At 44.5% G+C, this 230,686-nt stretch carries 182 protein-coding genes, 3 tRNA genes, 3 rRNA genes, 4 pseudogenes and 2 other annotated features (2 of these 194 only partly in view); of the genes and pseudogenes, 60 read left to right on the top strand and 132 right to left on the bottom strand.

Annotation, left to right across the window (positions count from 1 at the left end):
* From AC3CH3_RS03355 to AC3CH3_RS03340, 4 genes are all read left to right on the top strand, one after another.
* On the top strand, positions 1-911 hold the 3' portion of the coding sequence (locus tag AC3CH3_RS03355; RefSeq protein WP_019824020.1) for an ATP-binding protein. Its footprint begins 421 nt before the window's first position; 911 of the gene's 1,332 nt are visible here — the last part of the coding sequence; its start codon lies beyond the left edge, outside the window; it ends in the stop codon at positions 909-911.
* A gap of 259 nt (positions 912-1,170) precedes the next feature.
* Complete coding sequence (locus tag AC3CH3_RS03350; RefSeq protein ID WP_017104942.1) at positions 1,171-1,473, top strand: helix-turn-helix transcriptional regulator; 303 nt, start codon at positions 1,171-1,173, stop codon at positions 1,471-1,473.
* The gene (locus AC3CH3_RS03345) at positions 1,457-2,773 is read left to right on the top strand and encodes a HipA domain-containing protein (RefSeq protein ID WP_019824022.1); all 1,317 of its coding nucleotides are present in this window, start codon (positions 1,457-1,459) and stop codon (positions 2,771-2,773) included. Before AC3CH3_RS03350 ends, AC3CH3_RS03345 begins: the two co-directional genes overlap by 17 nt.
* A gap of 58 nt (positions 2,774-2,831) precedes the next feature.
* Entirely contained in the window at positions 2,832-3,326 is a 495-nt protein-coding gene (locus tag AC3CH3_RS03340; RefSeq protein WP_488537733.1) for a helix-turn-helix transcriptional regulator, read from the top strand.
* A 582-nt stretch (positions 3,327-3,908) separates the two neighbouring features.
* Here the strand turns inward: AC3CH3_RS03340 and AC3CH3_RS03335 are convergent.
* The 4 genes from AC3CH3_RS03335 to AC3CH3_RS03320 all read right to left on the bottom strand — a co-directional run bounded on the left by AC3CH3_RS03335 (position 3,909) and on the right by AC3CH3_RS03320 (position 9,442).
* On the bottom strand, positions 3,909-5,789 hold the full coding sequence (locus tag AC3CH3_RS03335) for an ATP-dependent zinc protease family protein (protein WP_488537732.1): 1,881 nt from the start codon (positions 5,787-5,789) through the stop codon (positions 3,909-3,911).
* Between the two features lie 305 nt (positions 5,790-6,094).
* Complete coding sequence (locus AC3CH3_RS03330) at positions 6,095-6,904, bottom strand: M15 family metallopeptidase (protein WP_019820309.1); 810 nt, start codon at positions 6,902-6,904, stop codon at positions 6,095-6,097.
* A gap of 82 nt (positions 6,905-6,986) precedes the next feature.
* Positions 6,987-7,715 carry a DUF429 domain-containing protein gene (locus tag AC3CH3_RS03325; RefSeq protein ID WP_488537731.1) on the bottom strand — a complete coding sequence of 243 codons (729 nt, stop codon included), beginning with the start codon at positions 7,713-7,715 and terminating at the stop codon, positions 6,987-6,989.
* A 14-nt stretch (positions 7,716-7,729) separates the two neighbouring features.
* On the bottom strand, positions 7,730-9,442 hold the full coding sequence (locus tag AC3CH3_RS03320; RefSeq protein WP_488537730.1) for a class I SAM-dependent methyltransferase: 1,713 nt from the start codon (positions 9,440-9,442) through the stop codon (positions 7,730-7,732).
* 270 nt (positions 9,443-9,712) lie between these two features.
* On the opposite strand from AC3CH3_RS03320, the gene AC3CH3_RS03315 reads away from it, so the two are divergent.
* Positions 9,713-10,651 carry a hypothetical protein gene (locus AC3CH3_RS03315; RefSeq protein ID WP_488537729.1) on the top strand — a complete coding sequence of 313 codons (939 nt, stop codon included), beginning with the start codon at positions 9,713-9,715 and terminating at the stop codon, positions 10,649-10,651.
* Positions 10,652-10,848: 197 nt separating this feature from the next.
* Positions 10,849-11,607, top strand: a complete 759-nt coding sequence (locus tag AC3CH3_RS03310; RefSeq protein WP_488537728.1) for a 1-acylglycerol-3-phosphate O-acyltransferase — start codon at positions 10,849-10,851, stop codon at positions 11,605-11,607.
* A gap of 81 nt (positions 11,608-11,688) precedes the next feature.
* Here AC3CH3_RS03310 and AC3CH3_RS03305 read toward each other — a convergent pair whose 3' ends face one another.
* Positions 11,689-12,486, bottom strand: a complete 798-nt coding sequence (locus tag AC3CH3_RS03305; protein ID WP_019820318.1) for a hypothetical protein — start codon at positions 12,484-12,486, stop codon at positions 11,689-11,691.
* A 379-nt stretch (positions 12,487-12,865) separates the two neighbouring features.
* Between AC3CH3_RS03305 and AC3CH3_RS03300 the strand changes: the two genes are divergently transcribed.
* Positions 12,866-14,413 carry an alanine/glycine:cation symporter family protein gene (locus AC3CH3_RS03300; protein WP_488537727.1) on the top strand — a complete coding sequence of 516 codons (1,548 nt, stop codon included), beginning with the start codon at positions 12,866-12,868 and terminating at the stop codon, positions 14,411-14,413.
* A gap of 161 nt (positions 14,414-14,574) precedes the next feature.
* On the opposite strand, the gene AC3CH3_RS03295 is transcribed toward AC3CH3_RS03300, so the two are convergent.
* The 5 genes from AC3CH3_RS03295 to guaB all read right to left on the bottom strand — a co-directional run bounded on the left by AC3CH3_RS03295 (position 14,575) and on the right by guaB (position 22,810).
* A complete protein-coding gene (locus AC3CH3_RS03295; RefSeq protein WP_010440610.1) occupies positions 14,575-15,168 on the bottom strand; it encodes an acetate uptake transporter in 594 nt (197 codons plus the stop codon).
* Positions 15,169-15,605: 437 nt separating this feature from the next.
* Positions 15,606-17,156, bottom strand: coding sequence for a Na+/H+ antiporter NhaC family protein (locus AC3CH3_RS03290; protein WP_488537726.1), 1,551 nt, complete (start codon positions 17,154-17,156; stop codon positions 15,606-15,608).
* Between the two features lie 274 nt (positions 17,157-17,430).
* The gene (locus AC3CH3_RS03285) at positions 17,431-19,140 is read right to left on the bottom strand and encodes a chitinase (protein ID WP_488537725.1); all 1,710 of its coding nucleotides are present in this window, start codon (positions 19,138-19,140) and stop codon (positions 17,431-17,433) included.
* 287 nt (positions 19,141-19,427) lie between these two features.
* Positions 19,428-20,981: a glutamine-hydrolyzing GMP synthase gene (guaA, locus tag AC3CH3_RS03280; RefSeq protein ID WP_019820323.1), complete on the bottom strand. Its 1,554-nt coding sequence runs from the start codon at positions 20,979-20,981 to the stop codon at positions 19,428-19,430.
* A 365-nt stretch (positions 20,982-21,346) separates the two neighbouring features.
* On the bottom strand, positions 21,347-22,810 hold the full coding sequence (gene guaB, locus AC3CH3_RS03275) for an IMP dehydrogenase (RefSeq protein ID WP_017062496.1): 1,464 nt from the start codon (positions 22,808-22,810) through the stop codon (positions 21,347-21,349).
* Between the two features lie 269 nt (positions 22,811-23,079).
* Here guaB and xseA point away from each other — a divergent pair, with 269 nt between their 5' ends.
* Positions 23,080-24,426, top strand: a complete 1,347-nt coding sequence (gene xseA, locus AC3CH3_RS03270; RefSeq protein WP_029405286.1) for an exodeoxyribonuclease VII large subunit — start codon at positions 23,080-23,082, stop codon at positions 24,424-24,426.
* Between the two features lie 93 nt (positions 24,427-24,519).
* Here the strand turns inward: xseA and ureG are convergent, their stop codons facing one another.
* From ureG to trmJ, 34 genes are all read right to left on the bottom strand, one after another.
* Entirely contained in the window at positions 24,520-25,158 is a 639-nt protein-coding gene (gene ureG / locus AC3CH3_RS03265; protein WP_017062498.1) for an urease accessory protein UreG, read from the bottom strand.
* 46 nt (positions 25,159-25,204) lie between these two features.
* A complete protein-coding gene (locus AC3CH3_RS03260) occupies positions 25,205-25,885 on the bottom strand; it encodes an urease accessory protein UreF (protein ID WP_016767146.1) in 681 nt (226 codons plus the stop codon).
* Positions 25,886-25,926: 41 nt separating this feature from the next.
* Positions 25,927-26,523 carry a HupE/UreJ family protein gene (locus AC3CH3_RS03255; RefSeq protein ID WP_010440587.1) on the bottom strand — a complete coding sequence of 199 codons (597 nt, stop codon included), beginning with the start codon at positions 26,521-26,523 and terminating at the stop codon, positions 25,927-25,929.
* Positions 26,524-26,596: 73 nt separating this feature from the next.
* Positions 26,597-27,049, bottom strand: a complete 453-nt coding sequence (gene ureE / locus AC3CH3_RS03250) for an urease accessory protein UreE (protein WP_016784824.1) — start codon at positions 27,047-27,049, stop codon at positions 26,597-26,599.
* A gap of 115 nt (positions 27,050-27,164) precedes the next feature.
* Positions 27,165-28,868, bottom strand: a complete 1,704-nt coding sequence (ureC, locus tag AC3CH3_RS03245; protein ID WP_488537724.1) for an urease subunit alpha — start codon at positions 28,866-28,868, stop codon at positions 27,165-27,167.
* A gap of 41 nt (positions 28,869-28,909) precedes the next feature.
* A complete protein-coding gene (locus AC3CH3_RS03240; protein ID WP_010440579.1) occupies positions 28,910-29,245 on the bottom strand; it encodes an urease subunit beta in 336 nt (111 codons plus the stop codon).
* 11 nt (positions 29,246-29,256) lie between these two features.
* Positions 29,257-29,559, bottom strand: a complete 303-nt coding sequence (ureA, locus tag AC3CH3_RS03235; protein WP_004735119.1) for an urease subunit gamma — start codon at positions 29,557-29,559, stop codon at positions 29,257-29,259.
* A gap of 133 nt (positions 29,560-29,692) precedes the next feature.
* A complete protein-coding gene (locus AC3CH3_RS03230; RefSeq protein ID WP_488537723.1) occupies positions 29,693-30,640 on the bottom strand; it encodes an urease accessory protein UreD in 948 nt (315 codons plus the stop codon).
* Positions 30,637-31,332, bottom strand: a complete 696-nt coding sequence (urtE, locus tag AC3CH3_RS03225) for an urea ABC transporter ATP-binding subunit UrtE (RefSeq protein ID WP_016794108.1) — start codon at positions 31,330-31,332, stop codon at positions 30,637-30,639. Before urtE ends, AC3CH3_RS03230 begins: the two co-directional genes overlap by 4 nt.
* A gap of 1 nt (position 31,333) precedes the next feature.
* Positions 31,334-32,176: an urea ABC transporter ATP-binding protein UrtD gene (urtD, locus tag AC3CH3_RS03220; protein ID WP_016767142.1), complete on the bottom strand. Its 843-nt coding sequence runs from the start codon at positions 32,174-32,176 to the stop codon at positions 31,334-31,336.
* A complete protein-coding gene (urtC, locus tag AC3CH3_RS03215) occupies positions 32,173-33,354 on the bottom strand; it encodes an urea ABC transporter permease subunit UrtC (RefSeq protein ID WP_016767140.1) in 1,182 nt (393 codons plus the stop codon). The genes urtD and urtC overlap by 4 nt, the downstream gene beginning before the upstream one ends.
* Positions 33,355-33,364: 10 nt before the next feature.
* A complete protein-coding gene (gene urtB / locus AC3CH3_RS03210) occupies positions 33,365-34,993 on the bottom strand; it encodes an urea ABC transporter permease subunit UrtB (protein ID WP_016767139.1) in 1,629 nt (542 codons plus the stop codon).
* A 215-nt stretch (positions 34,994-35,208) separates the two neighbouring features.
* Positions 35,209-36,495: an urea ABC transporter substrate-binding protein gene (gene urtA, locus AC3CH3_RS03205; protein ID WP_488537722.1), complete on the bottom strand. Its 1,287-nt coding sequence runs from the start codon at positions 36,493-36,495 to the stop codon at positions 35,209-35,211.
* A gap of 294 nt (positions 36,496-36,789) precedes the next feature.
* Positions 36,790-37,017: a zinc ribbon domain-containing protein gene (locus tag AC3CH3_RS03200; RefSeq protein WP_488537721.1), complete on the bottom strand. Its 228-nt coding sequence runs from the start codon at positions 37,015-37,017 to the stop codon at positions 36,790-36,792.
* A 36-nt stretch (positions 37,018-37,053) separates the two neighbouring features.
* A complete protein-coding gene (locus AC3CH3_RS03195) occupies positions 37,054-38,055 on the bottom strand; it encodes a sensor domain-containing diguanylate cyclase (RefSeq protein WP_488537720.1) in 1,002 nt (333 codons plus the stop codon).
* 289 nt (positions 38,056-38,344) lie between these two features.
* A complete protein-coding gene (locus AC3CH3_RS03190) occupies positions 38,345-39,247 on the bottom strand; it encodes an alanyl-tRNA editing protein (RefSeq protein WP_488537719.1) in 903 nt (300 codons plus the stop codon).
* 133 nt (positions 39,248-39,380) lie between these two features.
* Positions 39,381-40,862 (bottom strand): ribosome biogenesis GTPase Der, encoded by a 1,482-nt coding sequence (gene der / locus AC3CH3_RS03185; RefSeq protein ID WP_488537718.1) that lies wholly within the window; start codon positions 40,860-40,862, stop codon positions 39,381-39,383.
* Between the two features lie 158 nt (positions 40,863-41,020).
* Positions 41,021-42,181 (bottom strand): outer membrane protein assembly factor BamB, encoded by a 1,161-nt coding sequence (bamB, locus tag AC3CH3_RS03180; RefSeq protein WP_086774923.1) that lies wholly within the window; start codon positions 42,179-42,181, stop codon positions 41,021-41,023.
* 10 nt (positions 42,182-42,191) lie between these two features.
* On the bottom strand, positions 42,192-42,806 hold the full coding sequence (locus AC3CH3_RS03175) for a YfgM family protein (RefSeq protein WP_488537717.1): 615 nt from the start codon (positions 42,804-42,806) through the stop codon (positions 42,192-42,194).
* Positions 42,807-42,886: 80 nt separating this feature from the next.
* On the bottom strand, positions 42,887-44,155 hold the full coding sequence (gene hisS / locus AC3CH3_RS03170; RefSeq protein WP_017062514.1) for a histidine--tRNA ligase: 1,269 nt from the start codon (positions 44,153-44,155) through the stop codon (positions 42,887-42,889).
* 70 nt (positions 44,156-44,225) lie between these two features.
* Entirely contained in the window at positions 44,226-45,347 is a 1,122-nt protein-coding gene (ispG, locus tag AC3CH3_RS03165) for a flavodoxin-dependent (E)-4-hydroxy-3-methylbut-2-enyl-diphosphate synthase (protein WP_009848294.1), read from the bottom strand.
* 7 nt (positions 45,348-45,354) lie between these two features.
* A complete protein-coding gene (gene rodZ / locus AC3CH3_RS03160; RefSeq protein ID WP_488537716.1) occupies positions 45,355-46,311 on the bottom strand; it encodes a cytoskeleton protein RodZ in 957 nt (318 codons plus the stop codon).
* Between the two features lie 440 nt (positions 46,312-46,751).
* The gene (gene rlmN, locus AC3CH3_RS03155) at positions 46,752-47,894 is read right to left on the bottom strand and encodes a dual-specificity RNA methyltransferase RlmN (protein ID WP_019822113.1); all 1,143 of its coding nucleotides are present in this window, start codon (positions 47,892-47,894) and stop codon (positions 46,752-46,754) included.
* Between the two features lie 291 nt (positions 47,895-48,185).
* Positions 48,186-48,620: a nucleoside-diphosphate kinase gene (gene ndk / locus AC3CH3_RS03150; protein WP_488537715.1), complete on the bottom strand. Its 435-nt coding sequence runs from the start codon at positions 48,618-48,620 to the stop codon at positions 48,186-48,188.
* A 106-nt stretch (positions 48,621-48,726) separates the two neighbouring features.
* A complete protein-coding gene (gene pepB / locus AC3CH3_RS03145; RefSeq protein ID WP_488537714.1) occupies positions 48,727-50,022 on the bottom strand; it encodes an aminopeptidase PepB in 1,296 nt (431 codons plus the stop codon).
* Between the two features lie 206 nt (positions 50,023-50,228).
* Positions 50,229-50,429: a Fe-S cluster assembly protein IscX gene (gene iscX, locus AC3CH3_RS03140; protein WP_004740335.1), complete on the bottom strand. Its 201-nt coding sequence runs from the start codon at positions 50,427-50,429 to the stop codon at positions 50,229-50,231.
* A gap of 117 nt (positions 50,430-50,546) precedes the next feature.
* Complete coding sequence (gene fdx / locus AC3CH3_RS03135) at positions 50,547-50,885, bottom strand: ISC system 2Fe-2S type ferredoxin (RefSeq protein WP_017629863.1); 339 nt, start codon at positions 50,883-50,885, stop codon at positions 50,547-50,549.
* Positions 50,886-50,905: 20 nt separating this feature from the next.
* Entirely contained in the window at positions 50,906-52,756 is a 1,851-nt protein-coding gene (hscA, locus tag AC3CH3_RS03130; RefSeq protein WP_488537713.1) for a Fe-S protein assembly chaperone HscA, read from the bottom strand.
* 22 nt (positions 52,757-52,778) lie between these two features.
* Entirely contained in the window at positions 52,779-53,294 is a 516-nt protein-coding gene (gene hscB / locus AC3CH3_RS03125; protein WP_488537712.1) for a co-chaperone HscB, read from the bottom strand.
* 84 nt (positions 53,295-53,378) lie between these two features.
* A complete protein-coding gene (gene iscA / locus AC3CH3_RS03120) occupies positions 53,379-53,702 on the bottom strand; it encodes an iron-sulfur cluster assembly protein IscA (protein WP_010440519.1) in 324 nt (107 codons plus the stop codon).
* A gap of 97 nt (positions 53,703-53,799) precedes the next feature.
* Positions 53,800-54,177 carry a Fe-S cluster assembly scaffold IscU gene (gene iscU / locus AC3CH3_RS03115; RefSeq protein ID WP_004740340.1) on the bottom strand — a complete coding sequence of 126 codons (378 nt, stop codon included), beginning with the start codon at positions 54,175-54,177 and terminating at the stop codon, positions 53,800-53,802.
* Positions 54,178-54,210: 33 nt separating this feature from the next.
* Positions 54,211-55,425 (bottom strand): IscS subfamily cysteine desulfurase, encoded by a 1,215-nt coding sequence (locus AC3CH3_RS03110; RefSeq protein ID WP_017629866.1) that lies wholly within the window; start codon positions 55,423-55,425, stop codon positions 54,211-54,213.
* 27 nt (positions 55,426-55,452) lie between these two features.
* Positions 55,453-55,974 (bottom strand): Fe-S cluster assembly transcriptional regulator IscR, encoded by a 522-nt coding sequence (iscR, locus tag AC3CH3_RS03105; RefSeq protein WP_010440512.1) that lies wholly within the window; start codon positions 55,972-55,974, stop codon positions 55,453-55,455.
* Positions 55,975-56,090: 116 nt separating this feature from the next.
* Entirely contained in the window at positions 56,091-56,819 is a 729-nt protein-coding gene (gene trmJ / locus AC3CH3_RS03100; RefSeq protein ID WP_019822102.1) for a tRNA (cytosine(32)/uridine(32)-2'-O)-methyltransferase TrmJ, read from the bottom strand.
* Positions 56,820-57,000: 181 nt separating this feature from the next.
* Between trmJ and suhB the strand changes: the two genes are divergently transcribed.
* The gene (suhB, locus tag AC3CH3_RS03095) at positions 57,001-57,804 is read left to right on the top strand and encodes an inositol-1-monophosphatase (protein ID WP_017062836.1); all 804 of its coding nucleotides are present in this window, start codon (positions 57,001-57,003) and stop codon (positions 57,802-57,804) included.
* 237 nt (positions 57,805-58,041) lie between these two features.
* Here the strand turns inward: suhB and secF are convergent, their stop codons facing one another.
* From secF to queA, 5 genes are all read right to left on the bottom strand, one after another.
* Entirely contained in the window at positions 58,042-58,989 is a 948-nt protein-coding gene (gene secF, locus AC3CH3_RS03090; RefSeq protein WP_239937947.1) for a protein translocase subunit SecF, read from the bottom strand.
* Positions 58,990-59,003: 14 nt separating this feature from the next.
* Positions 59,004-60,860 (bottom strand): protein translocase subunit SecD, encoded by a 1,857-nt coding sequence (gene secD, locus AC3CH3_RS03085; RefSeq protein WP_488537711.1) that lies wholly within the window; start codon positions 60,858-60,860, stop codon positions 59,004-59,006.
* Positions 60,861-60,880: 20 nt separating this feature from the next.
* Complete coding sequence (yajC, locus tag AC3CH3_RS03080) at positions 60,881-61,210, bottom strand: preprotein translocase subunit YajC (protein ID WP_010440492.1); 330 nt, start codon at positions 61,208-61,210, stop codon at positions 60,881-60,883.
* A gap of 112 nt (positions 61,211-61,322) precedes the next feature.
* Positions 61,323-62,459: a tRNA guanosine(34) transglycosylase Tgt gene (tgt, locus tag AC3CH3_RS03075; protein WP_017056177.1), complete on the bottom strand. Its 1,137-nt coding sequence runs from the start codon at positions 62,457-62,459 to the stop codon at positions 61,323-61,325.
* 190 nt (positions 62,460-62,649) lie between these two features.
* Positions 62,650-63,702 (bottom strand): tRNA preQ1(34) S-adenosylmethionine ribosyltransferase-isomerase QueA, encoded by a 1,053-nt coding sequence (queA, locus tag AC3CH3_RS03070; RefSeq protein ID WP_488537710.1) that lies wholly within the window; start codon positions 63,700-63,702, stop codon positions 62,650-62,652.
* 334 nt (positions 63,703-64,036) lie between these two features.
* Between queA and AC3CH3_RS03065 the strand changes: the two genes are divergently transcribed.
* A complete protein-coding gene (locus AC3CH3_RS03065; protein ID WP_048615199.1) occupies positions 64,037-64,483 on the top strand; it encodes a CBS domain-containing protein in 447 nt (148 codons plus the stop codon).
* A 69-nt stretch (positions 64,484-64,552) separates the two neighbouring features.
* Here the strand turns inward: AC3CH3_RS03065 and AC3CH3_RS03060 are convergent, their stop codons facing one another.
* Complete coding sequence (locus tag AC3CH3_RS03060) at positions 64,553-65,458, bottom strand: hydrogen peroxide-inducible genes activator (RefSeq protein WP_488537709.1); 906 nt, start codon at positions 65,456-65,458, stop codon at positions 64,553-64,555.
* A gap of 210 nt (positions 65,459-65,668) precedes the next feature.
* Between AC3CH3_RS03060 and AC3CH3_RS03055 the strand changes: the two genes are divergently transcribed.
* The 5 genes from AC3CH3_RS03055 to AC3CH3_RS03035 all read left to right on the top strand — a co-directional run bounded on the left by AC3CH3_RS03055 (position 65,669) and on the right by AC3CH3_RS03035 (position 69,699).
* Positions 65,669-66,277, top strand: a complete 609-nt coding sequence (locus tag AC3CH3_RS03055; RefSeq protein ID WP_048658845.1) for a peroxiredoxin C — start codon at positions 65,669-65,671, stop codon at positions 66,275-66,277.
* Positions 66,278-66,590: 313 nt separating this feature from the next.
* Complete coding sequence (locus AC3CH3_RS03050; protein WP_019823059.1) at positions 66,591-67,334, top strand: copper homeostasis protein CutC; 744 nt, start codon at positions 66,591-66,593, stop codon at positions 67,332-67,334.
* Between the two features lie 98 nt (positions 67,335-67,432).
* Positions 67,433-68,362, top strand: coding sequence for a LysR family transcriptional regulator (locus AC3CH3_RS03045; RefSeq protein ID WP_488537708.1), 930 nt, complete (start codon positions 67,433-67,435; stop codon positions 68,360-68,362).
* Positions 68,363-68,490: 128 nt separating this feature from the next.
* A complete protein-coding gene (locus AC3CH3_RS03040; RefSeq protein WP_488537707.1) occupies positions 68,491-68,898 on the top strand; it encodes a porin family protein in 408 nt (135 codons plus the stop codon).
* 309 nt (positions 68,899-69,207) lie between these two features.
* Entirely contained in the window at positions 69,208-69,699 is a 492-nt protein-coding gene (locus AC3CH3_RS03035; protein WP_488537706.1) for a hypothetical protein, read from the top strand.
* A gap of 9 nt (positions 69,700-69,708) precedes the next feature.
* Here AC3CH3_RS03035 and phoU read toward each other — a convergent pair whose 3' ends face one another.
* From phoU to AC3CH3_RS03015, 4 genes are all read right to left on the bottom strand, one after another.
* The gene (gene phoU, locus AC3CH3_RS03030; protein ID WP_009848270.1) at positions 69,709-70,407 is read right to left on the bottom strand and encodes a phosphate signaling complex protein PhoU; all 699 of its coding nucleotides are present in this window, start codon (positions 70,405-70,407) and stop codon (positions 69,709-69,711) included.
* Between the two features lie 74 nt (positions 70,408-70,481).
* On the bottom strand, positions 70,482-71,300 hold the full coding sequence (pstB, locus tag AC3CH3_RS03025; RefSeq protein WP_009848269.1) for a phosphate ABC transporter ATP-binding protein PstB: 819 nt from the start codon (positions 71,298-71,300) through the stop codon (positions 70,482-70,484).
* Positions 71,301-73,010, bottom strand: a complete 1,710-nt coding sequence (pstA, locus tag AC3CH3_RS03020) for a phosphate ABC transporter permease PstA (protein WP_488537705.1) — start codon at positions 73,008-73,010, stop codon at positions 71,301-71,303. It lies immediately after the preceding gene.
* Positions 73,011-73,120: 110 nt separating this feature from the next.
* A complete protein-coding gene (locus AC3CH3_RS03015; protein ID WP_488537704.1) occupies positions 73,121-75,337 on the bottom strand; it encodes an ABC transporter permease subunit in 2,217 nt (738 codons plus the stop codon).
* Between the two features lie 200 nt (positions 75,338-75,537).
* Here AC3CH3_RS03015 and ppk1 point away from each other — a divergent pair, with 200 nt between their 5' ends.
* Both ppk1 and ppx read left to right on the top strand, forming a co-directional pair.
* Positions 75,538-77,634, top strand: a complete 2,097-nt coding sequence (gene ppk1 / locus AC3CH3_RS03010) for a polyphosphate kinase 1 (protein ID WP_488537703.1) — start codon at positions 75,538-75,540, stop codon at positions 77,632-77,634.
* On the top strand, positions 77,625-79,136 hold the full coding sequence (gene ppx / locus AC3CH3_RS03005) for an exopolyphosphatase (RefSeq protein WP_488537702.1): 1,512 nt from the start codon (positions 77,625-77,627) through the stop codon (positions 79,134-79,136). The genes ppk1 and ppx overlap by 10 nt, the downstream gene beginning before the upstream one ends.
* A 78-nt stretch (positions 79,137-79,214) precedes the next feature.
* On the opposite strand, the gene AC3CH3_RS03000 is transcribed toward ppx, so the two are convergent.
* Genes AC3CH3_RS03000 through phoB form a run of 3 tightly spaced genes read right to left on the bottom strand, consistent with a single transcriptional unit; the run spans position 79,215 to position 82,210 of the window.
* On the bottom strand, positions 79,215-80,171 hold the full coding sequence (locus tag AC3CH3_RS03000) for a PstS family phosphate ABC transporter substrate-binding protein (RefSeq protein ID WP_029405506.1): 957 nt from the start codon (positions 80,169-80,171) through the stop codon (positions 79,215-79,217).
* A 17-nt stretch (positions 80,172-80,188) separates the two neighbouring features.
* Complete coding sequence (gene phoR / locus AC3CH3_RS02995; protein ID WP_019823041.1) at positions 80,189-81,487, bottom strand: phosphate regulon sensor histidine kinase PhoR; 1,299 nt, start codon at positions 81,485-81,487, stop codon at positions 80,189-80,191.
* 33 nt (positions 81,488-81,520) lie between these two features.
* Positions 81,521-82,210, bottom strand: coding sequence for a phosphate regulon transcriptional regulator PhoB (gene phoB / locus AC3CH3_RS02990; RefSeq protein ID WP_004735064.1), 690 nt, complete (start codon positions 82,208-82,210; stop codon positions 81,521-81,523).
* 194 nt (positions 82,211-82,404) lie between these two features.
* Here phoB and rdgC point away from each other — a divergent pair, with 194 nt between their 5' ends.
* The 3 genes from rdgC to AC3CH3_RS02975 all read left to right on the top strand — a co-directional run bounded on the left by rdgC (position 82,405) and on the right by AC3CH3_RS02975 (position 85,218).
* Positions 82,405-83,319, top strand: a complete 915-nt coding sequence (gene rdgC / locus AC3CH3_RS02985) for a recombination-associated protein RdgC (protein ID WP_017062534.1) — start codon at positions 82,405-82,407, stop codon at positions 83,317-83,319.
* A gap of 206 nt (positions 83,320-83,525) precedes the next feature.
* A complete protein-coding gene (gene trhP / locus AC3CH3_RS02980) occupies positions 83,526-84,929 on the top strand; it encodes a prephenate-dependent tRNA uridine(34) hydroxylase TrhP (protein WP_488537701.1) in 1,404 nt (467 codons plus the stop codon).
* 34 nt (positions 84,930-84,963) lie between these two features.
* On the top strand, positions 84,964-85,218 hold the full coding sequence (locus tag AC3CH3_RS02975; protein WP_004735061.1) for a YfhL family 4Fe-4S dicluster ferredoxin: 255 nt from the start codon (positions 84,964-84,966) through the stop codon (positions 85,216-85,218).
* 41 nt (positions 85,219-85,259) lie between these two features.
* Here the strand turns inward: AC3CH3_RS02975 and AC3CH3_RS02970 are convergent, their stop codons facing one another.
* From AC3CH3_RS02970 to rluD, 11 genes are all read right to left on the bottom strand, one after another.
* The gene (locus AC3CH3_RS02970) at positions 85,260-85,562 is read right to left on the bottom strand and encodes a hypothetical protein (protein ID WP_488537700.1); all 303 of its coding nucleotides are present in this window, start codon (positions 85,560-85,562) and stop codon (positions 85,260-85,262) included.
* A gap of 279 nt (positions 85,563-85,841) precedes the next feature.
* Positions 85,842-86,681 carry a penicillin-insensitive murein endopeptidase gene (mepA, locus tag AC3CH3_RS02965; protein ID WP_248641180.1) on the bottom strand — a complete coding sequence of 280 codons (840 nt, stop codon included), beginning with the start codon at positions 86,679-86,681 and terminating at the stop codon, positions 85,842-85,844.
* 256 nt (positions 86,682-86,937) lie between these two features.
* A tRNA-Trp gene (locus AC3CH3_RS02960) sits at positions 86,938-87,014 on the bottom strand.
* A gap of 34 nt (positions 87,015-87,048) precedes the next feature.
* Positions 87,049-87,125: transfer RNA gene (locus tag AC3CH3_RS02955), tRNA-Asp, on the bottom strand.
* Between the two features lie 67 nt (positions 87,126-87,192).
* A 5S ribosomal RNA gene (gene rrf, locus AC3CH3_RS02950) occupies positions 87,193-87,308 on the bottom strand.
* A 130-nt stretch (positions 87,309-87,438) separates the two neighbouring features.
* Positions 87,439-90,331: ribosomal RNA gene (locus AC3CH3_RS02945) — 23S ribosomal RNA — on the bottom strand.
* Positions 90,332-90,648: 317 nt separating this feature from the next.
* Positions 90,649-90,724, bottom strand: a tRNA-Ala gene (locus tag AC3CH3_RS02940).
* A gap of 76 nt (positions 90,725-90,800) precedes the next feature.
* Positions 90,801-92,355: ribosomal RNA gene (locus AC3CH3_RS02935) — 16S ribosomal RNA — on the bottom strand.
* The 16S, 23S and 5S rRNA genes sit together here with 3 tRNA genes alongside, the layout of an rRNA operon.
* A gap of 616 nt (positions 92,356-92,971) precedes the next feature.
* On the bottom strand, positions 92,972-95,545 hold the full coding sequence (clpB, locus tag AC3CH3_RS02930; RefSeq protein WP_488537699.1) for an ATP-dependent chaperone ClpB: 2,574 nt from the start codon (positions 95,543-95,545) through the stop codon (positions 92,972-92,974).
* Between the two features lie 142 nt (positions 95,546-95,687).
* Positions 95,688-96,428, bottom strand: a complete 741-nt coding sequence (gene pgeF, locus AC3CH3_RS02925; protein WP_488537698.1) for a peptidoglycan editing factor PgeF — start codon at positions 96,426-96,428, stop codon at positions 95,688-95,690.
* Between the two features lies 1 nt (position 96,429).
* Positions 96,430-97,404 (bottom strand): 23S rRNA pseudouridine(1911/1915/1917) synthase RluD, encoded by a 975-nt coding sequence (gene rluD / locus AC3CH3_RS02920; protein WP_019820953.1) that lies wholly within the window; start codon positions 97,402-97,404, stop codon positions 96,430-96,432.
* Positions 97,405-97,541: 137 nt separating this feature from the next.
* Here rluD and AC3CH3_RS02915 point away from each other — a divergent pair, with 137 nt between their 5' ends.
* From AC3CH3_RS02915 to yjjX, 6 genes are all read left to right on the top strand, one after another.
* Complete coding sequence (locus AC3CH3_RS02915; protein WP_017059363.1) at positions 97,542-98,270, top strand: outer membrane protein assembly factor BamD; 729 nt, start codon at positions 97,542-97,544, stop codon at positions 98,268-98,270.
* A gap of 138 nt (positions 98,271-98,408) precedes the next feature.
* Complete coding sequence (locus AC3CH3_RS02910) at positions 98,409-99,833, top strand: MltF family protein (RefSeq protein WP_488537697.1); 1,425 nt, start codon at positions 98,409-98,411, stop codon at positions 99,831-99,833.
* A 425-nt stretch (positions 99,834-100,258) separates the two neighbouring features.
* Entirely contained in the window at positions 100,259-100,594 is a 336-nt protein-coding gene (gene hpf / locus AC3CH3_RS02905) for a ribosome hibernation-promoting factor, HPF/YfiA family (RefSeq protein ID WP_004735034.1), read from the top strand.
* 110 nt (positions 100,595-100,704) lie between these two features.
* Positions 100,705-100,826 (top strand) — a sequence feature (Phe leader region).
* A 12-nt stretch (positions 100,827-100,838) separates the two neighbouring features.
* Positions 100,839-102,014 carry a prephenate dehydratase gene (pheA, locus tag AC3CH3_RS02900; RefSeq protein ID WP_488537696.1) on the top strand — a complete coding sequence of 392 codons (1,176 nt, stop codon included), beginning with the start codon at positions 100,839-100,841 and terminating at the stop codon, positions 102,012-102,014.
* A gap of 333 nt (positions 102,015-102,347) precedes the next feature.
* Complete coding sequence (locus tag AC3CH3_RS02895) at positions 102,348-104,726, top strand: putative bifunctional diguanylate cyclase/phosphodiesterase (RefSeq protein ID WP_123302216.1); 2,379 nt, start codon at positions 102,348-102,350, stop codon at positions 104,724-104,726.
* The gene (gene yjjX / locus AC3CH3_RS02890) at positions 104,689-105,210 is read left to right on the top strand and encodes an inosine/xanthosine triphosphatase (RefSeq protein ID WP_019820948.1); all 522 of its coding nucleotides are present in this window, start codon (positions 104,689-104,691) and stop codon (positions 105,208-105,210) included. The genes AC3CH3_RS02895 and yjjX overlap by 38 nt, the downstream gene beginning before the upstream one ends.
* A gap of 118 nt (positions 105,211-105,328) precedes the next feature.
* On the opposite strand, the gene trpR is transcribed toward yjjX, so the two are convergent.
* Positions 105,329-105,625 carry a trp operon repressor gene (trpR, locus tag AC3CH3_RS02885; protein ID WP_019820946.1) on the bottom strand — a complete coding sequence of 99 codons (297 nt, stop codon included), beginning with the start codon at positions 105,623-105,625 and terminating at the stop codon, positions 105,329-105,331.
* A 172-nt stretch (positions 105,626-105,797) separates the two neighbouring features.
* On the bottom strand, positions 105,798-107,747 hold the full coding sequence (locus AC3CH3_RS02880; protein WP_488537695.1) for a transglycosylase SLT domain-containing protein: 1,950 nt from the start codon (positions 107,745-107,747) through the stop codon (positions 105,798-105,800).
* 263 nt (positions 107,748-108,010) lie between these two features.
* Between AC3CH3_RS02880 and ettA the strand changes: the two genes are divergently transcribed.
* The 3 genes from ettA to AC3CH3_RS02865 all read left to right on the top strand — a co-directional run bounded on the left by ettA (position 108,011) and on the right by AC3CH3_RS02865 (position 111,197).
* Positions 108,011-109,678, top strand: coding sequence for an energy-dependent translational throttle protein EttA (ettA, locus tag AC3CH3_RS02875; protein ID WP_017056147.1), 1,668 nt, complete (start codon positions 108,011-108,013; stop codon positions 109,676-109,678).
* Between the two features lie 90 nt (positions 109,679-109,768).
* On the top strand, positions 109,769-110,137 hold the full coding sequence (locus AC3CH3_RS02870) for a PilZ domain-containing protein (protein WP_488537694.1): 369 nt from the start codon (positions 109,769-109,771) through the stop codon (positions 110,135-110,137).
* Positions 110,138-110,186: 49 nt separating this feature from the next.
* Positions 110,187-111,197: a M23 family metallopeptidase gene (locus AC3CH3_RS02865; RefSeq protein WP_488537693.1), complete on the top strand. Its 1,011-nt coding sequence runs from the start codon at positions 110,187-110,189 to the stop codon at positions 111,195-111,197.
* Between the two features lie 143 nt (positions 111,198-111,340).
* Here AC3CH3_RS02865 and tyrA read toward each other — a convergent pair whose 3' ends face one another.
* From tyrA to nagZ, 3 genes are all read right to left on the bottom strand, one after another.
* Positions 111,341-112,468 (bottom strand): bifunctional chorismate mutase/prephenate dehydrogenase, encoded by a 1,128-nt coding sequence (gene tyrA / locus AC3CH3_RS02860; protein ID WP_050622330.1) that lies wholly within the window; start codon positions 112,466-112,468, stop codon positions 111,341-111,343.
* A gap of 118 nt (positions 112,469-112,586) precedes the next feature.
* Positions 112,587-113,660: a 3-deoxy-7-phosphoheptulonate synthase gene (locus AC3CH3_RS02855; RefSeq protein ID WP_017059354.1), complete on the bottom strand. Its 1,074-nt coding sequence runs from the start codon at positions 113,658-113,660 to the stop codon at positions 112,587-112,589.
* Positions 113,661-113,906: 246 nt separating this feature from the next.
* Positions 113,907-114,896 (bottom strand): beta-N-acetylhexosaminidase, encoded by a 990-nt coding sequence (gene nagZ, locus AC3CH3_RS02850; protein WP_488537692.1) that lies wholly within the window; start codon positions 114,894-114,896, stop codon positions 113,907-113,909.
* Between the two features lie 121 nt (positions 114,897-115,017).
* On the opposite strand from nagZ, the gene AC3CH3_RS02845 reads away from it, so the two are divergent.
* Both AC3CH3_RS02845 and murQ read left to right on the top strand, forming a co-directional pair.
* Positions 115,018-116,133, top strand: coding sequence for an anhydro-N-acetylmuramic acid kinase (locus AC3CH3_RS02845; RefSeq protein ID WP_488537691.1), 1,116 nt, complete (start codon positions 115,018-115,020; stop codon positions 116,131-116,133).
* A 45-nt stretch (positions 116,134-116,178) separates the two neighbouring features.
* The gene (murQ, locus tag AC3CH3_RS02840) at positions 116,179-117,099 is read left to right on the top strand and encodes an N-acetylmuramic acid 6-phosphate etherase (protein WP_048658073.1); all 921 of its coding nucleotides are present in this window, start codon (positions 116,179-116,181) and stop codon (positions 117,097-117,099) included.
* A 115-nt stretch (positions 117,100-117,214) separates the two neighbouring features.
* Here murQ and AC3CH3_RS02835 read toward each other — a convergent pair whose 3' ends face one another.
* A complete protein-coding gene (locus tag AC3CH3_RS02835) occupies positions 117,215-117,565 on the bottom strand; it encodes a DUF2799 domain-containing protein (RefSeq protein WP_488537690.1) in 351 nt (116 codons plus the stop codon).
* A gap of 332 nt (positions 117,566-117,897) precedes the next feature.
* Between AC3CH3_RS02835 and AC3CH3_RS02830 the strand changes: the two genes are divergently transcribed.
* From AC3CH3_RS02830 to btsR, 3 genes are all read left to right on the top strand, one after another.
* Positions 117,898-119,385, top strand: a complete 1,488-nt coding sequence (locus tag AC3CH3_RS02830; protein WP_488537689.1) for a carbon starvation CstA family protein — start codon at positions 117,898-117,900, stop codon at positions 119,383-119,385.
* 241 nt (positions 119,386-119,626) lie between these two features.
* Positions 119,627-121,297, top strand: coding sequence for a LytS/YhcK type 5TM receptor domain-containing protein (locus tag AC3CH3_RS02825; RefSeq protein ID WP_488537688.1), 1,671 nt, complete (start codon positions 119,627-119,629; stop codon positions 121,295-121,297).
* A 105-nt stretch (positions 121,298-121,402) separates the two neighbouring features.
* Positions 121,403-122,134, top strand: coding sequence for a two-component system response regulator BtsR (gene btsR, locus AC3CH3_RS02820; protein WP_017106772.1), 732 nt, complete (start codon positions 121,403-121,405; stop codon positions 122,132-122,134).
* Positions 122,135-122,274: 140 nt separating this feature from the next.
* Here the strand turns inward: btsR and ispH are convergent, their stop codons facing one another.
* The 6 genes from ispH to murJ all read right to left on the bottom strand — a co-directional run bounded on the left by ispH (position 122,275) and on the right by murJ (position 130,115).
* Complete coding sequence (gene ispH, locus AC3CH3_RS02815; protein WP_488538148.1) at positions 122,275-123,231, bottom strand: 4-hydroxy-3-methylbut-2-enyl diphosphate reductase; 957 nt, start codon at positions 123,229-123,231, stop codon at positions 122,275-122,277.
* A gap of 136 nt (positions 123,232-123,367) precedes the next feature.
* Positions 123,368-123,799, bottom strand: a complete 432-nt coding sequence (fkpB, locus tag AC3CH3_RS02810) for an FKBP-type peptidyl-prolyl cis-trans isomerase (protein WP_017062866.1) — start codon at positions 123,797-123,799, stop codon at positions 123,368-123,370.
* 149 nt (positions 123,800-123,948) lie between these two features.
* Positions 123,949-124,449 (bottom strand): signal peptidase II, encoded by a 501-nt coding sequence (lspA, locus tag AC3CH3_RS02805; RefSeq protein ID WP_004739521.1) that lies wholly within the window; start codon positions 124,447-124,449, stop codon positions 123,949-123,951.
* 157 nt (positions 124,450-124,606) lie between these two features.
* Entirely contained in the window at positions 124,607-127,483 is a 2,877-nt protein-coding gene (gene ileS / locus AC3CH3_RS02800; RefSeq protein ID WP_488537687.1) for an isoleucine--tRNA ligase, read from the bottom strand.
* A gap of 63 nt (positions 127,484-127,546) precedes the next feature.
* Entirely contained in the window at positions 127,547-128,482 is a 936-nt protein-coding gene (ribF, locus tag AC3CH3_RS02795; RefSeq protein ID WP_017088634.1) for a bifunctional riboflavin kinase/FAD synthetase, read from the bottom strand.
* Positions 128,483-128,552: 70 nt separating this feature from the next.
* A complete protein-coding gene (murJ, locus tag AC3CH3_RS02790; protein ID WP_032545655.1) occupies positions 128,553-130,115 on the bottom strand; it encodes a murein biosynthesis integral membrane protein MurJ in 1,563 nt (520 codons plus the stop codon).
* Between the two features lie 251 nt (positions 130,116-130,366).
* On the opposite strand from murJ, the gene rpsT reads away from it, so the two are divergent.
* Entirely contained in the window at positions 130,367-130,627 is a 261-nt protein-coding gene (rpsT, locus tag AC3CH3_RS02785) for a 30S ribosomal protein S20 (protein ID WP_004739529.1), read from the top strand.
* Between the two features lie 292 nt (positions 130,628-130,919).
* Here the strand turns inward: rpsT and AC3CH3_RS02780 are convergent, their stop codons facing one another.
* On the bottom strand, positions 130,920-131,213 hold the full coding sequence (locus tag AC3CH3_RS02780) for an ArsR/SmtB family transcription factor (protein WP_004735028.1): 294 nt from the start codon (positions 131,211-131,213) through the stop codon (positions 130,920-130,922).
* 100 nt (positions 131,214-131,313) lie between these two features.
* A complete protein-coding gene (nhaR, locus tag AC3CH3_RS02775; protein ID WP_017062869.1) occupies positions 131,314-132,204 on the bottom strand; it encodes a transcriptional activator NhaR in 891 nt (296 codons plus the stop codon).
* A 390-nt stretch (positions 132,205-132,594) separates the two neighbouring features.
* Between nhaR and AC3CH3_RS02770 the strand changes: the two genes are divergently transcribed.
* On the top strand, positions 132,595-133,740 hold the full coding sequence (locus AC3CH3_RS02770; protein ID WP_017059340.1) for a Na/Pi symporter: 1,146 nt from the start codon (positions 132,595-132,597) through the stop codon (positions 133,738-133,740).
* Positions 133,741-134,259: 519 nt separating this feature from the next.
* On the opposite strand, the gene AC3CH3_RS02765 is transcribed toward AC3CH3_RS02770, so the two are convergent.
* The 6 genes from AC3CH3_RS02765 to rppH form a co-directional block, all read right to left on the bottom strand.
* Positions 134,260-135,285 carry an IS110 family RNA-guided transposase gene (locus tag AC3CH3_RS02765; RefSeq protein ID WP_488537686.1) on the bottom strand — a complete coding sequence of 342 codons (1,026 nt, stop codon included), beginning with the start codon at positions 135,283-135,285 and terminating at the stop codon, positions 134,260-134,262.
* A 343-nt stretch (positions 135,286-135,628) separates the two neighbouring features.
* Positions 135,629-136,480, bottom strand: coding sequence for a thymidylate synthase (locus AC3CH3_RS02760; RefSeq protein WP_019820557.1), 852 nt, complete (start codon positions 136,478-136,480; stop codon positions 135,629-135,631).
* 9 nt (positions 136,481-136,489) lie between these two features.
* Positions 136,490-137,311 carry a prolipoprotein diacylglyceryl transferase gene (gene lgt, locus AC3CH3_RS02755; protein WP_017059338.1) on the bottom strand — a complete coding sequence of 274 codons (822 nt, stop codon included), beginning with the start codon at positions 137,309-137,311 and terminating at the stop codon, positions 136,490-136,492.
* 57 nt (positions 137,312-137,368) lie between these two features.
* Positions 137,369-138,160 carry a sulfite exporter TauE/SafE family protein gene (locus AC3CH3_RS02750; protein WP_048606789.1) on the bottom strand — a complete coding sequence of 264 codons (792 nt, stop codon included), beginning with the start codon at positions 138,158-138,160 and terminating at the stop codon, positions 137,369-137,371.
* A gap of 8 nt (positions 138,161-138,168) precedes the next feature.
* A complete protein-coding gene (ptsP, locus tag AC3CH3_RS02745; protein ID WP_488537685.1) occupies positions 138,169-140,418 on the bottom strand; it encodes a phosphoenolpyruvate--protein phosphotransferase in 2,250 nt (749 codons plus the stop codon).
* A 2-nt stretch (positions 140,419-140,420) separates the two neighbouring features.
* Positions 140,421-140,939, bottom strand: coding sequence for an RNA pyrophosphohydrolase (gene rppH / locus AC3CH3_RS02740; RefSeq protein ID WP_017059335.1), 519 nt, complete (start codon positions 140,937-140,939; stop codon positions 140,421-140,423).
* A 616-nt stretch (positions 140,940-141,555) separates the two neighbouring features.
* Between rppH and mutH the strand changes: the two genes are divergently transcribed.
* A complete protein-coding gene (gene mutH / locus AC3CH3_RS02735) occupies positions 141,556-142,221 on the top strand; it encodes a DNA mismatch repair endonuclease MutH (protein ID WP_048606845.1) in 666 nt (221 codons plus the stop codon).
* Positions 142,222-142,309: 88 nt separating this feature from the next.
* On the opposite strand, the gene AC3CH3_RS02730 is transcribed toward mutH, so the two are convergent.
* The 8 genes from AC3CH3_RS02730 to xerD all read right to left on the bottom strand — a co-directional run bounded on the left by AC3CH3_RS02730 (position 142,310) and on the right by xerD (position 151,763).
* Positions 142,310-142,621, bottom strand: a complete 312-nt coding sequence (locus AC3CH3_RS02730) for a DUF6482 family protein (protein ID WP_004735016.1) — start codon at positions 142,619-142,621, stop codon at positions 142,310-142,312.
* Positions 142,622-142,835: 214 nt separating this feature from the next.
* A complete protein-coding gene (locus tag AC3CH3_RS02725) occupies positions 142,836-143,087 on the bottom strand; it encodes a hypothetical protein (RefSeq protein WP_017059332.1) in 252 nt (83 codons plus the stop codon).
* Between the two features lie 567 nt (positions 143,088-143,654).
* Entirely contained in the window at positions 143,655-144,989 is a 1,335-nt protein-coding gene (gene vpsR / locus AC3CH3_RS02720; protein ID WP_488537684.1) for a cyclic-di-GMP-binding transcriptional regulator VpsR, read from the bottom strand.
* Between the two features lie 271 nt (positions 144,990-145,260).
* Complete coding sequence (gene lysS, locus AC3CH3_RS02715; RefSeq protein ID WP_017059330.1) at positions 145,261-146,793, bottom strand: lysine--tRNA ligase; 1,533 nt, start codon at positions 146,791-146,793, stop codon at positions 145,261-145,263.
* A 98-nt stretch (positions 146,794-146,891) separates the two neighbouring features.
* Positions 146,892-147,990, bottom strand: a protein-coding gene (gene prfB, locus AC3CH3_RS02710; RefSeq protein WP_102300662.1) for a peptide chain release factor 2 whose coding sequence is annotated in 2 segments (ribosomal slippage) — positions 146,892-147,914 and positions 147,916-147,990 — 1,098 coding nt in all. Because the reading frame shifts where the segments join, the coding sequence is not laid out codon by codon here.
* A gap of 235 nt (positions 147,991-148,225) precedes the next feature.
* Entirely contained in the window at positions 148,226-149,962 is a 1,737-nt protein-coding gene (gene recJ / locus AC3CH3_RS02705; protein WP_017059329.1) for a single-stranded-DNA-specific exonuclease RecJ, read from the bottom strand.
* Positions 149,963-150,042: 80 nt separating this feature from the next.
* On the bottom strand, positions 150,043-150,822 hold the full coding sequence (locus AC3CH3_RS02700) for a thioredoxin fold domain-containing protein (protein ID WP_488537683.1): 780 nt from the start codon (positions 150,820-150,822) through the stop codon (positions 150,043-150,045).
* Positions 150,823-150,848: 26 nt separating this feature from the next.
* Positions 150,849-151,763 (bottom strand): site-specific tyrosine recombinase XerD, encoded by a 915-nt coding sequence (xerD, locus tag AC3CH3_RS02695; protein ID WP_123302199.1) that lies wholly within the window; start codon positions 151,761-151,763, stop codon positions 150,849-150,851.
* A gap of 150 nt (positions 151,764-151,913) precedes the next feature.
* On the opposite strand from xerD, the gene fldB reads away from it, so the two are divergent.
* The gene (gene fldB, locus AC3CH3_RS02690; protein WP_488537682.1) at positions 151,914-152,435 is read left to right on the top strand and encodes a flavodoxin FldB; all 522 of its coding nucleotides are present in this window, start codon (positions 151,914-151,916) and stop codon (positions 152,433-152,435) included.
* A gap of 138 nt (positions 152,436-152,573) precedes the next feature.
* Here the strand turns inward: fldB and brnQ are convergent, their stop codons facing one another.
* A complete protein-coding gene (gene brnQ / locus AC3CH3_RS02685; RefSeq protein ID WP_488537681.1) occupies positions 152,574-153,887 on the bottom strand; it encodes a branched-chain amino acid transport system II carrier protein in 1,314 nt (437 codons plus the stop codon).
* Between the two features lie 313 nt (positions 153,888-154,200).
* On the opposite strand from brnQ, the gene AC3CH3_RS02680 reads away from it, so the two are divergent.
* On the top strand, positions 154,201-154,929 hold the full coding sequence (locus AC3CH3_RS02680) for a tRNA1(Val) (adenine(37)-N6)-methyltransferase (protein WP_488537680.1): 729 nt from the start codon (positions 154,201-154,203) through the stop codon (positions 154,927-154,929).
* 107 nt (positions 154,930-155,036) lie between these two features.
* Entirely contained in the window at positions 155,037-156,302 is a 1,266-nt protein-coding gene (srmB, locus tag AC3CH3_RS02675) for an ATP-dependent RNA helicase SrmB (RefSeq protein ID WP_060983060.1), read from the top strand.
* Between the two features lie 115 nt (positions 156,303-156,417).
* Here srmB and yaaA read toward each other — a convergent pair whose 3' ends face one another.
* Entirely contained in the window at positions 156,418-157,194 is a 777-nt protein-coding gene (yaaA, locus tag AC3CH3_RS02670) for a peroxide stress protein YaaA (RefSeq protein ID WP_019820578.1), read from the bottom strand.
* Between the two features lie 208 nt (positions 157,195-157,402).
* Positions 157,403-158,830, bottom strand: a complete 1,428-nt coding sequence (locus AC3CH3_RS02665; RefSeq protein WP_032545312.1) for an alanine/glycine:cation symporter family protein — start codon at positions 158,828-158,830, stop codon at positions 157,403-157,405.
* Positions 158,831-159,539: 709 nt separating this feature from the next.
* Between AC3CH3_RS02665 and AC3CH3_RS02660 the strand changes: the two genes are divergently transcribed.
* On the top strand, positions 159,540-159,728 hold the full coding sequence (locus AC3CH3_RS02660; RefSeq protein WP_017059319.1) for a DUF3545 family protein: 189 nt from the start codon (positions 159,540-159,542) through the stop codon (positions 159,726-159,728).
* 152 nt (positions 159,729-159,880) lie between these two features.
* Here the strand turns inward: AC3CH3_RS02660 and AC3CH3_RS02655 are convergent, their stop codons facing one another.
* The 3 genes from AC3CH3_RS02655 to nfo all read right to left on the bottom strand — a co-directional run bounded on the left by AC3CH3_RS02655 (position 159,881) and on the right by nfo (position 162,505).
* Entirely contained in the window at positions 159,881-160,432 is a 552-nt protein-coding gene (locus AC3CH3_RS02655; protein WP_017070073.1) for a hemerythrin domain-containing protein, read from the bottom strand.
* Between the two features lie 86 nt (positions 160,433-160,518).
* Positions 160,519-161,199 carry a uracil-DNA glycosylase gene (gene ung, locus AC3CH3_RS02650; RefSeq protein ID WP_488537679.1) on the bottom strand — a complete coding sequence of 227 codons (681 nt, stop codon included), beginning with the start codon at positions 161,197-161,199 and terminating at the stop codon, positions 160,519-160,521.
* A 397-nt stretch (positions 161,200-161,596) separates the two neighbouring features.
* Positions 161,597-162,505 carry a deoxyribonuclease IV gene (nfo, locus tag AC3CH3_RS02645; RefSeq protein ID WP_019820585.1) on the bottom strand — a complete coding sequence of 303 codons (909 nt, stop codon included), beginning with the start codon at positions 162,503-162,505 and terminating at the stop codon, positions 161,597-161,599.
* Positions 162,506-162,831: 326 nt separating this feature from the next.
* On the opposite strand from nfo, the pseudogene AC3CH3_RS02640 reads away from it, so the two are divergent.
* The 3 genes and pseudogenes from AC3CH3_RS02640 to grcA all read left to right on the top strand — a co-directional run.
* Positions 162,832-163,044, top strand: a pseudogene (locus tag AC3CH3_RS02640) (autonomous glycyl radical cofactor GrcA); the annotation flags it as partial.
* A 190-nt stretch (positions 163,045-163,234) separates the two neighbouring features.
* Positions 163,235-163,447, top strand: a pseudogene (locus tag AC3CH3_RS02635) (autonomous glycyl radical cofactor GrcA); the annotation flags it as partial.
* 189 nt (positions 163,448-163,636) lie between these two features.
* The gene (gene grcA / locus AC3CH3_RS02630; protein ID WP_488537678.1) at positions 163,637-164,014 is read left to right on the top strand and encodes an autonomous glycyl radical cofactor GrcA; all 378 of its coding nucleotides are present in this window, start codon (positions 163,637-163,639) and stop codon (positions 164,012-164,014) included.
* Between the two features lie 91 nt (positions 164,015-164,105).
* Here grcA and AC3CH3_RS02625 read toward each other — a convergent pair whose 3' ends face one another.
* Together AC3CH3_RS02625 and AC3CH3_RS02620 are read right to left on the bottom strand one after the other, a co-directional pair.
* Positions 164,106-166,274 (bottom strand): NERD domain-containing protein, encoded by a 2,169-nt coding sequence (locus tag AC3CH3_RS02625; RefSeq protein WP_488537677.1) that lies wholly within the window; start codon positions 166,272-166,274, stop codon positions 164,106-164,108.
* 132 nt (positions 166,275-166,406) lie between these two features.
* Complete coding sequence (locus AC3CH3_RS02620; protein WP_488537676.1) at positions 166,407-167,654, bottom strand: hypothetical protein; 1,248 nt, start codon at positions 167,652-167,654, stop codon at positions 166,407-166,409.
* Between the two features lie 271 nt (positions 167,655-167,925).
* On the opposite strand from AC3CH3_RS02620, the gene AC3CH3_RS02615 reads away from it, so the two are divergent.
* Positions 167,926-169,140 carry a DUF3644 domain-containing protein gene (locus AC3CH3_RS02615; protein ID WP_488537675.1) on the top strand — a complete coding sequence of 405 codons (1,215 nt, stop codon included), beginning with the start codon at positions 167,926-167,928 and terminating at the stop codon, positions 169,138-169,140.
* A 119-nt stretch (positions 169,141-169,259) separates the two neighbouring features.
* Here the strand turns inward: AC3CH3_RS02615 and AC3CH3_RS02610 are convergent, their stop codons facing one another.
* The 4 genes from AC3CH3_RS02610 to AC3CH3_RS02595 are packed head-to-tail and all read right to left on the bottom strand — an operon-like array spanning position 169,260 to position 175,699.
* Positions 169,260-169,736 (bottom strand): hypothetical protein, encoded by a 477-nt coding sequence (locus AC3CH3_RS02610; RefSeq protein ID WP_488537674.1) that lies wholly within the window; start codon positions 169,734-169,736, stop codon positions 169,260-169,262.
* 9 nt (positions 169,737-169,745) lie between these two features.
* Positions 169,746-171,920: a site-specific integrase gene (locus AC3CH3_RS02605; protein WP_488537673.1), complete on the bottom strand. Its 2,175-nt coding sequence runs from the start codon at positions 171,918-171,920 to the stop codon at positions 169,746-169,748.
* A gap of 19 nt (positions 171,921-171,939) precedes the next feature.
* Complete coding sequence (locus AC3CH3_RS02600; protein ID WP_488537672.1) at positions 171,940-174,354, bottom strand: hypothetical protein; 2,415 nt, start codon at positions 174,352-174,354, stop codon at positions 171,940-171,942.
* Positions 174,347-175,699 carry a tyrosine-type recombinase/integrase gene (locus AC3CH3_RS02595; RefSeq protein ID WP_488537671.1) on the bottom strand — a complete coding sequence of 451 codons (1,353 nt, stop codon included), beginning with the start codon at positions 175,697-175,699 and terminating at the stop codon, positions 174,347-174,349. Before AC3CH3_RS02595 ends, AC3CH3_RS02600 begins: the two co-directional genes overlap by 8 nt.
* Positions 175,700-175,833: 134 nt before the next feature.
* Here AC3CH3_RS02595 and AC3CH3_RS02590 point away from each other — a divergent pair.
* A pseudogene (locus AC3CH3_RS02590) lies at positions 175,834-176,004 on the top strand (autonomous glycyl radical cofactor GrcA); the annotation flags it as partial.
* Between the two features lie 76 nt (positions 176,005-176,080).
* On the opposite strand, the gene thrC reads toward AC3CH3_RS02590, so the two are convergent.
* Genes thrC through thrA form a run of 3 tightly spaced genes read right to left on the bottom strand, consistent with a single transcriptional unit; the run spans position 176,081 to position 180,794 of the window.
* Positions 176,081-177,364: a threonine synthase gene (gene thrC / locus AC3CH3_RS02585; RefSeq protein ID WP_017059314.1), complete on the bottom strand. Its 1,284-nt coding sequence runs from the start codon at positions 177,362-177,364 to the stop codon at positions 176,081-176,083.
* Complete coding sequence (gene thrB / locus AC3CH3_RS02580; protein ID WP_032545562.1) at positions 177,361-178,317, bottom strand: homoserine kinase; 957 nt, start codon at positions 178,315-178,317, stop codon at positions 177,361-177,363. The genes thrC and thrB overlap by 4 nt, the downstream gene beginning before the upstream one ends.
* 17 nt (positions 178,318-178,334) lie before the next feature.
* A complete protein-coding gene (gene thrA / locus AC3CH3_RS02575) occupies positions 178,335-180,794 on the bottom strand; it encodes a bifunctional aspartate kinase/homoserine dehydrogenase I (protein ID WP_019825216.1) in 2,460 nt (819 codons plus the stop codon).
* Positions 180,795-180,823: 29 nt separating this feature from the next.
* Positions 180,824-180,942, bottom strand: a sequence feature (Thr leader region).
* A 317-nt stretch (positions 180,943-181,259) separates the two neighbouring features.
* On the opposite strand from thrA, the gene AC3CH3_RS02570 reads away from it, so the two are divergent.
* Positions 181,260-181,718 carry a ribonuclease regulator gene (locus AC3CH3_RS02570; RefSeq protein WP_488537670.1) on the top strand — a complete coding sequence of 153 codons (459 nt, stop codon included), beginning with the start codon at positions 181,260-181,262 and terminating at the stop codon, positions 181,716-181,718.
* A 112-nt stretch (positions 181,719-181,830) separates the two neighbouring features.
* On the opposite strand, the gene AC3CH3_RS02565 is transcribed toward AC3CH3_RS02570, so the two are convergent.
* Positions 181,831-182,316, bottom strand: a complete 486-nt coding sequence (locus tag AC3CH3_RS02565; protein ID WP_019825218.1) for a putative 4-hydroxy-4-methyl-2-oxoglutarate aldolase — start codon at positions 182,314-182,316, stop codon at positions 181,831-181,833.
* Between the two features lie 47 nt (positions 182,317-182,363).
* Between AC3CH3_RS02565 and AC3CH3_RS02560 the strand changes: the two are divergent.
* A pseudogene (locus AC3CH3_RS02560) lies at positions 182,364-182,465 on the top strand (ribonuclease activity regulator protein RraA); the annotation flags it as partial.
* A 430-nt stretch (positions 182,466-182,895) separates the two neighbouring features.
* The gene (arcA, locus tag AC3CH3_RS02555) at positions 182,896-183,612 is read left to right on the top strand and encodes a two-component system response regulator ArcA (RefSeq protein WP_004741534.1); all 717 of its coding nucleotides are present in this window, start codon (positions 182,896-182,898) and stop codon (positions 183,610-183,612) included.
* A gap of 136 nt (positions 183,613-183,748) precedes the next feature.
* On the opposite strand, the gene AC3CH3_RS02550 is transcribed toward arcA, so the two are convergent.
* From AC3CH3_RS02550 to mnmL, 4 genes are all read right to left on the bottom strand, one after another.
* A complete protein-coding gene (locus AC3CH3_RS02550) occupies positions 183,749-184,192 on the bottom strand; it encodes a hypothetical protein (protein ID WP_017070077.1) in 444 nt (147 codons plus the stop codon).
* A 7-nt stretch (positions 184,193-184,199) separates the two neighbouring features.
* A complete protein-coding gene (gene arcB / locus AC3CH3_RS02545; RefSeq protein WP_048606756.1) occupies positions 184,200-186,569 on the bottom strand; it encodes an aerobic respiration two-component sensor histidine kinase ArcB in 2,370 nt (789 codons plus the stop codon).
* Between the two features lie 174 nt (positions 186,570-186,743).
* Positions 186,744-188,495: a sensor domain-containing diguanylate cyclase gene (locus AC3CH3_RS02540; RefSeq protein ID WP_488537669.1), complete on the bottom strand. Its 1,752-nt coding sequence runs from the start codon at positions 188,493-188,495 to the stop codon at positions 186,744-186,746.
* A 91-nt stretch (positions 188,496-188,586) separates the two neighbouring features.
* Positions 188,587-189,540, bottom strand: a complete 954-nt coding sequence (gene mnmL, locus AC3CH3_RS02535) for a tRNA modification radical SAM protein MnmL/YtqA (RefSeq protein ID WP_488537668.1) — start codon at positions 189,538-189,540, stop codon at positions 188,587-188,589.
* Positions 189,541-190,070: 530 nt separating this feature from the next.
* On the opposite strand from mnmL, the gene gltB (AC3CH3_RS02530) reads away from it, so the two are divergent.
* The 11 genes from gltB (AC3CH3_RS02530) (at position 190,071) to AC3CH3_RS02480 (ending at position 208,170) form a co-directional block, all read left to right on the top strand.
* Positions 190,071-194,618: a glutamate synthase large subunit gene (gene gltB, locus AC3CH3_RS02530; RefSeq protein WP_488537667.1), complete on the top strand. Its 4,548-nt coding sequence runs from the start codon at positions 190,071-190,073 to the stop codon at positions 194,616-194,618.
* Positions 194,618-196,087 (top strand): glutamate synthase subunit beta, encoded by a 1,470-nt coding sequence (locus AC3CH3_RS02525; RefSeq protein ID WP_048614978.1) that lies wholly within the window; start codon positions 194,618-194,620, stop codon positions 196,085-196,087. Before gltB (AC3CH3_RS02530) ends, AC3CH3_RS02525 begins: the two co-directional genes overlap by 1 nt.
* A 428-nt stretch (positions 196,088-196,515) precedes the next feature.
* Complete coding sequence (gene gltB, locus AC3CH3_RS02520; RefSeq protein WP_488537666.1) at positions 196,516-200,979, top strand: glutamate synthase large subunit; 4,464 nt, start codon at positions 196,516-196,518, stop codon at positions 200,977-200,979.
* Between the two features lie 16 nt (positions 200,980-200,995).
* Entirely contained in the window at positions 200,996-202,408 is a 1,413-nt protein-coding gene (locus AC3CH3_RS02515; RefSeq protein WP_488537665.1) for an FAD-dependent oxidoreductase, read from the top strand.
* 178 nt (positions 202,409-202,586) lie between these two features.
* Entirely contained in the window at positions 202,587-203,015 is a 429-nt protein-coding gene (locus AC3CH3_RS02510; protein WP_019825232.1) for a DUF1499 domain-containing protein, read from the top strand.
* Between the two features lie 127 nt (positions 203,016-203,142).
* A complete protein-coding gene (gene mtnN, locus AC3CH3_RS02505; RefSeq protein ID WP_012603226.1) occupies positions 203,143-203,838 on the top strand; it encodes a 5'-methylthioadenosine/S-adenosylhomocysteine nucleosidase in 696 nt (231 codons plus the stop codon).
* 10 nt (positions 203,839-203,848) lie between these two features.
* Positions 203,849-204,802, top strand: coding sequence for a cobalamin biosynthesis family protein (locus tag AC3CH3_RS02500; protein ID WP_019825236.1), 954 nt, complete (start codon positions 203,849-203,851; stop codon positions 204,800-204,802).
* 1 nt (position 204,803) lies between these two features.
* A complete protein-coding gene (gene btuF / locus AC3CH3_RS02495) occupies positions 204,804-205,673 on the top strand; it encodes a vitamin B12 ABC transporter substrate-binding protein BtuF (protein WP_488537664.1) in 870 nt (289 codons plus the stop codon).
* A 74-nt stretch (positions 205,674-205,747) separates the two neighbouring features.
* Positions 205,748-206,365 (top strand): TRIC cation channel family protein, encoded by a 618-nt coding sequence (locus AC3CH3_RS02490; RefSeq protein WP_016789753.1) that lies wholly within the window; start codon positions 205,748-205,750, stop codon positions 206,363-206,365.
* Between the two features lie 242 nt (positions 206,366-206,607).
* On the top strand, positions 206,608-207,189 hold the full coding sequence (locus AC3CH3_RS02485) for a flavodoxin family protein (protein ID WP_102478680.1): 582 nt from the start codon (positions 206,608-206,610) through the stop codon (positions 207,187-207,189).
* Between the two features lie 135 nt (positions 207,190-207,324).
* Positions 207,325-208,170, top strand: a complete 846-nt coding sequence (locus tag AC3CH3_RS02480; protein WP_019825244.1) for a LysR family transcriptional regulator — start codon at positions 207,325-207,327, stop codon at positions 208,168-208,170.
* On the opposite strand, the gene AC3CH3_RS02475 is transcribed toward AC3CH3_RS02480, so the two are convergent.
* The 16 genes from AC3CH3_RS02475 to mraY form a co-directional block, all read right to left on the bottom strand.
* Positions 208,121-208,900 (bottom strand): TSUP family transporter, encoded by a 780-nt coding sequence (locus AC3CH3_RS02475; RefSeq protein ID WP_019825246.1) that lies wholly within the window; start codon positions 208,898-208,900, stop codon positions 208,121-208,123. The genes AC3CH3_RS02480 and AC3CH3_RS02475 overlap by 50 nt on opposite strands.
* 157 nt (positions 208,901-209,057) lie before the next feature.
* Positions 209,058-210,395 carry an IS4 family transposase gene (locus tag AC3CH3_RS02470; RefSeq protein ID WP_488537130.1) on the bottom strand — a complete coding sequence of 446 codons (1,338 nt, stop codon included), beginning with the start codon at positions 210,393-210,395 and terminating at the stop codon, positions 209,058-209,060.
* Between the two features lie 154 nt (positions 210,396-210,549).
* Positions 210,550-213,780: a carbamoyl-phosphate synthase large subunit gene (gene carB, locus AC3CH3_RS02465; RefSeq protein WP_488537663.1), complete on the bottom strand. Its 3,231-nt coding sequence runs from the start codon at positions 213,778-213,780 to the stop codon at positions 210,550-210,552.
* A 16-nt stretch (positions 213,781-213,796) separates the two neighbouring features.
* On the bottom strand, positions 213,797-214,951 hold the full coding sequence (gene carA, locus AC3CH3_RS02460; RefSeq protein WP_488537662.1) for a glutamine-hydrolyzing carbamoyl-phosphate synthase small subunit: 1,155 nt from the start codon (positions 214,949-214,951) through the stop codon (positions 213,797-213,799).
* Between the two features lie 503 nt (positions 214,952-215,454).
* Positions 215,455-216,279 carry a 4-hydroxy-tetrahydrodipicolinate reductase gene (gene dapB / locus AC3CH3_RS02455; RefSeq protein ID WP_020628676.1) on the bottom strand — a complete coding sequence of 275 codons (825 nt, stop codon included), beginning with the start codon at positions 216,277-216,279 and terminating at the stop codon, positions 215,455-215,457.
* A 92-nt stretch (positions 216,280-216,371) separates the two neighbouring features.
* Positions 216,372-216,770, bottom strand: coding sequence for an 8-oxo-dGTP diphosphatase MutT (gene mutT, locus AC3CH3_RS02450; protein ID WP_488537661.1), 399 nt, complete (start codon positions 216,768-216,770; stop codon positions 216,372-216,374).
* A gap of 333 nt (positions 216,771-217,103) precedes the next feature.
* A complete protein-coding gene (gene secA, locus AC3CH3_RS02445; protein WP_488537660.1) occupies positions 217,104-219,830 on the bottom strand; it encodes a preprotein translocase subunit SecA in 2,727 nt (908 codons plus the stop codon).
* Between the two features lie 390 nt (positions 219,831-220,220).
* Complete coding sequence (lpxC, locus tag AC3CH3_RS02440) at positions 220,221-221,138, bottom strand: UDP-3-O-acyl-N-acetylglucosamine deacetylase (protein ID WP_010434751.1); 918 nt, start codon at positions 221,136-221,138, stop codon at positions 220,221-220,223.
* Positions 221,139-221,234: 96 nt separating this feature from the next.
* A complete protein-coding gene (gene ftsZ / locus AC3CH3_RS02435) occupies positions 221,235-222,464 on the bottom strand; it encodes a cell division protein FtsZ (protein WP_017059291.1) in 1,230 nt (409 codons plus the stop codon).
* 31 nt (positions 222,465-222,495) lie between these two features.
* Positions 222,496-223,764 (bottom strand): cell division protein FtsA, encoded by a 1,269-nt coding sequence (gene ftsA / locus AC3CH3_RS02430; protein ID WP_010434747.1) that lies wholly within the window; start codon positions 223,762-223,764, stop codon positions 222,496-222,498.
* The gene (locus AC3CH3_RS02425) at positions 223,757-224,449 is read right to left on the bottom strand and encodes a cell division protein FtsQ/DivIB (protein WP_488538147.1); all 693 of its coding nucleotides are present in this window, start codon (positions 224,447-224,449) and stop codon (positions 223,757-223,759) included. The genes ftsA and AC3CH3_RS02425 overlap by 8 nt, the downstream gene beginning before the upstream one ends.
* Positions 224,450-224,727: 278 nt before the next feature.
* Positions 224,728-226,188 carry a UDP-N-acetylmuramate--L-alanine ligase gene (gene murC, locus AC3CH3_RS02420; protein WP_017059288.1) on the bottom strand — a complete coding sequence of 487 codons (1,461 nt, stop codon included), beginning with the start codon at positions 226,186-226,188 and terminating at the stop codon, positions 224,728-224,730.
* A 13-nt stretch (positions 226,189-226,201) separates the two neighbouring features.
* Complete coding sequence (gene murG, locus AC3CH3_RS02415; protein WP_488537659.1) at positions 226,202-227,263, bottom strand: undecaprenyldiphospho-muramoylpentapeptide beta-N-acetylglucosaminyltransferase; 1,062 nt, start codon at positions 227,261-227,263, stop codon at positions 226,202-226,204.
* 12 nt (positions 227,264-227,275) lie between these two features.
* Complete coding sequence (ftsW, locus tag AC3CH3_RS02410; RefSeq protein ID WP_019824579.1) at positions 227,276-228,472, bottom strand: cell division protein FtsW; 1,197 nt, start codon at positions 228,470-228,472, stop codon at positions 227,276-227,278.
* Positions 228,473-228,494: 22 nt separating this feature from the next.
* On the bottom strand, positions 228,495-229,811 hold the full coding sequence (gene murD / locus AC3CH3_RS02405) for a UDP-N-acetylmuramoyl-L-alanine--D-glutamate ligase (protein WP_488537658.1): 1,317 nt from the start codon (positions 229,809-229,811) through the stop codon (positions 228,495-228,497).
* Positions 229,812-229,866: 55 nt separating this feature from the next.
* On the bottom strand, positions 229,867-230,686 hold the 3' portion of the coding sequence (gene mraY / locus AC3CH3_RS02400; RefSeq protein WP_019824581.1) for a phospho-N-acetylmuramoyl-pentapeptide-transferase. Its footprint extends 263 nt past the window's final position; only the last 820 of its 1,083 coding nucleotides appear in the window; its start codon lies off the right edge, out of view; it ends in the stop codon at positions 229,867-229,869.

Here is a 230,686-nt window from a genome sequence, read left to right as displayed (position 1 = left end):
CATTAACATTTAAAGAGTTTCTTTGGGCAAGTGAAGAAAAGCCACTCATTAAAGCATTTGAGCAGCAAGTGAACTCTGAAGTTGCACATACAAAACTATTCGGCATGCTTACTGATTATTACTTTGTGGGCGGAATGCCTGAAGCTGTTGATGCCTGGTTTACTCATTCAGACAGAAGTATCATTGAACGAACGGAGCTTGTTTCAGACGTTCAAAGCAACTTAATTCAAGGTTACTTACGAGACTTTGGCAAGTACTCGGATAAAGTCGATGCCACACTTATAGAGTCCGTATTCAGAAACATTCCTTCACAGTTATCGTCAGTATTTTATGATTCAGTAAAACGTTTCAAGTTTAAAGGCGTCCATCAGCGTAAATCTCGATATGCTGAATACGAAAGTGCCATTACATGGCTACATAAATGCAGACTAACCTTGAAGAATTACCCTATCGATGGGCAACCTAGATCGCCCTTATCAGCCTATCAAAAAGAAAATGCTATAAAGCTGTTTCTATTTGATGTAGGACTACTTAATCACATGCTCGCAACAAGTTACCGTGAAATAAAGCAACAGGGGTACGAATACAAAGGCTACGTTGCTGAAAACTTTGTTCAACAAGAACTTGCAGCACTAGGCTACGAACCGACTTTTTCATGGGGGGATGCTAGAGCTGAGATTGAGTTTGTCATTGCCGATGAGGTTGGTCGTATAATTCCTATAGAAGTAAAGAGTGGCAAAAGGACTCGTGCTAGGTCACTGCAATCCTATATATCGAAGTGTAAGCCACACAAGACAATCAAGCTAACAGGAACACAAGGCTCCAATGCACTAGAGCAAGACAATGTTGTAATGCCTTTGTATTACACACAATACTTGAACGACCACCTTAAGGTTCCGATAGAGAGTTAGCCATACTTTAGGTATCTCAAAGCCCCATGGCTTTGAGTTCTCTATTATTCTTTCGTTATATAAAGTAAACCACACTAGACTTTAAATAAGATCGCCAAGTTTATAAGCATAAAAGTTCGCTACTGTAGACTTTTATGCAGTGGCTCAATACACTTACCATAAAAGTTAACTTTAATAGACTTTTACTTAAAATCTACGTATAAATAATTTAAAAGTCTATCAAGGCATACTTTATTGCATCATGCTATATGGAGGTTCCATGGTTAAGAAAGTAAAAGCAACTGAGTCACCAGATCTAAGCCAGGTGTTCACACCATCACTACTTGGTGAGGCGATCAAAGCAAAAAGAACTCAAAGTAAAATCACCCAGCAAGATGCAGCATTGCTTTCTGGTGTTTCAAAACAAACCTACATAAAAATTGAACAAGGCAGCTCCGATATTAAACTAACCTCTTTAATGAAAGTTGTGTCTGCTCTAGGGATAAAGATATCGATACAACCATGGCAAGACTTAGATGCTTCAGTCCCATCACAGGAGAAAGGTAATGACGTCTGGGTCTAATCATCAATACATCCTCGATATAGTTTATAGCCAGCAAGTCATAGGCAAGCTATCACTGAGTAAAGAAAGTGATGCTCTATCTGTAATCTACAAGCAAGATTGGATTGATAATGGGTTTCCCATATCGCCACACCTTCCATTTAACTCTGATATACCATCAGTCAATATCAGGAGGTTCTTACAGAATTTGCTCCCTGAAAATAAAGGGTTAGATTATTTGATCGACTTTCTTGGCGTATCACGTTCAAACGTATTTTCACAAGTTGGTGGTATTGGAACAGATACATCAGGTGCAATGATGTTCTTATCCGAAGGTGTTTCTCCAGTTCAAACTGAAACCTCTTTCAACCCAATCAATGATAGTGAATTAATTAAGAAACTATCTGACCCTGAACTTTGGTATTTAGAAGTATGGGAAGGAAAACCAAGACTATCAGTAGCGGGGGTTCAATCTAAGCTAAACGTTTTATCTATCGATGGAAACTTAGGGTTTGGAGAGGGTGAACTATGCTCAACTCATATTGTGAAGTTCGAAAAAAATGACCAACAACACCTTGTCATAAATGAATTTGTGACGATGAAATTAGCGAAGCTAGTTGGACTAGATGTTGCTGACGTTGAGTTGCGGTACTTTGACCAATTTCCAGCCTTAATTGTAGAGAGGTTTGATCGAAAGCTATTTAGTTCAACAAGTGTGAAACGAAGGCATATGATCGATGCCTGTCAAGCTTGTAACCTAGGTGTCGATAGAAAGTATGAACGAAACTTAGGCAAACAAAGAGATGTCAGTCATATTCGTGATGGTATCAGCTTCGCCCGACTTTTTTCGGTAACAGAGCAATGTGAAAACCCATTAGCGGCAAAACTAGCGATCCTAAAGTGGGCAATGTTCAATCTCTGTATTTATAACGCAGATGCACATGGCAAAAACTTCAGTTTCTTTGTCCAAAAATCGGGCTTAACACCAACGCCACTTTACGATCTAGTCAATGTAAGAATGTACCCTGAATTTGAGCAGGATCTTGCGATGGCAATTGGGGATGAATTTGACTCAGATTCTATTAATGCCTACCAACTTGTAGAGTTTGCTGACGATTGTGGTATTTCACCAAAATTGCTTCAACAGAGCCTAGTAAAGATCGCAAATGACGTTATAAACAACATTGATGATGCTATATCTCTCGTCACTCCTACTTCTGATTCACAATTACCTTATTTAAACCGATACCGTGAAATCGTTGTGGCTAGATGTGAACACTTTCTTGAAGAATCTGATGTTATCCCTGAAATAGAGTTATAAGTACACAACTACTTGTTTGTTAAACCTTGAGACCGCGAACTTGAAAGTGGGGACTGATATGAGTACGAACACAGATAATTTAAGTAAACAATACCTAAATAATTCATCAGAATCAGTCTATGACGCCATATCTCGACTTCGTTTAAACAAGGAACGCTTAAGTAAATCCATTTCAATACAAAAAGCTCATGTACAAACATCGGTTGAACAGATTGAAAAAGTGGCAAAGCGTACGCCTAAAAATGCACAACCAATATCAGTATCCGAAAGAAAACATAAGATAAATAGAGTTATTAGATCGTTGCTTATGAATGAACTAACACAAGGATTAGCTCTCAAGGAACTTAGGATAAACGTGTTAGGTGTCAAACAAGATACCTTTGCCAAAATGGTTGGGGTTTCCAGAAAAACTATATCTGAGATTGAGAATGATCGAGGTACTTTCAAAACTGATATTCTCGATAAAGTATTCAAGCCATTTGGACTAAAAGTAGGGCTAGTACCAATATCGACTAACCTACTAAATTCCGCACTTAACTGTCATGACGAGTAAGCGTTAAAGTAGAAGTAAAACTCAACGTTTTGATATCACTATTCAAGAAAGAAAGTTATGAGTAACTTCTGTTACATTAACAACTAGAAATAGATAATGTGAGTAGTTTTGGTTACATTAGATTAGTTTTTGATAATGCCATGTGCTGCTTTTATCAATCACGTCTAAAAGCTCCTCTGACATGAATCACTTAGAATATTTTGAAATATAAAGCCTTTAAAATCGAACCAGAATACATAAAGGACGGCTGTTCAGTTCCTTTTTAAGCAGGATTTTTATGTAACATGCTAATTAACATAAAATTAGAGTTAATACTCCAAGAGCTTTGCTGGTATGGGATGAGACATATGCCCAACTCCCGCCAGCCCACCAAACGTTTGGAAAGGGCCAACTCGAAAGGGTTGGCCCTTTTTGTTTGTCTAAATGTCACCCATTAACAGATAAACACATAAATAACAAACACTTACCCCCCCTTGCCATCAACGTCCAAAAACAGACACTCAATAAAAAACCACACATCCCAATACTGAAATGTGTGGCTGTCTAAAACTGTTCTAGAACGAACTTAAATAAGTTTAGGTGTTACTCCATATCGCCCAGCAAGTAATCTTCATCACTGCTCACTACTGCGCCGTGTTTCAGGAAGTTCTTACCTAGGATCATGCTGTATTCAAAGCGAGAGCGATCTTGAAGGTTTACCCTCACCTCTTTCTCTAAGTCACCTAACTTCACCTTCATTTCGACGACAGGACGAATGTTCACCTTCTCGCCTTTCTTGGCTTTGATGCGCATGACATCAATCACTGGCTTAGTGAAGTCTTGCTTATCGCCTTGGTTGTTTTGATAGGTAAAGCTCACCATGTCTTGGCCGTCTTTCTTAAATCGTTTGATGTTGACTGCGTTCATTGAGCTTACATCTGCGCCAGTATCCAACTTGGCCGGGAACTTCATGCCGTTGACTTCAACAACTTCAATGTGCCCTACTTTAAACAAAGGCTCCGATTTCAAAAGATAATCAGATCGAGTATTCACATATACTCCATCTTTCGCCATCTTCTTACCTAGAATGAAGTACGCTTCTTTTTCATTGCTGTTAAGCACGTCGATAGCAAACTCTTGTTGGCGAACTTTACCAGCTCCCAAAAACTTACCACTTACAACCGGACGAGTATCATCACCGACCTTAAGCTTCTTAATAATTGGCTTTGTTATCTTCTGCTTCTCACCTTTTACATCTGTAAGATAAAATTCAACAGAAGCCTCTTTGCCTTTACCTGTCATTTCAAAACTATCGACCTTCAGCAAAGGCGTGTTGACAGTAAATGAAGCAACAGCCTTCATAGGGAAACCATCTAATGTGATATCTTCTTCCGGTGAGATAATTAATGGCTCAGTCTTTTTCGCGACCTCGCTGAAGTTCTCAGAGCCTTCAGAAAGAATATTCTCAGCGTTGGTATCGATCATGAAAAGTTCGCTAGCGGTGCTTGTACCAAACCTCAACTGCGACTCGCTACTCGAGCGGTCACGTAGGTACACCAGAACATCTTTGGTTGTGTTTTCATCGAGTTGGACTGGTACATATACCAAAGGTCTTTTCTTACCACTCACGCTTAACATACGAACCAATGGCAGTGTCATCTCTTTCTGTTTGCCATCGTTGTCGAACATATCAAACGTCACTTCACTGTTCTTCTTATCTACATCGATGTCTTTTGCATGAAGAATGCTGTATCGATTCTTTAATGAGAAGGTCGCGTTCATCGCCATTCCGGAGATAGACACCACCTCTTTGCGGCCAACAACTGTCGCGTTTTCCTGCTCTTGCAAGTAGTCATAGCCCGCAAATACTAAAGCGTTGTCAGCAAGAAAGGTTTTGCCTATCAGCACTGGCGCAGAGAAGTGACTTCTGTCCGTCAGGTTAACGTCTGTTTTTAATTCTTGATCCGCAATGGTCAGCGACATTTTTACGGTAGGACGAAGCAAAGGCGTGCTGCTGGTGCGACTGCGTATCATGCTGACACGCTCTAAAGGCGCTTCGATTAATACCATGTCTCCCGTGCGTGGGTTTTGAACCTTAAAAGACACCATAGCCTCATATTTTGCAAAGGTACTGCCATCCCAATCATCGTAATCAACATCGGAATTATTCAACAGATCTTCGGTTAACGCCGCCATCAACTCCTTATCTTTAAGGTTTTGGTAGTCGGCATTAGAGCTCTTCACATGAATGTCTTCAGCATGCATAGACGTGGTTTCTGCACCGGTATCAATCTTACCAATGAAAGGAACGTCTTTTAGCCCTTGAACGCTAGATAGGTACACATTCTCAGTGCGGCCTAATACCGCCTTACCATCGAGTTCGTAAGTAGGGTTTTGTGTGGTGTGGGAAGTATCAGTAGCCAAAGTATATTGTGAAAAAAGCAAAGTGCTTAAAAGAGTTAGAGCCAAAGGTATCTTTTTCATTAGTTGGTCCGTTGTGATCAGTGCACTAATAATACTGGTGTTTCAGCGAAGAGTTCCCCCACCAGCAATGGTTCTCACATAACGTTAACGCTATGAGTTTTTCAATGACAAACCGATGACTTTACGTTGTATTCGCTTATCGATTATTGAATAACAGATACCCAATAGTCTTTTCAATGCTCGGTGTTCTATTGGAGAAATGAATACAAAAAAGGTCAACGACAAGCGCTGACCTTAGCTATTCAAAACACACCTGAAGCGAGTTTAACTTTCTAAAATACAAACGGTTCTAGATAAACATAGCACTAAAAAGTCCCAACTGTTTTCTTTGCACAGATAGCACGAGCTTTTTCTGCGCCCTCACCTTTATTTTTGAGATAACACTGTCGATAAGATTGGACATAACGCTCAAATAATACTTTCGCTTCCGGTTGTGATTTAGAAAGCAGTTGATTAACGAACTTTCTTGAGCCGACCTCAAAATGCTGAGTATCGATTGGGCTATTCCAATCCCCTCCCCAGATCATGAATCCGTGATGGGCGAAAAGCTCAACCACATCTTCTGCCATGCCACTACGTTCAATTTCATCACGCGCGCGAAAACGAGTACGGTTCACATAACTTGTCGCAGATTGTGAAGGCTTGACCGTGATTTTTCCGTTGCTATCGAACTCTAAGAAAGGGTTTTGAACTGGGTTGATGTCTATTGCCACACCATACGCATGTTTCGACCAACCACCTCCGCCTGTAATAGGACGAGCGTTAAACGCACTGCTGTTGTTCGCATCCATTGAGGCGTTATCGTCACCTCTGAATTCACGCATTAGACGAGCGGAGTGAAGAGGAAAATTGCGCTGTTTGAGTTCTGAAAAGATTTGTTCAACAGCAGGTGCAACCACATCAAACACGATCATATTGCCCTGTTGCGTTTCCCCTTTGAAATTAATGAAATCGAAATCCACTTTAGATAGTCGCTCACAACCAACAGGCGCACCACTACTCAAGACATTGTTCTTTTTCATCATGTCGCATTGCCATTGAGATATAGGGGCAACTTGGGCATAACTCACGGCACTGAGTACAATGGCCAGCCAGACGACAAAAAAACGTTTCATATTAAAGACTCAAAAAATAGTAAGAGTGAAAAGTAGCAGAGTTGGAAAATAGCATATTAAGCCAAGTTGAGCGCACGCTTTGTTAGCGCGTTTTGTTCCAATAGACAATCTCTCGAACTCGTCCGTTCTGGTCCCTGTCGGCTTCTCCACCAACAGAAGAAAGTTCAGGTAAGGTCGATAATTGCGGAGCGTAATAGGCAATCAGCATAAGTACGAACGCATCGTAAATATCGTCTATCGCGACGTCTTTACGCTTGGTGGTTGAAATGGCCAACGACAAGCCGTCACACCATTGAGGGGCAAGGTGCTGAATAATAGAAAGCCGTTCCTCTTTGCCTTCTTGTGTTCGTTTGGAAAACGTCAGCGGTTCGCCTTTCAAAGCTGCAAACACAACCTCAGGATGTGATTCCCTGATGGAAAGATTGGGATGAGATTCAATGAATTCATCAAGCTCACGGATCTTGGGCACAATTCCCCAAGTCTGTTTAGAAAACTTCTTATCAACCTGCTCAACATTGGCACTGCACGCTTCAATGTAATCGGTTTGGTAAACCGCCTCTCGGCACGGAACAGGAAACACTGAAGAACCACGCTTGCTAGTTAGAAAACGTCTTGCTGCTTTATCGCACAAGCGATCTGGTGTCAGTGAATCACTAAAACCAATAGGCATATCGATTAACGTTGTTGATCCCGTAAGATCACCAACCAACTCATCGAGCGTATTTACCACCTTAAACGTAGGTATCTCATTGCCAGAGACAATCCAAGCAATCCATCCCGCTTTACAGCCATCAATTCCGATGTATTTCATTATGTTCTCGATGATTAGTTCCACTCACTGATCAGAAGTCGACTTTTTACTCCACGTACTTGCAAACCCATTGCATCAAACACCTCTTCGAAGTCTCGACACTGCGCAGGGATATTAGGTAACGAAAGCGCGGCTTCTGAAAAGAACTGCTGTTCAAAATGAGCCGAGTCACTCCATGCCAATTGCCACCATTCGAGAATACGAGACTTAGACGCTCGAAGTTTTTCAGCCGTAGGAACTTTGTCACTTTTGCTTAGATTCTCTTTGCTTGTGGTGGGAAAAAGGTTCCACTTATCGTTATTCGGCCAGTAAGCAAAAGGCAAACAGTGATCAACGTGATACTCGTGTTTCAATGACTTCCCACTCCACACGCTGACAATGTCTGCGTGATCAGATCTAAGTTGCTCGACACGTTTACGCACATCGCGAGTATCATGGTTTTGATCGATCCATACCAAGCAGTCGTGATACGTCTGCAACGAGATACTTCGCTGTCGGTTCAACTCGAAACGCTGCATCTCCATGACCCATTGATTCACCACCAGTGGTTCAATCCAAGAGTGGTAGATTCTAAAGCACTCCCACAGGCTTTCATCGAGAGTGAAATAGCCAAAGCTTTCTAAAAACTCACTATCAATGACCAGTGATTCTCGGCTCTTCCGTCGTTTCTGAGGTGGGTATATATCGAATAGTCGGTTGTCTTTCGAGCCTTGATAAATAAAAGTCACAGGTCCTGATTTAATGGTACTAATCGTTTGTGAAAATAGCTTTTGTAGAGCCTTGGCTTCATCGCCGAGAAACATAGCGCCAATCGCTAGGTCATCAGCACTTAGGTGTTTGAGTTTATTCCACCCATCCTCTTTTACAAACCCAAGTCCCTTCGTTGTGTTGCTATTTTGCTGAATCCCAGCGCCTTCTATGTCGATATCAATCAGTCGCTTAAACTGCCTAACCCAATACAGAGCAACCAAGCCCACTGGTAGAGAAATTTTCCCATCAGTTCGATCAATCACAGCGCCTGAATGCGCATCCGCAATTCTCAGTAGAGTTCTCAACAAAGCCAACTTGTATGTGGCCGACTTATTGTCATTCACAATAATGTGGCGCACCTTGTTCAAATCACCGGAGCCATCGTCTGGCAATGTCATCACCACGGTTTGCCACCACACTTCACTGCGGTTCAATGTATCTTGGCTATCATCAACATGACGAACCAACAAGGCGCTGTTTTTTGATAAACGCTCGAGCTCTTCAACCGAGACTTCATAGCCTTGTCGACTGTCTTGAAACTCCCCATGACGCAGAGTGATCACCAGCTTGCCATTTGGAGCTAGCAAGTTAGACAACTTTCTAAATGCTCGTTCTCGATGAGACGGGGCTAAGTGCATCCAAACCGCACTGACCAATATCAGGTCAAAACGCATTCCGAGGTTGTCAGTGCGGCTAAGCGAAGGCAGTGAATCATCAATCCAGGTAACACTTGGGCCTGTATATTTCGAGCCTTGTTCGCGTAATGAAGCACTTGGTTCTATCGCAATAACATCAGCTCCGGCTTTGTGCATCCATAGAGCATCACGACCGCATCCAGCACCAACATCTAGTACTTTATCGCCCACTAAAGGCCAATAAGCTTGCCAGCTTTTATGCACCGTCTCGAACGTCACTGAGTTGTACTGCTGGCAAAGTATGTGAGCATTTTTATCGTAAAAAGGAATCGATGAGGACATATGCGTTATTAGGGTAAGGAGCCTATCTCAATAGTAATGGGGAGCTTAGGCGATTGCTAGCAGCTCATGCAAGTTCAGCCACACCGAGCGGTATTTATCGTTAGTGACTGTTTTATATCAATATCCACCTAATGAGTTCATCAGGCGAGTCACATCACGAATCAGTTTCGTCAGCAAAATAAAAACAAACAAGGTGCAAGCTGACGTGCGAACAGAGATAATTGTTTGAAGATCATTAACCAACCTCAAGCACCTAGCCGATAAAAACTAATGAACACATACTCACACATAGATACCCCGTTCAACCTGCGCCACACCTGTTGGTTTTGTGGTGAACCTTCCAGTAACCTTGTTGAATTCCCTAAGACAGCTCAGGCTGTTGCCAAGATTGGCCATTCACCGATAGCACTGCCGGCTTGTAATGAGTGTGCGAGAATTAACTATTCAAAGAATCTGACCTCAATTTGGTCTGTGCGCGATCAGATAAAACACACTCTGATAGACAAGTACGCTAAGCACCTTGGTATCGGTGAGAACTGGACGGAACAAGAGCTTATTGATTCTGATTTCTCAGGCTCGACGCTCGGTGGGTTTGGACGCAGCGCTTGGAAGATGTATCAAATCGCCAAGCAACGCGTCGATTATAAAGGCTGGCCTTTGTCGGTTGATGACATCCCACTTGAGGTATACGACGAAACCAGTGGCTTTGAGTTTGACGGTACTCGTTATGCCTCAATCAATTCATGTATCGACTATTTCACTAAGGCTGCAGGCGTAGACAAAGTGCTGCTATCGCAACTTGTCGACATTGTTTCCTCAGACCGATTTAGCTACGCACTGCGAATCGCCAAGCTAAACAAGAATGTCTCTAATACCAAACGCTCAGAGATCGTCGAAGAGGTGTTACAGCAAGAGTCTGAACAAGAAGAGATACTGCTTGAACAAGCAAATTCACTGTTCAACCCAAATGTCGAAGAGGTCAGCATTTCAGGTTCGACGGCTCCGGTGTTCGCTATTCAATGGGCAATGATGAATAACGTTAAAGATTTAGCTCACCTTTGCGCGCTCGAGGATGATTATTTTGACTATTTCGAGCATCTTGGTGGCCCTGCGGCTTTCATGTCTTATAACGGCCTACAACTCTATTTAGAGTCGCGTCAAGATCCTGAATGGATAGAAAAGTCGGATCCAAATAAACAGTATTGGTGAACATGCCTACCTACTGGTGAACACGTGTAAGCTCGATGATCGTGTCAAACACCCATTGTTAGTCCTTGTTTTATATAAAGATCTAAAAAAAGAACCCTATAACAGTTAATTGTTGCAATTCGGTTAAATAGAGTGAAAACTTCAAGCATCTAAAACTATTTAATCACTGCAATCTTGCGGTGAGTAAGGAGTGAATTGTGCTTGCTGTTCTTCGTATTATTTTGGCTACGGTGTTTATTATTTTCACCACTCTATGTGCTTTTGTTTACTGCTTGTTTAGCCCTAAGAACCCCAAGCACGTATACGTTTTCTGTCGTTGGTTCAACCAACTCCAAAAGATCATCGGTGTAAAACTGGTGCAGCGCGGCCTAGACAATGCGCCAACGTCAGAAAAAAGCGTCTACATCTCTAACCACCAAAGCATATTAGACTTTGTGACCGATCCAGGAATGCTAAGACCGCGCACTGTTTCATTGGGCAAACGCGATTTGTTGTACGTGCCTTTCTTTGGCCTGCTGTATTGGATCACCGGTAACATCATGATTAACCGCGAAGACAAATCCAAAGCACGCGATACCATCAAGCAAGTGGCAGAAGCGATTCATCAAAGAGATCTGTCTGTTTGGGTTTACCCGGAAGGAACCCGTAGTAAAGGGCGCGGACTACTCCCATTCAAAACGGGCGCTTTCCGAATGGCGATTGAAGCTGGCGTGCCTATCACCCCGATGTGTACCAGCACCACACACAATAAGATCGACTTTAGTCGTGCCAATAATGGCATTGTGATCACCGAGATGCTGGAACCTATCGATGTATCTGAATACAAGCTTAGTGATGCAAGGGAGCTGGCCAATCGCTGTCACGCACTCATGGCAGAGAAAATAGCAGAGCTTGATGCCGAAGTGGCTCGTTTAGAGGTGCAGCAAAAACCAGAGTTGGATTCACAAGATACATAGTACCGATGATTAGATATCACTCCCCCTAAGTAAAAAAGGAGTAAATAATTTGTGAGCTTACTCCTTATGCCACGAAACTAGCTAAAATATCGTTTCTAACGACACTCCAGCTCCCATAGCAATCCCCTTAATTAAGCTATTGGAGTCATTAATATTAATTTCTTTGTGCTCACCAGTGATATCAATCGATATATCACATGTCTGGTAATTACGTATTAATTCTTCCTCAGTAAAATTGTTAAACAAACTAAGCGGCACGTAATATGCTCCTCCGGTTACTACATTTTTACTTAAATCATCATTTTCCCAATGGTGGAAAGTTTCGTAAACACCTTCAGAATTAAGACAAGAAAGCGAGGGGATCACGAATCGGTATACAACCTCAGAATCTTCAGTCCAAGCGTAATGGTAACCACTGCCATCATAAGTACTAGTCAATGGAATTGCAGAGGGTTGTCCATCAAAACTAGTTGCAGCAACTACCTCACCATCACGCTTCCAAATAACTTCATAAGTAGCGGCGTAAGTTGGCATATCGTAAGAGTATAGCGAGCCGTAGATATTGGTTAAGGCAACTAGCGTTCCGTCGACCAAAACTTCGATTTCATCAAGCCCAGTAAGAGACATAAGACGAGTTGCATCCTTCTCATAGCTTAATGTCACAACAATACTTGCATCTGTAACAGTATTATTAGAAAACGTTGCTTGCGCTCGAAGTTGGCTCACATCATAGTCTTCACTTAATGTTCCACCTGGGTCGGGCAGTCCACTAAAACTTCCCCCTTCAGAACCCGTACTGCCATCACTACCACCTCCGCTGCCCCCCCCACAGCCAGTTAACAGTAAACACCCCATTATTAAACAATAAAATATCTTCATAAATGCTCCATAAGTATATAAAAAACATTAACATTCTGAAGGCGAATAGAATTTACTCAATACAAGTAAAAGCGAATTTCGACCCATTTCACGAACGGGGATTAGGAAATATTCCGTAACAATTCCATGTAAAAACAGTCCATTAACTCTACGCAATATTTATTCACTCTGAAAAATGCCAACAAATCAACATAGTTGCATATGAGGTTAAATGGTACGATTATCGAATTAGCACTAAGCGTTAACAAACGCCCTCTATAACTTGCTTTATGTCACAGTAATCCTAATGGGCAGTTAAATAATTTAACACTTGGGTTACAAGTGAAGTATTGTGTTGTTCGAAAAACAATCATAAGCAAAACTAACAGGGAAAATACTCATGCAGTCATTCGTTGATTTTTTGAATGGAATAATCTGGAGTCCAGTACTTATCTACCTATGTTTAGGTGCCGGTTTGTTCTACTCCATCATGACTCGATTTGTTCAAATCCGTCACTTCTTTGAAATGTGGCGCTTGCTACTATCGGGTAAAAGCTCATCAAAAGGCATCTCGTCTTTCCAAGCTCTAGCCGTTTCACTATCTGGCCGTGTAGGTACAGGTAACATTGCTGGTGTTGCTGCCGCTATCGGTTTCGGTGGTCCAGGCGCAGTATTCTGGATGTGGGTTGTAGCCTTCTTTGGCGCTGCAACTGCTTACGCAGAATCGACGCTAGCGCAAATCTACAAAGAAGAAGACGAAGGCCAGTTCCGTGGTGGTCCGGCTTACTACATTGAAAAAGCAATGGGTCAGAAGTGGTACGCATGGATCTTCGCTATCGCGACGATTTTTGCATGTGGTATTTTACTTCCAGGTGTTCAGTCAAACAGTATTGGTAATGCTGTAGAAGCTGCATTTGGCTCAGGTGACATGATTGAAACAGCTGTCGGTACATTCAGTTTCGCTAAAATTTTCACCGGTACTGTTGTTGCAATCATCCTGGCTTTCATCATCTTTGGTGGTGTTAAACGTATTGCGAACTTCACACAGATCGTTGTTCCTTTCATGGCATTGGCTTACATCATCATTGCGTTCGTTATCATTCTGCTAAACATCAGCCAAGTGCCAGCTGTTTTTGCAATGATTGTTGGTGATGCATTCACACCTATGGCAGGCTTCGGTGCTGCAATTGGTTGGGGTGTTAAACGTGGTGTTTATTCAAACGAAGCAGGTCAAGGTACGGGTCCTCACGCGGCAGCGGCTGCAAGTGTTGATCACCCAGCTCAGCAAGGTTTGGTACAAGCGTTCTCTATCTACATCGATACGCTTCTAGTATGTTCTGCTACAGCGTTCATGATCATCATCACTGGTGCTTACAACGTTCACGGCGGCGCTGAAGGTGTATTCCTTGTTCAGAACCTAGCAGCAAACATCGGTGCGAATGGTCCTGTATTTACACAGCTTGCTATTGAAAGTGCACTACCAGGCATTGGTAAGCCATTCATCGCATTTGCTCTGTTCTTCTTCGCATTTACAACGATTCTTGCTTACTACTACATCGCAGAAACGAATATTGCTTACCTACGTCGTACCATCAAGATCCCTGGCATGATGTTCGTACTTAAGCTTGTTCTTATCACTGCAGTTTTCTATGGCACAGTTAAAACAGCTAACCTTGCATGGGCAATGGGTGATGTTGGTGTTGGTTTGATGGCATGGTTAAACATCGTTGGTATTCTGATTATCTTCTTCATGTCTAAGCCTGCGCTTAAAGCTCTAGCTGACTACGAAGAACAGCAGAAACAAGGTGTGACTGAGTACACTTTCAACCCTGTAAAACTAGGCATTAAAGGTGCTACTTACTGGGAAGAGAAGTACAAGCGTAAAACAGGCAAGTCTCCTGAAGCAGAATCTGCAGACACTAAACCTGTAGAGCAACCTTCAGCTTAAGCTTGTGCCTTAACAAATGGATTGCTTTAACAAATAGCTCACTTTAACTCGCGCTATCAATAACGCATAAAAAAGGGGTTAGCCATTTCGGCTAACCCCTTTTGTTTTATTCATAACCAATAAATGGCTTATAACAAACTAACTGTTCCCGAGTTAGAGTATTAAGCAGCGATTTCTTGTGTTGCCATTTGAGGCGCTTTCTTCTCACCGATAGGCAATACTGTGCGGCCGTATTCGTTGTTGATTACTTGTGCCATTGCAAAGTAGATAGCTGAAGCGCCACAGAAGATACCTTCAAAACCAGCGATAGTGCCGATCAGTTCGCTGCCAGTAAAATCACGAGCTGCAAGTAGGAAGAACAAGATAGTTAGTGAACCGAATACTACTTGCTTCGCCACTGGATAGCATAGAGAGCCGATGAACATGAAGCCTGTGAAGATGCCCCATAGTAGTAGGTACCAACCCATGAATGCTGCAGGGCTTGCAGGTAGGCCCATGTAAGGCATTACAATTAAACCAACCAAAGACAACCAGAATAGGCCGTAAGAAGTAAACGCAGTTGTACCGAACGTGTCACCACGTTTGAAACACATTGTGCCCACGATAACTTGGCTCAAACCACCGTAAAAAATACCCATAGCAAGAATCATTGAATCAATTGGAAAGAAACCTGCGTTGTGGATATTAAGAAGAATAGTGGTCATACCGAAACCCATTAAGCCTAGTGGCGCTGGGTTAGCTAGTTTGGTCGACATTGCGAATTTACCTTATTAAAGTGGTTGATTAAAAAAAAACGATAAAAGTTATCAGAAAATTTTAATCTATAAACCGTACAACTAGGTAATCCAGTTATCGAAAACTAAGATTGTGTAAATGATCTTATGGAAAATTAGTTTCATAACAATACCAATCAATTCACAGAAACTATAAGTAAGCAGGTTCCCTATCACGCTATAAAAAAGATGCGAGATGCGAAAAGAGTCTTTAGATTCGAGTAAGCGGGATACGAAGAGCGTGTTGAGATTGAAGTTAGTGATATGCATATGAAAAAGATGCGGGTAACGGGATGCGAACAGCGGGCTCAGATTGAGTAAGCGAGAAACTAAATAGCAAACACGAACAATAATAAGTCGGTTTTTTCGCTACTCGTTTACTCGCATCCCGTATCTAGTCTCTCATTTGTAATCTTAAATTACGCTTGTTGTGTTTTAGATTCAGACACTTGAGATTGAACGTCTGAAGAAGCGTTTTTACTCGCGTCGCGCTTGGCTAACAACGTCACGATAATCAACTGAGCAACAAGAGCGCCCAACACAACCAATGCACTTCCAGTAAAGCCTGCGACTACAAAACTAACCAAAGCGATAGAGCCGTTCATTAATGCGTAAGGGAGCTGCGTCTTAAAGTGTTCAAACTGATCACACCCTGCCCCGGTTGAAGAAAGAATCGTGGTTTCAGAGATCGGTGAGCAGTGATCACCAAACAAGCCACCCGATAACACGGCACCAATTGCGACGAGAAGTGGAGCATCTATCGCAATCGCGGTTGGAATAACTAAAGGCATCATTATCGCGAAGGTTCCCCACGATGAGCCCGTTGCGAATGAAATAATGGCAGACAACAGGAACGCGACCGCAGGTACTAACCAGTATGGAAAACCACTCTGTGCTTGCTCAGCAATATAAGCGGCTGCACCCAACTCTTTACCGACAGTGCTTAACGCCCAAGCCAATACTAAGATGATCGCTACGGGCATCATGTTTCCCATGCCTTTTAAATACACTGAAACACCATCAGACAACTTTCTTACACCGTAGTAAGCCATTAACGAAATTAAGGTAATCGCCGCAAAGAAATAAGCCGATGATAATGCCGCTCTAAATGATGAACCCGCGACCTTTTGGAACGGGAAGCCTTGTGGAACCAACATGGCACACAACACCACTAGCATCACTAACAACGGCGCCCAAACAAAAGAGGCCTTTGCATTTTTATGCGAGAAAGGATTGAGAGATTCGCTATTCACGCCAGAGTTGATTCCTGCTTGGCAATCACGTTCAGCTTTTGCCATTGGTCCGAAGTCTAAGCCTTTAACTGAAACCAAAGGAACAATGAAAATCGCTAAGAATGCGTAGAACTGGAAAGGAATCGCACCGATGAAGGCATCCCAATCTGACATGTTGACATTCAAAGCCGTGAACTCTTTTTGAATCAGGCTCATGATGTAAACGCCCCATCCAATGAAAGGAATCAGGATCGCAACTGGCGATGAGGTTGAGTCGATGATGAATGCTAGCTTCTGTCTAGAAAGTTTCAGTTTATCGAAAAGGGGACGAAAAACAGGGCCAACAATTAACGGAGTACCTAAGTCTGAGAAAAATATAACGATTCCACCCAACCATGCTGACAATTGAGCTTGGCATTTGTTGCTTACCCACTGAGTCACTCGTTTGGCAAACGCGACGCCGCCACCGGACTTTTCCATCAATGCGACAAAGCCACCAATGAATACCAACAGCATGATCACACCAGCGTTATAGCTGTCGGTAAGTTGAGGGACTAAGTAACCTTTCACCATGGTACCAAACGTATCAAGCGGGTTAAGTTCACTAAACATGCCAGTCAGCATCGCAACACCACTCAGCACGCCAGCAAAAAGGCCAATCACCACATTCCTTGTCGCCAACGACAACACCAAAGTAATCACAATGGGGATGAGTGACGTGATATCTGTCTGTTCCATAGGTACACCTTAACCCTAAAATAAAAGGAATAAATATAAATTAAATTTGAATATAAATTCACAATCACCATTTGTACAGAACTTTATCCTCTAACTGGATAATTAGTCTTTAAATGCGCTTCAACATAGCCAAATAGACTAATAGCCCTCCTTAGATAGCCAAGTTCTAAACGAAAAAAAGCCGAAAGTAGAAACTTTCGGCTTTTAATTATTTATATCATTATGGTCGTACTACTGAACTCGTCGGTTAGACCGCTTTTCAGTATTCAAACGATCAATTACAGCTAATTTCATCCCAGAACCAATTCGACTGAACAGGGCTTTCCCATACACCCGGGCCGTTTTTAGCCACGAAACATTTGCCGTTATGCGTCACTTTATCCCCGTTACTCACTTGGCTAACGCCCGCTTGCCATGTGATAAACACCGATGGGTCAATGACGACAGGCGGCTCGGTAACAGGTGGTTCCACTGGTGTTGGGTCTACCGGATCAGGATCGACAGGTGCAGGGTCAACTGGCGATGGATCTGTCACAGGTGGAGTTGGCTCTCCAGCAACCAATTTCCAAGGGCCGCCATTGGCAGGGTCATCCCCTTGTGTCCACCATTTCGCTTCGTAGGTTGCACCATTGTGAGTAACTTGGTCTCCAGCGTTGTAAACCTTGGTCGCACTCCAACCGTTACCACCGGGATCAGTACCAGGGTCTACCGGATCAAGCTTATCGACCACTTTCACTTCAGGCCAGCTCGCATGAGAACCATAAAAGTTAGTCACACACTTCTCGTAATCTCCAGCCACCAGCGCTGAATAAGCCGTTTGGAAACCAACAAGCTCACACTCAAATGAGTAGCCTTCTGGGCGGTCTGCGTAGTATTTCCAATTGCCATCCCAGTTGGTGTACAACACATCGGTTGCGCCGTTGAGGTTCAAACTTCCGTAAGGCGTTTGCTGCCAACAAGTATTGGCTTCATCCGCTTCTACAGGAATTTCGTAGTGCGCCGCTAACCCTTCCCAATAACGAATACGGTTAACTGGTTGGCCCTTGTCTTTATTCTGTTCACCACACTCAATACCACCGTTGATCACATTGATTGTGGTACCAAAGCCATAACCAATACCCGCATCCAGTTCACGTTGAGAGGGAGTCCATGTACGGTCAATGACATGCAGCATGGCTGGTTTAGGTGCTTGAGGGGTAAGGAAAAACCAAATAGCAGAAGCTAAATTCAACCAAGAGTTCGCTACTAAGCCCGGATTGTTGAGAAGCACCGTCGCATCGCCATCGAACATCACTTCCGAGAACGCGCCGTAATTAAAATGGTAAGAAAGCTGTTTAGCACCACGTCCGAAGTAACCCTGCCCCGCGGCACATGGCCAACGTGCATTCTGCCAATCGTTCTGACCACAACCTGTGGTATAACCTTCTTGGCCTTCAGACCAACCCATTTCACGAACATGCACCAGCGCTTGCTGCCACTCTTCTAGAGCTAATGGGTTATCAGAGGTGTTGTCTATCGCGATGTGACCGCCCGTCTCTTGTGAGAAATGAGCAAAGGCCGTAATGATGGACTTTTTACAAATGGCGTCGGAGTCACGGCCATCGGTGTACTCTCCACAGAAGGCTGGGAATTTGCCAATCGCACGTAAGAAGCGAGTGTAGGTATATTCTGGCGCTGCCATCTGAGTGAGGAAATCCCATTCAGATTGGGGGAATACACGCTCGACTCGTTTCACGTTTTCAGGATTCGAGGCTAAGCCCGGTTCTATCGCTTCAACAATACTATTGGGACGAGTCTGTAATGCTTGTGACCAGATCGCATACATAGGATCGGATGTTTTCGCTTGTTCAGCAGCTTGTAGGGCCGACTTTTCAACAAGGTAACCATTCGGGTTTTGCGGATCAGGTTGGATGTTCAAAGACGCATGACTTTGCGCTGCCAATGTGCAGCCGAGCACTGTCGCCAAATATTTGATTTTTAACATGATGGATTCTCTTATCTGTCCTTAATAAGTCCATCAAAGAGTATGTGGCACATGGGGAATAGCCTAGCTGTAGCTGTGTGAATTTATAAAAAGTGCGAGTGATCTTTTTGATATTTGGCTCAACACAACAAAGCGTCTCATGGTTTCTTGAGCTGATATCTAACTTCCAACGAATTTGGTTGCTCGTTGTAGATGTAAATCCTTAATCTCATAAATAAAAAGAAAAAAGCCCCGAACAAAGTTCGAGGCTTAAGATCTTAATCAATGCTGGTCAAATCTCTAAGAGATTATTCCCACTCGATAGTTGCTGGTGGCTTACCAGAAATATCGTAAACAACACGTGAAATGCCGTTAACTTCGTTGATAATACGGTTAGATACCTTACCTAGGAAGTCGTATGGTAGGTGCGCCCAGTGAGCAGTCATAAAGTCGATAGTTTCTACAGCACGTAGAGATACAACCCAATCGTACTTACGGCCATCGCCCATTACGCCAACTGAACGTACTGGTAGGAATACCGTGAATGCTTGAGATACTTTGTGGTAAAGGTCAGCAGCGTGAAGCTCTTCAATGAAGATAGCATCTGCGCGACGCAGTAGATCACAGTACTCTTTCTTCACTTCGCCAAGTACACGAACACCTAGACCTGGACCCGGGAATGGGTGGCGGTAAAGCATGTTGTATGGAAGACCAAGCTCTAGACCGATCTTACGTACTTCATCTTTGAATAGCTCACGTAGAGGCTCAACAAGGCCCATTTCCATATCATCAGGAAGGCCACCAACGTTGTGGTGAGATTTGATTACGTGTGCTTTACCCGTCTTAGATGCAGCAGACTCGATTACGTCTGGGTAGATAGTACCCTGAGCAAGCCATTTAGCATTCTTCAGCTTCTTAGACTCTTCATCGAAGATATCTACGAATACGTGACCGATGATCTTACGCTTAGCTTCTGGTTCAGCTTCACCTTCAAGAGCATCAAGGAAACGTTGCTCAGCATCTACTTTGATGATGTTTAGGCCAAACTTGTTGCCGAACATCTCCATAACCTGCTCTGCTTCGTTTAAACGAAGAAGGCCGTTATCTACAAATACACATGTTAGTTTGTCGCCGATAGCGCGGTGAGCAAGCATCGCAACTACAGATGAATCAACACCACCAGAAAGACCAAGGATAACTTCGTCGTCACCTACTTGCTCTTTAATACGTGCAACTGCATCTTCAATGATTGAAGCTGAAGTCCACAGACCTTCACAACCACATGCGTTAAGAACGAAGTTCTCAAGCATTTTTAGGCCGTTCTTAGTGTGTGTTACTTCTGGGTGGAATTGTACGCCGTAGTACTTCTTCTCTTCGTTTGCCATAGCAGCGTATGGGCAAGTGTCTGTTTCAGCGATCTTTGTGAAATCAGCTGGGATCTCAACCACTTTGTCACCGTGGCTCATCCAAACATCTTGAGTAGACTCAAGGTCTGCGAAAAGTGCAGATTCGCCAGTCACTTGTACAGCTGCGTAGCCGAACTCACGCTCAGTAGACGTTGCTACTTTACCGCCAAGTTGCTCAGCCATAGTTTGCATTCCGTAGCAGATACCGAATACAGGAACACCTGAATCAAATACGTACTGAGGTGCACGTGGAGAGTTCTCCTCCGTTACACTTTCAGGGCCACCAGATAGGATGATACCGTCTGGATTGAATTCACGAATATCCGCTTCTTCTACGTCCCAGCTCCAAAGTTCACAGTAAACACCGATCTCACGAATACGACGAGCTACTAGCTGTGTGTATTGAGAACCGAAGTCCAGAATTAGAATACGTTGGTCATGAATATTTTTAGTCATTGTAAGCAGTCTTATTGGCTATGTGATAAAACGGAGGCGAGTTTACTCACCTCTGATTAACTCTTCAAGAAATAAAGCAAACGTTTTCTTTGGTTATCTGTAAGTCGATGTTTTGCAAAAATCATACGTTCAACAAAACAGGCTGTAGATATAATACCAATCACAGTAAGTAAGTGTTCAGGAATAGTGCAGGAAAAAAGCTTGAGAACAAGGCAGGATTTTCTGATAAGTAGTTATTCTACAATCAAAAATCCTAACGAAGTTATCGAGGTTTTTAACAAGCTAGGATGACCAGTTATTTACTACGATTGGTATTGTAATGTGCCGACTAAATCAGCACATTATTCAAACGTTTGGACGTATTATTAACCTAAACGGTAGTTAGGTGCTTCTTTCGTGATTTGAACATCGTGTACGTGAGATTCTTTCATGCCCGCACCAGAGATACGAACAAACTCAGCTTTAGTACGCATGTCTTCAACAGTTGCAGAACCCGTTAGGCCCATGCTTGAGCGTAGACCGCCCATCTGTTGGTGAACGATCTCTTTTAGACGACCTTTGTATGCGATACGACCTTCAATACCTTCTGGAACAAGCTTGTCTGCAGCGTTGTCAGATTGGAAGTAACGGTCAGAAGAACCTTGAGACATAGCGCCAAGAGAACCCATACCACGGTAAGACTTGTAAGAACGACCGTTGTAAAGAATAACTTCACCCGGTGCTTCTTCAGTACCAGCGAACATTGAACCAACCATCACACAAGATGCGCCAGCAACGATAGCTTTACAGATATCGCCAGAGAAGCGGATACCGCCATCTGCGATTACTGGAATACCGTATTCGTTAGCTACTTCAGCTGCGTCTGCGATTGCTGTTACTTGAGGAACACCAACACCAGTAACGATACGAGTCGTACAGATTGAACCCGGGCCGATACCTACTTTAACCGCACTAACACCTGCTTCGATAAGAGCACGAGCGCCAGCGCCAGTTGCTACGTTACCACCGATGATTTGTAGATCAGGGTATGCAGCGCGAGTTTCGCGGATACGGTTAAGTACGCCTTCAGAGTGACCGTGTGAAGAGTCGATAAGTAGAACGTCTACGCCAGCTTCAACTAGAGCAGCAACACGCTCTTCGTTACCAGCACCAGCACCAACAGCTGCACCTACACGTAGGCTGCCGCGCTCATCTTTACAAGCGTTTGGTTTACGTTCTGCTTTGTGGAAATCTTTTGCAGTGATCATTCCAGTAAGTTGGAAGTCATCATTTACAACAAGAACTTTTTCAACACGCGCTTCGTGCATTTTCTCTTGAACTTCTTCACGAGTTGCACCTTCTTTAACAGAAGCAAGGCGAGCTTTAGGTGTCATTACTACATCAACTTTCTTAGAAAGGTCAGTAACAAAGCGAACGTCACGGCCAGTAATAATACCAACAAGTTCGTTTGTTTCAGTAACAACAGGGAAACCGGCAAAGCCGTGTTTTTGGGTAAGAGCTACAACATCAGCGATTGTCGCGTCAGGGCTTACAGTAACAGGGTGAGAAACCACACCTGCTTCGTAAATTTTAACCTGGCGAACCATTTCAGCTTGCTGTTCAATAGACATGTTCTTGTGAATGAAGCCTATTCCGCCTTCTTGTGCCAGTGCAATCGCTAGGCGAGCTTCTGTCACAGTATCCATAGATGCAGATATCATTGGGATGTTTAGGGAAATATTCTTCGTCAGCTGAGTGCGAAGATCAGCTGTATTAGGGAGAACGGTGGAGTGTGCTGGCACTAGCAGTACGTCGTCGAATGTCAGCGCTTCTTTGGCAATTCTTAGCATTTGCAATATCTCACAATAATAGGAGTAAAAAGAAACAATCCAATCTCATCGTTTCGCCTAATGAGGGCAGCCAATTAAGGAAAATCAAACTGCATTTGGATTAGATATTGCGGACGGATTATACGGCCAACGAAATCGCTTGGCTACACATTTTTGTATTTTTAATTTGCATTTACCCCCTTGCTATGTATTATATTGCCGCTATCTTCCATACTCACGCCCTGTGAGATTCCAAGAAAGACCTTCCTTCAAGGAAAGATAGTGCTTCTATGACTAATCCAAACATCTTTACTGTTTCTCGCCTCAACTCAGAGGTTCGTCTCCTATTAGAAAACGAAATGGGAATAGTCTGGCTCGTTGGTGAAATCTCAAACTTCTCTGCACCTGTATCTGGTCACTGGTACCTCACGCTTAAAGACTCTCGCGCTCAAGTTAAGTGCGCCATGTTTCGTGGCAATAACCGCCGAGTCACCTTTAAGCCCCAGAACGGCAATCAAGTTCTAGTTAAAGCTCGCCTGTCTCTTTATGAGCCACGCGGTGACTATCAACTGATCATCGAAAGCATGCAGCCAGAAGGTGACGGTAAGCTTCAGCAAGAGTTTGAAAAGCTGAAGATGAACCTTGCCGCAGAAGGGCTGTTTGCTCAATCGAGTAAACAACCTCTTCCTGAACACCCTAAACGTGTTGGCGTTATCACATCGAAAACCGGTGCAGCGCTGTTTGATATTCTTGATGTCCTGAAAAGACGCGATCCTTCATTGCCAGTGGTGGTTTACCCAACCATGGTTCAAGGCGAAGAGGCAGCTATTCAGATTGCTCAAGCGATTGGACGTGCCAATGAACGCAATGAGTGTGATGTGTTGATTGTGGGTCGTGGCGGCGGTTCTTTAGAAGACCTATGGTGCTTCAATAACGAGATCGTAGCTCGCACAATCGCATCAAGCCAAATCCCGATTATCAGCGCAGTTGGCCACGAAGTTGATGTCACTATCGCCGATTTCGTCGCAGATATGCGAGCTCCAACGCCATCAGCAGCCGCTGAATTGGTTAGCCGTGATAACAGCCATAAAGAACAAGCTTTTGCGTCTAAACGTGCTCGCTTAGTCAGTGCGATTCGTCATGTGTTAATCAAACAAGCGCAATCGACTCAAACATTGAAGTACCGCTTAGAGAAGCAACATCCTAGCTACCAACTGCAAAAGCAGAGTCAGCAGCTTGATGACCTAGATATGCGTTTGCGTCGTGGTATGACTCAATACCTAAAGCAGCATGCACAGCGTGTTGAACGTAAACAGCACCAGCTTCAATTGAACTCGCCAGTGAAACGCCTTGGCGAACAGAAACTGCATCTGCAACGTTCAGAGCAGAAGCTATTGGATGCGATGGATAAGACCTTACTAACCACTCGCCACCAGCTCGCTATGGCTGCAGAGAAGTTAGAAACAGTGAGCCCACTGGCAACGCTAAAGCGCGGCTATAGCATTACTCATTCAGCATCGAGCAAGACTGTATCATCAATTAACGATGTCGAAGTCGGTGAAGTGATCACCACTCAAGTTGAAGACGGTGTGATTGAGTCGCAAGTGACCACAAGAGTTACTAAGAGCGAGCTTTAAGTTCGACTCTAACGTTTCAAACCAGAAAGCCCTATCGATAATCGACAGGGCTTTTTAGTACCTAAAGGCTTGAAAAACTAACTGATTCCAACCCTACTCAGTAGTAGAAGGCTCCTTCATGGTGAGCATCCCTTCGGTCACAATAAAGTTGATGATGAAGTCTAGCCCTTGGCTCTCTTTGAGGTTGGTGAATACGTATGGCTTGGTTGGACGCATGCGTTGTGTGTCTTGTTCCATCACCTCCAGTGACGCGCCAACATACGGTGCTAAATCGATCTTATTGATAACCAACAGATCAGAGCGTGTTATTCCCGGGCCACCTTTACGTGGGATCTTCTCCCCTTCAGCAACATCAATCACGTAGATAGTAAGGTCGGCTAACTCAGGACTGAACGTGGCACTGAGGTTGTCACCACCGCTTTCGACGAATACCACATCGAGGTTCTTGTGTAGCTTAGCAAGCTCCTCTACGGCAGCTAAGTTCATCGACGCATCTTCACGGATAGCCGTGTGCGGACAACCACCGGTTTCTACGCCAATGATGCGGTCAGGTTCGAGAGCTTCAGCACGTGTGAGTATCTTGGCATCTTCTTGGGTGTAGATGTCGTTGGTTACTACGGCAATGTTTAGCTTGTCGCGAATCGCCTTACATAGCACCTCTAACAAGGCTGTTTTACCAGAGCCTACAGGGCCGCCAATACCAATTCGAAGGGGTTGCTTATAACTTTCCATTGTCTACTTCCTTATATTCTTTTTACTACATCGCTTGTGCTGACCGCTACGAACGAAATAGTCTCGTATATTGTGTTTCGTGCAGTGAACTTGCTAATGCCATTGATGGCGAAAAGCTGCCTATCATCCAATCTTCTATCGTGCGTGCTTTCTCAATGATCTCGGGAAACGTGTTGGTGATATTAATCAGTGCCAACTGACCATCGGTTTGACCTAAAGGCACTAACTTGACCCCTGCGGTAACGATGTTTTCAAGCCAACTCCATAAATAACCTTGCTTGAGACTTTCTAAATCAATGCCCCAATGTTGAGCAGCCATACACATGCCCAACAGTTGGTTAGGATGACTATCAACAGAGTCCACCAACGAAATATCGATGTCTAAACGCTTCAACAGAGTATTCAAGGCTTGTCCACGCTGTTTCTCTTCCGCTCGCAATTCACTGGTTTCACGACTTGAGTACAAATAGTTACACCAGTGCTCAATCTCATCGAGCTCACCTTTTTCTAGCGCGTGATAAAGGCGCTCTAAGATGGGCAATTCCAAAGTCGCGACACTGGAACTGACGATGGTATTGAGCCACTGTTCCATGCTGTTGCGATCGGTCACCCACCCCGCTTCTACAGCAAGCTCTAGCCCTTGCGAATAAGTGAAACCACCAATCGGCAACGATGGACTGATCAATTGAAAGAGACGATAAATAGCGATATTTTCTGTTTTGGTCATACTCTTGCTCTCTGCCTTCTAGAATCAAAAAGTTCGAGAGCTTACGCGCCTAAAATCAATAGTGCGCTTGCTGAAGCCACGCCAACCGACAGCCATTTAGAGTAAACCGCACGGCCAACCAAAGTGCCGATAACCATTAATGCCAAAGCACTGATGCCCATGCCTGCTGCAAACTGAGTCAGATTACTTGCCGCCTCAACACCGTGTGCGTAACCATGGAAAAACAACATACCAATCGAAGCCGCTAATACACTGTTTACACGCTTAGTTGATGGTGAGAATACATGCCATAAACATAAACTAACTACAAACAGAGAAGCGATGATCGCTGGTTCAACAATCACAGAGAAACCCAAGGCTTGGCCTGCGATAAGACCAAGCATTAACGATACTAATCCACCCCCAATCAAAGCTGCTTTGATCTTGGTTGAAAATGACAGTGCGCCAATTAATAGACCAAAAGCGATCAGCATGATCAGGTGATCCATGCCTGTCACAGGGTGAGTTAAGCCAGACATAAATGAGTGAGACTCATGAACCGAGTGAGATCCATGACCTGGATGAGCCAATGCCAATGTCGATGTTGTTAGAGAAGCTATTGTGAAAGTACATAAGCCTGCAGCTGTTTTAAAGTTCATCGCGAGTTCCTTGCGTTTATAGTTATTAATATCGTGGTTGTATCTATAAATGGGTGAGTCTCAAATGACTCGATTAATGATGGTGGTGATGACCACCCGAGCGACCGCCATAAGCGCCGCCTTCAGGTTCAAACGGTTGTGTCTCGGTGGTCACTTTAGCGCCTAAGCCTTCAACCATTTCATCCAAAACATGGTCGTGTTGATAACGAACCCAGCCAGCTTCCACTTGCAACGGAACATGTCGATTGCCAAGGTGGTAAGCCACTCGCGTTAGTAGGAGCAGATCTTCACAGTAAACAGTCGAAACGGTTTCAGGTGCCGCTTTCACTTCCACGACCAAGCCACATTCACTTGAGAGTTGTTCACCGCCACGCAAGATATGACCTCGTGGTAGAAACAGCCCTGCATTGCGCCCGTCATCGAGTGTGACTTTAAGACGACTCTTAATACGACTATCGATCGGTAGACTTAGAAAGCCATCAGGAGTCGTGTTTAACTCCGCTTGAATATGAGTTAGTTCAATCATGCTATTACCTCAATCTCCTTGTGAGATTTATAACGTTCAAAATAAGAGCCCTCAGCCAAGAGCTAAAACACGAGCTTCAGCTAAAGGTCTAAGATAAGAGCCTTCAGCCGAGCTATTAAAATAGAAAATATCTTTGAGCCATTGGCAGTTCTTCAGCAGGTTCACACGTAAGCAGCTCGCCATCAGCGCGCACTTGATAAGTCTGAGAGTCGACCTCAATCTTCGGCATCCAATCGTTAAGCTTCATGTCAGCTTTACTGATGTTTCGGCAGTTGCTCACTACGCCAATCAAACTCTGCAGCCCCAACTGCTTATCGATGTTCTGCGCCTTGGCTTCCTTGGAAACAAACAACATCGATGTGTTCTGACACGCCTTGCCATAGCTACCAAACATAGAGCGATAGTGAACTGGCTGAGGGGTTGGGATAGAAGCATTGGGATCACCCATTGGTGCCATGGCGATCATGCCGCCTTTCAAAATCACGCTTGGTTTCACACCAAAGAAAGCTGGTTTCCATAAAACAAGATCCGCCAGTTTGCCTTCTTCAATCGAACCGATTTCATGCGCCATACCGTGAGTGATGGCTGGATTAATGGTGTACTTTGCAACGTAGCGACGAAGACGGAAGTTATCGCTGTAGTCTGAATCTTCTTTTAGGCTGCCACGCTGCACTTTCATCTTGTGTGCGGTTTGCCACGTGCGGGTTACTACCTCTCCCACTCTACCCATTGCTTGAGAATCCGAGGCGATCATCGAGAACGCACCTAAATCATGAAGAATGTCTTCTGCGGCAATGGTTTCACGGCGAATACGCGATTCAGCAAACGCGACATCTTCAGCAATCGATGGTGAAAGGTGATGACACACCATCAACATGTCTAAATGCTCATCGACCGTATTGACGGTGTAAGGTCGTGTCGGATTGGTAGAAGAAGGCAGAACGTTCGGCTCACCTGCAGCACGAATAATATCAGGAGCGTGACCACCGCCCGCACCTTCGGTGTGATAGGTATGAATCACGCGATCACCGATGGCGCCAAGGGTCGATTCAACAAAACCCGATTCGTTCAGAGTATCGGTGTGAATCGCAACTTGTACGTCCATTTCGTCAGCAACACTCAAGCAGGTATCGATTGAAGCGGGGGTTGTTCCCCAGTCTTCGTGCAACTTCAAACCTACAGCACCCGCTGCTACTTGTTCACGCAGTGCCTCAGGTTGGCTCGCATTGCCCTTACCTAACAAACCAAAGTTCATTGGGAATTGGTCGAGTGATTCCAACATACGGTGCATGTTCCACGGACCCGGTGTACACGTGGTAGCGTTAGTCCCTGTGTTTGGCCCAGTGCCACCGCCTATCATGGTAGTCACACCCGACGCCAACGCTTCTTCAATCTGTTGCGGGCATATAAAGTGGATATGTGAGTCAATGCCACCCGCAGTGAGAATCGAACCTTCACCTGCCAAAATTTCCGTGCCCGGGCCAATTACTATATCAACGCCTGGTTGAACGTCTGGGTTACCCGCTTTACCCAACGCTTGAACTCGGCCGTCTTTGATGGCGACATCGGCTTTTACAATGCCCCAGTAGTCCAACACAATCGCGTTGGTGATCACCAAATCTGGCGTTTCGGCACTTGGACGTTGGCTTTGCCCTTGTCCATCACGGATGACTTTGCCACCGCCGAATTTCACTTCGTCGCCGTAAACGGTGTAATCTTTTTCAACTTCTAACCATAAATCGGTGTCAGCAAGACGCACTCGGTCTCCAACTGTTGGCCCGAACATTTCGGCGTAAGCCTGTCTGGATATCGTCGCCATGATCAATCCTTTGTTGTTTTAATTATTTCCGTGAGGAGCTCTTAAAGCTTGCCCATCACCTTTCCTTGGAAGCCGTAAATTTCTAACTTACCGGCATAACGTACTAACTCGACGCTACGCGACTGACCCGGCTCGAATCGAGTTGCAGTGCCCGCAGGGATATTGAGTCGAAAGCCTTTAGTGGTTTCTCTATCAAAGATCAGCGAAGGATTTGCTTCATAGAAGTGGTAATGAGAGCCAATTTGAATAGGACGATCGCCAATGTTTTGAACTTTAACTGACGTTGTCTCGCGACCTTCATTTAAGGTGATGTCACCGGGAGCGGTTTCTACTTTGCCGGGAACGAAACCTGAGTATTTTTTTGTGGAACCAGCCATCTTACTTCTCCCTACACGATAGGTTCATGAACGGTCACCAACTTGGTGCCATCAGGAAAAGTGGCTTCGACTTGTACATCAGGGATCATGGAAGGGATCCCCTCCATAACGTCATCGACAGTAAGAAGTGTGCGTCCAAAATCCATCAACTCTGAAACGGTTTTACCCTCGCGGGCACCTTCGAGAATGGCACTGCTGATCAGTGCAATAGATTCTGGATAGTTGAGTTTTAAGCCTTTTTGTTTGCGCTGCTGTGCCAGCATTCCTGCACAGAAGATAAGTAGCTTATCTTTTTCTCTTGGTGTTAATTCCATTTAGCCGCCCGCTGTTAGTGTTGTTTTCTTAGTGCTCAAAAACGCATGAGCAGTAAGTGGGATTCAAACACAGCAAGCTTTAAAAAATGTACCGAGGGCCGGAAGTCGCCCTCGGTACAAAAAGGGCTAATCGCTAAGTCGCCCAAATCCTTGGTAAATCAGGAGTCGTACCACACAAATGAGAGCGAGTTGCTTGCCATATCTGACCAAAGGCTTGGAGGATGTCTTCACTCCAATTACCCAAGGCTCGCACCACAATCAATCCCTCTATTTGCGTCGCACCCATTATTAATGTGGGCTCATTCGGCACTTTCGATGTGACTGATTGCTGTGAAGCTTGCTGTGTAATAGATAAGAGCAAGCTCTGTACCAACTCTAAATCTTGCTTCTCATTTGACGTAAGATAAAAGGTCCCCATCATTGAGAAATCAAGTAACCCAATATTTATCATTAACTTATCGCCACCATGAAAATTAAAACCTTCAGTGAGAAGCCTTTGATTATCAAGATAGATTTCTGTTTTCCCTACAAGGTGACCATGCTCAAATCCCTCATTCTGTGCAGGTCGCCCAAAACAGTGCATCTCCCAACCCCAAAACTGTGCGCCCTTTTCAAGGCGAATTTCAGTGTCTAAACGTACGTGTGCATTAGGGAAAAAAATGTTCTCTTGCAGCATCCATTCCAAGCGCGCATCTTTCTTCACTCGCAAGGTCTGCTTCTGCTTGGCGTACTTATTATTAGAACGATAAAACTTAGTGGCACCGGGGGTGGTAATTAGCGCATGAGCGCCGCTTTCTATGGTCGCTTCAATGTTGAGAGTGTCACCACCTACTACTCCGCCGGGGGGATGGAGTAAGTAGGTGTGACACGTTTCCCCATCAGGATACAAGGGGCGTTGCACCGCAAGCGGACCAGACTGCTGACGATTCTTTAAAACGGTTTTATCACCACGGTCGACAAAGGTGAGGTTTAAGCTCGCCTGCCACCCGTCTCGAATATCTTGTTCAATGGTTTCATTCAGAGACAAAGCCTCGGTTAGAGAAGCGTCCCTTTCTTCGCTCAAAGAAAATAAAGCACTCATACGGTCAGGTACTCCTTGATCAAGGATTCATTGAGCCCTTTCATTTCTCCTTCCGCGACCTGACGTCCACGGTCAAGAATGCAGAAGCGATCACCAACCTTTCTCGCAAATGGTAGCTTTTGCTCTACAAGCAGAACCGTGAGTCCCATCTTCTCGTTAAGCATACGAATGATGTCGCCAATCTCTTGCACGATATTGGGCTGAATACCTTCTGTCGGTTCATCCAAGATCAATAGCTTAGGTTTAACCACCAACGCACGACCAATCGCGAGCTGTTGTTGCTGACCACCAGATAAGTCGCCACCACGTCGATGCAGCATCTCTTTTAATACAGGGAAGATATCGAAGATAAACTCTGGGATCTTACGGTCACCCTTGTCGCGAATCGGTAAACCGACTTCTAGATTTTCTTGCACAGTAAGCATCGGAAAGATCTGACGTCCCTGCGGCACATAACCGATTCCTTGGCGAGCACGATCTTCGGCATCGGTTTTCAAAAGCGATTCACCCGATAACGAAATGTCACCACTTTTGACTTTAACTAGCCCCATGATGCATTGCAGAAGAGTCGTTTTACCAACGCCATTGCGTCCCATCAATACCGTGCATTTGCCTTCTGGGATCTGCATGTCTAAATCCCACAATGTGTGGCTCTCACCGTAATATTGATTAACTGATTTAACCTCTAGCATCCTATTCTCCGAGATAAACTTGTTTAACTTCAGGGTGAGCTTGCACTTGATCCATGGTGCCTTCGGCCAACACGTGACCTTGATGAAGTACGGTGACATGGCTAGCGATTGAACGAACGAAATCCATATCGTGTTCAACCACGACTACAGAGTGTTTGCCTGCCAGTGAGTTAAGTAACTCCGATGTACGATCCATCTCTTGGTGAGTCATACCTGCAACGGGCTCATCCACCAGTAACAGCTTGGGGTTCTGCATCAATAACATGCCGATCTCTAACCACTGCTTTTGTCCGTGAGAGAGATTGCCAGCCAAGTTGGCGGCTTCGTCTTTTAGGTGAATAAGTTCAAGTACCGAGGTGAGCTTGTCCTTCTGCTCACCAGACATCACCGCAGTGAAAGTAGACCAAACAGAGCGGTCGCCCGCCATGGCTAATTCAAGGTTTTGCCAAACGGTTAGACATTCAATCACGGTTGGTTTTTGAAACTTACGCCCAACTCCAGCATTGGCAATTTCTGCTTCATTCATCTTCAATAAGTTAATGTTCGAGCCTAACCACACATCACCAGTATCTGGCTTTGTTTTACCCGTAATGATATCCATCATAGTGGTTTTACCCGCGCCATTAGGACCGATGATGCAGCGCAGTTCGCCTTCTTTGATATAAAGATTGAGGTCGTTGATCGCTTGGAAACCATCGAAGTTTTTGTTAACGCCTTCCACGTACAACAACACGTTATGACGGGTATCGATGGCAGGATGAACATCAGGCTTGAGGTAATCAAAGACTTCGTCTCGGCGAGTGAAGGCTTGAACCGATTCCTTAACGTTACTAAATGTGGTCATACGATCACCTCCTTGTTTTCTGACTGATCATCCTTATCTGATTTTCCTTGTCCCTTGCCTCGTGAACCCGACGCCTTACGCAGTTGTTGCCATTTCTCGCTAACAAAGCCAATCACACCTTGTGGGAAGTACATGGTTGAAAGTACAAATAGACCACCTAGGGCGAATAACCACACCTCTGGGAATTCAACCGTAAACCAACTCTTGGCGTAGTTGATGATCAGGGCACCAACGATGGCACCAAACAGAGTGGCACGACCGCCCAAGGCAACCCAAACCACTATCTCAATCGAGTTAAGCGGAGCAAACTCTCCCGGGTTGATGATACCGACTTGAGGCACATATAAAGCACCAGCAATACCCGCGATAACCGCAGACAGAACGAAGACCCACAGCTTGATACCATCGACGTCGTAACCCATGAATCGAGTGCGAGATTCAGTATCACGAATCGCTAAAGCCACACGGCCTAATCGACTGGTCACCACCATACGACAAGCGATGTAGCTGAGGATTAGCGCAATACCAGTCGCAACAAACAGACCTATCTTGACTGCATCACTTTGCAAGCTCAGACCGATGATGTCTTTAAAGTCCGTCAATCCATTGTTACCACCAAAGCCCATTTCGTTGCGGAAAAACGCCAGCATCAATGCGTAAGTTAACGCTTGAGTCATGATAGAAAGATACACCCCTGACACTCGAGAGCGGAAAGCTAAATAACCGAACAAATAAGCCAATGCGCCCGGTACCAACACCACCATTAGGCAGGCGAACCAGAACTGATCAAAGCCCTGCCAGAACCATGGCAACGCCGACCAATCAAGAAACACCATGAAGTCAGGTAGGATTGGGTCACCATATACCCCACGGTCACCAATCTGGCGCATTAAGTACATGCCCATCGCATAGCCACCAAGCGCAAAGAAAGCGCCATGGCCTAGACTCAAGATTCCGAGGTAGCCCCACACAAGATCGAGCGCCAACGCCAACATTGCGTAACTCAGGTATTTGCCCATTAATGAGATTGTAAAAGTCTCAACATGAAGCGGGTGTCCACTTGGCAACATGGTGTTAGCCAGCGGAATAAGAATGACGGCCGCAAGAATGGCAAGGATGGTCAGTTGACCACCTTTGTCACCACGCATCGCCGAAAGTACAAATGATTTAGACTGCATGATGTTGTCCTTAACCTTCAGCCGCACGGCCACGTTGCGGGAATAGTCCGCGTGGACGTTTTTGAATAAACAGAATGATGAAAACCAGTACTAGGATCTTGGCGAGAACCGCACCAGCCCATGGTTCTAAAATCTTATTAAATAAGCCAAGGCTGAGCCCTGCGACTAGTGTGCCCCATAAGTTGCCAACCCCGCCAAACACCACCACCATGAAAGAATCAATGATGTACGCCTGCCCCATATTTGGGCCAACGTTAGTCAGTTGAGAAAGCGCTACACCCGCAACACCTGCGACGCCAGAGCCTAAACCGAAGGTCATCGCATCAACACGTTCCGATCGAATCCCCATCGCACGAGCCATACCACGGTTTTGAGAAACGGCACGAACCTGAAGGCCTAACGGTGTCTTTTTCAGAACCATCAATAACCCCATAAACACCAAGCCACAGAACAAGATGATGTAAAGACGGTTATAAGTCAGCGATAGCATAGGATTCAATTGAAGCGCACCAGACATCCATTCAGGTGTACTCACTGATCGGTTCAGCGGAGAGAAAATAGAGCGAACGGCTTGCTGCAAGATTAAGCTGATACCAAAGGTGGCGAGCAAGGTTTCTAATGGACGCCCATAAAGGTGACGAATCACGCTTCGCTCAATCGCAATACCCACTAAGCCCGAAACGATGAATGCTGCAGGAATAGAAAGTATTAGCGCTAAACCAATATGATTCGGCATCAGAAGTTGCAATACATAGGTGGTGTAAGCGCCAATCATGATCAGCTCACCATGAGCCATGTTGATAACGCCCATCACACCAAAGGTGATCGCTAAGCCAATGCCCGCTAGTACCAATACCGAACCTAAACTCAAGCCAAAGAATACGGTTTCAACACCTGAGTACAGAGCTTGGCTTTGTTGATAATCGTCCATCGCACGCTCTGTTGCAGCCAAAATGCTTGGTTCTTGCTCACCGTTAAGTAGTTGGTTCAGTGTTTTTAGAACGACCGAATGCTTAAAGTCGCCCACTCGTTCAATCGATGTTACTCGAGCTTCAGTTGTTGCACTGTTATCAAGCGAGGTAAAAATAGCTAATGACAAATCCATTAGTTCAGCGACTTTACCATCGGTCTCATTTTCTCTAAGTTCGGATAAACGATCGATGATAGTGGCATCCTTAGTTCCCAGTAGATCGAGAACCGCTTGATAACGCACATCTGGGTTACTGCTATTTAATCCAATAGAGGCAATTTCACCCCTTAAGATCCCGCGAAGTTTGTTGTTTACGCGCACCTTTTTAAACAGCTTAGCATTATCGATATTGAGAGTTGATTCATCCCATACAGACTGAGCTGAAGTGGCTGTTTTGGTGTTTTGAATGAGATAGAGCTGTTTATAATATTCGTTTTTTTTATCATTGAAGTAATAGAGATTGCCGTTTAACCATCCATATAAAATAGCCTTCGACACGTCTTCCGTTTGTGTCTCAATGATCCAATCGATGGCTAGCTCTTTATCCGATGTTTTTTTACCAACTAGCGCCTTGGTAAAGCTAGCTTCATCCGTTATTCCAGCAAAAGCCAACTGAGCACTGATAGCCATGAGCAACAGCGCCTTAAATACGTTTAATACGTTCTTCATCCCTGCTTCCTTAACCAACAAGTTAGATATTGTTATTTTTTACTTGGTGGATGTTTGGATAGTTGTTGTGACTTGAAACTAATTTGAGCCTTCTCTTTCGTTGCGCCTCCATGCAGAAGCACTCTTCCCTAAAGAGAAGGCTCAATATTCATAGCTAGTAGTTACCGGTAATAGCTAACACCCAGTAACTAGTTATCAGCTAAGTGCGAATAACTCTAGTTACCACCAGAACACTTTTTAGTTTCAACGTTGAACGCACCACATGAGAATGGCTTAGACCAACTAGAGAATAGTTTTGCTGATTCAGGTAAGTAGTTAGACCAAGCATCACCTGCAACAAGGCCTGTGGTTTCCCAAACGATGTCAAACTGGCCATCATCTTGAATCTCACCAATCAATACAGGTTTAGTTATGTGGTGGTTTGGTAGCATGGTTGAGTAGCCACCAGATAGGTTTGGAACAGACACACCAATCAATGCATCTTGCACCGCTTCAGCATCGGTTGTGCCCGCATTAGTCACAGCTTGAGCCCACATATTGAAACCAATATAGTGTGCTTCCATCGGGTCATTCGTTACACGTTTGTCACTCTTAATGAATGACTGCCATGTTTCAACGAACTCTTCATTGACTTCGGTATCGACGCTCATGAAATAGTTCCATGCCGCTAAGTGACCCACTAGAGGTTCAGTATCCATGCCCGATAGCTCTTCTTCGCCAACCGAGAATGCAATCACTGGAATGTCTTCAGATGAAACACCTTGAGCACCAAGCTCTTTATAGAAAGGTACGTTTGCATCGCCATTCACAGTAGATACAACGGCGGTTTTCTTACCAGCTTCACCAAACTTCTTGATATCTGAAACAATAGATTGCCAATCAGAATGACCAAACGGTGTGTAGTTGATCATGATGTCTTCTTCTGCGACACCTTTACTTTTTAGGTAGGCCTCTAAGATCTTATTGGTGGTACGTGGATAAACGTAATCGGTACCTGCAAGCACCCAACGTTCCACTTCAAGTTCATCCATTAAGTAATCAACGGCAGGAATCGCTTGTTGGTTTGGCGCAGCACCGGTGTAGAAAACGTTTTTAGAAGACTCTTCGCCTTCATACTGAACTGGGTAGAAAAGGATGCTGTTGAGTTCTTCAAAGACAGGCAGCATCGATTTACGTGATACCGATGTCCAACCACCGAACACCACATCCACTTTCTCTTTTTCGATAAGCTCACGCGCTTTTTCTGCAAATAGCGGCCAGTTTGACGCAGGGTCAACTACGACAGGCTCTAGCTGCTTGCCGAGCAAACCGCCCTTTTTGTTTTGCTCTTCGATGAGCATTAGCACGGTATCTTTTAGCGTTGTTTCACTGATCGCCATAGTGCCAGAGAGTGAGTGTAGAACACCGACCTTGATGGTCTCATCAGCGGCAAACACTGCTGCAGAAGAAAATGAAAGTGTTGTACACAGTGCAGCTAGCGATAAATTGAACACCTTGTTCATGATATTACTCCATAATTGTATTTTTGTTATTCAATTACAGAGTTACAAGAAGAGTGCCAAACTTAAAAAGTAACCATTAAATTTATAAGCCATTGTATTAATGGAATTTAAAATCAAATCACACCAATAGAGTGCATAGCAATCACGTCACTATGTTTCATACTGGTGCAGTGGCGATAAGAATGAACCAAGATGACACATTCCTATTCTTCAGATACAAAAAAGACCCAACACTTTAGTATTGAGTCTCTGGTATAACATCACCGATAGTCGTTCAAACCAAATAGCTTAAGGCTATTCCGCTGGTTGGAATTCGAATTTCACTCTCGACTTAGATTTCAACTCGTTGCAATCGCCATTACAAAAATAGCTCGCTGCACCACAGGCTTGAAGCTTCTCAAGTTGACTGCTGCACTCAGGGCAAAACCCAACTTTAGTAAAGTTAGCCTGACAACTTTCACAGTGATACTTGCCATCCCAAGCTAGCTCAGACTGGCACTTAGGGCAGATATTTTCACTCATTAGCATTTCCTAATTCACTACTATTTTTACAATCTACTACCGCTGAGACTTCGCTTGCTTGATTTGGTACATGTTCTTATCAGCTTGTACGATCAAGGTTTCTAATGACTCAGGATCTTTCTCATAAGAGAGCCCAACACTGACTGCGAACTGAGTATCGTTGATATAGAGCGCTTGTTCCAAGGTTCTTTCTAAGCTGTGATAAAAGCTAACAACACTTTCTTCAGAGTCAAAACAAGAGAACACCACAAATTCATCCCCGCCATAGCGACCAATTTTGGCACATGTCGAGGTGGCTTCATCCAAAACCTTTGCAACAGCGAGCAATACGCCATCACCAAAACTGTGACCGTAGGTGTCATTAATTGATTTGAATTTATCGACATCGACAAACAGACACGCCATAACCTTGTCACCAAAACATCGCTTTGCCAGTACGTTTTCAGCTTCACTCAACAGTGCGCGGCGATTCAAACAATGAGTAAGGGAATCATGATGAGCAAAAAAGTTAAGTTGATTCTCTAACTCATACTTCTCCAATGCGACCGAATACAGTGAAGCCAATAACTCTAGTATTTCGAGTTCGAATTCATGGGGTTCAGAGATGTACTGGCTGTAAATCGCGAAGGTACCTAGCACATGTCCATGTGAGGAGATGATTGGTACTGACCAACACGCATGAAGATTAGCTTGATTGGTCAGAGGTAGGAAAGGAACCCAATTGGGGTGTCTATTGATGTCTGAAACCATAACGGCTTTCTTGAGTGCCGCCGCCTCTCCACAAGAACCAATTCCCACACCAATCCCCACCCCTTCTATTTGCTGATTATAAAAATCAGGTAGGTTCGGAGCATATTCAAGGTGCAAAGTCTTTGACTCTGAGTTGAGCAGTAAAATTGAAGCCATGCGCTGCCCGAAAAGCTGCTCGGTAAGCTGAATGATCTTATGATTTAAATCTTTACGATCCATCCCAAGAGCAAGCTTTCGAAGCAAACTGTTGACTGCTCGGTGGCCTTCTAATAAAAATTTTTGTTCCATTCACTAAAGCTTTCAATTGTGTAATTAGGTACGGCTTGTTCTTATGCAAGCTTACTATTGGTTAATAATAACACACTAAATAACCACAACACACAATCGAAGATCATAGGTTGATCTTTCGCTTTATCTATTTTGATCAGCGATCTACCCCAAAAAGAATATTTATATCACCACACACCGAAAGCATAAGTTACATGTGCTGCATTTCAATTTTAAATAGTCATTTGTATTGAAAGTGACATATAAAAACAAAACAAACAGCATAAGCCATTTCGATCTGTAGTCTAAATCATCGAATTACATGCGTCAGCATTTCAATATTCTGGCCATCTAACTGGGTTAACTTAACCGATAATGCTTTAAGCTCTGACGTATTCTCAATGTGAGTACCACCACACGGAATAGACACGAGAGTGTCTGCATTGAGCTGCCATTCCCAGTAACGAGAGTCTGTTAATGCCTCGCCTTCCAGTCTCATTGCTACTGAAGTAGACTCTGCTAGCCAGCCTGCAATCATTTGATTGATGTCGGCTTCAATACCATCAAGGTTTGCTAGCATGTCTGCGACGTTCAAGCCGCGTTTCTTCAAGGTTTTTCCCAAACGATACTTGTCGGTACATAGTTCTGGGGTCACAAAGCTGGTGACTTGCGCGTAGCTATTGAAGTCGTAACTGCCAAGCGGATCTTTTCTGTCCGCATCTTTGCGCCAGTAACTCTCAGCCAGTACTTTATTAAACGCTAAGAAAGCGATATGACCAGCACTATGCCCACGGCTCAAGCTTGCTTGGTATTCTTTATCAACCGACAACTCAACTTCATCGCCAATATTAATCATAGAAGCTGATGTCGGTAGTTGGTGAACAACCACAAACGCCCACCCTTCCGTATCACGCTTAACAGGGATATCTGCTGCGATATGAAGCTTGCCAGTAGATTGTTCTATTGCACCAACAAGACAGTCTTCAACGGGATATTGCACGTCACCAACATTCACAAAGCCTTGGTCTGCAGGGTGATCTGGCCAAATATGACTAATAGGATGAAAAGGCGTCACATCAGTGATCAAGTAGGTTTTACTGTTATCGCTTTCAACATATAGCGCTTTGCCATTGAGCTGCCAAGCCTGATGACAGAATTGAGTGATGGTTGGTGTGATTGCTTGTGCAGATGTAATCAAATCGCTAGTGGTCATATTGTTCTTCTTTTGAAATCGAGTCTAATTCGCTAATCCATAACGATGTGAGAATGTGAGGCTATGGCTTAACGTAAATTTTGCTTAAAAAAATACCCGAGACAGGCTCGGGTATCAAATCGATTAGAAAGGGTTATTTACGGCCTTTCATCATGCTCATCATACGCTTACGTTTGCGTTCCTGAGAAATCGTTAGCTTGTTTGTTTTCGCTTCAAACGGGTTTTCGCTGTTCTGGAATTGAATACGAATCGGTGTACCCATAATCTCTAATGAACGACGGTAGTAGTTCATTAGGAATCGTTTGTACGAATCTGGCAAGTTACGAACTTGGTTACCGTGGATAACGATAATAGGTGGGTTATAGCCACCAGCATGCGCGTATTTAAGTTTCACACGACGGCCACGAACCATAGGCGGTTGGTGATCATCCGTTGCCATTTTCATGATACGAGTCAGAACAGAAGTACCAACACGTGTTGTCGCTGACTTGTAAGCTTCTTGAACAGACTCAAACAAGTGACCAACGCCTGTACCGTGAAGTGCAGAGATAAAGTGAATACGTGCGAAATCAACGAAACCTAAACGACGGTCTAGCTCTTTCTTAACGCGTTCTTTAACGTCGTTATCTAGGCCATCCCACTTGTTTACCGCAATCACGATTGAACGACCTGCGTTCAACGCAAAGCCTAACAAACTTAGATCTTGATCAGAGATGTTTTCACGAGCATCGATAAGCAGCAATACAACGTTCGCATCTTCAATCGCTTTCAGTGTTTTAACTACTGAGAACTTCTCGACTGTTTCGTTGATGTTCTTACGACGACGAACACCCGCAGTATCGATTAGAACGTATTCACGCTCGTCACGCTGCATTGGGATGTAGATAGAGTCACGAGTCGTACCAGGCATATCGTAAACAACCACACGCTCTTCACCAAGAATACGGTTAGTTAGTGTTGATTTACCTACGTTAGGACGACCAATGATCGCTAGCTTGATTGGTTGATCTTGAAGACGCTTGAATTCTTCTTCAGCTTCTTCTTCTGTGAATTCAACCTGCTCTTCTTCTTCGTCTTCAAACTCAGTTAAATCGCTTACTTCGCCATTTTCCGCTTTTAGTGCTTCTGCGAACGGGTTAAGAGCAAGATCAATCAGCGCTGTTACACCACGACCGTGCGCAGCTGCGATTTGATACATGTCTTCTACGCCTAGTTGCCAGAAGTCAGCACTTGCAGCATCAGGGTCGATACCGTCAACCTTGTTTACTACTAGCATTGAAGGCTTTTCTAGTTGACGAAGGTGCTTAGCAATCGCAACGTCAGATGGTGTTAGACCAGCACGGCCATCAACCATAAATAGAACAACATCAGCTTCATCAATCGCCGCTAGCGACTGTTCAGCCATTTTAGTTTCAACACCTTCTTCAGTACCGTCGATACCGCCAGTGTCAATAACAATAAAGTCATGCTCGCTAAAATGAGCATGGCCGTATTTACGGTCACGCGTTAAGCCAGGGAAATCCGCAACCAATGCATCACGAGTTCGAGTCAATCGGTTAAATAACGTAGATTTACCTACGTTCGGACGCCCTACTAGAGCAACAACAGGTACCATAACAACCTCTACAATTTCTTCTCTAAATGTAGTTATAGGTAAGCACTTGTTCGCAAGTTTAAACTCTTACCTATAACCACACGGTTTATTAATTTTTAACAACAAAACGGCTCCTGGCTGTTACCAACCAGGAGCCGACTGTGAATTATATCACGCTTTTATTGGCTAATCGTCAGTTTCTTTACATCGCCATTGCGAGTCGTCACTAAGTAGCCTTCAGGTAATTCAATTGGTGCAACCGCAAAGCCGCTATCATCGACGAGCTGTTGAGCAACAAACTCACCCGATGAACGATCTAACCAGTGCAGATAACCTTCGGTGTCACCCACGACTACATAACCATTAATAATAGCAGGTGCTGTCAGTAAGCGGTTTTCTAACAATGGAGTGCTCCAAAGTTCAGTACCACTACGCGCATCAACCGCAACCACATGGTCTTTGTCGGTAACAACGAACAAGCGACTACCGTCACTTGCTAAATCAATCGCAGACGAGTAGTTACGCTTCCAAACTGGCTTACCAGAACGAAGGTCGATAGCGATAAGCTGACCATTGATACCTACGGTATATAGAGTCCCGCCAAGAACAATTGGTGATGCATCAACATCCACCAAGCGATCAATTTCCGTAGCACCTTTTGGCGTACCTACTGGCTGTTGCCAAATAAGCTGACCACGGTCCACGATAGCTGCTGCTAAACGACCGTTTGCTGTACCCCAGAATACACCACCAGAAACCGCAACAGGCGAGCTATCGCCTCGCAGTGTTAGGCTTGGTACTTCCGTACTGATGGTCCATTTTTGTTCACCGCTTGCTTGATCTAACGCGATCAACATACCGCGACTGGTATGAACAATGACCATGTTGCTATCAGTTGCTGGGGATGCAAGCACCTCGCCATTCACTGATACACGCCACAGCTCTTCACCGGTCGATTCTTCCAGTGCGATCACTTCGCCATTTTCAGAACCAACAAATACTTTACCGTAAGCCGCCGTTAGGCCGCCTGATAAACGAGCCAGTACGTCTTTCTCAAGATCGACTTTCCACAGCTCTTTGCCTGTATCAGGATCAAGCGCTTTAACCATACCTTCACGGCTTGCAACAAACACTTTGTCGTAAGCCAATTCTGGCGTTAGTTTTGAAAAGTAGTGACCAACACCATCACCAACCGACGTCGACCATTCCTGACTAGGAGTGAACTCGCTGTTTACCGTTGGTACTGGAGCCATGATTACGGTGTCTTCTTCACCCGCACAGCCAGCTAGTAGGCCAAGAGCAATCGCACACAACGCCGCTTTTGGAAACATCTTCTTCATTCAAAGCGCCTTATTTAGCTAGGTCGTCAAGTTTGATTTGAAGCGTTTGGCTAGCATCAACAGCTTGCTGTGCTTCTGTGTAAGCACTGTATGCTGCGTCAGTGTCGCCTTTACGAAGTGAAATATCACCGCGTAGTTCAGCAACACGGCCTTTCCAAGATTCGTCGGTCATTGCCGCAAGGTCAGTCAATGCTGCGTCAAATTCACCTTGCTCAGCTCTAATACGTGCAACACGGTAAGTAAGTAGTGGCGCAAGTGCCGCGTCCTTAGTTGCCGATTTTGCCCACTCTAGCTGTTCAAGTGCCGCCGCTAGATCGCCTGCTTGTACTTGTACTTTTGCTAGTTGCATAGCAGCAAGTACTGAGTACTCAGCGTCTTTGTTCGCGTCGATGAAAGCTTGAATATCAGATTGAGCATCAACGCCCTTAACATCAAGAGCTGAAATTACAGAAGTGTAGCTTTCTGAAGCTGCTTCACGCGCTTCAACTACTGAATCTTGGTAATAGCGCCAGCCAAATAGACCACCTAAACCAATAACCGCACCAAAGATTACGGCTTTACCGTTCTCTTTCCACCAATCTTTAATGGCTTCAACCTGTTGCTCTTCGCTATCGTAAAGTTCCACTTCCTGTCCTCTTTAAATTCTTTAAACGCCAGCATAGTGCTGACGTTAGTATTCATTATGAGCGTTTGCTCAAGGGCTAATTAGATTAGCGCAGCAACTTTCTCTGCAACTTCCGTTTGAGACACGGTTTCTTGCTCGCCGCCAACCAAATCTTTTAGCACTACTGTATTATCAGCAACTTCGTTCTCACCAAGTACAAGCGCTACAACAGCACCTACTTTGTCAGCACGTTTGAATTGCTTCTTGAAGTTACCACCACCGAAGTGGTTCATTACACGCACGCCTTCAACGGTATCGCGTAATTGATTCGCTAACTGCATGCCCGCGATCATAGTACCTTCGCCAGCAGCAACTACGTAAACATCAACGCTACGGCGAACTTCTGTAAGCTCTAGCGTTTCCATCATCAGAACCAGACGCTCTAGACCCATTGCGAAGCCAACCGCATTAGTTGCTTTGCCGCCTAGTTGCTCAACAAGACCATCGTAACGGCCACCGCCACATACTGTACCTTGTGCACCAAGGCTGTCAGTGATCCACTCAAATACAGTGCGGTTGTAGTAATCTAGGCCGCGTACTAGACGCTCATTAACTTGGTATTCGATACCAACAGCGTCAAGAAGTTCACACAAACCAGCAAAATGTTGCTTCGACTCTTCACCTAAATATTCAGATAGTCGAGGTGCGTCACCTAAGATAGCTTGAACGTCTGGGTTCTTAGTATCTAGTACACGAAGCGGGTTGGTGTGCATGCGACGTTTGCAGTCTTCATCTAGCACATCGATATGTTGCTCAAGGAAAGCCACTAACGCAGTGCGGTAGCTTACGCGATCTTCTTGAGAACCGATTGAGTTCAGCTCTAGGCGAACGTGCTTATCGATACCTAGCTCACGCCATAGACGTGCTGTCATCATGATAAGTTCTGCGTCTACATCTGGACCGTCTAGGCCAAACACTTCCACACCACATTGGTGGAATTGACGGTAACGACCTTTTTGAGGACGCTCGTGACGGAACATTGGACCCATGTACCATAGGCGCTGTTCATCACGGTTGATAAGGCTGTTTTGAATACATGAACGTACACAACCTGCTGTGCCTTCTGGACGCAGCGTTAGGCTATCGCCATTACGGTCATCAAAGGTGTACATTTCTTTAGAAACAACATCAGTCTCTTCACCAACCGCACGGCTAAATAGGTTCGTTTCTTCAACGATTGGCATACGTACTTCGTTGTAACCGTATGCGCTCACCACGTTTTTAACTGCGCTTTCTACTTTCTGCCACAGTGGTGATTGAGTTGGAAGGCAGTCGTTCATGCCTCGAATTGCTTGGATATTTTTAGCCACAGTATTTATTCCGTAATTTCTCACGACCAGGTGTTAGTGCGAATAGACAATCACACCCCATCGCGTTGTATTAATCTTCTAAGTTTTCTACATCAATGCGATTTGCTTTATCAAGCACTGACGCTTTTGCTCGGATCTTTGCTTCAAGCTTGTCGACAAGGTCATCGTTGTCAAAACGCTCTTTCTGACGCTTACCGTCTTCGTAGAAGGCACTCTTACGTGCACTACCCGCTAAACCTAAGTGAGACACTTCAGCTTCACCAGGGCCGTTAACCACACAACCGATGATTGATACATCCATTGGTGTAATAACGTCTTCTAGGCGCTCTTCAAGGGCATTAACGGTGTTAATAACATCGAACTCTTGACGTGAACAGCTCGGGCACGCAATGAAGTTGATGCCACGCGAGCGAATGCGCAAAGATTTAAGAATATCAAAGCCAACTTTGATCTCTTCAACAGGATCAGCGGCTAGCGAGATACGTAGCGTATCGCCGATACCTTCAGAAAGAAGCATACCTAAACCTACCGCTGACTTCACAGAGCCTGCACGCGCACCACCCGCTTCGGTAATGCCAAGGTGAAGAGGTTGATCAATCTGCTTAGCCAGCAAACGGTAAGAACCGACAGCAAGGAAGACATCAGACGCCTTAACGCTGACTTTGAATTGATCAAAGTTCAGACGGTCTAGGATATCGACGTGGCGCATTGCTGATTCAACAAGCGCTTCAGCTGTAGGTTCTGTGTATTTCTCTTGGATCTCTTTCTCAAGAGAACCGCCGTTAACACCAATACGAATCGGAATATTCATATCACGTGCACAATCAACAACTGAGCGGATACGGCTTTCGTTACCGATGTTACCTGGGTTGATACGCAGACAGTCAACGCCGTATTCCGCCACTTTAAGTGCGATACGGTAGTCGAAGTGAATATCAGCAACCAAAGGAACAGAAACCTGCTGCTTGATTAGCTTGAAGGCTTCAGCTGCATCCATAGTCGGTACAGATACGCGAACGATATCAGCGCCAACTTTTTCCAGAGCTCTAATTTGAGCAACGGTCGCGGCTACATCTGTTGTTCTTGTGTTGGTCATGGATTGCACAGCAATTGGTGCACCATCACCGATCGGCACATCACCCACATAAATACGGGTTGATTTGCGACGAATAATAGGAGATTCGTGTTGCATATTAACTCTAAGGTAAGGTTATTCTAGCTACTTTGCCTGAAGTATACCCAGAAAGGTCGACAGGTTCACTTGCAAATGTCATTGATACGCCTTCTGGCGCACCTAGAATCACTTTATATGGCGCAGTTCCTGATAGATTTAACGACTGACCTGCTTTTTTGATGCCAGTCGACAAGGTTTTACCCGTTGCATCTTTTACTTGGATCCAGCAATCAGCAGAGAACTGCATGACTAGCTCGTTAGCCACAGCTTCAGGAGCCGTGCTTGCTTCAACCGCTTCTGCATTAGCAGTAACTTCAGCAGTTGATTCTGTCTCTGTTGCTTGCTGTGCAGGAGTTTCGTCAGCTGGAGTAACAGCACCTGAAGTATCTTCCGCATCGCTTATTGCAGCAAGGCCTTCAGTACCTTCAACAACAGAAGCAGCCGCTTCGTTTTGTTCAGCTTCAATCACTTCTAAAGAGGTGAATTCAGGGGCAAGTGATTCTTCTACAGCTAGCTCTTCTGAGCTTTCAGTATTCGCTAAAGATTGAGATAGGGTGTCTTGTTGTTGGTTCTGCCACCACCAAAGTGAGGAAATACCCGCAATGACCGCAAAAATACTCCAAGTCAGGATCATAATACGGCTGTTGTGCTTCTCGGTTTTGGTCTTACGAGAAAAGCTCAACATTTCTTGCTCTTGATGCTGAGCATCACCGGCATGATGCAGCGCACTCAATACGACTTTTTCGTCAAGATTGACGTATTTCGCGTATGAACGAATATAGCCACGCATAAACGTCGCCACTTGATCTGACTCGAATTGGTTTTCTTCAATTTGTTGGATCAGCGTAACGCGAAGTTTCAAGCGATCAGAAATCTGCTTTTGCGTTAAACCAAGAGATTCTCGTTTGTTCTTAAGCAGCGTTCCCGCTTCCAAAGCTGGAGCTACGGTTTCTTGCGTTTGTGTATCTTGTTCTGTGTTCATAGAGAGTGAACTTCTAAAGTATTATCGCAGGTTGAGGAGAGCGTTTTCTTATTGTCGTTTAAGCTCAATCTAACAACCCACGTTATGTGGAATTTTTCCTGCTATCTAAATCATCAACCCTTAAAGGCGAACATCATTCATTTGTTATGGATGACCTTCTCAGGAAGCTAGTTTATCAAGTAGCCAACCTAAATAGACATATTGATGATCAGTAGCAAGCGAGCACTTAAATTAATTTAAGATTAGTTAATCATAAGCTAATGCCATTACAAGGCAAAAACACTTTAAACAAAATTTACCGTCAGCTCATGGTTTTGTCCAAAATTTGACGAAAAATGTAAGAAAGCGTGGGCAAGAAGTCCAAAAAATCAAAAACTGTACCCCAGAAAAGCAACAAGCCAGAAGTAGGACTTCTGGCTTGTTTAGGTTCTAATCGCGTTTTATACCGCTTTTACTTCAATCACACCACCGGCAATCAAGTTCGCTTCAGAGGCTGCTTTGATCATTTTGGTACGTTTGGTTCTATCAATCACATCACCGACTAACTGACCACACGCGGCATCAATATCATCACCACGAGTCTTACGAACGGTTACTGTGTAGTTGTATTCCATCAGCGTTTTTTGGAAGCGATCAATACGAGAGTTGCTTGGCTTCTTATAAGGCGAACCCGGGTAAGGGTTGAATGGAATCAAGTTGATCTTACAAGGCGTCTCTTTCATTAGCTCTGCAAGTTCACGTGCGTGGTCCATATCATCATTCACATGATCCAATAGCACGTACTCAACCGTTACTTTACCGCGGTTAGCGTTTGAAGATGCAATGTAACGACGAACAGATGCTAGGAAGTCTTGAATATCCCAACGGTCGTTGATCGGCATGATTTGGCTACGTAGTGCATCGTTTGGCGCGTGTAGAGAAATAGCCAATGCTACATCGATGTTGTCTGTCATTTGGTCAAGGCCAGAAACAACACCAGAAGTTGATACAGTTACACGACGCTTAGACAGTGCGAAACCTAGATCATCAAGCATGATTTCTAATGATGGCATTAGGTTCTTCATGTTCAATAGAGGTTCGCCCATACCCATCATTACGACGTTAGTAATTGGACGACGACCTGTTTCTTTTTCTAGGCCGATTTCGCGAGATGCACGCCAGATTTGGCCAACAATCTCTGAAACTTTTAGGTTACGGTTAAAGCCTTGTTGAGCTGTAGAGCAGAACTTACATTCAAGTGCACAACCAACCTGTGAAGATACACATAGTGTCGCACGGTCACCATCTGGGATGTATACCGTTTCAACGTCTTGGTCGCCAACGCTCATCGCCCATTTAATTGTGCCATCTGAAGAGTGCTGAGCTTCAGAAACAACAGGTGCAACAATCTCACAACGACGTTGAAGTTTTTCACGCAGTTTTTTGTTGATGTTGTTCATCTGTTCGAAGTCATCGACACCGAAGTGATAAATCCACTTCATCACTTGCTCTGCTCGAAACGCTTTCTCATTCAGTTCTTCTGTGAAAAATTTACGAAGACCTTTACGATCAAAATCGAGTAGATTGACTTTAGCTGTGGTCATGATGCCTCTCAATGACGGAACAATAATTAAGGGCGCGAATTGTACAGGCTTTACGCAACTTCAACAAGCATTGTAAAACCCTGTGTTTATTAAGACATTCAAACTTAAGCGATTAAAATTTGAACAGTTGTATTTATCGGCCTGATATTAGCCAATTTAAATAAAAGATTCCCGATTGCACTCCTTCGTCGCTTTCGGGAATGACGACTAAATTGATTATCGAGAGCGTAAAATCCACTTACAAAAAAGGCCTCACCGAAGTGAAGCCTTTAGAATCATTTGCTGTGCCGATTATTGAGCTGGGCGTGGGCAAATTTCAGATTCTGGGAAGAAGAATTCGATTTCGCGAGCTGCAGACTCAGGGCTGTCGCTGCCGTGTACAGAGTTGTAACGCATGCTGATTGCGTAGTCAGCACGGATAGTGCCGCAAGCCGCTTCTTCTGGGTTAGTTTTACCCATTAATTCACGGTAACGAGCGATCGCGTTTTCGCCTTCAAGCACTTGAACCATGATAGGACCAGAAGTCATAAACTCTTTAAGAGCCGAGAAGAACTCTTTACCTTCGTGTTCAGCGTAGAAGCCACTCGCTTGCTCTTCAGTTAGACGAACCATCTTAGCAGCAATAATTTCTAGGCCTGCTTTTTCGATACGGTGGTAAATTTCACCAACAAGGTTACGCTTAACTGCATCCGGCTTAACAATTGAGAACGTTCTTTCTAGAGCCATAGGGATTCCTTCACTTCATTTTTTTGTTATTAAATACTGAAATTACTGAGATCTTTCAATCTTAGCTTTATGAATGAGCGGCACAAAATACCGCTCACTCTTATTATTATTTTGCTTGGTCAACAAGAAGACGAGCCAGTGTACGAACACCCATACCCGTTGCGCCTGCCGCCCACTTATCACTTGCTGATTTACGGTAGGTACCCGCGCAATCCATGTGAATCCAACCTTTTTTGTAGTCGTCTACAAAGTAAGAAAGGAACGCAGCGGCTGTACTTGCACCCGGCGTGTAATCACCTGTGCTGATGTTTGAAAGATCAGCAAAGTTTGAAGGCAACATACCACGGTGGAAATCAGCAAGAGGCAGTGGCCATAGGCCTTCTTTCTCTTGGTTTGCCGCTGTTAACGCTTGGTGAGACAACTCATCATCGAAACTTAATAGTGCGTGGTAATCATTACCTAGTGCATTTTTCGCCGCGCCCGTTAGCGTTGCACAGTCGATGATCAGCTCTGGGCTTTGTGCACTTGCGTACATTAGGCCATCAGCCAGCACCAAGCGACCTTCCGCATCGGTGTTCATGATCTCAACTGTCTTACCGTTTTTGTAGGTAATGATGTCGCCAAGCTTCAATGCGCGACCAGAGATCATGTTCTCTGCACAACATAAGATAAGCTTGATGCGCTTGTTCAGACCACGTTCAATCGCAAGACCTAAACCACCCGTAATCGTTGCTGCACCACCCATGTCAGCTTTCATTGCTGTCATAAACTGGCCCGGCTTGATGCTGTAGCCGCCTGAATCGAAAGTAATACCTTTACCGACTAGACAAGCAAACACGGGTGCGTTTTCGTCACCTGTTGGGTTGAAGTCCAGTTGTAGCATTGCTGATGTACGCTCAGAGCCACGGCCTACTGCGTAGATGCCTTCCCAACCTTCAGTTAGGAGATCTTTGTCTTTAACGATTTTCGCTTTTACTGTGCCCGCTGGCGCCACTGATTTGATGTATTCAGCAGCCATTGTCGCAAGTTGACGAGGAGCCACTTCTTCAGCGGTTTTATTGATAATGTCACGCGTCCAATCAGTAGCACGGATGCGAGCTTCTAGCTCAGCTTGGTCGGCTTCTGAAAGTGCATCCCATTCCAATGCATTCTTTTTCTTTGGTCCACGGTAGCCTTGGTAAAAAGCCCAAACGCTTTCTAGATCCCAGCCTTCACCACGAAGTGAAACGAATGCGATACCTTGTCCGTCAAGCGTACGACCAGCACGTTGAACCGCACCTAGATCGTGACCTTCACCAATGTGAACTGTCGCTCCCGCTTCTGAGAACGATAAAATAGCTCTTGCTCCCCACTGAGGCTGGGCAACTTCTTGACTTAAAAATACTGACATCTGTGTAGACATGATTTCTCCTTGTCACGAACCACTTTGAGTGTGTGATTCTGATTATTTTTTATTAGCGCACTGATGTTAGCATTATGTAGGAGGAAAATGTCATTTTGATAAAAAAACGGACCATAAGGTCCGCTTTTTTTGGTAAGAATTGTTAACTTGGCTGCGTTTTATATTGGAGTGATTCCAACCCGCGGCCAAATCATTAGACGAGAGGATTAATCCATCTCATCCATCCAGCACAAAATAATAGCCTCTAAGATTTTTTCATTCGAGTGGTTAGGCTCGTCATCAAACTCTTCAAGGTCTAGCACCCATTGATGCAGATCGGTAAAACGTACCGTTTTAGGATCAGTATCAGGGTACAAATCACATAGCTCAATTGCGATGTCTCGCGAATCAATCCACTTCAAGCTCATAACACTTCCTTATATTTATTAGCGACGCTTGGTCACCTTTATGATCTATATTCTAGGCCAGTTTTGTTAAACCGTTATCTCAGTCATGGCGAAACCACCATGACTGTAGAGAAGTTCTTAGTGATCTTCAGACGCTAGGTTCAATGTGTACTTTGGAATCTCTACTACAAGATCTTCGTTAGCCACTTTTGCTTGGCAACCAAGGCGAGATTCCATCTCTAAGCCCCATGCCTTATCTAGCATGTCGTCTTCTAGGTCATCACTCTCTTCTAAAGAGTCGAAGCCTTCACGAATCACAACGTGACATGTTGTACATGCACACGATTTTTCACATGCGTGTTCAATACCAATACCGGCCTTCAATGCAACATCAAGAACCGTCTCACCAGTTTTTGCTTCTAAAACAGCGCCTTCTGGACATAGATCTTCGTGAGGTAAAACAATAATCTTTGGCATGTTTATCTATTCTCTAACTATTAAATATTATCGACTGACTGACCTGACAGTGCAGCACGAATTGATTTATCCATACGACGAGAAGCAAAGTCTTGGCTCGCTTTGTCGGTATTCTTAATTTCTACTTCAATGGCATCAGCGCTGTCGCCATTGCGCACTTCGATGAGTGTTTCAATCGCTTGTAGCAGCTGTTGCTTTTCTTGTTCGTTAAGCAGCTCGTCGCCGTCAGCTTGCATCGCAGCAATAAGGCCTTCAATAACGCGATCCGCTTCTACACGTTGTTCAGCAAGAGCACGTGCTTGCATGTCTTCTTTTGCAAACGTCATCGAATCTTTCAGCATGCTAGCCACTTCGTTGTCGCTCAGACCGTAAGAAGGCTTAACTTGGATTTCAGCTTGAACGCCAGTGCTCTTCTCCATTGCGGTAACCGATAGCAGGCCATCAGCATCCACTTGGTAAGTAACACGAATATGAGCAGCACCTGCAGTCATCGGCGGGATGCCTTTCAGAGCAAATCTAGCCAGTGAACGACAGTCGTCAACCATCTCACGTTCGCCTTGCACGGTGTGTACTGTCATTGCAGTTTGACCGTCTTTGAAGGTGGTAAATTCTTGTGCGCGAGCAACAGGGATCGTGGTGTTACGAGGAATGATCTTTTCGACCAAGCCGCCCATGGTTTCGATACCAAGAGACAGAGGGATAACGTCCAGTAGTAGCATTTCAGAGTCAGGCTTATTACCCACTAGGATATCCGCTTGAATCGATGCACCAATCGCAACCACTTCATCAGGGTTAATGCTGGTTAGTGGCAGACGACCAAAGAAGTCGCCGACCATTTCACGTACAAGTAATGTGCGAGTTGAACCGCCGACCATCACAACTTCTAGAACTTCATCTGCATCAACTTCCGCATCTTTTAGTGCACGACGGCATGAAAGCAGTGTTTTCTTAACGAGCGGTTTGATGATCTCTTCAAACTCTTCACGAGTTAATGAACCAGACCAACCTAGTGCGTTAACATCAACGCTTTCCGCTTCAGATAAGCCAATCTTCGCTTCTGTTGCGGCATCTAGAAGAATACGATTCTGTTCTGCTGTTAGCTCTGATAAGCCCATTTGTTCTTGGAAATAATCCGCAACTAAATGGTCAAAGTCGTCGCCGCCTAATGCAGAGTCACCACCTGTTGCTAAAACTTCGAAGACACCTTTAGATAGGCGTAGGATAGAGATATCAAACGTACCGCCACCTAAGTCATAAACAGCAATTACCCCTTCTTTACCTGAATCCAGGCCGTAAGCAATCGCAGCGGCAGTCGGTTCATTAAGAAGACGTAACACGTGAAGACCAGCAAGTTGCGCCGCGTCTTTCGTACCAGCACGCTGTGCATCATCAAAGTAAGCAGGAACGGTAATAACAGCACCAGATAGCTCACCACCGAGTGTTGACTCAGCACGTTGACCTAGCGCTCGCAGAATGTCTGCAGATACTTGAATTGGGTTCTTGTTACCTTGCTCTGTGCGAATCACAGGCAAACCATTATCACTTTCTTCAAATTGATATGGCAGAGATGGGTATCGCTGTTGAATATCTGACAGTGAACGACCGATTAGTCGCTTAACTGAGATAATGGTATTTTTAGGATCAGTCTGTGCATTTGCACGAGCTTCATCACCAGTCGTGTACGACTCTGACTGATAGTGAACAACGGAAGGAAGAATACTGCGACCTTGTTGATCAACCAGTGTGCTCGCCTCACCACTGCGCACTGCCGCAACCAATGAGTTTGTTGTACCTAAATCAATACCCACAGCAAGCTTGTGCTGGTGAGGAGCGGCGCTTTGCCCTGGTTCTGCAATCTGAAGTAGTGCCATGGATGTGTCCTTGTTATACGAACTAGCCGATCATACGATCTTCAACTAACTCGATTTCATTCTTTAATTTTGCAATAAACTTAAGCTTTCTTACTCGGTCTGCAGCTTCTAACCAAGCCTCACTGTCTAGTTCTTGTTGGATAGCGCTTAATTGTTGTTTATACATTTTGCTAACCTTTCCTTCAAATGCAAACAAAGCATCTTCAGGTTCAGAACTGTCGGCGATGTCTTCAAGCTCTTCACGCAATTCCATTTGCTCCATCAGGAACATAGGATCTTGCAGGGTCTGCTGCTCACCACGAATATCCTCACCATGTTGCACTAACAGGTATTCAGCTCGGCTGATTGGATTCTTCAATACCTGATACGCATCATTGATTTGCGCTGCTTTTTGCACGGCTAATAGGCGGTCACGCTCAGAAGCAGTGGCAAATTTATCAGGGTGGAATTGGCGTTGCAGATCTCTAAACTGAGAAGAAAGAAGGCTACCATCCAGTTGAAACTGAAGTGGTAGCCCAAATAATTCGAAATGATTCATGTAACGGTGGTCCTAAGTTTAGGCTCTTCAATCAGAGCCTAATTTTATTCTTCGCTCACTATAAACGCTTAACGATTGAGGCGTTTATACGTTGAAGCTCTCACCACAACCACATTCGCCTTTCGCGTTAGGGTTGTTGAATTCAAAACCTTCGTTTAGGCCTTCTTTTACGTAATCAAGCTCAGTACCGTCTAGGTAAACTAGGCTCTTTGGATCAATGATGACCTTAACACCTGAATGCTCAAACACTTCGTCTTCTTCGTTAAGCTCATCAACGAATTCCAGTACATACGCCATGCCCGAACAGCCAGTAGTTTTTACCGCTAAGCGCAACCCGATACCTTTACCTCGGTTATCTAGGAAAGCTTGAACTCGGCTTGCTGCCGTATCTGTCATGGTGATGGCCATACTACAACCTTGTGTTTTATATAAATTAAGAACTCAGGGGGAGCACAAAGGATGCTCCCAAATATTGCTTATTTTTTGTGATTACTTAATGAAGCAATTAACGCTTCTTTTTGTAATCCGCAACTGCTGCTTTGATTGCATCTTCAGCAAGAATTGAACAGTGAACTTTCACTGGTGGCAACTCTAGTTCTTCTGCGATTTCAGAGTTTTTGATAGCCGCTGCTTCATCAATACTTTTACCTTTAACCCACTCTGTTACTAGTGAGCTAGAAGCGATTGCGCTACCGCAACCGTAAGTTTTGAATTTTGCATCTTCGATAATGCCTTCTGGCGTTACCTTGATTTGCAGTTTCATTACGTCACCACAAGCTGGTGCGCCAACCATGCCGCTACCTACACTTGGGTCTTCTTTATCAAACGAACCTACGTTACGTGGGTTTTCGTAGTGATCAATTACTTTTTCGCTATATGCCATGATAGTTACCTCGAATCCTCTATTTCCGTGAGATTAGTGATGAGCCCACTCAACAGTGTTCAAATCAATCCCTTCTTTATACATATCCCATAGAGGAGACATGTCGCGTAATTTGTTTACCGCTACACGAATTTGTGCAATCGCGTAGTCGATTTCTTCTTCCGTTGTGAAACGGCCGAATGAGAAACGTACTGAGCTGTGTGCCAGTTCATCGTTCAGACCAAGAGCACGTAGAACGTATGAAGGCTCAAGACTCGCTGATGTACATGCAGAGCCTGATGATACTGCTAGGTCTTTTAGAGACATAAGCAGAGACTCACCTTCAACGAAAGCAAAGCTCACGTTTAGGTTGTGTGGTACACGTTGGTCTAGGTCACCGTTTACCGTTACCGCTTCTAGATCTTGAACACCTTTCAATAGGCGCTCACGAAGTGCTAGTGCGTGATCGTAATCTTTCTGCATGTCTTGCTTAGCAACAGCACAAGCTTCGCCCATACCCACGATTTGGTGAGTAGCAAGCGTACCTGAACGGAAACCACGCTCATGACCGCCGCCGTGCATTTGCGCTTCAAGACGAATACGTGGCTTACGACGAACGTAAAGTGCACCGATACCTTTAGGACCATACATTTTGTGGGCTGAAAGTGAGATTAGGTCAACTTTCATCTCTTGTACGTCTAGTGGGATTTTACCCGCAGACTGCGCCGCATCAACGTGGAAGATGATCTTGCGTGAACGACATAGTTCGCCGATTGCAGAGATATCTTGGATTACACCAATCTCGTTGTTAACGTGCATGATAGAAACTAGAACAGTGTCTTCACGCATTGCAGCTTGTAGCTTGTCTAGATCGATGATGCCGTTTGCTTCTGGCTCAAGGTAAGTTACCTCAAAACCTTCACGCTCTAGTTGGCGACATGGATCAAGAACTGCTTTGTGTTCTGTTTTGCACGTAATTACGTGCTTACCTTTCTTCTCGTAAAAGTGCGCTGCACCTTTAATCGCAAGGTTATCTGACTCTGTAGCACCAGAAGTGAAAACAATTTCACGTGGGTCTGCATTTAGTAGGTCAGCAATTTGCTCACGAGCATTATCTACTGCTTCTTCTGCCTGCCAGCCGTAACGGTGTGAACGAGATGCAGGGTTACCGAAGTTACCGTCCATCGTCATGCACTGAACCATTTTCTCAGCAACTCGTGGATCGACTGGGCATGTAGCTGAATAGTCAAAGTAAATAGGCAGTTTCATTTTCTACTCCAATGTAAAAACTGACCGCTAAGAGCGGGCATTAACACCGTGAGGTGCTGCACTAATCGTTGTAGTGCTCGTATTTTTATGTGCAAAACCATTATTAACCGCAAGATCGATATCTTGACGATCAGAAATCTCTAAAACTTCGTTATCTTTCATTAGCTCACCGAGCGTAATGTCGTTTAAGAAGCTGCTGATTCGGGAGCTTAAATCACGCCATAGGGTGTGAGTTAAACAACGACTGCCACCTTGGCAATCTGCTCGACCGTGACACTTAGTTGCATCCACTGATTCGTCTACTGCAGCAATTACAGTTCCGACAGCGATGTCGCTCGCTTCAGCACCTAAACGGTAACCACCGCCAGGACCACGAACACTAGCAACTAAGCCAGCTTTACGTAACTTAGAAAATAGCTGTTCTAAGTAAGATAACGAGATGCCTTGTCGCTCTGAAATATCAGCCAGAGGAACTGGGCTTTTTTGCGAATGCAGTGCTACATCTAGCATAGCTGTTACCGCATATCTTCCTTTAGATGTAAGTTTCATATCACACCGTATCCACATTGTTTATGTGGTTGGAATCTTCCCATACCTGACTAAATTGGTCAAGTATTTAGTTGACTATTTTAGTCAGGTATTCACCCTTATTGTTTGCATGGGCTTTATTTGTCGCTTTTGCTCTTCTCAATTGAAGTCAAAATGCCGCGAAGCGTGTTGATCTCTTGCAACTCTGGACGAGCTCGACTGAACAGACGACGTAGTTTATTCATCACCTGACCCGGCTTATCCTTAGAGATAAATTGGGTATCAATGATCACTTTTTCAAGGTGCTCATAGAACATTTCTAGTTCTTCGTGACGAGGGTACTCATCTTGTTGCTGTGGCTGATATTGGCTAGCGACCATATCAAGGTGAGCTACACGCACTTCGTAGCTCAGAGTCTGCACTGCCATTGCTAGGTTTAGCGAGCTGTATTCAGGGTTAGCTGGGATACATACATGGAAGTGGCACTTCTGAAGCTCATCGTTAGTCAAGCCAGTACGTTCACGGCCGAACACTAATGCGACTGGGTGCTTTTGGCCTTCAATCGCAAACTTTTGTCCACACTCACGAGGCTCAAGCATTGGCCATTCAAGCGTACGTGAACGTGCACTCGAACCAACCACCAAACCACAGTCTTTTACGGCTTCGTCTAATGTAGAAACGATGGTCGCGTTTTCTGCGATGTCACCTGCACCCGCAGCCAGTGCTAAGGTCTGCTCGTCAACTTCACATTGAGGGTCTACAAGAACTAATTGACTCAAACCCATCACTTTCATTGCGCGAGCTGCTGATCCGATATTTCCCGAATGAGACGTACCAACCAGAACGACTTTTACATTGTCTAACATGCTATATGACACCACTTTAAAAATAATCGCGAGATATTAACACATAGCAAAGTAAAATGGTCAGACCCTTCGCGTAATGTGAAACCAAGAGTTCAAAAAATAACCACTTCCATTTTGGTAAAACTTTGGTATACTCGCCGCCGCTTTAAATTGTTCTTTAACATCTTGTGGGAAAAACCATATGCATCCAATGCTAAACATTGCGATACGCGCTGCGCGTAAAGCTGGCAACCATATTGCTAAATCTCTAGAAACAACTGATAAGATCGAATCGTCTCTAAAAGGTAACAACGATTACGTTACTAACATTGCTCAAGAAGCTGAGTACATGATCATTGAGACAATCAAAGCATCTTACCCAGAGCACAGCATTATTTCTGAAGAGAAAGGCCTGACTGAAGGTAAAGACTCTGATGTACAATGGATCGTTGACCCACTAGATGGCACCAACAACTTTGTAAAAGGTTTCCCTCACTTCTCTGTATCTATCGCTGTTCGCATGAACGGTCGTACAGAAGTTGCTTGTGTTTATGACCCAATGCTAAACGAGCTATTCACAGCTCAACGTGGCGCTGGCGCTCAACTTAACAACGCTCGTATGCGTGTTACTCAACTAAAAGACCTTCAAGGTACTGTTCTAGCGACTGGTTTCCCATTCAAGCAAAAACAACACTCTGAATCTTTCATGAAGATCATCTCTGGTCTATTCATCGACTGTGCTGATTTCCGTCGTACAGGTTCTCCTGCTCTTGACCTATGTTACCTAGCAGCTGGCCGTGTTGATGGTTACCTAGAGCTTGGCCTTAAGCCATGGGATCTAGCAGCTGGCGATCTAATCGCTCGTGAAGCTGGTGCTATCATGACTGACTTTGCTGGCGGTACTGATTACATGACTTCTGGTAATGTTGTTGCTTCAAGCGCACGTGGTGTTAAGTCTATTCTTAAGCACGTTCGTGAGAACGCTAACGAAGGTATGCTGAAGTAATTCAGACCTTACGTTAACGCTCCCTGTTTCAAGGGCGCATAGAAATTCCAAAGCCTCGCTATATAGCGAGGCTTTTTTGTATCTGCGATTTGAGAGATACGAGATATGACTCTTAACAGTATGCGCAACTCAATTCGCCAATAAATTGTGTTGAGCTTATCGACAAGATACAGACGTAAAAAAACCGCTAGTTGCCTAGCGGCTTTTTTGGTTTAGCGAAACGTATTAAGCCAAGGCCTAAGGCATCTCGTCAAACTCTTCACCTTCTTTGTCCACTTGTGGTGGCATTAGGTGTTCACGCGTAATACCCAACTTCATAGCTAGTGCAGATGCAACGTAGATAGAAGAGTAAGTACCAACCGTAATACCCAATAGAAGTGCAGTCGCGAAGCCGTGAATCATAGCGCCGCCCTGAACAAACAGTGCGATAACTACGAATAACGTGGTACCAGAAGTGATCAATGTACGGCTCAATGTTTGTGTGATTGAGCTATTCAGTACTTCAGGTGCTTCACCCTTGCGCATCTTACGGAAGTTCTCACGAATACGGTCAAATACAACGATGGTATCGTTGAGGGAGTAACCGACAACCGTTAGCAAGGCTGCTACGATGGTAAGGTCTACCTCAATTTGCATTAGAGAGAACACACCCAGTGTGATGATAACGTCGTGCGCCAGTGCTAATACAGCACCTGCAGCCAAACGCCATTCAAATCGCACTGATACGTAGATCAGGATACAGATAAGAGAAACTAGGATAGCAAGGCCACCAGCTTCTGTTAATTCGTCACCCACGTTAGGGCCAACGAACTCGATACGACGCATTTCAACTTGTTCACCCGTGCCTTTCTCGATAGCTGAAAGGATTTGGTTACCAAGAGTTTCGCCAGCAACACCGTCACGAGGACGTAGACGAACCATTACATCACGAGCTGAACCAAAGTTCTGTACCGTTGCATCACCAAAGCCTTCGGCTTCTAGTGCACTACGGATATCAGGAAGGTGTGCCGGTTGTTCAAAACCAACTTCAATCAGAGTACCGCCTGTAAAATCTAGACCCCAGTTCAACGATTTCGTTGTTAAGGTAAAGATAGCAGTACCAATCATCAAGATAGAAAAAACAAAGGCAACCTTTGACCAACGCATAAAGTCGATCATTTTGTCTGCTTTTAGAATCTGAAACATATTAATTCCTAGCCTTAGATCGACAGTTTTTTAACGCGTTTGCCGCCATACATCAGGTTCACGATACAACGTGTTCCGACAATAGCTGTAAACATTGAAGTCAAGATACCGATAGACAGCGTCACCGCGAAGCCTTTAATCGCACCAGTACCGACCGCAAATAGAATGATTGCTGTTAGTAGTGTGGTGATGTTGGCATCGGCGATTGTGCTGAATGCGTTCGCGTAACCTTGGTGAATCGCTTGTTGTGGACTGCGTCCATCTCGAAGTTCTTCACGTATACGCTCAAAGATCAGAACGTTCGCATCAACCGCCATACCGACTGTTAATACAATACCGGCTATACCTGGCAGGGTCATGGTAGCCCCTGGAATCATCGACATAACACCGATAATCAACACCAAGTTCGCCATTAGCGCAACGTTCGCAATCAAACCAAAGCTACGGTAGTAAAGCAGCGTAAATAGCATTACTGCAGCCATACCCCAAACCATCGCCATGATACCCATATCGATGTTTTGCTGACCCATTGATGGACCAATCGTACGTTCTTCTACAATCGAGATAGGTGCAATTAGAGCACCAGCACGAAGTAGAAGTGCCAAGTTATGAGCTTCAGCCGTTGAATCGATACCAGTAATACGGAAGTTACGACCTAGCGCAGATTGAATCGTTGCTTGGTTAATTACTTCTTCATGCTTACTTAAGATCACTCGGCCTTCAGGTGTTTTACGACCGCTGTCTTTGTACTCAGCAAATACCGTCGCCATTAGCTTACCGATATTTTGACGAGAGAACGCAGACATCTTGCTACCACCTTCGCTATCTAGCGAGATGTTAACTTGAGGACGACCATATTCATCAACACTTGAGCTTGCATCAGTAATACTTGAACCGCCTAGGATAACGCGCTTCTTAAGTACCACAGGGCGACCATCACGATCTTGCTTGATTTCGCTACCCGCAGGGGCACGACCAGAAGCCGCAGCGGCTAAATCAGCACTGCTATCAACTTCACGGAACTCAAGTGTCGCCGTCGCGCCAAGAATCTCTTTAGCACGAGCCGTGTCTTGAACACCAGGCAATTCCACAACAATACGGCTAGCGCCTTGACGTTGAACCAAAGGCTCAGCAACACCAAGTTCGTTCACACGATTACGTAGAATAGTAATGTTTTGCTCAACCGCATAGTTGCGGATTTCTTGAAGACGAGCTTCAGTGAAGTTAGCAATCAAAGAAAAACGACCATTCGAGTCAGAGTCTACGAATGTCATGTCTTGGTGCTTAGATTGCAGTAGCGATTTCGCTTCAGCAAGCTGCTCTTCGTTACGTAGAATCACTTCAACCGCATCTTTGCCTGACGGGCGAATTGCACGGTAACGGATCTTCTCTTCACGAAGTTCACTACGGAACGCTTCTTCTTGTTGGCCAACGAGCTTTTCCATTGCAGCGTCCATATCCACTTCCATTAAGAAGTGAACACCACCACGCAGGTCAAGACCAAGCTTCATTGGTGCAGCACCAATAGATTCAAGCCAATCAGGAGTTGAAGCCGCTAAGTTTAATGCAACGATAACGTCTTCATCTAATGCTTCAGTGATAACATCACGGGCACTAATTTGAGAGTCTGTATCGTTAAAGCGAACAAGAATGGAACCGTTTTCTAGAGCAACGGATTTAGTAGAAAGGTTTTCTGCTTCAAGAGCATTGGTGACAGCATCCAGCGTAGACATATCTACAGAGGCGCCGCGCGCCCCTGTAACTTGAACTGCCGGATCTTCACCGTATATATTTGGAAGTGCGTACAACGCAGCGATAGCGATGGCAAACACCACCATCAAATACTTCCATAACGGGTAACGGTTTAGCACAGCGAGGATCCTCTAGCTGTTTATAGAGATTTCAGAGTACCTTTTGGTAGCACTGCTGTAACGAAGTCTTTCTTGATAACTACTTCGTTGTTTGCGTTCAGTTCGATAGCAACGTAGTCGCTGTCTTCAGCAATCTTAGTGATCTTGCCGATTAGGCCGCCGCTTGTAAGAACTTCATCGCCTTTGCCCATAGAAGACATAAGGTTCTTGTGCTCTTTAACACGCTTAGCTTGTGGACGGTAGATCATGAAGTAGAAGATCACAGCGAACATACCTAGCATGATAAGCATTTCGAAACCGCCGCCTGCTGGTGCACCTTCTGCTGCTGCGTGAGCTTGAGAAATAAACATTTAAAACATCCTCTATTTATATTTTCGTAATTGTTTGTCTAATTGGGTTGCATCCCTTTATTTTCAAGCCCCATCCCTCCGAAGAGAGACAGGGCTCGCAAAAAAAGAAATACTAAGATTCTTTACCTAGTGGTGGCACTTCACGTCCCATTCTTGCGTAGAACTCTGCAACGAACTCTTCAAAGCGGTCTTCATCGATAGACTGACGAATGTCTGACATTACTCGTTGGTAGAAACGCAGGTTATGAATCGTGTTCAGTCGAGCACCTAGGATTTCGTTACAACGATCCAAATGGTGTAAGTACGACTTGCTGTAGTTCTTACAAGTGTAACAGTCACACTCTGAATCTAGTGGTGTTGTATCGGTTTTATGCTTCGCATTACGGATCTTGATCACACCTTCAGTCACAAACAGGTGGCCGTTACGTGCATTTCGCGTTGGCATTACACAGTCAAACATGTCGATACCGCGACGAACACCTTCAACTAAGTCTTCAGGTTTGCCTACGCCCATTAGGTAACGTGGCTTATCTTCTGGCAGTTGAGGACATGTGTGCTCAAGAATACGGTGCATGTCTTCTTTTGGTTCGCCTACTGCTAGGCCGCCTACTGCGTAACCGTCAAAACCAATTTCAGTTAGGCCTTTAACGGATACATCACGAAGGTCTTCGTACACGCCACCTTGAACGATACCGAACAGTGAGTTCGGGTTTTCAAGTTTGTCGAAGTGGTTACGTGAACGTTCAGCCCAACGAAGAGACATCTCCATTGAGTCTTTTGCTTCTTTGTGTGTCGCTGGGTAAGGCGTACACTCGTCAAAGATCATTACGATGTCTGAACCTAAGTCTTTTTGGATTTCCATAGACTTCTCTGCGTCCATGAAGATCTTGTCACCGTTTACAGGGTTACGGAAGTGAACGCCCTCTTCAGTGATCTTACGCATTGCACCTAGGCTGAATACTTGAAAGCCGCCTGAATCAGTCAGGATAGGACCGTGCCAGTTCATGAAATCGTGCAAGTCACCGTGCATCTTCATGATTTCTTGACCAGGACGTAGCCATAGGTGGAATGTGTTACCTAATAGGATTTCAGCACCTGTGTCTTTTACTTCTTCAGGTGTCATACCTTTAACAGTACCGTAAGTACCTACAGGCATGAATGCTGGGGTTTCAACGGTACCGCGTTCAAACTGAAGTTGACCACGACGTGCGCCGCTATTAGTTTTTTTAAGTTCGTATTTTAATTTCACGAAGCCTCCAATATGCCAGAGAAACAATCTGACTGTTAATTCAGAACCTTAGACCAAACAAAAGTTCAGTCTAGTGGGTTCCATGAGGAGCGGTCGCGTATTCCTTGCGAGAGATTAGACAGACACCCTGCCCGACTCCTAGCTTACTGCTAGCACCCGTAAATTTTTGTATCGCTTAAACCAGCTTAAATTAGCTCGTTTTCTTATTTATGAACATAGCATCGCCGTAGCTGAAGAAACGATATTCGCTCTTCACTGCGTGATCGTATGCGCCCATCACATTGTCGTAGCCAGCAAATGCACTCACCAACATAATCAGTGTTGATTCTGGCAAGTGGAAGTTGGTAATCAAGCAATCCACCAACTGGTATTCATAGCCAGGGAAGATGAAGATTTCTGTATCACCAAAGAAAGGAACGAGCTCAGTGCCTTTCTTCAATGCATCTTGAGCTGCACTTTCTAGTGAGCGTACTGATGTTGTACCAACAGCAATAATACGGCCGCCACGGGCTTTTGCTGCAGCTACGGCGTCAACCACTTCTTGCGGCACTTCAACGTACTCAGCATGCATGTGGTGATCGTTAATATTATCAACTTTTACTGGCTGGAACGTACCAGCACCAACATGAAGCGTCACGTAAGCAAACTCAATACCTTTTTCTTTCATGTCAGTCATTAGCTTATCATCAAAGTGAAGGCCTGCTGTTGGCGCTGCAACCGCACCTGGCTTTTCATTATAGACAGTCTGGTAGCGCTCTTTATCTGCATCTTCATCAGGACGATCGATGTAAGGAGGCAGTGGCATGTGACCCACACTGTTAAGAATCTCTAAAACGCTTTGATCGGATGTGAAATGGATTTCGAATAACGCATCGTGACGCGCCACCATTTCAGCTTCATATTCATCGTTCTCACCAAGGAACAACTTGGTACCCGGCTTCGGTGATTTAGAACAACGAACATGCGCAAGAATGCTTTTCTCATCAAGCATACGTTCAACCAGCACTTCAAGCTTACCGCCTGATGCCTTGCGACCAAATACACGAGCTGGAATCACTCGAGTGTTATTGAAAACAACAAGATCGCCTGGCTCAACCAAGTCTAAAACGTCTTTAAACGAACCATCAGCTAGGTTACCGCTGTTGCCATCTAATTTAAGCAGGCGGCTTGCTGTACGCTCCTCTTGAGGGTAGCGAGCAATGAGTTCATCTGGTAGGTCAAAGTGAAAATCTGAAACTTGCATGTGTCTAGTCTTGTCTTAGTTGATGAGATTTGTGCCGTTGACGAATCATAAATCGTAGTTGCTGGATAATCGTTACGGTAAGTCAATCGTTACCAGAAACACATCGCAAACACGACTAAAAATTTCGCAGTGGGCTAGTATAGGCACACGAGCCGCAATAGCAAGGTTTACAGCACTGGATTATTGTAAAGAGGCGTAAAATAATGCGACTGATTCACCTCCTCAAGCTAAAGAATTAGTTGCATAAAACTCACCCAAGAATGCGTCAGATCTCAGTTATTTTTTGGATAAAAAACTATAGTAATAGCAACAAATAAAAAAGAAGGAGGTTCGTATGATCAAGGTTGAAGATATGATGACTCGCAACCCTCATACCCTATTGCGCTCACACTCACTGGCCGATGCTAAGCACATGATGGAAGCGCTTGATATCCGCCATATTCCGGTCGTTGATTCCGATAGGCATCTACTAGGTGTCGTCACACAACGAGACGTTCTCGCCGCTCAAGAATCCAGCCTACAAAACATCCCACAAGCTCAATCTTTTACTCTTGCGACTCCCCTCAACGACATCATGCACAAAAGTGTTATGTCGGTAGAGCCACGTGCAGGATTAAAAGAATCGGCTATCTATATGCAGAAACATAAAGTGGGCTGTTTACCTGTCGTAGAAAACCACGAACTAGTAGGCATTATTACAGACAGCGATTTTGTCACGATAGCGATCAATTTGTTGGAGCTGCAAGAAGAAGTCGAGCCAGAAGAAGCGGAAGTAGAGTAACGCTCGGAAGTGATATAAAGAAGAGCGGCCAATTCAGCCGCTCAGAGGGATTGTTGTCGAAGCGAGTTATTATAAAAGCTCAGACACCACATCCGCTAATTGATGGAATGTCTCTAGACGAGATGAGCTTGGTCGCCAGACAAGGCCAATATCTCGGTATGCTTGTTGACCAGGAGGATCGATCACAACGAGATTTTGGTTTTCCAGTAAACCATGGTCGATCGCCATCTGAGGAATAAAGGTGGTTCCTAAGCCATTGGCGACCATTTGCACCAATGTGTGGAGGCTTGTGGCGGTGAACGGATTTATCTTCTCTTTGTCGGTTAACTTACAAGCCGACACTGCATGCTCTGTTAAGCAGTGTTCGTTCTCCAACAAGAATACAGATTCGTCTGGCAGATCATCGTATTTAATCGGAACACGGATACCATCAGCTTGATTACGACTGATCACCATCCGGAAAGGGTCTTGCCCAACAACTTTGCTCTCCATATTGTCGATATCGACAGGCAAAGCCAGAATCAGTACATCTAGGTCTCCATGTCGCAGCGCAGCCAATAGGTTGGTTGTTGTATCTTCACGTAACAATAAATTAAGCTGAGGAAAGCGTTGGTTGGCCTCTTGTACCAAATCGCACAAAAGAAAAGGAGCAATGGTAGGGATACACCCAACTCGCAATTGCCCTTGCATCGCATCGCCGTTACATAGATTTCCAAGCTCTACGAGATCTTGTCCTTTCGCTAGTAGCTCTCGACCGTGCTTTACCACCAGCTCACCGGCTTGCGTGAAAACCAGCGGGCTCTTTTTATCTTTCTTCTCATAAAGCGGGCAACCGATGAGTTCTTCCAGATTTTGAATGCCTTTACTTAGCGTAGATTGACTGACGAAGCAGCGATCTGCGGCATCACTGAAATGACGAGTTTCGTGAAGAGTAACAAGATAGTGAAGTTGCTTAAGACTTGGCCATTTATTCATGAAATTACTTTGTAATATGAGTAGGATAAGTTACGTAAAGGTCATAAGACCTAAGGACAGGACAAAGAATAAGCTTATCGCTTTTTTCGATTAACTTAATCTATTTAATTCGCTTTTTTCTATAGTACCGATTGTACTATAGTTTGTCCCGTAGAAACGGAGCCCAAACAAAGATGTGTTGGGCCAACTAATTTTTTAGGAGATTCCAAAATGGTACTAGTAGGTCGTCAAGCCCCTGACTTTACTGCAGCAGCTGTTCTAGGTAACGGTGAGATCGTTGATAACTTCAACTTCGCAGAATTCACTAAAGGTAAGAAAGCTGTAGTTTTCTTCTACCCACTAGACTTCACTTTCGTTTGTCCTTCAGAGCTAATCGCTTTCGACAACCGTCTAGAAGATTTCCAAGCTAAAGGCGTTGAAGTAATCGGTGTTTCAATCGATTCTCAATTCTCTCACAACGCATGGCGTAACACTGCTATCGCTGATGGCGGTATCGGTCAAGTTAAATACCCTCTAGTTGCTGACGTTAAGCACGAGATCTGCAAAGCATACGATGTTGAGCACCCAGAAGCAGGCGTTGCTTTCCGTGGTTCTTTCCTAATCGACGCTGACGGTCTTGTACGTCACCAAGTAGTTAACGATCTTCCACTAGGTCGTAACATCGACGAAATGCTACGCATGGTAGACGCACTAAACTTCCACGAGAAGAACGGTGAAGTTTGTCCTGCACAATGGGAAGAAGGTAAATCAGGTATGGACGCATCTCCACAAGGTGTTGCAGCATTCCTATCTGAGCACGCTGACGACCTAAGCAAGTAATTACCTCTTAAGCCCGAACTCAACGCGGGTTAATGGTTGGAAGACTCTCTATAAAGAGACATAAAGCATAAGCTAATAGCGCAAAGCGCACCGCCAATCAGTTAAGAAGTAAAGTCCTATTAAAAGCCCGAAGTTAACGCTTCGGGCTTTTTGTTTTCCCCTCCTCGCCGCCACCCTAGTCTGCCTCTTGTAATAGATAATTGAGGTAGTTCTAAACCTAAACTTTACCTCTATTTTCCCTTATCCCCATCTATTCAGAATCACACCTAGATTGCTATTATTTCGTCAGTATCTTTTTGAACGGATAAACACGATGAACACCGAAATTGAAGTCTGTATCGATAACTTAGAATCTCTACACAACGCGCTGTCTGGCGGCGCAAATCGAATTGAGCTTTGCTCCTCACTAGCACTTGGCGGATTAACTCCTAGCTTCGGTATGATGAAGCAAGCGGCAAAAATTTCGTCCGTTCCTGTCTACGCTATGATACGACCAAGACAGGGCGACTTCATTTTCGATAATGACGATATGCTCTGTATGCTTGAAGATATTGAAGCTTGTGCAAATGCAGGATTGGATGGGGTCGTACTTGGTGTGTTAGCGCCGAACGGAAGCATTGATATGCCAAAAATGCAGCAACTGGCTGAAAAAGCGCACTCGTTAAAGCTTGGGGTTACCTTCCACAGAGCCATCGATCAAAGCTCTGATTTCCAAGCAGCATTAGAGCAGATCATTACACTTGGATGCGAAAGAGTCCTGACATCAGGGCTTGCTGTTAAAGCTGAGCAAGGCATCGATGTATTGGCAGCAATGGTCAAACAAGCCGATGGACGAATTGATATCATGGCGGGGGCTGGTGTTAACGCTGCAAATGCCAAAATGATTCAAAGCGCAACCCAAGTACCTGCTCTTCACCTTTCAGGTAAATCAACAAGATCGAGCCTAATGGAAAACAACTCAAGTGCTCAAATGGGCAGTGATAATATTGATGATTATCAGATCCCAGTGACAGATGCGAGTAAGATATCTGATGTGAGAGCCGCCCTTATCGCCTAGGGGTAGCCACTAACACAAATCCAGAGAACCACGCTGACTAATCTAACTGACTGACGTATATTAGATTTAATAACGCAGTAAACCTTTCATGGACAGATATGGCTAAAGACTTATTCAGTTCTCTTGATTTAAACCTGTTACGAACATTTCTTATTGTTTATCAAGAAAAAAACACCAGAAAGGCTGCGGAACGTTTATTCGTTTCTCAGCCAGCGGTTAGCCAAGCCCTACAAAAGCTAAGACACCACTTCAACGATGACCTTTTCGTAAAGGTTCATGGAGGCTTGCAACCAACCGCTTTCTCAGAACAGCTCACCAACAAGATCAAACCATTCATGGACGGTCTATCTGTTGCTATTAATACCTCAAACACTTTCGACCCGAAAAATATCGACTACACACTTAAAATAGCTCTATCACCTATCATGCTATCTTGTTTATCTGGTTCTCTATTTAAAATGATAAGAGAGCAAGCACCGAATGCGAATCTAGAATTAGTCTCTTGGACCAATGCTTCTGTTTCTGACATTCAGAAAGGTGAGGTGTTGATGGGGGTCAGTTACCTTGGTAGCAAAACGAATAAAGAAGTTTATACGAAGAAGTTAATTGAACTAACAGGGCGTATTTTTGTAAGAAAAGACCACCCTTTAAAGCAAGAAATCGTTACACCTTATGATGTGGCGGGGTACGATATCGCTTCATTAGTCACACCAGGTTGGAACGACAACTATAGTTTGGCATCGAATATCCTAACTGAGCTTTCTATTGAGCATAAGGTTGGTTTCCGTAGTGAGCTAATTATGGCGGTCATTGATGTCATTCAACATACAGATATGTACATGCCACATTCGAATCTTTTCCTCGTTGATAATTACCCAAGCCTACGCGGAATCGATGTTGTGATAGATGGCGAGCCTCCCAAAACTCCTGTTTACTGCCACTTACATACTAAAAACAGAAACTCCCCTACTACCAATTGGCTATTTGAGTTAATACAAAAAGCACTATCCACTCAGATTAATAAGTAATGCTTATTATAGAGATGCCAATACCTACTTAGCCTAAAAATAAAACACTGTTTAATATTAGCCCTATCAAAACGGATACTGAACTACGAAGGATCGTGCAGTTAAGTTAACCCTAGATAGAGACTAATATGAAAATTGCACTTACTACCCTAATTTCAGCTTCACTACTTTCTGTTCCTGTTCTTGCAAACAACTTTGACAGCCAACACCGTGTGGGTATCGGTTACAACCAAACTCAAGTAAACGATTGGCTAACAGATGACACAGTTGATTGGGGTAACGGTATCAAACTTGAATATGGTTATGAATTTAACCGTATCGTAGGTATCAACGTTTCTTACGCAACGAATAGTGACGACGAAAACGTTGAAGGCATAAAAGCTGAGATCGATGGTTACAAGTTCCAAGTTGATGCTGACATCGGTTATAAATTTAAATTGGATGGCTTCTCTTTAAAACCTTATGGTGTTCTGGGCCTAGCACGTCAAAGCGAAGATAATTCAATTAGCATCGTTGATCACAAGTGGACTGAATAATACAACGATACCAGCTTTGTTATTGATTTAGGTGGTCGAGCTGAATTCGGACAAAACCTATACACTGACATGCGCTTTGAATTCGCGAGTTACGATGACGTAGATTACGACACATTCTCATGGACTGTCGGTTACCGTTTCTAATTAATAGAAAAAGCTAGCGTCTACGCTGGCTTTTTATGATCAATCATTTCCTTGGTTTAACACCTTATCCAGGCTTTGACCGCCTTCGAGCGAAAGTTCTAAAGCCAATCTATTCAAATCAAAATTCATTGCAGCCAAGGACGGCTAATTTCTCTAGGTATTTTTATGAAGATAAAGTCTCCCCTGCTTTTAATTACCGTCCTTTCTACTTCCGTTTCAGCAAGTGGTCTTCACTTATCTCCTGAACTAAAGATTGGTTCTTATCATGGTTTTGGAATGCAAGCAGGTATTACTGATGTGGCAAATCTAGGCGCAGTTTACCTGAGCTATTCTCACCTATGGTATGACAGCGATCGATATGATGAAACGGTTGATGCGTATCGCGTTGGTATCCAGAACATGTTTGGAAGAAACCAAAACCACGGCTTTCAGGCGGAGATTGGTGTAGCGAGTTATGACGGTACAAAAACGCGCTCAGGCGAAGTTGAAGAGAAGACTGCACATGGTTTAAGCCTAGGCGGTGCCTACGTGTACCAAGCGACACCAATGCTTGGGCTACGTGCTGGTGTTGATATGAATATTTTTGATCACAATAAGACCTTCGAGCCTTACGACACAACAATCAACCTTAACCTTGGTGCAATTATTCGATTCTAAAGTTAATACCTACTTCAGTGCGTCATCTAAGCTTTGATCACCAAGGTGGCGTACATCTTTACCCTTCACAAAATAAATAATGTATTCACAGATATTTTGACAACGATCTCCCACTCGCTCAATCGCACGGGCTGACCACATCACTTGTAGAATATTGGGGATGTTCTTAGGATCCTCCATCATGTACGTCATCAACTGACGAATCACAGCTTCATATTCCGCATCCAGCTTATCGTCAAGTTTATGTACTTCTGCCGCCGCATCGACATCCATACGAGCAAAAGCATCTAATACTTGATGCAACATAGTAATTGCCTGACGACACAATGGCTCTAACGAGACGTGAAACTTTTGCTCTTTCGTAGAAGGGATCTCAATAGCACCTTGCGCAATTTTAGAAGCAACATCGCCAATACGTTCCAGATCGGTAATCGTTTTGATGATCGCCATAATCAAGCGCAGATCCTTCGCTGTCGGCTGACGCTTTGCAATGATTCGAGTACACGCCTCATCAATCGACACTTCCATCGCATTCACTTTATGGTCATCACGAATCACTTTTTTAGCCAGTTCAACATCGTCTTTATGAAGCGCCTGCATTGCAAACGAGAGTTGCTGCTCCACTAACCCGCCCATGGTCAATACATGAGTACGGATCGATTCTAACTCGACATTGAATTGCCCTGAAATGTGGCGACCGAAATGCATACTTGCTCCTTGAAAGAAATGAAGAAAGCCATTTTTGTAGAGTGACTTAGCTCTATATGACACCTTTGGAGAGGTTAACCATATCTACCAGTAATGTAGTCTTCTGTCTGGTTTTTCAATGGAGACGTAAAAATTGAGTCCGTATCTGAGTACTCGATCAATTTTCCCATATGAATAAAGGCAGTATGGTCACTCACGCGAGCTGCCTGCTGCATGTTATGAGTAACAATCACCACTGTGTATTGGGTTTTGAGATCGTTGATCAACTCTTCAATCGTCAAAGTAGAAATAGGATCCAGTGCCGATGTCGGCTCATCTAACAACAGCACTTCAGGTTCAATCGCAACCGCACGAGCGATAACCAAACGCTGCTGTTGACCACCCGATAAACCAAAGGCGTTCTCATGCAAACGGTCCTTCACTTCATCCCATAATGCAGCAGCGCGCAGAGAGCGTTCAACCGCATCATCAAGGTCTCGGCTGTTGCTAACACCTTGCAGCCTCAAGCCGTAAACCACATTCTCATAGATAGATTTAGGAAAAGGATTAGGACGCTGGAATACCATACCAACACGGCGTCGTAAGGTCGCGACATCTACCTTAGGGTGATAGACATTCTTGCCATGAAGCTTCACTTTGCCGGAAACCTTACAGCCTTCAACAAGATCGTTCATGCGATTAATACAGCGCAGCAGAGTCGACTTACCACAGCCAGAAGGGCCGATAAACGCCGTTACCTGCCCCTTCGGGATCTGCATCGAGATATCATCAAGTGCTTGGCTCTCTTTATAGTAAAGATTTAGCCCTTCAATCGAGATAGCAATTTGCTCATCCTTCAGATTGTGAACATCAAGTGGTGCTTGGTAACCCAAGGTTTCATTAATCGAGAACATCTAATCTTGTCCTAAGGTTCGGTATTTTTCACGCAAGTTATTACGGATATTGATGGCTGTTAAGTTCAACCCAACAATCACCGTAACCAATAAAAATGAAGTCGCATACACTAAAGGTCGTGCCGCTTCGATATTAGATGTTTGAAAACCAACATCGTAGATATGAAAGCCTAAGTGCATGAACTTTCTCTCTAAGTGTAGATATGGGAACTGACCATCTACAGGTAAGCTTGATGCTAGCTTCACAACACCTACCAGCATTAATGGAGCCACTTCCCCCGCAGCTCTCGCGATGGCCAATATCAACCCCGTGATAATCGCAGGGCTTGCCATCGGTAAAACAATACGCCAAAGGGTCTCAAACTGAGTAGCACCAAGCGCCAATGAACCATGCCTCACCGAGCTAGGGATACGCGTTAAGCCCTCTTCCGTTGTTACAATAACAACGGGCAATGTTAATACCGCCAAGGTCAATGCAGACCATAAAAGACCTGGAGTACCAAATGTCGGTGCTGGCAATCGCTCTGCATAAAACAAAGAATCGATAGAACCACCGATGGTATAGACGAAGAAGCCTAAGCCGAATACGCCATACACAATCGACGGTACACCCGCTAAGTTAATTACAGCAATACGGATCAAACGAGTCAGTGCGTTGTTTTTTGCATATTCATGAAGATAAATAGCAGCAACGACACCAAGTGGCATCACTACGATCGACATGAGAATAACCAGCAACACAGTGCCGAAGATCGCAGGAAACACCCCACCTTCAGAGTTTGAGTCTCGTGGGTTTTCAGATAAAAACTTCCAAACTTGCTTGCCCCAATGCCCAACCTTTTCAAGATAAGACATATTATTCGGGTACCAATAATCCAAGATATGACTGAGCGAAATTTCAACCTGCTCTCCTGTCATATCTTCCACCAACAAGCTTTCGACATTGAGCTGTGTTCTAAGATGCTCAAGCTTTACTTCTGCTTCCGCTAACTGGCGATTTAGTTCCAGTTTAGTTTGAGTATAAGTTTTAAGGTATTCATCGCTCACTGACTCATTGAGTTCAAGCTTACGTTTTTCTAAGCGCAGATTTTCCAATTGCCAACTGATATTGCGGATTTCTTGGTTCACAACACGCGACGTTTCTTTACGTAACGTATCAGCGAACGCCAAGCCTTGTTCGAGTTTTTGGTCTATGTTCGAATCAAAGGTGCCAGAAGCGGTTTTAAAACCAACCGGTTTACCAAAGAAATAACCACCTCGACTTCGTTCAATCACAATCCAATCAAGCGGAGTTGTTGGTTCTCGTAAGTTAACATCCAGAATAGAAACAAAGTCCGCAGGGTACAGTTCTCTGTTGGCGACTTTGATACTTAAGCGCTGAATTAGTCCCGTCGACAAATTTTGAGGCGACAAGAGGTCGTGTACTTGTGGAACTTGCTCTATCGGGATGTATTTACGTTCATATAACTGACCAATCAATACATCTTGCTTTGATACCGTTTCGTCAAGATCGACCACTAACGACAAATCTTTGGAGTCGACTTGCCATTGATACAAATGTGCGGGCCAAAAATAGGTTAAACCCTTCCAGCCAATCAACAGCATTAGGCCAAGAACAGAGAGCATACTGATGCTCACTGCACCGCCCGTAAGCCAAATCCACGGAGAGCCTGATTTAATCCAAGACAATAATGACTTCAGTTTATTCATCACGAACGACCTTGCTCTGACGTGCTGAACCCAAGAAAGAGCCAACTTCGTGAGATACGCTAATCAAACAGCTAACAGCCATTGATAGAGATTGAGGTGAACCTTTAAAACTACAGCGCACGATATTTATCTCTCAGTCTTTGTCTAACCCACTCAGCAACTGAGTTCACCGCGAATGTAAAGATAAACAGCAAGAGTGCAGCCAAGAACAGCAAGCGGAAATGAGAACCGCCCACCTCAGATTCTGGTAATTCAACAGCAATCGTTGCCGATAACGTTCTCATCCCTTCCAAAATATTCCAGTCAAGAATTGGGGTGTTACCTGTAGCCATCAAAACGATCATGGTTTCGCCGACCGCTCGCCCTAGCCCCATCATGACCGCTGAAAAGATACCTGGGCTAGCCGTTAATAACACCACATAGATAAGTGTCTGCCACGCCGTCGCTCCCAAAGCCAGTGAGCCATCGGATAAATGTTTTGGCACAGAGAAAATAGCGTCTTCTGCAATCGTGAAAATGGTAGGGATGACAGCGAAGCCCATAGCGAAACCAACCACCAGCGCATTACGTTGATCAAAGTCGATGCCATAGCTAGCTAAGAAGGTACGAATATCACCGTCAAACAACAAGGCTTCAATGCTGTGTCCACCAGCAAATACAGCGACCACGGTAATCATCAATACCGGAATCAATATCAAGGCGTGCCAACCATTAGCGAAGCGGCTCGTCACCATCTTCGGCAAACAGTACCAAACAAGTCCAGTCAACAATGTGCTCAGTGGTAACAACACCATTAATGAGAAGACTGCCGTTAGATGCGTTTCGACAATTGGAGCAAACCAAAGCCCAGCCAAGAACCCTATGATAACGGTCGGAAGCGCTTCCATCAGTTCTATCGACGGCTTCACGACTCTTCGCATTCTTGGAGACATAAAGTATGCGGTGTAAATGGCTCCGAGCACAGCAACTGGCACGGCAAACATCATCGCAAACAGAGCGGCCTTGATGGTACCAAACGTGATAGGGACTAAACTGAATTTTTCTTCAAAGTCATCGTTCGCCGACGTTGATTGCCAAACGTATTGCGGCTCTGGGTAGCTTTCGTACCAGACTTTTTGCCAAAGCGATGAGAATGATATTTGCGGATATTCGTTATCGACCTTAGCCACACTGATGGTGCCATCAATCAACGTAGCCAGATGCAGTTCGTTGGCAGACATAGCCGCTAATTGTGGTGACTTATCAAATGCGCGCTCGAACAGCGACAGCTTTTCACTGGTCGTATAGTGGCTTTGTAATGTGCCGTTCTTATAGAAACTATAAAAACCTTTTCTATAAGTATCGGGCAGAATAAATTGCACTTGTTCAGCAAGTTGGAAGTCTCGAATATGGGTCAGGCTACGCTTTTCATCTTTGAGTACATCAAACCACTGAGAAACCTGTCCGTCCTCATGCGTAACCAACAGTGAATAAGCTCCAGACAGTAAATCGATACTTTTCACCGAGTGCTTTGCATCATTCAAGCTAAGATCAATCACTTCACGAACATCAAAACCGCTATCTGATAGCTTTAATATCACTAAATCCGATTGTGCTCGGAGATATAAGGTTTGACCATCAGGTGTGACTAACAACTGTTGCTGTAAACCCAACTTATCCGACAACCATTGTCTCTTTTGAAAAACATACTGACCAGTAAGATCACTCTGGTACCACTTAACCAAAACTCGTTGATCGCTTAACTGAGCGGCAACCGTGATACCACGTCCATTCTTAGAGAACGCGAATTTTTCGATTGTTGCTCCGTTTGATGATTCATCATTTAAAAATGGTTCAGGGAGATCGATTTGCTCAATTTTAGGTTCGGCTTCGCTGCCCTTTTTCAGCACAGGCGCACTATACTCAGGGTAGAAAAAAGTAAGATTGCTTGCGCTGTCGGCAAAGGCAAACCAATTTTCAGATGGGGTATTTCGAGAAAAGGCAACAGGATTAGCTAAAACATTTCGCTCAAAGTAAGAGTGTGTATTTTGAGACTCTAAATCCCAAAACTGCACCAAGCCAGATTTTTCGATAGTAAATGCATGCTGACCGTATTCATCAACAGATAAGGCGATAGGCTTTTCTACAGCAACGGCCTTTACGGCTTGGTCTGTCTCTAAACCAGTATCAGAAAACACCGGTAAAATGACCATCGCCAAGTAGACAAAGATCAATACTAGAGCGGCTAGAACACTGACGGCACCACATGTCACTGAAAAACGGACGAGACGATCTTTTAACCATCTTTTTTTGTCACGCTCTTTCAATGAAAATTGGGCTGAAGCCATCTGTTTATCTACCTTTTTTTAGCTACTGACATAATATGTACGTTAGATGACAATTATATTACAAGTTACGTTAAACAACTGAAACTAATAACAAGTTTGTTAGCCATATTTCTTAAAGTAAGATCATAGATTTTGTGCATTTTGCCATTCTAATTTAAAGTAATCAGCTCTATAGCCAGTACTCAAGGATTCTCATCTCGATGAAAAAAGACTATGTCACAAAAGAACTTAGCTGGTTATCCTTCAATGAAAGAGTTCTCCAAGAAGCGGCAGACAAGTCAGTTCCTTTAATCGAAAGAGTTCGTTTTTTAGGTATTTACTCGAAAAACCTCGATGAGTTTTACAAAGTCCGATTTGCTGATGTGAAGCGAAAGATCTTACTCCAAGATCCACAACTAACCTCCAACTCGCCAAAAACCCTGCTCACTCAAATGCAGAGTAAAGCGAGCAAGCTCGATGCTCAATTCCATGAACTGTATAACGACTTGCTACTGGAATTGGCACGCAATCGTATTTTTCTGGTCAACGAACAGCAAATAAGTGAAGAACAAAGTGGCTGGATAAAAAAGTACTTTAAGAAAAAAGTGCTGCCACACTTAACTCCTCTTCTCTTGAACGAAGATAGCCAGTTACTCAATATTCTCAAAGATGAACAAAGTTACTTAGCCATCGACATCGAGCGTGAGACATCATCTCAATATGTCTTACTCGAAATCCCATCAGAGACACTCCCTCGATTTGTTAAGTTACCGGAAGCTTCGGGTTCGCAGCGTACAACTCTGATCTTGTTAGATAATATAGTTCGATTTTGTTTGGATGACTTGCTTAAAGGATTCTTTGAGTATGATTCATTGCGTTGTTTTGCGATAAAAATGACACGTGATGCTGATTATGATCTTCAAGAAGACGATGAAAATAACCTATTAGAATCGATGTCTTTAGGTTTAGAACAGCGCTTAACGGCACTGCCGATACGTCTGATCTATGAATCAGAAATGCCAGCTGAAATGCTCAACTTCTTACAAGTCAGACTTAAACTGTCTGACTATGACAGTGTCATCGCTGGTGGTCGCTATCATAACTTCAAACATTTCTCTGAGTTCCCAAGCCTCAACCGACGTGATTTAGTTAATCGCCCGTTACCCGCGATTAAGTGCGCGCATTTTAGCCACCACCCAAACTATTTTGAAGCGATCAAAGCTCGTGACATCTTGTTGCATTACCCTTATCACACCTTTAATCACATTACTGAACTTGTGAGGCAGGCTTCCTTTGACCCAAAGGTAACCTCCATAAAAATAAACGTTTACCGTGTTGCAGAAGGCTCCAAACTCCTTAGCTCAATCATCGATGCGGCACACAATGGAAAAAAGGTCACAGTAGTTGTCGAGCTGCAAGCCCGCTTTGACGAGCAAGCCAATATTCAGTGGACCAAGAAACTTCAAGAAGCGGGTGTAAAAGTCATCCATGGTATCCCGAGCTTAAAAATTCACTCCAAGCTGCTGCTCATTAAACGAAAAGAAGGCAAGCATACGGCGCATTACGCCCATATTGGCACCGGTAACTTTCATGAAGTAACAGCGCGCGTGTATACCGATTTTTCTCTGTTCACTGCGAATGAAGATTTGACCCAAGAGGTGAGACAAGTCTTTAAGTATATTGAAAACCCTTATCAAAAATCACAGTTCAAACAACTGATTGTGTCACCGAAGAATACAAGAAAACGTCTGTATCAGTTGATAGATAATGAAATACAAAACGCGATGGAGAGCAAGCCTGCAAGCATCACTCTAAAACTCAACAATTTGGTCGACCGAGAGATCATTGAGAAGCTCTATCAGGCCAGCCAAATCAATGTAAAAGTGAGAATGGTCATTCGTGGCATGTGCTCTCTTGTCCCTGGCATACCCAACATCAGTGACCATATTGAGATTGTCAGTGTGGTCGATCGTTTTCTCGAACACCCAAGAGTGATGATCTTTGGTAACGCTGGAAAGCCGAAAGTCTATATATCCTCAGCTGACTGGATGACGCGAAACTTCGATCATCGGATCGAAGTCGCCACTCCAATTTTAGATCCAACTATCAAGCAAACCATTATCGATATCACCGAATTTCATTTCGATGACAGCAACAAAGCTCGAGTGCTAGACCAAGCGATGAACAACCCTTACATAGAAGCACCAGCAAACCAACTCGATTACCCGACGTCACAACTCTCCACTTACCACTATATTAAACGTATGGAGAAACTTGCTCGCAAGAAGTACAAACAAGAGAAGAAATCATGCCGCTAATTGATAACGAACATTCTCGATGTATTGCCGCTATCGACTTGGGTTCGAACAGCTTCCACATGGTGGTTGCCCGGGTATTCGATCAACACCTGCAATTAGTCAGCAGACATAAACAGAAAGTGAGATTAGGCGATGGGTTGGATGAACGTAACTTCCTATCCGAAAGCGCTATCGAGCGAGGCCTAGAATGCCTCAAGGTGTTCGCAGAGCGACTAGCGGATTTTGAACTTGATGATGTCAGAGTTGTTGCGACTCATACCCTAAGAAAAGCCAAAAATGCTATAGACTTCTTAGAGCAAGCCAAGCCACTGTTCCCTTTTCCAATAGAGATCATCTCAGGTCAAGAAGAAGCTCGAATAATCTATAACGGTGTAGAACACACTCAAACCGCTTCTGAATCTAAGTTGGTTATTGATATCGGTGGTGGCAGTACCGAACTCGTCGCTGGACAAGGCTTTACTCCCCTAATTATGCGCAGTTTACCGATGGGATGCGTCAGCTTTACTCAACGTTTCTTTACTGAAGGAGAGCTAACCTCACGACACTTTTCAGATGCTTATACCGCGGCTACTCGTCTATTGATGCCATTGATTGAAGAATATAAAAAGCCCCCTTGGGAAATAGCCTTTGGCTCATCTGGGAGCGCTAAATCCATAAAAGAGGTACTCATTGGCTTAGGGTTCACCGACGGTCTCATTACGCCCCAGCGCCTGTCCTATTTAAAGAATCACTTATGTGAGTATTCATCTTCCGAAACCTTAAATCTTTCAGGTTTAAGTGATGAGAGAAAGCCAGTGTTTGCTGCTGGTGTCACCATTCTTTCAGCAGCCATGGATACGCTAGACATCAAGGAGTTACATTTTTCTGATGGTGCCCTAAGAGAAGGCGTTCTTTATGACATGGAGGATAGATTTAAAGATATTGATGTTCGCACAAGAACTGCCGAAACGCTGGTCTCTCGATACCATGTTGACGTAGCTCATGGCCAGAAAGTCAAAGTACTCGCACTTGCATTATTGAAACAAGTGCAGCCTCAAGTGACTACTACAGTCACTAATGAGCTGTATGATCTGGTTGGTTGGACAGCATTGCTTCATGAGGTTGGACAAAGCATTGCATTTCAAGGCTATCACCGCCATTCGGCTTATCTGCTTAAGCACACGACAATGCCAGGCTTCAATACGGAGCAGCAACGTCTGATCTCGACATTAGTTCGCTATCAAAGAAAAGCGCTCAAGTTACAAGACTTACCGGAGCTCTCTCTATTTACTCCACAACAAATCACACTGCTGATTCGTATATTGAGACTCGCTATCTTACTTAATCGTCAGCGAAATCAAGCACCTGAACCAAACGTAACTCTAACGATTGAACAACAGAATAACTGGGAATTAAAAGGATCTAACAGCGACTGGTTGACCCAAAACCAACTGCTTGAGTATGAACTCAGAGAAGAGCAACAACGTTGGAACAACGCTGGATGGTCGTTGAAACTAAAATAACGAACAATCAAAATAATAACAGCCTGCGAGATCGCAAGCTGTTCATAGGTTTCTTTTCTACGTTCGCAGTGACCTCAATCAGAGCCCGACTTTCGCCAACTCTTGCTCTGCGAACTCAGACGGTATCGCTAAGTAGCCATCCTTCTCTACCAGTTCTTGCCCTTGCTTTGAGAATACAAAAGTGAGGAACTCTCTCTCAACAGGAGAAAGCGGTTTATCTGGGTGTTTGTTCACGTACACATAAAGAAAGCGTGATAGAGGGTAATCACCGCTCAAGATATTCGCTCGAGTCGGCTCTACATAATCAGAACCATGCTCTGAAATAGGAATAAGCTTTACACCTGCTACACGATAGCCAATACCTGAGTAACCGATCCCACTGATTGATGAAGCGACCGATTGCACAACGGATGCGGAACCAGGCTGCTCATTCACGCGATTTTTAAAATCACCACCGCACAGCGCATTCTGTTTGAAGTAACCATAGGTACCCGATACTGAATTGCGGCCGAACAGTTGGAATCGATGTTTTGCCCATGGTTGTTCGATTCCGAGATCTTGCCAGCTATTGAGAGGCTTAGTCGCTCCGCAGCGTAGAGTCTCGGAAAAGATGCCATCAATTTGACGAAAGTTGAGCCCCTCAATAGGGTTATCACGATGCACAAAAAGCCCAATCGCATCGATAGCAACTCGCAGTGCTGTTGGCTTATATCCATGCTCCCTTTCAAATGCTTCAATTTCTCGCAGGCGCATCGGACGACTCATTGGCCCTAGATGTGCAGTCCCTTCGGTTAAGGCTGGAGGAGCAGTAGAAGAACCCGATGCTTGGACTTGAGCGTTAACATTTGGGTAGTAGGACTTGAACTCTTCCACCCATAACGTCGTCATACCCGCTAAGGTATCCGAACCTACCGATAATAAGCTCCCAGAAATCCCCGGAACCTTAGAATAATCAGGAAGAGAATCGACACTCTGTTCTGCATGAGCAGGGTTAACCAAAGCAAACGCTAATAATGAGCTGACTGGCAAACGCATCCTGCGTGTCAAACAACTCATGACACTGTCAGTCGATTTGGCAATGTGAAATGGAATCGACTACCGACACCCACCTCACTTTGAATTTCTAAATGTGAGTCATGGTGACTAAGCGCATGTTTCACAATCGCCAATCCAAGACCACTACCACCTGTATCACGTGAGCGTGCTTTATCTACACGATAGAAACGCTCTGTGAGTCGATGTAAGTGTTGTGGTTCGATACCGTCTCCGGTGTCTGACACATCTAAACATGCACCTTGACTGGTCTGGTACCAACGCACTTTAACCGTCGCGCCCGGTGGTGTGTATTTCACTGCGTTGTAAACCAAGTTCGATATCGCACTTCTCAACTGATCTTCATCAGCGAGAACGCGTAGGCTCTTATCGATATCAAACTCAAGCTTATGCTCTCGATCACCACTTAGGCTTGCCGCTTCTTTTTCAAGAACTTCAAGCATAGCCGGAACGTTGACCACTTCATCGAGCTCATGCATCGGCGCCGCTTCGATTTTTGAAAGTGTTAATAGCTGATTGACCAGACTGTTCATGCGATTCAATTGCTCGGTCATCACACCATGAGCCTTAGGCCACATAGGGCCAACGACCATGTCTGGATCTTCCGTCATTTCAAGGTAGCCCTGAAGTACGGTCATAGGAGTACGTAGCTCGTGAGAAACGTTAGCAAAGAAGTTACGACGCATGCCTTCTAGCTGTTTTAACTGAGTAACATCACGTACCACCATTAGGTGTTCACCCTCGGTATACGGCACGATACGCAGCTCAAGCATGCGCTCCACGTTAAGTGGCGAAGGCATCTCTAACGGTTCTGAAAAATCTTGTTTATTAAGATACTTGATGAAGTCCGGCGTACGGATCAAGTTAGAAATCGGTTGCCCTGAATCGTCTGGCCAGCGAAACCCAAGTAAATACTGAGCAAGCTTGTTACACCAAACGATATTACCTTCACCGCGAAATACCACAACGGCATCGGGAAGGGACTCTGCACCGTTTCTGAAACGGCGGATCAGGTTGGTCAGCTCTTTACGTTTGCGACGCTGTCTCTGCTGCATACGATAAATACCATTGAACAGAGACTCCCAGTTTCCTGAGCCTGAAGGGGGTGTTAACCGCTTTTCATCCCACAACCATGCGGACAAACGCATTTGATTATGTAGATGCCAGCCGAGCTGCAATACCGTGGCAGCCAGCAGTAACCAAGGTAGGTAGCCGAATATCCAACCGACTAAAACCCAAGGTGCGTAAAAAAAAGCCAGCTCCCAAGCCAGCTTTTTCCAGGTTAACTTTTCAACCATTCAGGACTCCGTAAACTGGGTAGCGAAGCCACACTAAGCCTTTGTAGAAAAACGGTAGCCTGCGCCGCGAACCGTTTGGATTAGCTTGTCGTGACCTGCAGATTCAAGTGCTTTACGCAGGCGTCGAATATGTACGTCAACGGTACGGTCTTCAACGTAAACGTTGGTACCCCAAACGTTATTCAACAGTTGCTCTCGGCTGTACACACGCTCTTGGTGTGTCATAAAGAAGTGCAACATTTTGAACTCTGTTGGTCCCATATCAACCGGACCTTCGCTTGCAGTAACGCGGTGAGAAACAGGGTCTAACTTAAGGCCTTGCACATCAATCACGTCTTCCAGTGCGGTAGGCGTTACACGGCGAATAACCGCTTTCAGGCGAGCGACAAGCTCTTTTGGAGAAAATGGCTTGGTGATGTAGTCATCAGCGCCTACTTCTAAACCACGAACCTTATCTTCTTCTTCTCCACGAGCCGTTAGCATCACCACTGGGATGTTGCGAGTTAACTCTTCACGCTTCATGTGCTTGATAAAGTTTATCCCGCTACCACCAGGTAGCATCCAATCTAGTAATACTAGATCTGGGAAAGGTTCACATAGCTTGTTTACCGCTGTATCGTAATCTTCAGCCTCTACTGCTTGGTAGCCTTTTTGTTCAAGCACGAAACACAACATCTCACGAATAGGTGCTTCATCTTCAACGACCAGAATCCTTCTCGACATAATTGAATAGCCTTTGTATTTAATCAACGCATTGCATTATCTGAGTTAATTATGACACTTTTGTGACCTTTGAAAACAAATTTTCATATAACTGTCTCAAACATTTCACTTTATAACTTTTGATACAGAGCTAGGGACAAATCGAATTAGATCTCATATCATGAAGCACTTCTAAAAAGGTATGAGAAAAATTTATGTGGTTTAAAAATTGCCTAGTCTATCGCTTCAACCGTGATATTGATTTCAACGCAGATCAGCTAGAGAAACAACTTGAAGAATTCCGTTTTACTCCTTGTGGTAGCCAAGACAAACAGAAGTTTGGTTGGGTACACGCAATGGGTAGACATGGCGATATGATGACGCACGTATCAGAAAACCGCATTCTTATCTGTGCAAAGAAAGAAGAGAAAATGCTACCCGCTTCTGTGATCAAAGAATCATTGAACGCAAAAGTAGAAACGCTTGAGGCAGAGTCTGGTACACCTCTGAAAAAGAAAGAGAAAGACAGCCTAAAAGAAGACATCATCATTGACCTACTTCCTCGTGCATTTAGCCGCAGCAACTTCACTTACGCGCTGATCATGCCAAAAGAAGGTTTCATTGTGGTTGATGCGAGTAGCTACAAAAAAGCAGAAGATGTATTAGCATTGCTACGTAAGACAATGGGTAGCCTGCCCGTAGTGCCAGCTATTCCAGAGCAAGCGATCGAAACGACTCTTACAGAATGGGTGAAATCAGGTGATACGCCTCAAGGCATCACTATGCTTGATGAAGCAGAACTAAAATCTATTCAAGAAGACGGCGGTATTGTTCGAGTTAAGAAACAAGAACTAGAAGCTGATGAGATTAAAAACCACATCGAAGCCAATAAGATGGTGACGAAACTTCTTATCAACTGGCAAGACCGTATTGAATTCATTCTTGCAGAAGATGGCAGCATCAAGCGCCTAAAATTCAGTGATGAGCTCAAAGACGAAAACGACGATATTCCTCGTGAAGATCAAGCTGCGCGTTTTGATGCAGACTTCTCTCTACTTTGTGGTGAGTTCAGTGTTTTCCTTCCAAACCTATTTGAATCATTAGGCGGGTTAACTCAACCTAACGCTTAATCAGTCAAACTATAAGCTCAGGTGCTAACGGTATCTGGGCTTATTTCTCACTAAGTTCTCACTTATATCGGCCTCTCTACCCTCTTCTTAATGTCATTGCTATCTTTAGGGCTATCAACCAAACTCATTTTAGCGTAAAATTTGCGCCCCTTTGATATCACTTGGTGGTATCAACCTGACTTGAGATCAGATTAGAGAACGAAGCAATGACTACACAAAAACCATTTGTACCTGAACTATTATCACCGGCAGGAAGCCTCAAAAACATGCGTTACGCATTCGCCTACGGCGCAGATGCAGTATACGCAGGCCAGCCACGTTACAGCCTTCGCGTTCGTAACAACGAGTTCAATCACGAAAACCTACAAATTGGTATCGATGAAGCTCATGCTCAAGGCAAAAAGTTATATGTTGTATGTAACATTCAGCCGCACAACTCTAAATTAAAAACATTCATTCGCGACCTTAAACCAGTTGTAGATATGGGCCCTGACGCGCTTATCATGTCAGATCCTGGTCTTATCATGATGGTTCGTGAAGCCTTCCCTGAAATGCCAATCCACCTTTCGGTTCAAGCAAACGCAGTAAACTGGGCGACAGTTAAGTTCTGGTCAACCCAAGGCGTTGAGCGTGTAATCCTATCTCGTGAGCTATCGCTTGAAGAGATCGAAGAGATTCGCGAACACTGCCCAGAAACAGAGCTAGAGATCTTTGTTCACGGTGCACTTTGCATGGCTTACTCAGGCCGTTGTCTGCTTTCTGGTTACATGAACAAGCGCGATCCAAACCAAGGTACTTGCACCAACGCTTGCCGCTGGGAATACAAAACTGAAGCGGCGAAAGAAGACGAAAACGGTCAGATCGTTGAAGCTAATCCAACTGGTGTCGCTATTCAAGAAGTTGAAGTTCAAGATGAACGTCCAGACAACACACTAGGTCTTGGTAAACCAACAGACGAAGTGGTTCTGCTTTCTGAATCACACAAGCCAGAAGAGAAAATGGCAGCGTTTGAAGATGAGCATGGTACTTACATCATGAACTCAAAAGACCTTCGCGCAATCCAACACGTTGAGCGCCTAACGAAGATTGGTGTTCACTCTCTGAAGATTGAAGGTCGTACTAAGTCTTTCTACTACTGTGCACGTACTGCTCAGGTTTACCGTAAAGCTATTGACGATGCAGTGGCAGGCAAACCATTCGATGAAAGCCTAATGGGTACACTAGAGAGCCTAGCTCACCGTGGTTACACTGAAGGCTTCTTACGTCGCCATACACACGATACATACCAAAACTACGAGTACGGTTACTCTATCTCTGATACTCAACAGTTTGTTGGTGAGTTCACCGGTAAGCGCCGTGGCGACCTAGCGGAAGTAGAAGTGAAGAACAAGTTCCTAGTTGGCGATAGCTTAGAAATGATGACACCAAAAGGTAACGTTGTTTTCAAACTGGAAGTTATGGAAAACCGTAAATCTGAAGCAGTAGACGATGCGAAAGGTAACGGTCACTTTGTATTTATTCCTGTACCAGCAGATCTAGATCTAGAGTACGGCTTGCTGATGCGTAACTTGAGCGAAGGCCAAGATACACGTAACGCATCAGGCAAATAATTTTTACTTAAGCGACTTACTTGAGAAGAAAATAATGGCTCTGTTAATTACTGACAAGTGCATAAACTGCGATATGTGTGATCCTGAATGCCCAAATGGTGCAATCACTATGGGTGACAGTATCTTCGAGATCGATCCAGATTTATGTACAGAGTGTAAAGGTCACTATGAAAAGCCGACATGTCAGTCAGTGTGCCCGATTACAAAATGCATAATCACTGACCCAAACCATATTGAAACTGATGACGAGCTACTCGAGAAGTTTGTTATCATTCAAGGCTTGACCTAAAAGAAGAAAGGTTCAACTTAACCATAAGTTGAACCTTTTTTTCATCCTGATTTTCCGATTGGATAAACATTGCAGAAGAGCTCTTTTTCAAATTGATATTCGAGTCGTTCTCGCCAGTTTATTGATTGAGCTATCGGAACAAGATAAAAGTTTTCCCTGCTGGTATCGGTCACAAATGCCATTCCATACTGCATCAATTCATAGTGAACATCATTTACGAAACTAGGGTCTAAACGTTGTCTGCCTGTTAGCTGATTGATGTCATCTCTTGAAATTGAAATACCCGAGCTTTCAGCGTTGAACCTGTGTCTTAACCATTCTGAAAATTCCTTCGCACAAATCATAGTCGTAGTCTTATCCTTGAATTATCTATCGACGGGTATCAGACTCTGATTTCGCATACTGCACATAAGCCGCATCTTTCCCCCCAAAACACTCAATCCCTGACCAAACCTTGTCAAATTCGCCATCGCCTTTGCTGATACCGTTATTGCTTTTATTGATATCAAACGATGTTCTTAATCTCGTGTTTATAAACTCTAGATAAAAGTGTGATCTTTCTCCAGTTTTAGAGTCGAAAAAACCAGTGGCAGTACCACTGTAAAAAGCCTCGATTAACAGGATTACTTATTCGATATCAAGGCTAAACACTGACTTGGCATCACTTTAACTTTTTTCTTTTTCTTAGTTTTCGCTACTTTTTTAGGAGGTGGAACTGGAACAGTCTTTGGAGCCCAACTTGCAAGTTCATCTCCACAACCGTCACCTTTAGGAGGGTTCGCTTGAGCTATGCAGTTTGAACTGCCTTCAGGACACTTTAAGCGAACGTGGAAGTGGGAGTGGTGTCCCCACCAAGGTCTTATTTTGCCTAACCAAGCTCTATCATTAGCGTCAGAGTTTTCTTGTTCACAAAGGGTTTGCTTGATCACTGGATGAACAAAAATACGCACTACTTTTTCATCTTTCGCTGCATAACGAATAACTTGAAAATGATCATCGGTCCAATTCGATTCACGCAATTTGTAGTTGGTAAGATCCACTACGCTCACAGGTTTAGGCACAGCTAACTCGTTCTCTGACAGCCTCTTACTGGTTAACCTGAGCCATATATCAATATCTAACCCTGTTTGATGACTTGAATGACCGGAAGAAAAGCGCCCTCCTCTGGGAAGAGAAATATCACCGACCAATAAATTAGTATTGAGTTTCTCGCTGGTCGTGACTCCTAACCTCTCAATAAACTTTATAGCTTCTGTATGGCCATAGTAGCGCTCTCTTTGAGGGCGAATGATCTGATACCCCAAACCATTAATAGGCAAAGCCTGCGCGCCGTCTAGACAGCCATTGGCATAGCTTCCAATTGATGAGGGTGAATTTTTAGTAGGGTGACTCTCTTTTTCCCACGAAGTTGCTGATAGAGAAAATGAACAAAAGAATACAACCAGTGCAAAAAAGAACCTCATAATAATCCCAAATTACTGACGCTTACTCATTATATTAGTCGCCATTTAGGATTAGGTGCATATCGTACTTAAGTTTTTGGTGGTAGCTCGTGAATTAGACGGGTTAAAGCAAGAAAACAGGAAACGGGAAAACAGAGGAATTTCGCTCTTGATGAATAATGAAGCGTAATGGGCTGTTTATATCAGGCTACTTTCTGTAATTTATTAAACTCCAGAAAGCAAAAAGGCTCTAGCATTTCTGCTAGAGCCTTAGATATGGCAGGGGTGGAGAGATTCGAACTCCCAACACGCGGATTTGGAATCCGCTGCTCTGCCAATTGGAGCTACACCCCTATTTCAGTTTTAAAGAGCTGAAACTCTGAATAAATGGCGGAGTGGACGGGACTCGAACCCGCGACCCCCGGCGTGACAGGCCGGTATTCTAACCAACTGAACTACCACTCCGCAGTGGTCAACTCACTAAGTGAGCGTCCATATCTCCAGGTCGGTCAACCTAAAGATTTAATTTAAAGCCTGGCGATGTCCTACTCTCACATGGGGAAACCCCACACTACCATCGGCGCTATTGTGTTTCACTTCTGAGTTCGGCATGGAATCAGGTGGGTCCACAATGCTATGGTCGCCAAGCAAATTTTGCTTTTACTTTCAGTTTTTTAAAAACTGAAGGCAAAATAATCTGGAAAACTGATTTAAAAGTCTATCTCTTCAAACTCATTCAAGGTCTGTCTTTGAGTCCACAAAACCCCTTGGGTGTTGTATGGTTAAGCCTCACGGGCAATTAGTACAGGTTAGCTCAATGCCTCGCAGCACTTACACACCCTGCCTATCAACGTCGTAGTCTACGACAACCCTTTAGGACACTTATAGTGCCAGGGAAAACTCATCTCAAGGCTCGCTTCCCGCTTAGATGCTTTCAGCGGTTATCGATTCCGAACTTAGCTACCGGGCAATGCCATTGGCATGACAACCCGAACACCAGAGGTTCGTCCACTCCGGTCCTCTCGTACTAGGAGCAGCCCCTTTCAATTTTCCAACGCCCACGGCAGATAGGGACCGAACTGTCTCACGACGTTCTAAACCCAGCTCGCGTACCACTTTAAATGGCGAACAGCCATACCCTTGGGACCGACTTCAGCCCCAGGATGTGATGAGCCGACATCGAGGTGCCAAACACCGCCGTCGATATGAACTCTTGGGCGGTATCAGCCTGTTATCCCCGGAGTACCTTTTATCCGTTGAGCGATGGCCCTTCCATTCAGAACCACCGGATCACTATGACCTGCTTTCGCACCTGCTCGAATTGTCATTCTCGCAGTCAAGCGGGCTTATGCCATTGCACTAACCACACGATGTCCAACCGTGTTTAGCCCACCTTCGTGCTCCTCCGTTACTCTTTGGGAGGAGACCGCCCCAGTCAAACTACCCACCAGGCACTGTCCGTAATCCCGATTCAGGGACCAACGTTAGAACATCAAAACTACAAGGGTGGTATTTCAAGGACGACTCCACCACATCTAGCGACGCGGTTTCAAAGTCTCCCACCTATCCTACACATGTAGGTTCAATGTTCAGTGCCAAGCTGTAGTAAAGGTTCACGGGGTCTTTCCGTCTAGCCGCGGGTACACTGCATCTTCACAGCGATTTCAATTTCACTGAGTCTCGGGTGGAGACAGCGTGGCCATCATTACGCCATTCGTGCAGGTCGGAACTTACCCGACAAGGAATTTCGCTACCTTAGGACCGTTATAGTTACGGCCGCCGTTTACCGGGGCTTCGATCAAGAGCTTCGACCGAAGTCTAACCCCATCAATTAACCTTCCGGCACCGGGCAGGCGTCACACCGTATACGTCATCTTACGATTTTGCACAGTGCTGTGTTTTTAATAAACAGTTGCAGCCACCTGGTATCTGCGACTCTCGTCTGCTCCATCCGCAAGGGACTTCACTGATAAGAGCGTACCTTCTCCCGAAGTTACGGTACCATTTTGCCTAGTTCCTTCACCCGAGTTCTCTCAAGCGCCTTGGTATTCTCTACCCGACCACCTGTGTCGGTTTGGGGTACGATTCCTTACAATCTGAAGCTTAGAGGCTTTTCCTGGAAGCATGGCATCAATGACTTCACTACCGTAGTAGCTCGACATCGTATCTCAGCGTTAGTAGCGGTCCGGATTTACCTAAACCACCCGCCTACGTACTTGAACCTGGACAACCGTCGCCAGGCCCACCTAGCCTTCTCCGTCCCCCCATCGCAATTGTAAGAAGTACGGGAATATTAACCCGTTTCCCATCGACTACGCCTTTCGGCCTCGCCTTAGGAGTCGACTTACCCTGCCCCGATTAACGTTGGACAGGAACCCTTGGTCTTCCGGCGAGGGAGTTTTTCACTCCCTTTATCGTTACTCATGTCAGCATTCGCACTTCTGATACCTCCAGCAGCCCTTACAGACCACCTTCAACGGCTTACAGAACGCTCCCCTACCCCACATACCCTAAGGTACGTAGCCGCAGCTTCGGTGTATAGCTTAGCCCCGTTACATCTTCCGCGCAGGCCGACTCGACCAGTGAGCTATTACGCTTTCTTTAAATGATGGCTGCTTCTAAGCCAACATCCTGGCTGTCTGAGCCTTCCCACATCGTTTCCCACTTAGCTATACTTTGGGACCTTAGCTGGCGGTCTGGGTTGTTTCCCTCTCCACGACGGACGTTAGCACCCGCCGTGTGTCTCCCGGATAGTACTTACTGGTATTCGGAGTTTGCAAAGGGTTGGTAAGTCGGGATGACCCCCTAGCCTTAACAGTGCTCTACCCCCAGTAGTATTCGTCCGAGGCGCTACCTAAATAGCTTTCGGGGAGAACCAGCTATCTCCAGGTTTGATTGGCCTTTCACCCCTAGCCACAAGTCATCCGCTAATTTTTCAACATTAGTCGGTTCGGTCCTCCAGTTGATGTTACTCAACCTTCAACCTGCCCATGGCTAGATCACCTGGTTTCGGGTCTAATCCTAGCAACTGTACGCCCAGTTAAGACTCGGTTTCCCTACGGCTCCCCTAAACGGTTAACCTTGCTACTAAAATTAAGTCGCTGACCCATTATACAAAAGGTACGCAGTCACACCACGAAGGTGCTCCTACTGCTTGTACGTACACGGTTTCAGGTTCTATTTCACTCCCCTCACAGGGGTTCTTTTCGCCTTTCCCTCACGGTACTGGTTCACTATCGGTCAGTCAGTAGTATTTAGCCTTGGAGGATGGTCCCCCCATATTCAGACAGGATATCACGTGTCCCGCCCTACTCGTTTTCACTGATTATGAGATGTCGATTACGGGGCTATCACCCTTTATTGCGGCACTTTCCAGAGCCTTCATCTGTCTCATTAAAAGCTTAAGGGCTAATCCAATTTCGCTCGCCGCTACTTTCGGAATCTCGGTTGATTTCTCTTCCTCGGGGTACTTAGATGTTTCAGTTCCCCCGGTTTGCCTCCTGTTGCTATGTATTCACAACAGGATACTTACTTATGTAAGTGGGTTTCCCCATTCAGGAATCCCAGACTTAAAGGTTATTACTACCTAATCTGGGCTTATCGCAAGTTATTACGCCTTTCATCGCCTCTGACTGCCAAGGCATCCACCGTGTACGCTTAGTCACTTAACCATACAACCCGAAAGGGTCTTAGCGTATGGCAACTAACCAAGGTTTTTGGTTGTCATCAAGAAGGGTTAATTCTTGATAACTGTTTGCCGGACTCAATTGTGATTCAAACGAATTTGAATCGAATACAAGACACTTGAATGTGTTTGTTGTGTTTATACCGTTCTTATTAACTAAGAGCAGATAAACATTGAGAACTTTTAAATTTGATTGAATTACTCGTAAGTAATCAATCAGTCAGCTTTCCAAATTGTTAAAGAGCTAGATATCTCAAAAGAAATAACCATTTTTAAAGATTCTTAAGGAAGAACACTTAAAGATGGTGGAGCTATGCGGGATCGAACCGCAGACCTCCTCGCTGCCAGCGAGGCGCTCTCCCAGCTGAGCTATAGCCCCATCTGGAAAAGTATTTCCTACTCTTAACTTATTAAACCATCAATCTGTGTGGGTACTCATCGTGACTATCTTCGTATAAGGAGGTGATCCAGCCCCAGGTTCCCCTAGGGCTACCTTGTTACGACTTCACCCCAGTCATGAACCACAAAGTGGTGAGCGTCCTCCCCGAAAGGTTAAACTACCCACTTCTTTTGCAGCCCACTCCCATGGTGTGACGGGCGGTGTGTACAAGGCCCGGGAACGTATTCACCGTGACATTCTGATTCACGATTACTAGCGATTCCGACTTCATGGAGTCGAGTTGCAGACTCCAATCCGGACTACGACGCACTTTTTGGGATTCGCTCACTATCGCTAGCTTGCTGCCCTCTGTATGCGCCATTGTAGCACGTGTGTAGCCCTACTCGTAAGGGCCATGATGACTTGACGTCGTCCCCACCTTCCTCCGGTTTATCACCGGCAGTCTCCCTGGAGTTCCCGACATTACTCGCTGGCAAACAAGGATAAGGGTTGCGCTCGTTGCGGGACTTAACCCAACATTTCACAACACGAGCTGACGACAGCCATGCAGCACCTGTCTCAGAGCTCCCGAAGGCACACCTGCGTCTCCGCTGGCTTCTCTGGATGTCAAGAGTAGGTAAGGTTCTTCGCGTTGCATCGAATTAAACCACATGCTCCACCGCTTGTGCGGGCCCCCGTCAATTCATTTGAGTTTTAATCTTGCGACCGTACTCCCCAGGCGGTCTACTTAACGCGTTAGCTCCGAAAGCCACGGCTCAAGGCCACAACCTCCAAGTAGACATCGTTTACGGCGTGGACTACCAGGGTATCTAATCCTGTTTGCTCCCCACGCTTTCGCATCTGAGTGTCAGTATCTGTCCAGGGGGCCGCCTTCGCCACTGGTATTCCTTCAGATCTCTACGCATTTCACCGCTACACCTGAAATTCTACCCCCCTCTACAGTACTCTAGTTCACCAGTTTCAAATGCAGTTCCGAGGTTGAGCCCCGGGCTTTCACATCTGACTTAATGAACCACCTGCATGCGCTTTACGCCCAGTAATTCCGATTAACGCTCGCACCCTCCGTATTACCGCGGCTGCTGGCACGGAGTTAGCCGGTGCTTCTTCTGTTGCTAACGTCAAGAGATAGCGCTATTAACGCTATCCCCTTCCTCACAACTGAAAGTACTTTACAACCCGAAGGCCTTCTTCATACACGCGGCATGGCTGCATCAGGCTTTCGCCCATTGTGCAATATTCCCCACTGCTGCCTCCCGTAGGAGTCTGGACCGTGTCTCAGTTCCAGTGTGGCTGATCATCCTCTCAGACCAGCTAGGGATCGTTGCCTTGGTGAGCCATTACCTCACCAACTAGCTAATCCCACCTAGGCATATCTTGACGCGAGAGGCCCGAAGGTCCCCCTCTTTGGCCCGTAGGCATTATGCGGTATTAGCCATCGTTTCCAATGGTTATCCCCCACATCAAGGCAATTTCCTAGGCATTACTCACCCGTCCGCCGCTCGACGCCCATTAACGCACCCGAAGGATTGTTAGTGTCGTTTCCGCTCGACTTGCATGTGTTAGGCCTGCCGCCAGCGTTCAATCTGAGCCATGATCAAACTCTTCAATTTAAGATTTTGTGACTCAACGAATACTGACTTCAAAACTAATATTTACCGCTCTTTCGAAAAAGAACAGAAACATGTAATTCTAAAGCTATTACCCCTCTCTTCTTAAATAAATAGGAACAGAATGGTAATGAATTGACTGTGCCGAATAACTACAAGTAGTTAAACGTATTGGTCACTCAGTTCATTGAAATCAATTTTGATTCCGAAGAATCTGTTTTATCTAACGATAAAACGCTTGATATTCATCAACGAGTGCCCACACAGATTGATAGGTTTAAATTGTTAAAGAGCTTTTCCTTTTTGAGCGTTCCTTTTAGTAAGGAGCCTCTCGAAGTGGACGGTCATTCTAGCGAATTGGGTTCCAGTGTCAAACACTTTTTCCAGCTAATTTTTCAAAGCATCTTAAATGCTTATCACCGCCTCGTTATTCAGTTCAAACCGCTTGGTTATCCTTGGCAACAGAGGCGCATTATAGAGAGAATAATCCTTTGCACAAGGCCAAAAACGAAAAAAAGCCGCCACCGGCGACCGTTCGAACACTATTCACACAAAGCGTTCAAAATAGGTACGATTACACCTTGATTTTGGCCAATCGTACCTACAATTCTTACTTCAACTACTGGTGAGCAATAATGCGGTCGTTGTTTACTAATAGTTGTACTTTTTTATCTGGATTAATTTTTCCTGCCAATATTGCTTTCGCTAAAGGGTTCTCGACACTTTGTTGAATCGCTCTTTTCAAAGGTCGTGCACCATATACTGGGTCAAAACCGACTTGAGAAATTAACTTGAGTGCTTTATCCGAGACTTCAAGCTCATAACCATTGTCTTCCATTCGCTTCTTGAGGTGCTCAAGCTGAATAGCGGCTATCGATTGGATGTGCTCTTGGCCTAATGGGTGGAACACAACGCTTTCATCAACTCGATTCAAAAACTCAGGACGGAAATGTTTACCTACCACTTCCATCACCTCATTCTTTATTCCTTGGTAATCGAGCGTATTGAAATTCTCTTGAATTCTCGAAGAGCCAAGGTTCGAAGTCATGATCACTACCGTGTTTCTAAAGTCGACAGTCCGACCTTGTCCATCAGTTAAGCGTCCATCATCAAGAACCTGTAATAAGATATTGAAAACATCAGGATGCGCTTTCTCTACTTCATCTAGCAAAATCACTGAGTAAGGCTTGCGACGCACGGCTTCTGTTAAGTAGCCACCTTCTTCATATCCAACGTAACCCGGAGGAGCACCAACCAAACGAGCAACAGAGTGTTTCTCCATAAACTCAGACATATCGATGCGCACCATTGCATCCTCACTATCAAACATGAAGTTTGCGAGTGTTTTACATAACTCGGTTTTACCAACACCAGTTGGGCCAAGGAATAAGAAGGAGCCAATCGGCTTGTTCGGATCAGATAAACCAGCACGGCTACGACGAATCGCGTTCGATACCACTTCTACTGCTTCCGCTTGACCAATAACACGCTTGTGCAGAACACCTTCCATTTTAAGAAGCTTCTCTTTCTCAGCCTCTAGCATTTTAGAAACAGGGATACCTGTTTGCTTCGATAGTACGTCTGCAATTTCTGCATCCGTGACCTTATTACGTAGTAAGGTCATCTCTTGCATCTCAGCTTGAGTCGCAAGATCTAACTGCTTCTCTAATTCTGGGATTCGACCATATTGCAATTCAGACATTCGGTTAAGATCACCAGCACGTCTTGCAAAATCCATATCCATGCGAGCTTGTTCTAACTCGGACTTGATGTGTTGTGTGCCAGAAAGTGCGGCTTTCTCTGCATTCCACACTTCTTCGAGCTCTGCGAAATCTCGTTCTTTATCAGAAAGCTCTTCTTGTAGTGTTCGGAGGCGTTTTTCACTGGCTTCGTCATTCTCATTAGTAAGAGCTTGCTGCTCGATCTTTAACTGAATGATCTTACGCTCGAGCTTATCTAGTGACTCAGGTTTTGAGTCGATCTGCATACGAATACTCGAAGCCGCTTCATCAATCAGATCAATCGCCTTATCTGGCAACTGACGGTCAGAAACGTATCGATGAGATAAGGTTGCCGCTGCGACAATCGCTGGGTCGGTAATTTCTACATGATGGTGAAGTTCATAGCGCTCTTTCAAACCGCGGAGAATTGCGACTGTGTCTTCCACGGTTGGCTCATCGACTATCACTTTTTGGAATCGACGCTCTAACGCGGGATCTTTCTCTATATACTGGCGATATTCATCGAGTGTCGTTGCACCTACACAGTGAAGTTCACCACGAGCCAATGCTGGTTTCAGCATATTACCCGCATCCATAGAGCCTTCACCCTTGCCCGCACCTACCATGGTGTGAATTTCATCGATGAAGAGAATGATGTTGCCCTCTTCTTTTGATAATTCGTTAAGAACTGATTTCAAACGTTCTTCAAATTCACCACGATATTTAGCACCGGCAATCAAAGAGCCCATATCTAACGAAAGTACACGTCGGCCTCTCAAACCTTCCGGCACTTCATTGTTGATAATACGCTGCGCTAAACCTTCGACTATCGCTGTTTTACCGACACCAGGTTCACCGATAATGACAGGGTTATTCTTAGTACGGCGTTGAAGTACTTGGATAGTGCGACGAATTTCGTCATCTCGGCCAATTACCGGATCAAGCTTGCCTTGCTCTGCTCTTTCCGTCAGATCAATGGTGAACTTCTCTAGCGCTTGACGTCTGTCTTCCGCATTCGGATCATCGACCTTTTGGCCGCCACGAACTTGTTCAATTGCTTGAGATAATTTTTGCTCGGTAAGACCTAGCTCTTTAAGTAGGTTTCCTAAAGGGCCTTTGTCTTCAATGGCAGCAAGTAGGAATACTTCTGAAGATATGTAACTGTCTTGACGCTTTTGCGCGACCTTATCACATAGATTAAACAGCGTTCCCATCGCATTCGATAGCTGAACGTCACCACCAATGCCACTGACTTTAGGCACTCGGTCTAATATTTCGCTCAATTTAGAACGTAATTGAACCACATCAATATTCAGCATGGTGAGCAATGGACGAATTGCACTACCATCTTGATTCAGCAAAGACACCATTAGGTGTACAGGTTCTATATATTGGTGATCACGACCTAATGCGAGTGACTGAGCATCAGATATCGCAATTTGGAATTTACTAGTGAATCGATCGAGACGCATGCCAACCTTCCTACTCTTAGATATGTTTATCTTATGCTTAGAAGATGGATACGGTAACGCGGATTTTCAAGGGATAAGAATGAAGAATAGGGTTTATATGAAAATATAAATGGGCTGGATGACTAGTTGCACTAGCTAAAGATTACTCTAACCAAATAAAAGTAGCTTGGCGTCCCGTAATGCCATCACGACGATAAGAATAGAACGCATCCGCATCAGCGAAGGTGCATAGATTGGAGTCTATCACAGAAGTTACATCAACTTTGTTCAGTCGTTGCGTTGCAAGCTGAGACATATTCGCTAGCCATTTACCCTGTTCAGGCTTGGCTTTAAATGCAAGCTTAGCTTGAGGGTCAAAGCTAACAAACGCTTCCAACAGATCATCGCCGACTTCAAAGGCTTGTTTGCCTATTGCAGGCCCAAGCCAAGCAATGATCTTATTCTCTGAATCTAGTTTCGAAAACTTTGCGACGGCATTTTCAAGAATTCCACCAGCAAGACCACGCCAACCAGCATGAACGGCAGCAACTTGAGTGCCTTTCGTATCAGTAAGGATTACAGGTAAACAATCAGCTGTCATCGCAGAACAAACAACACCTTTAGCAGTGGTAAATGCACCGTCAGCATCAAGAATATCCGCCGTAGGTTGTAAAACCGTAACAACATCTGTTGAATGGGTTTGATTTAGCCATACCGGAGTTGCCGGCATGTTCGCTTGCTGCTTAAGCCAAGTTCTATTGTTTTCAACAAGCGAAGCATCATCCCCAACATGCGTACCTAGGTTTAATCCTTGATACGCACCAGTAGAAAAGCCACCTACACGTGTCGACGCAAATGCCTTCACGTTATTGGGTGCATTCCAGTTAGGGATGATCAACGACATATTAAATGTCTTCTTCTTTATTTTCGCGAGCATCAACACGTAACGCTTCAGCCATCACAACCATGTCATTTGGCACAGGAGCGTGGAACTCAACTTCTTCACCTGTAATTGGGTGAACAAATTTAAGCATGACTGCGTGCAGTGCTTGGCGGTCAAAAGAACGAATCATTGTTGTTAGTTCTTCAGATGCACCTTTTGGAATACGAGCACGGCCACCGTATGCAACATCACCTAGCAGCGGGTGCTGAAGGTATGACATGTGAACACGGATTTGGTGAGTACGACCCGTTTCTAGGCGTAGACGAATACGAGTATGCTCGCGGAAGTGCTCAGCAACACGGTAGTGAGTTACCGCTGGCTTTCCTAATTCATTTACGTCCATTAAGGTACGCTTAGTTGCATGACGGCTAATGCCTTTCTCTACAACACCACCAGCGGTCATTTTACCAATTGCAATTGCTTCATATTCACGAGTAATACGACGCTTAGCAAGAGCACGCACAAGACGAGTTTGAGCTGGAACCGTTTTAGCCACAACCATAAGGCCTGTTGTGTCTTTATCAAGACGGTGCACAATACCTGCACGAGGCACTTCTGCAATCTGTGGGTAATGGAAAAGCAATGCGTTTAGTATGGTTCCATCCGGTGTGCCTGCGCCTGGGTGTACAACCAGATCGCGAGGCTTATTGATAACCAATAAGTCATCATCTTCGTAGACAATGTCTAGAGGAATATCTTGTGCTTCCCAGCGTTCTTCATCTGCAAGTTCAGCTTGCAAGATGATCTCTTCACCGCCCAAAACCTTAACGCGCGGCTTAGTAATAACTTCGCCATCCACTTGGATTTTGCCGTCAAGAAGCCACTCTTTAATGCGAGAGCGAGAAAAATCGGTAAATAGTTCAGCGACAGCTTGGTCTAAACGTTGACCTAACTGGCTGCTTTTTACTGTGTCTGTTAATGTGATCTGCTGAGCCATATCGAACTTTTTTAAAAACCGTGAGACTAATACCCATTAGTATGGATAAAATAGAATAATTGCATCATTGTATCTGTTACTGGTTAGAAAGTAACGGAAGCTTACGAAATATTTAATTCAAGGAATCGACGCCTGACATGAAACACCTTACTTTATCGGGTCTATTAGCCGTATCACTCTTGGTTGGTTGTTCAAGTAGTGAAGAGATAGTGCCAGATGTACCACCATCGGTTCTCTACTCTGACGCTCAAGAATCACTGCAGAGCGGTAGCTGGCTTTCAGCAATAGAAAAGCTAGAAGCCCTAGACTCACGTTACCCATTCGGCGCCTATTCTGAGCAAGTACAGCTCGATCTGATTTACGCTTACTACAAAAATGATGACTTGGCACTTGGCCTCGCTACCATTTCACGATTCCTACGTTTGAACCCAACTCATGAGAAACAAGACTGGGTTCTTTACATGCGTGGCTTAACGCACATGGCGCAAGACCGAAACTTCATGCACGATATTTTCAATATCGACCGTAGTGACCGAGACCCTGAGCCAGTGAAACTCGCTTTTGCAGATTTCAAGCGACTACTCGAACGTTTCCCTAGCAGCCCTTATGCTGAAGATGCACAAAAACGCATGTTCGCACTTAAGAACCGCCTAGCAGAATATGACTTAGCAACTGCGGACTTCTACCTACGTCGCGAAGCGTGGATTGCTGCTATTAACAGAACGCAAGAGCTGCAAAAAACTTACCCAGACACCATTGCTGCGCGTAAGTCTTTAGATATCCAGCTAAAAGCTTATCAACAACTCGGCCTAGATGACGCTGTTTTAAGAACAGAAAAGTTGATTGAATTAAACCCACTACCTTAATCAACTTCCGACATCTCAACCTAAAAAGCGCGCTAATTTACTAGCGCGCTTTTTTTATCCGCATATCGCAAACTTGATGAATCGCATATTACACGGTATCTTCAGAAGATAACTTTTAACAAAACATCAACATGGAGTGTGGATGTGAGTAGGTTGTTATTATTTATCTGGATATCGCTATTTAGCCAATTATCCTACGCATTAGAACTGTCCCCATTAAGCAATAAGCCTTACATGGGTGACTTGGATGTGCTCAAAACCAAAGGAACGGTTAGAGTTCTAGTTTCTGCCGATCTTGGTTTCTATTACATCGAGGATGGTAAGCCAAAAGGCATCGTGGCAGAAATGCTCTACCACTTTGAGAAAAGCCTTCGTAAAAAACATCCCTATCTCAATGTTCAAATCATCCCCGTGCAACGAGATGATCTACTTCCGTCTTTAGAATCTGGCTATGGTGATGTCGCTGTCGCTAACCTAACGATCACCGACAAACGACTACGAACCATCGATTTTTCAGATCCGATGATTAAAGATGGTAAAGAACTCATTATCACAGGGAAAAAGGCCGAACCTATCACCGAAATCAAGCAATTGAGCGGCAAAGAGGTGTGGATCCGAGCAAGCTCGAGTTACTTCGAGAGTGTACAAAGAGTCAATAAAGAGCTTAACGAACTGGGTTTACCCCCACTGCATGTCCACTTCATTGAAGAATCACTGCAAGACTACGAGCTGATCGAGCTGGTTAACCAAGGTTATATACAGGGCACAATTCTGGACAGCCATAAAGCAAAGCTGTGGACTGACGTAATGAAAAACATACAAGTACATCATGATTTACCGTTACGTGAAAATGGCCAAATAGCATGGGCATTGAGAAAAAACAGCCCTCAGTTAAAAAAAGAGATCAACAAATACGTCAAGACTGCACGAACAGGTACCCTACTTGGAAATGTTATCTATCAGAAATACATCGACAACACTCGCTGGTTAGGTAGAGCACTCAACCCAAATAAAATAGACCGAGTGGCTAAGCTGTCAGATGTTTTTGAAAAGTATTCGAGCCAATACGAATTCGACCCTTTGATGATGTCTGCACAAGGATTCCAAGAGTCTGGGTTGGATCAAAGCAGAGTTTCTCATCGTGGGGCTGTTGGTGTGATGCAGGTATTACCAAGTACCGCCAAAGATAAAAACGTCAACATAAAGAACATCCATAAGGTGGATAACAATATCCATGCGGGTGTGAAATACATGCGTTTTATCAAAGACCGATATTTTGACGACCCGGCAATATCACCCGACAATCAAATCTACTTTACCTTGGCTTCTTACAACGCTGGTCCTGCTAAGATCAGAAAGATGAGGCGCATTGCCAAGCAGAAAGGTTACAACCCAAATATCTGGTTTAAAAACGTAGAAATCATCACTCGCAAATACGTGAGTAAAGAACCCGTAACCTATGTTGCCAACATCAATCGTTACTTCGTAATCTATAAACAATTACAAGCTATCAATGCTATCCGAGAGGACGGCACAGCGAGATTACTGAACACTAACGACTAGGATCGCCTCAATCCCAGAGCTGGAGAGCCAAAGGTATTAGGTATAAGCTAAAAAACACAAAAGCCGCATAATAATACTTATGCGGCTTTTGTTTATCTAATTATGAAGAAGCTTATATAGCGTTCTATATTACAAGACCTATATCACAAAACACTATTGAGTAAATTTCAATCAAGCACTTTCCATAGGCTGTAGGACGCCCCTAAAAACTGATTTAATTTTTAGCGAAGCCTTGCCTCCAAGTTATCGTTTTTCCTAAGGATAACAAGCATTTTTCGCCAAAAACATATCAAGACTTGCGTAAGATCACATTTGATTTTAATGCTTATCCCACCCAACCAAAACAAGATCTAGATCACATTCTTTATTCCTAAAAGTCGTAATCTGAAGTTAACCCATGAGGGATACAACAGAGGAAAACTTCTATGAAAATGAACATCACTGGTAAAAACATCGACATTACCTCTGCAATCCGTGATCACATAGAAAGCAAATTTAAAAAGCTGGATAAATGGCAAGTAGACATCATTGGCTGCCAAGCGAGCTTTAGCGAAGAACCAAACAAGAAGAAGAAGTTTGAAGCGGTTCTAACCGTACCAAAAGGCCAACTTGTTGCTTCATCAATCCATGATGACCTCTACGTAGCGATCAACGAAGTTGAGCAAAAACTAGAGCGTCAACTCAACAAGCTACGCCATAAACCTGAAGCGCGCCGCGCTGAAAAGCCTGAAATCGAAGAGCTAGAAGCTGAAGTAGAATAAGGAAAGAGAACAGATTAAAAAATAGCGCCTCAGGGCGCTATTTTTTTGCTTGACGCTCGTAGCTCGCTTGCTTATTGTGTTTAAACATTCATAAAACAATCACTTTTTATGCACACTCAATCTTTGTTTATTTTTGACTTCTTTTTTCTTCCGTAAATCGGAGGCTAAGTCGTTTTAGAAAAACAAGTCAAAAACGAACAAGAAGCCTCCCACACTAGGGAGGCTTTTTTATAAGGACACATTTATGACTGACAGCTCAATTTCACTGGATGATATCCGCCTTCGTCTTAATGATTTAGACGACGAACTCCTGAAGTTACTTTCGGAGCGTCGCAAGCTAAGTATCGAAGTTGCTAAAAGCAAGGTAGAGACATCAAAACCAGTTCGTGATGCAGTACGAGAGCAACAACTATTAGTTAAGCTGATCAACAATGGCAAAGATAAATACGAACTTGATGCGCAGTACATTACCAAGCTGTTTCACACCATCATCGAAGACTCCGTTTTACTGCAGCAGTCATACTTACAAAATCTAGCGAACCCGCAAAGTCGTAAACCATTGGCTCGCGTTGCATTCTTGGGTTCTAAGGGATCGTACTCTCACCTTGCGAGTCGCGAATACTTCAGCCGTAAGAATATGGAGTTGATTGAGTTAAACTGTAATCACTTCAAAGAAGTAGCCTCTACGGTAGAATCTGGCCATGCCGACTACGGTGTACTACCTATTGAAAACACCAGTTCAGGTTCGATTAACGAAGTGTATGACCTACTTCAACACACAACGCTTTACATTGTTGGTGAGCTTTCTCAACCAATCGAACACTGCCTAGTGGCGAAAAGTGATATCCGTTTAGAAGACATCAAAACGCTTTACTCGCACCCACAACCACATCAGCAGTGCAGCGAGTTCTTGAGCCGTCTTAAAGATGTAACCCTTGAGTCTTGTGCCAGCACAGCTGACGCCATGAAGAAGGTGAAAGATCTGGACGGTGATGATGTTGCTGCAATTGGTAATGCGTCTAGCGGCAAGCTTTATGGACTTCAGCCAATTCAGGGCAACATTGCAAACCAAACAGAGAACCACACACGTTTCATCGTGGTAGCTCGTAAGCCTGTTGAAGTGTCAACTCAAATACCTGCAAAAACGACGCTCATCATGTCGACTTCTCAAGAAGCAGGTTCTTTGGTCGAGACACTACTGATTCTGCAACGCTTGGGTATCAACATGACCAAGCTAGAGTCTCGTCCTATTATGGGTAACCCTTGGGAAGAGATGTTCTATGTCGATTTAGAAGCACATCTGGATTCAGATAATATGCAGCAAGCAATCACTGAATTAACAGCCATAACTCGTCACCTGAAAGTGTTAGGTTGCTACCCAAGTGAGAATATCAAAGCGACTCAAGTTAAGTTGTTATAGCTGAGAGGGAGTATCAGCTTTTAGCTAACATAAGTATTTGGCCTACAGTAGGCCAAATACTTAAATCACCATTTAGTCGAATACTATTCGGTCTAAGAACACTTACCCTAGCATGCCTAAAGCACAATTCACTTGTTTCGCACATTCGGCACGCTTCTCCCCTCCACTGCTTAAGTATTTCTAACAAAAAACCCATTAGTGGCTTTTTTATCAATAAAGACAAAACCTTACACCCTTCACAGGAAATCATCGAACTACGTGTAATTAATAGCGAGTAAGCATTAAGTAACATAAACTTACGCGCTTAAATTATAAATAGTGTTGTCATTAACTATGAAGCTAAGTACTAAAATCTTACTACTGATAACCCCTGTGATACTGATCAGTACCGCGGCTTCTAGCTATATTATTTATTCGACGCAAAAAAGCAGCTTCATCAAACGCGAAGACAACGCACTTCAGCTCAACATGGAAAAACTAGCCGGATACTTTCGTCAATCTCGTTCGTTTCTCAATAGCTACTCTTACACCTTGACCCAAAGCGATATGGTGAAAGGTTATTTTCTCACTGACCAAAATCTATCTCGCGATCTTGAACTGGTTAGTAACCTTCGAGAAGCTATAGATTTCCTGCAAGATGACGATGAGAGCTATACGGGTTTAGCACTTCTTAATGCTGACCGAAAACTGCGTTACTACGCAGATAATAGCAACGACTCACGCACTCAAATTGACAGTAAGATATTGGAGTATGTTGACCAGCACTATCAAGACACCCTAGCAACATCGAGTACCAACTATATTCAAAACTCCCAAGGCGAAGGGATGTTGGTTCACTATGAAAAGGTAGATAGAAAAGCGATTTTTCCAACCGAAAGTAATCAACCAAGCGATGTATTCTTTGTTGTTGTATCTGTTTCTCTCGACAAGTTTAATGCGCTTAGAAAACAGATAGAGTTCGACTACCAAACCAGCTTGTTTTTCACATCCATAGCGATTTCTTTGGAAAATGATGTCACCCATTCAGTCAAGCTGGCTCCAGAACTATACGCCACGGTCGATCCGGCGCAATTCCTGTTGGAAAACAAGCTCGATTCCATATGGAACAAGCTGAGTTTGTCGTTTGCACTGTCTGCGTTTGTGACTGTCGCTTTACTACTCATACTTCTGTCTCGCACTGTGATTACTCCGATAACACGGCTTGATCGACAACTACAGCAAGTAGAAAAAAAACAACGGAAGAACATTGAACGCTTAGGCACTCGAGATGAGCTTGGCCGACTATCACAGCGTTTTTATGACATGTACCAAGAGCTAGATAACACCTACCAACAAACCAAGCTCTTGGCCGAGAATGATCAGTTAACCCAAATCGCCAACAGGCATCAGTTTCAAACCTTCGTTCAGCAATCGTTGCCAAAACCGAGTTCAAATACCGAAACTTGGGTTCTCTACTTTGATTTGGATAACTTCAAGTTTGTGAACGATAAATATGGGCATCAAATCGGCGACTCGATTCTGGTCTCTTTTGCTCAGCGTATTTCAGATATTTGTCGCCACTATCAAACGGAGTTCGATGCTCACTGCATGCCAGCCCGACTTTCTGGTGACGAATTCGTTGTCTACATTAACGCTCCTAGTCACCGAGGAAATGTCGCGCATCGATTTTCGAGTGATTTACTGACTCCCTTACAAAAAGGGTTTATCACCGAATCAGGAAGCTTTCCGATCACGGTCAGTATTGGTATTGCGACCTACCCTAATGATGGCGATTCAATCGAGAAGCTACTGTCGAACGCGGATACCGCAATGTATCAAGCCAAGCGTGCAGGCAAAAACCAATTTGCTGACTATTCACGGGATTTAGACAAAGCGATTCAACGCCAAGCAAACATTGAACGTGCGCTTAGAGACAAGAATTTTGATGAAGAGTTTAGACTCGTTTATATGCCCTATATGGATTCAACCGGCGCGCATATTATTGGGGTTGAGGTACTATTACGCTGGGACTCGAAACTGTTGGGAGTAGTTCCGCCCGATGAATTCATTCCAATTGCCGAGCAAACTGGGTTATTCGAGCAAGTTGATCGTTGGGTAATTCAGAATGCGTTTGCTTCTTTTTACCGACTTCAGGCTCAATTTGACCACTCAATTCAGCTGTCGATTAACTTATCTTCTGCTGGGATTGAAACCACACACCTTGCCGATTTCATTAAAAAACACGCAAAAATCAATCATATTCCACCAAGTTTGATTGATTTTGAAATTACCGAGACCTTTTATTCGAATTCGGAAGGCTTTCCGTTGCTCAACGAATTGGCGGGGATGGGCTATCGATTAGCAATTGATGACTTTGGTTCCGGTTATACCTCTATCACTCAACTGGTGCAGTATCCAACTCAAAAAATTAAATTAGATAAAGCGTTTTTGGATACCTTGATTGAGACCGATAACCAGAACATCGTAAAACCTGTGATTGGACTATGTCATGCTCAGGGGAAAAAGGTCACCGCCGAAGGGATTGAAACTCAAGGCATGCACCAGTGGTTACAGGATGCGCAGTGCGATATGCTGCAAGGCTATTACTTTGGTAAACCTATGCCATTAGAAGAGTTGAGTGACTGGTACCAACAACATCAACTCAATCTACTCGACAACAAAAAGAATCCGACACATGAAATCTGTAATCATCGCATCGCTGAACCCAGCTAAAATTAACGCCGTTAAAAGTGCGTTCTTATCTGCTTTTCCTGATACTGAATTTGATTTCAAAGGCATCAGCGTCCCTAGTGGCGTTGCCGATCAACCGATGAGTAATGATGAAACCTATCAAGGGGCAGTGAACCGCGTGCACAACGCAACGCAAGCGCAGCCCTATGCTGACTTTTATGTTGGTCTAGAAGCAGGAATAGAAAAAAACGTCACCTTTGCTTGGATGGTTATCGAAGCGAATGGTCAACGTGGAGAGTCTCGTTCAGCGAGCCTTATGTTGCCACCAGCCGTGCTTGATAAGTTAGAGCATGCAAACGAGCTCGGAGATGTAATGGATGAAGTGTTTGGTACCGATAATATCAAACAGAAAGGTGGAGCAATTGGCCTACTGACACATAATCAACTGTCTCGCAGTTCAGTGTATCATCAGGCTTTAATTTTAGCGCTGATCCCATTTGTGAATCCTGAGCACTTTCCTACCTAATCCTTCGTTAAACTTCGAAAGACTCTGAAAACAATCTTCAGAAACAAAAAACGCTAACATTCAGTTAGCGTTTTTTATCGAATTCGTATTCGCACTATTCAATGATTGCTTAAGTCAGTTATGACTTGAGCAATAGATCGGCGATCACCGCTTTCTCTTGTTCAGACTTGGCCTTTAACTCATTCGAGCCTCTGGTTATCGTTGCCACACCTACTCCGAGCATTTGACTCACTTGTCGTTGAGACATATCGCCTTTCATAAGCTCACAAAAAATATTAATTCGAGCAACCAAAGCATCTCGCTCGTCAGGTGTCATCATCATGGTCAACAACAGTTCGTGCTGATCTTTTTCGACAGCCGTCTTTACCAAGTCCATCAGTTGTTGCCAATTATCATATTCAGGTTGTGGTGCCATATCTCTACACTTACTTTTAAATTCTGACTTTAAAGAATCGCTTAACGATTGAAAGCGTTGAACACTTTATACCGAAACACTTGATGTGATCCAATGTAAAAAGGCAGTAAGTGGAAATGGTTCGCACTCACTGCCTTTCATATTACTCAGCTTAGGGCAAAACGCCGAAGCTTTAGTATTTCATTTTTGCCTCATGGGGAGCTAAAAACGTTCCCTGCTCACCCAAGATATCTCGATAGTAAGTCTCAAACATCAAGATATTCTGAACGTAGCCACGAGTCTCTTTGAATGGGATCATTTCGATAAAAGCATACGCGTCTAGCTTTTCATCACTGCGTGAACGCCACTGCTTCACACGACTAGGCCCCGCATTATAAGCAGCAAATGCAAAGATACGGTTATCATCATATTGAGCGAGCAAGCCATCTAAATAGTGGCTACCAATTTCAATATTTTTACCAACTTCATAAAGGTCATCGCTGCCTTGATACTTAATCTTGTGTTTTTTAGCAGTATATTGAGCCGTCTTTGGCATGATTTGCATGATGCCTCGCGCACCAACAGGAGAGCGGGCCTCTGAGTCCATCGCACTCTCTTGTCTTGCCAAAGACATCAAGGTGATGGGATCGAGGTCATGCTTTTCTCCGTAGAAGTTAAACCACCACTTATGAGCAACAGGGAAGCGTAAAGCTATGTTGTCCCACATCTTCGCCGAGATGCTCGCTGTCACCGTAAAGTGATTCCAACGTTGCGTCGCAGCATGAGCGGCAAGCATCGCTTTTTGCTCTTTGTTTGCATTAGTCAGTAACCAGCGCCACTCACTTTTCGCTGCCGCAATTTTATCTCGGTCAATCAACTCACCAATACGCACCAAAGAGGTGTCGAATGGCTTCACTGTTTCAGCATTGTATTTAAGGGTCGATGTGGGGTATTGAACAGGCTTACCTAACTGCTTAGCCGCAGCTACACTGTAGAAATTACGCTGCCCCAAAATGTCTGACAGTCGCTTATTGCCTTTGTCTGTATCACCCGTCGCGATTTCAGCTCTGCCTTGCCAATATTGCCAACGCAGTGAGGACTGATGCTTCTCATCCAAGCGCGCTATCCACTCTTGTAAACCCGCCCAGTCGGCATGTTGAATAGCCAAGCGAGCACGTCGTCCAAGCAGTACTTGCTTTGATGAACTCGCCAACATTGTGTCTCGCCACTCCATCAACTCTTCAGAATCGGTATTAATCAAACGGAAGGTCAGGTAATCGGCAAGCTCTTGAGATTTCTCTTTCGAAAACTTCTGAGCGTTGATGACATCATCAAACACTTCTTGGGCACTGCTGGCCGATTTTCTTGCTAGTTTCTCAAAAGCAAACTCGGTTTGAGCTTGGTAGAATTCATTCGCAGGGTGCTTCTTAGCAAACGCAAGTACGTTTTCAGGCTTGTTGTATAGCGCCTTCATCTGCTTAGCTTGAGCAATTGACTCATCATGATCCAATTGCTTGATCAGATAGCTCATTAGCTTGCCGTTGCGGCCTTCAAACGCTAGCAGCATTCTGTCTAAGATAAGTTCATCGCTTCTTAAACCCGCTTGATCCCAGCTCTTAAACAGAGGGTCACAGGCATCATCAACACCACTGCCACTCAACCACAGTTGCTTCGCTCCCTTAAAAGCAAGCTCTTGATTGCCTTGCTCATAGTTCGCTCGGTAATAAATACATTGGTACTTTTCACCCACAGGCTCTTTGGTCTGAAATTCAAGGATGGTCTTCCACTGTTTTTGAGAAGCCAATGAATCCAAATAAGGCGCGCGCATTCGGTTAGAGAAAGGCAGAGCCTTATTCTCTTCGATGAATGCATCGACCTCAGCAGGAGTACGCTCGCCTAGACCAATCAAAAAGGCTCGATAATCGGTGTAAGGTGTTAAAGGGTATGTTTGAATTTTGTTACGCAGCGCCGAGTAGGCTTTTAGATCACGGCTGTCTAAAACCTCTTGCGCTCTATCATAAACATCACGCTGCATTTCAAGCTCGGAGGCGTTGCTAGCCATAGCCATCGGAGCCAGTGAAAATGAAGACAAAATTGCTGATGCAGCCACAGCAATTTTCGTATTACCAATGCGGAAAAACATTCGCTCTTTCCTTAGTGCGTGTATGAATACGTGAAGTCTATTTACGCCCGACATCACATCAAATGTAAAGAGTTTGAGTGTAAATATTATTAATATTTAACACTTCGCCTCAGAAGCTCATTAAATATAGTTTTAATGACCAATGTGACAATAATAGGTAAGGATTAGTTCAAGAATGGCTTTTCTGACCTAGGAGTAACATCTTTAGGGATATTGGTATAAAATAGCAGACAATTTTGAACAATAATTAGGATCGATCGGCAATGGCTGAATACGTATATACCATGTCTCGGGTGAGCAAAACTGTTCCACCTAAGCGTCAAATTCTTAAAGACATTTCTCTTAGCTTTTTTCCTGGCGCTAAAATCGGTGTTTTGGGTCTAAATGGTTCAGGTAAATCTACCCTACTACGTATCATGGCTGGTATTGATACTGATATTGATGGTGAAGCTCGTGCACAGCAAGGCCTTAAAGTAGGTTACCTACCGCAAGAACCTGTACTAGACGAATCAAAAACGGTTCGTGAGATCGTAGAAGAAGCGGTTTCTGACGTTGCTGACGCACTTAAGCGTATCGATGCAGTTTACGCTGCTTACGCAGAACCAGATGCAGACTTCGATGCTCTTGCTAAAGAGCAAGGCGAACTAGAAGCACTGATTCAAGCAAAAGACGGTCACAACCTAGAAACAGCTCTAGAGCGTGCTGCTGACGCACTTCGTCTTCCTGAATGGGATGCGAAGATTGAATTCCTATCAGGTGGTGAGCGTCGTCGTGTTGCAATCTGTCGTCTACTTCTTGAAAAGCCAGACATGCTGCTTCTTGATGAACCAACCAACCACTTGGATGCAGAATCAGTAGCATGGCTTGAGCACTTCCTCGTTGATTACAGTGGTACTGTTGTGGCAATTACCCACGACCGTTACTTCCTAGACAACGCAGCTGGCTGGATTCTAGAACTTGATCGTGGTGAAGGTATCCCATGGGAAGGTAACTACACATCTTGGCTAGAGCAGAAAGATGAGCGTCTTAAGCAAGAGAAAGCAGGCGAAAGCGCACGTCAAAAGACAATCGAAAAAGAACTTGAGTGGGTTCGTCAAAACCCTAAAGGCCGTCAAGCTAAGTCTAAAGCTCGTATGGCTCGTTTTGAAGAACTGACTACTGGCCAATACCAGAAGCGTAACGAAACTAACGAACTGTTCATCCCGCCAGGTGAGCGTCTAGGTGACAAAGTTCTTGAAGTGAACAACCTAACTAAATCGTTTGGTGATCGCGTTCTTATCGACGACCTATCGTTCAGCATGCCTAAGGGTGCTATCGTCGGTATCGTTGGTGCCAACGGTGCAGGTAAATCAACACTATTCAAGATGCTAAGCGGGGCAGAACAGCCAGATTCAGGTACAGTTGAACTAGGCGAAACCGTTAAACTTGCTTCTGTTGATCAATTCCGTGACAGCATGGACGACACTAAGACAGTATTCCAAGAGATCTCTGAAGGCGCTGATATCATTAAGATCAACAACTTCGAAATCCCTGCGCGTGCTTACTGTTCTCGTTTCAACTTTAAAGGCAACGACCAACAAAAGATCATCGGTGAGCTTTCTGGTGGTGAACGTAACCGTGTTCACTTAGCGAAACTGCTAAAAGCGGGCGGTAACGTACTGCTACTCGATGAGCCTACCAACGACCTTGACGTTGAAACGCTACGTGCTCTTGAAGAAGCACTGCTTGAATTCCCTGGCTGTGCAATGGTTATCTCGCATGACCGTTGGTTCCTTGACCGTATTGCGACCCATATCTTAGACTACCGTGATGAAGGTCAAGTTAACTTCTACGAAGGTAACTATACCGAGTACACTGAGTGGCTGAAGCAGACTCTAGGCGCACAAGCGGCAGAACCGCACCGTATCAAGTACAAGCGTATCGCTAAGTAAATAAGCTTGAATTTTGAACAAAGGCCGCGATAATAGCGGCCTTTGATATATCTGGCTTACGTGTAATGCATCGATATAGAGAGATTACTTATGGTTGAAAGACGTCAATTTTCACGAGTTATTTATCAAGTCCCGACTGAGATCTCACAAGGACACGTAAATGTCTCAGGCTCAGTGCAAGACTTATCACTCCATGGTTTACTCATTCAATGCAATGAATCAAAACAACTTAGCCATGATGTCCCTATTCAAGTGAGCTTTAAGCTCGAAAACAGTGATATCAATATTCAATTAGAAGCAACGATAGTCTCTACCATCAATACCTCAATGCGTTTACGCATAGAGCATTTAGATATTGATAGTATCAGCCACCTTAAGCGTCTTGTAGAGCTTAATGTTGGCGACGATGAACTGCTTTATAGAGAGATTGAACACCTTACCGACTTAGGTAGTGAGTGACATCTCCATTACCCTTTTTCTATTAGAAGCATTTAGTTAATACAGAACCATGTCTAAAAAACTATCCATTACTATTCCCTCTAGTCAGGGGGAACAGACGTTTTACTTCGGCCGTAAGGCTGTGCTCATTTGCACTACTGCCATTTTTTCAGTACCGCTATTAATTGGCGGAGCGGCGTACATGCACTTAGAGAGTAAACAAGAACTCGCGCTACAAGCGGGTGATGCCCAACAGTTGATTGAAACGCTGATTGTTGAAAAAGAACAAACTGAGTTTCTTTATGCTGAGCAAGTAGAAACCAACCATTCGCTATCGCAAACACTGACCGAGAAAGAAGGCACGATTCAGCTACTTGGTAAGCGTGTATTCGATGTGGAATCAGTACTGGGTCTTGCTGATGAAGAACTGCTTACCGATGATATTTCTTTAGAAGATCGCATTGATGCGGCTGCAGTCGATTCAGCAGTAAGAGCCACAATGTTCCGCTTGATTCCAAACGACAGTCCGATGGCTTATCAACGTATATCTTCTTCTTATGGTAGCCGCACTAACCCTATTTCAGGGAAACGCCATGTACATACTGGTATCGATTTAACGTGTAAGCGTGGTGAAGATATTATGGCGCCCGCAGATGGAGTCATTGAAACGGTACGCCCAAGTAAAAAAGGCTTCGGCAACTTTATTACTATGCGTCACTCGTTTGGTTTCATGAGTTCTTATGCGCACCTACAGAAGTTCAAGGTACGTAGCGGTCAGTTTGTGAGTAAAGGCGATGTCATCGCGAGCTGCGGTAATTCAGGTAACTCAACCGGCCCACACTTGCATTATGAAGTACGCTTCCTTGGTCGTTCACTGAACCCTCAATACTTAATGGATTGGACACCGGAAAACTTCAACTACGTGTTCGAGAAAGAGAAAAAGGTTAAGTGGGGCCCACTGGTTCAACTGATTGATAATGTGGTTCGCTTACAGATCAACCTGACTAACGTGCCTTACATTAGCTCAACCATCGACACGGTATCGAGTGAAGATAGCAAAAAACCTATCACGACTAACTAGTTGTTAATGAATAAGAACTGTTGGTTTGGCCTATGATGATCTAATTGCTTTTAGCCTACTGTAGGCCAAATGCTTTCATAGCGTTCAGCACAAACAAAAAGAGCGACCAGATGGTCGCTCTTTTTTATGATTTCAAATCAGTATTAACCACGATGAATCGAGTCATGTGCTTGTTTTAGAAGACTTTGGCTCTCTTGTAAAAATTGTTGTGAGTAATCACCAAACCAATCACTCACTTGGTTGAAGCTCTCAACAAACTTAGCCTTATCTTTGCCATCTAGGATTTCTAACGCTTCTCCGAAACAACTATGGAAGCGTCGAATCATCTCTATATTCTCATCCGAAGACAGAATGATATCACCGTACAAGTTCGGGTCTTGAGCAAACAGACGACCAACCATCGCAATCTCAAGTCGATAGATTGGTGAACTTAACTTCAGAAGCTGATCAATATTCGGGTTCTCTTTACTCAGGTGTAAACCGTAAGCAAAAGAGGTGAAGTGACGAAGTGCTTGAATCAATGTCATGCCGTGATCGTGTTCAGCTGCATCCATCTGGCAAAGACTCGCGCCCCAAATACCAAACTGATTCAGTAACCATTGGTAGCTTTCAGCACCACGACCATCACTGTAAACAATCACCTGCTTAGCAAGGCTTGGAACATCAGGACCAAACATTGGGTGCAATCCAACCACTGGGCCTTGGTGCATGTTCATCATTGCTTGCAGAGGTTTAGATTTAATTGACGTCAAATCACATAGAATACAATCACTTGGTAGGTTACCTAGCTTCGCAATCACACCTTCAGTTAAGTGGATTGGAACCGTAACAACCACAAGCCCAGCATTATCTAAGATTTCGTCGGCCTTATCCCAATCTTGGCTGCCGAGGATTTTCACTTCGTAGCCAGACAGTTTGAACATACGGCCAAACAAGCCACCAAGTTGACCATTACCACCAACGATAACCACTGAACGTAACTCTGGGTTAAGACACTTAAAGCCAGAATCTTTTTCGCTGGCATAAGACTCACGCATAGTACGACGCAAAATATCTTCGATGAGCTGTGGTGGAACCCCTATCTTTTCGGCTTCTTGACGACGAGATGCCAACATTGCCGCTTCGCGCTCCGGCACATAAATAGGTAAACCATGTTCACTTTTTACTTCACCGACTTTCTCTACTAGAGCTAATCGTTGAGCAAGTAAATCCAACATTTGTTTATCGACAGCATCGATTTGGTCGCGTAATTCGTTCAGTTCAACGGCCATTTTATTCCTTACTAATCTATAAGCCCGTGCCAATCTATCAGCCCACAATCACGTAGATTCGCTAGCAACAGATCTTAAAATGCCCCATTAGATGAGGCACTTAAATTTAAAACTCTGACTAACCTTTCAAGCGGTTCTCTAAGAACGGGACTAATTCCGTATGTGCATGTTTCAATAGTGCCTCAGTTGAATCCCAATTGATACACGCGTCGGTAATAGAAACGCCGTATTTCATCTCATTGAGAGGTATATCCGAAGATTGGTTTCCTTCGTTTATATGGCTTTCAATCATCAGGCCGATAATCGACTTGTTGCCTTCACGAATTTGGTGAATCACATCTTCTGCAACTAAAGGTTGGCGACGGAAATCTTTACGAGAGTTCGCGTGGCTACAGTCGACCATTAGCGCGGCCTCTAAGCCAGATTTACCCAGCTCTTGCTCACATTCGTGTACCGATACTGAATCGTAGTTCGTCTGCTTACCGCCACGTAAAATCACGTGACCATTTGGGTTACCTTGCGTTGTTAGTAGTGCAACTTGACCTTCGCGGCTGATACCCATGAAACGGTGGCTAGAAGAAGCCGCCTGCATTGCATTAATTGCAGTGCCTAGGTTGCCATCGGTACCGTTTTTAAAACCGATTGGCATTGAAAGACCACTTGCCATCTCACGGTGAGTTTGAGATTCAGTCGTACGAGCGCCAATCGCCGCCCAGCTGAAGGTATCTGCTAGGTATTGCGGGCTAATTGGGTCTAATGCTTCAGTCGCCAATGGAATTTCCATCTCAGCGAGTTCAACAAGTAGCTCACGACCAACATGCAGACCATGCTCAATATCAAAAGTGCCGTCTAGATGCGGGTCATTGATCAAACCTTTCCAACCGACAGTGGTACGAGGTTTCTCAAAGTAAACACGCATAACAATATACAGTTGATCGCTAAGTTGCTCAGATAAGGCTTTTAGGCGTTTCGCGTACTCTTTCGCAGCTTCAATGTCATGGATAGAACATGGGCCACATACAACAAGCATGCGATGATCTTTCTTATGAATGATGTTTGCGATAGTTTGACGAGACTCTTGAATAAAACGACGAGCATTATCACTCAAAGGCAGTTTTGCTTTTAACTCCTCAGGAGTAATCAGTACCTGTTCGTCGATGATATTGACATTGCTTAATTCACTTTTCTGCATAACTCAACCTGTATATTTATTTTTACACCCAACATTTCCATTTGGGCTAACAATCTTTAAAAACACAATAACAGCTAAAAAAACGATTGCAAGTGTAAACAATAAAAAACATTCACTGTAAATTTTAATTTACACACCAACTTTAACTCACTCTAAGGAATAAATAGGTTTAAATCACGGATCGCACATACAAAAAAGGCGATATTTATCATATCGCCTTATCTAAAATTATTATGTGTTTATTTATCACTCACTGCCTAGCATTCGCTTAATCGTCTCCGAGGTCTCTTTCCACCTAGCATCCGAGTGAAGTGTCGATAAATCAAAGCTGTGTTTTTTAAGCAATGAGTTGGCTAAAGGCACCTCTTGAATCGCTAAGTGATCAAGAGCCTCAATTTGTGCATCTCGTTTATTACACATCAACACCATGTCACAACCTGCATTCAAGGCCGCTTTCGCTCTGTCGGCTGGTCCGCCCATTATGGCAGCGCCTTCCATCGTTAAATCGTCAGAGAACACTAAACCTTTAAAACCAAGCTGCTGCTTCAATACTTTCTGTAGCCAATACTGTGAACCACTTGCTGGCTGATCATCGTAGTGAGAGAAAACCACGTGAGCTGGCATCATGGCATCCAATATTCCAGCTTCAATTTGCGCCTTGAAGATTGCCATGTCAGTTTCGAAGATGTCGTCTCTAGGGTCATATGGCGTCTCTAAGTGTGAGTCAGCAATCACGCCGCCATGTCCAGGGAAGTGCTTGCCTGTTGTCGCCATACCAACCGACGTCATGCCTTTAATGAACGCGCTGCTATGACGAACGATGATATCAATATCTTCACCAAACGCTCGGCTACCAATCGCTTTACAGTCGTGGCCTTTATCTAATACAGGTGCAAAGCTCAGATCGATATCATGGGCAATCAATTCTGCCGCCATCAGCCAACCCGCTTGTTCTGCTAAATGCTCACCGTTATTCTTAGTCGCGAATTCTTGAGCAGCTGGGATAATTGAAAAGCCATCGCGGAAGCGTTGAACTCGGCCTCCTTCTTGGTCAACACCGATTAAAATAGGACGTTTTGCAACTTTGCGAATTTCTTTGTTTAACGCCGATAACTGTTTGCTATCGTGGTAGTTTCGAGCAAATAAGATGAGACCACCAACGGTTGGGTGCTCTAAAATTTCTCTGTCTTCAGCTGTCAGCTCGTAGCCTGCAACATCAACCCACAACGGTCCCATATTTATCCCTTATTAAACCTAATTTCATAAACTTCCCGAGATTATTCTCTTTAAATTTGCTTTACAATGTTTTTAAACCAATCTGTGGAAGAGTTTAGGAATGCAGTGCGAGAGCTTAAGAGTGGATCATAAAGAACTGTATATTGGCGTAATGTCAGGGACGAGTATGGACGGTATTGATACTGCCTTAGTTTCGATCGAAGATACGCAAATCACATTGCTTGCTCATGATGAGTTCCCAATGCCTGATGATCTCAAAGCGCGTTTGCTTGAGGTGTGTATTGGTCAGAAAACGGATTTAATTACTATTGGTGAGCTAGACCACCAGCTTGGCCATCTATTTGCTGATGCGGTTCTGCAACTTCTCGACAAGTCAGACACACCTGCATCTTCTGTGACTGCGATTGGTAATCATGGCCAAACGGTGTTTCATCAGCCAACAGGCGAATCTCCATTTACCATGCAGCTGGGTGATGCCAACATCATTGCCGCTAAAACACAGATTCAAACCGTCGCTGATTTTAGACGTAAAGACATGGCATTAGGCGGACAAGGTGCACCGTTAGTACCAGCTTTCCACCACACTATTTTTCACCCGCAAGACAGCTCAGTTGTAGTGTTGAATATTGGTGGTATCTCGAATATTTCAGTACTGCGCCCGAATCAGCCAACGCTTGGTTATGATACTGGCCCGGGCAATATGTTGATGGACGCTTGGGTTGATAAACATACGGGTAAGAAGTTTGACCGTGATGCGCAATTCGCACTTAAAGGCCAACTTAATCAAGCTTTACTCGAACAGCTGTTGAATGAGTCTTATCTATCTCAAATACCACCGAAAAGTACTGGTAGAGAGCTATTTAATCTACCGTGGCTAGAGCAACAGCTTACAGAATTTAAATACCTTGCAGCAGAAGATGTGCAACGCACGCTTTGTGAATACACGGCATTGACGATAGCCAATGAAGTGGAGATTTATCGCTTGGGTGACCAACCCGCCTTGTATGTGTGTGGTGGTGGTACAAGAAACCCATTTTTGATGAAGAGACTGTCTGAACTGCTTTCGAGTTGGGAAGTTGACTCAACCACCAGTAAAGGCGTTGATGCAGATTACATGGAAGCAATGGCCTTTGCGTGGCTTGCTCAACGTCATGTTCATCAACTACCAAGCAATTTACCAGAAGTGACTGGCGCAAGCAGAGCGGCCTCTCTAGGCGTTCTCTATCGTGCTGACTGAACAACTTTAGAACCATCATTTTAGAATCACCATTTAAGGATCATTATGAGTAACGACGCTCTCATATCAGCGCTCTCGCACCTCGTTTCGGAGGGGAGAAACCCTGATACTATGGATATTGATCTGCTCACCTCTCTCGAAGTGGTTGAAAAGATTAACCAACAAGACAAACAAGTCCCACTGGCGATTGAAGCGGAACTGCCGCAGATCGCGAAAGCGGTTGATAAAATTGCTCATGCCTTTCAAAACGGTGGTCGACTGATTTATATGGGCGCAGGCACCAGTGGTCGATTAGGTGTGTTGGACGCATCAGAATGCCCACCGACTTTCGGTGTTTCAGACAAAATGGTTATCGGCCTAATTGCAGGTGGACCAGAGGCGATTTTAAAAGCCAAAGAAGGCGCAGAAGACTCGCTGACTCTCGGTATTGAAGATCTGAAAGCGATTCAATTTTCAGAAAATGATGTCGTGGTGGGTATAGCTGCCAGTGGTCGCACACCTTACGTGATTGGTGCACTCAACTATGCCAATCAGCTTGGCGCGGTGACCGTTGCATTGTCTTGTAACCCTGATTCTCCAATTGCTGAAATCGCTCAAATCGCAATTAGCCCTGTGGTTGGCCCAGAAGCATTGACTGGTTCAACACGACTCAAATCAGGTACAGCACAAAAGCTGGTGCTTAATATGCTAACGACTGCCAGCATGATTCGTATCGGTAAGAGCTACCAAAATCTGATGGTCGACGTAAAAGCGACCAATGAAAAGTTGGTTGCCCGCGCTGCTCGTATCGTTATCCAAGCAACTGAATGCGACAAAGCGCTGGCAGTCTCGACACTTAAAACGACTGATTACGATGTGAAGTTGTCTATTTTGATGATTCTAACCGGGCTAGATTTAGAATTGGCCAAGGCTCAGCTTGATAAGCAAAATGGTTTCTTGAGAAAAGCAGTCGAGAATAATCAGTAATCTTAATTTGGCTTGTAGCTTCTCATTTAGACAGCTACTTCAACGACATACAAAAAGACCAGCACACACGCGGTACTGGTCTTTTTAGTTTTAATTTTTTATCGCTAGCTTGGGCTTAATAGTCGTTTGAGAACTCATCCCAGCCACGTTGCCATTCCATGCGGAAACGTTGAGCGTCTTCCGTACCAGAGCACACGCCTTCATACACCTGACCAGATAAACCAATCTGATAAGCATGGTTCGGATTACAATATTCAGTCACACCTAGATGGTAACCTTCTGTGTAACTCGCTTGATCGACTTCGCCAAGCTCAGTCATCTCTGAATACGAACGCTGAGTGTGACCTTTGATGCCATCACGATAGCCAATCTCTTGCCAATTGCCCTCAGCGGCTAAATCTTGAACATTGGCGCTGCATCCTGCAAGGCTAAATGCCACGGCGAATAGTGCGATTATTTTTTTCATTTCAGTCCTTTATATTTACCTAGCCACTTCCTGACGAAGCGTTGCCTTTGTGGTGATTCTCCGCTGAACACTAGCTGATGTCCACTTATGTCTGTTATCTGCCACTGATATCTATTGGTTACCGCTTAAAGCTGATAAATCACCACTTGCCAGAAGCAAGAGCCTTCTCAACACGAATAACCAACCGCTCTACAAACGTAGCAAACCACTCAATCAGTTATAACACCACTTAATTGACTATTCGACCACTCACTCTCATAGCGGAAGTTTCTTTTCATACTCTTCTTTAATATACACCCTGACTTAATTAATACATTCAGGGATAACAAATTATGATGTGGTTTCTTACCTGTGTTGCAGCACTCATTGGTGGCTACTTTATTTACGGTGCCTTTATCGAGAAGATTTTCGGTATCAATGAAAAGCGTCAAACACCCGCTCACACTAAGCAAGATGGCGTGGACTACGTTCCAATGTCGACACCAAAGGTTTACCTAGTTCAACTGCTTAACATTGCAGGTGTAGGTCCAATCTTCGGACCTATCATGGGTGCCCTTTACGGCCCAGCAGCGATGCTTTGGATCGTGCTAGGTTGTATCTTCGCAGGTGCAGTACACGACTACTTCTCAGGTATGTTATCTATCCGTAATGGTGGTGCTTCGGTTCCAACCATCACTGGACGTTACCTAGGCAATGGCGCAAAACACTTTATGAACATCTTTGCCATTGTTCTACTGCTTCTTGTTGGTGTGGTATTTGTTTCTGCTCCTGCAGGCATGATCACTAACCTAGTGAACGACCAAACTGATTTCGCGATGTCTGCAACAACCATGGTTGTTATCATCTTTGCTTACTACATCATCGCAACGATTGTCCCTGTCGATAAAATCATTGGTCGTTTCTACCCACTGTTCGGTGCACTACTTATCTTCATGTCTGTTGGCCTAATCACTGCGATTGGTCTATCTGACGAGCACCAAATCATGGGAGGCTTCGAGATGAAAGACATGTTCACCAACATGAACCCGAATGACCTACCACTTTGGCCTGCTCTATTCATCACTATCGCTTGTGGTGCAATCTCTGGCTTCCACGCAACTCAGTCACCACTGATGGCGCGTTGTATGGAAAACGAGAAGAACGGTCGCTTCGTATTCTATGGTGCAATGATTGGTGAAGGCATCATCGCTCTAATCTGGTGTGCACTTGCTCTTTCATTCTTCGGTTCAGTTGAGTCTCTATCAGACGCAATTGCAAACGGTGGCCCAGGTAACGTGGTATACAGCGCTTCATTTGGCCTACTAGGTGTATTTGGCGGTATCCTTGCTTTCCTTGGCGTGGTTATCCTACCTATCACTTCTGGTGACACAGCGTTCCGTTCGAGCCGTCTTATCCTTGCTGAATACTTCAACATGGAACAGAAAACACTGCGTAACCGCCTACTGATGGCTTTACCGCTATTCGTTCTTGGTGGCATCCTGACTCAAGTAGATTTTGGTATCATCTGGCGCTACTTCGGCTTTGCTAACCAATCAACAGCAGTAATGATGCTGTGGACGGCTTCAGCTTACCTACTTCGCCACAACAAACTGCACTGGGTAACAACGGTTCCAGCTATCTTCATGACGTCTGTGTGTATCACATTCATCCTGAACAACAGCCAACTGGGCTTCGGTCTACCAATGCAAATCTCGACTATCGTTGGTGTGATTAGTGCGCTAGGCGTTGCAGCTTACGTGATTAAGATTTCTAAAGGCAAAGGCGAAACTGACCTTGCAGATGAAGAAAAAGAAGCGAAAGGCGTAACCAAAGCCGCTTAGATCTTGAATAAACAACAGTCTTCATAGAAAGACAAGAACGCCAAACACAACTTCGCTTGCTCCCGAAATCACCCAGTGATTCGTGGAAATTAAGACTAAAGCCCGTCCACCGTGATGGGCTTTACTACATCTCGGACTTAAAAAGCAATCACCGCGCGATATAAGCGACGAAAACACAAGCAAAGCTACCGTTACCAAGCAATGAGCTTTACACTTAACAAGCGTCTCAATAGGTGAAAATATGGAACTCATTCTCTCTCTGCTGCAACAAACCTGTGTCTACTTAGTGATCGCTTACATGCTAAGTAAAACCCCGTTGATTCTCCCTTTATTGAGTATCTCTTCACGCTTAAGTCATAAAGTCAGCTGTTATGTTCTGTTTTCCCTATTCTGTATTATGGGCACCTATTTCGGCCTGCAGATTAATGACGCGATAGCCAACACTCGTGCAATGGGTGCTGTAATGGGGGGTCTGTTTGGCGGCCCTGTCGTTGGCTTTGCGGTGGGCTTTACTGGCGGGATTCATCGTTACTCATTAGGTGGTTTCACAGATTTGGCTTGTGCTATTTCCACCACAGCAGAAGGCTTGATTGGTGGCCTATTGCACGTTTACTTAGTCAGAAAGAACAAAGCCAGCCAACTGTTTAATCCCTTAGTCGTGTTCTCTGTGACCCTATTTGCAGAGATCATTCAAATGCTGATTCTACTTGCGGTGGCCAAACCGTTTGAACAGTCTTATGCGCTAGTTTCTGACATTGCAGCCCCGATGATCATTGCCAATTCAGTCGGCGCTGCGCTGTTCATGAGTATCATCCAAGACCGTAAAACCATCTTCGAAAAGTACTCAGCTACCTTCTCACGCCGCGCATTAACTATTGCCGAACGTTCGGTGGGTATTTTGCATGGTGGGTTCAATTCTGATAACGCACAAAAAATCGTACGTATCGTTTATGAAGAGACCAACGTAGGCGCAGTGGCAATCACTGACCGAGAAAAAATTCTCGCGTTCGTCGGCATTGGCGATGAGCACCATATCCCAAACACCCTGATTTCATCGCAAAGCACACTCACAGCAATGGAACAGAACGACATCATTTACCTCGATGGTAAAGAGAACCCATACCAATGCTCCCTGTCGCAGGATTGTAAACTGGGATCTGCGTTGATTATTCCACTCCGCGCGGGTAACGAAGTGGTCGGAACCATCAAACTGTATGAGCCAAAGCTCAAACTATTCTCGACCATCAACATGTCGATGGGTGAAGGTATCGCTCAGCTATTATCGAGCCAGATCCTATTTAGCAACTATCAGCAGCAGCAAACACTACTGACACAAGCGGAAATCAAATTGCTGCACGCTCAAGTGAATCCACACTTCTTGTTCAATGCGCTTAACACCATCAGCGCAGTAACACGTCGTGACCCAGATAAAGCTCGAGAGTTGATTCAGCACCTATCTCACTTCTTTAGAAGCAACCTAAAGCAGAACATCAACACCGTGAAACTCAAAGACGAACTGGCACACGTCAACGCTTACCTGACCATAGAGAAAGCACGCTTTACCGATCGACTAGAAGTGGAATGGGATATCGACCCGCAACTTTATGAGTCACAATTGCCGAGCTTTACCCTGCAACCGCTGGTAGAAAACGCCATCAAACATGGGATATCTAATATGTTGGAAGGCGGTAAAGTGAAGATCTCTAGCGAGGCTTTCGAGGGTGGGTTCAAGTTAACCGTTGAAGACAATGCAGGTAATTATCAGAAGCCATCTCAAGATCATGTAGGTTTAGGGATGGAAATTGTTGATAAACGACTCACTAATTTCTTTGGACAAGATTCAGCACTAAAAATAGAATCTCAACCACAGCAATTTACTCGAATGAGCTTTATCATACCTATACTCAAATAATGGTATTTTCGGGGACGGATCGCTCCGAGTTGAAACATTTAGAAACAGACATTTAAAAGATAAGCGTGAACCAAGCAGGGATAGAACCAAGATGAAGATTGTAGGATGTTAAAAGCATTAGTTGTCGATGATGAACTTTTTGCTCGCGAAGAGCTGATTGAGCTGCTGACCGAAACCGGAGAAGTGGAAATCATAGGCCAAGCGAGTAACGCGATCGAAGGACTGAAACAGATCAACCTACTCAAGCCTGATGTCGTGTATTTGGATATCCAAATGCCGCAGGTTACCGGGATTGAGCTGTTAAGCATGCTTGACCCAGATACCATGCCTTACGTGGTATTCGTCACCGCCTACGACCAATATGCGATTCAAGCCTTTGAAGATAACGCTTTTGATTACCTGCTTAAGCCAGTCGAGCCTTGTCGATTAAACAAGAGCGTTTGTCGCCTGAATAAGGTCATCAAACAAAACCAGAAAGCACCAGAACAGAACATCTCAGCGATTGCTCCCTGTCACTTAGAGCAGATCCCGTGTATCGGTCATAACCGCATTGTGATCATGGCAAGCCAAACGGTCGAGTGCGCCTATTCCGATATCAGTGGTGTGCATGTTCGTAGCTCATCGCAAACCGCGACCTCACAGTTAACGCTAAAGATCTTGGAAGAAAAAACCGATTTGATCCGCTGTCATCGCCAATATTTGATCAACATAAAATCGATCCAAGAGATCAAACTGCTAGAAAATGGATTAGCAGAGATCATTACCCTGACTGGCTTTGAAGTGCCTGTCAGTCGTCGTTATTTAAAGACTTTAAAAGAGCAACTCGGTCTCCAATAACGCGTTAGAAGTTAGACGCCTTGTTCCAAAGCACGATCAAAAAAGCCAACGTATCAACGTTGGCTTCCTGCTGTTTACAAATCAATAGTGTTTGCAAATCGATAGTGTTACGCATCGATCTTGTCACCAATCAATAGAGATTAGTCGACTTGCTTAATCTGTAGCTCTTTTGGTACTTCAAAGAACATGTTCTCTTCACGACCTTGAATCTCTTCAACGTCAGTCGCACCCAGCTCACGAATACGCTCTAGAATTTGGTTTACCAACTCTTCAGGAGCAGAAGCACCTGCCGTTACACCGATTTTCTTTTTACCTTCAACCCACTCGGTTTGAATGTCTTCAGGGCAATCGGTTAGATAACCTGGCGTGCCTAGCTTCTCAGCCAGCTCTTTTAGACGAGTTGAGTTAGATGAGTTCTTAGAACCAACCACAATCACTACATCAACGTCATTCGCCATCTCACGCACTGCGTCTTGACGGTTTTGAGTTGCGTAGCAGATGTCGTCTTTGCGTGGGCCTTGGATCTCAGGGAACACTCGACGTAGCTCTTCAATCACATCAGCAGTTTCATCTACTGATAGCGTCGTTTGGCTAACGTAGTGCAGGTTACTCGGGTCGTTCACCACGAGGTTCTGTACATCCTCTGCTCTTTCAACCAAGTACATACCACCCGTTTGGCTCGCGTACTGACCCATAGTGCCTTCCACTTCAGGATGGCCGGCGTGACCAATCAGTACCACTTCCATATGTTTGCGGCTCGCACGAGCAACCTCCATATGAACTTTAGTCACCAAAGGACACGTTGCATCAAATACAGTCAGTTCGCGCTCTTTTGCTTCTTTACGAACGGCTTGAGATACACCGTGAGCAGAGAAAATTACGATGTTGTCGTCTGGCACTTCACTTAGCTCTTCGACAAAAATAGCACCACGCTGCTTTAGCCCCTCAACAACAAAGCGGTTGTGTACCACTTCATGGCGAACATAGATCGGTGGCTGATACATTTCGAGTGCACGCTCTACGATGCTGATCGCACGATCGACACCGGCACAAAAGCCACGAGGGTTAGCTAACATTATTTTCATTTCATTGCTCATCATTTACCGCGGTACTAAGGTTGTTTCTATAGAGTTCGCCGTCAGCGAGGTTCGCATTCTACAGTGAAGCGTCTAGACAGTGAAGCTCTGGGTGAGATCACAGCTGTAAGGCTATCTTATTCTAGCGTGAAGACAGCTATTCTACCGTTAAGATATTGACGTCAAAGGTAACATCTTGACCAGCGAGTGGGTGATTAAAATCAACCGTCACTGAATCACCTGCGATCTCAGTAATAATACCTGGAATTTCCATACCGTCAGGACCAGAGAATGCCATGATAGTGCCCACTTCAACTTCAGAATCGCCAACAAACTTAGCACGATCCATATAGTGAATATGATCAGGGTTTGGCATACCAAACGCGTCTTCCGCTTTCAGTTCGATAGACTTTTCAGTACCGGCTTCAAGTCCAAGTAAGCACGCTTCAAAGTTCTCACTTAGGCTGCCATCGCCCATGACGAACTTTGCTGGTTTGCCCATGTTTTCCGTACTATCGGCAACTGAACCATCCTTCATTTTAATCGTAAAATGTAGAGTTACTGCTGAATCATTTTTAATTGCTGCCACGTTACTTTCCTTAGATTTCTTTATTATTTGAGGATGCGCTGTGCTTTGCTTCCTTGTTGACTGAAGCATAAAAAAAAGCGCCGTCGGAATCAACCGACAGCGCTTAGGGCTATTCTATTCTGTGAGTCATAGACTGACTTTGAGGCAAGCTATTTGCTTTCGTCTTTCTTACGGAAACCATCTAAGATGATCATCGCAGCACCGATACAGATTCCCATATCCGCTAAGTTAAATGCAGGCCAGTGGTAAGTGCCCCAGTAGAAGTCTAAGTAATCGACAACAAAGCCGTGTACGACTCGGTCAAACACATTACCTACCGCGCCACCAATGATGATCGCATAAGCAATGTTATTCCACTTCTCTGTTGCTGGTAGTTTGCTCATCCAGTACGTCAGCATACCTGTTACCGCAAATGCGATACCCGTAAATAACCAACGCTGCCAACCACTTTGATCACTCAAGAAGCTAAACGCTGCACCGTAGTTATGCACGTACAGAAAGTTAAAGAATGGCAGCACCTCAATACGGTTTGCCCAACCATAACCCATGTTGTCCATGACAAAGAGTTTAATGCCGATATCAGCCAAGAAGACCAATAGAGCCAGCCATAACCAACGTACACCAGATTGTTTTAACGAAACTTCACTCATTTCTATTCCTAGTATTTACGAAGTTGGTATTCATTGTTAGTCACTTTAAGTGACCTTGATTACCAACTTGGTTAAACACATTTCCTATAACTAAAAATAACCCCAGTTGATACTGGGGCTATGATTTTTACAAAAAGTTCAGTCTTTCTCTGAGTCGTTATGCGAACTTGCGCACTTCGCCTTCACCGTCGATGTTCGACACACAACGACCACAAACTTTCTCGTGACCTTCGATAGTGCCTACATCTGGAGTGTGGTGCCAGCAACGGTCACACTTCTCAGCTTCAGTAGCCGCAACTTCAACGAATAGACCAGCAACGTCTGTCGCTTGCGCTGCATCAGACTTCTCGCTCAGTGGCTTAACAACAGCTGCAGAAGTGATAAGTACGAAACGTAGCTCATCTTCTAGCTTATTGATTTTAGCCGCTAGTGCATCGTCAGCGTATAGAGTAACTTCAGCTTGCAGTGCACCACCGATCGTTTTCTCTTTACGAGCATCTTCAAGAAGCTTGTTCACTGCACCACGAACAGACTGGATCTCAGTCCAGAATTCGTTGCTTAGCTCTTCGCCTTCGGCAAGACCAAATAGACCTTCGAACCACTCACCTGTGAATACGAACGTGTCGCGCTGCTCTCCAGTTGGTAAAGAGCTTGGCATCTCGTTCCAGATTTCATCTGCAGTGAACGACATGATAGGTGCCATCCAACGAACTAGAGCTTCTACGATGTAGTAAAGCGCCGTTTGACAGCTACGTTGAGCATGGCTGCCCTGTTTTGCTGTGTACTGACGGTCTTTAATTACGTCTAGGTAGAAAGAACCCATTTCGATAGAACAGAACTGCATTAGACGTTGAGTCACACCGTGAGTGTTGTACTCGCCGTATGCTTTAACAATCTCTTCTTGTGCAGCTTGAGCACGGCCAACAGCCCAGCGATCAAGTGCAACCATCTCTTCAGCAGGAACTAAGTCAGTTTCAGGGTTGAAACCGTTCAAGTTCGCTAGGAAGAAACGCGCTGTGTTACGAATACGACGGTAAGCATCCGCTGAACGCTTCAGGATTTCATCAGAAACCGCAACTTCACCCGTGTAGTCTGTAGAAGCAACCCATAGACGCAGGATATCTGCACCTAGCTTGTTAGTTACGTCTTTAGGAGCAACAACGTTACCGATAGATTTAGACATCTTACGGCCGTTACCATCAACCACGAAACCGTGTGTTAGTACTTGCTTGTACGGTGCTTCGTCTTTCATCGCGATAGATGAAATTAGAGAAGACTGGAACCAGCCACGGTGTTGGTCTGAACCTTCAAGGTAAAGATCAGCACTGTGAGTACGCTCTTCGTTCGGGAAGTTGTACTCTTCACGAGAATCAACAACAGAGAAGTGCGTAACACCTGAGTCGAACCATACGTCTAGCGTATCCATTACTTTTTCGTACTTATCAGCGTCTTCTGCGCCCATAAGTTCAGCAGCGTCTACATCCCACCAAGCTTGAATGCCTTTCTCTTCAACTAGCTTCGCTACTTTTGCAATAAGTGCAGGGCTTTCTGGGTGAAGTTCTGCTGTTTCTTTATGAACGAACAGAGCAATTGGCACACCCCAAGTACGTTGACGAGAAATACACCACTCAGGGCGACCTTCAACCATGCCTTCGATACGGCTTTGACCCCATTCAGGCAACCACTCAACACTCTTGATTGACTCTAGTGCTTTAGCACGTAGGCCAGCTTGATCCATAGAGATGAACCATTGTGGTGTTGCGCGGAAGATGATTGGAGTTTTGTGTCTCCAACAGTGTGGGTAGCTGTGCTCGTAAGCGTGGTGATGTAGAAGTGCACCTTTCTCTTTTAGAACTTCTAAAACAGAGTCGTTCGCTTTGAATACGTGCTGACCGGCAAATAGCTCAGTATCTGGCAGGTAAACGCCGTTTGAACCAACTGGGTTAGCTATTTCTAGGTTGTACTTTTTACCAACCACGAAATCCTCTTGACCGTGGCCAGGCGCAGTGTGAACCACACCAGTACCTGAATCCGTTGTAACGTGGTCACCAAGAACAGCAGGAACAGTAAAGTCGTAGAACGGGTGGTTGAACTGAGAAAGCTCAAGATCTGCACCTGTAGCAAAACCAAGGTTGTGGAAGTGCTCGATACCTGCACGATCCATTACGTCTTTTGCTAGTTCAGAAGCAACAACGATACGTTGAGCAGGCTGGTCGCCATTCGCTTCAACTTGGATAAGCACGTATTCAAGATCATCACGTAGACATACTGCGCGGTTAGCTGGCAGAGTCCATGGTGTTGTCGTCCAGATAACGATAGAAATTTCGCCTTGACCAGCGTGACCTTCAGCTAGAGTGAATTTCTCTAGAAGCGCCGCTTCGTCAGCTGCTGTAAATTTCACATCGATAGATGGAGAAACTTTATCTTTGTATTCAACTTCAGCTTCAGCCAGAGCAGAACCACAGTCAGTACACCAGTGAACTGGCTTGAAACCTTTAAGAAGGTGACCTTTATCTGCGATTTTGCCAAGAGAACGAATGATGTTCGCTTCAGTGCCGAAATCCATAGTGCGGTAAGGTTTGTCCCACTCGCCCATGATGCCAAGACGTTTGAAGCTCTCTTTCTGACCTTCAACTTGACCCGCAGCGTACTTACGACACTCTTCGCGGAATTCAGCAGCCGAAATCTTCTGACCAGGCTTACCTTTCTTCTTCTCAACCATTAGCTCGATTGGAAGACCGTGACAGTCCCAACCAGGGATGTACGGTGCATCAAAACCAGAAAGGGTCTTAGATTTGATAATAATGTCTTTAAGAATCTTATTCAGCGCGTGGCCAATGTGAATGTCGCCGTTCGCGTATGGAGGGCCATCATGCAGTACGAAAGATTTTTTACCTTTCTTTGCCTTACGGATTTCGCCGTAAAGATCTTCTTTGTACCAACGCTTCAGCATTTCTGGCTCACGATTTGCCAGATTGCCGCGCATTGGGAACCCTGTTTCTGGTAAGTTCAGGGTATCTTTATAATCACTCATCGATTCTTAATTCCGTTATATTGGGCGAAGTTAGACATTATGTTAATCGGTGGAATCATCCGATTAATTCTTTAGCTGAAGCAGCCACACCCTTGCGGCTTCAGCATCCAATTCTATTTGATTCTTTAGTGCGTCGAACGATTCAAATTTTATCTCGTCGCGCAGTTTGTGCAAAAGTCGTACTTCTAACTGTTTACCATATAAATTGGCTTTAAAGTCAAAAAAATGCACTTCTAATTGCTGCCTTACCCCATTAACTGTTGGTCGTTGTCCAATATTAGCAACGCCACCGACAGGAACACCGTCGATATCCAAAGCTTCAACAACATACACTCCCGATACAGGAGAAACACAACGCTTTAATGGAATATTAGCGGTAGGGAAACCGATAGTTCTCCCTAGTTTTCGACCATGGGACACTCGACCACTAATACTGTAATCACGTCCTAACATGGTAGCACTTGCAGCCAAGTCATCGACTGCTAATGCATTTCGTATCTCAGTACTGCTTACTCGTAATTGGTTTAAGCAATAGCTTTGGGTGCTTACCACCTCAAAACCGTACTTCTCGCCCGCCTCTTTGAGCATAGCGAAATTGCCAGTGCGACCTTTACCAAAGCAAAAATCGTCACCAACCACCAAGAACTTCACACCAAGCTTATCAACCAAAAGATCCTTAATGAATGCTTCCGCGGATAAACTTGCAAAATACTGATTAAAATTAACGCACAATAAGCGACTGATATCTAGCTTGCTCAGTTGCACGTATTTATCTCGTAAGCGAGTTAAACGTGCTGGCGCTTTATCTCGGGCAAACAGCTCCATAGGCTGCGGCTCAAACGTCATAACAACAGAAGGTAGTCCTAATGCTGCAGCTTGTTTAGAAACCTGACTCAGAACCTCTTGATGTCCTAAATGAACACCATCGAAGTTACCTATGGTTAATACACAGCCATGATGCTGCGCTTTAATATTGTGTATACCTCGGATCAGTTCCATTATGATCAGCTAAAACCTGTTATTTGCATCATTTATTGTGTGAAACCGACGGATTATATACTAATCAGTATTAATCTGTCGCTGCTTTTAAATGTTTTACTCGGATACCTAAAATCAGTACCGAAACAATATAAACAAAGCCACCAAGTCCAATCAAGCCTGTTAATGTCAGCGCTCTCTGGCTGAAGCTCCATTCAAGCCAATGTTGCATATTATCCAGCTGCCATAAAATAGCCGCTACCATCACCACACCTGAGATAATCAATTTGGCACTAAACAACAAGGTTGTCTTAGTTAATTGATAGACACCCGCAAGGTGTAATCCACGATATAACAATGCCATATTCACAAAGGCAGACAGTGCCGTCGCAATCGCCAAACCCACATAACCATAGAAATAAGCAAAGATCGCGTTAAACACCATATTGGTCACCATAGCGATAATCCCGTACTTAACCGGTGTTTTGGTATCTTGGCGAGAGTAATAGCCGGGAGCTAAAACTTTAATCAGCATGAAATTAAGCAAGCCTGATGCGTAAGCTACCAATGACATCGATGCTTGCTGTACATCGTGTGGAGAGAACTCACCACGCATAAATAGCACCATCAACATGGGTTTAGCTAAAACGATAAGACCTAACATCGCAGGAATACCAAGCAGCAACACCATGCGCACGCCCCAATCCATGGTATGCGCGAACCCTTCCCCTTGAGCATCTACGTGTTTACGAGACAAAGCAGGAAGAATCACAGTCGCAATCGCGATACCGAATAAACCGAGAGGAAATTCAAGCAGTCGGTCTGAGTAGTACAACCAACTGATAGAGCCTGTTGCGAGGAAGCTGGCAATAAAGGTATCAAACAATAAGTTGATTTGGCTGACCGATACACCGAACAGAGCAGGGATCATTAATGTGCGGATCTTAACCACACCCGGGTCTCTCCATCCCCACTTCGGCTTAACCAACACACCCGCTTTGATCAAGAAAGGCATTTGGAAAAGGAATTGGACTAAGCCACCAAGAAACACACCAATAGCCAAACCAATTTCTGGTTGTTCTAAATTAGGTGAGATAAACCATGCAGCGCCTATGATCATCACGTTCAAGAACACAGGAGTAAAAGAAGAGACCGCAAATTTACCTAATGTATTAAGAATGGCACCAGATAAAGCGACGAAGGTGATAAACCATAAATAAGGAAAGGTAATCTTGAGCATAAAGCTCGCTAGCTCAAATTTGGGTGCTGATGGGCCATCATTTAGCCAGTCGATAAACCAACCCGCACCAAACATCGCGGTGATCACGCCAGAGCCCAATACCCCGATGACGGTGACAATAGAAACTAAAACCCCGAGCGTCCCCGACACCTTAGCAATTAAATCTCGTGTCTTATCTTTATCACCTGCGGCGTGATATTCCGTTAATACAGGAACAAACGCTTGAGAAAACGCACCTTCTGCAAAAAGTCGACGTAAGAAATTCGGAATTTTATTAGCGAAGAAAAATACGTCGGCACTCGCTCCTGCCCCCATCAAATTTGCTACTACTACATCACGTACTAGCCCCAATACACGGGAAACAAAAGTCATTGCGCTGACAATCAGGCCTGACTTTAATAGTCGTTTACTCACAGAAACCTCTGACACTGGTTGATTACTTTCAAGCGAGGATAAATACTATCCTGTCCTAAAAAGCATATTTATTAGCATTGGTCTAAAAATGCTGTTAGAATCCCCGCCATCTTAACCGCGATGACCTTTCCATACCAAAGTTTGTTTGGCTACGATTGGTTTTTGCACAAATCATTTGACAATTAAGCGCTAATGAGGGATAGTCCTCGCCCTTAAATTGTCACCGAACTAAGTTTTTGGGAGTTAGACCCTTGGCAAACAGTAAATCTGCTAAGAAGCGCGCTATCCAAGCTGAGAAACGTCGCCAGCACAATGCTAGCCGTCGTTCTATGATGCGCACTTACATGAAAAAGACTATCGCAGCTATCGCAGCTGGTGATAAAGAAGCTGCAACTGCTGCTCTTGTAGAAGTTACACCACTTCTTGACCGTATGGCGACTAAAGGCCTTATTCATAAGAATAAAGCTGCACGTCATAAGTCTCGTTTCGCTGCTGCAATCAAAGCTCTTTAATAGAAATTTGATTACAACGCAAAACGAAAAAAACCGGCCTAGGCCGGTTTTTTTATATCTAAATTTTGAGTAACGCTTTTATTTTACGTGCTAACAGCCGTTTTGCTTACCGATAGACTGTTAAGCCGATAGATAAAACAAACAATCAGGAAAATAAATAGAGAAGCAAATTAGTACGTAGATAGGTAGATAGGTAGATAGGTAGATAAACATTAACGTTCAATGTGAAATACTAACACTTCCTTGTGTCATTCTATCGCTGATAAGAAATCCCCCTCCCACCAGCAATAAGCTACTTGCAGTAAATACCATGCAGTAGGTTAATCATCGCTTTTACTTCTTCACTACTCAATGTGTAATACACAGTTTGAGCTTCTTTGCGAGTTTCGACCAAACCATCTCTTCTCAACCAAGCAAGATGTTGAGATAAAGCAGACTGACTCAGTTCCAACTTGCCACACAGCTCCCCAACCGACAGTTCAGTACCATGTAATAGGCACAAAATCTGTAAGCGACGCTCGTTAGCCATGGCTTTAAGTAGAATCACAGCTTGTGCTGAGTTCTTCTCCATCTCTTTTAAGTTCATAGTTTGGATCCCTACAACCTTTACGCCAACTACGGGCTATCAGTATTTCCGGCATATGGTGAAGCTATGATAATCGATATCAATTCATTAACAAACTAACTCATTCGAACAATTTGCTAAAATCTGCGTCACATACGTTTTTTACTGCTGGATGTTGGATCATCCTCTCAGCAAATATGACGTAGTACTCCTCTTTTAACTCTTCAATACCACCTAATAGTTGCAGTGATGTGTCGTCTTCCACTTCAGACATATAAAGCGTCGGTGCTAAAAATATTGCGTCATGATGATAACGAGCAAAAGCCTTCATCAATGCGGCATCATCAAACTCACCTAAAATATCAGGCTTAAGTCCTTGTCTATCAAACCATTGCAGCACTTTACGCCCCATTGAGGTTCGGCTGCCAGGGATCAAAAGCTTTCTTTGCTCCAATACAGCAGGGAAATTAACACCTTCAACCTGACCTGAACTGAAAAAGCTCATTCCACTCTCACCCAGCTTTTTACTGAACAGGCCCGGGCTTTGACTAGAGTCCACCGGACAGTCAGACAAAATCATATCGAGCTTATGTTGAGAGAGTTGCTCAAGTAGCATTTCATGGGTCGATTCAAAACAGCGTAAATGAATGCTGTTATCTGGAGGAATGGTCGACATCAGTATCTTACTGACGAGTCTTTTAGAGAGCGCATCCGCGACGCCAACATCAAACAGAATATTGGAGTGCTGGCTGTAATTCACGATATCCAGCATCTCGTAACTCAGGCCAAACATACGATCGGCATATTTGAAGACCAGCTGCCCAAGTTCTGTAGGCTCAACACTGCGGCCATTACGCTTGGTCAACTTGCCATCCATGCGCTCTTCTAAGGCTTTTATCTGCCCCGTTACCGTTTGTGGTGTTAGGAATAGGGCTTCTGCAGCTTTAGTAACAGAGCCTTGCTTGCAAACCATCCAGAAGTAATACAGATGGTTGTAGTTGAGATGCGACATAGATGTGCCGTAATAAAAGAGTAGATACCCTTTTATATCAAATATGACACCGCCACTCAACAAACTCGGAAAAACCTAACCAAACATGACTTTATCGCTTATTTTTTCGAAGTGTCTAATTTCATAATGTAATATTTCAGCGATTATTTTCAATTTTTTTCTAACTTTTAAGATCTATATCACCTATAGATATTTCCATTAAAAAGCAATTAAAAACAACAACTTAAAACAACCACATTAGCAATGGGAATATTTAAAGAGTAAATCATCACAAAAAAGTCGCACCTAAACCAAAATGTAATATTACTGAAATATTTCCCCTCTAACATCACGCTCAGATTAAACAAACAGACCAAACACAGACTTAAACGGTCCAATGGAGAAAACATTATGAACCAAGCTACTACTGCAGCAGCGCCTATCTCGAGCACTACTCGTTGGCTACGCTGGGCTAACTTGGCATTCATGCTTTACCTACTATTACTTTCAGTTTCAATGGTTGGTACAGGCTTCAAATGGGCAACAGGCGAGCAAGCAAAAGTTCTTTTCGAATTTGCTTCACACCCAGTTGCAGGCTTAATGATTGGTTTAGTAGCAACAGCGCTTATTCAATCATCAAGTACAGTTACTTCAATTATCGTTGGCCTTGTGGCAGGTGGTTTACCTGTTGAGCTAGCAATTCCTATGATCATGGGTGCTAACATTGGTACTACGGTAACCAATACGCTAGTTAGCCTTGGTCACGTTCGTTGTAAAGAAGAGTTCAAACGTGCATTCGCAAGTGCGACAATCCACGACTTCTTTAACCTATTAGCCGTTGCTATCTTCCTACCACTAGAGATGGCGTTTGGTATTCTAGAGAAAATTTCTCACTGGTTAGTATCACCGATGCTAGCAACAGGTGATATGAGCATGGGTGGTCTTAACTTCATCAAGCCAATCACTAAGCCTGTTGTAAGTGCGATTAAAGAACCACTATCAACGTTTGGCGACACTGTTGGCGGCATCATGCTTATCGCTCTAGGTATCGCAACTATCTTCGTAGCTATTACTGTAATGGGTAAGCTGATGAAGAGCCTAATGGTTGGTCGTGCTCGTGAAATTCTAAAGAACGCAATCGGTCGTGGTCCAATCCACGGTATCGCTTCTGGCTCTATCGTGACTATCCTTGTTCAGTCTTCTTCTACGACAACAAGCTTGATGGTTCCACTAGTAGGTTCAGGTGTTCTTAAAGTACGTGACGTTTACCCATTCACTCTGGGTGCAAACATCGGTACATGTATTACGGCTCTACTTGCAGCTACAGCAGTGTCTGGTGAGTTCGCAGTATTCGCACTACAAATTGCTCTAGTACACTTGGTGTTCAACATCATGTCAACGGTATTCATCTTCGGTATCCCGTTCCTACGTGAACTTCCAGTTAAAGCGGCAGACATGATTTCAGACATGGCTGTGAAGAACAAAGCTGTAGTGGCTGGTTACCTTGTTGCGGTATTCCTTGTACTGCCTGGTAGCGTGTTAGCTCTTACCGCTTAATAGCAAAATAAACATCGCTTATAGTAAAGCCCGCAACCTCCTAGGTTGCGGGCTTTTTCTTTTTTTGTACTGCAGATACGGGATGCGAGTAACGAGAGCAAAAGCAGATACGAGATTCGGGTAAACGAGTAACGAAAATCGACTCCCTCTCATTAGCTGCGTTTCTATATATCGTATCTTACTGACTCAAATCTAAAAACGCTCTTCGCCCCTCGAATCCCGTTTACTCGCATCTAAAAATCCGTCATTCCCTACAGCGAGGAACGTATATGGACTCCCCTAGTATTGCAAGGAAACGAGTAAAGGTACGCAAGTGCACGTATATTCGGTTTCTTTATGGGGAGCTACCCCGAACCTCTATGGCTTAATCCACTCAGCAAAAGTTCTTATCGAGCGTGTGGTGTATTATCACCTTCGTTCCTCTCAGAGTTTCTTTTGCTTGCTATGCTTACTCTTTATCATAATTTACTTGCTTACATGGGGGGATTGATGTCTCCCTTAACCTTATAAAATCAACTGTTAAGCGATTAACGTCTCATTATAAGATTGATTGCTTTTCAGCATGGCACAAGCCATTCTGATCGTTTTGTTCGCAAGGGCGACAACTACTTGGTTAAACGACTTTCTTTCTAACAAGTTTCGTATCCAACAACTTAAGCGATCTTCTTTATCTCGGATATTTGCTACCACCGCTCTTGCTCCATGAACGACAAGAGAGCGCAAGGTTTTATCACCTGATTTACTTATTCCGTGGTTTTTATTCTTACCACCACTGCCAGTATGAGCCGGAACTAAACCTAAGCTCGCACTAGCTCCTCGCCCATTTCTATAGGCCGAAGCGTCACCTAGACGGGAAAAAATGGCACTTGCAATCACCCAACGTACACCTCGCAGAGTGATCAATAACTGGCAAGCTGGTATTTGCTTTGCAAAGTCTATAAGTTGCGATTCAACTCTCTCGATAGGCTCATCAATACTTAGTAATTGAGCATGTAATTCCCGGAGAATGAATCGAGTTGTCGGTGTTAATTCATTCTCTGTATCTTCGATAACTAGAGGGAGCATTTCTCGCAGTTTATTGGCTCCTTGTGGGAAGGTAATGCCACATTCCGCTGCATAGCCACGGATCCGTAGACTTACTGCTGTGCGTTGTTTTATATAGCTTTGTCTTAGACTCAGCAGCATCGCGATATCTTGCTGCTCAGGTGTTTTTACTGGTACAGCATGAATATCGGAGCGTAAAGAAGCTTCGTAAATCGCGATAGCATCATTAGCATCGTTCTTATTACCACTGCGATACGGCTTCACTTTTTGGGGAGGTATCATTTTGACGGTATGACCACGGCTTTGAAACGTTCGTCCCCAATAATGAGATGCTGCACAGGCCTCTATGCAAATGGTCGCGCCAGGGTGTTGGCTGATGACCGTTAGCATTTTCTTTTTAGACATAGCTTGGTTCAACTTACGCTTGCCATGGTGGTTAAATACCGCGACTTGAAAGACGGATTTGGCTAAATCAATTGAGATTGTGTTAGATTTATTCATGGTATGGGCTCCTGTTTTGGTTCGCACCTGTAACTTTAGCTGACGCTGTCAGTTGAGGTGGGGAGTCCATACCATTGAGCGTGATAGGGGATCTGCCTAACATACAACGCCCAGAGACTCCCAACTCCTTCCTTCGTCAGTCTAGGGAATGATGAATCGAAAAAAGATTCGAGATGCGTGTAAGCGAGTATCGAAGAGAAAGAGCCAATGCGCGTTGAGAGTATACGAGTAACATAAAGCATATGATTTCTCTGCTCTTCGAATCTCGATTACTCGTCACTGTAACTTAGATACAAAAAAGGCTGCACAGAGGCAGCCTTTCAATCAAACAAAGCGAGTGAGATTAAACCGAGAACGGGTACTTAATCGCTTCGTGGCATTCGTAACCTTCAACCCGGAAGTCATCCATCGTTACCCACGTTTCCAAATCTTCTAGAGACTTAATCTCAGGATTGATATGGAATGTTGGGCCAGCTAACGGCTCACGCTTTAACTGGATATCACGCATAGGTGCAAGTTGATCTTCGTAGATATGAGCATTCACAAGCTTATGGTAAGCCACGCCAGCTTTCTTGCCCGTGATTTGCGCCATGATCGCTAGGAAGACGTACACTTGAACCATGTTGAAGTTCAGGCCTAGTGGTACATCGCAAGAGCGCTGAGTGCTGTTTAGGTACAGAGTATCACCAAGTAGAGAGAAGTGATGGCTGTACATACACGGACGCAAACAACCCATGTGGAACTCACCTGGGTTATAGAAGTTTAAGATCTCGCCACGGTCATCAATACCGTTCGTAAGATCATCAACAATCTTCTTAAGTTGGTCGATATGACCGCCATCAGGTTTTGCCCATGCACGTCCTTGAACGCCATAAACACGGCCCATGTCATCTTCACCCTTGCGGTAAGGATTATTCAGCCATGCTTCGTTCAGGTTCGAATTCGCATCCCAAGTTTTAGTCCCTAGCTTACGAAAATCTTCAGCATTGTCGTAACCACGGATATAGCCAAGCAATTCAGCAACTGCGGCTTTCCAAAAGCTTTTACGCGTTGTTACCAGTGGGAATTGGTTATTACCAACATCATATTCAAGGTCAGCATTGATCACGGTTAGGCAGCGCTTGCCCGTGCGTTCATTTTCAATCCAAGTACCGTCATCAACGATACGCTGACAGAGATCTAAATACTGTTTCACACCAATTCCTTACTTCGTTTGTTGTGGTAATTCGTCTTTGTAGTGACCACGCTTGTATGCCCACACCATCATCAGCACACCGATGATAACCATTGGCAGTGACAAAATTTGTCCCATAGAGATAAACCCACCGAACAAACCTAGGTGAGCATCAGGTTCACGTACGTATTCAACTAAGAAGCGGAATGTACCATATCCAGCTAGGAATAACCCTGATACAGAACCAAGAGGACGCGGCTTTTTGATAAACCAGTTCAAGATGAAGAACAGCACAATACCTTCAAGCGCCATCTCGTAAAGTTGAGATGGGTGACGAGGAAGTGGACCACCGTTAGGGAACACAATCGCCCATGGCACATCAGTCACACGGCCCCAAAGCTCGCTGTTCATGAAGTTACCTAAGCGTCCCATGCCTAAACCAAATGGCACCAATGGTGCAATCATGTCTGCCACACCAAAGAAGGTTCGACCGTTCTTTTTGGCATACCAAAACATGGCAGTAATAACACCAAGCAAGCCACCGTGGAAAGACATACCGCCAGTCCATACCTTAAATAGGTACAGTGGGTCTGCTAGGAAAAGGTCAAAGTTGTAGAAAAGTACGTAGCCAATACGACCACCCAGCACCACACCTAAAAAGCCAGCAAACAGTAAGTCTGATACTTGCTCTCGAGTCCAACCGCTACCCGGTTGATCAGCTCGGCGATTTGCTAACCAAAGAGCAAACATAAAGCCGACAAGGTACATTAGGCCGTACCAACGAACTGAGATTGGTCCTAGTTCAATAAGAACAGGATCGATATTTGGGAATTCGATAAAACCCTGAGACATACTTGGCTCTCTATCTAAATTGATTAACGGTTAGTTCAATGACTAACAGAAAAGACACTACAGCAGCATTGTGGCTGCTATAAACATTAAAAACACCGCAAAGAATTTCTTCAGCACTGGGGTTGGCAATTGAGTGGCCAGTTTCGCACCCACTCGAGTGGTCAAAACTGAGGTACAAGATATCGCGATCAAAGCCGGCAGATAAACATAACCCAAGCTATACGCAGGAAGATCATCGACAGAAGATCCATGCCAAATGAAACCTAGCATTCCCGAAATCGCGATAACACAACCGCATACCGAAGATGAGCCGACGGCTTTACGCATTTCCACACCGTGATGATTAAGGAAAGGTACCGATAAAGACCCACCGCCAATGCCCGCTAAACTTGATACTAAACCAATACCGCCACCGCACAACACGGTTTTAGCTGAACCTGGCATCGACTTTTGGCTCTTAGAGCGAATCGACAGCAGCATTTGCAACGCCAATACCAAAACAATCACACCAAAGACTTTTGGTAAGTATTGAGCTGGGATTACATCGGCCACGAAAGAACCGAGGAAGCCACCTATCACGACACCTGGCATCAACCATTTAACGACAAATATCTCTACGTTACCCAACTTTAGATGGTTAATCGCAGATGATCCTGACGTAACTATGATGGTTGATAACGAGGTAGCCAATGCCATTTGCATCGCAAACTCTTGAGGGATACCCGCTTTAGGAAGCAAAAACAGTAAGGCAGGAACCACCAGCAAACCACCACCAATGCCTAGCAAGCCAGCTAAAACACCAACAATAGCACCAAGGCCTGCTAACAAGCCTATCAGTTCATATGACACGTTCAATCCTATTTTTTACCTGCTCGAATGAAGCCTGTAAATTCACGCTCTTCGAAATAGTTCAGCATCATACTATAGATGTCACTACCATACGGTTTTGAAAGTGCCTTATTTGCCAAATCCTGTAATTCAGCCAAGTTCGATTGACGAATCAAATATTTGGTTCTTGCGACATTCGAGGTATTCATACTTAACGTCTCATACCCCAATCCAATCAATAGCAGCGCGCCCATCGGGTCACCGGCTAACTCGCCACAAATACACACAGGTAATTGATATTGCTTACAAGTATCATGAATTTGTTTTAATGCCATGATCACTGCAGGGTGCATGGATTCATAGACATCGGATACTCGTGAATTGTTCCGATCAACCGCTAATAAATATTGGGTTAAATCGTTGGTACCCACTGAAACGAAGTCGACCTTATCCGCAATCAGCGGCAGTATGTACAGCATGGATGGCACTTCAATCATGATACCAACGCGAGGCATACGCACTCGGTTATCAAGCTCATGCACTTCGTCATACGCTTGTTCAATCAGCTGTAGCGCGTCATCCAATTCCTGAGCACCAGAGATCATCGGCAGCAAAATACTCAAGTTATGGCTTTCACAACTCGCACGTAGCATGGCACGTAACTGAATAATAAAGATGTCTGGATGATCGAGCGTAAAACGAATACCACGCCAACCAAGGAATGGATTGTCCTCTTCGATAGGAAAATAAGGTAAGGCCTTATCACCACCGATATCGAGTGTACGCATCACCACTTGTTTCTCTGGATAGCTTGCCAGCACAGAACGATACTGCTTGAATTGTTCGTCCTCTGACGGGAATCTTTGCTGCAACAAGAAAGAAATTTCAGTTCGATACAGCCCTACGCCATCAACGCCTTGGTTGATAGCGATGTTAGTGTCTGCACTCAAGCCCGCATTAAGCAGGATCTCGACTTGCTTGTCGTCTTGGGTTTTTGCCGGAAGGTACAGCTCGCGATTGACCATAGATGAGAGCTCACTCTCTTCTAGAATCAGCCCTCGATACTCTTTGAGTAGGCTTTTAGTCGGCTCAATAAAGATCTCACCGCTATACCCATCAACAATCGCTCGCTTACCATTAGCTTGAGCTAAGTTAAGATTTACCCCCATGACTGAAGGTATGCCAAGCGCTCGAGATAAAATCGCTGCGTGCGAGTTCGCTGCCCCTTCCAAAGAAATAACCGCCAAGAGCTTTTCTTTGGGAATAGACGCTAATACCGAAGCGGTTAACTCACGAACCACTAGAATAATCGGCTTATCTAACGTGCGAAGTTCATGTTCAGAGTTGTGGAGGAAATAGAGCAGCCTTTGTCCGAGCTCTCGGATGTCTTGTGCTCTCTCACGAAGATACACGTCCGACATACGAGCAAAGCGGTTCGAATAGCTCTCAACAACCTGTCTTAATGCCCAATCGGCTTTATCGCCTTTCTGGATTTGGCTTTTTAGATCCTTACGCAACATTGGATCGTTGAGTAAGTGAGTAAACAGGTCAAAGATCGCCAACGCGTCTTTATTGATTTCGCTATCTAAGCGCTTTCGCATACGCTTAAAGTCATTGAGGGCGTTTTCAACCGCTACCGCCAACAACTCATGCTCTCTCTCTACATTGAGCGTCGAAGCAGGATAAACATCGGTGAGTTCAGGCTGAGTGTTGTCCCACCATAAATCACCAATCGCCACGCCCGACGAAGCTGCAATACCTTTAGTCGCAGGTAGCTTCTGTTGCTCTAACAGCCAATGGCCTTGAGTTTGGGCGTGCGCCACAATAACGGCAAGTTGTGCAGAGAGCGTGACAAGGAAGGATTCTTCCATCTCACTGAATAAACGCGGGGTCTTCTGTTGAATGACCAATACACCGAGCACTTGCTTGCGGTGGATAATCGGAGTACCGAGAAAAGAGTGATAGACGTTTTCTCCAAGCTCTGGAAAAAACTTATAAGCAGGGTGAGCAGACGCTTGTGCAAGGTTGATAGGTTCAGCATTTCTTTTAACAAGGCCAACCAGACCTTCGTCAAAACCAATGTGAATGCTATTGCCTTTGAAAATCAGGCCTTGAGTTGCCATCAACTCAAGGCGCTGCATATCATTATTTGCCAAATACACGGTGCAACATTCCGTCTGCATCGCACTGCATGTCTCTTTAACCAAAATATCAAGAGCCGTCGACACATCTTCAACTCTTGATACGTGTTCAACTATTTCCCTTAGTTGACTGAGCATGCTTAACCTCTACGCAATTTGCGCTTTCCTTTTATTTTTCGCTCTTTAAACGGCATTGCTAAAGATGCGAACTCTTTCATCGCTCGACGGTAAACATCTCGCTTGAAAGAAACAACTTGTCGAACTGGGTACCAGTAACTCACCCAACGCCAACCATCAAACTCAGGTGTACTTCCACGCTGCATATTGATATGCGATTCATCGCAATCTAAGCGCAAAAGGAACCACTTCTGTTTTTGTCCAATACAGACAGGTTTAGAATCCCACCGAACCAGTCGTTTGGGTAGCTTGTAGCGTAACCAATGACGACTTGTCGCGACGATCTTTACATCCTTTTTAGTAAGGCCAACCTCTTCATACAACTCGCGGTACATTGCCTGTTCCGGAGTCTCACCTTCATCTATTCCCCCTTGAGGGAATTGCCATGAATGTTGCCCGTATCGTTTAGCCCAGAAGACCTGACCATGGTTGTTACAGATTACAATACCAACATTTAATCGGTAACCATCGCCATCTATCACTGGCCAACCTCTATCTAAATTTTTAATTACTCTGATTTTTCCACATATCCCCAATCGGAGCAAACTTAGTGACGTGATAAGCGCTATATTTATGAATAATAACTAGGAATATGGATAAGTTTTGCTCAAATTCTAGTTACCCACACAATAGTGAGACATAGACCACATTTATTCACCTTTTCTGTGAATAACTATGTGAAGAATTACCCGCAATCGTTTTTTTTAATCCATAGATTCATCAACACCAAAAACAACAAATCAATAAAACCTAATTTATTTCCATACAAATCAAACGATTAAAATAATATTTTGGTTTTAAAAAACATTGGAAATGTAAAAGATCTTTCAGAAACCTGACGTGGTTAAAGATCAACCACTCCGATGTTTATCCACACTACCAAGTGAAAGATTCATTTTGAACCCCATTTGGCAAGCATTTTATCCACCATAAACCCCTGTTTATTTATCCACTAAATTAATATTTCAATTAATTACCTTTATGTCCTGTGGATAACCCTGATTTTGATCCCTTTCATCGCAAGGAGATCATTTCTTAACCAGTCGTCATTTGGTGATAATTTCTGATAAAATCGTTTTTTTGATCATGCCTTTTATTATGAAACCAGAACCACAAACACAACAAGAGCTGTTGGAGCGCGCGTATGCCATCGCCGGAATGACCTTTAAAGAGCTCGCCGACGAAGCCGAGATGGTGATGCCAAACGACCTTAAGCGTGATAAAGGCTGGGTTGGGCAGCTATTGGAATGGCACTTGGGTGCACCTGCAGGCAGTAAACCAGAGCAAGATTTTGCCAAGCTCGGGATCGAGCTAAAAAGCATTCCGATTGGCTACTCTGGCAAGCCACTCGAAACCACCTTTGTGTGTGTTGCGCCTTTGATGGGTGTGCAAGGCATAACTTGGGAAACCAGTCACGTTCGAAACAAGCTGTCCAAGGTACTGTGGATCCCTGTCGAGGGAGAAAGAGAGATCCCGCTAGCGGAGAGGCATGTAGGATCCCCATTATTATGGACACCTAGCCAAGCGGAAGATGAACTCTTGAAACGAGATTGGGAAGAACTGATGGAGTTGATCGTTTTAGGCAATGTTGAACAGATAACAGCAAGACACGGTGAAGCACTGCATTTACGTCCGAAGGCTGCTAACAGTCGTGTGTTAACGGAAGCTTACGGTGCAAGTGGAAAACCTATCAAAACCAAACCACGCGGTTTCTATCTACGAACTCAATTCACCCACAAATTGCTGACAACACATTACGCATAGATCGTTTAATCTAGCCTCGATAGCCAAAACTATCAGTGCGTTACAAAACAGTCTGTAATTAGAATCAATCTCGCGCTACAAACGACTCTTAATGAGGTTTAAGCGCCAGTTCAATATCGCAGTAGCTTTGGCTTGGCTCATTACCAAACTCATCATAGGCGTTGTGTAAGCGAAGATACGCCTTTTCAAAGCCGAGCCGGAGTAACTCCTCTTTCACTTGATCCAAGGATCCAAAATGAAGCGGCTCGCCGTCTTGCTTTACCGGTTCTAGCTTGTGTTTGTACTCCACCGCCAATAGATATTCTGAAATATCAGAACAGCCAATAACGTACACTTTCGGTGTTTGATAAGAGTCTTTGTGCTCTCCATGTAACCACATGTCTAATTGATGCTTTTGCATAGCCGGCCTCCCTTGCTCTATAAAGCTTAGTAGAACTCTTTTCCTTTACTAGATAACGACTTAAAAAAGCACAAATCTCGGCTTAAAAAAGCAAAAAAGAGAAGCAAGCGCTTCTCTTTTTTGGCCAGTTCTAGTTCAAAAGTTTGCACTTTCGACGCCATAACTATCACTGTTAATTATCTTAGGGGTCGAAAGGTGCTATCAACCCCGCAGATTACGTCGGTATTCGCGCACTTAAGACACGACGAAGGTGACGTACTCGACGTTCAATCGTGACGACTTCTGGTTCAGAAAAACCAATCGGTCGACCGTCAGCTTCAAGACCAATATCTCTTAATAAGTGAGTATTGTTCCATGGCAGCTCATATGAACTACGACGAACTTTTCGTTGCCATTCACGCTCTTCACGACGAAGATCGGCACGGATAAGGACTGTTGCTAATTTTAAATATACTGAGTGACGCATAATAACTCTCCAGTTGTTGAATCAACTGAGGAAAAATAGCGTGTTAGATAGTATGAAGGCTTCTCACTTAGCTGCTATTTTTCCGCAGCCAAATAAGGGTACGGATCTATTAGTTAGGTTTATCTTGGGTGTTTCGATCGGCCATGGCTGATGTGAGTGACATATCAGTCACCATGTCAGTACACGGATCAAACGACGCGCAAATATGCTGTATAAAATCGAAATGTTTCATTTGCGCCTCCAAACTAACTAAAAAATCCAAAAAAAATGGGGAAGTAAAAGCAGACAAGTCTTTGTTAAATCGTTGCTTTCACGGTTAAAGTCTAACCAAGTGAGTATATTATTCAACCGCTAATTGGTTAACATTTTTAAAACAATGCATTCGCCTGAAATATCAGTTGCATATTCATTTGTATATAACATATTCACTATGATTATATAAAATCACAGCATATCTCTCTTAGGGTCGAACCAGAAAACAACGGACTATCCTTCAGAAACAAAAAAGCCACATAGATACGTGGCCTTTAATTTACGGTGACTGAATAAAGTCATGTAGAAAAGAGTCTAAACAACCCCTTCAGAGATTAGGCTGTGTTTATTGAGCAAGCGGTACATCGTCGCTCGTGATACACCGAGCTCCTTAGCTGCCAACGAAACCTGACCACCGTAAGATTCCAAAACAATTAACAATGCATCGCGCTCTGAGCGTTCTCGAATACTCTTCAAGCTTCGGCGTTCATCATTCTGTTTCGGTAAATCCAGTTGGTGCTCCTCAATGATCACAGCATCAGACATCAACACAACACGCTTAATCTGATTCATCAGCTCACGCACATTTCCAGGCCAATGGTAGCGATTCATCGAACGGATAGCATCGTCTGAGAAGCTCTTCGCTTGAGCATTAAACTCTTTCGAGTACTCACGCAGAAAATGATTCGCCAGTACTGAAATATCGCTCACACGTTCTTTTAAGCTTGGAACATGAATACGCAGAACATTGATGTAGTGATAGAGCTCTTCATTAAAATCGCCCTCGATCAACGCCTTCTCGATATCAGAGGAGTTCGCGGCCAGAATACGCACATCAACGGATTTAGGTCCATTAGCGGTTTCAATCTTACCCTCTTGTAAAAAGCGCAACAGATTCAGTTGTTGATTGCGTGGTATCGCTAAAACATCATTAAGCAAGATGGTTCCGCCATCGGCTTCTTCCAACATACAAGGCGCTGTCGCTGGCTGTGCCGAGATGCCAAACACCTCGGCCTCTATTCTCATTTCAGACAAGGCACGGCAGTTAACCGTTAAAAATGGTTTCTGAGCTCGTGACGAGTTTTGATGAATCGAGCGTGCAATCGTCTCTTTACCCGCCCCACTCTCGCCATAAATCAAGATACTGACATCCGTCGGCCCAATGCGCTTTACCTGGTCTCTCAAGCGCTTCACGGCCACAGAGTCGCCAAGCAAACCCATATTGTTGTTGATGCCGTAGTTTGGCCATACTTTCTGCTCAAGCTTAAGCATACCCAATTGGTGACCAATGGTACTCAGCAATTGAGCATCTGGGATTGGCGCCGTGAAAAAGTCGATACAGAAGTTGACGATAAACTGGCAGATCGTATCAGAGCTTAATTGAGACTCACGGATAAAGGCGAGCCATCTCACTTGCTTGTTATTGCTCACAAGGTTTGCAATACCGTTGAGACTGAACTCATCATGACTAAGATCGACAATACCAATACATGGGCCAATATCAGCAATCAAGGCATCGGCTTTTCGTAAATCTGCACACTGGGTACACTGCCAACCCACTTGTTCTAACACTGATAACCAGGGTTCGTACGCACCACCAACGACGATAAGAGAACCTGGTAAGGAATCCATCTTAAATTGAGTTCCCATCCTTCTTCCTTATTCTATTTTTATTTAAATCAGACTAATACGAGTCACTGCTTCATCGTTCGACAAAATGCCGCGAGATCGTATTCAGAGCAGAGACGTATAGTAGTGAGACTATCTTAGATTTTGTGTCTCAATAGTAAGACTATGTCAGAAATAACGATTTTTCGAATCAAGAGTGCGGTACAGACTAGGTTTTGAAGCCCAAAAACAGAAAAAGCCACCCGAAGGTGGCTTTTTAATTACATAGGCTGTTACGCCCTATAAGCGAGAATTACGCTTGTGGACGCATTGCCGGGAACAAGATCACGTCACGGATTGTGTGCGTGTTTGTAAATAGCATTGCTAGACGGTCGATACCGATACCTTGACCCGCTGTTGGCGGTAGGCCGTGCTCTAGTGCAGTAATGTAGTCTGCATCGTAGTACATCGCTTCGTCATCACCCGCGTCTTTCGCGTTAACTTGCGCTTTGAAACGCTCGTCTTGGTCTTGTGCATCGTTAAGCTCAGAGAAACCATTCGCTACTTCACGGCCACCGATGAAGAACTCAAAACGGTCTGTGAAGAATGGGTTGTCATCGCTACGACGTGCTAGAGGAGAGATGTCCGCTGGGTAGCCAGTGATGAACGTTGGTTGAATTAGCTGAGGCTCAGCCGTTTCACCAAAGATCTCTTCTAGAAGCTGACCACATGTCCAGAACGTTTCTACGTCTACGTGTACAGATTTTGCGATAGCAACCATCTTCTCACGGTCTTGTAGGTCTGCTTCTGTTAGCGCTTGAATCTCAGCGTGCTCAGGGTTGTAGTGTTTGATTGCATCGAACATGCTCATGCGAGCGTAAGTGCCACCGAACTCAACCGTTTCGTCACCGTAAGGCATAGAAGTAGAACCAAGAACGTCCATTGCTGCCGTGCTTAGCATCTCTTCTGTCAGATCCATAAGGTCTTTATAGTCAGAGTACGCTTGGTAGAATTCCATCATTGTGAATTCTGGGTTGTGACGCGGAGATAGACCTTCGTTACGGAAGTTACGGTTGATCTCGAATACACGGTCAAAACCACCAACCACTAGTCGCTTAAGGTAAAGCTCTGGTGCAACACGTAGGTACATGTCGATGTCTAGTGCATTGTGATGAGTGATGAATGGACGTGCAGTTGCGCCACCCGGGATCACGTGCATCATTGGCGTTTCAACTTCTAGGTAGCCTTTCGCGCTCATGAAGTTACGGATTGAAGATACTAGCTTAGAACGCACGATGAATGCATTGCGAGAGTCTTCGTTCACGATTAGGTCAACGTAACGCTGACGGTAACGCATCTCTTGATCAGTTAGACCGTGGAACTTCTCTGGTAGAGGGCGAAGTGCTTTCGTTAGCAATTCAAACTCTTCCATGTTCACGTAAAGGTCGCCTTTACCCGATTTGTGAAGCGCACCTTTAACACCGATGATGTCACCGATATCTAGGCCTTGGTACTTCTCTTTCAGTACTTTTTGTACGTCTTTCGCTGCGTATGCTTGGATACGACCAGAAGTTTCTTGAATCGCAAGGAATGGACCACGCTTCGCCATAACACGACCAGCGATCGCAACGATGTGGTTAAGCTCTTCTAGCTCTTCCTTAGTCTTCTCACCGAATTCCGCTTGAAGATCGCCAGCTAGGTGCTCACGACGGAAGTCATTTGGGTGACCGTTAGCTTTGCAGTTTTGGCGGATGTGATCCAGCTTGCTGCGGCGCTCAGCGATTAGTTTGTTCTCTTCAGGTGAAGAAGCTTCTTGTGCGTTTTCGTTTTGAACAGCATCAGTCATTAGAGATGTACCCTGCTTTTAAAATTTGGACCGCTATATTTTTGCAAATATAGGCATTTTTACCAATATTATTGGTAAAGCTTAATAGTTGATAAAGCTTACAGACCTGATTTCAGGCTAGCTTCAATAAACTTGTCTAAGTCACCGTCAAGAACCGCTTGAGTATTACGGTTTTCGATGCCGGTGCGTAAATCTTTGATACGAGAATCATCCAGTACGTAAGAGCGGATCTGACTGCCCCAACCGATGTCTGATTTCGTTTCTTCGCTCGCTTGTTTTTCAGCATTTTGTTTTTGAATCTCAAGTTCAAAAAGCTTAGCACGTAGCTGCTTCATCGCTTGATCTTTGTTCTTATGCTGCGAACGATCATTCTGACACTGAACCACGGTGTTGGTCGGAACGTGAGTAATACGTACCGCCGATTCCGTGGTGTTTACGTGTTGACCACCAGCGCCAGAGGCACGGTATACGTCAATACGTAGGTCAGAAGGATTAATGTCGATCGTAATGTTGTCATCAATCTCAGGATAGATAAACGCAGATGCAAATGAAGTATGACGACGACCACTTGAATCAAATGGTGACTTACGAACTAGACGGTGAACACCAGTCTCTGTGCGTAACCAACCGTAAGCATACTCACCAGAAATACGTACCGTTGCGCCTTTAAGGCCAGCAACATCACCATCCGACACTTCGATAACTTCAGTCTTGAAGCCTTTCGAATCTGCCCAACGTAAGTACATGCGCAACATCATTGAAGTCCAGTCTTGAGCTTCTGTACCGCCCGAGCCTGACTGTAAATCGATGTAGCAATCTGATGCATCGTGATCACCAGAGAACATACGACGGAATTCCAGCTTCTCTAGCTTAGCTTCAAGCTCGGCCAGTTCTGGTTCAATTTCATCGAACGTTTCTTGATCTTCTTCTTCAACCGCAAGCTCTAATAGGCCATCAACATCCTCAACACCTTGGTCAAGTTGGTCGATCGTTTCTACTACCGCTTCTAATGCAGAACGTTCTTTACCTAGCGCTTGTGCACGCTCAGGTTCGTTCCATACATCCGGTTGTTCTAATTCTGCGTTTACTTCTTCTAGACGCTCTTGCTTAGCGTCATAGTCAAAGATACCCCCTCAGGATATTTGTGCGCTCAGACACATCCTGCAGACGGTTTTTTATAGGATTGATTTCAAACATTTTAGCTCATCATTTATGAGTAGAATTTAACCGGAGAATTGTACTCAAAAGTGTGACGGAGATACAGAATTTTTTAGAGTGGCGAACGAAGATTCAACAACTTAATGGGATATAAAATTGACAGGCAGAAAAAACACGTAAAATTTGTAAGGGCAGGAAGGAAAACAAGCCCTGTTTTTGAACAGAGCTTGTTGAATCTGGCGCTATAGGATGAGCATTATTGAGCCCAAAATAACTATTTGGCTTCGATATGATCAATCATCAGCTGCAACGATTGGTTGCCGCGAAATTCGTTGATATCGAGCTTAAATGCAAGGTGAACGGTTTTCACCGAGGCATCTGGCCAGCGACGTAGGTCGACGTTAAAGGCAATACCGTCAATCATCACATTGGTTGGATGACCTTTGTATAGCGGCTCAAGCATCAGCTTAAGGTGCTTTTCACCCACCAACTTTTGGTGCAGCACTTTAAATTCACCGTCGAAGATTGGCTCAGGGAAAGCTTGTCCCCACGGGCCACCTGAACGCAGCGTTTCAGCAGTGTGCATCGAGAACTCTTCTGGTAACAGCTCTCCGTCAGACAAGATAATGCCCTTCAGTGCTGTTTCTCCAAGTTCATTCTTCACCACATCATTGAACAGCTTGCTGAAGCGTTCAAAATCCTTTTCCATGATCGTTAAGCCAGCAGCCATTGCGTGGCCACCAAACTTAAGAATCAAGCCTGGGTTTTGAGTGTCGATACGGTCTAGCGCATCGCGCATGTGCAAACCCGGAATCGAGCGACAAGAGCCCTTAATGCTTCCTTCGCCACCATCTGCAAACGCAATCACTGGGCGGTGGTATTTATCTTTGATACGTGAAGCCAATATACCAATCACACCTTGGTGCCAATCACGTTGGAATAGGGCTAAGCCAGACGGTAGGTCATCTTTACCAAATTCAAGGCGCTCACAAAAAGCCATCGCTTCTTGTTTCATGCCCTCTTCGATCTCTTTACGGGTTTGGTTCAAGCCATCTAATTCACTGGCCATTCGACGCGCGGCGTGAATGTTATTGCTCATCAACAACTCAACACCAAACGACATATCATCCAATCGGCCTGCCGCATTGATACGTGGGCCAAGTGCAAAACCAAAATCAGAAGCGACCAAACGCTTAGCGTCTCGCTTAGCAATTTCAATCAAGGCCTGAATACCCGGGCGCGCTTTGCCTGCACGGATACGCTGCAAACCTTGATGAACCAAAATACGGTTATTTTCATCGAGTGGTACCACATCCGCAACAGTACCCAGCGCCACAAGGTCAATCAGTTCCATCAACTTAGGTTCTGTCATGCCGCGCTCTGCAAACCAACCCAACTTACGCATGTGAACACACAATGCCATCATCAGATAAAAAGCGACACCAACACCCGCTAGGGCTTTCGAAGGAAAAGCACAGCTCTCAAGGTTTGGGTTAACCATCGCATCGACCATTGGCAGTTCATTGCCCGGCAAGTGATGGTCGGTAACCAGAACCTCTAGTCCTTTCTCTTTAGCGAAACGAACACCTTCAATAGAAGAGACACCGTTATCAACCGTCATGATCACTTCGGCGCCAAGCTCGATTGCCTGTTCGACAACCTCAGGGCTCAAGCCATAACCATCTTCAAAACGGTTTGGTACCAGATAATCGACGTTAGAACTGCCCAACATACGTAGAGCAAGTACGGACAACGCTGAACTGGTTGCGCCATCGGCATCAAAGTCACCAACAATGATGATGCGTTTTTGCTGCTGAATGGCCTTGAACAACAGTTCAACCGCAGCATCAATGCCACCCAGTTTTTGATAAGAGTGCAAGCCTTTCGCTGCTGTCTCTAGTTGGTCAGCACTGTCGATTCCACGACTCACATAAATACGCTTTAATAAGTCAGGTAAGTGAGCAGGTAAGACTGAAATGTCGACCTCTGGACGGCGTTGGATCTCTATCATATAAAAATGGGCCCGATATCAATCAGGCCACTCCTTAAATCAAAAACATGGGGGGATAAATGGCAATACAGAAAACGAGATTATTGCTCTAAACGTTGAAGAAGTTGTGCTGGCGGCAAGTAACCACTCACCAACTCACCACTTGCTAGTACGATAGCCGGTGTACCATTGATGCCAAGCTCACGACCCAATTGGTATTGTTTAGCAATGATCTGCTTCTGCTCTGCTAGGTCTTTACCAGACGCTGGCATTTGACGATTTACTTTAGCGTCATGCATAGCTGTTTTTGGATCATCTGACGCCCAGATTGCCGCCATTTGATCAGCCACTTGTCCTGTCGCGCCTTGACGCGGGTAAGCCATGTAACGAACGGTAATACCCAGATCGTTGTAGCCCTGCATTTGGCTGTGCAGACGAACACAGTAGCCACAGGTAATATCCGTAAATACCGTCACAACGTACTTTTCGTTATCAGCTTTATATTCGATAACCGTACCCGACATTGCTGCTACTTTTTCAGCATTCAACGGAGCTTGACGCTCAGCCAAAACATCACTGAACTTGCCGTTGTCATCCAAAGAGTAAAGTGTACCGGCTAGAAAATGGTCGCCCTTAGGAGAAGAAAAGATAATGCCGCTGTTGGTTTGAACTTCTAAAAGACCATCGATATCCGAAGGAACAATCTTATCGACCTTAATGCCGATCTTTTCAAAACGCTTAGTTAACGCTGCAGTATCAATAGCTTGAGCAGGAGCAGCTTCTACGGCTGTTGACGTTGTTTCTACTTTCGCTTCTGATGCATTACATGCAGTAATCATAAGAGGAAGCGCTAGTAGAGGAAGACGGCGTAATACGCTCATTAAGTTCACCTTAAAAATAAATGGATTTAAGCACGTGGGTGATGCTGCGCGTGAATTTGCTTCAGCCTTTCAGTCGCCACGTGAGTATAAATTTGGGTTGTCGATAAGTCACTATGCCCAAGTAACATCTGTACGACCCTGAGATCTGCGCCATAGTTCAGTAAATGCGTCGCAAAAGCGTGTCTCAATACGTGGGGTGACAACAATTCTGTGTCGATACCGGCGACGACCGAGTAGTGCTTGATACGATACCAGAACGTCTGACGGGTCATTTGCTTGGCGCGTTTACTCGGAAAAACCACATCGGAACTGTTTTCACCGAGTAGATGTGGACGACCTTGTTCAATAAAAGTCTCTATCCAATCCACCGCATTTTCGCCCATGGGTACCAAGCGTTCTTTGCCACCCTTACCAATAACACGCACCACGCCCTGTCTTAGGCTGATGTTTTCCATCGTCAAGCTAACCAGTTCTGTCACACGCAAACCGGTTGCATAGAGTAACTCAAGCATCGCCTTATCGCGAAGCTCAATCGGATCGTTCGGATCTGGCGCATCGAGCAAAGCGTCCACCTGCTCTTCGCTCAAATCTTTCGGCAAGCGTTGTGGCAGCTTCGGGCTGATCAACAAGGCACTTGGATCATCACCTCTGATTTTCTCGCGGTGTAAGTATTGGAACAAGCGACGAATCGCCGACAACATACGGGCACGAGAAGTCTGCTTAAAATCAGCGTCAACTAACCAGCCTTGATAATCCTGTAACCCTGAAAGGCTGATGAAGTCGAGGCGGTAATTGTTCTTTTCCATCCACGCTAATAACTTGGACAAATCGGTACGGTACGAAACCAGCGTATTCTCCGATAATCCTCGCTCCATCCACATAGCATCTAAAAACTGCTCAACGAGACCGTGGTCTGCGCTCTGCCCTTGAGGCGACTGCATAGTGTTACTCACAATATTGGAAACTGTTTTGAGAGTATGTCAGAGCAAATATGAATGCCATAAAAATTACGACTTGAGCGGATAATCGCTGCAATCGAAGTCGATTTATGGTTAGAATTCGCCATCTGAAATTAAAATCGAACGTTTGCTATGAAAATTGGATTATTTTACGGCTCAACCACCTGCTATACCGAAATGGCAGCAGAGAAAATTCGCGGCATTATTGGTGAAGACCTAGTTGATATCCATAACGTGAAAGAAACCCCTCTTTCATTGATGGCGGACTACGACCTTTTACTGCTTGGTATCTCAACGTGGGACTTCGGTGAAATCCAAGAAGATTGGAATGAACTGTGGGAAGACATCGCAACCACGCCAATGAAAGGCAAGGTTGTGGCTCTGTTTGGTTTAGGTGACCAAGAAGGCTACGGCGAATGGTTCCTTGATGCGATGGGTCTGTTGCATGATGAACTGAAAACCGCGGGGGCAGAGTTTGTGGGTTTCTGGCCAAACGATGACAGCTACGAGTTCGAAGCGTCTAAAGCATTAACGGCAGACAAATCTCAATTCGTTGGTTTGGCGCTTGATGAAGATTCACAATACGAGCTTAGCGACGACCGTATTGCAAGCTGGGTTGAGCAAGTTCTAGTTGAATACAGCGAAAAGCTATAACCAAACAGAAATGTCCCCGGCTAACTAAGTAACTAGCTGAATATAAAAAGACCACAGAATACAAAAAGGCCTCATTACTGCGAAGTAATGAGGCCTTTTCTATTTCATCTCGAAGGACAATCTAATCTCAACGGAAGATTAAACAGTCTCTTCAGCCATCTCTTGTTCTGTTGACTTGCCAACAAAGAACATACATATGATTGCAGCCGTTGTTGGAAGCAACCAACCCATACCGATCTCAAACAGTGGCAGCATCTTAAGTGCAGACACGTCTACACCCGCAACTTTAGCGCCATCAATAAGAGCAAACAGCAGTGACACTAATACCACTCCGCGGTAAGCCGCTTTTGGATTAGGGAAACGGCTACGCAAGAATGTCAGAGCAACCAACGCGATAGCGACTGGGTACAGTGCAAACAGTACTGGAACAGACAGAGAAATCAGTTGAGAAAGACCAACGTTCGCAACAGTTGCACAAGCGACACCGTTGATGATTACCCAAGTCTTGTAAGACAGAGGCGTTAGCGAGCTGAAGTAATCAGAACATGCTGACACAAGGCCAATCGCCGTAGTTAGACACGCTAACAGTACGATCACAGAAAGCACTAGCTGACCAGAAGGACCAAACAACGATTGAACGTATAGGCTTAAGATCGCGCCGCCATTGTCGGCACCGGCTGCGACTGTTGCACTTGTTGCGCCTAGGAAGAATAGAGAGATGTAAACAAACGCTAGACCCGCTGCGGCAATACAACCCGCGCTAATTAGGTACTTAGTCGTCGCTGCACGGTCAGTAATGCCCTTGCTACGAATCGCATCAACAATCAGCATACCAAACATCAATGAAGCAAAAGTATCCATGGTGTTGTAGCCTTCAAGGAAACCTTTGGTCAGAGGTTGAGTGATGTACTCACCGTGAGCCGCAAGAATATCGCCTTGAGGGTTAACGAACACAGCAATCGCCAGTACAACCAAACCAACGAACAGTGCAGGTGTTAGTACCTTACCAATGACGTCAATAAGCTTACCTTGCGACCATGAGAAGAACATCGCTACGACAAAAAATGCAATTGAAAAGAGAGTTAGGTGAGCTTGAGAGGCATCGATGAAGAACGGTTTCACCGCCATCTCATAGGCAACAAGGCCAGTACGCGGTGCAGCAAATGCAGGACCGATAATGATAAAGATCAGCACAGCCATGATGGTTGCAGCTTTCTTAGGAAGATCTTTAGTTAAGTGACCCCAAGAGCCACCAGCCACCGCGACCGCGACGATAGTGATTAACGGCAGACCAACGGCAGTCAGCAGAAAACCAGACATCGCTGGAAGGAAGTGATCACCAGCTAATTGGCCAGCTAGAGGTGGGAAGATGATGTTACCCGCACCCAAGAAAAACGCAAAAAGCATAAAGCCCAATGCCATTATATCTGTTAGTTTTAGACTCTGTTTCACAGATAATCCTTAATTATATTTATGAATTTATGTTGTGCTTACATGAATGTTACAGCTCAAAGCTGCCAATCAATTATAAAATAGTCGCGCATAATGACGAAACAACTGGCTAGCTGCAAGCCACCACACAAAAACACCATATAAATTTGCATATGAGAACAAAAAGCAGTGGATTCCACTAGCTATAGAAAAATAGCCACAATTATAAACTAACCATAATTCACAACAATAGTTTTTCAAGCAGAACATTGATCCATACAAGCGATTAACATTAGAGCTAATCACTTAAAATATCTCGATACTCAGAACATTAATGAAAGACAAAACCGTGCAAACTAAAAGCTTCAATTTTAAGCATTTCTCAATTTACGGCGGGCAAAGCGGTATGCCAGTCAGTACCGATGGCGTATTACTTGGCGCATGGGTAAGCCTGCCACAAAGATCATGTGTACTCGATATTGGAACAGGAACAGGTCTGCTGGCCTTAATGGCAGCGCAGCGTTTTGAGGATGCTTTAATCTCTGCGATAGATATTGATCAACACGCCATTGATGCTGCCACAGTCAATATTGAGCAATCGCCTTGGCCAGATCGTATCTCCCTTCATCACGGCAGCGTGTTAACAGCCGACTTTCCACAAAGGTTTGATGCGATCATCTGTAACCCGCCCTACTTCAACTCTGGAGAACAGGCGCAACAAAGCCAAAGAGCCACCGCCAGACACACCGACAGCTTGGATCACTTAGCGCTTACCCAGCGTTGTTTTGAGCTAACCACTGAATTCGCGACTGCCAGTTTCATCCTACCGACGCCTGAGGGGGAAGGTTTTATCAAGCTTGCCGAGCAATGTGGTTGGTATCTAGCAAAACGCCTTGATGTGAAAACAACAGATAAAAAGCCAACTAGCCGAATTTTATTCGAGTTATCTAAAGATCCTGCTTGCGAGCAAGATTTGCAGCGCGAATCGCTTACAATTCACCACCAAGGTGGTTATAGCGAAGCATTTATTGCGCTCACGAAAGATTTTTATCTCAAGATGTAGCAAATACCATGTGATCCTAATCACTAATGCTTCTATAATGTCCGACTACTCTTTTTTATCGTCTGCTTTTTGAGGCAGAAACATTTATTGCTTGTGGAGAAACAACAGTGATCAGAACCTTTGCAGAACTCGATCTAAACCAAGAGCTGCTTAAAGCAATTGACGAAATGGGCTACGAACGTCCAACACAGATACAAGCTGAAGCAATCCCACAAGCGTTAGATGGAAGAGACGTTTTGGCTTCTGCGCCAACAGGTACTGGTAAAACAGCATCATTTGTATTGCCAGCACTGCAATACCTACTGGATTTCCCACGTAAGAAATCTGGCCCTGCACGTATGCTTATCCTGACGCCAACGCGTGAGCTAGCAATGCAGATCACCGAACAAGCACGTGAGCTTGCTAAATACACCAGCCTAAATATCTTCACGATCACGGGCGGTGTGATGTACCAAGAGCACGCAGATATCTTAAGTACAACTCAAGATATCGTAGTAGCAACACCTGGCCGCTTGATGGAATACATCGAAGGCGAGCGTTTTGATTGTCGTGCAATTGAATGGCTGGTTCTAGATGAAGCCGACCGTATGCTAGACATGGGCTTTGGCCCTGTTGTTGACCGTCTGTCTGCAGAATGTCGCTGGCGTAAACAAACTTTACTGTTCTCAGCAACGCTAGAAGGTAAAGGCATTGAAGGCTTCACTGAAGACCTACTGAAAAACCCAGCAGAGATCGATGCGAAATCATCACTTCGTGAGCGTAAGAAAATCACTCAGTGGTACCACCGTGCAGACACAGCAGAGCACAAGCTGAGCATCCTAAAACACATCATCACAGAACAAGCTGAGCGCAGCATCGTATTCTTGAAGACACGTGATCGTCTAGGTGATCTACGAGCTCAACTTGAAAGCGCGCAAATCCCATGTGCATGGATCCAAGGTGAAATGCCTCAAGATCGTCGTAACAACGCGATTGCTCGTTTCCGTGACGGTTCTGTAAACGTACTGCTAGCGACTGACGTTGCGGCGCGTGGTATCGACCTTCCAGACGTAAGCCACGTAATCAACTACGACATGCCACGTACGGCTGACGTATACCTACACCGTATTGGCCGTACGGCTCGTGCTGGTAAAAAAGGTAACGCGGTTTCTATCATTGAAGCGCACGATCAACTAATGATTGAGCGTGTGGCTCGTTACACAGATGAACCAATCAAAGAGCGCTTCATCGAAGGCATGCGCCCTACGCATAAGAAAGCGGCCGTGACTAAGAAGAAGAAGCCGAAGAAAGAAGATAAGAAAGCGGTAGAGAAACAAAAAATCGCGAAGAAGAAAAAAATCGCGAAGAAAAAGAAAGCAGCAAAGAAGAAGTAATCTACCAGCTTCAACGATTCAATAAAAAAGCCCCATGCAGTTCGCTGCATGGGGCTTTTCTCTATCTGGTCTGTTATCAGGCTAAAACCGAGAGCTACTCGTTAGCCAAGGACTACTAGTTTTGCTCTTCGCGCTTAAAGACAAGCTCTTTCGCGTTCGACTCTTCTTCAACGAAGTAGTAGCCCGCCGTATCAAACTGGGTCAGCGCCTCAGCCGAGTCGATCTTGTTCTCGATGATGTAGCGAGCCATCATGCCACGCGCTTTCTTCGCGTAGAAACTGATCACCTTGTACTGACCGTTCTTGCAGTCTTTGAAGACAGGGGTAATCACTTGGCCATCCAAGTTCTTCGGCTTCACGGCTTTAAAGTATTCGTTAGACGCTAGGTTGATCAACACATTATCGCCTTGAGCATTCAATGCTTCATTCAGCTTGTCTGTGATGATGTTGCCCCAGAACTGGTACAAGTTAGTACCACGAGCATTGGCTAAGCGTGTCCCCATCTCTAGGCGGTATGGCTGCATCAAATCCAACGGCTTAAGCAAGCCATATAACCCAGAAAGCATGCGCAGGTGGTCTTGTGCGTAGTCAAAATCTTCATCCGATAGCGTTTCAGCGTCTAGGCCAGTGTATACATCGCCCTTAAAGGCTAGGATTGCTTGGCGTGCGTTGTCTTGGGTAAAGGTCTCGCTCCACTGCTCAAAGCGCGCTACGTTCAACCCTGCGATCTTATCGCTGACTTTCATCAGTGCAGAAATATCTACTGGCGTCAGTTTGCGGCACTCTTCAATCAGCTCAGCAGAGTGTTCAACAAACTCTGGCTGACTAAAGCGTTCCGTCGCTAATGGTGATTCGTAATCAAGTGTTTTGGCTGGAGAAACGACAACTAACATAACTTTACCCTAATCGGTTATCTAACTGGATGCTGCTAGAGTATAGAAAAAACATCAACTTGTCTTTATGACTCTTCCTATTACTTCGATAGGGAGAATGAGCTTCGATAGACAGAATGAGACAAATGACAGGCAAAGAAAAAGGCTAAGGTCGAAACCTTAGCCTTTCTAATCACTTTAGGATGAGCTGTTTATCGCTCCAACAAGATTACTTCTTGTTGTTGTCCCAAATACCGTCTTCCAGCTGAGACTTAAGCTCTGGGAAGTCATTCGAATCGAATGTTGGTACTTTACCCGCGTCTAGTTGGCGATTGTAGTCTTTCGCTAGCTTAATCACGATACCTGATAGCAGGATAATCGCCACCAAGTTAACAATCGCCATTAGGCCCATCGATACGTCAGCCAGAGCCCATACCGTTGGTAGAGTTGCTAGAGAACCGAACATAACCATACCCAGAACAACGATACGGAATAGCACTAGGCCTTTCTTGTTGTTGTGCTCAAGGAAGATAAGGTTCGTTTCAGCGTACGAGTAGTTTGCAATGATTGAAGTGAAAGCGAAGAAGAAAATCGCTACCGCGACAAAGATGCCACCCCATTCGCCAACTTGTGCTGTTAGTGCACGTTGCGTTAATTCGATACCCGTTACTTCACCGTGTGGTACATACTCACCAGACATCAGGATGATAGCTACTGTTGCTGAACAGATAACAATGGTGTCCATGAACACGCCTAGCATTTGCACGTAACCTTGTGATGCTGGGTGCGGTGGGTAAGGCGTAGCAGAAGCTGCTGCGTTTGGCGCAGAACCCATACCCGCTTCGTTCGAGAACAAACCACGTTTGATACCGTTAATCATCGCTTGTGCGATTGCGTAACCTAAGCCACCCGCTGCTGCTTCTTGCAGACCGAATGCACTCTTGAAGATAAGAGCCAGTACTTCAGGCACTTTCTCGATGTTCGCGAACATCACGTACATAGCGATCGCTAGGTAAGCCAATGCCATGATTGGAACGATGATTTCTGCTGTGCGTGCAATCTTACGGATACCACCGAAGATAACGAATGCAGAGATGATTACGATACCCACACCAACGTAGCTACGCTCAAGGTCGAATGCAGTGTTCATTGCGCTTGCAATCGCGTTCGCTTGAACCGCGTTGAATACAAGACCAAATGCAATGATTAGGAAGATAGAGAATAGAACCCCCATCCAACGCATGCCTAGGCCTTTCTCCATGTAGTATGCAGGGCCGCCGCGGTAGTTACCGTCGTTATCACGCGTTTTGTATAGCTGTGCCAGTGTGCTTTCTGCAAATGATGTTGCCATACCTAGCATTGCGATTAGCCACATCCAGAAGATAGCACCAGGGCCACCAGCGGTTAGTGCTACAGCAACACCTGCCATGTTACCCGTACCTACACGAGCAGCGAGACTAGTACAAAGAGCTTGGAAAGAAGAGATACCAGCACTGTCTGCTTTACGGCTGTTTCTAAGAACAGAGAACATGTGGCCGAAATGGCGGAATTGAATGAAGCCTAGTCGTACAGTGAAGTAGATACCCACACCAACCAGTAAGTAAACTAAGATAGATCCCCAAAGGAGATCGTTCATCAAATTGATTAAGTCTGTCACGTGAACCTCGTAATTGAGTTTAAGCACCGATCATGCTTCCTAGCCTTCCTCTTAATCGCCTATGCCTCTGTCAATGTTGTGTCGGCACTCTTGTTATATTCTTGCGGCGATTGAGACTGTAAATGTCGCTTCATGCATCCATTTTACGTATCAGTGTATTTTTTGACGGGCGGATAATGCAGCGAGACGGCCTAAAAATCAATATGCAAATGCACTTATATTAAAATGACATTTCACTAATAACACACCTTTTGTTAACACAACTTTCAACAATGCAGCCCAATAAAAGTCACATTATCGGGACATAATATCAACAACAGCCACGGCACTACCCCAACAAGAACATCATCCTATAAAAATGACGTCAGCCTAGGTTTTACAAGGTATAGTGAAGATCTTCGTTTTTTTCTAGGCCAATGAGATCCCTATACCGCACGGCCCCGTATGCACCTCAATGTATCGTAGTCAAAACGCTATTCCATTCGCACAATGAATTAACATTCAATAACCCCCAATTTAATCGTTTACTTAGGTTTGTTTGCTTGTTTTTTATACATAATAATTCTCACAATGTGTGAGCATGCATAAGAAAATAGAACAAAAGATTCATAGATTTGAAACAAATGAGAAACAAATCAAAGTTATTGTGAACCTAAATATGATATTTATTGGTTCGCAAGAACTAGTCCCACGGAAGGAGATATGGCTTATGGATAGCTTTCAATTCGATGAAGTATCAGAACTAGAAATGCCTCGTGTAACTCAAAAATCACGCTCGAAACCACTCAAGCGTAAGTGGCGTGAAATCGAAGCCATCAACGATCGTAGGCAGCTTGAGAAAGAGCTGAGAGAGATGAACCTAGGTCTTGATTTTAGCCTTGACGATATAAAGCTTTAATCAGCACGATAAGAAATCAGATAGCAAAAGGCACCTATTTAGGTGCCTTTTTTATTTTTTGAGGTAGTTAATCCGCTCAAAGCGCCATTTGGAAACCAAACCTCTAATATAGAGGACACCTAAAAATAGGTGCGTTTCAACATTAAAACAGGCTAAACGCACTCTTGTTCATTTTGTCGAACCCGAGCCGCGAGTTGGCGATATTGATCGGCGATGGTCTCTCCAAAAACAGGGTCATCTTCCGGTTGAAGCCATTGAGACTCCACTTCTTGCCAATCCTTCACCGTGAACGCCTCAACAATCATGGGTAGCACATGCTTCTCTTCATATTCCATGTGCTTTCGCTGAGCTTTAACAAACGCTTCAAGCTGCTCAATAAAGACTTGCTGAGGAACCACCGCATCTTGAAGGATCATATCGACCAAACCTAAAAAGTCCGCCGTTTTCTCAGAAAGCAATTGATGCTCTAACTCCAAGTCTTCAATCGCTTGCTCGCTGCCATATTGCTTAAGATAGTAGCGATAAATGACGTCTTCTTTAGGGTGATGCACTTTGTCTGAATGGTTCATAAGGTAATGAACCACCTCTGCGATCAGGCTATAGTTTATTTCTCGCTCCTGTTTCAGAAACTCTAACTTACTGTTGAGTATCGCGAGTAAGCGAGCCATATAGCCATGCTCTCGTCTTATCCTTTCAATCATCATAGTATTGCACTCCGTTACACCTACTATTCATAAGTGTATACGAATATGCTGATTTATGATTTGACCCTGCTCAGAAAACCACCAACCTACACTTCTGTTGGTAAACGCCAGTCAATAGGTTGTTGATCCATAGAAGAAAGCAGCTTGTTGGTTGTAGAGAAGTGCTGACAACCGAAGAAGCCACGGCGTGCCGATAATGGCGATGGGTGAGGTGAAACCAACACATGATGCTTGTCGTCATCAATCGCTTGGCCTTTCTTCTGGGCGTGTGTGCCCCACAACAAAAAGATGATCGGTTTAGAGCGCTGATTGAGCTCAGCAATAATGGCATCAGTAAAGGTTTCCCAGCCACACTTAGCATGTGAGTGTGCTTTTGCCTCTTCGACTGTAAGGACAGTGTTCAACATCAACACCCCTTGCGATGCCCAAGAATCGAGATAACCATGACTAGGAATCTCAAAGCCCTCTATATCTTGTGCAAGCTCTTTGTACATATTGCGTAGAGAAGGTGGGATTTTCACACCAGGAAGCACTGAGAATGCTAAGCCGTGAGCTTGGTTAGCACCGTGATAAGGATCTTGCCCTAAGATAACCACTCGCACGGACTCGAAAGGCGTCATATCAAAGGCACTGAACACCTGTTCTTGTGGCGGGTAGACGGTTTTGCCACTATTACGTTGCTGTTCAACAAACGCGAGCACACTCTGAAAGTACTCTTTATCACGTTCATCATTAATAATGGATTCCCAAGTCTTTGGTGCGCTCATCGTTTTACTTCCCAATCATCAAGGTTTCTAGCGGCTTTCGCCAGACAAAAAAATAGCTGTATCGGCTAACTGTCCTAAATAGGGCTCTAGTTATACCTCATACAGCTATCAATAAACATGATGTGTAGGGTTCACTTGTTGATGAATCATAATAATCAGTTCAAGTTGTGTTTATCTCGATTAACCACTTTTCTGCTGTGTACGATGGTGTCCGTGGTTATGCACGTGACGGTTTGGTGTAGGTAAACGGCGTGCGACAGCAATAGTTGAAGTTTGGGTGATTGAATACATAAAGGCACCTCCTCTAAGACATCGTGAACTACATATTCACTTTAATACTATGAAAGAAAGGTGCCAGTTATTAGAAATAGACGGAAATAAATTTTCCCCTCTATTATTACGCTTCTTCGCTCGCTAGCGTTGCTGAGCGATGAAATATTCTAAGTTGTTGAATTTCCTCTTTCCATATGGTCGAATCAATGGTTTCCAAGATAAGAGGGATACCATTAAAGCGAGAATCAGAGGCAATATACTCAAAACAATCCCAGCCAATTTCGCCTTTTCCCAAAGAATGGTGTCGATCGACTCGGCTCGCGAACTCAGCTTTTGAATCATTGATGTGCATTGCTCTTAGATAGTGCATACCCACGATGCGGTCGAACTCAGCAAAAGTATGCTCACACGCCTCTTTTGTACGTAAGTCATAACCAGCAGTAAACGTATGGCAGGTGTCTAAGCACACACCCACACGTGACTTATCTTCTACCTGCTCGATAATCTCGGCTAGATGTTCAAACTTCCAACCCAGATTAGTGCCCTGCCCAGACGTATTCTCGATCACTGCGATTACGTCAGGTACCGCTTGATGAGCTAGGTTGATCGATTCAGCGATCTTCGCCAAACATTCGCTTTCTGAGATTTTCTTCAAATGACTCCCAGGATGAAAATTTAAAAGCGTTAATCCAAGTTGATTACAACGCTCCATTTCATCAATAAAAGCCGCGCGTGATTTCTCTAGCTTCTCTTCTTCTGGTGCTCCTAGGTTAATCAGGTAGGAGTCATGAGGAAGAATGTGTTCAGCACCGAAGCCCAACATTTTGCAATTGGCTTTAAAGGCACTAATGGTTTTCGCTTCTAGCGGTTTTGCCGCCCACTGTCTCTGGTTCTTGGTAAACAGTGCAAACGCATTGGCTCCTATTTCTCGTGCACGCATAGGCGCCTGATCAACACCACCAGCAGCCGAGACATGAGCGCCAATAAACTTAATATTTGTTTCCGGTTTTGAGGATGAATTATTGTTTGTCATTAAATCACTTTACACTTTCAGAATGCTTAATAAATAAAGGGTCGTATCGGTTGCAGTTCAATAAAAACACAGCAAATGTAGTAAACTTACAACAAATGTGGCTGTTAAATATTTTTTATACTTTAAAATATTTTGTAATTACTTTGTTTTCAAAGGTTTTATTGATTTACCTCAATATAATCACCTTTGTAAAAATATGGTTTTTGGTTGTTTTTTGACTTAAATCAATGTTAACCTTACTAATATTAGGTATATATTACCCAGCTCAATAAAAATCGAAAGTTAACACCATAATCAAACCACATTCAGTGGACTAGGAGATAGTTATGATCCAAGGTATTCAAATTACTAAAGCAGCAAACGATGACCTACTAAACTCAATCTGGCTACTAGATAGCGAGAAGAATGAAGCTCGTTGTGTTGTTGCTACTGCAGGTTTCGAAGCTGACCAAGTTATCTCAGCTGCAGACCTAGGCGAGTACGAAAGCCGTGAAGTTGCAATCGAAGCAGCACCACGCATCGAAGGTGGCCAACACCTTTAACGTTGGAGAGATAGACTACTAAAAAGTATGATTTAAGCTCTTCAAAGCCTTTATCAACAAGGGTTTTGATAGTCATAAGAGCCTAAAATCATCGTACTTTTCATTAGTCATATTTTTCCGACTAAGAAACAAAGTAAAGCTCAGAATAAGTCATAAAATTTAAAATAAAATCCAAAGGAAACCCACTATGATCCAAGGCATTCAAATTACAAAAGCAGCTAACGATTCACTACTGAACTCAATCTGGTTGCTAGACACTGAAAAGAACGAAGCTCGTTGTGTTGCAGCGACTTCTGGCTACGAAGCTGACCAAGTAGTTCCAGCTACTGATCTAGGTGAATATGAGTCTCGTGAAGTTGCAATCGAAGCGGCTCCGAAGATCGAAGGCGGCCAGCACCTATAACGTTGGAGAGATAGACTACTAAAAAGTATGATTTATGCTCTTCAAAGCCTTTCTCAACAATGGTTTTGACAGTCATAAGGGTAAAAAATCATCGTACTTTTCAATAGTCATATTTTTCGACTAAAGAACAAAGTAAAGCTCAGAATAAGTCATAAAATTTAAAATCAAATCAAAAGGAAAACCACTATGATCCAAGGTATTCAAATCACAAAAGCAGCTAACGATTCACTACTGAACTCAATCTGGTTGCTAGACACTGAAAAGAACGAAGCTCGTTGTGTTGCAGCAACTTCTGGCTACGAAGCTGACCAAGTAGTTCCAGCTACTGATCTAGGTGAATACGAGTCTCGTGAAGTTGCAATCGAAGCGGCTCCGAAGATCGAAGGCGGTCAACACCTGAACGTGAATGTGCTCCGTCGTGAAACTCTAGAAGATGCTGTTAAGCACCCTGAAGAGTACCCTCAGCTAACAATCCGTGTATCTGGTTACGCTGTGCGCTTCAACTCTCTAACTCCAGAACAACAACGTGACGTTATCGCACGTACGTTTACTGAATCTCTATAAGGTAGTTCAGTTTAGAGAAAAAAGGCGCTCAATGAGCGCCTTTTTTGTACTTGTTAGCACAAGTGGGTAAGGCGTTACCTGCACTTCCCCATTAGATACAGCATCGCTTATATTTTTTTCCGCTACCACAGGGGCATAAGGAGTTACGTCCTACTTTCCCCCTAGTCTTCCGATTGCCTTGAAAGTCAACCCGTCCATTTTTCACTTCATGTAATTCGCTTATCTTAGGTAAGCTCTCGACCAATTTGTCCATAGAAATTGAGGGTTCCCATTTTGACCGATGATAGGTAGCAAATCTAAACCTCGAAGAAACAGGATTAATGCACAAACCTACCCACTCATCAGCCTTGCATGTGTACTTTCTCTTTTCACAGTGACTTGCCAGACGTTTACTCGATATATCATCCGCATCATTGTTAACATGGATCGTTAAGCCTTTTCTTGCCTCTAATATTGGTAAGGTGGCATCGTGATGTTTGTTATCTTTTCTGTGAAGCGCAACCATTTGTGAAATGGCATCATTAATAATATTTCCAGAATCTTCACTGAGCGAGAGAATGTGGAACCCTAATTTCATTAGGCCCAAGTCGCATGAGTCTTTGATATCATCAATGATGTTACCAATGTGTGTTCCAGAATAATTTGTGAGTATTCCTCTTGGTGTTCTAGGTATATGTTCAAAACCGTCTTCACGTCTTGCTAACATTGCTAGCTCTAGTGATGAAGAGACGTCATCATCAAGCATTACCATATCTGGATTTTCGACAAAATATAGGTTTTGAATGATATAACACGAAAGTGTTGTTAACTCATGATTAGATTGAATTGAGTCACCATAATCGCTTCTCTTGATAAAGAAATCTAAAAAATACAATGGCGAGCTTAGCAATTCTGTCATCATGTCTATCAAGAACACATCCATTACGTATGGGTGCTTAATAGTTTCAGTAACGGCATGCTTCAAAAAGTGCTGTGCTTGGGAGGCTAAAGCAGGGTAGTGATCAGAAACAATGCATACAGGAAATATCGATTCATAGTCATGTGTCAAAGCAACAACATTTCCCTCTTCGTCCTTAAACGTAACATCTTTTCTTTGAAGTAGTTCAGAACAAAGGTAGCTTTGGTCATACGCATCCTGAACAGCAGCTTTGAAGTCTGACTTAAGTTGCTTTGAGTTTCCTTTTCTAGCCTCAATCGTAAGCTTCTTTGATTTCGCTTGTACCACGATTGCATAGTTACCATGAACTACCAGAACATCAATTTCACCCGCCTTGTTTTTCCCATCGTATATATCAATGTTTGTGTATACATTTTGAGGGGAGAACACTTTTCTTAGGCGATTCGCTGTAAATTCTTCTGTGAACTCACCCCTGTGGTCGCTCGCTATCTTTTTATAGGTATTATCTCCATTAAACCAGAAGAAGGGGCTTTCATATAAAGATTCCCAATTAGAGAAAGATAAGAAAGAAGCAAATGAATTATCACCTAGCTTGAGAATTGGGAAAGCGTTCCTATGGTTAAAGTCATCAGCACTAGAGAATGCACTCATTCCACTAGTGGGTGATGAGGACAGCGCAGAAAGAACATTCAAAATGACGTCTTTACTAAGCCCAGACTGACTATCTAATTCATCGGCACTAAAGAAAAAAGCTGAGGAGAACTGCGCCTGATTTTCATTTTGGAAAGTCTTAGGTACAAAGGCATTAAGCTTCATCAGTTGTAGCTTATCAATAGTCTCCAAAACAGTTACGGCGTCCTCAATGACAAAGCCTTTGTTTTCCTTGAGCCATTCGTTATCTTTTTGGTATCTGATTTTTACTAAATCACGATACTGGTGCTTAAATACACTCTCCCCACTATAGAAGATAGCCTCCCTTATGAAAGCGGATTCATTTATTACATTCTTGAATGATTCTAGCGTTTCCAGTGCGCTGTCAATGCCTTTCACATTGTAAAATGACCTGTGCAGCTCCTCGAACAAACTATAAACCTGCTTAGCATATTCAAGTGTTTCACTAAGTGTTAAACTGCCGCCAGAAACCCCTGATTTGCACATCAAGCCATAGAGTGTTGCTAGCTCGGTGCGGCATAATTTGGAGCGATCAAAATTGTTAGCAAAGGCTTCTTCGTCTAAGGTGCCATTTTCCCCATGGACAAATGTATCTTTCCAGCATAAAAATGATAAAACATCGATAAACCCTTCGTTGGAAGATAGTTGCTCTAGCTCATCGAAAATTTCTTGTTCTGTTCTTTTTGTCATTCATTCTATCCTTCTGATATTTAATGCCTTTTCATGTCAGAACTTGATTAAACACCTTACCCTTATATAAATGGTTATCGAAAAATATAGGTACTCTTTAGGATTCTTAAAGATGTGCCCATCAGTCGGTTACTACCCAATGATTAAATGCCTGCTGATAGCTTTTTTACACTCTAACGTAAAGCGCCCCCCCATATCTCTATCGACCTCGAACCTTTTCTTTTCCGAATCAACAAACCTTACAGTAGCCTTTATATTCTCACCTTCGCCGCTCAATATCAGGATCAAAGTGCTTTCGTCTACTTCTTCGAAGCCGAGGGTCAGTTTCTTATCTCCAGCATGATTGTAAATGTCATATTTCGGGTAGTCGTCATCAACCGCCACCGCACCGATATCATTGCTTTCATCAAGCAATGGTTCTAGAACATTATCTTGAATGACTTGACAAGCTAAGAGGTATAAAGGAGAACCTTGTGCTTGCTTGATGATCGACCTTAGCTGAATACTTCTATATAAACCACCAAACGTTGCCCCTTCACTACTGGTTACCAGACTCTCTGATATTTCATGGGCTGCAACAAACATGTTCTGTATATCCTCTTGTGAGTTGGAGCTTTCAGTTGATGGGGTATCAACTACACGACTCACTATGGGCGCAAACTCTCCACCTAAAAAGCTCATAAGGTGTAGCGTTTCAAAAAAAGCATCTCGGTAGGCATTTATGTCTGAACGTTCTAGATTAATTAGCTTCATCCCTGTTTCATAATGAAGAGTTAATACGCATTGATTTAAATACTGAATTAGTTGAAGGTTCACACTCTCTTTGATATGTCGGTTAGGCGTATCTTTGGCTTCTTCTTTGTGTAATAGACTTAGAGCTTCTTCTAGCACTCTTTCGGTGTTCGAAAAGTAGTATTCAATAGCTCGTATCGCTTCATCACAGACACTTAGCTTACCGCGCTGTATAAGACGATCTTCCGCGTACAACTTCGAATGAATTGCTGGTAAGTCATCAACTGATATAAAAGTGAACGAACGGTCAGAAGCAAACTTACCAAACTGCTTAATTAAAAGTTGCTCACTGGCAGAGTATTCATCCCTTAGGTGCCTGTTTAACAAACACTGCTCCTCTAACTCAGACGGTTTATTCGAGTTATGGGCTATCAACCATTGAATAGATGTAGTAAAACAAAAAACAACAAGAGCCAGCGCTAATTGATAGGTTTCTAATATACTCTTTAGCATTTCAGGGAACCCTGAGACATTCTGAGCCATGGAGACCAATATAAACACTGCTACCAAAGTAAAAGATGGTAACACCCAAAACCAAATGGATTTGTATGGTGCCTGCCTTTTAGCTTTACTACTTATTGTATCCATAAACTCTTCCTAGTCAGTAGGTTATGCACTAGTTTATCCTATGTTCTTTATCACAACCAACATAGTTAATATGATTGTGTTACACATCATCCACACTACTTTCAAGTCCGTAATTGAGAGCTTTTAGTTCAACACTCCACTTAGTTGGGATGTAACACCGAGGTGCAGGTCAGACTGTTTAGCTATACCAATTTGAATAGTGATGTTCGGCAGATTTTGGAAGGGCACTAGATGCTATGATGCTTGTTTTAAGCATAAGGTTTCAAATCGAATGACGGTAATAGCGGAGAAAAAGTGGGCTAAAGTCGACAAAGCATTCACTTTTTTTTGTGAGCATTTTGATAGAAAAGAAAAATTTGACCTTGATTGTTTAGTCGAGGCTACAGGATGGAGCCATTCAACAATCAAAACCTACTTACGGAAAAAGTGGACTGCTTTGCTAGAGGCTACCGATGATGGGTTTAACGTTACTGATTCGATTAAAACATTCAATAAGGCTTCTTTTCGCCAACATCAAAGTCAAAAAGAAAGTGTCGAAAAAACACTAAGTCAAATCATGGTAGACAAGTCGATATCTGCATGTGTGTCGGCTATTGAAATCTACAATAAGCCTAACTTTGAGCATAGAGAAGAATCATTCTCAATTTTGATGACAAATGCTTGGGAGCTTTTACTTAAAGCTAAGATGGTTTTAGATTCAAATAACGATCCTAGTACAATTTATATGCTCAGGGGTGGCGAACCACAAATTACACCAAGTGGTAACAAGAAAACTATTCCATTGGGAACCGCTGTTAATAAACTATTCAACTCAGGTGCGCTACCAAGTGTCGTTGCAGATAACATCAAACTATTGATGAACATTCGAGATGATTCTATTCATTTTGTATGTGGCGACCCAGAGTTGAGCTTGAGTATCCAGTCTATCGGCACTGCATCACTGAAGAATTACATGACCATAGCAATACAATGGTTCAACTATGACTTTAGCCAATTTAACTTCTATCTCATGCCAGTGTCTTTCTTCCACTTGTCTGATATGACCAGCTTTAGTGTCTCTAGTGATGAAAAAGAAAACTTGGTTAACTATCTAAAAGAGACTGAAAAGAACCACGAAAATAGTGATGATGCTGAATACGCTATCTCTCTGAAACTTCACACTAAGTTAGTCAAAACGACTAGCGATGAGGCGATACAGGTGCGTGTCACAAATGACCCTGAAGCTCCTGAGATAATTTTCTCGGAAGAAGATGCACTCCGAAGCTACCCACATACATATGCAGACCTCTTAGAGATATTTAAGAAAAGATACTCGAATTTCAAACAAAATCAGCTCTTTAATGAAAAAATGAGAAGCATAAAATCCGAAGGGGAAGCGTATTGTAAAGTTCGTAGGTTGGAACCAGAGAATCCCAAAAGTCTCAGCAAAAGGTTCTATCACAGTCGTATTATCGAGAAGTTTGATACTTGGTACGACAAAAAATAAGTTAGCTGAGCACGCTATGGGTAAAGAAATATTGGTGACGCTAGGGCTATTTGTACGCCTCTCTTCATCACCAGAGCTGTCAGTTCCCCCGAGTAAAAGCGCAGCTTAATACTTACAAGTTACTTACGAGTCTTAGCATTGATATTTGTAACATTGTCTTTGTTGCTCATATCAATGGTCTTCATTGCTTCCTCTCTATCAGCTAGAGGAATTTTGAAGAATAGCGCCGTTATTGCTTGATGATGAGATGCTAACTTTTCCTCCCAAGAGTCGGCATCCCTTTTAATCTTCAAGTTCAAAGCTGCATTCTCTGCTTTTAGCTTTGTATTTTCCTTTTTGAGCTTATCTACTTTCGTCTGTAGTTCACTGACTTTATCCAGTTCGTTTCTGGCATTGTTGATGCCTACAATTCTCTTCTTGATATCAGGGTGATGACGAATAGCCCCTAGAGTTAGACCCGCCTCTATCTGTACATTTTTGTCATTCAGCCTCACGACCTTTTGTTTCTTCAGGTCTTGACTGGTGTATGTGCCAGACACAATCCTTTCAATTGCATCAAGCATAGCCTTATTTGAGCGTTCTTTACTACGTGCCATAACAGTCTCCTAGACGTTTGTCGCAGGAATAAGTTGAGCAACCTCTTGAGGTGCAACAAAGGTCTCGTGAGGGAAACCTAAATCCAACATTACTTTCTCAGCGGAGCGTATATCCATAACCAACTTGGCCGCTGAACTCCCGTTCAACTCATCTGACTCTTGCAAAACCAATAAATTACGCATGGCAGTCATGCGTAGTGACTCAGCCACAGTCGCATCTTCTAAGATGTCCCATGCGCAATCTGTACACTCTGATAAATCTATGGCTGCACGTACTGAACAAGAAACTTTAGTACAGTACATACCTTTTCCTATGGCATGTATATGGACTTTTCCAGCTTGAATCTGTTCCTTCCAATATTCAGCGGACAGCTTTCTGCCATTAACTCCCTCGCTAAAATAATTATTATTTTCAATCACCTCTTTGGATAAGCTCTTACCGTAGCCTCCTGCCAAACGCTCTTTGTTCGCCAATCTATTGTAAATACGAGCAAGAGTCCGAGATGAGCGGTTTGCACGTTCTTCAGAAAGTTCGCTATACAAAGCTTTAAATGAATGGGCATTCCTTGCGTACCAACGAGTCATTGCCTTAGAAATGTGCCCTAATTGTTGTTTGAGCTGTGGGAAGTCCATTAGCTCTAAACCAATTACGTAAAACGCAAAACTTCGGCGACATTGGTGATTAGTATATGGGAATTGTTCACCAACACTTGGTAGGTTGCTGTGTGATGGATCTGAAACTCTAAGAGCATCAACATCTTCAATGGTTAATGTTAATTTTCCTTTGTAAATGCGCTTTATGGTGTCATTAATAGTTTTACCCAATCCTGTTTTATCTATTGGTTTTGGGTTATATGGTTCAGACAAGGCGGCGAAGAATTTACTATTCGAACCTTTTACAAACATTTTTCTGTAGGGGCGGTGTATCGCATTAAGCACATGAAAAGACTTAAAGCCTGCAAGGTTAGTCACATAAACATCATCTGCTGTCTGTGAGTCTAAAGTCAACTTCTCTTGCTTAGTCGTAAAGCAATAGACTGTGCCAGCACCAATTTTGATGTGGTCTTGAGCACCATAAACTGGCGAAAGTTCAAATAGCTCACCAATTCTCATAGCGCTCAAAGCCATAGCCAAAAACGCGGCCTTAGAATTAAGGTTGCGGATATATTCTGCAAAATCAGCGCGGCTGGTAAATAACCTTTTACCGACCTTAACTTCAAAGCTGCTCCACACCTCTCCTGTCTGAGCACCATGAATACTGGTGACTTCACAGCTACTCCAGACAGAGAGCCATTGCGAGTTCTTGCCATTATCTACAATTGGGACGTTATGTTCACAAAAAGCGTCGGACAGTTTCTTTATTATCTCATCACTTAGAATTACACTTTCAAGCTCAAGCTCTCCATACCTAACTCTTCGTGCACATTCTTCATTAACTAGTTTGGAATGAAGGATGTACTTTCTGACAGCCTCCTCTAAACTTTTTCTGTCATCAAAGGCTTCCTCAATATCTGAGATCGCATCACGTAGCAAATCAAAGTAGATTTTGTAGGGAATTGTTAAGTGCTGATCAGTTTGTTGACTCACTTTGCTGAAATGGGATGGTTTGAGAGTTCTATTGATCTCTATATCAATTGGTAAGTGGTCTTGAACTTGAACCATTCTATTGATCGCAGATAGATTTTTATTACCTTTATCATCTACTTTCAAACCATGGTCAATCATCATAAGTATGGCTTCTTCATCTATTTGAGAGAAGCTAGATATGCCAACTTCACTTGCTATTAGTGCTATTTGCGTCAACTTTCCTACAGTATCAACAATGGAAGCATAACCGTACCTCCCCTGTTCGGTTAGCAGCTCCAGAGCAGCAAAACACTTAATCTCGTTACGGAGGCCTCTGGGAAGAATATAGCCCTCAAACCCTTTTCTCGTAGAGTGGTTAAACAATAGTCTTTGATATTGATACCCTTGTCCAAGGGCGCTGATTTCCCAAATATTATGCGAAAACATAACAGGACAATTATCGTCATCAATAACTGTCAACTTCTCTAGGTGATCCCAATCACCAGACTCAATAGTAGGAATTAATACGTCATTGATATAATCAATATCAATACCGACATCCGCAAAAAACTCTTCCGAGCTAACACCCTCATTGTTCTTATTCTTTATATCCTTCATCAAATGCACTCCCTTCGTACTATTGATACATAAAATAGCGACCCTTAGCCTCTAGGATTGCTTCTGCTTGCTCTAAGACATCTTCAGAAATGTTTGCGGAGATTAGCGATTCAAATGAAAGTATCCTATCGTCTAGCGCCTCATTTTGAGGATGTAGTTCAGCAGCATCAATAAGGGACTCTATAAATGAGAGAAGTTTGTATACTTGCTCAGGATCATCCACTAACTTTGCGCTCAAACAGTCATCACATCGATCATACTGATAGCAATTTGTTTTTGTTCCCCCTTCGGTAACCCCCAGATCATTTGCAGCTTTTTGAGCAAGAGTGTCCTGCTTCCCTTCAAAATCAGCCTTACCGTTACAGAAAATCCCATTAGGGTTAGTGGGTTTTTTCTTTTCCTTATACTGATCAAACGTTAAGACCTCTACCTTCCAATCCTCTCGAACCTTCTGTTTTGCTTCTTCTAACTCAAGCCCTCTAATCATTTCCAGAATGACATCTAATGCTTGAGCTATTATTTCGTTGTTTTCACCCGAATGACCATTTGCGTAATGCTCCTCAAACACCTTTCTTGTGTTTTGTAACACCGCCATGGCAGACGCTTCAGAACCATACCTATATTCATTGTCCGCAACTGTTTTGCGAAACCGAGAAGAGTTGAGACTGCAATAGAACTTGGTTGCAGTTAAACCTAGACGGCTCAAAAAGTTTGAGGTTATCGGATACACACCATAGGGGCGTCTGGTATCCCTGTTACCTATGGGTAGTAAATATGATTTGCCTTTTGTTGGCTCTATGTTGAAGCCTGAATCATCAGTATATTGGTTTCCTCGTTTGCGCCTCCTCATAGGAGGAAATCGCTTGTTCGCCCAGTCTTCAATCTTCTTGAACACTGGCACATAGGACTCATCAGCATACATTTGGATTACTGAATCGCCAGCCGCCATTGATGCTGACATGTTCGATGTACAGGTGATTATGACCTTTCCCTTTTCATCAGGCTCAGAAAAAAATAGTGGCATCTGCGCATGTCTGAGTGACTGCGAAGTAAAACACTGCATGAATGCCAATGACAGTTTGTGCATGGCAAGGGTTCGCTGGTTAGAGCGCGGTTGGAAGTAGGTTTTGATTTTCTCTACACTACGTGTCCCAACTTCATTTGATTTAACTCTAACCTCTTCAATGTAGCCATGATCACACAAAGTATTAATGGACTCTGCGAGTCTTTCTGCCACTCCAACCCTACTATCTGAGAATAACTCCAGCTTCCTTGGTATTTCGTCAGAATCGGAGCCTGACTTGAAAGGCTTGATATCACCACTATCATTTATTTCAAAGAGCAAAAGACTTCTATCAGAACCAAATTTATTAGAGAGTTTTATAAGTAATTTGAGAAAGATTACCCCTGAGCGTTTATCTATTCGTGCAGACACTTCTTCTAAACTCTCATCTAGTTCATCATCAATAAAAACGCTTTTGACCTCTTTACCGCCACGTCCTTTGTAACCTTTAACTAATGAGTATTGAGACACCTTTCCTTCTACTTTCTCAGTAATAAACGAGATTGGTTTTCTCAATGAGGTAATCACTGAATCATTGAAAGCACTGTAGTGACAGAACAAGTAATAAGCCACCTTCATTGTGAAGTTGAATACTTGGCTTATAGTCATTTTTTCAAGCATCAACAGTTCTAAATCTAGCGGATCATTACTTTGCGAAGAACTTGACTCGGCTAGTTTATGCAAATGCCCCTTTGTGCAGGTGTCTACACCCAAGAGGTCATATTGAGCAATGAGAATAGGGGCTAATAAAGAAAATTTGGCATTTAACCTACTGAGTATTCGCTCATGCTCTCCTGTGCTGTAGCTTTCTTGAATAGTTTTAGGCTTGCCTGTTACCTTAAAGTCTTTTAAACCTTTGTCCCAATTAAAAGTATCTAACCCAAGAGTGGACAAAAATGCTCTTAACGTTCTTTTTTTATGCGCCGCCGTTTTTTCAGAAATACCGACCAAATCACCGTCATCATACATATATAGGTGTGCATGCATTCTCGAACCAGCTTCAACCAAGCCCCATAAATATCCATTAGCTCCAAAGTAAGATATCCATGCCTTTTTTGAAAGTGGCGGTATGTGACTTGCATCTGCATGTCGAATATATGATTTGAGATCTAAAAATAATCCACGAGCATAGCTCTCTTTGCCAAGCTCGAAGTTCTCCCTAATCTCTCGCTTAGCTCGATCGAGTAAAGTGGCTCTCTTCCCACACTCAATAAAAGGCTTGGACTTATCACATAAGACGTAATCAAGCTCTTCAAGGTCAACGATCTTCTTAACACCTTGATCCATATATATGAAAACATCAGGACTTCCCTCGATGTGTCGTGCACGGCTATCGTTCTCGACCAGTTCTAGCAAACTACTTTTAGGCATTAACCGCTCCTCGCGCTTCTCGATTACGTCTGTACGCAGCTCTCTTCGACAAAGCTAAGTCATTCAAGAAGTCCACATACTTTAGAGTGTCCGTTGATTCACTATGCCCCATTAATACTTGAAGACCACTTATGTAGTGGGACAAAGGCAAACTGGAGTCTTCTGACTTTGACAAAAGGTAATGTGTTGCAAATGTTGCTCGCAAGTCATGGAACTTGTAGTACCAATCATTAAACTTCATCTGTATTTTTTTCCGCAACTTAGACCAAATAGACTCAATGGTATTCGTTGTAATTTGACCCAGTAAGGTTCGAGGACTTAGGATAAGTTTTGGTTCAAAGTCTGCTCCAACTCCTGATACTTTCAGTTTTTCTACTATCTTCTGCCGTTGTTCCGATATTTTGTAATCAAATAGTCTCCGCATTAGTGATGCTGGAATTTTAGTTACTCTGGACTTGTCACCTTTGGTTTCAACACCATCTAACGTGTTGATAGCTAAATTACACTCATCGTCATCAAGCTTGGGTTGATAGATTGCCCCCTCATTTAAAGTTGCCACTTCCTCTATCCGAAGACCTCCATAATAGGCAAGCTCTATGACTAACCTATCTCTCACTGGAAACTCTACAGATTGAATATAACCCTCTAGTATGTCCAACGAGTCTCTTGTTAGCGGCTTAAGCTTTTTGAATTCCTCCACCTCGGCATTCTTAGGAAACTCCTTCATTAAGTGTGTGGTTTGAACCACGATCTCTTGATTTCTTCTAGTATGGGATAGCATGTCAACATGCTTCTTCGAGTTTCTAAATATGCGCTTATATGAAAAGATGAACGGCTTTACGTTATCAGTCCAAATGAATACCCCTTCCTTATGCATCCACTTGTAAAAATCGATGATGATTCGCATATACGCTTTGGCAGTAGACAAGGCTAATGTGGGCTTATATGGATCTTTATTTCGGTTTTTGATACATCGAATCAAAAACCTTCCAAAAAGGTGAGGGGAGCCATCTTCTGGTTCCGCATATACATCCTTGTAAGACCGATTGTTAAAATCAAGCCATCGACAATACATAAGAAGTGCTTTAGCACTTGTATTAATGTTCTGTGTTTTGCGTGCACACACTGTTAAGTACAAGTTCATGGGATAGACCAGCCTCCCATCAGCACTTACAATTTGAGGGAGATCATTAATCTTGTTGGTTGACCTAGCAGGAGCGCATGGAGTGAACTCACCATCATCAGAGAGCTTTACTTTTAGCCTTGGGTACAAGTCACACTTAAGGCTGGTAATAAAGTAGTTGTATTGATTACCCCATCCAAAGAGATTGCCTTCACTTTCCATAGTCAGACCACTGTATTTGTTATTAACCGATACACCTAGCCTATACACCAATGTATGCATAGACAGTGATTTAAGTCATAATTTTCAAAGGTCACAAAATTAAGGTTTCGAGTCATACTGGATAAACAAGGGTACACCTAAACGTTAACGTTCTTAAGCGTGAAACGCTAGAAGATGCAGTTGCTCACCCAGAGAACTACCCACAGCTAACTATCCGTGTATCGGGTTACGCTGTACGTTTCAACTCTCTAACAACTGAACAGCAACGTGACGTTATCGCACGTACGTTCACTGAGTCTCTATAATTTTTAGAGCTTAATTAGAATACAAAAACGGCGCTCATTGAGCGCCGTTTTTATTTGTTCGAAAAACAAATGGACGTTACGGTTGAACTCGACGAAGCACAGCTTTTAGCGCTTCAAAATCGTTATCAAGATCTTCAGACAACAGCTCCATCGCCGCGTGTTTTGCTAGCGGGCCAGGCAGTTCGATATCAGAACCTAGGATGTCATCAACCACTTCTTTGAATTTCGCTGGGTGTGCTGTACACAGGAACAAGCCAGTTTCGTTCTCTTGCAGTTGCTCTTCCAGTAGACGGTAAGCAATCGCACCATGTGGTTCACATAGGTAACCTTGTGCTTTTAGGTCGCGAACTGACTCAGCGCTCTGCTCGTCAGATACTTTACCTTTGCCTAGTGTATCTAAGCCCCAACCTTTCAGTTGGCAAAGTTCTTCGATACGAGGCCAGTTGTTTGGTTGGCTTACGTCCATCGCGTTCGATGTTGTCGCAACAGTCGGTTTTGGATCCCATTGGCCTGTTTCTAGGTAACGAGGAACCGTGTCATTTTCATTGGTTGCTGCGATGAAACGCTTAACAGGTAGACCTAGCGCTTTAGCCAATAGACCAGCTGTTAGGTTACCAAAGTTACCACTTGGTACAGAGATAACAAGGTTTTCACGTTGCTCTTTAGTCAGCTGAGAAGCCGCCTCAAAGTAGTAACAGATCTGAGCCATTAAACGGCTGATGTTGATCGAGTTTGCCGAGTTAAGACCGATCTCTTTACGCAGTTCAGCATCATCAAATGAGTCTTTAACTAGCGCCTGACACGCATCAAAGTCGCCATCAATCGCCACAGTGTGGATGTTCTTACCAAGCGTACAGAACAGCTTCTCTTGCAGTGGGCTGATCTTGCCTTTCGGGTAAAGAATCACAACATTAATGTCTTCCATACCGTAGAAAGCATGCGCAACCGCCGCACCAGTATCACCTGATGTTGCCGTTAAGATAGTGATTTGACCACCATCAGAAACAGCTGCTAAAGATTGAGCCATAAAGCGGCCGCCGAAATCTTTAAATGCGAGTGTTGGACCGTGGAAAAGCTCAAGCGCGTAAACGCCATCTTTTACTTGGTTGATTGGTGCAGGGAATTGGAACGCTGCATCCACCATTTGGTCGATCTGCTCTTTTGGTAGTTCATCACCAATCAATGCTGACAGAATCTTTGAGCTACGAGGGACAAAGTCCTCTGCTAGCAGCGCATCGATATCATCAAACTTTGGCAGTTCAGATGGGAAAAATAGACCTTGATTACGGCCTAAGCCTTGACGAACGGCTTGGCCAAAAGAGACTTGTTCATCATTTTCTTTGATGTTGTACAGTTTCATAACTCACTTCCTGTAACGATCGAACCCTGCTTATCTAGGCGACAAACGTGAACGAATCCTTCTTCATTTTGTACGTAATTTTGTTCTAACCAGCGTGCAACACGCTCGGCGACATCTTGTTCTTTGCAAATGCTAAATAGAGTTGGACCGCTACCAGAAATACCAGTAGCCAGTGCCCCAGCCGACAGCGCATATTTACGAGCATCAGCAAACCCTGGAAGCAGTTTCTCACGATATGGTTCAGCGATCACGTCTTTGATCATCTTCGCAGCCAGTTCAGGTTGACCTGAATGACACGCGTGGATAAAGCCCGCTAAATGGCGACCATGAGCAATCACATCCTGGCGACGATATTGAGAAGGTAGAATCTCGCGAGCTTCTGCCGTTGAAACCTTAATGCCCGGATACGCCATTACCCAGTACCAGTCATCAAAACACGGTACTTCTTGACTAATGATACCTAGCTCTTCCAGCATTAATTGCACACCACCAAGGTAACAGGGTGCAACGTTATCGTAGTGGATACCGCCTGAAATTTTACCTTCCATTTCGCCCATCAGAGCAAGCAGTTCAGTTTCATTCAGTGGCTGACCATGAAAACGGTTTAAAGCATCCAGTGCCGCGACAATTGAACAGGCACTTGAACCTAAACCAGAACCAATAGGCATGTTCTTTTCTAGTGTCATTTCCAAAGGCTTTAGCGCAACGCCTTTTTTATCGAGCTCTCGAGAGAACACAACCCAGCAGTCGTAAACGATGTTTTCTTTGGTTTCAGTTGGCAGCTTAGAAACAAAACTGCCTGCTGTTTTTAGTGAGAATGATTCATCACCTGCTTTAACCATAACTCGGTCACCGAGCAGCGTGCCATCCACTGGAGACACAGCGGCCCCCAGCACATCAAACCCTACACTGACATTGCCGATTGATGCAGGTGCATAAACAACAACATCCATATCACTTGAACTCATTCCTAAACTCCTAATTTCCAACCAAGAGTACGCATCACATCAGAGAATACGCCTGCTGCTGTAACTTCAGTACCAGCACCGTAGCCACGCAGAACGAGTGGAATTGGCTGGTAGTAACGGCTGTAGAATGCCAGAGCGTTCTCACCATCTTTAATCTTGAACATTGGGTCGTCGCCATCAACAGCTGCGATACGAACTTTACACTTACCATCGGCGATTTCACCAACATAACGAAGTACTTTGCCTTCTTCTGCTGCGATCGCTGACTGTTCTTGGAAATAAGCATCCGCTTCTGGCAAGCGAGCCATAAACTCTTCAACCGTGCCTGAATCATCAAAACCCGGTGGCAATGCTTGGTCAACTTCAACATCTTCAAGCTCAAGTGCCATGCCCGCTTCACGAGCAAGAATAAGCAGCTTACGCGCAACGTCCATACCAGACAGATCATCACGAGGATCCGGTTCAGTAAAGCCGTTATCTTTTGCAATGTTGGTTGCTTGACTGAGTGTCATACCTTCATCAAGCTTACCGAAGATGTAAGACAGTGAACCAGAAAGAATGCCGTTGAATTTCTCCAGTTCATCACCTGCAGAGATTAGGTTCTGTAGGTTTTCGATGACCGGTAGGCCAGCACCTACTGTTGTCTCGTACATCAACTTACGACGTGAATTACGTGCAACTTCACGAAGCTGATGGTAGTAAGCCATACTCGCTGTATTTGCTTTCTTATTTGGTGTTACCACGTGGAAACCAGCCGCTAGGAAATCAGCGTATTGCGCCGCAATTCCTTCGCTAGACGTACAATCAACCAATACTGGATTGATAATGTGGTTACGTTGAACAAGTGCATTTAAGCGCGCTAAGCTAAACTCCTCTGTCGCGCTCGACATGCGATCACGCCACTGCTCTAGCGGTAGACCATCGCTGTCTAGCAACAAACCTTTGCTGTTTGCTAAACCACATACGCGAATCACGATGCCTTTTTCAGCCAGTTTGCCTTGCTGACGTTGGATCTGGTCAACAAGCTCACCACCAACACCACCAACACCAACAACGAATACGTCAAGGAAGTGCTTAGAGTTAAATAGGTTCTCGTGACACGCTTTGATCGCTTCAGAGATTTTGTCTTCAGGGATAACCGCTGAAATAGCGCGCTCTGAAGAACCTTGAGCGATAGCAACAATGTTGACGTTCACTTCTGCTAAAGAAGAGAAGAATTGAGACGCCACGCCACGTGAAGTGCGCATACCGTCACCCACCAGCGTTACAATCGCAACGTCATCCATGAACTCAACCGGCTCTAACAGGCCATCTTTAAGTTCAAGTTCAAACGCGTCTGACAACACTTGTTTCGCTTTCACTTTGTCAGCAGATTCAATACAGAAGCTGATGCTGTACTCAGAAGAAGATTGAGTAATAAGGACAATAGAAACGCCAGCAGAAGACATCGCGCCGAATACACGACTCGCCATACCTACCATGCCCTTCATACCTGGGCCTGATACGTTAACCATCGTTAGGTCGCTTAGCGTCGTAATACCTTTAATTGCTAGGTTATCTTCGCCAGTGTCTTGGCCAATCAAAGTACCCGCACCCTGTGGGTTGAAGCTGTTTTTGATTAGACAAGGAATATGGAATTGCGCGATAGGAGCGATAGTCTTCGGATGTAGAACCGAAGCGCCGAAGTAAGAAAGCTCCATCGCTTCTTGATAGCTTAGCGATTTAAGAAGACGAGCATCATCCACTAAACGCGGGTCACAGTTGTAAACGCCGTCTACATCTGTCCAGATCTCACAGCAATCAGCACGTAGACACGCTGCTAGCACTGCAGCTGAATAATCAGAGCCGTTACGGCCAAGTGTAACTAGCTCACCTTTATCGTTACCAGCTGTAAAGCCCGGCATGATATTTACGTGACCTTTAGGAAGTGGCGATTGACGGAAGTTCTGAGTTGAAACATCCACATCGACCATAGCTTCAAGGTGATCACCTTTAGCGTATAGGTATTGAACTGGGTCAATCAGGCTTGCTGGTTGGCCTTTCGCTTCAAGTACCGCTTTCATCAACTGGATTGAGATTCGCTCACCTTTACTGATGATGCGAGCATTAACATGGTTCGGGCACATGCCCAGCAGGTTAATGCCGTTTACGAACTGTTTTAGCTGAGCAAGAGAAGTATCAACCTGCTCTTGGAACGCAGAACCATCAATAGAAGGAACAACGGCTTGAATATCTGCAAACAGTGCAGCGAATGAGGATTCGATCTCTGTAATCTGTGCGTCTGCTTCACCATTTTTAAGTGCAGCTTCAATTACAGCGACCAACTTATTGGTTGTTTTTCCTGGAGCCGATAGTACAACGGCTAGCTCTTCTTGCTGGGCATTATTAGCGATGATATCAGCCGCTCGTAAAAAACGATCTGCATCAGCTAATGATGAACCTCCAAACTTTAAAACGCGCATCCCTTTCTCCATAAGTCATAAAAATGGTACAAAAAAAGGCCTGTATCTTGTTGGATACAGGCCTTTTTTTTAAAATCCGTTACTTAGCAGCCTGCCCCAACAATGTTAATGTCGGTAATAATAATGGTTGTGGTCATTACTAGGTGGCTTACGTGCTGCATATCAAATTCTCTGCTTGTGCTTTACTCTACGTGTATCAATTTTTACCACTGGACGTCAATGAAAAGTTGCGTTTTTTTTACATTCGCACCGTTTTTCAGAGCAAACCGTCATTTAAGGGATAAAACACCCTGTATAAACCTTCACTTAAGATACTGGATTTACTCATTGAATAGGCAGGAGTGATCAATTGCATATATGGTCATAACAAAATGCTATATCGATTGTGCGGCGAACGTACAAGTTCTGTGCTTTAATTGTACGATAACGTTCGAAGAACAACAATAATGACATCAGGAGTGGGAAATGAAGAGATTACTTATTCTTTTGGCTTTTGCTATGCCTGTTGTTTGTTCAGCGAATAGCTTGCCTCTACTACCCAGCCAAATCGATAGTTCTTCTCATAAATTCTTTATCTCCACACAAAACGCATCGAGTGAAAGCTTCGATACTTGGAAGATAGACAGTGGCTACTCTTATAGCTTGTTTTCAGATGTGGATCTTTACGTCGGTACACGTATCAATAGTGCGGCACTAAAACAGGAGAGTGGATTCTTGAGTGGTGTCAGTTATCAGTTATCAGAAAGAGTCTCTTTCAACAGTTCTCTGCACACCTATAAAGACGAGACCGAAGACAATGAGAAATCGGTAGCCGCAGAGGTTTCCAGCCGAGTGCAACTAACAGATAACCTAGATTTGCATGCCACCCTTGATTATGAAGAGTGGCAGCAAGGTGTTGAAGTGGGACTAGGGTTTCGCTTTTAGTCTCTTTAGCTTGTTCTTTATTAACTGATTAGTGCGGATTGAGACCCAAACTTTCAGTACATCACAAACCATTCCCGGTTCTAATCTATCAACGGCATTAAATTTGAGTCAGTTACGATTCAATTAACAACTCAGATGAAACTAACACACCATTCCAATCGGCATAAATATAGTCACCAGGCTGAATCAGTTGATTATGTATAGAGAGCGTCACATTCACTTGGCCGACACCGCGTTTCTCTGTTTTGAATGGCGATGCACCTAACGCTTGAACGCCAAGGTCCATTTGCGACATCATGCCTACATCACGCACCGCACCGTTTACAATCACGCCTTCCCAACCGTTTTCTATCGCGAGAATAGCGAGTTGATCGCCAAGCAGCGCTTTTTGGCATGAGCCATTTCCATCGACAACAAGCACTTTACCAATGCCATCAGTCTCTAAAACCTCGCGAACCTTGGAATTATCGTGATAACAACGAACTGTTACAATTTTTCCAAAGAACGCACCACGTTGACCGAAGTTCTGTAATGGTAGGTTAAGTAATGTGACTTTGCTTTCAAACTCATCACACAAGTCGGGTGTTATATCGTGCATATATCCTCCGTGAGTAAGGCGTTACCGGTTATGTCAGGCTAGCCTCTATGCTTTTATATGTTATTAAAATTAATCCTTTGTTTTCATTGTTCTATGCTCAATTTATTACTCAATAAAAGTTGATTGAGCATATTTATCTACTAGACTCTTAAGACAGCTTTCAGCTTCCTTGGTTCATAATCCGATCTTTAGCAGGCAAGATGTGCGAAGCATCTCGAATAATCATTCTTGTTTTGGTGCTAAATAGTCACCATAACATTGGTTAAGTTGTAGCCATACTATTAAAGTTTGTTGCGATACGGCAATTGATGTAAATCAACAAAGTGAATGGAATTAACATTCTCGCGTTGTTAGCATGCTGTTAACATTATAGAATCCACTCCAATCACTAAAAGAATGATTGAAAGGCGTACTGGATCTACGTTATTGGGCAATACTTCAAGGAAGGCAGATAGCTGGAAGTAAGTGTTTTTTTTGAAAACTTTAAGTTATCATCAAAAATACATTACCTGTATGTTATGTTTTTGCCTAGAATTTATTCTATTAGCACAGTTTCGTCACAAATTTAGGTACCGCCAAATGCAAACCCCGCAGATTCTTATCGTTGAAGATGAGCAAGTAACTCGTAACACTCTAAAGAGTATTTTTGAAGCAGAGGGATATGCTGTTTTTGAGGCTAGCGACGGTGAAGAGATGCACCAAGTGCTATCTGACAACCAAGTTAACCTTGTAATTATGGACATCAACCTTCCAGGTAAGAATGGCCTACTACTTGCGCGTGAACTACGTGAGCAAGCAAACGTAGCGCTTATGTTCTTAACTGGTCGTGATAATGAAGTTGATAAGATCCTTGGCCTAGAGATCGGCGCTGATGACTACATCACTAAGCCTTTCAACCCTCGTGAACTGACTATCCGTGCACGCAACCTTCTGAACCGTTCAATGAGCACAAGCTCTGTTCAAGAAGAGAAGCGTAGCGTTGAGAAGTACGAGTTCAACGGTTGGGTACTAGATATCAACAGTCGTTCTCTGGTTAGCCCAGATGGCGAAGGCTACAAGCTACCTCGTTCAGAGTTCCGTGCTCTACTTCACTTCTGTGAGAACCCAGGTAAGATCCAAACACGTGCAGACCTTCTTAAGAAGATGACAGGCCGTGAGCTTAAACCACACGATCGTACTGTAGACGTAACAATCCGTCGTATTCGTAAGCACTTTGAATCTGTTTCTGGTACGCCAGAAATCATTGCAACGATTCACGGTGAAGGCTACCGCTTTTGTGGTGACCTAGAAGACTAATTCGATTCGCGCTTCTGACCATTTAGCACTACTCACCAGTAAGTACTTTGAACATTAGAAGCGTCATCAATAGTTGTTAAAAAGGGAGAATGCCAACGCATTCTCCCTTTTTTATTGTTCTTAATTGGATAAGGTTTTAGTAAACCGTATCCACCTTAACGTCTTTCTCTACTAACCACTTCACGGTTTCGCCATCTTTAAGTTCAACCGCTACATCAACAGGCTTGTCGCTGTCGATCTCTAGCTGCCATACAAACGCGACTTCCCATTGAGTTTCACTGTGTGTTCTTAAATCAAGATCGTCAGCCGTTACCAACAAGGTGTCTGCACCCTGTTTAACCGTAACACTCTCAACCGCAAGCGTTGCTGGCAGTTGTGAATCTGACTCTAGGTAGATAGAACCATGCAGGGTCTTATCTTGAGTCTCGCCAATCGTTGGCATCTTGTTGTGCCAAAGGTTGCTTTTCATGGTAACTGTTGCTGCAGATACTTCGACTTGATTATCTTGCTGCCATTCTACTTGTGGCGTAGAACAACCCGCTAATGCCACTACACATGCGGCGAATGCTAATTTTTTCATTATTCTTCTACCTTTGGTTTAACCAACTCTTTAAGACTTCAATGTCATTCTGGTATTCGTTATTTATCTCATCAACCCAATCTGAAATGTTCTCCCACCACGCAGGCATATCTGGAGATTGAGCTTTCTGGGCAACTTGTTGGATGCGTTTCAGGCCAATAGAACCTGCTGCACCTTTAATCTTATGTGCCTCAGAAACGATACTGGCTTTATCTTTCGCGACCATGTTGGAGTTCAATATTTCCATATACTCCGGCATCATATCTTCGAACATCGCGATGCTATCCAAAACCGGTTTAGGTCCAACAATATCAACATAAGACTCTAGCATATCAATATCAAGCAAAGTGGTATCAATTGCTGAAAGAACAGGCTTACTCGCGTCGACTTTATCAATGCTCTCAACCTTATCCGTGCCCGCTACCTTCTCAATTACCTCTGGTGCATCTTCGATAAGTTCACTGATCACATCTTGGATAGCTCGAACCGACAAAGGTTTGCTGATCGCTTCGTCCATGCCTTTCTGGAAGTACTCTTGCTTGTTGTTTAAGACGTTCGCAGTTAATGCCACCAAAGGTGGTAGCTGACTGTATTTCTCGCGGTAGTATTGAGCAATGTCGAAACCCGTCATGTCTGGCAGTTGGATATCCAACAACACCAAATCATAGTCTTCAGGGTTGAAAGCAATTTGCGCCTCTTTACCCGTCATCACGACGGTCACTTCATGGCCAAGGCTTTCAAGTAGAGAGCGAGCCACTGTGATATTGAGTTCAATGTCTTCGACCATAAAGATCTTAAGATTCGACTGTTTTCTTGGCGTTTTGATCAGAGCCTGAGTATCGTGATTCACTGGAACTCGAATCGAAACCGTAAAGGTACTGCCAAAGCCCTCTTCACTGGTGACTTCAATGTGGCCATCCATCATATTGATTAGCTGTTGAGAGACAGCAAGACCAATACCCGTGCCGACAGCGTGCAAGTTGTCCGTGCCCGATTTCACCTGATAGTACATCGCGAAAATCTTCTCGATTTCACTTTCAGGAATACCAATACCAGTATCTTCCACTTCCATTGTAATGTTGGCAAAGTCACCATCAATGTCGGCGCTGACTGTCATCACCACTCCACCATCTTTGGTGAACTTCATCGCGTTACTAACAAGGTTCCACAGTACCTGTCTAAGACGAGTACCATCCACCTCAACAGCAGCTGGAAGATCAGACAATCTTTCTAGATCGAACCTTAACCCTTTCTGCTCAGCCATCAACGCAGAGATACTTTCGATCTCGACAACGAAATCTTCAAAGTTAATAGGCGTAGGGAAGAGTTCAAGCTTACGGCGGTCGAACTTATCCATATCGATAATATCGTTGAAGATATTACCCAGTGTCACCGCGCTCACCTTGATGGTTTGCATCTGCTTGCGCTGTTCGGTGGTCAGTTGGCTATCAAGCAGCATGCGGCTCAAGCCAATGATGCCGTTGAGCGGCGTTCTTAACTCGTGGCTAATAGTTGAGATAAAGGTGGTCTTATCGCGGCTGGCTTTTTCTAACGACTCTTGGTGTTCTTTGCGCTCAGTGATATCGCGGCCGAAACCGACTAAACCTAAGTGGCGGCCATCTTTGCTGTAGAAAGGGACTTTACGCAGTTCGAAATAACTCTTGCGGCCATCTGGGTATTCAAGCCATTGGTCATAAGTCAGTGCTTGGTTGTCAGCAAATACTTTCTTATCGGTTTCAACAACTTGCTGAGCGACCTCTTTGCTGTAAACATCCCAAGGAGTTAAACCAACTAGCTCTTTTTCTGTTTTACCAGTGAGCTCTTCAACCGCACGGTTACAACCAGAGAACACACCATCTTCATTACGGTAGTAAATAAGGTCAGGCGAGGCATCGATAAACGAGCGTAACAGTGCAGTTCGTTCTGCGAGTTCAAGCTGAGTACGCTCGCGCTGGAACACCTCGTTTTCGAGATCTTGCATTGCTTCTGCGCGCGCTTCTTCAGCTTTTTCACGCTCTTCAATTTCTTGATTAAGCTTCTCGATATTGAGCTGCATTTTATTGTTGAGTTCTTGGTCTCGCTCACGCATGTCGCCAAGTTTAGAGACCAATTTCGCTAACCTTTGACGTGATTCTTCCAACTGGTCCACGACCACTGACAGAAAATAAACCGCCCAAGGCGTGATCACTAAACCGAAGAAAACTGAACGGACAATGTCGATGTCATCAACATTGCCTTTGAGTGCGAGGGTGATACCGACTTGCACAACAACAGCGAGGGCAACAAGCGCTAGGGCGAGTAAGATAGAAAAGCGGACAATCCCCAGTTTTACGAGTAGATCCACGTAATACTGGGCAAGATTTTTCATGGGTTTCATTTAGCGCTCCATGCGATAAGACTAGCAACATTCTACCCTGTTTGAAGATGGGAGGTAAGCTAGCTACATCACACGCAGCAAGTGTTCAGCGGTAATTTCGAAGGTTAATTAACCAATACAAATACTAACTAAGCAAAAATAGACGGGGATAATCAAATTGCCAGTTTTATAGCGTTAGCGAATTGAGTATGGATGCACCATTGAACGGTTGCGACCGTCTGATTTCGCTTGATACAACGCACTATCAGCCAAGGCAACAGCCGATTCCATTTCATCATCAGGTGTAGGAATGTAAGAGATAATACCAATACTCACCGTGATGAATTCAGAGACTGTCGACTTCTCATGCGCAAGTTCCAATTTTAGGACTTCGTCATGAATACGCTGCGCCACCAGCTGAGCACCTTCGGTCGTTGTATTTGGCAGAATAAAGCCGAACTCTTCACCACCATAACGAGCCACACAATCAGATGAACGATTCAACACCTGCTTAAATGCCTGAGAAACCTGAACCAAAGCATCATCGCCTTGTTGGTGTCCGTAAAAGTCGTTGTAGCCTTTAAAGAAGTCGATATCACATAGCATGATCGTCAGTGGCAGCTTATCACGCACATGATAATGCCACAGTGTAGAGAGCTGTTCATCGAAACGACGTCGGTTAGAAACTTTAGTCAGGCTATCCATAAAGCTGAGGCGTTCAAGTTCAAGGTTGGCTTCTTCAAGCTTTTGTTCTGCTAGATAACGCTCTGTAATATCACGCGCCATGATCAACACACCATTAGTGCTCGATGCTGGATCTCTAAACGGTGATTTGACTACATCATACCAAGTAAATGCTCCATCACTTGAGACCACTTTGTCGATATAACGCAGCGATTTACTTTGATGAAGCACTTGATGGTCGGTTTCTGATATTCGCGTATAGATGCTATGTGGCACCACATCTTGTAAACGCTTACCGATCAAGTCACTGACTTCAGAGATACCCAGCGCAGCCACAAATGGTTTATTACACGCTTGATACACCATGTTTTCATTAAAGATACCAATCGAGTCTGGGCTGGCCTCCAGGATGTTTTGCAAGATGGTGTCACGCTGCGCAAGTGCCACTTCGGTATCTTTTCGCTTCTCCATTTCGCCACGCAGCTTCTGCTGCATGTCATGCCAATCGGTCACATCATGGCTAATAGAGAGCGTGCCGATGGTTGATCCGTCTTGTGAGAGCAAGACACTTTGGTAGGTTTCAAGCAAGCAGCTTTTTCCATCTTGATCTGTAGTCCAAGAGCGTTCACTTACACGACCTTTTAATACTCCACCAGAAACACTCAGGGTGCCCTCTTCAGCACGACCATGCCAAAACTTTTTAAACGAGCGATTACTCGTCACTAACTGACCTTTCTGATCTTTCACGTAGATCAGCTCAGACAAAGAATCCAAAGCGGTACGAGCAACATTCAGTTCTCGAACTTCTTGGGACAGTTCTTCGTTAGTGTTTTTATAAGGTGAGGCGTGAATCATCCAAGCCTGCTTATTTCTAAAATGGATCTTACGACCGACTAGGTTGATCTTGAACGACTCAAATTCAGAAAGCGCCCACAGGGAGACCAGCTCGAAGGCTCGAGAGTTGATGTGGTTGGTTAAGTAGTGATGAAAGCTGTTCTCACTTTCCACAGTAGGAAAGCGAAAATTAATACCGATTTGGCGGATACCAAGCAACTGCATGGCTTGGCGATTGGCATAGAGTATTTCGCCACTTCGAACATCAACAAAGTAGAGTGGCGACGGAGTAGCAAGTAGAAGCGTTTCGATATGCGACTGATAACGAGAATAGAGATGCCAGCAAATGAGAGCAATCAGCAATACAACAACGATATAAATACCGTAGCCATACGCCCTGTCCCACAACCAAGTCATTACCAGTTCCATTTACTCTCAATCTATACCATAAAATCTGTGAGGGAAATGTTACCACTATTTGTTGGTTTTATCTGCTGTTACCTACAGTCACCCATTTCTATTAATTGGCCGCGTTTAAAACAGGCAACGTGTACTCGAATGCAGAGCCCATTTTGATGCCTTGAGCACCGGTTTTATCCAACGAACGACCTATTTCAGTCATCGCTAACCAGCGGTTCTCACACCATAAAGGAGAAAGTAAGGTTGGGCGTCTCGCCGCTGAAGAAACACGGTGATAAACCACGTCCGCAGGCGTGCGTTGAATGATCTCACTCGCGATATCAATGTACTCTTCAAGGCTTGGTGCCTCTAGCTTTCCAGCCTTCCACGCCTTAGCCATGGTACTGCCCTCTACTATATGAAGGCCATGAAGCTTAATGCCATCAGTGCCAACGGCTAATACCTTGTCTAAGGTTTCAAGGTTATCCGCTTTAGTTTCTTTTGGTAGGCCAACAATCAGATGAGTACACACCTTGATACCTAAAGCGCGTGCGCGTTGGGTGATCGTTTCATACACCGCAAAATCGTGGCCGCGGTTAATTCGCTTGAGGGTTTTATCATTGGCGGTTTGCAGGCCAAGCTCGAGCCAAATCTCATAGCCTTGTTTAACGTAGCCCGCTAACAGATCCAACACCGCATCAGGCACACAGTCTGGTCGCGTGCCAACACAAAGACCAACGATCTCTGCACCGGGTGCTTTTAGCGCCTCTTCATACATATTCTTGAGCACTTGCACCTCAGCATAAGTGCTGGTGTACGCCTGAAAGTAAGCCAGATACTTCTTGGCACGAGCAATCTCACCCGCACGATCTTTTAGCTGGTCCGCAATACTTTGAATTTGAGTTTGCTCATCAGCAAAGGAAGCCACGTTACAAAACGTGCAACCTCCACGGCCAATTGTCCCGTCTCGGTTTGGGCAGCTGAAACCACCATGAAGCGTCAGCTTGTGAACCTTCTCGCCATAGCGGCGTTGAAGGTCTTGGCCGATAGTATTGACCAACTCGTGTAATTGCATATTTTCAAAGCACTCAAGTAAATAAGAATGAATATCAGTCTTTTTTTGAAAAAAAATTACATCCCTGCAAAATTCGACCAATTAGTTTACTCAAGGCTTTTTGCGAGCAACCTAACAAATATCAATAAACATGCAAAAAATCGGCTCTATTTGCCTAATGTTGCACATTTGCTAGGCATTAAATTCAAAATAAAACGAAAAAAATGGTCTACATGGGTCAACTTTCATTGCAATTCGCCTAGACAAAATTGTAGGATACTTACACATATTGGCTATTTTTGAGTATTTACTTACAACGAAAACTTGCTAATAAGTCGGTGATATCTAACTCCCACCTATATAAACCACTAGTTTGTGGTTAAAAATAAACAGGTATCACTAAGGATTGTTTTTCTCGCAATACTTTTCCTGCGAGATACGGAAAGGATTCAAACCGCCAGCATAGGCAGGTTTAGACCCATAAATATAAAAGGACAAGGCTGACTTTATACAAATAAGTTGCGCCTAGATTTAACTGGAAGGATGTATCTATGGTAGATCAAGAGCAGAACTCACAGGGTCTGTATACTCCTGAATTGGAGCATGACGCTTGTGGTATCGGTTTTGTTGCGCATCTAAAGAATCGCAAATCTCATGATGTAGTAACTCAAGCACTCGATATGCTTGCACGTATGGAACACCGCGGCGGCCAAGGCTGCGATCCGTGTTCTGGTGATGGTGCAGGTATCCTGCTACAGAAGCCGCACGAATTCTTACTAGAAGAAGCCGTAAAGCTTGGAATTAAGCTGCCATCTTTTGAAAAATATGGTGTTGGTGTTGTACTTTTCCCTAAAGATGAACACAAACGTGCACAGTGTCGTGACATTCTAGAACGCAATGCACAGCGCCTAGAGTTAGAAGTTATCGGTTACCGTGAACTTCCAACTGACAATTCAATGATTGGTGCTGACCCACTAAGCACTGAACCTCAATTTGAACACGTATTTATTTCTGGCGGCCCTGGTATCACACCAGAAGAGCTTGAGCGTAAACTGTATGTTCTACGTAACTACACGGTTCGTGTATGCCTAGAAAGCGTTTCAAATATCGGTGATGACTTCTACATCAACTCTATGTCTTACAAGACATTGGTGTACAAAGGTCAGCTCACAACTGAACAAGTTCCTCAGTACTTCCTAGATCTGCAAAACCCAACCATGGTGACAGCTCTAGCACTGGTACACTCTCGCTTCTCTACCAATACATTCCCACGTTGGCGTCTAGCTCAGCCTTTCCGTTACATTGCGCATAATGGCGAAATCAATACGGTTCGCGGCAACCTTAACTGGATGAAAGCGCGTGAAGCGATCCTTGAATCGGATCTGTTCACACAAGCTGAAATCGACATGCTACTGCCTATCTGTCAAGAAGGTAGTTCGGATTCATCAAACTTCGATATGGCACTTGAGCTTCTGGTTCTGTCTGGTCGTACTCTGCCACACGCATTGATGATGATGATCCCTGAAGCATGGCAAGAAAACAAAAACATGGATCCAACTCGTCGTGCGTTCTACCAGTACCACGCGAACGTAATGGAACCATGGGATGGTCCAGCATCTGTCTGCTTCACTGATGGTGTTCAAGTAGGTGCAACGCTTGACCGTAATGGTCTGCGCCCTTCTCGCTACACAGTAACTAAAGACGACTTCCTAGTAATGGCGTCTGAATCTGGCGTAGTAGAAATCGCACCAGAAAACGTTGAATACCGTGGTCGTCTACAGCCTGGTCGTATCTTCGTTGCTGACCTTGAGCAAGGCCGCATCATTTCTGATGAAGAAGTGAAAGACGGTATCGCTAAATCGCAACCCTACGAAAAATGGGTTGAAGAGAATCTTCTGAGCTTGAAAAAGCTACCGGATGCTAGCAACGAATTTAACCAACCTTCTCCAGAGAAACTGCTACACAAACAGCAATCGTTTGGTGTGAGCTCTGAAGAAGTAAACGAAATCATTCTCCCTCTTGCAAAAACAGGTTACGAGCCACTTTCTGCAATGGGTGCTGACTGGCCGCTAGCGATTCTGTCTCATCAATCGCAGCACCTTTCAAACTACTTTAAGCAGTTGTTTGCACAAGTAACGAACCCGCCGATCGACCCGATTCGTGAGCGTATGGTTATGTCTCTGAACACTTACCTAGGTAAAGATCAGAACTTACTTGCTGAAACACCTGAACACTGTCAAAAAGTAGAACTTGAGTCTCCTGTTCTTTCTAACTCAGAGTTAGAAAAACTGCGTGCAATCGATAACGAGCACCTTCAATCGAAGACGCTGGATATCGTATTCCAAGCAAATGGCGACCAAGGTAAGTTAGAGCGCGCACTTAAGCGTATCTGCCAATACGCAGAAGACGCAGTGATTGATGGCTACTCTATCATCCTACTGACAGACCGTGCGGTTAACTCTAACCACGCTGCTATTCCAGCAATGCTGGCTGTTGGCGCGGTTCACCACCACCTAATCCGTAAAGGCCTACGTGCTAAGTGTGACATCGTTGTTGAAACCGGCGACGCTCGTGAGACACACCACTTTGCAACGCTTATCGGTTACGGTGCGAACGCAGTTAACCCATACCTAGTTATTGAAACGATTGTTGAACTACAACGTACGAAGAAGCTAGATCCAAACGTACACCCACGTGAGTTATTCGATAACTACCGTAAAGGTGTTAACGGCGGTCTACTTAAGATCTTCTCTAAGATGGGGATCTCTACGCTACAGTCTTACCACGGTGCACAAATCTTTGAAGCACTTGGTGTTAGCAAATCAGTGGTTGAAAAATACTTCACAGGTACTGTTTCTCGTATCCAAGGTCTAACGATCGACGATATCGCGCGAGAAGTATTGGTTCGTCACCGTGTTGGCTATCCAGCTCGTGAAATCCCAGCTCAGATCCTTGATGTTGGTGGTGTTTACCAATGGAAACAACGTGGTGAGAAGCACCTATTCAACCCTGAAACGATTTCTCTACTTCAAGAATCGACGCGTAACAAAGATTACGGCCAGTTCAAGAAGTACGCAAAAGCAGTTGATGACCAAGGCGACAACGCAGCAACGCTACGTAGCCAACTGGATTTCATCAAGAACCCTGCGGGCTCTATTCCTCTAGCAGAAGTAGAACCAATCGAGAACATCCTTAAGCGTTTCGCTACCGGCGCAATGAGCTTTGGTTCAATCTCGCATGAGGCTCACTCAACACTGGCTGTTGCGATGAACCGCATTGGCGCGAAATCAAACTCAGGTGAAGGTGGTGAAGATCCAGCACGTTTCGAACGTAAAGAAAACGGCGACTGGGAACGTTCAGCAATCAAACAGGTGGCTTCTGGTCGCTTTGGTGTAACGTCTTACTACCTATCTAACGCTGATGAGCTACAAATCAAGATGGCTCAAGGTGCGAAACCGGGCGAAGGTGGTCAACTACCTGGTGATAAGGTTGATGATTGGATCGGCGCAACGCGTCACTCGACTCCAGGCGTAGGTCTTATCTCTCCACCGCCACACCACGATATCTACTCAATCGAAGATTTGGCTCAGCTGATCTACGATCTGAAAAACGCGAACCGTAACGGCCGTGTCAACGTGAAGCTAGTATCGGAAGCTGGCGTAGGTACGATTGCATCTGGTGTAGCGAAAGCGAAAGCTGACGTAGTACTTATCGCAGGTTTTGATGGTGGTACGGGGGCATCTCCGATGTCTTCTATCCGTCACACAGGTCTGCCTTGGGAGCTGGGTCTAGCGGAAACTCACCAAACGCTACTGAAAAACGGCCTACGTAACCGTATCGTTGTTCAGTCTGATGGTCAGATGAAAACACCACGTGACCTTGCAGTAGCAACGTTACTTGGCGCTGAAGAATGGGGCGTAGCAACAGCAGCTCTAGTGGTTGAAGGCTGTATCATGATGCGTAAGTGTCACAAGAATACATGTCCTGTTGGTATCGCTACACAGAACAAGACTCTGCGTGAACGTTTCGACGGCCGCGTAGAAGACGTAGTCACTTTCTTCCAATACATGGCTGAAGGTCTGCGTGAAGTAATGGCTGAACTTGGCTTCCGCTCTATCGATGAGATGGTGGGTCAATCGCACAAACTTAAAGTTCGTGATGACATCGGTCACTGGAAGTACAAGAACCTAGATCTAACACCTGTACTGCACATCGAGCAGGCGCGTGAAGAAGATGGTATCTACAACCAGACACAACAAAACCACAATCTAGAAGACGTTCTAGACCGCAAGTTGATTCAAGCTGCGATTCCAGCTCTTGAGAAAGGCGAAGCCGTGAATGCGAGCTTCCCTATCATCAACACGGACCGCTCTGCAGGTACCATGCTGTCGAACGAAATCTCGAAGGTTTACAAAGACCAAGGTTTACCACAACCAATGAACGTTAAGTTCCACGGTAGTGCTGGCCAATCTTTCGGTGCGTTCCTTGCGAAAGGCGTTAAGTTCGAAGTAGAAGGCGACGCGAACGATTACTGGGGTAAAGGTCTGTCTGGCGGTACTTTGGTACTGTACCCAGATGCGAAATCGACTATCGTTGCTGAAGACAACATCGTGGTAGGTAACGTATGTTTCTACGGTGCGACTTCAGGTGAATCTTTCATTCGTGGTATGGCTGGCGAACGTTTCTGTGTTCGTAACTCTGGCGCGAAGGTTGTTGTTGAAGGCGTTGGTGACCACGGTTGTGAATACATGACTGGCGGTGTCGCAATTATCCTTGGCTCAACAGGTCGCAACTTTGCTGCTGGTATGAGTGGCGGTGTGGCTTATGTTTGGGATAAAGCAGGTGACTTCGAGACCAAGCTTAACTCTGAACTTGTAGACCTAGATCCAATTGAACAAGAAGATAAAGATCTTCTACTAGATATGCTAACTAAGCATGTTGAATTCACAGGAAGTGAAGTTGCTCAGTCTTTCCTAGACAACTTTGAAGCAAGTGTTGCATCGCTAGTTAAAGTAATGCCACGCGACTACAAAGCGGTTCTTGAAAAGCGTAAAGCTGAAGCACAACAGGCACAAACGGAAGAAGTGGAGGCAGTATAATGGGTAAGCCTACTGGATTTTTAGAACACGGTCGTGAGCTTCCAAAGAAGCTCGACCCGTCAGTTCGAATTGAAGACAACAAAGAGTTCGTACTTAACGAAGAGTTTGGTGAAAAGATCAATACTCAAGCCTCTCGTTGTATGGACTGTGGCGTACCTTTCTGTCACAACGGCTGTCCGATTGGTAACATCATCCCAGAATTCAATGATGCGGTTTACCGTGACAGCTGGGAAGAGGCTTGGAACATTCTAAGCTCTACCAACAACTTCCCTGAGTTTACAGGTCGTGTTTGTCCTGCTCCTTGTGAAAGTGCCTGTGTTCTTGGTATCAACCAAGACCCAATCACTATCTGTAATATCGAGAAAACGATTGTTGAAACTGCGTACCGTGAAGGGTACGCAAAACCTAAAACACCACGCTCTCGCACAGGTAAAACTGTCGCAGTTATCGGTTCAGGTCCTGCTGGCCTAGCCGCAGCGGAGCAGCTAAACAGCGCTGGTCACTCGGTAACGGTATTTGAACGTGACGAGAAAGTCGGTGGTCTACTTCGCTTCGGTATCCCAGACTTCAAACTGGGTATGGACGTGATTGATCGTAAGATCAACCTAATGGCTGAAGCGGGCGTTGAATTTAAAGTTAACCAACACATCGGTGTTGATGTTAATGCTCAACAGTTACGCCAAGAGTTTGATGTGGTATTGCTAACGGGTGGTTCTACGGTTCCACGCGACTTACCAATCCCAGGTCGTGAGCTGGAAGGCGTTCACTTTGCCATGGAATTCCTTGGTCAAAACAACCGCCGTGCTAACGACTTAGACCTTAAGACAGAAGAGATTCACGCTAAAGATAAGCACATTGTGGTTATCGGTGGTGGTGATACTGGTTCTGACTGTGTGGGCACATCAAACCGTCATAAGGCAGCAAGTATTACTCAGGTTGAGATCATGCCGATCCCACCAGAGAAGCGCCCTGCAAACATGCCTTGGCCTCAATACCCAATGATCATGAAAACCACCACTTCTCACGAAGAAGGTTGTGAACGTCACTGGAACATCTTAACCAAAGAGTTCATCGGTAACGAGCAAGGTCAAGTGACGGGTCTGCGTATTGCTGACATCGTTTGGCAAGATGCGAAACCGGGTGAGCGTCCAGGCTTTGATGAAGTCGCGAACTCTGAACGTGTTATTCCTTGTGACATGGCATTCCTAGCAATGGGCTTCTTACACCCAGAGCCAACCGGTGTGCTTGCTCAACTAGACATTAAACTGGACGAGCGCGGTAACGTTGCTTCTGAAGGTTTTGCAACGAACCAGAAAGGTGTTTTCGCTGCTGGTGATATGCGTACTGGTCAATCTCTAGTTGTACGTTGTATTAATGAAGGTCGTGAATGTGCAATTGCCATTGATGACTTCTTAATGGGTAACTCAAACTTAGAAGCGAAAGCTGATTCACTCATGCTTTCCGCATAATATTTCTCAGGCTAGCGTCAATGACGTTAGCCTAGAGGAAAAGCAACACCCTTCCTAACTTTTATATTTGGCTAGCACTCGATGCTAGCCTTTTTTCTATCTGGCATTTGTCGTTTTCAAAATCACCCTGTTGTACATGTTAAATCTCGTTAACATCCACCTTACATATCTCATTGATATCCATCGACTATTTTAGATTATTAAGTGGCTAATCGCGTTTATGCATGATAATTAACCATGAACTTGACCTTAAACACAATTAGCTATACGTTGTAAAGCTGGTGAAAATAAAACCAATAGGTTTTGTTAACACAACCAATAACGTTTTAACTGGCTAAAGCAAACTATCAGTTTATAAAAAACAACAAGTATATGAATAGTTAGTCATTTACTGTCTGGATGACAGAGAAGCAAAAGGGAGAATTGCAATGGCTCTATATGATCCTAGTCTTGAAAAAGACAACTGTGGATTTGGTTTAATAGCGCAAATGGAAGGCCAACCTAGTCATAAGTTGGTAAGAACTGCTATTTCAGCCCTAGATCGCATGACACACCGTGGTGGTATCGCTGCGGATGGTAAAACCGGGGATGGCTGTGGCTTATTGCTACAGAAACCAGACTCTTATCTCAGAATTATTGCAGAAGAGAATAACTTCAAGCTCGGCAAGCAATACGCTGTCGGCATGATTTTTTTCAGCCAAGACCCAATCAAAGCGCAATCAGCACAAGACATCGTCAATAAAGAGCTCGCTCAAGAGACACTCACCGTTGCAGGTTGGCGTGTCGTGCCGACTAACACCGAAGTTTTGGGTCCCATCGCGAAAGACTCGGTTCCCAACATTCAACAGGTGTTTATCTCAGCACCTGCAGGCTGGCGTGAGCGTGATATCGAACGCCGCCTATACATTGCTCGTCGCAGAATTGAAAAGCAGATCACCGAAGACAAAGATTTCTATATTTGTAGCCTTTCAACACAAGTAATGGTCTACAAAGGTCTGTGTATGCCCGCCGATCTTCCGCGATTTTACCTCGATCTTGCAGACTTACGTATGGAATCGGCAATATGTCTGTTCCACCAGCGTTTCTCAACTAACACACAACCACGCTGGCCACTGGCTCAACCATTCCGCTATTTGGCGCACAATGGTGAGATCAATACCATCGAAGGTAACCGCCAATGGGCCAAGGCTCGTGCCTATAAATTCTCTTCACCGTTGCTGCCCGACTTACAAACGGCTGCACCCTTTGTGAATGAGACAGGCTCAGATTCATCAAGCCTAGATAACATGCTCGACCTGTTCCTTGCCGGTGGTATGGATGTGTTCCGAGCGATGCGCATGCTTGTGCCGCCCGCTTGGCAAAATCACCCAGACATGGACCCAGATCTGCGTGCCTTTTACGACTTCAACTCCAAGCACATGGAACCGTGGGATGGCCCTGCTGGCATCGTACTTTCTGATGGTCGTTACGCCGCATGTAACCTTGATAGAAATGGCCTGCGACCAGCGCGTTATGTGATTACCAAAGACAATCTAATCACACTGGCATCTGAGGTCGGTATCTGGAACTACGCACCGGATGAAGTTGCAGAAAAAGGTCGTGTTGGTCCAGGTGAGTTACTGGTGATAGATACTCGCCGCGGCAAACTGTGGCAATCTAATGAAATCGATAATGACCTCAAAAGCCGCCACCCATATAAAGAGTGGATGGAAAAGAATGTTCACAAATTAACGCCATTTTCTGCGTTGCAAGATGACCAAGTCGGTAAGCGTAGCTTTGACGATGACACGCTCAAGACCTACCAAAAACAGTTTGCGATGAGCAACGAGGAGTCCGACCAAGTACTGCGTGTACTTGGTGATATGGGGCAAGAAGCAGTAGGCTCAATGGGCGATGATACTCCGATGGCTGTTCTCTCTTCAAAAGAGCGTCTGGTTACTGATTACTTCCGTCAGAAGTTTGCACAGGTCACCAACCCTCCGATTGATCCATTGCGTGAAAAACACGTGATGTCTTTGGCGACCAGTATCGGTAAAGAGATGAACGTGTTCTGTGAAACAGACGGTCACGCCTATCGTGTGACGTTTGATTCACCAGTACTGCTTTACTCAGACATGCAACAGCTTCTGCAGTTAAGTCAGAAACATTACCGTCATGTCATTCTCAGCATGCACTACGACCCGAATCATCAAGATCTCGAACAAGCGATCAAAGCGGTATGTGATAGCGCAGAACAAGAAGTCCGTGAGGGTGCGGTTTTAGTTGTGCTATCGGACAAAGGTTTAGAAAAAGGCAAACTACCGATCCCTGCAGCCATGGTGGTTGGCGCGGTTCAAACAAGGCTTGCTGATACTAACCTGCGTTGTGATGCCAACATCGTGGTTGAGACAGCCACTGCTCGTGACCCACATCAGTTCGCAGTTCTACTTGGCTTCGGTGCGACCGCGGTTTATCCATACCTTGCTTATGAAGCGTTAGGTAAAATGTTGGATGATGGTTCTTTAGATAAAGACTATCGTACCGCGATGCAGAACTACCAAAACGGCATCAACAAAGGTCTGTATAAGATCATGTCGAAGATGGGCATTTCTACGATTGCTTCATATCGTTGTTCGCAACTTTTCGAAGCCGTTGGCCTACATTCCGATGTTGTTAAGCTCTGTTTCCGCGGAGTTACCACACGAATCCAAGGCGCAAGCTTTAGCGATTTCCAACAAGATATCTATAACTTATCTCGTAAAGCGTGGACTAAGCGCAAACCGATCGAACACGGCGGTTTACTGAAATACGTCCATGGCGGTGAATATCACGCCTACAACCCAGATGTAGTTGGCACACTGCAAACCGCAGTTAAAACTGGCGAAACTTCGGATTACCTATCTTTTGCTAAACAGGTAAATGCTCGCCCTGCGGCAATGTTACGTGACTTAATGAGCCTGAAAAAAGCCGATAAACCACTAACACTTGAGCAAGTAGAGCCAAGTAGCGATCTGTTTAAGCGCTTTGACTCGGCTGCGATGTCGATTGGAGCTTTGAGCCCAGAAGCTCATGAAGCACTGGCTATGGCGATGAACCGATTAGGAGGCTACTCCAACTCTGGTGAAGGTGGTGAAGACCCACGACGCTTTGGGACTGACCGCAACTCGCGCATCAAGCAGATTGCGTCTGGTCGATTTGGCGTAACACCGCATTACTTAACCAATGCAGATGTTCTGCAAATCAAGGTCGCGCAAGGTGCGAAACCCGGTGAAGGTGGTCAGCTGCCAGGTCATAAAGTCACGGCAGAAATCGCCAAACTGAGATACTCAGTTCAAGGGGTCACGCTGATTTCCCCTCCTCCACATCACGATATCTATTCCATCGAAGATTTGGCACAGCTGATTTTCGACCTTAAACAAGTGAATCCTAAAGCCTTAGTTTCAGTGAAGTTAGTATCCGAACCGGGTGTCGGCACGATTGCAACAGGTGTGGCAAAAGCCTATGCGGATCTGATCACCATTTCAGGTTACGACGGCGGTACCGCGGCAAGCCCACTGACTTCGGTGAAATACGCTGGCTGTCCTTGGGAGCTAGGGCTCGCGGAAACCCAGCAAGCATTGGTTGCTAACGGGCTTCGTCATAAGATCCGTCTGCAAGTCGATGGTGGTCTGAAAACTGGCCTTGATGTGATTAAAGGCGCGATTCTCGGTGCTGAAAGCTTTGGTTTCGGGACTGCGCCAATGGTCGCGATGGGTTGTAAGTTCTTACGAATTTGTCACCTAAACAACTGTGCAACGGGTGTTGCGACTCAAGATGAAACGCTACGCCGTGAATACTTCAAAGGCCTGCCAGACATGGTGGTGAACTACTTTACTGGCCTAGCCGATGAAGTTCGCCAGTACCTTGCAGAACTTGGCGTAGAGAAACTTACTGATCTGATTGGTCGTACTGATTTGCTTGAAGCCGTTCAAGGCCTCACGGCGAAACAGAGCAAGCTCGATCTCTCTTCGATATTGGAAGCTCCGGTATCTGCTGAAGGTCATCCATTATTTTGGACAGAGCCAAACGCACCCTTTGATAAGGCTCAACTCAACCAACAGATCCTTGATGATGCAATCGATGCGATTGAGAAACGTCAATCCACCAGCCTTTACTACAACGTGATCAATACCGATCGCTCGATTGGTGCTCGAATCTCTGGCGAAATTGCCAAACGTTACGGTAACCAAGGCATGGCAGGCTCACCCATTAAGTTGTATCTCGATGGTACCGCAGGCCAATCCTTTGCGGTTTGGAACGCTGGCGGCGTAGAGCTGTATCTGACGGGTGATGCCAATGACTATGTCGGCAAAGGCATGGCGGGCGGCAAAGTAGTGATCAAACCTCACCAAGGCACAGCGTTTACTTGTAACGAAGCGACCATCATCGGCAATACCTGCTTGTATGGCGCAACCGGAGGCAAGCTGTTCGCTGCGGGTACTGCCGGCGAGCGATTTGGCGTACGTAACTCAGGTACCGTTGCGGTGATTGAAGGTGCAGGTGACAACGCTTGTGAATACATGACAGGCGGTATTGTTGCCATTCTTGGCGCAACCGGAGTGAACTTCGGTGCCGGTATGACGGGTGGTTTTGCTTATGTGATGGATAAGAATGAAGACTTCCAAGGCCGTGTGAACAACGAATCGGTCGAAGCGCTTTCTCTGTCTGATTTATTTATCCACCAAGAACATCTGCGTGGCTTAATTGCTGAACACTTAGAAGAGACTGGCTCAGTACACGCTGAAGCTATTCTGGCGAACTTTGATGAATGGATTCCGAAGTTCTACCTAGTGAAGCCAAAGACGGCGGATCTGAACACCTTGCTCGGCCACCAAAGCCGCAGCTCAGCTGAACTTCGTGTTCAAGCGCAATAATTGGAAGGAGCCAATAATGAGCCAGAATGTATACCAATTTATTGATGTGAATCGCGTAGACCCAGCGAAGAAACCAATCAAGATACGTAAGATTGAGTTTGTAGAGATCTACGAACCTTTCACTAAGCAACAAGCCAAGGCGCAAGCTGACCGCTGTCTAGACTGTGGTAATCCTTACTGTGAATGGAAATGTCCAGTCCATAACTACATCCCTCAGTGGCTTAAGCTTGCCAATGAAGGACGCATTATCGAAGCCGCTGAACTGTCCCATCAAACCAACAGCTTGCCTGAGGTTTGCGGACGAGTTTGTCCTCAAGACCGACTGTGTGAAGGTTCTTGTACCCTCAATGATGATTTTGGTGCGGTAACCATCGGCAATATTGAAAAGTACATTACTGATAAAGCCTTTGAGATGGGTTGGAAGCCAGACATGTCTCACGTTGAGTGGACTGATAAAAAGGTCGCCATCATCGGTGCGGGGCCAGCAGGTCTAGCGGCGGCTGATATCCTAGTTCGCAATGGCGTGAAAGCTGTTGTGTTTGACCGTTACCCAGAGATCGGTGGCCTACTGACGTTTGGTATTCCTTCGTTCAAGCTTGAGAAAGGCATCATGGAAAATCGTCGCCGCATCTTTAGCGAGATGGGCGTTGAGTTCCAAATGAATACCGAAGTTGGCAAAGATGTTCAACTTCAGCAACTTGTCGATGATTACGACGCTGTCTTCTTAGGTGTCGGTACCTATAAAAACATGCGTGCAGGTTTAGACAACGAAGATGCACCGGGCGTTTATGATGCCCTGCCTTTCCTAATCTCTAACACCTACAAGGTAATGGATTTAGAAAACCCAACTCCGTTCATCGACATGCAAGGTAAGAAGGTGGTCGTGCTTGGTGGTGGTGATACCGCGATGGACTGTGTCCGAACCTCGATTCGCCAACATGCAGCTAATGTTGTCTGTGCTTACCGCCGAGATGAAGCCAATATGCCGGGCTCTCGCCGTGAGGTGAAGAATGCGCGTGAAGAGGGTGTGAAGTTCAAGTTCAACCTCCAACCTATTGGCTTAGAGCTTAACAACGCTGGTCATGTGGTTGGCGTTAAATTCGTGAAAACCGCTTTGGGTGAACCTGATGAAGCAGGTCGCCGTCGCCCGGAACCTGTAGAAGGTAGTGAGCATGTTCTTGAAGCAGATGCCGTTATCATGGCATTTGGTTTCCAACCTCATGCGATGGAATGGCTAGAACCTTTCGGTGTGGAGCTCGATCAGTGGGGTCGCATCAAGGCTCCTAACAAACAAGAGTTTCAATACCAAACCACCAACAGCAAGATCTTTGCAGGTGGTGATGCGGTTCGAGGATCTGACTTAGTGGTGACCGCTATCGATGAAGGCCGTAAAGCCGCAGAAGGGATATTGGATTACCTAGAAGTGTGATTAATCTAAGGTTTCCTTTATTACTCAGTTCGTTACTATAAAAAAAAGGATCCAATGATGGATCCTTTTTTGAATTAGATACGTTTATCACAAGCATAACGAAAATACGTAAAACAATCGCAAACAAGCCAATACCTATAACTACAATTAAAACTAAAACAACGCCATAGGAAACACTATGAAAAAAGCCGCTCTCCTCTCTCTATCTCTTTTGACTTTAACCGCTTGCAGCCAAGGAATCACGGACATGAAAGACAGAACTTCATCACCTTGTGGAGACAAACCAAACTGCGTATCAACTCAAGATGACCGTGAGCAGCACGCATTGGCCGCGTTTGAGTTATCAGATTCAGCGAACTTAGATGCGATTGAGCAGGTTGCGCTAACCTTACCGGGATCGAAAACCGCGAGTAAAACAGAAGATTATCTGCGTGTTGAATGCACCTCTCGCATCATGCGTTTTGTCGATGACTTAGAACTTAAAATCACCGATGGCAAATTGATCGTGCGTTCAGAGTCTCGTACTGGCTATTCTGATTTTGGCGTAAACCGAAAACGAGCTGAACAACTTCGTGCTCGCTTGAAAAGCGAAGGCCTAATCAAATAGATAAAAGAATACGCAGATAAATCGCTACTATTCGGATGAGAAGTGCCTCTGGGCAGTCGCTCGACACTTCTTATCCATGCTACAATTTCGCTCTACTGTTTAAATATTATTTATTAAGAGACTACACATGAAAATCGGCATCATTGGCGCAATGGAGCAAGAAGTTGCGATCCTAAAAGCAGCAATTTCAGACATTACTGAAGTTAATAAAGGCGGTTGTACCTTTTTCTCTGGTCAGCTAAATGGTGTTGACGTTGTTTTGCTTCAATCTGGCATTGGTAAAGTAGCAGCGGCTGTTGGTACTTCAATCCTACTAAGCGAATACCAACCAGATGTCGTTCTCAACACGGGCTCTGCTGGCGGTTTTGATTCAACACTGAACCTTGGCGATGTGGTTATCTCAACTGAAGTTCGACACCACGATGCAGACGTTACAGCTTTCGGTTACGAAATCGGCCAAATGGCAGGTCAACCTGCAGCGTTCAAAGCTGACGACAAACTGATGGCTGTTGCTGAACAAGCACTAGCACAAATGGAAGACAAGCATGCCGTTCGCGGTCTTATCTGTACTGGCGACGCATTTGTTTGCACAGCAGAACGCCAAGAGTTCATCCGCAAGCACTTCCCATCTGTTGTTGCTGTAGAGATGGAAGCATCGGCTATCGCTCAAGCTTGTCACCAATTCCAAGTACCATTCGTGGTTGTTCGTGCAATCTCTGATGTTGCAGACAAAGAATCACCAATGAGCTTCGAAGAGTTCCTGCCACTAGCAGCGCAAAGCTCTTCTGAAATGGTTATCAAGATGGTTGCCCTACTAAAGTAAGCGACTAGACATGCAAACACTGTTTGATCAGGTATTTGCAAATGGCGTGCTCCTTGTGATGTGGGGAGCACTGCTTTTTCATTTAATTTTACCTATCCCCCATGCCGCACACCCCACGACCTTATGGCATAAGTTTGCTGAGCTTTTAGCAAGCAAGGTTAATAACAACCACAACTATTCCCAAAGTTTAATCTCAGGCACATTAGCCTGGGGGTTAATGGTACTGCCGACTCTGGTTATTCTTCTGGCACTGCAACCATTGGTTTGGCAATCTCAACTATTTGAATTAGCACTGTTATTACTCGCAATTGATTGGCGCAATAATGAAAAGCTGGCAAATCAGTTAATCAAAGCATTAGGCCGAGAAGATAAAGCTGCTGCTCGTCAGTTACTGGCTCCGATTATCAATCGTCAAACTGAATCACTTTCGTCACTTGGCCTAGGCAAAGCTGCCACAGAAACCATCATCATGGGCTACGCTCGTAACGTAGTTTGTGTGTTGTTCTGGTACGCCATTGGTGGTGGAATCGCCGCGTTAATGTATCGCCTTGTGGTCGAATTAGCTCGAGCTTGGTCGCCAAGTCGCAAGCAATTTTCTCCGTTCGGCTCAACGGCGATCAAGATAGTCGCGATTCTCGAATTTATACCGATGCGTTTTTTTGCTTTGATGATCGTATGTGGTGATAAAGCCACACACACGTTTAAGATGATGTTAGTTCAGAGTCGTTCTTGGCCACTGCCCGGCCCTGCCTGGTTGATCACGGCCGTTGGCAACAAGCTGGAGTTATCATTAGGTGGTCCTGCGATTTACGACAACACTAAAGCCATTCGCGCGAAATTAGGCGGAAGAATCGCACCGTCAGCTCTGCATCTGTCTCAGGTTCAGAAACTACTCTTTGGTCGCATCGCTATCTGGATATTTTTACAAAGCCTAGCCTTACTATTTATTCACCAAGGGATTTAGAGTGAAACCTTCAGCACTTGTTACAAGCCTTACTATTTTGTCTTCCAGCTTATGGCTGCCTTTATCATTTGCAGAAGAAGCACCACGGACTCAAGAAAAAGTACAGCCAGCTCAACGCGTGGTCAGCCTTGCTCCTCATGCCACTGAGCTCGCGTACAGCGCAGGTTTAGGCAACAGCCTTGTTGCCGTAAGTGAACGAAGTGATTACCCACCACAAGCCGATAAGCTTGAAAAAGTGGCAAACTATCAAGGTATCAAGGTTGAGAAGATCATCGCTCTTCAGCCTGATTTGATTCTTGCGTGGCCAGCCGGAAACCCGCCCAGAGAGCTCGCGAAACTAGAGCAATTTGGTTTTAATATTTACTACTCCAAGACCAAAAGCCTAGACAGTATCGCAACCAATATTGAACAACTGAGCCAATACGCTAGCGATCCAAGTATTGGCGAAAATAATGCTCAGCAATACAGAGAGCAGCTCAACGCGTTGAGACTAAAATACAAAGATGCCGAGCCAGTAAACTACTTCTACCAACTCAGTGAGAAGCCGATCATCACTGTTGCTCAAGGGCACTGGCCAAGTGAGGTGTTTGAGTTTTGTGGTGGCCACAATATTTTTGAAGACAGCGCCTCTCCCTATCCGCAAGTTGGTATTGAACAAGTTGTATTAAGGAAACCGCAAGTGATCTTCACGTCTCAGCACGCGATTGAGAATGGAACCATGTGGCAAACTTGGCAAAATGAGATCCCAGCAGTTGCTCAAAATCAGATTTGGTCACTCAATTCTGACTGGATTAATCGCCCAACAACGAGAACTTTGCAAACGATCCAACAAGTGTGTGATTTCTTCGATAGAGCTAGGCAAAATCACTAACTATTTGCTGCGTTTTTTCGTACAATTCGCCACCGACCTGTCCCTACAATTTTAACCATAAGAGCACCAGTATCATGGACTCCATGCTGCTTTATATTATCGATTTATTTGGCACTGCCATCTTTGCCGTCTCAGGCGTTTTTGTTGCTGGCCGTCTTAAGATGGACCCCTTTGGCGTAGCCGTTTTAGGCAGTGTAACCGCAATTGGTGGCGGTACAATTCGAGACATGGCTCTGGGTGCAACTCCCGTGTTTTGGATCACCGACACCACCTATCTTTGGGTCATCATCACCACCTGCTTGCTGACCATGATTATAGTAAGACGCCCCAAACGCCTGGCTTGGTGGATCCTGCCAGTATGTGATGCGATAGGCTTAGCGGTATTTGTTGGCATTGGTGTAGAAAAAGCACTGATTTATCAAGATTCTGCATTAGTTGCTATCATCATGGGTGTCATCACCGGCTGCGGTGGCGGTATTATCCGTGACGTACTTGCCCGTGAAGTGCCAATGATTCTAAGAAGTGAAGTCTACGCGACCGCTTGTATCATTGGTGGCGCTTTCCACACCATGGCGATCAGTATGGGGCACGACTCAGAAACTGCATTTCTGGCCGGCGTGTTTTCAACACTATTGATTAGACTTGGCGCTATTCGCTGGCATTTATCATTGCCGACTTTCGCCATCAAATAAGCTATCATTACAAAGAGAAAGGCTCCGTAAAGGAGCCTTTTTTGATCCGGTTTCAAATCACTATACCCTCTATTTCCACTCATCAAAGATCCCCTCCTTTCCTAAAACTCAATTTAGTTAGTCCATTAGCCCACCAATTTAGTAATGTTTTTTATTTACTTATCTAGTCCACAGGCTATATTAATAAACAAATAGATTTATAAAAGATTTTATTTACTAACATTGGCAAACGGGAGTTCAAGATGGGTATTGGTAAAGTGGGCATTGTTTTCTTCTCTAAGAATGGAGCAACTAAGCAAGTTGCAGAGACAATCGCTGAAGGTATTAACACTCAACAACCTAACTCAGTACTCCTTGTCGAAGTGCTATCTTCTGAAGTGGTCGAAGGAAGGTATGACAATGACGATAAGCTCAAGTCATTAGATAACTGTGACGCCATTATCTTTGGATCCCCGACTTACATGGGTTCACCAGCCGCGCAGTTTAAGAGTTTTATGGATGCAAGCAGTGATAGCTACTGTAAGAAAGCGTGGCGAAATAAACTCGCAGCAGGCTTTACCACTGGCGGCAGCCTTAACGGTGAGCAACAACAAACCTTGTTGAGCTTTTTCACTCTGGCTTGTCAGCATGGCATGATTTGGGCAGGGCTTGATATCTCAAAGCACATTGATAACTTAGGTTTGAATCGCACAGGATCAAGCATTGGTTTGGTCGCCAGTGAAGATGAGATGGCAGATAGCACCAGTAATCACATCAACAGCAACGATCTTCAGACTGCTTTCTATTTCGGCCAACGCATCGCGAGCCTAGTTAAGAGAACCTAAGTAACTGACTAATTAACTGACGGGCTAGCTTCAAAACTCCTAGCTTGTTTGATATCTATGAGCTCAAGACTAGAGAATGAATGTCGTTTCAGGTAACTTGATTCAATCATTCCCAACTTTCATGAATATACCCCAATGCTACTCGAAGGAATCGAAACTCTACTGGTATTGAGTAAAGCAAAGACCATGAGCCGCACAGGCAGTTTGCTTTATATCAGCCAATCAGCGGTCAGTAAACGGATTGCGAATTTAGAAAAGAAGCTAGGTAAAAAGCTCATTGAGCCGAGTGGCCGACAGATAAAACTCACGCCAGATGCGCTTGCATTAATCGAGAGTATTGGCCCTACATTCAATGAACTTCGCGGGCTTATTTATGAACAGCAAGAGTTGGAAGATACCACTCTCATCACCCTAGACAGCTCTAAGTCTCTGATAGCCGGTTATTTAGGTGAGATGATGGGCCAATTTATCCAGCAAGATAAGTACATCACCATAACCACCAACCACACGCCAAGAATCATAGAGCGAGTGCAATCTGGCAAGGCGACCTTGGGGTTGTGTGCTGGCTTGTTGCCACCGCATCATGGGTTGATGACCTTTCATCTATTTGATGAGCCGTTTTACATAGTGAGTAAGTCGCCGTTAACGGAGCTTCCTCCATTGGTGATTACCAACGATATGACCAACCCTGCCAACTCTTATCAGCTCTCAGTGTTAGAAAAGTTTGGAATTAAACCCTTGATGGAGATGGATGCCTACACCGCAGCAGCGCAACTTGCATTGGGCGGGACTGGGCCAGCGTTAATACCGCTCTCTATCGTAAAAACACTCAATATTAAGTCTCAATACCTGTTTAGCTTCCACGAATTAACAGGTTTAATTCGACCAATTCATATCTGTGTCAGACCGAATAGCTACCAGTCTCCGCGAGTTAAAACACTGATAGAATCCATTGTTGATGCTGTTCCCAAAGCAGTTTAGACGCCATTAGCATCGACATCACGATCACAAGAGGGCGAATCCATTTCTGCCCTTTTGTCACTACTACTTTAGCGCCAAGCTGAGCGCCCATAAAGCCACCAACCGCCATCACTAATCCTAACTCCCAAATTGGCAAACCAGCCAAAATAAAGAAAATTAAGGCCGCGATATTCGAGGTAAAGTTAAGTACCTTAGTGCGCGCCGTTGCATCGACTAACGAGAAGTGACCAATCGCAACAAAGCAGACGGTGAAGATAGAACCTGTTCCTGGGCCAAAAAAGCCATCATAGAAACCCACACCGCCACCAACACACAGAGCAAACATCGCCTCAGAGATCTTCTGTTTTCCTTCAGATGCTCTAGTTGGGGGGGCTAACAGGAAATAGAGAGAGATAGCGATGAGCAGCAACGGGATAACACTGGTCAGTAAGCTCGCATCAATGTGTTGGACTAGCTCGGCACCAATTGCAGAACCAATAAAGGTACAAAAGATAGCGAGGCGCATCTCCTTAATACTAACGATACCATTGCGCACGAAATACCAACTCGCAGAGAAGCTGCCGAAGGAGCTTTGGAGTTTATTGGTTGCCAGTGCCTGCGTTGGTGGAACTCCAGCCGCTAGCAATGCCGGTAGAGTCAATAACCCACCGCCGCCAGCCATTGCATCAATAAAGCCTGCTGCCGTTGCAACAACAAACAAGATAGCCAATATTTCTAGAGTGATTTCCATATACCCAACGCCTTAAAGTCCTGTGTAGCGACAAGTTACCACTCACGCCAGACGAGCAATAACGAAACACAAGATTCTAACCTATTCCTAATTTTCATCATTTAACTAATGCTATCTAATAGGCATAAAAAAGCCCACTCCGAAGAGTCAACACCTATCATTTAAGGTGTTTAGATAGCACAGTGTAGCGAGTCTTACTAAAACGAACGGTCCTATCTTTGGGCCGTTTTTGTTTTTCGGGCAAAATATAACGTTTCACTCGCTCTCTCATTGCTCGCAGCTTTTTGGGAACCGAACCTGGGGAGGCGATAGCACACCACATTAGCTCATCTTGAATATCTCGAAGTGCCATCGTAAAGCTTATCCTAAGTGGCGAGACTTCAGCCTCTTTTGCTATTCGGCTAATCTCCAGACGGATTAAGTTATACGCGATAAGGATACCCCATATCTCTTGCTCTACACCCTCTACAGATTGACTGCGGAGCAGGATTTCATCTCCAAGCATGTCATGCTTAATCTCGCCATAGCTATTCTCGATTTCCCACCTTTCGAAGTACACATCTAATAATGATTTTAAACTGTATTTTCTATCTGTTAGAGAAGTTAGCAGCCCTTGTATATGATTGGGTTGCTGTTCAACGTCATCGGGATATAGAGTTAGCCTAGCTTTCCACGTTTCAGGGAGACTCGGGGCTTGTTTTCTAGCCTGGGGAGAGACTTTCATCTCCACAATCAGATCTCGCCCATCATCATCGAGCTGCTCGATGATTTCATATTTCACATTTGACTTTATTGGCGTCATCCAGTGGCTTGTTCCATGCTCTTGTTGCCAGTTAAGCATTAGTTCTGCGCTCAAGTAGCAACGGTCAAAAATGGTCAATGAATTCGGAACTGCTGATGAAATTAAATCTTTTGCATAGCTGATTTCACCTTTAGAACTATCCCCAAAAGCCACATCATGAATAAGGCGACTCCGTAGTGATGTGAGTGCGCACATTCGAACGATTGGGTACTCAGTGTGCCTGTCTTTTCGGTAGTAAACATATTGATAATGCTCAGCTAAGCTTGGGTTATCGTGAGTTCTAAACTGTGTGCCATCGATTGAAAATAGGCTCAAACCATTCCATTTATCACCCGCATCTTCCGACTGTGTCCAGTGCTTTGCTGTGATTGAGAATAATGACTTTAAAGGCTTAGCGGTGAGGCGTTTTCTTGCCTGAGGAATTGCACTAGGTGCAATCGTTTCACCCAATGAATTAGACAATTTGAGGTCGAGCTTATCGAGTACATCGGTAATCGGTCTATCTCGATATAGACCAATACCAACGACTAACCATACAACGAGTTCTGCGGGTAGCTTTCTACGGCGCATACTCGCTTTATTCGTTTCAGATAAAGCTTGGTTTATCCAATCTAGCGGAAGGTCTTTTTGGAACAAAGAAAGAGATTCTGGATTAGCAAAATCGTCAACATCGATTAACCAGTGTGACAGCATAAAAAAATACCCTTAAACAAAAGTGCTTAAGGGTATTGTTAACCATCTGTAGGATCGTTCAACTGATCAGGAAAATGCTTAAATGATCAGTGTTAACTCCGAAGAGTGGGCTTTGAGCATTTATATCCGCTTAACAGCGATACACTTTAGGTGATTAAGCTTGAGAAGCTTTAACCTGAGCGTGTAGCTCTTGAACTGAAGTTACTGAAGTTTTCGCGTCTGCAGTGTGCGCCATACAAGTCGCGAATGCAGCGTTTAGCGTAGTCGTGTAGTTCACTTTCTCAGCAAGTGCTCCACGACGAAGAACTTTAGAATCTTCAATCGCTTGACGGCCAGCTGCAGTGTTCACGATATACGTGTACTCGTTATTCTTGATACGGTCAAGAATGTGAGGACGACCTTCGTGTACCTTGTTTACTAAACGTGGGTTGATACCCGCTTCACCAAGGATAACCGCAGTACCGTGAGTTGCGTCTAGCTGGTAACCAAGCTTAGATAGCTTAGATGCTAGGTCAACAACACGCTCTTTGTCGCCTTCGCGAACAGAAAGCAATGCACGACCGCCTTCAGGGTAGATGTGACCACAACCCAATTCAGCTTTAGAGTATGCTTCTGCGAATGTCGCGCCAACACCCATAACTTCACCAGTAGAGCGCATTTCTGGGCCTAACAGTGGGTCAACACCAGGGAACTTGTTGAATGGAAGTACAACTTCTTTCACTGAATAGTAAGGTGGGATGATTTCTTTCGTAAAGCCTTGAGACTCTAGAGATTGACCTGCCATTACACGAGCGGCAATCTTAGCGATTGGTGCGCCAGTTGCTTTAGATACGAATGGAACCGTACGTGCTGCACGAGGGTTAACCTCGATTAGGTACACTTCATTGTTCTTAACAGCAAACTGTGTGTTCATCAGACCACGCACACCCAACTCGAACGCTAGCTTTTCAACTTGCTCGCGCATTACGTCTTGGATTTCTTGGCTTAGCGTGTATGCAGGAAGAGAACATGCTGAGTCACCTGAGTGAACACCCGCTTGCTCGATATGCTCCATGATACCGCCGATAACAACGCGTTCACCGTCACAAATCGCATCAACGTCGACTTCAACAGCGTCGTCTAGGAAGCTATCAAGTAGTACTGGAGATTCGTTTGATACGCTAACCGCTTCGTTGAAGTAGCGACGTAGATCTTGCTCGTCGTATACGATTTCCATCGCACGACCACCAAGTACGTAAGAAGGACGTACAACAAGTGGGAAGCCGATTTCGCGAGATTTCTCAACCGCTTGCTCCATCGTTGTTACTGTCGCGTTCTCTGGCTGAAGTAGGCCTAGGCGGTCTACAGCAACTTGGAAACGCTCACGGTCTTCTGCACGGTCGATTGCGTCTGGGCTAGTACCGATGATTGGTACACCAGCAGCTTCAAGAGCACGAGCCAGTTTAAGTGGCGTTTGACCACCGTATTGAACGATAACGCCTTTTGGCTTCTCAACACGAGCGATTGCTAGTACATCTTCCAGAGTTACTGGTTCGAAGTACAGACGGTCAGATGTATCGTAGTCTGTAGAAACTGTCTCAGGGTTACAGTTAACCATGATAGTTTCGTAGCCATCTTCACGTAGTGCTAGTGATGCATGTACACAACAGTAGTCAAATTCAATACCTTGGCCGATACGGTTTGGACCGCCGCCTAGAATCATGATCTTGTCTTGGTCTGTTGGGTTCGCTTCACACTCGTCATCGTAAGAAGAGTACATATAAGCTGTATCAGAAGAGAACTCAGCAGCACATGTATCTACACGCTTGTACACTGGGTGGATATCGTATTGGTCACGCAGACGACGGATTTCGCTTTCCGCTACACCTAGAATCTTAGATAGGCGCGCATCAGCAAAACCTTTACGCTTAAGCTTGTTTAGCTCGTCTTTGTTCAGACCAGCAAAGCCTTTCGCTTTAAGTTCCTGCTCTAGCTTAACGATGTCTTCGATTTGAACTAGGAACCAACGGTCGATTTGCGTTAGGTTGAATACACCATCTACCGACATACCAGCACGGAATGCGTCAGCGATGTACCAAATACGCTCTGCGCCAGCTTCTTTCAGTTCGTGACGGATAGTCGTTAGAGCATCTGGTGCATCTAGGTCTACCATTTCGTCAAAACCAGTCGCGCCAACTTCTAGGCCGCGAAGTGCTTTTTGTAGAGATTCTTGTTGGTTACGGCCGATAGCCATAACTTCACCAACAGACTTCATTTGCGTCGTTAGACGGTCGTTAGCACCTGCAAATTTCTCGAAGTTAAAACGAGGAATCTTAGTTACTACGTAGTCGATTGTTGGTTCGAATGATGCTGGAGTTGCGCCGCCAGTGATGTCATTCATTAGCTCGTCTAGCGTGAAGCCAACAGCCAGTTTCGCTGCAATCTTAGCGATTGGGAAACCTGTTGCTTTAGAAGCTAGTGCTGAAGAGCGAGATACACGTGGGTTCATCTCGATGATAACCATACGGCCATCTTTCGGGTTGATACCAAACTGTACGTTTGAACCACCTGTTTCAACACCAATCTCACGCAATACTGCTAGAGATGCGTTACGCATTAGTTGGTATTCTTTATCTGTCAGCGTTTGAGCTGGAGCCACAGTGATTGAGTCACCTGTGTGAATACCCATTGGGTCGAAGTTTTCAATCGCACATACGATGATGCAGTTGTCGTTTTTGTCACGAACCACTTCCATCTCGTACTCTTTCCAACCGATAAGTGATTCATCGATAAGAAGTTCATTAGTTGGAGATAGGTCCAAACCACGACGACAGATTTCTTCAAATTCTTCTTTGTTGTAAGCGATACCGCCACCAGTACCACCCATCGTGAACGATGGACGAATGATACAAGGGAAGCCAACCATGTCTAAAACTTTGTAAGCTTCTTCCATCGTTTTCGCTGTATCAGCAGTTGGACATTCAAGGCCAATTGCTTTCATTGCTTTATCGAAGCGTGAACGGTCTTCTGCTTTATCGATAGCATCAGCCGTTGCACCAATCATTTCAACACCGAACTCTTCAAGAACGCCGTGCTTTTCTAGGTCTAGAGCACAGTTCAATGCAGTTTGGCCACCCATAGTAGGTAGAACTGCATCAGGCTTCTCTTTAGCGATGATGTTACGCACAACTTCCCATTGGATAGGTTCGATGTAAGTTGCATCGGCCATATCTGGGTCAGTCATGATTGTCGCTGGGTTCGAGTTTACAAGAATAACTCGGTAACCTTCTTCGCGAAGCGCTTTACAAGCTTGAGCACCAGAGTAATCGAACTCACATGCTTGGCCGATAACGATCGGGCCAGCACCTAGAATAAGAATACTTTTAATGTCAGTACGTTTTGGCATTGTCTACTACTCCGAATTACGCTGTGTGCTGTTTGATTAGTTCAATAAAGTGGTCGAATAACGGCGCTGCGTCTTCTGGACCTGGGCTTGCTTCAGGGTGACCTTGGAAGCTGAATGCTGGTTTGTCTGTACGGTGAATACCTTGTAGAGAACCATCAAATAGTGATTTGTGCGTTGCACGTAGTGTCTCTGGAAGGGTTTCTTCGTCAGCAGCAAAGCCGTGGTTTTGCGAAGTAATCATCACAACATCACGATCTAAATCTTTAACCGGGTGGTTTGCACCGTGGTGACCAAACTTCATCTTCACTGTCTTAGCGCCTGACGCAAGAGCAAGAATCTGGTGACCTAGACAAATACCGAAGATTGGTAAGCCTTTTTCTAGGAACACTTTTGTCGCTTCAATTGCGTAAGTACATGGTTCTGGGTCACCAGGGCCATTTGAAAGGAAAACACCGTCTGGGTTCAGAGCTAGTACTTCTTCAGCAGAAGTTTCAGCAGGAACAACCGTTAGGCGGCAGCCGCGGTCAACAAGCATTCGTAGGATGTTTCGTTTTGCACCGAAGTCATAAGCAACAACGTGGTATGGCAATTCAGAGTCTGCTTTCGCTTCAGGAAGTCCACCCGTAAGCGTCCACGAACCTTGTTTCCATTGATACGCTTCTTTTGTTGTAACTTCTTTCGCAAGGTCCATACCTTTCAGGCCAGGGAATTCTTTTGCTTTAGCTAGAGCCAAAGCTTCGTCTAGGTTTCCGTTGTTTACTGAAGAGCCAGCTACGATACAACCGTTCTGAGCGCCTTTTTCACGAAGAATACGCGTCAGTTTACGAGTATCGATATCAGCGATACCAACAACGTTTTGCGACTTAAGGTAATCAGAAAGGGATTGTTCATTACGGAAGTTAGAAGCGATTAGAGGGAGATCGCGAATCACAAGGCCTTGAGCGTGGATTGAAGAAGATTCTTCGTCTTCGGAATTGGTTCCGGTATTGCCAATGTGAGGGTAAGTAAGGGTAACGATTTGTTGAGAATAGGAAGGATCAGTGAGGATTTCTTGGTACCCCGTCATCGAGGTATTAAAAACGACTTCACCAACTGCAGAACCTACAGCGCCAATGGCTTCACCGTGAAATACTGTCCCATCTTCTAGGACGAGTAGTGCTGACTTCTTCAAGACAACCTCCAGAAATAAAAATGCATTAAAATTGATTTAATTTGCAAATCTACCTTCCTGCAACACCAGAAACTGCGTGTTTATGGAAATTAGACAAATTGGCGGTATTTTAGTGATGTGCGTGATACGTGTCAACATTTAACGCAAAAGAAATTAAACATTTGTAAGGACTAATTCAATTTACGCCATCAAAGCTTCAAAAGTTCAACTTTCATGCTCATTTCGGCCGAATATTACGATTTTCTAATTTTCACCCCTCATTTTAGCCAACCATAGAGTAATAAAAATATCAGCAACAAAACGCAATCGATAAATACAAAGAGAAAAGATCGTAATTTAAAGACCTAAAACAAAAAACACATTATAAGCATTAAAAAAGACAGTTAAATAAGAAAAAATCGACGATAAGAAGAAACTATAGGGAGGTTTGTAAAAGGGATATTACGAAGGGAAATGTATCAAATAAAGAAAGCGCCGGCAATTGCCAGCGCATAAATATCTATTTACAGGTCATTCAAACCTAGGACATCAGTCATGGTATAAAAGCCGGCTGGTTTATCATTTAACCAGACTGCAGCCTTGATTGCGCCATTAGCGAAAGTCATTCGATCAGTGGCTTTATGGGTAATTTCCACTCGCTCACCGATATCAGCAAACATAGCGGTGTGTTCACCAATAATGTCACCGGCACGAATCGTCGCGAAACCAATCTCATCTTTAGTACGCTCGCCAGTAATACCTTCGCGTGACCATACAGCTACATCGTTCAGCTCGTTGCCCATCGCACCAGCAATCGCTTCGCCCATACCAATCGCAGTACCAGAAGGTGCATCGACTTTATGGCGGTGGTGCGCCTCAACGATCTCGACATCACAGTAATCGCCCATCACTTTAGCGGCCTTCTCTAGCAGCTTAAATACAAGGTTCACACCAACGCTGTAGTTAGGTGCCATTACGATAGCCATCTCTTTTGAAGCAGCATCAATCACCTGCTTCTCTTCTTCAGAGAAACCCGTCGTACCGATAATCAGTTTTTTACCGTGACGTTTACAAAGTTCAATATTCGCTAATGTGCTAACAGGGGCTGTAAAATCGACGATCACGTCAAACTCTTCGATGGCTTTAGACAGGTCATCGACTAGAGCAACATCAAAACGACCTTCACCGCATAACTCACCGACATCTACGCCGACCAAAGATGACTCTGGACGTTCCGAGCCAGCACCAACACTTGCTTCTGAATTATGATGAGCGGCTTTCACCAAGTTGCGACCCATGCGGCCCGCTGCTCCTGCAATTGCAATTCTTACCACTGCGAATATCTCCATTGTTTTGGTTACGGTTGCCGCTTATCTCTTGCAGCAACGTTCAATCGATTAATCTCTTTAAACTAACAACAATCTCAAACTCAGGCTAGCAATTACGAAAACTCTTTTATCACTCGCTCTAAAATTGGCACATTTGCCTCTGGGAAGGCGTATTGATTCAATGATTCTAGGCTCACCCATTCACCTTGTTGACCTTCTTTGCCATAAGGCTGCTCTTCAAAGTCGGTCACAAGGATGAAGTCGAACTTAAGCGACTTATCGGTGTAATCAAATTCAAGGTGCTCAAACAGAGACTGTTCTGTCACCTTGATGCCAATCTCTTCATCAAGCTCACGAGTCATCGCTTGCTCAATGGTTTCACCCGCTTCAACCTTGCCACCAGGAAATTCCCAGAAACCGCCCTTGTGTTTGTCGTCTGGACGTTTAGTGATAAATACCTGCGACTTATCTTGGTTGAAGATAATGCCCGCTACTATGTGGATTCTTTTCATTGATGGTGTTCCTTAACAAAACGTTGAACTCACATAGTCCCTGAATACGTCATCCTCAAGAAGGAGGAACGACTGAGCTGAGGAGCTAAAACAACGTGAGCCTAACTAAACGAGATTCCCTACTACACTCGTTCTCGCTATAGGGAATGACGACTTACCCTCTAATTAAAGATAAGCCATAAAATTCACATACAAAAAGAGCCGCCTAAGCGACTCTTTTTATTAAAATTATATTAAGGCAAAGCTGTATTGGTTGAGAACGAGGAGGCGACGCGGAGTTTACAAGTGTAAATGAGCATCGCCGACGAAGTTATCAGCCACTACAGCAAAGCATTAGTCAATTTTACCGTGACACTGTTTGTATTTTTTACCACTTCCACATGGGCATGGTTCGTTACGACCCACTTTACGCTCATCACGTACTACCGTTTGTGGAGATACCGCTTCAGCTTCATCGTCAGCTAGCTGGTTTTCAGCCGTGGCATGTTGTGCTTGTGCACGACGCGCCGCTTCTTCAGCTTGAGCTTGACGTTGAGCTTCCATCTTTTCAACTTCTTCTTGTTGCTGAACGCGAACTTTAGAAAGGATGGTAACAACGTCTGTTTTTAGTACATCTAGTAGGCCTTCAAACAGTTCAAACGACTCGCGCTTGTACTCTTGTTTCGGGTTCTTCTGAGCGTAACCACGTAAGTGGATACCTTGGCGGAGGTGATCCATCGCAGCCAAGTGCTCTTTCCAAAGACCGTCTAGCGTTTGTAGCATCACAGATTTCTCGAAGTTACGCAGTACTTGAGCACCAACCACTTCTTCTTTCTGTTTGTACGAATCAACCGCCATACCAAGAATACGCTCACGCAATGCTTCTTCATAAAGCTTGTCGTCTTCGTCTAACCAACCTTGAATATCAAAGTCTAGATCGAAGTCATTCTTCAGACGATCTTGTAGACCCGCGATATCCCACATGTCTTCAAGAGACTGAGGTGCGATGTATTCATCAATCACTGATGCTAGTACATCTTCACGGTTGTGTTCGATCATTTCGCTGATGTCGTCAGAACTCATCAGTTCATCACGAAGCTCATAAACCACTTTACGTTGGTCATTGGCTACATCATCGTACTCAAGAAGCTGCTTACGAATATCGAAGTTACGACCTTCAACTTTACGTTGTGCTTTTTCAATTGAGCGAGAAAGCATCTTAGATTCGATCGCTTCGCCTTCGTCCATACCACTTTGGATAAGACCAGCCATACGATCCGATGTGAAGATACGTAGCAGAGAATCTTCCATTGATAGGTAGAAACGAGAAGAACCCGCATCACCTTGACGACCAGAACGACCACGTAGCTGGTTATCGATACGGCGAGATTCATGACGCTCAGTACCAATGATGTGCAGACCACCTGACTCAAGCACTTTATCGTGGATTACTCTCCAGTCAGCTTTGATCTTATCGATCTGCTCTTTGGTTGGATTCTCTAGCTTCTCAACTTGTGCCTGCCAGCTACCACCTAATACGATATCGGTACCACGACCAGCCATGTTAGTTGCGATAGTTACCGCGCTCGGCATACCAGCTTGTGCAACGATCTCTGCTTCCATTTCGTGGAATTTAGCATTTAGAACGCTGTGCTTAATTTTTGCTTTTTTCAGTGCGTTAGACAGTAGCTCAGACTTCTCGATAGAAACCGTACCAACCAATGATGGCTGACCAGCTGCTACACGGTCTTTGATGTCTTCAATGATCGCATTGAACTTGTCTTCTTCAGTACGATAAACCACATCTGGCATATCGTTACGAACCATAGGTTTGTTGGTTGGGATAACCACCGTTTCTAGGCCGTAGATAGACTGGAATTCGAAAGCTTCTGTATCGGCTGTACCTGTCATACCTGACAGCTTTTCGTATAGACGGAAGAAGTTCTGGAATGTAATCGATGCTAGCGTCTGGTTTTCATTCTGAATCTTCACACCTTCTTTAGCTTCAACAGCTTGGTGTAAACCTTCAGACCAACGACGACCTGGCATAGTACGACCAGTATGTTCATCAACGATAACCACTTCGCCTTCTTCAGTAACGATGTAGTCGACGTCTTTCTCAAACAGTACATGTGCACGCAGCGCTGCATTAACATGGTGCAATAGGCTGATGTTTGTCGGAGAGTAAAGCGTATCACCCTCTTCCATCAGGCCGTTTTTGACCATTAGCTCTTCTACAAATTCTTGACCGTTTTCAGTCAGGTGAACCTGTTTCGATTTCTCGTCCATGGTGTAGTGACCTTCACCACGGTACTCTTCAGAATCTTCTTTATCTTGGCGCTCAAGGTTAGGGATCAACGTGTTAATACGCGTGTAAAGATCTGAACTATCTTCAGCTGGGCCAGAGATAATAAGTGGAGTACGAGCTTCATCGATTAAGATTGAGTCAACCTCATCGACAACTGCAAAGAAGCGCTCACGTTGAACACGATCTTCAGCACGGAAAGCCATGTTGTCACGTAGGTAATCGAAGCCAAACTCGTTGTTTGTTCCGTATAGGATATCCGCTTGGTACGCTTCTTTCTTCTCTGGTGGAGCCATGTTTGGCACGTTCACGCCAACAGTCATACCAAGGAATTCAAATAATGGGCGGTTTGTTTCCGCATCACGCTTCGCTAGGTAGTCGTTCACCGTTACTACGTGAACACCTTTGCTAGGTAGGGCGTTAAGATAAGCTGGTAGGGTTGCTGTAAGAGTCTTACCTTCACCAGTACGCATTTCTGCAATTTGGCCAGCATTTAGAACCATGCCACCAATCATTTGCACGTCAAAGTGACGCATGCCGTAAACACGCTTAGACGCTTCACGTACCGTAGCAAATGCTTCAGGTAGAAGTTGGTCTAGCGATTCACCTTTATCTAAGCGCTCACGAAACTCAACCGTTTTTGCTTTTAGTTCTTCGTCTGAAAGTGCTTCAAACGTTGGTTCGAAGTTATTAATTTCTTTTACAATTTTTCTAAGGCGGCGCAGTGTTCTGTCATTGCGACTGCCAATTACCTTTGTCAGCAGCTTAGTAATCATGTGCTTGGAATCTCTTCGTTCTCAGATCGTCCGCGATCTATTTTAAATGCCGTCAGTGTCTCTACTAGCTATGAACTAGTCTTCAGTTACTAACCAAGGATACTGAGATAAATCTAGTATCTTTGATATTGTACTTGAGAGTAGAGTTTTCAAGGCTTGAGTTAAAATTAATGCCCTTTAGTGTAAGTAATTTTCACACCAACGACCATTTATAACCCCATTTGTTTGATGTGCTTGGAACTTTTCTTTCTAATTGCTGATGGATTAGCCAGACTGCAGCTCATTGGGAGACAACTTTCGGATGTTGACGACACTGTATCTGGAAAATAGATACAAAAAAACCAGGTCAATGACCTGGTTTTCGAAATCTTATATTGTTGTAAACAACAATTACGCTAGAACCATTCCTGGCTCAGCAAATGCAACAGGAGAGCCTACTTCTTCTTCGAATGTTGCCCATTCCCAAGCTTCTGCGTCAGCAAGTACTGCACGTAGTAGTTGGTTGTTAAGGCCGTGACCTGATTTGTATGCACGGAACTCACCAATAATAGCGTGTCCACACATGTACAAGTCACCAATCGCATCCAGTACTTTATGAGTTACGAACTCATTGTCAAAACGTAGACCTTCTTCATTAAGAATTCGGTATTCGTCCAGTACGATAGCATTATCAAAGCTACCACCAAGTACTAGGTTTTGAGATTGTAGATACTCAATGTCGCGCATGAAGCCGAAAGTACGAGCGCGAGAAATTTCTTTCACAAAACCTTGTGAAGAGAAATCAAACAACAAACGTTGCTCATCAGATTCAATTGCTGGGTGGTTAAAGTCGATCTCAAAGTCCATACGGAAGCCGTTAAATGGAACAAACTCTGCCCACTTATCGCCATCTTCAAAACGGATAGGCTTTTTGATACGAATAAAACGCTTCGCTGCATTCAGTGTTTCTACACCCGCTTGCTGTAGCAAGTATACGAATGGGCTTGCGCTACCATCCATAATTGGGATCTCAGGAGCATCTACTTCAACAATAATGTTGTCGATGCCCATACCCGCTAAAGCTGCGTTAAGGTGTTCCACTGTAGAGATACGTACGCCTTCGTCATTAACAAGTGCTGTACATAGCATAGTGTCACGAACTGACGCTGGATCAGCTGGGAAATCTACAGGTGGATTTACATCTGTACGACGATAAACAATACCTGTATTTGCAGCTGCCGGGCGAAGAGTAAGTGTGACTTTACGACCAGAGTGGAGACCCACACCAGTTGTTTTCACAATTTCTTTCAGAGTACGTTGTCTGATCATCTGCTTGCCTCGTTATCAGTGCTACAAATCACGGTCAGTATTTACCGACCGCGAATTTTACCATTAATTCGACGATAGTCAAATTTTGGGTATTTGTTAATCAGCCTGACGTCGTAAGAATGCTGGAATATCTAAGTATCCACTCTCTTTCTCAGCCTTAGGTGCTGCACTTTGGCTAGCGCCTGTACCTGAAGAAACAGGTGACGTTGTTGGCTGCGGCTTAACTTGAGGTTTAACCTCAGTTTTTTCTTGCAATGGTTGTGCCACTTTCTCTTCCACTTTTGGTGCAGTTTGAGCCGCTACCTGTGGTTGAGGAGTTGGTGCAACCTTAGCTTTACCACCAGCAACTAAAGTAATGTCTGGTTTTTTCTCTGTGCCGATACCTGTTGCTACAACAGTTACACGGATTTCATCCGTCATATCAGGGTCTAGAGAAGTACCAATCACAACTGTTGCGTTATCAGATGCGAATGCCTTAACTGTATTACCTACTGTTTCGAATTCATCTAGACGCATATCTAGGCCTGCTGTGATGTTCACAAGAACGCCACGTGCGCCAGCTAGGTCGATGTCTTCTAGTAGTGGGCTAGAAATTGCCGTTTCAGCAGCTTCTTCAGCACGGTCTTCACCTTTTGCGATACCGCTACCCATCATTGCATGACCCATCTCAGACATTACGGTGCGAACATCCGCGAAATCGACGTTAATCATACCAGGGCGAGTAATTAGCTCAGCGATACCTTGTACAGCGTTTTTAAGTACATCATTAGCACTTGCGAAAGCTTCTAGCAGAGTTACGCCGCGGCCAAGTACTTTAAGTAGCTTCTCATTTGGAATTGTAATTAATGAATCCACATGTTTAGAAAGCTCTTCAATACCTTGCTCAGCAAACGCTAAACGCTTTTTGCCTTCAAAGCTAAATGGCTTAGTTACAACAGCAACCGTCAGCACACCCAACTCTTTCGCAACTTCAGCAATAACTGGAGCAGCACCTGTACCAGTACCACCGCCCATACCAGCTGCGATAAATACCATATCGGCGCCAGTTAGAACTTCTTTAATTCTTTCTCGATCTTCGAGAGCTGCATCACGGCCTACTTGTGGGTTTGCACCAGCGCCCAAACCTTTAGTGATATCACCACCAATTTGGATCACGCTGCTCACGCTTGTTTTACGAAGTGCTTGCGCATCAGTGTTAACACTGATGAATTCTACGCCTTCGATTGATTCACGTACCATGTGCTCAACAGCGTTACCGCCACCGCCACCAACTCCAACGACTTTAATTACTGCATCGTCAGACATTTCCATCATCGGTTCAAACATGTGTTATCTCCGTTTTTTCCTGCAACTCAGGTTAAAACTCTTTTTGTATCCAATTACGCAATTTGCCAAACAAACCAGACATAGAAGGTGCTGAACGCTTAGGTTCGCTGTAATCACCTTCATCACTGATCTGACAATCTCTTGCGTAATGAAGTAAACCAACCGCCGTAGAATGATACGGCTCTTTAACATAGTCAGTTAAGCCACTAACTTCTAATGGCTTACCAACTCGAACTTGATTGCGGAAAACACGTTCCGCACACTCTACCAATCCGTCAATTTGTGCCGCTCCACCAGTGAGAACGACGCCAGCTGCAAGGTGGTGTTTAATACCTTCATCTCGTAGCTGTAATTGAACCGTATCAATAGTTTGGTTAACGAGACCCATAAGTTCAGTGTAACGTGGTTCAATCACTTCCGACAAAGTTTGTCGTTGCAAACTTCTCGATGGGCGACCACCAACACTTGGGACGTTAACAGAGTCATCCTTGCTTACGAGTTCACTCAGAGCGCAACCATGGTTTACTTTTATCTCTTCAGCATCGCTCACTGGCGTGCCGAAAGCGAAGGCAATATCACTGGTTACGGCATTTCCTGCGTAGGAAAAGACTTCTGTGTGTCGCAGTGCGCCGCCAGTCCAAATGGAAATATCCATCGTACCCGCGCCGATATCCACCACACATACTCCAAGCTCTCTCTCGTCTTCAGTAATTACCGCATTACTTGAGGCAAGTCCTGAAAACACGATCTGTTCTACTGTAAGACCACATCGTTCAACAGCTTTAATAATGTTTCTCGCCATGTCGCTATGGCAAGAAATTAGGTGAACGCTGACCTCCATTCGAACACCAGATAAGCCAAGTGGGTTCTTAATCCCTTCTTGATAATCAATGGTAAATTCTTGTGGGATCACGTGCAGAATTCTCTGCTCATCACCTATTTTAATTGATTTCGCGGTATGGATCGCTCGATCCATATCGTCTTGAGACACCTCTTCATCAGAGATAGTGCCCATGCCTTTTTCAATTCGGCTTGCGATATGTTTACCCGATAGCGAGATAAACACATTGCTGATTTGGCATTCCGCCATCAACTCTGCTTGATCAATAGCTCGCTGAACCGACTTAACTACCGACTCTAGGTCGTTTACACCACCTTTATCCATACCTCTGGATGGGCTTTGCCCAGAACCAATGATATTGATTTGACCATCAGGCAATATTTCACCAACCAGAGCTGATATGGTCGCAGTGCCTATATCAAGACCAACGATTATGTTGTCATCTGCGGTCTTAGTCATCTGTGCTCTCTTCTAACTCTTGCTCTGGAAACCAGCCTACAGCGGCTCCCGTATCATACCTGAGGTCGATGTAGCTCACTTGATTCGCTTTACTACCAAGTTCGTTGTAAAGCGAAATGAAGCGTTCAACACGCTCATCTAAAGAATCTTTACCTAGTTCTAAACGGATACCGTTATCTAGGATTATTTGCCAAGCGCGACGCTCATTGAGAACGAGAGAGGTAACGGTTAACCCTAGACTGTTAGTCAAAGGGGTTATCTGTCGCCACTTTTCTATCACTTCTTGGCTGGTGCCGTCTGGGCCGTAAAGCTTAACTCTATCACCCTTCAACAGGCCGATATCACCATTAAACACCTGACCATCGTCATTCAGCAGCATGTTACCGTTCCAGATTGCTGCTGCATGGTACTCAGTCAAAAATACTTTTATTGTGTCTGGCCACTGCTTACGAATGGAGACCACTGAAACCCAAGGTAACGCTTCTAAACTGTCTTGTAACACACCGATGTCTTGCGACATGAAGGTTCCAATATGCTCTAGCTCGCTAAAGGCATGTTGAACATCACCAGCGGTTACGTAAGTTAAGTCGCCTTGAAGTACTATTTTGGAGAGAGGCAATCGCTGATCGTCCCACATCCAAGTCAGTGTGGTATAGAAAAGAAACCCAATGAATAGCAATACCATGACAAAAAAAGACCCGCCTAAGGCGTGTTTCTTGAGCGACGGTAAACTGAATAGGTGGCGGTTTTCGCTAAAAGTACTTTCTACCAAAGCCCGCATTCCCTGTCGTTGGTTCGCAATTCTATTCCCTATCTTCGTAATAGAGGTAAAAGCACTTACTTTAACCTATGAATTATACTGAGCAAAATCAAACTATCAAACGTTGATAATAAGATTTTTGGTCAATTTTAGGTCAATCGCAAGAAGTGAGCGATTGACCACAGTCTGTAGACAGTATTCTGTTACGCGTTCTGCATTTTATTAATGTCTAACTGTAACGATTCCAACTGCTTCGCAACTCGACCAACATCGCCTGCACCCTGCGTTAAAACAAGGTCACCGCCTTGAATTACGTTGGCTAAAGCCGATGGCAGTGCATTGATATCGGCAACAAAGATTGGATCTATCTTACCACGCCCACGAATAGTTCGACTTAATGAACGTCCGTCAGCCCCTGCAATAGGTTTCTCACCTGCAGAATAAACATCTAACAGAATTAGGACATCAACCTGCTCAAGAACGTTCGCAAAATCATCATACAGATCGCGAGTACGACTATAACGGTGCGGTTGGAAGATCATTACAAGACGTTTATCAGTCCAGCCACTACGAGCAGCTTGAATCGTCACATCAACTTCGGTTGGATGATGACCGTAATCATCAACCAACATTGCCACGCCTTTACCTGTTTCATACTCACCTAGGTGATCGAAACGGCGACCCGTGCCTTCGGTTCCCGCCATCGCTTTGAGAATCGCTTCATCGCTGATGTCATCTTCTGTTGCAACAGCAATCGCCGCGGATGCATTCAATGCATTGTGACGACCTGGAATGTTTAACGTGATATCAAGGTTAGCTTTACCTTCACGTACTACCGTGAACTTACCTTGTTGGCCTTCTTGTACGTAGTTCTCAATACGAATATCCGCATCTTCTGAGAAACCGTAAGTAATCACCTGGCGACTTACTTGAGGAATAAGCTCACGCACTACTGGATCATCAACACACATCACAGCCTGACCGTAGAATGGTAGGTTGTGTAAAAAATCAATAAACGTCTGCTTTAGCGTTTCAAAATCGCCTCCGTAGGTATCCATATGATCCGCTTCAATGTTAGTTACGATACTAACCATTGGTTGCAGATGTAAGAATGACGCATCACTTTCATCGGCTTCAGCGATAAGAATACGGCTTGAACCTAAACGTGCGTTAGTGCCGGCACTTTTCACCAAACCACCATTTACGAAGGTTGGATCTAGACCTGCTTCAGAATAAATCTGTGTCACTAGCGCAGTCGTGGTTGTCTTACCGTGCGTACCTGCCACAGCAATGCCGTGACGAAAACGCATTAGCTCAGCCAGCATTTCTGCACGACGAACGATCGGTGTGCGCGCTTCACGAGCTGCAATAATTTCTGGGTTTTCTTCGTTGATAGCGGTTGAAACCACCACCACACTTGCGTCGGCAACGTTACTCGCTTGGTGACCGATATAAACGGTCGCACCCTTGCTAACTAAACGATCAGTCACTGGGTTTTGAGCAATATCAGAACCCGTGATCTGGTAGCCTTCATTTAGCAAGACTTCAGCAATCCCGCTCATTCCGGCACCACCAATACCAATGAAGTGGATAGATTTAACACGGCGCATCTCTGGCACCATTGCACGGATTTGCGCTAAGTCTTGGGTATGTTCAATCGTCATCAATTCAATCTCATTATTTTGCTAAAGCTTTAATCGCTTCAGCGACGGTCACATCAGCATCAAGCTTGGCGGCTTGACGAGCTTTTGTTGCCATCATTTTTAATTCATTTCTATCAAGCTGCGCGATAGTGTTCGCTAGCTTATCAGCCGTTAGTTGAGGCTGTTCAATCATTAACGCTGCGCCACATTCAACTAAATGGTCGGCATTCAACGCTTGTTGTCTGTCTTTGTGCATAAACGGAACGAAGATAGAACCGACACCTGCCGCAGACACTTCTGATACGGTTAATGCACCTGAGCGACACACTAATAGATCTGCCCACTCATAAGCTTGCGCCACATCATCAATAAATTCAGTCACTTGAACATTCTCTACAGAATGTGATTTGTATTGCTCAATGACTTGCTGTTGATTGTTCTTACCCGCTTGGTGCATCATAGTGAAGCCTTCACCAAGCTGCGCCATCGTTACTGGCAAGGTATCGTTCAGGATTTTGGCGCCCTGACTACCGCCCATAACTAAGATGCGGATGTCACCATCACGCTCAGCCATGCGTTGCTCGGGTTCAGCTAAGGCAACCACATCTTCGCGTACTGGGTTACCCACCACTTCTGCGGTAGGGAAAGCACCAGGGAAAGCTTGGAAAACCTTTTTAGCAATTTTAGACAGCCATTGGTTAGTTAAACCTGCCACTGCATTTTGTTCATGCAGAACCACTGGAATGCCAGACAACCATGCCGCGATACCACCCGGGCCACTCACGTAACCACCCATGCCAAGTACCACATCAGGCTGCCAAGCTTTAATGTGCTGTCTTGCTTGAAGTATGGCATTAATAATCTGAAACGGCGCTTTAATTAACTTGCTAATGCCTTGACCACGCAGGCCTTTCACCTTGATGAAGTCGATCTCAATGCCATGCTTTGGCACTAAATCCGCTTCCATTCTATCTGCTGTTCCTAACCAGCGAATTTCCCAACCTTGTTGCTGAAGCTTTTTAGCTACCGCTAACCCTGGAAAAACGTGACCGCCAGTACCACCAGCCATCACTAAAAGTTTTTTGTTTTGTTTCATCACGTTAGATTCTTATTCTACTAATTCGTTTTGATTATCGGCTTGTTCTTTCTGCTGCATTCGGCATTCGTGATCGATACGCAGTAGCATAGACACCGCCACCGACATCACGATAAGACTTGAACCACCATAACTGATCAGCGGTAAGGTTAAGCCTTTGGTTGGGACGATACCTGAAGCAGCCCCCACATTAACAAGCGTCTGAAATGCAAACCAAATACCAATACCAAATGCCAGATAACCACTGAATACTTGGTCGTTTTCAAAAGCCTTTTTACCAATAAGAATGGCTTTAAAAACCAAGCTAAAGATCAGCATCAACACTAAGGTTACGCCAACAAAACCCAATTCTTCTGCCAACACAGCAAATACAAAATCGGTGTGCGCTTCCGGAAGGTATTCGAGTTTCTGAATTGAGTTACCCAGCCCTTGCCCCATCCAATCACCACGGCCGAACGCCATCAATGACTGAGTTAGCTGGTAACCACTGCCGAACGGGTCGTTCCAAGGTTCCCAGAATGAGGTAACACGTCGAACACGATAAGGTTCTATAACAATCAAACCGACGACCGCGGCAATACCTGCCACCATCAAGGCGATAAACTGTGAAAGCTTGGCACCAGCAATGAATAGCATGCCGAACAGGGTCACTAGCATTACGACCACGGTACCTAAATCGGGCTGGCCTAGCAGCAGCACGGCAAAAGCGCCGAATACCATGATCGGTTTACCAAAACCACCGAAGAAGGTTTTTCTGACTTCATCTTGTTTACGAACCAAGTAGCCCGCCATAAAGATAAACAGCGATAACTTGGCGACTTCTGCCGGTTGTAAGTTAAATAGCCCTAAAGGGATCCAACGCGATGCGCCATTAACCGACTTACCGACGGCTAATACCACAATCAGCAAGAAGAAGGACAAGCCCAGTAGATACATACTGTATTGAAACCAGCGCTGCATCGGGATTTGCAATATGACGCTGGAGACACCTAACGCCAACACAAGGAAGATGGCATGACGGAACATAAAGTGAAATGGCTGATCGGTTAAACGAGCACTGATAGGAAACGAAGCCGACGTTACCATCACTAAGCCCGTCAGCATCAGTCCAAGAGCAATCCATACCAATTGACGATCGTAAAGCGCCTCTGGTGTGGCACGGTTAAGCCATTGCCAAATAGATTGATTAATCTCTCTCACTCTTTGCACTGAATGTTAGTCCTTCAACACGTTAGGCATACTCATGAGCAAGTTCAGTGAACGCATCACCTCTTGCCATGAAGTTATTAAATTGATCGAAGCTGGCACACGCTGGGGACAACATCACCATATCACCAGCAACTAACTGCTTCGAGATACTCTCGATAATGTCACCCATAGTTTCAAACGTCTTAGACGATGGGTGTAACGTCATAAATTGCGCGGCATCTTCACCAAAACAACACAGTTGAACGCGCTCTAGTTGCGACAACACTGGCTTAAGCTCGCTAAAGTCGGCACCTTTACCAACCCCACCAACCAGAAGATACAAAGTACCTTGGCACTCTAAGCCCGAGAGAGCCGCTAATGTACTGGCTACATTGGTCGCTTTCGAGTCGTTAACCCATTTGATTTCGCGTTTGTCAGCCACGACTTGGCAACGATGCGTCAAACCATTATAGGCTTTCAGAGCTTCAAGGCTTTTGCTGTAATCAATACCGACTTGTTTAAGCAGTGCTAGCGAGACTAACGCATTTGCCACATTGTGACGTCCAACCAATGTTAAATCTTGGGTCGCAAGTACAGGTTTACCGTTATCCATTAACCATTCGGTACCATCAACTGTCGCGACACCAAACTCCTGGCCGTCGAGTCCGAATGTTACTAATGACATGTTGTGGTCTGGATACGTCTCTTTGTCGTCGCGGTTTACAATCGCATATTGAGCATTATTAAAGATTCTTAGCTTGGCATCGCGGTAATCGGCCATGCCTTGGTAGCGATCCATATGGTCTTCTGACAGATTCAGAAATGCTGCTGCTGCTAAGTTTAGGCTTGATGTTGTTTCTAACTGAAAGCTTGAAAGCTCAAGAACATATAAATCAGCATTAAGCTCTAGAAGATCTAAGGCAGGGATACCAATGTTGCCACCGACACCGACATTCAAACCCGCCGCCTTTGCAAGTACGCCAGTAAGGTCAGTCACGGTGCTCTTGCCGTTAGAACCTGTTATTGCCACAACGGGTTTGTCTACCGCCCAGCCAAACAGTTCAATATCACCAACAACCGGAGTACCCGTCTGAATAACATCTTGAATTTCCGGTGTCGCGAGTGCGATACCTGGGTTAGCAACCACCAAATCAGCTTCCGCTAACCATTGGCTATTCCAACTTCCAGAATGCAGCTCTACCGATTCAGGCAAAGATTCTCGGCCCGGTGGTAGCTCTCGAGTATCAATCACCTTCACATGCGTATGAGGCTGATATTTTACGAGATGTTTAACGACAGAGAGCCCGGTAATACCGAGCCCCACAACCACTACATTTTGAATATTTTGCCAACGTTCCATTTAAACAAGATGCTCTTAATAGTTTTAAAGAGCCTCTACTCAGAGGCTCATAGGATTAACGAACTTTCAGTGTCGCAAGGCCAACCAGTACTAATACCATTGAGATGATCCAAAAACGCACGATAACACGCGGCTCTGGCCAACCTTTCAGTTCATAGTGGTGGTGAATCGGTGCCATGCGGAAAATACGCTGACCACGCAATTTATAAGAGCCCACCTGCAGAATCACTGACAGAGTCTCCATTACAAACACACCGCCCATGATAACCAGTACCAACTCTTGGCGAACTAACACAGCAATCACACCCAATGCACCGCCAAGTGCTAGTGAGCCAACATCGCCCATGAATACTTGTGCTGGGTAGGTGTTGAACCATAAGAAGCCAAGCCCAGCACCCACGATAGCAGTACATACAACTACAAGCTCAGAAGTGTATGGGATGTATGGAATGTGTAGATATGCCGCGAAGTTAACGTTACCTGTCGCCCAAGCAATCACAGCAAAACCAGCAGCAACCATCACTGTTGGCATAATCGCCAAACCATCTAGGCCGTCTGTTAGGTTCACCGCGTTACTGGTACCCACAATAACAAAATAAGTCAGTACGATGTACAATAAACCTAATTGTGGCATCACATCTTTAAAGAAAGGCACCACCAGTTGGGTTGCCGCTGTATCGTGTCCGTGAGCATACAGAGCAAACGCCACAACCAATGCAATAGCCGATTGCCAGAAGTACTTCCAACGAGCGATCAAGCCATCTGTGTTTTTACGAACCACTTTACGGTAGTCATCAACAAAGCCAACCGCACCGTAACCGCCAAGGACAACCAATACCGCCCAAACGTAAGGGTTAGAAAGATCAGCCCACATT

It is taken from the genome of Vibrio sp. QJM3NY_35 (assembly GCF_057785915.1).
This window is presented reverse-complemented; position numbering and strand designations above follow the sequence as displayed.

Coding starts and splice junctions, on each gene's coding strand:
- AC3CH3_RS03350 (WP_017104942.1), top strand. CDS start 1,171: ATGGTTAAGAAAGTAAAAGCAACTGAGTCACCAGATCTAAGCCAGGTG.
- AC3CH3_RS03345 (WP_019824022.1), top strand. CDS start 1,457: ATGACGTCTGGGTCTAATCATCAATACATCCTCGATATAGTTTATAGC.
- AC3CH3_RS03340 (WP_488537733.1), top strand. CDS start 2,832: ATGAGTACGAACACAGATAATTTAAGTAAACAATACCTAAATAATTCA.
- AC3CH3_RS03335 (WP_488537732.1), bottom strand. CDS start 5,789: ATGAAAAAGATACCTTTGGCTCTAACTCTTTTAAGCACTTTGCTTTTT.
- AC3CH3_RS03330 (WP_019820309.1), bottom strand. CDS start 6,904: ATGAAACGTTTTTTTGTCGTCTGGCTGGCCATTGTACTCAGTGCCGTG.
- AC3CH3_RS03325 (WP_488537731.1), bottom strand. CDS start 7,715: ATGAAATACATCGGAATTGATGGCTGTAAAGCGGGATGGATTGCTTGG.
- AC3CH3_RS03320 (WP_488537730.1), bottom strand. CDS start 9,442: ATGTCCTCATCGATTCCTTTTTACGATAAAAATGCTCACATACTTTGC.
- AC3CH3_RS03315 (WP_488537729.1), top strand. CDS start 9,713: ATGAACACATACTCACACATAGATACCCCGTTCAACCTGCGCCACACC.
- AC3CH3_RS03305 (WP_019820318.1), bottom strand. CDS start 12,486: ATGAAGATATTTTATTGTTTAATAATGGGGTGTTTACTGTTAACTGGC.
- AC3CH3_RS03300 (WP_488537727.1), top strand. CDS start 12,866: ATGCAGTCATTCGTTGATTTTTTGAATGGAATAATCTGGAGTCCAGTA.
- AC3CH3_RS03295 (WP_010440610.1), bottom strand. CDS start 15,168: ATGTCGACCAAACTAGCTAACCCAGCGCCACTAGGCTTAATGGGTTTC.
- AC3CH3_RS03290 (WP_488537726.1), bottom strand. CDS start 17,156: ATGGAACAGACAGATATCACGTCACTCATCCCCATTGTGATTACTTTG.
- AC3CH3_RS03285 (WP_488537725.1), bottom strand. CDS start 19,140: ATGTTAAAAATCAAATATTTGGCGACAGTGCTCGGCTGCACATTGGCA.
- guaA (WP_019820323.1), bottom strand. CDS start 20,981: ATGACTAAAAATATTCATGACCAACGTATTCTAATTCTGGACTTCGGT.
- guaB (WP_017062496.1), bottom strand. CDS start 22,810: ATGCTAAGAATTGCCAAAGAAGCGCTGACATTCGACGACGTACTGCTA.
- xseA (WP_029405286.1), top strand. CDS start 23,080: ATGACTAATCCAAACATCTTTACTGTTTCTCGCCTCAACTCAGAGGTT.
- ureG (WP_017062498.1), bottom strand. CDS start 25,158: ATGGAAAGTTATAAGCAACCCCTTCGAATTGGTATTGGCGGCCCTGTA.
- AC3CH3_RS03260 (WP_016767146.1), bottom strand. CDS start 25,885: ATGACCAAAACAGAAAATATCGCTATTTATCGTCTCTTTCAATTGATC.
- AC3CH3_RS03255 (WP_010440587.1), bottom strand. CDS start 26,523: ATGAACTTTAAAACAGCTGCAGGCTTATGTACTTTCACAATAGCTTCT.
- ureE (WP_016784824.1), bottom strand. CDS start 27,049: ATGATTGAACTAACTCATATTCAAGCGGAGTTAAACACGACTCCTGAT.
- ureC (WP_488537724.1), bottom strand. CDS start 28,868: ATGGCGACGATATCCAGACAGGCTTACGCCGAAATGTTCGGGCCAACA.
- AC3CH3_RS03240 (WP_010440579.1), bottom strand. CDS start 29,245: ATGGCTGGTTCCACAAAAAAATACTCAGGTTTCGTTCCCGGCAAAGTA.
- ureA (WP_004735119.1), bottom strand. CDS start 29,559: ATGGAATTAACACCAAGAGAAAAAGATAAGCTACTTATCTTCTGTGCA.
- AC3CH3_RS03230 (WP_488537723.1), bottom strand. CDS start 30,640: ATGAGTGCTTTATTTTCTTTGAGCGAAGAAAGGGACGCTTCTCTAACC.
- urtE (WP_016794108.1), bottom strand. CDS start 31,332: ATGCTAGAGGTTAAATCAGTTAATCAATATTACGGTGAGAGCCACACA.
- urtD (WP_016767142.1), bottom strand. CDS start 32,176: ATGACCACATTTAGTAACGTTAAGGAATCGGTTCAAGCCTTCACTCGC.
- urtC (WP_016767140.1), bottom strand. CDS start 33,354: ATGCAGTCTAAATCATTTGTACTTTCGGCGATGCGTGGTGACAAAGGT.
- urtB (WP_016767139.1), bottom strand. CDS start 34,993: ATGAAGAACGTATTAAACGTATTTAAGGCGCTGTTGCTCATGGCTATC.
- urtA (WP_488537722.1), bottom strand. CDS start 36,495: ATGAACAAGGTGTTCAATTTATCGCTAGCTGCACTGTGTACAACACTT.
- AC3CH3_RS03200 (WP_488537721.1), bottom strand. CDS start 37,017: ATGAGTGAAAATATCTGCCCTAAGTGCCAGTCTGAGCTAGCTTGGGAT.
- AC3CH3_RS03195 (WP_488537720.1), bottom strand. CDS start 38,055: ATGGAACAAAAATTTTTATTAGAAGGCCACCGAGCAGTCAACAGTTTG.
- AC3CH3_RS03190 (WP_488537719.1), bottom strand. CDS start 39,247: ATGACCACTAGCGATTTGATTACATCTGCACAAGCAATCACACCAACC.
- der (WP_488537718.1), bottom strand. CDS start 40,862: ATGGTACCTGTTGTTGCTCTAGTAGGGCGTCCGAACGTAGGTAAATCT.
- bamB (WP_086774923.1), bottom strand. CDS start 42,181: ATGAAGAAGATGTTTCCAAAAGCGGCGTTGTGTGCGATTGCTCTTGGC.
- ispG (WP_009848294.1), bottom strand. CDS start 45,347: ATGCAACACGAATCTCCTATTATTCGTCGCAAATCAACCCGTATTTAT.
- rodZ (WP_488537716.1), bottom strand. CDS start 46,311: ATGAACACAGAACAAGATACACAAACGCAAGAAACCGTAGCTCCAGCT.
- rlmN (WP_019822113.1), bottom strand. CDS start 47,894: ATGACCACAGCTAAAGTCAATCTACTCGATTTTGATCGTAAAGGTCTT.
- ndk (WP_488537715.1), bottom strand. CDS start 48,620: ATGGCTCTAGAAAGAACGTTCTCAATTGTTAAGCCGGATGCAGTTAAG.
- pepB (WP_488537714.1), bottom strand. CDS start 50,022: ATGTCTACACAGATGTCAGTATTTTTAAGTCAAGAAGTTGCCCAGCCT.
- iscX (WP_004740335.1), bottom strand. CDS start 50,429: ATGAGCTTGAAGTGGATTGATTCGCGAGACATCGCAATTGAGCTATGT.
- fdx (WP_017629863.1), bottom strand. CDS start 50,885: ATGCCAAAGATTATTGTTTTACCTCACGAAGATCTATGTCCAGAAGGC.
- hscA (WP_488537713.1), bottom strand. CDS start 52,756: ATGGCACTACTTCAGATTGCAGAACCAGGGCAAAGCGCCGCTCCTCAC.
- hscB (WP_488537712.1), bottom strand. CDS start 53,294: ATGAATCATTTCGAATTATTTGGGCTACCACTTCAGTTTCAACTGGAT.
- iscA (WP_010440519.1), bottom strand. CDS start 53,702: ATGGCCATCACCATGACAGATACGGCAGCAAGCCGAGTTCAAGCTTTC.
- iscU (WP_004740340.1), bottom strand. CDS start 54,177: ATGGCATATAGCGAAAAAGTAATTGATCACTACGAAAACCCACGTAAC.
- AC3CH3_RS03110 (WP_017629866.1), bottom strand. CDS start 55,425: ATGAAACTGCCTATTTACTTTGACTATTCAGCTACATGCCCAGTCGAT.
- iscR (WP_010440512.1), bottom strand. CDS start 55,974: ATGAAACTTACATCTAAAGGAAGATATGCGGTAACAGCTATGCTAGAT.
- trmJ (WP_019822102.1), bottom strand. CDS start 56,819: ATGTTAGACAATGTAAAAGTCGTTCTGGTTGGTACGTCTCATTCGGGA.
- suhB (WP_017062836.1), top strand. CDS start 57,001: ATGCATCCAATGCTAAACATTGCGATACGCGCTGCGCGTAAAGCTGGC.
- secF (WP_239937947.1), bottom strand. CDS start 58,989: ATGTTTCAGATTCTAAAAGCAGACAAAATGATCGACTTTATGCGTTGG.
- yajC (WP_010440492.1), bottom strand. CDS start 61,210: ATGTTTATTTCTCAAGCTCACGCAGCAGCAGAAGGTGCACCAGCAGGC.
- queA (WP_488537710.1), bottom strand. CDS start 63,702: ATGCAAGTTTCAGATTTTCACTTTGACCTACCAGATGAACTCATTGCT.
- AC3CH3_RS03065 (WP_048615199.1), top strand. CDS start 64,037: ATGATCAAGGTTGAAGATATGATGACTCGCAACCCTCATACCCTATTG.
- AC3CH3_RS03060 (WP_488537709.1), bottom strand. CDS start 65,458: ATGAATAAATGGCCAAGTCTTAAGCAACTTCACTATCTTGTTACTCTT.
- AC3CH3_RS03055 (WP_048658845.1), top strand. CDS start 65,669: ATGGTACTAGTAGGTCGTCAAGCCCCTGACTTTACTGCAGCAGCTGTT.
- AC3CH3_RS03050 (WP_019823059.1), top strand. CDS start 66,591: ATGAACACCGAAATTGAAGTCTGTATCGATAACTTAGAATCTCTACAC.
- AC3CH3_RS03045 (WP_488537708.1), top strand. CDS start 67,433: ATGGCTAAAGACTTATTCAGTTCTCTTGATTTAAACCTGTTACGAACA.
- AC3CH3_RS03040 (WP_488537707.1), top strand. CDS start 68,491: ATGAAAATTGCACTTACTACCCTAATTTCAGCTTCACTACTTTCTGTT.
- AC3CH3_RS03035 (WP_488537706.1), top strand. CDS start 69,208: ATGAAGATAAAGTCTCCCCTGCTTTTAATTACCGTCCTTTCTACTTCC.
- phoU (WP_009848270.1), bottom strand. CDS start 70,407: ATGCATTTCGGTCGCCACATTTCAGGGCAATTCAATGTCGAGTTAGAA.
- pstB (WP_009848269.1), bottom strand. CDS start 71,300: ATGTTCTCGATTAATGAAACCTTGGGTTACCAAGCACCACTTGATGTT.
- pstA (WP_488537705.1), bottom strand. CDS start 73,010: ATGAATAAACTGAAGTCATTATTGTCTTGGATTAAATCAGGCTCTCCG.
- AC3CH3_RS03015 (WP_488537704.1), bottom strand. CDS start 75,337: ATGGCTTCAGCCCAATTTTCATTGAAAGAGCGTGACAAAAAAAGATGG.
- ppk1 (WP_488537703.1), top strand. CDS start 75,538: ATGAAAAAAGACTATGTCACAAAAGAACTTAGCTGGTTATCCTTCAAT.
- ppx (WP_488537702.1), top strand. CDS start 77,625: ATGCCGCTAATTGATAACGAACATTCTCGATGTATTGCCGCTATCGAC.
- AC3CH3_RS03000 (WP_029405506.1), bottom strand. CDS start 80,171: ATGCGTTTGCCAGTCAGCTCATTATTAGCGTTTGCTTTGGTTAACCCT.
- phoR (WP_019823041.1), bottom strand. CDS start 81,487: ATGGTTGAAAAGTTAACCTGGAAAAAGCTGGCTTGGGAGCTGGCTTTT.
- phoB (WP_004735064.1), bottom strand. CDS start 82,210: ATGTCGAGAAGGATTCTGGTCGTTGAAGATGAAGCACCTATTCGTGAG.
- rdgC (WP_017062534.1), top strand. CDS start 82,405: ATGTGGTTTAAAAATTGCCTAGTCTATCGCTTCAACCGTGATATTGAT.
- trhP (WP_488537701.1), top strand. CDS start 83,526: ATGACTACACAAAAACCATTTGTACCTGAACTATTATCACCGGCAGGA.
- AC3CH3_RS02975 (WP_004735061.1), top strand. CDS start 84,964: ATGGCTCTGTTAATTACTGACAAGTGCATAAACTGCGATATGTGTGAT.
- AC3CH3_RS02970 (WP_488537700.1), bottom strand. CDS start 85,562: ATGATTTGTGCGAAGGAATTTTCAGAATGGTTAAGACACAGGTTCAAC.
- mepA (WP_248641180.1), bottom strand. CDS start 86,681: ATGAGGTTCTTTTTTGCACTGGTTGTATTCTTTTGTTCATTTTCTCTA.
- clpB (WP_488537699.1), bottom strand. CDS start 95,545: ATGCGTCTCGATCGATTCACTAGTAAATTCCAAATTGCGATATCTGAT.
- pgeF (WP_488537698.1), bottom strand. CDS start 96,428: ATGTCGTTGATCATCCCTAACTGGAATGCACCCAATAACGTGAAGGCA.
- rluD (WP_019820953.1), bottom strand. CDS start 97,404: ATGGCTCAGCAGATCACATTAACAGACACAGTAAAAAGCAGCCAGTTA.
- AC3CH3_RS02915 (WP_017059363.1), top strand. CDS start 97,542: ATGAAACACCTTACTTTATCGGGTCTATTAGCCGTATCACTCTTGGTT.
- hpf (WP_004735034.1), top strand. CDS start 100,259: ATGAAAATGAACATCACTGGTAAAAACATCGACATTACCTCTGCAATC.
- pheA (WP_488537696.1), top strand. CDS start 100,839: ATGACTGACAGCTCAATTTCACTGGATGATATCCGCCTTCGTCTTAAT.
- AC3CH3_RS02895 (WP_123302216.1), top strand. CDS start 102,348: ATGAAGCTAAGTACTAAAATCTTACTACTGATAACCCCTGTGATACTG.
- yjjX (WP_019820948.1), top strand. CDS start 104,689: ATGAAATCTGTAATCATCGCATCGCTGAACCCAGCTAAAATTAACGCC.
- trpR (WP_019820946.1), bottom strand. CDS start 105,625: ATGGCACCACAACCTGAATATGATAATTGGCAACAACTGATGGACTTG.
- AC3CH3_RS02880 (WP_488537695.1), bottom strand. CDS start 107,747: ATGTTTTTCCGCATTGGTAATACGAAAATTGCTGTGGCTGCATCAGCA.
- ettA (WP_017056147.1), top strand. CDS start 108,011: ATGGCTGAATACGTATATACCATGTCTCGGGTGAGCAAAACTGTTCCA.
- AC3CH3_RS02870 (WP_488537694.1), top strand. CDS start 109,769: ATGGTTGAAAGACGTCAATTTTCACGAGTTATTTATCAAGTCCCGACT.
- AC3CH3_RS02865 (WP_488537693.1), top strand. CDS start 110,187: ATGTCTAAAAAACTATCCATTACTATTCCCTCTAGTCAGGGGGAACAG.
- tyrA (WP_050622330.1), bottom strand. CDS start 112,468: ATGGCCGTTGAACTGAACGAATTACGCGACCAAATCGATGCTGTCGAT.
- AC3CH3_RS02855 (WP_017059354.1), bottom strand. CDS start 113,660: ATGCAGAAAAGTGAATTAAGCAATGTCAATATCATCGACGAACAGGTA.
- nagZ (WP_488537692.1), bottom strand. CDS start 114,896: ATGGGACCGTTGTGGGTTGATGTTGCAGGCTACGAGCTGACAGCTGAA.
- murQ (WP_048658073.1), top strand. CDS start 116,179: ATGAGTAACGACGCTCTCATATCAGCGCTCTCGCACCTCGTTTCGGAG.
- AC3CH3_RS02835 (WP_488537690.1), bottom strand. CDS start 117,565: ATGAAAAAAATAATCGCACTATTCGCCGTGGCATTTAGCCTTGCAGGA.
- AC3CH3_RS02830 (WP_488537689.1), top strand. CDS start 117,898: ATGATGTGGTTTCTTACCTGTGTTGCAGCACTCATTGGTGGCTACTTT.
- AC3CH3_RS02825 (WP_488537688.1), top strand. CDS start 119,627: ATGGAACTCATTCTCTCTCTGCTGCAACAAACCTGTGTCTACTTAGTG.
- btsR (WP_017106772.1), top strand. CDS start 121,403: ATGTTAAAAGCATTAGTTGTCGATGATGAACTTTTTGCTCGCGAAGAG.
- ispH (WP_488538148.1), bottom strand. CDS start 123,231: ATGAGCAATGAAATGAAAATAATGTTAGCTAACCCTCGTGGCTTTTGT.
- lspA (WP_004739521.1), bottom strand. CDS start 124,449: ATGAGTGAAGTTTCGTTAAAACAATCTGGTGTACGTTGGTTATGGCTG.
- ileS (WP_488537687.1), bottom strand. CDS start 127,483: ATGAGTGATTATAAAGATACCCTGAACTTACCAGAAACAGGGTTCCCA.
- ribF (WP_017088634.1), bottom strand. CDS start 128,482: ATGGAACTGATCCGAGGTATACACAATATTAAAGCGCAGCATCATGGC.
- AC3CH3_RS02780 (WP_004735028.1), bottom strand. CDS start 131,213: ATGAACTTAAAAGAGATGGAGAAGAACTCAGCACAAGCTGTGATTCTA.
- nhaR (WP_017062869.1), bottom strand. CDS start 132,204: ATGTCGCATCTCAACTACAACCATCTGTATTACTTCTGGATGGTTTGC.
- AC3CH3_RS02770 (WP_017059340.1), top strand. CDS start 132,595: ATGAACCAAGCTACTACTGCAGCAGCGCCTATCTCGAGCACTACTCGT.
- AC3CH3_RS02765 (WP_488537686.1), bottom strand. CDS start 135,285: ATGAATAAATCTAACACAATCTCAATTGATTTAGCCAAATCCGTCTTT.
- lgt (WP_017059338.1), bottom strand. CDS start 137,311: ATGTCTCAGGGTTTTATCGAATTCCCAAATATCGATCCTGTTCTTATT.
- ptsP (WP_488537685.1), bottom strand. CDS start 140,418: ATGCTCAGTCAACTAAGGGAAATAGTTGAACACGTATCAAGAGTTGAA.
- mutH (WP_048606845.1), top strand. CDS start 141,556: ATGAAACCAGAACCACAAACACAACAAGAGCTGTTGGAGCGCGCGTAT.
- AC3CH3_RS02730 (WP_004735016.1), bottom strand. CDS start 142,621: ATGCAAAAGCATCAATTAGACATGTGGTTACATGGAGAGCACAAAGAC.
- AC3CH3_RS02725 (WP_017059332.1), bottom strand. CDS start 143,087: ATGCGTCACTCAGTATATTTAAAATTAGCAACAGTCCTTATCCGTGCC.
- vpsR (WP_488537684.1), bottom strand. CDS start 144,989: ATGGGAACTCAATTTAAGATGGATTCCTTACCAGGTTCTCTTATCGTC.
- lysS (WP_017059330.1), bottom strand. CDS start 146,793: ATGACTGATGCTGTTCAAAACGAAAACGCACAAGAAGCTTCTTCACCT.
- recJ (WP_017059329.1), bottom strand. CDS start 149,962: ATGATAGAGATCCAACGCCGTCCAGAGGTCGACATTTCAGTCTTACCT.
- AC3CH3_RS02700 (WP_488537683.1), bottom strand. CDS start 150,822: ATGAGCGTATTACGCCGTCTTCCTCTACTAGCGCTTCCTCTTATGATT.
- xerD (WP_123302199.1), bottom strand. CDS start 151,763: ATGCAGTCGCCTCAAGGGCAGAGCGCAGACCACGGTCTCGTTGAGCAG.
- fldB (WP_488537682.1), top strand. CDS start 151,914: ATGAAAATTGGATTATTTTACGGCTCAACCACCTGCTATACCGAAATG.
- AC3CH3_RS02680 (WP_488537680.1), top strand. CDS start 154,201: ATGAAAGACAAAACCGTGCAAACTAAAAGCTTCAATTTTAAGCATTTC.
- yaaA (WP_019820578.1), bottom strand. CDS start 157,194: ATGTTAGTTGTCGTTTCTCCAGCCAAAACACTTGATTACGAATCACCA.
- AC3CH3_RS02660 (WP_017059319.1), top strand. CDS start 159,540: ATGGATAGCTTTCAATTCGATGAAGTATCAGAACTAGAAATGCCTCGT.
- AC3CH3_RS02655 (WP_017070073.1), bottom strand. CDS start 160,432: ATGATGATTGAAAGGATAAGACGAGAGCATGGCTATATGGCTCGCTTA.
- ung (WP_488537679.1), bottom strand. CDS start 161,199: ATGAGCGCACCAAAGACTTGGGAATCCATTATTAATGATGAACGTGAT.
- nfo (WP_019820585.1), bottom strand. CDS start 162,505: ATGACAAACAATAATTCATCCTCAAAACCGGAAACAAATATTAAGTTT.
- grcA (WP_488537678.1), top strand. CDS start 163,637: ATGATCCAAGGTATTCAAATCACAAAAGCAGCTAACGATTCACTACTG.
- AC3CH3_RS02625 (WP_488537677.1), bottom strand. CDS start 166,274: ATGACAAAAAGAACAGAACAAGAAATTTTCGATGAGCTAGAGCAACTA.
- AC3CH3_RS02620 (WP_488537676.1), bottom strand. CDS start 167,654: ATGGATACAATAAGTAGTAAAGCTAAAAGGCAGGCACCATACAAATCC.
- AC3CH3_RS02615 (WP_488537675.1), top strand. CDS start 167,926: ATGACGGTAATAGCGGAGAAAAAGTGGGCTAAAGTCGACAAAGCATTC.
- AC3CH3_RS02610 (WP_488537674.1), bottom strand. CDS start 169,736: ATGGCACGTAGTAAAGAACGCTCAAATAAGGCTATGCTTGATGCAATT.
- AC3CH3_RS02605 (WP_488537673.1), bottom strand. CDS start 171,920: ATGAAGGATATAAAGAATAAGAACAATGAGGGTGTTAGCTCGGAAGAG.
- AC3CH3_RS02600 (WP_488537672.1), bottom strand. CDS start 174,354: ATGCCTAAAAGTAGTTTGCTAGAACTGGTCGAGAACGATAGCCGTGCA.
- AC3CH3_RS02595 (WP_488537671.1), bottom strand. CDS start 175,699: ATGGAAAGTGAAGGCAATCTCTTTGGATGGGGTAATCAATACAACTAC.
- thrC (WP_017059314.1), bottom strand. CDS start 177,364: ATGAAACTGTACAACATCAAAGAAAATGATGAACAAGTCTCTTTTGGC.
- thrB (WP_032545562.1), bottom strand. CDS start 178,317: ATGGATGTTGTTGTTTATGCACCTGCATCAATCGGCAATGTCAGTGTA.
- thrA (WP_019825216.1), bottom strand. CDS start 180,794: ATGCGCGTTTTAAAGTTTGGAGGTTCATCATTAGCTGATGCAGATCGT.
- AC3CH3_RS02570 (WP_488537670.1), top strand. CDS start 181,260: ATGAAGAGATTACTTATTCTTTTGGCTTTTGCTATGCCTGTTGTTTGT.
- AC3CH3_RS02565 (WP_019825218.1), bottom strand. CDS start 182,316: ATGCACGATATAACACCCGACTTGTGTGATGAGTTTGAAAGCAAAGTC.
- arcA (WP_004741534.1), top strand. CDS start 182,896: ATGCAAACCCCGCAGATTCTTATCGTTGAAGATGAGCAAGTAACTCGT.
- AC3CH3_RS02550 (WP_017070077.1), bottom strand. CDS start 184,192: ATGAAAAAATTAGCATTCGCCGCATGTGTAGTGGCATTAGCGGGTTGT.
- arcB (WP_048606756.1), bottom strand. CDS start 186,569: ATGAAACCCATGAAAAATCTTGCCCAGTATTACGTGGATCTACTCGTA.
- AC3CH3_RS02540 (WP_488537669.1), bottom strand. CDS start 188,495: ATGGAACTGGTAATGACTTGGTTGTGGGACAGGGCGTATGGCTACGGT.
- mnmL (WP_488537668.1), bottom strand. CDS start 189,540: ATGCAATTACACGAGTTGGTCAATACTATCGGCCAAGACCTTCAACGC.
- gltB (WP_488537667.1), top strand. CDS start 190,071: ATGGTAGATCAAGAGCAGAACTCACAGGGTCTGTATACTCCTGAATTG.
- AC3CH3_RS02525 (WP_048614978.1), top strand. CDS start 194,618: ATGGGTAAGCCTACTGGATTTTTAGAACACGGTCGTGAGCTTCCAAAG.
- gltB (WP_488537666.1), top strand. CDS start 196,516: ATGGCTCTATATGATCCTAGTCTTGAAAAAGACAACTGTGGATTTGGT.
- AC3CH3_RS02515 (WP_488537665.1), top strand. CDS start 200,996: ATGAGCCAGAATGTATACCAATTTATTGATGTGAATCGCGTAGACCCA.
- AC3CH3_RS02510 (WP_019825232.1), top strand. CDS start 202,587: ATGAAAAAAGCCGCTCTCCTCTCTCTATCTCTTTTGACTTTAACCGCT.
- mtnN (WP_012603226.1), top strand. CDS start 203,143: ATGAAAATCGGCATCATTGGCGCAATGGAGCAAGAAGTTGCGATCCTA.
- AC3CH3_RS02500 (WP_019825236.1), top strand. CDS start 203,849: ATGCAAACACTGTTTGATCAGGTATTTGCAAATGGCGTGCTCCTTGTG.
- AC3CH3_RS02490 (WP_016789753.1), top strand. CDS start 205,748: ATGGACTCCATGCTGCTTTATATTATCGATTTATTTGGCACTGCCATC.
- AC3CH3_RS02485 (WP_102478680.1), top strand. CDS start 206,608: ATGGGTATTGGTAAAGTGGGCATTGTTTTCTTCTCTAAGAATGGAGCA.
- AC3CH3_RS02480 (WP_019825244.1), top strand. CDS start 207,325: ATGCTACTCGAAGGAATCGAAACTCTACTGGTATTGAGTAAAGCAAAG.
- AC3CH3_RS02475 (WP_019825246.1), bottom strand. CDS start 208,900: ATGGAAATCACTCTAGAAATATTGGCTATCTTGTTTGTTGTTGCAACG.
- AC3CH3_RS02470 (WP_488537130.1), bottom strand. CDS start 210,395: ATGCTGTCACACTGGTTAATCGATGTTGACGATTTTGCTAATCCAGAA.
- carB (WP_488537663.1), bottom strand. CDS start 213,780: ATGCCAAAACGTACTGACATTAAAAGTATTCTTATTCTAGGTGCTGGC.
- dapB (WP_020628676.1), bottom strand. CDS start 216,279: ATGGAGATATTCGCAGTGGTAAGAATTGCAATTGCAGGAGCAGCGGGC.
- mutT (WP_488537661.1), bottom strand. CDS start 216,770: ATGAAAAGAATCCACATAGTAGCGGGCATTATCTTCAACCAAGATAAG.
- secA (WP_488537660.1), bottom strand. CDS start 219,830: ATGATTACTAAGCTGCTGACAAAGGTAATTGGCAGTCGCAATGACAGA.
- lpxC (WP_010434751.1), bottom strand. CDS start 221,138: ATGATCAGACAACGTACTCTGAAAGAAATTGTGAAAACAACTGGTGTG.
- ftsZ (WP_017059291.1), bottom strand. CDS start 222,464: ATGTTTGAACCGATGATGGAAATGTCTGACGATGCAGTAATTAAAGTC.
- ftsA (WP_010434747.1), bottom strand. CDS start 223,764: ATGACTAAGACCGCAGATGACAACATAATCGTTGGTCTTGATATAGGC.
- AC3CH3_RS02425 (WP_488538147.1), bottom strand. CDS start 224,449: ATGGTATTGCTATTCATTGGGTTTCTTTTCTATACCACACTGACTTGG.
- murC (WP_017059288.1), bottom strand. CDS start 226,188: ATGACGATTGAACATACCCAAGACTTAGCGCAAATCCGTGCAATGGTG.
- murG (WP_488537659.1), bottom strand. CDS start 227,263: ATGAAACAAAACAAAAAACTTTTAGTGATGGCTGGTGGTACTGGCGGT.
- murD (WP_488537658.1), bottom strand. CDS start 229,811: ATGGAACGTTGGCAAAATATTCAAAATGTAGTGGTTGTGGGGCTCGGT.